We start from the raw sequence: 230,686 nt of genomic DNA on the forward strand, positions 1-230,686 counted from the left end.
AACTCTCGGCGCTGCACCACGACCATGCCGAAGGTTTCGATGCCCTGCTCGGCGAATCCCCGGCGATCCGCACGCTCAAGGCCCGCGCGCAACGGGTGGCCGCGCTCGATGCGCCGCTGCTGATCCAGGGCGAAACCGGCACCGGCAAGGAATTGGTGGCCCGCGCCTGCCACGCCATCAGCACCCGCCACAGCGCACCATTCCTGGCGCTGAACTGCGCGGCCCTGCCGGAGAACCTCGCCGAGAGCGAACTGTTCGGCTACGCCCCCGGCGCCTTCACCGGCGCACAACGGGGCGGTAAACCGGGGCTGATGGAACTGGCCAACCAGGGCACGGTGTTCCTCGACGAGATCGGCGAAATGTCGCCGTATTTGCAGGCCAAGCTGCTGCGCTTTCTCAACGATGGCAGCTTCCGTCGGGTGGGCGGTGATCGCGAAGTGAAGGTCAACGTGCGCATCCTCAGCGCGACCCACCGCGATCTGGAAAAAATGGTCAGCGAAGGCCTGTTCCGCGAAGACCTGTTCTACCGCCTCAACGTGCTCAACATCGAGGTGCCACCGCTGCGCGAACGCGGTCAGGACATTCTGCTGCTGGCCCGCTACTTCATGCAGCAGGCCTGTGCGCAGATCCAGCGCCCGGTCTGCCGCCTCGCCCCGGGCACTTACCCGGCGCTGCTCGGCAACCGCTGGCCGGGCAACGTGCGGCAATTGCAGAACGTGATCTTCCGCGCCGCAGCAATCTGCGAAAGCAGTCTTGTGGATATCGGCGATCTCGACATCGCCGGCACTTCAGTGGCGCGCCAGACCGACACCGATGTCGACAGCCTCGAAGAAGCGGTTGAGGCCTTCGAGAAATCGCTGCTGGAAAAGCTCTACGTCAGCTACCCCTCGACCCGCCAACTGGCCAGTCGCCTGCAGACCTCGCACACGGCGATTGCCCATCGGCTGCGCAAGTACGGGATTCCGGGGAAAGCCTGACAGCGCCCCAAAAGCGACCTCCATCTGTACTGAAAGCGCTACAGCGGAACGATATCGCTACACCCTCCTCCGATCACCGCTGTGCAAGGCTTTGATCCGCTTCAGCTTTTTTCTTCGCCCCGCACTGTAGCGATTTCGCTACAGCTAGCGTGATCGCGCCTGCCTACAAATCAATCAAGCCATTGATTTATAACGATATTTTTGCATTGGCCGCGTTCTTGCTAAGTAACCGCTCATAAAATCAGGGCATTGCCGCCCGAGTATTCCACCGCGTCCACCAGACGAGTCTGGCCCCTAGGAGATTCCATGAGCGAGTTGCGTTTTACTGAAGATCACGAATGGCTGCGCGCCGAAGCCGATGGCTCTGTCACCGTTGGCATCACCGCTTTCGCGCAGAACGCCCTGGGCGACGTGGTGTTCGTGCAACTGCCTGAATTGCAGGCGTACGAGAAAGGCGCCGAAGCCGCCACCGTGGAATCAGTAAAAGCCGCGAGCGGCGTTTACATGCCGCTGGATGGTGAAGTCCTGGCCACCAACCCGGCCCTGGAAGACAGCCCTGAGTTGGTCAACGAAGATCCGCTGGGCGAAGGCTGGTTCTTCCGCTTCAAACCAGCCGACGCTTCCGCCGTCGCCAAGCTGCTGGATCAGGACGCCTACGACCGTCTGATCAAAGCCCAAGCCGAAGCCTGAGGAACCTGACATGACCCAAGTAAATCTCGGCACCACCAACGAATTCATTGCCCGTCACATCGGCCCGCGCGCCGGTGACGAGCAAGCCATGCTCAACAGCCTCGGCTTCGACTCGCTCGAAGCCCTGAGCGCCAGCGTCATCCCGGAAAGCATCAAGGGCACCAGCGTGCTCGGTCTGGACGACGGCCTGAGCGAAGCCGATGCCTTGGCGATGATCAAAGGCATCGCCGGCAAGAACCAGCTGTTCAAGACCTACATCGGCCAGGGCTACTACAACTGCCATACGCCGTCGCCGATCCTGCGCAACCTGCTGGAAAACCCGGCCTGGTACACCGCTTACACCCCATACCAGCCGGAAATTTCCCAGGGCCGTCTCGAAGCGCTGCTGAACTTCCAGACCCTGATCAGCGACCTCACCGGCCTGCCGATCGCCAATGCCTCCTTGCTCGATGAAGCCACCGCCGCTGCCGAAGCCATGACCTTCTGCAAACGCCTGAGCAAGAACAAGGGCAGTCACCAGTTCTTCGCCTCGATCCACAGCCACCCGCAAACCCTCGACGTGCTGCGCACCCGTGCCGAGCCGCTGGGCATTGAAGTAGTGGTGGGCGACGAGCGTGAACTGACCGACGTGACGCCGTTCTTCGGCGCGCTGCTGCAATACCCGGCGAGCAACGGTGATGTGTTCGACTACCGCGAACTGACCGAGCGCTTCCACGCTGCCAACGCCTTGGTAGCCGTCGCCGCTGACCTGCTGGCCCTGACCTTGCTGACCCCGCCGGGCGAATTCGGCGCGGACGTGGCCATCGGCAGCGCGCAACGCTTCGGCGTGCCGCTGGGCTTCGGTGGCCCGCACGCGGCTTACTTCTCCACCAAAGATGCGTTCAAGCGCGACATGCCGGGCCGTCTGGTCGGTGTCTCGGTTGACCGCTTCGGCAAGCCGGCCCTGCGTCTGGCGATGCAGACCCGCGAGCAACACATCCGCCGTGAGAAAGCCACGTCGAACATCTGCACCGCACAAGTGCTGCTGGCCAACATCGCCAGCATGTACGCCGTTTACCATGGCCCGAAAGGCCTGACCCAGATCGCCAACCGTGTGCATCACCTGACCGCGATCCTGGCCAAGGGACTGAGCGCCCTGGGCGTGACCGTCGAGCAAGCCAGCTTCTTCGACACCCTGACCCTGGCCACCGGCGCGCAAACGGCTGCGCTGCACGACAAGGCTCGCGCCCAACAGATCAACCTGCGGGTGATCGATGCCCAGCGTCTGGGCCTGTCGGTCGACGAAACCACCACCCAGGCCGACATCGAAACCCTGTGGGGTCTGTTCACCGACGGCAAGACTCTGCCGGACTTCGCTGCTCTCGCCGCTGCCGCGCAAAGCACCATTCCAGCCGCACTGGTTCGTCAGTCGCCGATCCTCAGCCACCCGGTATTCAACCGTTATCACTCGGAAACCGAGCTGATGCGCTACCTGCGCAAACTGGCGGACAAGGACCTGGCACTGGATCGCACCATGATCCCGCTGGGCTCGTGCACCATGAAACTCAACGCCGCCAGCGAAATGATCCCGGTGACCTGGGCCGAATTCGGTGCCCTGCACCCATTCGCCCCTGCCGAGCAAAGCGCCGGCTATCAGCAACTGACCGATGAACTGGAAGCGATGCTCTGCGCCGCCACCGGTTACGACGCGATCTCGCTGCAGCCGAACGCCGGTTCCCAGGGTGAATATGCAGGTCTTCTGGCGATCCGTGCCTATCACCAGAGCCGTGGCGAAGACCGTCGCGACATCTGCCTGATCCCGTCGTCCGCCCACGGCACCAACCCGGCTACCGCCAACATGGCTGGCATGCGTGTGGTCGTGACTGCCTGCGACGCCCGTGGCAACGTGGACATCGAAGACCTGCGCGCCAAGGCCATCGAGCACCGCGAACACCTCGCCGCGCTGATGATCACCTACCCGTCGACCCACGGCGTGTTCGAAGAAGGCATCCGCGAAATCTGCGGCATCATTCACGACAACGGCGGCCAGGTGTACATCGACGGCGCCAACATGAACGCGATGGTCGGCCTCTGCGCACCGGGCAAGTTCGGCGGCGACGTCTCGCACCTGAACCTGCACAAGACCTTCTGCATTCCGCACGGCGGTGGCGGCCCGGGTGTCGGCCCGATCGGCGTGAAATCGCACCTGACCCCGTTCCTGCCGGGCCACGGCCATATGGAGCGCAAGGCAGGCGCAGTCTGCGCGGCGCCGTTCGGCAGCGCGAGCATTCTGCCGATCACCTGGATGTACATTCGCATGATGGGTGGCGCAGGTCTCAAGCGCGCTTCGCAACTGGCGATCCTCAATGCCAACTACATTTCCCGTCGCCTGGAAGAGCACTATCCAGTGCTGTACACCGGCAGCAACGGCCTGGTGGCGCACGAGTGCATCCTGGATCTGCGTCCATTGAAAGACAGCAGCGGCATCAGCGTCGATGACGTGGCCAAACGTCTGATCGACTTCGGCTTCCACGCCCCGACCATGTCGTTCCCGGTGGCCGGCACGCTGATGATCGAGCCGACCGAAAGTGAATCCAAGGAAGAACTGGACCGCTTCTGCGACGCCATGATCCGCATCCGCGAAGAAATCCGCGCAGTGGAAAACGGCACCCTGGACAAGGACGACAACCCGCTGAAGAACGCTCCGCACACTGCCGCAGAGCTGGTTGGCGAGTGGACTCACCCATACAGCCGCGAACAAGCGGTGTACCCGGTGGCATCGTTGGTCGAAGGCAAGTACTGGCCGCCGGTCGGTCGCGTCGACAACGTGTTCGGCGACCGCAATCTGGTCTGCGCCTGCCCGTCGATCGAAAGCTACGCTTGACCTGTGAGGGGGCGGGTTCGCCCGCCCCTTTCATGCGTGCCTGAAGTGCCTATAACAAGAAACCGGAGAACAACCATGTCGTTAAGCGTGTTCGACCTGTTCAAGATTGGCATCGGCCCCTCCAGCTCCCACACCGTCGGCCCGATGCGCGCAGCTGCGCGTTTCGTCGAAGGTTTGCGTCGGGAAAACCTGTTGTCGGCCACCACCAGCGTCAGGGTCGAGTTGTATGGATCCCTCGGCGCCACCGGCAAGGGTCACGGCAGCGACAAGGCCGTACTGCTGGGCCTGGAAGGTGAACACCCGGATACCGTGGATACCGAAACCGTCGCTGCACGTCTCACGCAGATTCGCGGCAGCGGGCGTTTGAACCTGCTCGGTGAACACAGCATCGCGTTCAACGAGAAAGAACACCTGGCAATGATCCGCAAGCCATTGGCCTATCACCCCAACGGCATGATCTTCCGTGCCTTCGATGCAGCGGGATTGCAGATCCGCAGCCGCGAGTACTACTCCGTCGGCGGTGGTTTTGTGGTCGACGAAGACGCGGCCGGCGCCGACCGTATCGTCGAAGACGCCACACCACTGACCTTCCCGTTCAAAAGTGCCAAGGACTTGCTCGGTCACTGCGCCACCTACGGCCTGTCGATCAGCCAGGTGATGCTGACCAACGAAAGCGCCTGGCGCCCGGAAGCGGAAACCCGCGCCGGCCTGTTGAAGATCTGGCAAGTGATGCAGGACTGCGTAGCTGCCGGCTGTCGCAACGAAGGCATTCTGCCGGGCGGCCTGAAGGTCAAGCGACGGGCGGCGGCGCTGCACCGGCAACTGTGCAAGAACCCGGAATCGTCGCTGCGCGATCCGCTGTCGGTGCTGGACTGGGTCAACCTCTACGCCCTGGCCGTCAACGAAGAAAACGCCAACGGCGGGCGCGTGGTCACGGCACCGACCAACGGCGCGGCGGGGATCATCCCAGCGGTGCTGCATTACTACATGCGCTTCATTCCCGGCGCGAACGATGACGGCGTGGTGCGCTTCCTGCTGACCGCGGCGGCCATCGGCATTCTGTACAAGGAAAACGCCTCGATTTCCGGTGCCGAAGTCGGCTGCCAGGGCGAGGTCGGCGTGGCCTGCTCGATGGCGGCCGGCGCGTTGTGCGAAGTCCTCGGCGGCAGCGTGCAACAAGTGGAAAACGCCGCCGAAATCGGCATGGAACACAACCTCGGCCTGACCTGCGATCCGATTGGCGGGCTGGTGCAGGTGCCGTGCATCGAACGCAACGCCATGGGCTCGGTCAAGGCGATCAATGCCGTGCGCATGGCCATGCGCGGAGACGGGCAGCACTTCGTCTCCCTCGACAAGGTCATCCGCACCATGCGCCAGACCGGCGCCGACATGAAAAGCAAATACAAGGAGACCGCCCGCGGCGGTCTGGCGGTCAACATTATCGAGTGTTAATTAGCCCCCTCTCCCGCCGGGAGAGGGTTGGTGTGAATCAAGGAGTCACGCATGTCCACCGAACAACTGTCGAAAACCCCGCTGCACGCTCTGCACATCGAACTCGGCGCCCGCATGGTGCCGTTCGCCGGCTACGACATGCCGGTGCAATACCCGCTGGGCGTGATGAAAGAACACCAGCACACCCGTGAGCAGGCCGGGCTGTTCGACGTCTCGCACATGGGCCAGATCCGCCTGACCGGCGCCAATGCCGCCAAAGCCCTGGAAACCCTGGTGCCGGTGGACATCATCGACCTGCCGGTGGGCATGCAGCGCTACGCGATGTTCACCAACGAAACCGGCGGCATCCTCGACGACCTGATGGTCGCCAATCTGGGCAACGACGAACTGTTCCTGGTGGTCAATGCCGCGTGCAAGGACCAGGACCTGGCCCATCTGCAGAAACACATCGGCGATCAATGCACCATTACCGAGCTGTTCGAAGCCCGCGCCCTGCTCGCGCTGCAAGGCCCGGCGGCCGTAACCGTACTGGCACGCCTGGCGCCGGAAGTGGCGAACATGACTTTCATGCAGTTCACCCGCGTGACACTGCTGGGTGTGGATTGCTTCGTCAGCCGTTCGGGCTACACCGGTGAAGACGGTTTCGAAATCTCGGTACCAGCAGCCGATGCGGAAAAACTCGCCCGCGCCTTGCTGGCCGAGCCGGAAGTCGCCGCCATCGGCCTCGGTGCCCGGGATTCGCTGCGTCTGGAAGCCGGCCTGTGCCTGTACGGCCATGACATGAACACCGACACCACGCCAATCGAAGCCAGCCTGCTGTGGGCAATCTCCAAGCCACGCCGTGCCGATGGTGCACGGGCCGGCGGCTTCCCGGGTGCAGAACAGGTTTTCGGCCAGCAGCAGAACGGTGTCGCACGCAAACGCGTCGGCCTGCTGCCGCAGGAGCGCACGCCGGTCCGTGAAGGTGCAGAGATCGTCAACGAAGCCGGCGAAATCATCGGCAGCGTGTGCAGCGGCGGTTTCGGCCCGACCCTGGGCGGTCCATTGGCGATGGGTTACCTTGACAGCGCCTATGTCGCACTGGACACACCAGTCTGGGCTATCGTTCGTGGGAAAAAGGTGCAAATGCTTGTAAGCAAAATGCCATTCGTTCCACAACGCTACTATCGTGGTTGATGGACTGTTTCTATAAGTAACGCGATTGCGTTATGCGTGCACTAATGTGTAACGCAATCGCCATAAAACAGTGCACTTCCCTTACATTCGATTCGAATATGAACTTGGCTTATAACGTTCGAAAACAATTGAACAAGCTAATCGTATAAGCCCGACTAGTGGACTGACTAACAGCCGGCAAGCACAGGAAAACCGGGGCCTTCACGGGGCTTGTTTTTCCTCCTGTAGTTGGCGTAGAGTTTGTCCACTGTGTTTGCATGGGTCAGCTTGGAATCGTGACCTGGGCAGTAGCCTACAAGTTAGCTACATCCCGTTCGACGTCTTCTTACTCTCCTGCAACCAGCCCCAGTACTCTTTCATGAGGAAGAGACTGTCATCAATTTTTGCGTCAAAGGAAATAAGAAATGTCCACACGTCAGAGCGGTACCGTCAAGTGGTTTAACGACGAGAAAGGTTTTGGTTTTATCACTCCAGAAAGCGGTCCGGATCTGTTCGTGCATTTCCGCGCTATTCAGGGCAACGGCTTCAAGAGCCTGAAAGAAGGCCAGAAAGTGACTTTCGTTGCCGTACAAGGCCAGAAAGGCATGCAGGCTGATGAAGTCATCGCTGAAGCCTGATTTTCTGTAACGAAAAAGCCCCTGATATTGATATCAGGGGCTTTTTTGTGCGCGCGAATCCGTAAAATGGCGCTTCACTTTCCGTCCAGAGGCTGCCATGTCGAAACACCTGCTCCTTCCCCAGGGCGACTTTCCCGCCGTCGGTCTCGGCCGTCGTCTGGCAGCGATGTTCTATGACTTTCTGCTGTGTACCGCCCTGCTGATCGTCACGGGCTTCATCTATAAGCTGATCCAGGCCGCAATCATCGGCGAAGAGCGTCTGCGCGCAATGACCGACGCCGGCAAACTGGACGGCGACCCGCTGTACTCCACCGTACTGCTGCTGGTGCTGTTTGGCTTCTTCGCCAAATTCTGGACCCACGCCGGCCAGACACTGGGCATGCAGGTGTGGGGCATTCGCGTACAGAACGCCGATGGCACCGCGATCAGCCTGTGGCAGGCGCTGCTGCGGTTCATGGTGTCGATCGCGTCGTGGCTGTGCCTCGGCGTGGGGTTCTTCTGGTCGCTGTTCGACAAGCGCAAGCGCGCCTGGCATGACATCTACTCGGACACGCAACTGGTGCGGATCCCGAAGAAAGCCAAATAACCCGGCAGATGCAAAAACGCCCCGATCAAATCGGGGCGCTTTTTGTTTGTGGCTGAAGGTCAGGCGTTGCCTGCCAGCTTCATCCGCGCAGCCTGAGTGAAGTCGAGCATGCGCTTGAGCGGGCGGATAGCCTGGGGAATCAGCGCCGGGTCGACGAAGATCTCGTTCGAGCCCTCCTTCAGGCACTTCAGCGTGCGCTCAAGGGTGTTCATGGCCATCCACGGGCAATGTGCGCAACTGCGACACGCCGCGCCGTTACCGGCCGTTGGCGCCTCGATGAAGACCTTGTCCGGGCACAGCTGCTGCATCTTGTAGAAGATGCCGCGGTCGGTAGCGACGATCAGGGTCTTGTTCGGCAGCGATTGTGCGGCAGCGATCAACTGGCTGGTGGAACCGACGGCGTCTGCCAGTTCGATCACTGAAGTCGGCGACTCCGGGTGCACCAGAATGGCCGCGTCCGGGTACAACGCTTTCATGTCTTCCAACTGCTTGGACTTGAACTCTTCGTGAACGATGCAGGCACCGTCCCAGAGCAGCATGTCGGCGCCGGTCTGACGCTGAATGTAGGTGCCCAGGTGCTTGTCTGGGCCCCAGATGATGGTCTCGCCGTTGTCCATCAGGCTTTCGACGATCTCCAGTGCGCAGCTGGAGGTCACCACCCAGTCGGCCCGGGCTTTGACCGCGGCCGAGGTGTTGGCGTACACCACCACCGTGCGCTCGGGATGCTGATCACAGAACGCCGAGAACTCGTCCACCGGGCAACCCAGGTCCAGCGAGCAGGTCGCCTCCAGGGTCGGCATCAGTACGCGCTTTTCCGGGTTGAGAATCTTCGCGGTTTCACCCATGAATTTCACCCCGGCGACCACCACGGTCTTGGCCGGGTGGGCGTTACCGAAGCGCGCCATTTCCAGTGAGTCGGAAACGCAACCGCCGGTTTCTTCGGCGAGGGCCTGGATGATCGGATCGCAATAAAAGTGGGCAACCAGCACCGCGTCCTGAGCCTTGAGCTCGGCGGCGATGGCGGAACGGTAATAAGCCTCTTCCTCGACCGTCAGCGGTTTGGGCTGCTTGGCGTCGAGGTGGGCTTGTACCAGAAGGCGTTCGGAAATCTGCGTCATGTTCGCAAGACCTGCAGGCGCATTCGCGCGAAAGTCGAGTATACACCCGGCTCCGGACCGCTTGAGGGTACCGCCGGGAGAGTGAGTTTTATCAGGCACGGACAGCGTTGAAGCTGCGCAAGGCTACAGAATATCCCGGTGATGCAAAAGATGATTCTGACCTGTGTCAGCGCAACAGGTGCCAAAAGGAGTGACGCCGAATCGCAGGCAAAAAAAAACCCGGAAATCCTCACTTTCGTGGGCCTTCCGGATTTTCTAAACCGCCAAATATGGTGGGTCGTGTGGGATTCGAACCTACGACCAATTGGTTAAAAGCCAACTGCTCTACCAACTGAGCTAACGACCCGCTGTGTGGTGGCGCGTATAATACTGATTTTTAAGGACTATTCAACACCTAATTTAAAAAAAATCAAAAATAAGGTGTCGGGTCACTGATTCCGGCCGCTGCAAAGCCTTCCGCACGCAGTCGGCAGCTGTCGCATTTGCCGCAGGCACGGCCATTATCGTCCGCCTGATAGCAGGAAACCGTCAGCCCGTAATCAACACCCAGCTTCACGCCAGCCTGGACGATCTGCGCTTTGCTCAGGTTCTGCAGCGGCGCCTGGATGCGGAAACCGTTGCCCTCCACGCCGGCCTTGGTCGCCAGGTTGGCCATGCGTTCGAACGACTCGATGAACTCGGGACGGCAGTCCGGGTAACCGGAGTAATCCACCGCGTTGACGCCGATGAAGATGTCACGGGCGCCGAGTACTTCGGCCCAGCCCAATGCCAGCGACAGGAACACCGTATTGCGCGCCGGCACATAAGTCACCGGAATGCCTTCACCCAGTTCCTCCGGGATATCGATGCTGCTGTCGGTCAGGGCCGAACCGCCCATGCCGTTCAGGTTCAGACCGATCACCTTGTGCTCGACCACGCCCAGATCGCGAGCGACGCGCGCGGCCGCGTGCAACTCGGCGTGAGAGCGTTGGCCGTAATCAAAGCTCATGGTGTAGCAGCGATAACCTTCGGCGCGGGCCATGGCCACGACCGTGGCCGAGTCCAGGCCGCCGGAGAGCAAAATGACCGCACGCTTTTCAGTGGTGTTCAGTTGTTCAGTCATCTCAGCGCCCCGGCTCGTCATTCCACAGATACTTGTGCAGTTGCAATTGCAGGCGCACGGGCAAATTGTCCGCCACCACCCAATCCGCCAGATCCCGAGCATTGAGGTCATGGTGGCTCGGGGAAAACAGCACTTCGCCGGCACGCCGGTCAAGCCCGTACTGGATCAGTTTGGATACCGCCCAGTCATAATCGTCCCGCGAGCAGATGACAAACTTCACCTGATCGTTGGACGTCAGCAATTCGATGTTTTCGTATCGGTTGCGATGGGCTTCTTTCGAATCGGGCGTCTTCAGGTCGACAACGCGACTGACCCGCGGATCGACCGCGGAAATATCGAGGGCGCCACTTGTTTCCAGCGAGACTTCGTAGCCGGCATCGCACAACCGTTTAAGCAAAGGAATGGCATTGGGCTGCGCCAGCGGCTCACCGCCGGTGACACAGACGTAACGCGGGCGAAACCCGGCTACTTGCTCGAGGATGTCGTCGAGTGTACGAATGGTGCCGCCGCTGAACGCGTAGGCACTGTCGCAGTATTGGCAACGCAATGGGCAACCGGTCAGGCGCACAAAAACCGTGGGCAGCCCGGCAGTCCGCGTTTCCCCCTGCAACGAGTAGAAAACTTCGGTGATTCTCAATGTGTCTTGCATAGTCGCCACGGGCGTAACAGCTAAACAGGCTGTCCGCCTCCGTCAGGCACTTCAGGCAACCCCGCCAACGCGTAGATCACCAGAAGCGTGTTTCATAAAAGGGCGTGAATTCTAACGAAAAAACCCGCGACAAGCGCGGGTTTCTTCCAGACGGATCAAACAGTCTTACATGCGTTGCAGATCGCGTTGGGCCAACTGGGCAGCGGAGGTACCCGGATACTGGGACACCACTTGTTGCAGAATGCCTTTGACCTTGTCGGTGTGACCGAGGCGGCGCTCTACGTCAGCCAGCTTGTACAGCGAATCCGGCACTTTGGCATGCTTGGGATACAGCTGCGAAACCTTGGCGAAAGCCTGACCTGCACCTTGCAGATCGCCTTTGGCCAGGTTCACCTCACCCAACCAGTACTGGGCATTGCCCGCGTATTGGCTGTTCGGGTATTTACGCAGGAAAGCGGCGAAAGCCTGGCTGGCCTTGTCGAAATCCTTGGCCTTGATCAGGTCGAAGGCTGCATCGTAATACAGCTTTTCCTTGGCCGGATCAGCCGGTTCGCCACTCGCGGCAGGTGCCTGGGCGGCCGCAGCGGCCCCGGCTCCAGCGGCGGCACCGGCAGCAGCACTTGCATCGCCACCGGCAGAAGAATTCTCGGGAGTCGCGGCAGGTGCAGCACCGGATCCTATGCGCCGATCAAGATCCTGGTATCGCTCCAGGGATTCCTGCTTCATGCGCGCAACCTGATTCTGCAGTTCTTCGATCACGCCTTGCTGGCGCGATATCTGATCCTGCATTTGTTGCAGTTGGTTGAACAGCATGCCTTGTGCCGAGGCAGGGGCCGAAGCCGCTCCCCCGGCATAGGCGCCGTTCGTACCGTAACCTGCAGGCGGATAACTGCTCCCGCTATTGTTATAACCGGAGTTGTCATCGACCACAGGAACCGCAGCCCATGCCGCAAGCGGCGCGAGGCTGAGAGCCAGAACAGTTACAGCACGACGGCACGTTCGCATATCGAATTACTTACGCAGTTCGACGCGACGGTTTTGAGCCCAGGACTGCTCGTCGTTGCCGGTAGCAACTGGACGCTCTTCGCCGTAGGAAACCAGTTCCAGCTGAGCTGGGGAAACGCCTTGCAGTACCAGGTAGCGCTGAACGGCTTTCGCACGACGCTCGCCCAGTGCCATGTTGTACTCACGAGTACCACGTTCGTCGGTGTTGCCTTCCAGAACAACGCGAGCGCCGTTTGCTTTCAGGTCTTTGGCGTGAACGTCCAGAGCGCGCATGGCTTCTGGCTTCAGGTCCGAGCTGTCGTATTCGAAGTAGAAGGTGGTGATTGCGCGCAGAGCAGCTTCTTCGCTCAGGGAACCGTCAACGGCACCAGTGTTTGCGCCGTAACCAGCGTTTGGATCAACAGCGCCTTCACCGGCGTTGTCGCCGCCTTTGGACGAGCAACCTACAGCTACAGCCATGGCCAGAGCCAGCGCAGCAAATTTACCAAACTTCAGCATTTCCATCGTGAAACTCCTAATGAACCCCAGTGTGTTAAGTAAAACGTGTAGCGCCCGCTCACTTCAGGTAAGGGGACCAGGACGGTTCTCTGACTTCGCCTTGAGCGGTAGGAAGCGGGAGCCTAACGCGTCCATTAATGGACACGAGCATCAAGACTCCCCGGCCCTGTTGGCGGGTGGCGTAGATTACCATGGTGCCGTTGGGCGCAACAGTAGGCGACTCGTCCAGAGTGCTATCAGTGAGGATTTTTACACTTCCGCGCTGCAAATCCTGAGCCGCCACTTTGAAATTGGTGAAACCGTCCTGACGATGAATCATCACCAAGGTCTTTTCATCAGCCGACAGCTTCGGGTTGGCGTTGTAGTTACCTACGAACGTAACACGCTCGGCACCACCGCCATTGGCGCTGGTCTTGTAGATCTGCGGCTTGCCGCCACGGTCGGAAGTGAAGTAGATGGTCGAGCCATCCTTGCCCCAGTACGGTTCGGTGTTGATGCCGGGACCTGCGGTCACACGAGTGATCTGGCGCGAACCGAGGTTCATCACGTAGATGTCCGGGTTGCCATCTTTCGACAGTACGAACGCCAGGCGATTGCCATCCGGCGACCAGGCAGGTGCACCGTTCAGGCCTTCGAAGTTGGTGATCTGCTCACGGCGACCGGTGTCGATGTTCTGTATGAAGATACGCGGACGCTTCTGCTCGAACGAGACATAGGCAATACGCTTGCCGTCCGGTGCGAAACGCGGCGACAGGATCGGCTCGCGCGATTGCAGCAGAGTCACGGCACGGGCGCCGTCATAGTCTGAACGCTGCAGGGTGTAGCGGGTGTTCTTCTCGGAGAAGCGTTCAGCCGTCACGTACAGCAGGCGGGTCGAGAACGCACCGTCGATACCGGTCAGTTTCTGGAACGACTGGTCAGAGATGAAGTGCGCCATGTCCCGTATTTGCTCGGTCGTACCGGAAACACTGCCGTCCGCCACTTTCTGTTCGGTGGCAACGTTGAACAACGCCCACTGAACCTGCAGGCGACCACCGGCCGGCGTGATATTGCCGACCATCATGTACTGGGCACCTACTGCCTTCCAGTCACGGAAGATGATTTCGCTCGGCTGGCTTGGCTGGCTGATCATGTTCTGTTTTGGAATCGGCGAGTAATAACCCGAGTTCCGCAGATCGTTGCCAATGATTTCAGCCATGTCATCCGGCAGGACGGCACCGCCCTGGAAACCGAACGGTACTACGGCGATCGGGGTAGCCCGATCGCTGCCGCTGGTGACCAGAATGTTCTTTTCATCCGCCATCGCGATCCCTGCCATGCAGCAGATCACGACCAGCATTCCTCGAAGAAGGTTTCTCACAAGGCTAGATCCTCAGGTGTGAATGTCATCTTGAATGAACGATACGGAGCGAAATCGCTCGGCTTCATTCCCTGCATTTCCGTCAAACGTCCAATATTCTTGACCGCTGCCACTGCCGACGCATCGAACGGACCGTCGCCACTGGACTTGGCCACGCTGACCGTGGTCACCGTGCCGTCCGGCAACATGCCGATCTGCAGAACAACCGTCATGCCTTTGCGTGCCGAAGGAGGACGAGCCCAGCCTTCCGCTGCCCGCGCACGAATCAAGTCATCGAAGCTGCCCGCGGTTTCGTCACCACGTTCGTCCGCCAAAGCCTGCTGGCGCTCGGTCTTGTCGGACAGCAGGTCGGCCAGAGCCTGGGCCTTCTTGTCCTCGACCGATTTGCGTGCCGCGTCCTGCGCTTTCTTCTTCGCAGCATCGGCAGCAGCTTTCTTCTTGGCTTCATCGGCGACTTTCTTCTTCGCCTCTTCAGCCTCGGCTTTCTTCTTGGCGTCTTCGGCGGCTTTCTTCTTCGCGTCTTCGACGATTTTCTTCTTGGCTTCTTCAGCGGCCTCTTTCTTGGCCTCTTCTTCAGCAGCCTTCTTGGCTTCTTCTTCAGCTTTCTTCTTGGCTATATCAGCCAATTGTTTCTCTTCTGCCTTCTTGGCTTCGGCGGCTTTCTTCGCGTCTTCGGCTTTCTTGGCTTCGTCAGCCTTCTTCGCCTGTTCCGCTTTCTTCGCCTCATCGGCCTTCTTGGCTTCCTCGGCCTTTTGAGCCGCTTCTTCTTTCTTTTGTTCCGCAGCCTTCACCGCTTCCTGCTCGACCTTTTTCTGCTCCATCTGCTCGACTTCGGTCTGGCGCGCGGCGGATTTCTTCGCCTCACCCGCAATCTTCTGATTGGTCTGGGTGGTTGCCTGACTTTTCGATTTCAGCTGGTAAAGGGTTGCCTGGACAATCGGCTTGGCCGGCGGCAGCTCCGGTGTCATGGCGAAACTGACGAACAGCATGCCGAACACCAGCACGTGCAAGCCAATCGCCCAGACACTGGGCCAGAAGTAGCTTTCCGAGGCGGACGGCTCTCGCTGTTGCTGCATCAGGGGGCCTCGGTGATCAAGCCAACATTACCGACCCCGGCTTTCTGCAACCCGCCCATGGCGCCCATGACGGAGCCATAATCGACGGACTTGTCGCCACGGATGAAGACCTGGGTGCGCTTGCCGCCTTCAGTGCCGGCGCGGATGATCTTGGTCACCGCGTCGGTCATCTGTGGCAGGGTCATGGCCCGGTCCTGTTGCTTCTCGGTGTCGACTTCGCTGCCAAGGTTCCAGTAGTAGGTCTTGTCAGCCTTGATCGAAATGGTCAGCACCTGGGTGTTGTTGTCCTGCGGCAAGGCTTCGCTGGAAACCTTGGGCAGATCCACTTTCACGCCCTGATTGAGCATCGGCGCAGTCACCATGAAGATGACCAGCAGCACCAGCATCACGTCGATGTAAGGCACTACGTTCATCTCGGCGACCGGCTTGCGCTTGTGTCGGGCTCGAGTGATTAAAGCCATCGGTAAATACCTGCTTATTCTTCGCTGGTGTGCACTTTGCGGTGCAGGATCGCCTGGAATTCATCGGCGAAGGTGTAGTAGCGGCTCAGCAAGGTTTCACTGCGGGCAGAGAAACGGTTGTAAGCGATAACGGCCGGGATCGCGGCGAACAGGCCGATCGCGGTGGCGATCAGGGCTTCGGCGATACCTGGGGCCACAGTGGCCAGGGTGGCCTGTTGTGCGCTGGCCAGACCACGGAAGGAGTTCATGATCCCCCACACGGTACCGAACAGACCGATGTACGGGCTGACCGAACCGACGGTGGCGAGGAACGGCAGGCTTTGCTCGAGTTTCTCTTCCTCGCGGGAGATCGCTACGCGCATGGCACGGGCCACGCCTTCCATGACCGCTTCAGGATCAACGCCCGGCTGCTGGCGCAGACGCGAGAATTCCTTGAAACCGGCACGGAAGATCTGCTCGACGCCCGAATCCGGATCCGGGTTGCTGCCGGCCTGGCGGTACAGTTTGGACAGGTCGATACCCGACCAGAAGCGCTCCTCGAAGCTCTCCAGGGCACGTCGACCGGCGCGCAGCAGATTGCTGCGCTGAAAGATCATGATCCATGAGGTCACCGATGCGGCTACCAGGGTCAACATTACCAACTGCACCACGATGCTGGCATTGCTGACCAGGCTCCACATGGAGGAATGGTCGACGACGTTAGCTTCCACGCTTTATCTCCTGCTTCAAGTGTGTACCCGTGCCGACCGCGTCGGCGAAAGCCGCACGCAAGTCTTCGGGAAGGGCCCGGGGTTTCAAACTGTTAGTGCGCACACAGGCCACCAGAAACTGCCCCTCACAGAGCAGCACATTATCCGTTGCCCGCCTGACCTGCTGTCGAAAGCGCAGGCTGGCACGGTTCAATTCGATTACATCAGCGCTTACCAGCAGCTCGTCGTCCAGTCGCGCCGGCGCGTGATATCGCGCTTCGCTGGAGTGCACGACGAACAACAGGTCCTCCCCTGCCAGCGCCGACTGGGCAAAGCCCAGCTCCCGGAGCCGCTCGGTTCGAGCCCGTTCCATAAACTTGAGGTAATTAACGTAATACACGATGCCACCCGCATCGGTGTCCTCGTAATAAACGCGACAACGATGTGCGAACGGCTCAAGCCCGTTTTGCGCGCGCATACTCTAGTGCTTACTCCTCGGGTTGCCAATCCGGCCAGGCAACTGTTTTTCATAGTTCGAAGGCTTTACCGCAAAAGTACCGTCCTGAGACAGTACAAACGCTGAATAAATCGCCAATAAATGTGTATCAATCGTCCACGGCATCGAGAAACTCGTCTGCCGCGGGCATTTCGCCCATTCGTGACGGAATGTTTAAACCAAAATGCAGATACGCGTGCCGGGTCACCACCCTGCCCCGCGGCGTACGCATGATGTAGCCCTGCTGAATCAGATACGGCTCCAGCACATCTTCGATGGTGTGGCGCTCTTCACTGATCGCAGCCGCCAGACTGTCGATGCCAACGGGGCCGCCATCGAACTTCTCGATCATGGTCAGCAACAATCGCCGGTCCTGATGATCGAAGCCGTGCTCATCGACATCCAGCAGATTCAGTGCCAGATCGGCAACGGATTTGGTGATATGCCCCTTGGCCCGGACTTCGGCGAAATCCCGCACCCGGCGCAACAGCCGGTTGGCAATACGCGGCGTACCACGGGCACGACGGGCAATCTCGAAAGAGCCTTCCGGGTCCAGCGGCAGACCGAGGATGTTCGCCGAGCGGCTGACAATCGTCGCCAGGTCGGCGGTGCTGTAGAACTCAAGACGCTGAACGATACCGAAACGGTCACGCAACGGATTGGTCAGCATCCCCGCCCGCGTCGTTGCGCCAACGAGGGTGAACGGCGGAAGATCGAGTTTGATCGAACGCGCCGCCGGCCCTTCACCGATCATGATGTCGAGCTGGAAATCTTCCATTGCCGGGTACAGCACTTCTTCGACGATCGGCGACAGACGATGGATTTCATCGATGAACAACACATCGTGGGGTTCAAGGTTGGTCAACAGCGCTGCCAGATCCCCCGGCCGCTCGAGCACCGGGCCCGAAGTGCTCTTGATCGACACACCCATTTCCTGGGCAATGATGTTGGCCAGGGTGGTCTTGCCCAGCCCCGGCGGGCCGAAGATCAAGGTGTGGTCGAGGGATTCGCCACGGCCACGGGCGGCCTGGATAAACAATTCCATCTGCTCGCGAACGGTCGGCTGGCCAATGTATTCGGCCAGACTGACGGGACGTATCGCCCGATCCTGGACTTCTTCGCGCTCACGCGGACTGTGCGTGGCGGCGATCAGACGATCAGCTTCAATCACTTAAATCATTCCCTTCAGGGCGCGTCGGATCATGTCTTCACTGCTCAAGCCTTTCTCCTTGATCGCGGAAATCGCCTTGCTCGCTTCCTGCGGCTTGTAGCCCAGGGAAATCAGCGCGCTGACCGCATCATTCTCGGCGGTATTGACCGGTGCCGGGCCGTCCGGCTGGTTCGGTACCAGCGCAAACATGGCCGGCGAGGTTTCCCAGGCCTTGAAGCGGTCCTTGAGTTCGACCAGTAGACGCTCGGCGGTTTTCTTGCCCACCCCCGGCACCTTGGTCAGCGCCGAAGTGTCCTGGGACTGCACGCAACGGATCAGCTCATCGACTTCCAGACTCGACATCAACGCCAGGGCCAGTTTCGGGCCCACACCATTGAGACGGATCAACTCGCGAAAAAAGTCTCGCTCACGTTTGCCAGCGAAACCATAGAGTAACTGCGCGTCTTCGCGTACGACCAAATGGGTGTGCAAGGTCAGCGGTTCACCGACCGACGGCAGGCGATACAGGGTGGTCATGGGCACTTCCAGCTCATACCCGAGGCCGTTTACATCCAGAATCAGGTGCGGCGGCTGTTTTTCAGCGAGGGTGCCGCGCAAGCGTCCAATCACGTTTCAGATCCTTGAGCGTTGGCCAGCCGTGGGCTGGCGACAATCAGAACGAAGGACTCCGGCCGACAACACAGGCGCGCAAGTCCACATTCCGTAAATTTGATGCTGATGCTATCAGAGACGCAGGCGCCCGCCACGACTGCGTGCGGTTCCCAGACCGTGCGGTAGCAGACTGGAGCGAGTGTGCGCGTGGCAAATGGCAATGGCCAGGGCGTCCGAGGCGTCGATCTGCGGCTTGCTGGTCAGTTTGAGCATGTGCATGACCATCATCTGCACTTGTTCTTTATTTGCAGCGCCAGTACCGACCACTGCCTGCTTGACCTGGGTGGCCGTGTACTCGGCGATTTCCAGGCTCTCTTCGGCGCCGGCAACGATAGCGGCCCCACGGGCCTGTCCGAGCTTCAGCGCCGAGTCGGCGTTTTTCGCCATGAACACTTTTTCGATGCCCATGGTCACCGGACCATAGGTCTGGATAATCTCGCGTACGCCGCGATAGACGATTTGCAGGCGCTCGTGCAGCTCGCCGGCGCCGGTGCGGATACAGCCCGAGGCGACATAGATGCAACCGCCGCGTCCGGTATCACGAACTATGCCGTAACCGGTAATGCGCGAACCGGGGTCGATACCAAGAATTAAAGTCATAAGCCTGCAGGTTCGAAAAAACACAAAAACAAATGTGGGAGATTCCATGCCTGAGAGGAACCCTCAAACATGGAATCTCCCACATTGAAGCCTAGCCGTTATCAGCCGAGCTGAGCCGCCACGTCTTCCGGAATGTCCGCGTTGGAGTAGACGTTCTGCACGTCATCCAGGTCTTCCAGCATGTCGATCAGCTTTAGCACCTTCTCCGCCCCTTCCAGATCCAGTTCGGCGCTGGTGGTCGGCTGCATGACGATTTCCGCGTCATCACCCTTGAAACCGGCCGCTTCCAGCGCGTTCCGCACGGCGTAGAAGCTGGTGAAGGAGGTGAACACGTCAATGGAGCCGTCTTCATGAGTGATCACGTCATCGGCGTCGGCTTCCAGTGCCGCTTCCGTCAGCGCATCTTCGTCAACACCTGGCGCAAAGCTGATCTGGCCCTTGCGCTCGAATAGATACGCCACCGAGCCGTCAGTTCCGAGGTTGCCGCCACACTTGCTGAACGCATGACGCACAGCCGCAGCGGTACGGTTGCGGTTGTCGGTCATGCACTCGACCATCACGGCCACGCCGCCCGGGCCGTAGCCTTCGTAGGTCAGTTCTTCAACGTTGTCCGCTTCGGTCGCACCGGCGCCACGGGCCACTGCACGATCGATGATGTCGCGGCTCATGTTGGCGCCCAGAGCCTTGTCCAGGGCCAGACGCAGACGCGGGTTGGAACCCGGATCGCCGCCGCCCTGACGGGCCGCAACGGTCAGTTCACGGATCCACTTGGTGAAGATCTTGCCTCGTTTGGCATCCTGACGTTCTTTGCGGTGCTTGATGTTCGCCCACTTGGAATGACCTGCCATATCTCGCTCCGAATTCTCTTTGAAACGTTGCCCGCCGCGCACATCGCACAGCCAGCAAACAAAAAAATCTCGACCTGCTCTCTACAGAAAGAAAAAAGGCGCATCCGAAGATGCGCCTTCAGGCCCGTCTTACTCAGCCTTTGGCGTTTCGCGCAAACGAATGTGCAATTCGCGCAATGCCTTCGCATCCACAACACCCGGCGCCTGCGTCATCACGTCGGCAGCACTCTGGGTTTTCGGGAAGGCGATCACTTCACGGATCGACTGGGCGCCGGTCATCAGCATTACCAGACGGTCCAGACCGAAGGCCAGACCACCGTGCGGCGGTGCACCGTATTTCAAGGCGTCGAGCAGGAAGCCGAACTTCTCTTCCTGTTCCGCTTCGTTGATGCCCAGCAGACGGAATACCGCTTGTTGCATCTCTTTACGGTGGATACGGATCGAACCGCCACCCAGCTCGGTGCCGTTCAGAACCATGTCATAGGCACGGGACAGAGCGCCCGCCGGGTTGGCTTCGAGCTCTTCCGGGGTGCACTTCGGCGCGGTGAACGGGTGGTGCAGCGCAGAGAAGCTGCCATCATCGTTCTCTTCGAACATCGGGAAGTCGACGACCCACATCGGAGCCCATTCACAAGTCAGCAGCTTCAGGTCATGACCGAGCTTGATCCGTAGCGCGCCCAGGGCTTCGCTGACGATCTTGGCCTTGTCGGCGCCGAAGAACACGATGTCGCCATCAACTGCACCGACGCGATCGAGGATCACGTTCAGGTTGGCTTCCGGGATGTTTTTCACGATCGGCGATTGCAGACCTTCAACACCGGCAGCACGCTCGTTGACCTTGATGTACGCCAGGCCCTTGGCACCGTAGATGCCGACGAACTTGGTGTAGTCGTCAATCTGCTTGCGCGGCATGCTCGCCCCGCCTGGAACACGCAGTGCGGCGATACGGCATTTCGGGTCGTTGGCCGGGCCGCTGAACACCTTGAAATCAACTTCTTTCAGTTGATCGGCAACGTCCACCAGCTCCAGCGGGTTACGCAGGTCCGGCTTGTCGGAACCGTAACGGCGCATGGCTTCTTCGAAAGTCATGTGCGGGAACTCGCCGAACTCCAGATCCAGCACTTCCTTGAACAGGTTGCGGATCATGCCTTCGGTCAGGCCCATGATGTCTTTTTCGTCGAGGAAGCTGGTCTCGATGTCGATCTGAGTGAACTCAGGCTGACGGTCGGCACGCAGGTCTTCGTCGCGGAAGCACTTGGCGATCTGGTAGTAACGGTCGAAGCCGGCGACCATCAGCAGTTGCTTGAACAGCTGTGGCGATTGCGGCAGGGCGAAGAACGAACCGGCGTGAGTACGGCTCGGTACGAGGTAGTCGCGCGCGCCTTCCGGAGTGGCACGAGTCAGGATCGGCGTTTCAACGTCGAGGAAGCCGTTCTCGTCGAGGTAGCGACGGATGCTGGTGGTCATGCGCGAACGCAGACGCAGCTTCTCGGCCATTTCCGGACGACGCAGGTCGAGGAAGCGATAGCGCAGGCGGGTTTCTTCGCCAACGTCCGAGAACTCGTTCAGCGGGAACGGCGGAGTTTCCGACTCGTTCAGCACTTCCAGTTCGTAGCCCAGGACTTCGATCATGCCCGACGCCATGTTGGCGTTGGTAGCACCGGCCGGACGCAGACGCACCTTGCCGGTGATCTTCACGACGTACTCGCTGCGCACGCGATCGGCGGCGGCGAAGCTCTCGGCACGATCCGGGTCGAATACCACCTGGGCCAGACCATCACGATCACGGATATCGAGGAAAATCACCCCGCCGTGGTCGCGGCGACGGTGAACCCATCCGCAAAGGGTAATTTCCTGGCCTTCCAGGCTTTCGTTCAGTTGGCCGCAATAATGGCTGCGCATCATGGTAGTGGTTTCGCTTCTCGTAATTCGAAATTCGGTAGAGATCCATCGCACTCAAGCTATGTGCGACCAGTGGATACTCGCGCGTGTCGTTCGACCTGGGTCTGAACCCTAGTCAGATTTGTCGCCACCGGCCAGATTCTTCTTCGCGCCGGTCTTGAAATCGGTTTCGTACCAACCGCCGCCGCTCAAGCGAAAGCCTGGCATGGACAGCTGTTTCTTGAGCTCCGGTGCCTGACAGGCAGGGCAGTCGACCAGCGGTGCGTCGCTGATCTTTTGAATGGCTTCCAACTGATGGCCACAGGAAGCACATTGGTAATCGTACATCGGCATGGGGTTGTCTCAGCGATCAGATTGCCAGCTACCGCAGGGCGGTGTGGCGAAAGAGCGGGATTATATCCATTAAATGCGGCCTGTGCAGCCGGAAGACTGCACAGGCCGCCCAGTCATTGACACCCCCCGGTGGTCACCGGGGCATCGCGCAAGCCATGCACGACACACACCACCCGCACCAGGCCGCTGAAGTTCTTCACGCCGCCATGACGCAAGTGCACTTCGCGATCGACACGGGACAACAATGTGCCGACCGAACAGCAATTATCCTCGGCCATGCGACCCAGAATATTCCAGTAGACCTGCTCCAGCCGCATGCAGGTTGCAAACCCGTTCAAGCGCACCGATCGGGCCAATGGCCGGATCAATGCCATGTCGAACTCTTCAAGAAACGGTGCCACGGCCCGGTCTTGCCGCGAGCCGATGACGATTCCACTTCGCCTGTCTCCAACTTCCATATCGTTGACACTCCTTTGCCATCTCTGCTTGTTGCCAAGGCAACATCCTGTGACCTCATTAAAAGCGCGGAGCAAAGGTATATCCAGACGACTTTTTGACCGTCCACGTAGGATAAGCCAACACAACAGGGAGGATCATGGAGCAGCGAAATGCTTTCTTCGCTTCCTACAATAGCGAAAGCTTTTTCCCGACCCAAATGGGCGCACGACTCACAAACTGTGTCCGTGCGCCTCGGGCGATCAGGCTTCGAGCAGCGCCCTGAGCATCCACGCGGTTTTCTCGTGGACTTGCATGCGCTGAGTCAGAAGATCAGCCGTCGGTTCGTCACTGACCTTATCCAACAGCGGGAAAATCCCCCGCGCCGTACGAGTAACCGCTTCCTGGCCTTCGACCAGTTGTTTGATCATGTCTTCGGCACTCGGCACGCCCACTTCTTCTTTAATAGAGGAAAGGCGCGCGTAAGTCGCATAGGCACCCGGTGCAGGGAAACCCAGGGCCCGGATGCGCTCGGCGATCGAGTCCACGGCCAGGGCGAGTTCGTTGTATTGCTCTTCGAACATCAGGTGCAGGGTCCGGAACATCGGCCCGGTGACATTCCAGTGGAAGTTGTGGGTTTTCAGATACAGCACGTAGGTGTCCGACAGCAGACGCGACAGCCCTTCGACGATGGATTTGCGGTCTTCTTCACTGATACCGATATCGATTGCCATGCTTACCCCCTAACGGCGATTGAATTCATCCAGCAGGTGTCGGTTCACTGTAGCAAGGCCTCCCTCCCATGGCAGCCCCCGTATTGACCCGATAGAGGCGACAAATCGCCCCACGTCCTGCCGCTGGCCGGCGTGATTTGAGTCGCTGCAGGCTTTACTGTTAAATAGGCAGTGTGTCGCTACGCCCTGTTTTCCGGGGGTTGCGCATAGGCTGATGCCGGGCACGTGTCCAACGCCTCTTATTGTTCCGAAGCGAACCGTGCGCCTTCAGCTCTTCCTTGTGAGCCGTCATAACGTGAGTCATTAAAAATGTTGAAAATCGTCCACCTGCTAATGGGCGCAGCAGCCCTGCTGCTGTCCTTCATACCTAGCTTGAGACCCGAAGCCGTACCTTACCTGCAACAACCCGATGCACTTTACCTGGCCTTTTTCGGCCTGCTGAACCTGGTCATTGCCCCGGTGATCCCTTACTGGAACAAAGGCCCGCGCCAGCATCTGCAAAATCTGGTCAGCGCATTGCTGGTGCTGACCGTCGTCCTGCAAACCCTGACCCTGATCGCGCCAATGCCTGTCATCGCCGGCCAGCCAGCTGTGCTATTCAGCCTGGTCATTGCTCTGGTTGCCGTGGCCGTGCACCTGGCCGTCAGCTTCTATAAATCCTCACCGGCCGCCGCTACGCAAAGCTACGACATGAGCAACCGCGATACCGGCACCGTCAAGTGGTTCAACACTTCCAAGGGCTTCGGCTTTATCTCCCGGGATTCCGGCGATGATATTTTCGTGCACTTTCGTGCCATTCGTGGCGAAGGCCATCGCGTTCTGGTCGAAGGCCAGCGTGTGGAATTCTCGGTGATGAACCGTGACAAAGGCCTGCAAGCTGAAGACGTGATCGCCGCCCTGCCGCGTCGCTGATCCAGAACGAAAAAACCGCGAACAGCCTGGCTGTTCGCGGTTTTTTATTGCCCTTACGAAATACGTGAACTCAGTAATGCGGCGGCGGTGCGTCTTCTTCGAAAGATCCAAACTGGCCGACCATTTCCTCCTGACGCTTGAGCAGCGCGGCCATCTGCAACTGCAGATGTTCCATGACTCTCTGTTGTGCCACCAGCACGTCGTTCAACGCCTGAATGGTGTCGTCCTGAAACGCCAGACGGCTTTCCAGATCGTTTACGCGCTCTTCCAGGTTCATGGTCAAACCTCCAGAAACTTGAAATCGTCGTCCAGCACCAGGCGCAGGCGCTCGCGGATCGCGGCGACCTGCTCGGCGCTGTAAGGTTTGGCGGGATGCTTGCCCCAGACCGGCGCTGGCCAGGCGGCATCGTCACGTTTACGCACAATCACATGCATATGCATCTGGCTGACGACGTTACCCAGCGTGGCGACGTTCATTTTGTCGGCATCGAACGAATCCTTGAGCACTTCCGCCAACGCAGTGGTTTCCTGCCACAGACGCTGCTGGTCGGCGACATCCAATTGAAACAACTCGCTGATATCGTCGCGACGAGGCACCAGAATGAACCAGGGGTAGTTGGCGTCGTTGGACAGCAGCAACCGGCAGAGCGGGAAGTCGCCGATGGTCAACGTGTCCTGTTGAAGGCGTGAATCTAAAGCAAACACTGGGTGTACTCCCGGCTGATCGACAATATTCAGCTTAGTGGACCTGCCCGGTAGAGGGCGCACTAAACGACAGGACGGCAGCATACCTCCGAATGCCCTGCCCTTCACGATGAAGCGGTGCCCCGTCATGGAACATTTCTGGCGATTGCGCACCAGCCCGAGACTCGCCGTGCCAGGCAACACGCCAAAATGACCATGACTCAATACCGCGTTCAGGGTCATGACAGGGCTCAAGTGTTTGAATTCAGTACAGCCGGAAAAAATATTTGCACCAAAACCGTACAGCGGGTCTACGCTCAATGGCTCGGGCATCCGCCAAATACTCACTGAAAGGGTGAACCGGTAACGTTTTTGGTTGTCATGCGCAAAAACGCGGGAGACAACACCAAGCGAGCAAGCGCGTCAACCCTCATCAAAAAGGGGCGCGCGAGCCCTTATTTACAAGGTTTTTACAGCGACGAGCGGGGCAAGGGAAAAATAACCGCATCAATTTTGCGGTTTGTGCACGCTTGTTGCATTCGTACTCATATGGGCTATGAGCCCGCCACGGGAAGTGGTGGCTCAAACCCCGAAAAAAACAGTGGCAGGGTTGCCCGATGGAGATTCAAGTGTTTTGCCAGGGACTCTTTTTTACCGATGCAAAAAGGCCCAGAAACAGCGATAAAGTTGTCAGTCCGGCTGCATTGGTACTGTGAATTTGCGACATCAACCAAGCCATTTGCGACAGCGTCGTAAAGAACATGAAAGGTTGTATGCGCAAGTATCGCCAACATTGTCGGCGTGATATAAGTTTGCGCCGACACAAAAAGAAAGAGCCGCCCAGATAATAAAACAGGTGGGACGGCAGTACTCTTCTAAAACCAAAGGAGCAAATCACGATGCGCGTGATGAAGTGGAGCATGATCGCACTGGCCGTTACAGCAGCCAGTACTCAGTTGGCTACGGCCGCACCGTTTGTTAGTGACCAGTCTGAAGCCAAAGGCTTTGTTGAAGACGCCAAACTGACCGAAACGTTGAAGAACTACTACTTCAACCGTGACAACAAGAACGGCGGCCACGACCAGAAAGACTGGACCCAGGGTTTCCTCGGCAACTTCACTTCCGGTTACACCCAAGGCACCGTAGGCGTCGGTATCGATGCATTCGGTTACCTGGCGGTCAAACTGGACGGCGGTGACGGTACTTCCGGTACCGGTAACATGAGCCGCAGCAATACTGTCAAAGCCAACGGTTATGCCCATGACGTTGATGAGAGCCAAGGCAAAGCCGGCGCAGCCATCAAGTTCCGAATCTCCAAGACCGAGCTGAAAATCGGCGACCAGCAGCCAAGCACTGCCCCAGTGTTCGCTGTCGGCGGTTCCCGTATCCTTCCGCAAACTGCCAGCGGCTTCCAGTTGCAGAGCAGCGAAGTCAAAGATCTTGACCTCGAAGCCGGTCACTTCTACTCGGCTACCAGCCAGGACAAAAACGCTCGTGAAGGCGGCCTCTACGCCACCTACGCAGGCGTTGAAGCCAAAAACATCGACTACTTCGGTGGTAAATACGGCATCACCGACAACCTGACCGCATCGCTGTACGGCGCCAAGCTGGAAGACATCTGGAACCAGTACTACGCGAACGTGAACCTCACCACGCCATTCGGTGGTGACACTTCGCTGAACACTGACTTCAACATCTACCGCACCACCGATACCGGTAGCGCCAAAGCCGGTGACATCAGCAACACCGCGTTCTCCCTGGCGACTGCCCTGTCGTTCCTGAAGGCACACACCTTCACCCTGGCCTTCCAGAAGGTCAACGGCGACACCCCGTTCGACTACATCGGCGTGGGCAAGAACAACCGTGGCGGCGACTCGATCTTCCTCGCCAACTCGATCCAGTACTCCGACTTTAACGGTGCAGGCGAGAAATCCCTGCAAGCCCGTTACGACCTGAAAATGGCCGAGTACGGCGTTCCTGGTCTGAGCTTCATGGTTCGCTACGTCAAAGGCTGGGATATCGACGGTACCCACACTCCAGCGGGTAGCGCTTACGCCGGTCTCTACGGTGAAGATGGCAAACACCACGAAACCAACTTTGAAGCCAAATATGTGGTTCAAAGCGGTCCGGCAAAAGATCTGTCCTTCCGTATTCGTCAAGCGTGGCACGTTGCTAACGCTGATGAAGGCGAAGGCGACGTTAAAGAGTTCCGTCTGATCACCGAGTACCCACTGAACATCTTGTAATCGTCAGTGGTTAGTTTGGTTGAATGAAAAAGGCCCATCTTCGGATGGGCCTTTTTTATTGCCTGTTGCTTGTAATACATGCCTGACCGATAAGTCAGGCAATTGATTAGCAACCTATCATTAAACTGCCGACTCCTGAACCACACGAATCACTCGTTGTGGAAACGGAATATCGATGCCGGCAGCCTTCAAACGATCGCGGGATTGTTCATTGAACATGAACATCACATCCCAATAATCTGCAGTTTTAACCCAGACCCGCAGAGAAACAGTGATCGAACTATCACCCAGCGTCGAAATGACAGCCTGAGGCGCCGGATCCTGCAGCACGCGATCATCTTTAGCCAGATCCAGCAGCACCTGACGGGCCTTTTGTAGATCGGCTTCGTAATCGACACCCACATCAAACACAACCTTGCGGGTTGGCTGACGGTTGGTGTTGGTAATGATGCCGTTCGACAGATTGCCGTTCGGTACGATGATGGTCTTGTTGTCGCCGGTGCGCAGTACGGTGTGGAAAATCTGGATGCTGTCGACAGTACCCGCCACGCCTTGCGCTTCGATCCAGTCACCGATTCGGAACGGGCGGAACAGCAGAATCAGCACGCCACCGGCGAAGTTCGCCAGGCTGCCCTGCAATGCCAGGCCGATGGCAAGGCCGGCCGCACCGATTGCCGCCACGAACGAAGTGGTCTCGACACCGATCATCGACGCCACGCTGACGATCAACAGCACCTTGAGAATGATGTTGGCCAGGCTGCTGATGAAACCTTGCAAAGCCAGGTCGGCATTGCGCAGAGCCAACAGGCCACCCAGTTTTTGCGTAACCTTGTTGATCAGCCACCAGCCGATCGCCAGGGTAATCACCGCCAGCAGAACACGGCTGCCGTATTCCATGATCATCGGAATCCACGCCTGGGACGCCTTGACAAGGTTGTCTACCTCAGCATTCAAATCCATCTTTTATCTCCTGATTGCCGGCTTCCCGGGCTGAAAAAATCAGCGGCAGAACGACCGGACCTGTTGGGGCTCAATCGTTTCTGCCGCTGCTTGGGCCTCGGACGCTGAAAACGCCGAGAGGTTCCCGACTCGGATGGCTCAGTCGCGGAAGTTGTTGAATTGCAGAGGCATGCCGAATTCCTTGGCACGCAGGGCAGCGATGGCTTCCTGCAGATCGTCACGCTTCTTGCCGGTGACACGTACCTGCTCGCCCTGAATGGCGGCCTGCACCTTGAGTTTGGCTTCCTTGATGTGGCCGACGATCTTCTTCGCCAGCTCCTTGTCGATGCCTTCCTTCAGAACGGCGTCCTGCTTCATCAGCTTGCCCGAGGCGAAGGAGTCTTTGACTTCAAGGCACTGCACGTCGATCTTGCGCTTGACCAGGGCCAGTTTGAGGATCTCGATCATCGCTTCCAGCTGGAAATCGGCTTCAGCGGTCAGGTGGACGGTCAGGTCCTTTTCCTTGTATTCGAAGCTGCCCTTGCCTTTCAGGTCATAACGACGATCGAGTTCCTTCACGGCGTTCTCGACCGCGTTGGTGAGTTCGTGTTTGTCCAGTTCGGATACCACGTCGAACGACGGCATGTAATCTCTCCAATAAAAAGGCGCGCTCGTTCAGGACGCGGCGCGCTTGGCTTGCGGTTAAAATCGGGCTCATTATAACGGGTCTTTTCCCACCGACACGGCGAGCCTTGCATGCCTGTACCTTACCGAGTGAAAAACTGATGTCCACCCCCTGGCACATCCTCGGCGCCGGAAGTCTCGGCACCCTCTGGGCCACACGCCTGGCCCGGGCCGGATTGCCGGTCCGGCTGATCCTGCGCGATATCGACCGCTTGCATGACTATGCGACGGCGGGCGGCCTGACCCTGGTGGAACAAGGCGTGGCCAGCAGTTATGCCATCCCCGGCGAAACGCCGGACAGCCCCGGACCGATCCGTCGCCTGCTGGTGGCGTGCAAGGCCTACGATGCCGAAAGCGCCGTGGCCGGTGTCGCTCATCGTCTGGCACCGGACGCAGAACTGATTCTTCTGCAAAACGGCCTCGGCAGCCAGGAAGCGGTGGCCGCGCAAGTCCCGCAGGCCCGCTGCATCAGCGCCTCCAGCACCGAAGGCGCGTTTCGCGACGGAGACTGGCGCGTGGTGTTCGCCGGCCACGGTTACACCTGGCTCGGCGATGCTGGCCATCCCGTGGCACCGTTCTGGCTCGACGATCTGGAGATGGCCAGGATCCCCCATGAATGGAGCGCCGATATCCTCACGCGTCTTTGGCGAAAACTGGCGCTCAACTGTGCGATCAATCCGCTGACGGTGTTGCACGACTGCCGCAACGGCGGATTGCAGGAACACCACTGCGAAGTTGCCACCTTGTGCGCCGAGCTGACCGAGTTGCTCGAACGTTGCGGCCAGCCTGCGGCGGCGGACAACCTGCAACAGGAAGTCGAACGGGTGATCCAGGCCACGGCGGCGAATTTCTCCTCCATGTATCAGGACGTGGCCAATAAACGCCGCACAGAAATCAGCTATCTGCTCGGACATGCCTGCAAGGTTGCAGAGCGCCATCAGTTGAACCTGCCGCATCTCAAACAATTGCAGCAACGGCTGACAGCCCATCTGCACAGTCTCGGATTGCCCGTCGCCTGAGCAGCGGCTACGCTGCCCACTTGTTCCTTTGTTGCGATAAGCCCGATGCCATTGCGCCAGCGCCTCGAAAACCTGCCGGTCGGCCAGAAACTGCTGGCCGCCCTGCTGGTGCTGTTGACCACCGTGTTACTGGTCGCCAACCTGACCTTCATCAGCGCCGCCTATTACATTTCCCAGGAAAGCATGGCGCCCCAGGCGCTGCAGACCATTGGCCGTCTGGTGGCGAACCCGAGCCTGATCGCCGAAGCGCTGCAATCACCGCAGAGCGCCGAACGCCTGCTCAAGGAGCTCGACAGCTACTCGCCGCTGCGGGCGGCCGCCCTGTATGACGGCAAGGGCGACCGCATCGCGCAGGTGCAACGCGGCGACAAGCTCAATCTGCCGGAGCGCTACCGGCACATCGAAGCCTGGCAACTCACCGAGTTTCGCAGCAATCAATTGATCACCCTGCCCCGTCCCGGCACTGCGCCGGGTCATCTGCTGTTGGTGGCCAGCAGCGAACTGCCGATGGCGTTCTACACCGGTACCCTGACGGCGAGCCTGGGGATCCTGATCTTCAGCGTGCTGTTGTGGCTGGTGATTGCCCGGCAGATCAAACGCCTGATCACCCGGCCAATCCACGAACTCGAAGAGCTGTCCCGCCAGGTGACTCGCGAGGAGAACTACGCCCTGCGCGCTTCCCGTGGCAACCACGACGAAATCGGCAGTCTGGCCGAGGCCTTCAACACCATGCTTTCACGCATCGAGGCGCGGGAGCAGCAGCTCAAGCGCGCCCGCGATGACTCGCAAGCCGCTTACGATCAGGCTCAGGGGCTGGCCGAAGAAACCCGCCACACCAACCGCAAACTGGAGCTGGAAGTCCAGGTGCGCAGCAAGATCGAGAAGAAACTCACCGGTTTCCAGAACTACCTCAACAGCATCATCGACTCCATGCCTTCGGCGCTGATCGCCCTCGACGAGCAGCTCTACGTCACGCAATGGAACCAGGAAGCCAGCGCCCTCTCCGGTACCCGGCTGGACGAAGCACTGAATCAGCCGATCTTCCTCGCGTTTGAACCGCTCAAGCCATTCCTGCCGCAGCTCAAGCAGACCGTCGAACAACACACCGTGGCGAAAATCGAGCGGGTGACCTGGTTCAAGGACGACGAGCCCAAACATTACGCCCTGACCTTCTACCCGCTGATGGGCGGTGCCGGGCGCGGTGTGGTGATCCGTATCGACGACATCACCCAGCGCCTGTCACTGGAGGACATGATGGTGCAGTCGGAAAAAATGCTCTCGGTCGGCGGCCTCGCGGCCGGCATGGCCCACGAAATCAACAACCCGCTGGGCGCGATCCTGCACAACGTGCAGAACATTCGCCGGCGTCTGTCGCCCGACCTGCCGAAAAACCTTGAACAGGCCGAACAACTGGGCATCGAGCTGGAAACCGTGAACCGTTATCTGCAAGGCCGGGAAGTCCCGCAACTGCTCGACGGTATCCAGCAGGCCGGGGCCCGGGCGGCAAAGATCGTCACCCACATGCTCAGTTTCAGCCGCCGCAGCACCCGGCAGATGGCACCGTGCGACCTGCCGGCGCTGATCGATCAAGCCGTGGAAATCGCCGGTAACGACTTCGACCTGGCCATCGGCTTCGACTTCAAGGGCCAGGCAATCATCCGTCAGTTCGACCCGGCGCTGGGACCGGTTCCGGGCACCGCCAACGAGCTGGAACAAGTGCTGCTCAACCTGCTGAAAAACGCCGCGCAGGCGATTCACCTGCGCGAAGACGACAGCGAGCCGGGGCGAATCATCCTGCGCACCAGACTCAATCCGCCATGGGCCGAAATCCAGGTCGAAGACAACGGCATCGGCATGAGCGAGAACGTGCGCAAACGCACCTTCGAGCCGTTCTTCACCACCAAGGAAATCGGCCAGGGCACGGGGCTCGGACTGTCGGTGTCGTACTTCATCATCACCAACAATCACAAAGGGCAGATGGAAGTGCAGTCGGCACCGGGGCAAGGCACCTGCTTCACCCTGCGCCTGCCGCTCGCGCAACCGACACCCATCGCCGCCGAAACCAATCAAATACCGAGGTAAACCATGGGCTTTCGCTTGTCGAAGATCTACACCCGCACCGGCGACAAAGGCGAAACCGGCCTCGGCGATGGTCGCCGCGTCCCCAAGGATCATCCGCGCATCGAGGCCATTGGCGAGGTTGACACCCTGAACAGTCAGGTCGGCGTACTGCTGGCCGGGTTGCTCGCCGAATGCGAAAACTGCCCCGGACTCAGTGAATTGATCGACGTGTTGGCGCCCTGCCAACATCGACTGTTCGACCTGGGTGGCGAGCTGGCGATGCCGGAATATCAGGCGCTGAACACCGCAGAAATCGAACGGCTGGAAGCCGCCATCGATGTGTGGAACGAGGAATTGGGGCCGCTGGAGAACTTCATTCTGCCCGGCGGTTCGATGCTGATTGCCCAGGCTCATGTCTGCCGCAGCCTGGCGCGCAGTGCCGAGCGACGTTGTCAGCATTTGAATGCGATCGAACCGTTGGCCGGGGTTGGCCTGGCGTATATCAATCGCTTGTCGGATTTGTTGTTTGTAGCAGCGAGGCTGATTGCGCGGCGCCAGGGCATTGCTGAAATTCTGTGGCAACCGGCGGCAAAACCCGAAAACTGATCACTCCCACGCCTGGCGCGGGAGTGATCGGATGCCCATTCAGGCCTCAGGCCAGAACGCCCGAATCCCCGCCACGCCCTGAGCCCCGGCATTCCACGCTTTCTCGCGCTCCGCAGGGCCGACGCCACCCAACAGAAATACCGGTTTGCTGAAGCCTTCGATCAGTGTCGAAGCCTGTTCCCAGCCCAGCGGCTGCGCATCCGGATGAGTCAGGGTCGGCTGCACCGGCGACAGGGTGACGAAATCCACGCCCATCTGCTCGGCCAGCGCCAGTTCTTCAGCATCGTGGCAGGACGCTGCCAGCCAGCGCTCCGCCGGTAGCGGACGCCCCGCTGCCGCGTACTTGCGCAGTTGCGCCGAGGTGATGTGCCAACCGGCGGACGGGAAATCGCCCAGCCATTCAAACGGGCCCTTGATCATCAACTGTGCCTTGCCGGCACACAGGCCCACAGCGTCCACCGCCAGATCGCGGTACTTCGGGTCATAACCATTGGGCGCACGCAGCTGGATCAGCTTGATGCCACCGGCAATCGCTTTCTGGATACCGCGCAGCAAGGCCGGGGCTTCCAGGTCTTCCGGGGTAATCAGGTATTCAGCTGGCAGACGTGCCGCCGCCACGATCGGCTGGTTGGCCGCCGGGAACTCGTAGTTCGTCAGTTCCCTGGCCGACACCCAGGCCAATGGCTGGCCTTCGGCGCCGTGGGGTTCGCCGGTGAAGCTTGAGACTTCCCAAACATCCAGCAACACCTGCTTGTCCGGGTAATCATGACGAACCTTGATCATCGGGCGAGCGGCGCCGACGACAATGCCCAGTTCTTCGTGCAGCTCACGGGCCAGCGCGGTCTGCACCGACTCTTCGGCTTCGACCTTGCCACCGGGAAACTCCCAGAGACCACCCTGATGCTGAGTGTCAGCCCGGCGGGCGATCAGAATCTTGCCGCTGCCGTCACGAATGACGGCGGCGGCGACGTGTACACGTTTCACGACTGCAATTCCTCCAGTCCAGCCTTTTGCCAGGCCTTGAAGGCCGGCCATTGGTAGACGGTTTCAACATAGGCTTCATCTTCGGCCGGCAGCTTCACCTGATAGGTGCGCAGACGTACGGCAATCGGTGCGAAGAACGCATCGGCCAGCGACACCCGACCAAACAGAAACGGCCCGGCCTCGGTCGCCGCCGCACGGCATTCGGCCCACAGCGCAAGCATGCGCTCGACATCGACCTTCACTTCCGGCGGTACCGGATTGAGCGGTGCGTCGTGGCTCAGGTTGAACGGCATGTGATTGCGCATGGCAAAGAAGCCGCTGTGCATCTGCGCGCAGGCAGAACGTGCCTGGGCACGAGCAGCGATATCACTCGGCCAGAGTTGCTCGGAAGGAAACTGCTCGGCCAGGTATTCGGCAATCGCCAGGGAGTCGGCGATGGTGCCTCGTGCGGTGGTCAGCAGCGGCACCTTGCCGGTCGGCGAATGCGCCAGCAGCCGCTCGCGGGTGTCGGGCTTGCCGAGTTTGACCAGTTCTTCGGTGTAGGGCGCGCCGGTCAGTTCAAGCGCCAGCGCCGCGCGCAGGGACCAGGAGGAAAGCAGTTTGTCGCCGATGATCAGGTGAAGGCTCATGATTGAGGTGCCTTTTCGTCAGAGAATCAGTTTCAGACTCGTAGCGTCTGATCTGCCGTCTTCGCGGGCAAGCCCGCTCCCACAGTGATTGTTGTCGGGCACAAAGCTTGTGTACACCGTCGAATCCTGTGGGAGCGGGCTTGCCCGCGAAGAGGCCAGTCGCCCACTCCCTGTTTCAGATCATGTGCGGTATTCGGCGTTGATCTTCACGTACTCGTGGGACAGGTCGGTGGTCCAGATGGTTTCGCTGCAATCGCCGCGACCCAGTTCGATACGGATGGTGATTTCTTCCTGCTGCATCACTGCCGAACCCTGGGCTTCGGTGTAAGTCGCGGCGCGGGCGCCACGGCTGGCGATACACACTTCACCGAGGAACACGTCGATCTTGCTTACGTCCAGATCCGGCACGCCGGCACGACCGACAGCGGCGAGGATACGGCCCCAGTTCGGGTCGGAGGCGAACAGTGCAGTCTTGATCAGCGGCGAGTGGGCCACGGTGTAACCGACGTCCAGGCATTCCTGGTGATTGCTGCCGCCGTTGACTTCAACGGTCACGAACTTGGTCGCGCCTTCGCCGTCTCGCACGATGGCCTGGGCCACGTCCATGCACACTTCGAACACGGCCTGTTTCAGCTTGGCGAAAAGCTCGCCTTCGGCACGGGTGATTTCCGGCAGCGCAGCCTTGCCGGTGGCAATCAGCATGCAGCAGTCGTTGGTCGAGGTGTCGCCGTCGATAGTGATGCGGTTGAACGATTTGTTGGCGCCGTCCAGCATCAGGTTGTGCAGCACGTCGCGGGAGACTTTGGCGTCGGTGGCGATGTAGCCAAGCATGGTGGCCATGTTCGGACGAATCATGCCCGCGCCCTTGCTGATGCCGGTGACGGTGATGGTCACGCCGTCATGCTGGAACTGGCGGCTGGCACCCTTTGGCAAGGTGTCGGTGGTCATGATGCCGGTGGCGGCGGCTTCCCAGTTGTTTTCCGACAGATCGTCCAGCGCGGCCTGCAAGGCGCCTTCAATTTTCTCGACCGGCAGCGGCTCACCAATCACGCCGGTGGAGTACGGCAGGATCTGGCTGGCATCGACGCCGGTCAGTTCCGCCAGTTTGGCGGTGGTGCGCTCGGCGGCAGCCAGGCCCGGCTCGCCGGTGCCGGCGTTGGCATTGCCGGTGTTGGTCAACAGGTAGCGCACAGCGTTCTGCACGCGTTTCTTGGCCAGGATAACCGGTGCTGCACAGAAAGCGTTCAACGTGAACACGCCCGCCACGGTCGAACCTTCGGCGCAACGCATCACGACGACATCCTTGCGCCCAGGGCGCTTGATGCCGGCCGAAGCGATACCGAGTTCAAAACCGGCAACCGGGTGCAACGTTGGCAAAGGACCAAGACCAACAGCCATGAATGCGCTCCTTACTCAATGATGTCAGCACCGCCAAGCGTAGTGGCGGTGGTGTAAATGGCAAAACGCCGCGACGGCTGGTGCCGGTCGCGGCGCGGGTATTTCAGCGATTGAAACGGGTTTTACTGGATCTGCCCGTGGCAATGCTTGAATTTCTTGCCCGAACCGCAGTAGCACAGTTCGTTGCGGCCCAGCTTCTGCTCGTTGCGAACCGGTGCGGTGGCCAGGGCCACATCGACCTCTTCACCGACCAGTGCTTCCGGCTGCTCCAGCCCCGGGGCTTCGGCGTGTTCGAACTGCATGCGAGCGGCCAGTGCCTCGGCTTCCTGACGCAGACGCGCCTCTTCCTCGGCCGGATCTTCGCGGCGAACCTGAACGTGCGACAGCACACGGATCGAGTCGCGCTTGATCGAATCCAGCAGCTCGGAGAACAGCGTGAAGGACTCGCGCTTGTATTCCTGCTTCGGGTTCTTCTGCGCATAACCACGCAGATGGATGCCGTGACGCAGGTGATCCATGGTCGACAGGTGGTCTTTCCACAGGTCGTCCAGCACGCGCAGCACGATTTGCTTCTCGAAGGAGCGCAGTGCGTCGGCACCGGCCTGGTCTTCTTTTTCGTTGTACGCGGCGATCAGCTCGTTCATCAGCTTCTCGCGCAGGGTTTCTTCGTACAGGTGATCGTCTTCGTCGAGCCATTGCTGGATCGGCAGCTTCACGCCGAAGTCGCTGGCAATCGCGGCTTCCAGACCGGCCACGTCCCACTGCTCAGGCAGCGATTGTGGCGGAATATGCGCACTGACGGTGGCGTTCAGGACGTCCTGACGGAAATCAGCGATGGTTTCGCCGATGTTGTCTGCGGCCAGCAACGTGTTGCGCATGTGATAGATCACTTTACGCTGCTCGTTGTTGACGTCATCGAACTCCAGCAGTTGTTTACGAATGTCGAAGTTGCGACCTTCAACCTTGCGCTGGGCCTTTTCGATGGCGTTGGTCACCATGCGGTGCTCGATCGCTTCGCCAGGCTGCATGCCCAGGGCCTTCATGAAGTTCTTCACCCGGTCGGAGGCGAAGATGCGCATCAGGCTGTCTTCCAGCGACAGATAGAAGCGGCTGGAACCGGCATCACCCTGACGGCCGGCACGGCCACGCAACTGGTTATCGATACGACGGGACTCGTGACGCTCGGACGCGATCACCTGCAGACCGCCGGACTCCAGCACTTGCTGGTGACGCTTCTGCCAGTCGGCCTTGATCTGGGCGATCTGCTCAGGGGTCGGGTTTTCCAGCGACGCCACTTCCACTTCCCAGTTGCCGCCCAACAGGATGTCGGTACCACGACCAGCCATGTTGGTAGCGATGGTCAGTGCACCCGGACGACCCGCCTGCGCAATGATTTCAGCTTCTTTTTCGTGGAACTTGGCGTTCAGAACCTTGTGTTCGATGCCTTCCTTCACGAGCAATGCGGACATGTGCTCGGAGGTTTCGATGGTCGCAGTACCCACCAGCACCGGACGGCCGGCGGCCATGCTTTCCTTGATGTCGTTGACGATTGCCGCGTACTTCTCTTCGGCGGTCAGGAACACCAGGTCGTTGTAATCCTTACGGGCCAACGGTTTGTTGGTCGGGATGACGACGACCTGCAGACCATAGATCTGATGGAATTCGAACGCTTCGGTGTCCGCAGTACCGGTCATGCCGGACAGTTTTTCGTACAGACGGAAGTAGTTCTGGAACGTGGTCGATGCCAGGGTCTGGCTTTCGGCCTGGATGTTCAGGTTTTCCTTGGCTTCAATGGCCTGGTGCAGGCCTTCGGACAGTCGACGACCCGGCATGGTACGACCGGTGTGTTCGTCGACCAGTACGACCTGACCGTCCTGCACGATGTATTCGACGTTGCGGTTGAACAGTTTGTGTGCACGCAGGCCGGCGTAGACGTGAGTCAGCAGGCTCAGGTTGTGCGCCGAGTACAGGCTCTCGCCCTCGGCCAGCAGACCGATGCTGGTTAGCTGGTCTTCGATGAACTGGTGACCGGCTTCGTTGAGTTCGACCTGACGGGTCTTCTCGTCGACGGTGAAGTGACCTTCCTGGGTGACTTCGCCTTCGACTTCTTCAACGTGCAGCTTGAGTTTCGGGATCAGTTTGTTGATCTCGATGTACAGCTTGGAGCTGTCCTCGGCCTGACCGGAAATGATCAACGGAGTACGTGCTTCGTCGATGAGGATGGAGTCGACTTCGTCGATCACGGCAAAGTTGAGTTCGCGCTGGAATTTCTCTTCCATGCTGAACGCCATGTTGTCGCGCAGGTAGTCGAACCCGAATTCGTTGTTGGTGCCGTAAGTGATGTCGGCAGCGTAGGCGGCGCGTTTCTCTTCCGGCGGCTGGAACGGCGTCACGATGCCGACGCTCAGGCCGAGGAATTCATACAGCGGGCGCATCCAGTTGGCGTCACGGCGGGCCAGGTAGTCGTTCACGGTCACAACGTGCACGCCCTTGCCGGACAGCGCGTTGAGGTAAACGCCCAGTGTACCCACCAGGGTCTTGCCTTCACCGGTACGCATTTCGGCGATCTTGCCTTCGTGCAAGGTCATGCCGCCGATCAACTGAACGTCAAAGTGACGCATGCCCATGACGCGCTTGCCGGCTTCGCGGGCGACCGCAAACGCTTCGGGCAACAGCTTGTCGAGGGTTTCCCCTTTGGCGATACGGTCCTTGAACTCGGCAGTCTTGGCGCGCAGTTGATCGTCCGAAAGAGCGACCATCTTCTCTTCGAAGGCATTGACGAGCTGCACCGTCTTGAGCATGCGTTTGACTTCACGCTCGTTCTTGCTTCCAAAAAGTTTCTTTAACAAAGGCGCAAACATATCGGCAGGATCTTCCACACTAAAGGGATGGAGGGCGGCCCCGTGAGTCGCCCGTGCAGCCCTCATGGCCGCATGCGAACGAGCATTCTACCCGGAAACGGTGGTGAGGAAAGTGGCGATATTCCACGATGCTGGCACTGCGCTTTGACGGGGCTCACTTAAAATAGGGGCGTTTTGCTCAACTTCAAGCCGTTGGAGGCAGAAGTTAGTCGTTGATTTAATGGGCAAAGCAGGGACAAAAGCAATGGGCGAGTGAAATGGGTGCTATCTGCTACCATGGCGCCTCTGTAACTTCAGGTGTTGGATCATGGCATTTCGCCCTCTTACAGCCAGAGCGCCCGCCGTTCTGCTACGCGAAGCCAGGCCGTTGAAAGCCATCCTCGGCCATGCTCAACGCCTGGCCCATCTGCAGCGTCTGCTCGACAGCCAGCTGCAACCCGCCGCCCGCGAGCACTGCCATGTGGCCAAGTGGCGCGAAGGCGAACTGTCGCTGGTGGTCACCGATGGTCATTGGGCCACACGTCTGCGCTACCAGCAAAAACGCCTGCTGCGGCAATTGCAGATGTTCGACGAGTTCGCCGGCCTGACGCGGATCAAGTTCTCGGTGCGACCGCCCGTCATCCAGCCCAGAGCAGCCGGACACACGATGGATCTGTCGACGGATGCCGCGGCGACCATTCAATCCACCGCCGACGGGATCAGCGATCCGAGCCTGCGGGCGGCGCTGGAGCGTCTGGCAGCGCACGCCAAGGCCAAATCCTGACCCTGGCCCGCCCGCAACAGTTCTTAGCGGCGCTTGCTGCCTCCGAGCAACGATCCCATTAATCCCCGCACCAACTGCCGGCCCAACTGGTTCGCCGCCTGACGCATCGCCGACTTCAATGCCTGCCCTGCGGCAGTACCGAGAAACTCCCCGGCCTTGTCCGCCAGACTTGGTTCCTCCGCTGCAGGTTTGCCAGGTATCGCCTCGGCTTCAGGCCCCAGGTTCTTGCGTCCGGTGAGAATTTCATAAGCCGACTCCCGGTCGATCGGCTTGTCATAACGCCCCTTGAACGGCGACCCGGCAATCAGCATCGTGCGTTCGGTCTCGGTCAACGGCCCGATCCGCGATTGCGGCGGCGCTACCAACACCCGCTGGACCATTTCCGGCGTGCCTTTTTCCTGCAGGGTGCCGACCAGCGCCTCGCCGATCCCAAGCTCAGTCAATACCGACAACGTATCGAACGCCGGATTCGGCCGAAAACCGTCCGCCACCGCCCGCAGGGATTTCTGTTCCTTTGCGGTGAATGCGCGCAGACCGTGCTGGACCCGCAGGCCCAGTTGCGCCAGCACATCGTCCGGCAGGTCGCCCGGCGACTGAGTGACGAAATACACCCCGACGCCCTTGGAACGGATCAGCCGCACCACTTGTTCCAGACGTTCCTGCAAGGCTTTTGGCGTATCACCGAACAACAAGTGCGCTTCGTCGAAGAACAGCGCCAGCAGCGGTTTATCGGCATCGCCACGTTCCGGCAGTTGCTCGAACAGCTCGGCCAGCAACCAGAGCAGGAACGTCGCGTAGACCTTCGGCGCTTCATGCACCAGACGACTGGCATCGAGCAAATGAATCCGTCCGCGACCGTCAGCGGCCGGTTGAAGAATGTCTTCCAGTTGCAGTGCCGGCTCACCGAACAAGGCTTCGGCGCCCTGCTGCTCCAGGATGGCCAGACGCCGTAACAGCGCCTGGCTGGAACCGGTGGTGAACAACGCGGCGTCTTCGCCGAGCAGCTGCGGGTTGTCCTTGAGGTGGTTGAGAAGCGCTTTCAGGTCTTTCAGATCCAGCAGCAACAGGCCTTCGCGGTCGGCGACCTTGAACGCCGCGTACAGCGCCGACTGCTGGCTGTCGGTCAATTCCAGCAAGGCGCCGATCAGCAGCGGCCCCATTTCGCTCAGCGTGGTGCGCAGCGGATGACCGGACTCGCCGTGAATGTCCCACAAGGTCACGGGATAAGCCTGAGGCTTGTAGTTGAGCCACTGCATGCCGGCGATGCGTTCGGCGACCTTGCCCTGAGGATTGCCGACAGCACCGAGGCCGCACAGGTCACCCTTGATGTCGGCCGCGAACACCGCGACCCCGGCGTCACTGAACGCTTCAGCCAGCCGTTGCAGGGTGACGGTCTTGCCGGTGCCGGTCGCGCCGGCCACCAGTCCGTGACGGTTGGCCAGGCGCATCGCCTGGGCGATCGGTTGCCCGGCGAGATCGGCCCCGATAATGAGTTGCGAAGAGTCAGGCATTTGGTCACCCAATAGTTAATCTTTGTCGAGCATGGCCGATAGAGAGAAGTGAGAGACCGGATCAAAAGTCCGGTCCGTGATTTCCCTAAGGAGAGACGGAAATATCACTCAGCCTTCACACCTGCCCATTTTGCGCGCCTTTATAAAAGCACGCCCTGGACATTAAGACCTTAGCGGAACCCCAAGCCATGAACAAAAATCTACGTTTCAGCCATAAAATTTTGCTTGCCGCCGCCCTCATCGTCATTGCCGCCTTCGCCTCGTTCACGCTGTACAACGATTGGCTGCAGCGCAACGCGATCCGCGATGACCTGAACAACTACCTCAACGAGATGGGCGAAGTCACTGCCGACAACATCCAGACCTGGCTCAGCGGGCGAATCCTGCTGATCGAAAACGCAGCCCAAAACATCGCCATCAACCCCGAGCCTGCCGCGGTCGCGAGCCTGCTGGAACAGAAAGCCCTGACATCGACGTTCATGGCTTCGTACCTCGGCGACGCCACCGGCCACTTCACCATTCGTCCGGATGCGAAGATGCCGGACGGTTTCGATCCACGGGTCCGCCCTTGGTATAAAGGCGCGGAAAGCAGCAGCACCTCGACCCTGACCGAACCGTACATCGACGCGGCGACCGGCCAGACCATCATTTCCATCGCCACTGCCGCGAAAAAGGCCGGTCAGAGCGTCGGCGTGGTGGGCGGCGACCTGAGCCTGCAAACCCTGATCGACACCCTCAGCGCCCGGGATTTCTCCGGCATGGGCTACGCGTTCCTGGTCAGCGCCGACGGCAAGATCCTGGTGCACCCGGACAAGGCCCTGGTGATGAAGTCGCTCAAGGAAGCCTACCCACAGGACACCCCGCGCATCAGCAGCGACTTCAGTGAAGTCACCGTCGACGGCAAGACCCGCATCGTCACCTTCACCCCGATCAAGGGCCTGCCGTCGGTGAACTGGTACATCGGGCTGTCGGTGGACAAGGACAAAGCCTTCTCGATGCTCAGCCAATTCCGCACCTCGGCCGTGATTGCGACCGTGATTGCGGTGGCGATCATCATCGCCCTGCTCGGCATGTTGATCCGTATCCTGATCCAGCCGCTGCACGTGATGACCCGCGCCATGGAGGACATCGCCGACGGCGAAGGCGACCTGACCAAGCGCCTGACCATCCAGAACCAGGATGAATTCGGCGTACTCGGCACCGCGTTCAACCGTTTCGTCGAGCGTATCCACGGCTCGATCCGCGAAGTGTCGTCTGCCACCGGCCAGGTCAACGAAGTCGCCCTGCGCGTGGTCGCAGCCTCGAACTCGTCGATGTACAACTCCGACCAGCAAGCCTCGCGCACCAATAGTGTGGCCGCTGCGATCAACCAGCTCGGTGCCGCCGCTCAGGAAATCGCCCGCAACGCCGCACAGGCTTCGACCCAGGCCAGCGACGCCCGTGGTTTGGCAGAAGACGGCCAGCAAGTGGTGGATCGCAGCATCAAGGCGATGAATCAACTGTCGAGCATGCTCAGCGCGTCGAGCAGCAACATCGAATCGCTGAACAGCAAAACCGTGAACATCGGCCAGATCCTGGAAGTGATCACCAGCATCTCCCAGCAGACCAACCTGCTGGCGCTCAACGCAGCCATCGAAGCCGCACGGGCTGGCGAGGCCGGTCGCGGTTTCGCGGTGGTGGCTGATGAAGTTCGCAACCTCGCCCACCGCACCCAGGAATCGGCGCAACAAGTGCAGACCATGATCGAGGAGCTGCAGGTCGGTGCCCGTGAGTCCGTCAGCACCATGAGCGACAGCCAGCGCCACAGCCAGGACAGCGTGGAAATCGCCAACCTCGCCGGTGAACGCCTGAACAGCGTGACCCAGCGCATCGGCGAGATCGACGGCATGAACCAGTCGGTCGCCACCGCGACCGAGGAACAGACCGCCGTGGTCGAGTCGATCAACGTGGATATCACCGAGATCAATACGCTGAACCAGGAAGGTGTCGAGAACTTGCAGGCGACGTTGCGTGCCTGCTCGGATCTGGAGCAGCAGGCTTCGCGCTTGAAGCAACTGGTTGGCAGCTTCCGGATTTAACGCCGTTCTGCCGGTCGTCTTCGTCGTTCACAACTATCCGACGAAGACGACCGACAATCCCTCCGAAACCGGCCTTGCACCCCACCGCGAAACCCCGACCGAACATCTATTCTTGATAAAGGTCAACCAAGGGAGATCAACGCGGAGGGACGTTCACCGTGCATATCGCTGACATCACCATGTTCTACGCCCCGGCCAGCGGCGGCGTGCGCACCTATCTGGATGCCAAGCACCGTCGGCTGGGGGTCAAGCCCGGCATCCGCCACAGCCTGCTGATCCCCGGGGCGGATTTTGGTGAGTCTGACGGCGTTTATACAGTTCCCGCCCCTGCCCTGCCATTCGGCAAAGGCTATCGTTTTCCCCTGCGCCTGGCCCCTTGGCGAAACGTTTTGCAGGATCTGCAACCCGATCTGATCGAAGTCGGCGACCCGTACCTCACCGCCTGGGCTGCGCTCGACGCGCGCCGGCAACTGGACGTGCCGGTGATCGGCTTCTATCACTCCGACCTGCCGCTGCTGGTGGGCAACCGCATGGGCCACTGGGTCACGCCGAATGTCGACGCGTATGTGCGCAAGTTGTACGGCAATTTCGACCGGGTGCTGGCGCCCAGCCAGGTAATGGCCGACAAGCTCAGCGGGCTGGGCGTGCGCAACGTCTTCGTGCAACCGCTGGGCGTTGACCTGCACACCTTCCACCCGGATGCCCGCGATACCGGGTTACGCAGCGAGCTGGGGATTGCCGAGGACACGCGCCTGCTGATCTTTGCCGGTCGCGGTTCCAAGGAGAAAAACCTGCCGGTGCTGCTCGATTGCATGAAACGCCTGGGCCCGCGTTATCACCTGTTGCTGGTCGGCTCGTCGATGCCGGCGTCCGTCCCGGACAACGTCAGCGTGATCGACCGGTTCTGCCCGGCCGCGCAGGTCGCGCGGCTGATGGCCAGTGCCGACGCGCTGATCCACGCCGGCGATCAGGAAACCTTCGGTCTGGTGATTCTGGAGGCGATGGCCTGCGGCATCCCGGTGGTGGCGGTGGCGGCCGGGGCGTTCGAGGAAATCGTCAGCGAATCCTGCGGCCTGCTCTGCGCGCCGAACAATGCGCAAGCCATGGCCAATGCCGTGCGCGAACTGTTCAGTCGCGGGACTGGCGTACTCGGGCAACAGGCACGCCAGCATGCCGAACGGCATTACGCCTGGGACACGGTCGTCGACAGCCTGCTGGGGCATTATCACGCCGTACTCGGCGATTCGGTTCCACGGGTGGCCAATGGCTGAATCTCACGAGCGTCCGGCGCTGATGCTGGTGCTGCATGACGTGGCGCCCTCCACGTGGGCCGATTATCGAGCCTTCGTCGAAGCCGTTGACCGGTTGGGCAATGTCCCGATGACGTGGCTGGTGGTTCCGGACTTCCATCGACGCGAGGCACTTGAAGGCCATCCAGCGTTTTGTCGAATGCTCGACGAGCGCGTCGCACGCGGTGATGAACTGGCCCTGCACGGCCACTTTCATGAAGATACCGAGCCCAGCCCGCGCACGGCGCGCGACTGGTTCATGCGCCGGGTCTACACCCATGAAGGCGAGTTCTATCAGCTGTCCCGGGAAGCCGCCCTCGCCCGCCTGCGCCCGGGCATCGATCTGTTTCGGCGCCACGACTGGCCGCTGCACGGTTTCGTCGCCCCCGCCTGGTTGATGAGCGCCGGCACGCGCCAGGCACTGCGCGAATTGCCGCTGCGCTACACCAGCGACCCGCAGCATCTTTATCACTTGCCGGAGTTCACCGCGGTCGAAGCCCCGGGACTGGTCTGGAGCGCACGCAGTGCCTGGCGTCGCGGCATGTCGAAGGTCATCAGCGAACAGCGGGAACAGCGCTGGCGTCAGGCGCCGGTGATTCGTCTAGGCTTGCACCCGGTGGACATGCGCCACCGGTTTTCCCGGGATTACTGGTGGCGCACCCTTGAACGATTGCTGGCGGACGGACGCGTGCCCATGACCAAAATCGACTGGCTGACGCGCCAGCGCACTCAAGCCGAGCGTGCCGCTTGAGCCGCGGCATTCTGTTGCTGATCGGCCTGCTGGTGGCCGTGGCAGTTCCCGTTCTGCTCGGGGGAGGCGAGACGTGGGAGCGCCTGCAGGCCTTTCCGCTGCGCTGGCTATTGATCATGTTCGCCATGGTTCTGCTGTGCTGGGGCATCAACACCTTGCGTCTGCGGCTGTTGCTCGGCGATCAGCGTGACCGGGTCACGCCCGTCAAAAGCCTCGGGGTGGTGATGGCTGCCGAATTTGCCTGGTGCGCCACGCCCGGCGGCAGCGGTGGGCCGTTGACGATCATGGCGCTGTTGGCCCGCAGCGGCGTGCGCCCGGCCCGGGGCAGCGCCGTGTTTGCGATGGATCAGTTGAGCGATCTGCTGTTTTTTCTCTGCGCCCTGATTGGAATTCTGATCTACGCGTTGTTCCAGCATCTCAGCGACCGTATGGAATGGTTGCTGATCGTCAGTGCGATGTCGTTGACCGGTGGCCTGTTCAGTTGCGTGCTGGTCGCGCGCTATCACCGTCGCTTGATCCGCCTGAGCGGGCGCCTGCTGGCCGGGATGAACGTCGAACCCCGCACTCGACGGCGTTGGGCGCGGCAGTTGCTGCATTTTCTGGCCGCTTTCACCGATGCACTGAAATTGCCGTGGCAGACACTGATCAAGGTGTTCGTCCTGACCTGCGTGCATTGGTCGCTGCGATACAGCGTGCTGTACCTGGCGTTGCGCGGGCTGGGGGCGGACGTGCAGTGGGCCTGGACGTTTCTGATCCAGATGCTTTCGCTGGGTGCGGGGCAATTCAGCCTGTTGCCGGGCGGTGCCGGTGCGGCGGAATTAACCTCGGCGGCGCTGCTGGCGCCGATGGTCGGCAAATCGACCGCGGCGGCGGCGATCCTGATCTGGCGGGTGGTGACGTATTACTTCTATCTGCTGGTCGGTGGCCCGGTGTTTCTATTGATGCTGGGCCGGCCGTTGCTGAAAAAACTGCTGAGCGTCAGGCAGGCTTCTTGAGGTCATCTTCTTCGTCCTTGAGTTGTTCCCACAGTTCGGCAGCGCCGGGAAACTCCGTGCCATCCTCCGGGCTCAGGTCATCCGGGTCATAGCGGCTCAGGCAGCCCTCGCCGAGGGTGGCGGGTGCCTTGGAAGTGGCTTTGTCCAGTGGATCGCTCATGAACGCTTCCTCACAGGGCTGCAACAAGTCGAAAAAAAGGGCCTGAGGCGATTGAACGCCCAGGCCCTTTGCTTTTCAACCGAAAGGTTCGATCAGAACACCACGGTCTTGTTGCCGTGCACCAGCACGCGGTCTTCCAGGTGATAACGCAGACCACGGGCCAGCACCATCTTCTCGACGTCACGGCCGAAACGCACCATGTCTTCGATGCTGTCGCTGTGGCTGACGCGCACCACGTCCTGCTCGATGATCGGCCCGGCGTCCAGCTCTTCGGTCACATAGTGGCAGGTTGCGCCGATCAGCTTCACGCCACGCAGAGATGCCTGGTGATACGGTTTGGCGCCGACGAACGACGGCAGGAAGCTGTGGTGAATGTTGATGACCTTGTGTGCGTATTCGCGGCACATGTCCGGCGGCAGGATCTGCATGTACCGCGCCAGCACTACCACTTCGGCATCGTGCTGCTTGACCAGGCGCGACACTTCGTCGAAGGCCGGTTGCTTGTCCTGCGGATTGACCGGGACATGGTAATAAGGAATGCCGTGCCACTCGACCATGCTGCGCAGGTCGTCGTGGTTGGAAATCACGCAGGAGATCTCACAATCGAGTTCATCGCTGTGCCAGCGGTGCAACAGGTCAGCCAGGCAGTGGGATTCACGGCTGGCCATCAGCACCACGCGTTTTTTCTGCTCGGTGTCGGTGATGCGCCAGTCCATCGAGAACTCTTCGGCGATCGGTGCAAACTTCTCGCGCAACACCTCGATACCGAATGGCAGGGAATCGGCACGGATTTCGTGACGCATGAAGAACCAGCCGACCTGGTTATCCGAGTGGTGGCTCGCTTCGGTGATCCAGCCATTGTGGGCCGCCAGAAAGTTACTGACTTTGGCAACGATGCCAACGCGGTCCGGGCAAGAAATCACCAACCGAAAAGTGCGCATGAGGGGGAAACTCCAGAACTTCGCAAAGGCGGCCATTCTAGCGACTGCGCGGGAAAACTGCAGTATTGATGACCCTCGGAGCCTCACGGCAGCCCGTCGCAATTTTTTTTGACGCCTGCAAACGCCAGAATGATGGCGTAGCAATAGCCCTGCATGTGCAGACCTGTGTGAATATCTGTGAAGACTCCATCACAATATTTAACTGAACATTCAATTCCGGGCTTTTCAACGTAACTAATTCAAATAAAAACCCCGGTTAAATGTTTACTTGATGAAACAGCCTGACTATTATTGCCGCACTGTCCCCTGCCATCGCGCACTCCCACATAAGGTAGTAATCATGTCCTTGATCAACGAATATCGTGCCACCGAAGAAGCTATCAAAGAGCTGCAGGCCCGTTTGAAGAACCTGTCGCAAGACGACAAACTGCAAGCCGAACTGGAATTCGAAGGCAAACTGCGCACACTGATGGGCGAATATTCCAAATCCCTGCGCGACATCATCGCGCTGCTGGATCCAGAGTCCAAAACCAAGGCACCACGTGGCGGCGCAGCCAAAACTACCGGCACCAAGCGTGCTCGCAAAGTTAAACAATACAAAAACCCGCACAACGGCGAAGTCATCGAAACCAAAGGTGGCAACCACAAAACTCTGAAAGAGTGGAAAGCCAAGTGGGGCGGTGACGTGGTTGAAGGCTGGGCTACCCTGCTGGGCTAAGCCGCAACCCTTGTCGCAGACCCATCCGCGACACAAAAAAACGCCAGCATGCGCTGGCGTTTTTTTATGCCCGCCGTTCTGGCGACGGACATGTTCGATTTCAAAGATTCAAACGTTTGCGCAATGCCTGGACATAACTCTGCCATTCAACCAGCACCTCGCGCTGTAATGGCGAGGCACTAAGCAACCATTGCTCCGCGGCCTCTGTAAAAGATTGCAAGGTATTAGGGGCACCCCATTCAGGCTCGGACAAGCGCTGCCGACAAAAGATTTGCCAGCGTTCTTGCTCTTCGAAATTCAACGTATCGGGAAAGTTACGTGCTCGATATCGAAACAACAATTCAGGCAAACGTTCGTCATCGAACGGCCATTGCTCTCGCGCTAATTGAGCAGGATCTGCCGTCCTCACTTGCTCACATAGTCGCCGGTCGCGATCACCGATAAATCCGTCGTACAACTGTTGTTCGGGATCTTCACTCGGGGTGAAATCTTCGCTTGCATAAATCGCCGCGACTTTATCTTTCCAAACTTGTTGTGCGTCACTTAGTCGCAATGCACGCGCCTGATACAGCGCCATGTCCAGCCCCAAACGCTGCTGATCTTCAGCTCTCAGCACCGACAACGGCGCCACCACCGGGCACTTGTTGATGTGAATAAGCTTGAGCGGCACCGGCAACTCGCCTTCGGCCAGATCGTCACGACGGGTATACAGACGCTGACGCAATGTCTGCGCATCCAGATCGAGCAGGCCCTGCGGGTCCAGGTGCAGATCGCAGACAATCAACGCGTTCTTGTTACGCGGATGCCAGGCCAGTGGCACCACCACACCGACATAACTGCGCGCCGCCGAAAAGCGTCCGGAAATGTGCACCATCGGCTGCAACAGACGAATCTGGTCCAACACCTTCTGCTTGCTGCGCAGCTGAAACAGCCAGTCATACAGCTTCGGTTGCTTCTCGCGGATCAACCGGGCCAGGGCAATGGTGGCGCGCACGTCCGACAACGCCTCGTGGGCATTGCCATGATCGATATTGTTGGCGGCGGTCAGGCGTTCGAGCTTGAGTGTCACCCGGCCTTCGTCATCGGTCGGCCAGACCAGACCATCGGGGCGCAACGCGTAGGCGGCGCGCACCACATCGATCAGGTCCCAGCGACTGTTACCGCCCTGCCATTCACGGGCATAAGGATCGAAAAAGTTGCGATACAGGCTGTAGCGAGTCATCTCGTCGTCGAAGCGCAAGGTGTTGTACCCCGCACCGCAAGTGCCGGGAGCCGATAACTGGGCGTGAACCCGGGTCATGAAATCAGCCTCGCTCAAGCCTTGCTCGGCGAGGCGGCTCGGGGTGATACCGGTGATTGCGCACGCCGCCGGGTGCGGCAGGATGTCTTCGCTGGGCTGGCAGTAAAGATTGACCGGTTCGTCGATTTCGTTGAGATCGTGGTCGGTGCGAATCCCGGCCACCTGCAACGGACGGTCACTCCGGGGATTGATGCCGGTGGTTTCGTAGTCGTACCAGAAGATGGAAGTCACGGGCGGTTCCTGAACTGAAGATCGGCAAAGTCTAGGCGTTCGACGTCGGTCGCGGCCAGCGCGGCATCATTCAGGCACATTTGGTTGAACGATGCGTATGACATAGTTATGTCGTTTTCCCCCGAGAGACTGCTAGCATCGGATTCACTCGCATCCCGAACCGGCAACATCAGGTAGCCCATGCTCGAGACCACAGCACCGCCAAGGAAAGCAACGCTGGCCCCGCCACTGGACACGCGGTATCAGGTCGAAACACCTGAAGGCATCGATCTGCCGTTGCGTCCAGCCGGCCTGATGGTGCGTGCCGTGGCGTTCACCATCGATCTGGGTTTGCGCGGGCTGATCATGGGGTTGCTGTTCATGCTGCTGGCGTTACTGGGCAAACTCGGTATTGGCCTGGGGTCACTGCTGCTGTTCGCGGTGAGCTGGTGGTACATGGTGTTGTTCGAAGTGCTGCGTCAGGGCCGCTCGCCGGGCAAGCAATGGATGGGCCTGCGGGTGGTGCACGACGATGGCACGCCGGTCGGGTGGTCGGCATCCTTGCTGCGTAACCTGCTGCGTTTTGTCGACTTGATGCCGTTCGGCTATTTCCTTGGCGCCATCAGTTGCCTGCAACATCCGAATTTCAAACGCCTCGGCGACATCGCTGCCGGCACACTGGTGATCTACAGCGAACGCCCGCTCAAGCGCCCGCAATTGCCCGATGCCGAACCCCGCCGCTCGCCGATCCCGCTGACCCTGACAGAACAACGGGCCCTGCTCGCTTTCGCCGAACGCCAGGGTGAACTATCGACGGCGCGGGTCAATGAGCTCGCTGCACTGCTCGCCCAGCCGCTGCACATCAGCGCGACGAACGCCGTCGGAGAACTCAACGGCATCGCTCGCGGCCTGTTGGGGCCGACATGAAGCAAAGTCTCTTCGAAAGTCGCCACAAGGCGGAATGGGAGCGTTTCACACTCGTCCTCGAACGTCTGGAACGCGGCAAGGACACTTCGCAGGTGGCTGAATTTCCCAAGGCCTATCGCCGACTCTGCCAGCATCTGGCGTTAGCTCAGGAACGCGGCTACAGCAGTTTTCTCATCGATTCACTGCAACAGCAGGTGTTGCGCGGTCATCAACAGCTTTACCGCCACCACCGACAGCTCGGTGCCAGCCTGCTGAGCTTCATCCTCGCCGGATTCCCCCGGCTGGTACGCGCGCAATGGCCTTTCGTGTTGGTGGCCGGGCTGCTGTTCTTCGGTACCCTGGCCGGCTTCGGGGTGCTGGTGTATCTGAATCCCGAATTGATCTACAACCTGATCCCCGCCGAGCAGGTGCGCGAGATGCAGGGCATGTACGATCCGGTCGCCGGCCACCTCGGGCGCTCGGCCGAGCGCGCCGCCAGTGAAAACTGGGTGATGTTCGGCTACTACATCATGCATAACATCGGCATCGCCTTTCAGACCTTCGCCAGCGGTTTGCTGCTGGGTCTGGGCAGTGCGTTCTTCCTGTTCTACAACGGTCTGACCATCGGTGCGGTGGCCGGGCACCTGAGTGAAATCGGCTTCGGTCAGACCTTCTGGTCTTTCGTGATCGGCCATGGCGCATTTGAACTCAGCGCGATTGTCCTGGCCGGCGCAGCGGGGTTGAAACTGGGCTGGGCGCTGATTGCACCGGGACGCCTGACGCGCGGCGAGGCCCTGCGACACGCGGCGCGTCAGAGCATCCTGCTGATCTGCGGGGTGATGCTGTTTCTGTTGATCGCCGCGTTTATCGAGGCTTACTGGTCGTCACGCACCGGGGTCACGCCGCAGACCAAATACCTGGTCGGTATCGGACTCTGGCTCTGCGTGGCGACGTATCTGCTGTTCGCCGGAAGGACCCGCCATGCGCCTGAGTGACGCCACCGTGGTGATCCGCCCGCGCACCACCTGGGAAGCCATGGACCTGGGTGTGCGCATGAGCCAGCAGCACCGGCGTCTGTTGATGACCAGTTGGGCCATCGTCACCCTGCCGCTGTTCTTGGTGCTCAGTCTGTTGTTCTGGGATTCGCCGTCGCTCGCGGTGTTCATCTTCTGGTGGCTGAAACCGGCGTACGAGCGCCTGCCGCTGTACATCCTGTCCAAAGCGCTGTTCGGCGAAACGCCTACGCTGAAACAGGCATTGCGCCAATGGCCGAAACTGCTCAAACCGCAGTTGCTGGCGAGCCTGACCTGGCGACGCCTGAGCTTCAGTCGCAGCTTCCTGATGCCGGTGGTGCAACTCGAAGGGCTTGGCGGCCTCGCACGCCAGCAGCGTTTGCGGGTGCTGTTGCAACGCAATGCCGGTGCCGCACAGTGGCTGACGATCATTGGCGTGCATCTGGAAACGGCGCTGTGGATAGGCCTGATGGTGCTGTTCTATTTACTCCTGCCGCAACAGATTGAAACCGACTGGGACTGGCAAAGCCTGATCTTCGCCACCGACCACCAGTGGCGCTGGCTCGAGCATCTGACCAATGCCTTCTATGCACTGATACTGGTGATCTGGGAACCGATCTACGTCGCCTGCGGTTTCAGCCTCTACCTGAACCGGCGCACCGAGCTCGAAGCCTGGGACATCGAACTGGTGTTCCGCCGCCTGCGCCAACGCCTGAACAGCAGTGCACTCGGTTTGCTGCTGGTGGTTTGTCTGCTGCTGCCGGGAGTGCACTCGGCATGGGCCGCCGACCCTGCCACCGCCCCGGATGCCCCCCGACTCCTGAATCAGCCGCTTACCAGCCAGGCATCCCGCGACAGCATCAAGGCCTTGCTGGAACAACCTCCTTTCAAGAACAAGGAAACCGTCACCCGTTACCGCTTTGGCGAAGACCCCGCCACCGCCGAAAAAAACACGGACGGCAAGGTACCGCATTGGCTGAAAACCTTTCTGGGCTGGCTCAACGGTCAACACCTCAACGGGCTGGCCAAGGCGATTGAAGTATTGCTGTGGGCCGTAATGATCGGTGCGCTCGGCTGGCTGATCTGGCGCTATCGCGAGTTTCTGCAAACGTTCGTCAGTCGTCGCCCACGATTGCCCGAGCGGATAAAACGGCCCGTGCCACAGCAAGCCTTTGGCCTCGACCTGAGCAAGGAGACCCTGCCCGACGACATCGCCGCCAGCGCCGAACAGCTCTGGCAGACCCAGCCCCGTGCGGCGCTCGGTCTGCTGTATCGGGCGCTGCTCAGTCATCTGCTGCACGACTTCAACCTGACCCTCAAACCTGCCGACACCGAAAACGAAGTGCTGGCGCGGATCGAACACTTGCAGCGTCCGGATCTGCTCGCTTACAGCCGTCATCTCACCGGCCACTGGCAGAACATGGCCTACGGACACCGCGTGCCGGCGGCGCACCTGCAACAGGAACTGTGTGATGGCTGGCGGTCACTGTTCGGCCATGGAGTTGCCCGTTGAACCGGCGCGCACTCTGGCTGGTCGCCGCGCTGATCGTCGCCCTGCTCGGTGCGCTGGGCGTTTATCTGTACCTCAAGGCCACGCCTTACCTGGCCGTGGTCGATCACGGCCCTTCCCCCGCCGCGCAAGCCAATCCTTATCTGGCGGCGGAGATGTTTCTACGGGGTCGCGGGATAGACGTCAGTCATGCCGAGAGTCTCGCCGTGCTGCCCGAGATCGATCCGCGCCAACACACGCTGCTGCTGTTCAACGACCGCTCGAACATGACCCCGCGTCAGGTCGATCAAGTCTTGAACTGGGCCCGGGCCGGCGGACGGCTGGTGTTCGTCGCCGAATCGATCTGGGATGAAAAGACCGGCCAGAGCAACGACCTTCTGCTCGACCGCGTGCAACTGCGCCAATCCCTGAGCAAGGATCTGAAGGACCCGCCGCCGGATGCCGACGAAGATCCCCACCCCAACCTGACCAAGCTTTATCTGGAAGACGAAGTCGCTCCCGCCTATGCCGGGTTCGACACCGCGTTCCACCTCGACGACCCGAAAAACCTCGCTCAGTCCTGGGCCAACAGCGCCCGGGCTACACACATGATGCAACTGCCCTACGGCGTCGGCACGATCACTGTGGTCACCGATGCCGACCTGTGGAAAACCCCGGCGATTGCGCAACACGACAACGCGTGGCTGCTCTGGTACCTCAGCGCTGACACCGCCGTGACGCTGCTGTACAACACCGAACACGACGGTCTGCTGACCTTGCTCTGGCGCTACTTCCCGCAAGCCATCGTCGCCCTGCTCGCATTGATCGGTCTGTGGCTGTGGCACGTCGGCGTGCGCCACGGGCCAGTGCAGGCCCCTGCCCCGGCCGGTCGTCGTCAGTTGATGGAACACCTGCGCGCCAGCGCCGATTTCATCCTGCGCCACAACGGCCAACAGACCTTGCTGCAAGCCTTGCAGCAGGACGTCCTGCGCCGCGCCCGTCACCGTCACCCCGGTTTCGACCAATTGAATGTCGCCGAACAATGGCTGGCGCTGTCGCGCCTGACCCGCCAACCGACCCGTGCCATCAGCCAGGCCCTGAGCCCGGCACCGAAGCGGCGCATGTCCAGCGCCGAATTCTGCCGTCAGGTCGCCCACCTGCAAGCCTTGAGGAACTCGCTATGACCGAACACATCGAACCCGGCTCGCCCGGCCACGCGGCCCAGCAACGTCACCGAGCCAGTCAGTTGGCGCAAGCGGTACGCGGCGAATTGCAGAAAGTGCTGATCGGCCAGAACCCGGTGATCGACAACGTGCTGACCGCGCTCATCGCAGGCGGCCACGTACTGCTCGAAGGCGTTCCCGGCCTCGGCAAAACCTTGTTGGTCCGAGCCTTGGCGAAGTGCTTCGGCGGCGAGTTCGCGCGCATCCAGTTCACCCCGGACCTGATGCCCAGCGACGTCACCGGCCACGCGGTCTACGACCTGCAGACCGAGCAGTTCAAACTGCGCAAAGGCCCGCTGTTCACCAACCTGCTGCTCGCCGACGAGATCAACCGCGCCCCGGCCAAGACGCAAGCCGCCCTGCTCGAAGCGATGCAGGAACGTCAGGTCACTCTGGAAGGCCGGGCCCTGCCGATTGCCCAACCGTTCATGGTGCTCGCCACGCAAAACCCGATCGAACAGGAAGGCACCTATCCTCTGCCAGAAGCCGAGCTCGACCGCTTCATGCTCAAGGTGCGCATGGATTACCCCGACGTCGAGCAGGAGCTGGACATGGTGCGTCAGGTCTGCCGCTCGACCCGCGCCGACATGCTCGACGTGCAACCGCTGCGCACCGTGTTGCAGGCCAAGGACGTGCAAGCCCTGCAACGCATCGCCAGCGATCTGCCGCTGGACGATCAGGTCCTCGATTACGCCGTGCGTCTGGCCCGCAGCACCCGCACCTGGCCGGGACTGACCCTCGGCGCCGGGCCACGCGCCTCCATTGCACTGGTGCGTTGCGCCCGCGCCCGGGCCCTGTTGCGCGGCGGCGAATTCGTGATTCCCGACGACATCAAGGGCTGCGCACTGGCGGTGTTGCGTCACCGGGTGCGCCTCGCACCGGAGCTGGATATCGAAGGGCTGCAAGTCGATCAGGTGCTCCAGCAACTGCTCGACCAAGTGCCGGCGCCGCGCCTGTGAAACCCTCGCGCCTGCTGTTGATCTGGCTGGCGATCCTGCTGGCCATCGGCATTGTGCTGGGCACGTTGCAGGCGCTGGATGTCGAGGTGCCGTCGAGCCTGTTGTCGATCAACTGGGGATTGTTGCTGGCATTGTTTGCACTGAGCCTGCTGGACGCGCTACGCCTCAAGCGCCTGCCCTCGCCCCGCGTGCGTCGGCAAATGCCCGGCAGTCTGGCACTGGGTCGCTGGAGCGAAATCCGGCTGGAAGTCGAACACGATTTTGATCAGCTACTGGTCATTCAAATTTTCGACCACGTCCCCGACGGCTTGAGCTTCGAAAACCTGCCGCTCGACACCGAACTACAACCCGGCCAGCGCAGCCTGATCGGCTATCGCCTGCGTCCGCTCAAACGCGGCCACTTCACTTTCGACGTCTGCGAACTCAACCTGCCGAGCCCCTTGGGCCTGTGGTCCGGCAAACGCCTGATCAACATCACCGACCACACCCGCGTCTACCCCGACTTCGCCCGCCTCTACGGCGGCCAATTGCTGGCGGTGGACAACTGGCTCAGCCAGCTCGGCGTACGTCAGCGCCAGCGTCTTGGCCAGGGGATGGAATTCCATCAACTGAGGGAGTATCGCGAAGGCGACAGCCTGCGCCAGATCGACTGGAAAGCCACCGCCCGCCATCGCACACCGATTGCCCGGGAGTACGAGGACGAGCGGGATCAGCAGATCGTTTTCATGCTCGATTGCGGGCGGCAGATGCGAAGTCAGGACGGCGAGCTGTCGCATTTCGATCATGCGTTGAATGCGTGTCTGCTGTTGAGTTATGTGGCGTTGCGGCAGGGAGATGCGGTGGGGCTGTTTACTTTCGCCAGCGATCAGCCGCGTTATGTGGCGCCAGTCAAAGGTGCGGGGCAGCTCAAGGTGTTGCTCAACGGTGCTTACGATCTGGATAGCACGCGACATTCGGCAGACTATTCGGCGGCGGTGAATCAGTTGCTGGCGAGGCAGAAGCGTCGGGCGCTGGTGGTGCTGGTGACGAATGTGCGGGATAAGGATGATGAGGAATTGCTGAAGGCCGTCAGACAACTAAGCCAAAAGCATCGAGTACTCGTGGCCAGCCTGCGTGAATTCACGCTTGAAGATGTACGGCATTCGCAAGTGCAAACGATTGAGCAAGCGCTTGAATACTGCGCAACAGTGGATTATCTGAACGTACGATCAACGCTCCATGAAAAATTGAATGCCCAAGGAGTGCAAGTGATAGATGTCCCTCCAAGCGAGTTAAGTACAGATGTAATTTCGCGTTATCTGAGCTGGAAAAAATCTGGAGCGCTCTGCTAACACCTTGTGAGATCCACACTGGAGGGCCGGATTAAAATTACGAAAGTCAAAAGCTCTAAGCAACAAGCTGGCTCAGTTCACGCGCGGAGCATCACAAGCTGATGCAGTCTCAGTAGAAATCGCTAGCAAACTCATACTCGCAAATGCCACTGCTATGCTGTTTTTTTTGCCAAAGGAGTCGAAAAATGTCTGATCAATACTCTCTATCAGACGTGCTGGAAAGGATGTATCAGAATCAACTCGGCTTGGAAGCTGCTCTGATGGAATTGGTACTCCAAATCGAAGCACAGGGAATGGTGGATACCGGAAACAACGTCCGAGAAGCACTTTTTACAATTGGAGAAAACGCTGGCTACATCAAGCAAGGTTTGGCCAAGCTGAAAGGAAAACGCCCCAGCTAAAGCTTTCGAACTTTCAGCTATACCTCCAAGACCTTTCGATGCATTTCCTCTATTGATCGTGTCCACTAAAACCAATCATTGACTAGAGTTTTTCTTACAGCTCGTCTCAAAAAACTTCCTTTGCCTATGACTACAGTACCCCTCCTCCCCGTGTAAAAAACCTCAAACTAAATGCAAAACTGTTGTTCTCTCACTATTCGTGGACATCAAAAAGCGGTGGAATTGAGGCTACAACACGTGATGCTTTTGCCTACATGTAAGCGCGAATCCGCTGGCTTGTGCACCTTGGCGTTGACCCGTAACTTGATCCCCGTCGCTGCCAATCAGCGGTCGGGTTTAGTCGCCCGAGGTAAGATAGGTTTGCAAACGCATCGTCTAGTCGGGTATTCCCAATCCCCGCACTCGATGGTGGCTGTGAGCAGGGTGCCCCCGGCACGCCGGAAAAAGCCTACTTCCCCGGTCGACTAACCTGCTTACAGCTGCCACCCTCTCGTTTAGTCGCGAAGCTGTGACAGCCCAACTTATTAGGAAGTTAGGTATGATCAAAGCAACACCAAATCCGCCTTCGGATATCGATCCAACTGACAAGACTGATCAAACCGATCCGGTCTCCCCCTACGCCTCCGTCGATTCAAAAAAACTCCACGATGCTGCTCATCGAGCCCTCGACTTTTACCTCAATCCCTCGCCCGAAAAACCGCGCAACTCCGTGGATCGTGGCATGCAGATGTTCAAGGTCGATCCAGACATCAACCCGGAAGCTATCGCCATCCAGACCTACGAAACCTTTTCTTCGGTCAGCATCCTGCTGCTCGACCTGGCCGACAGCCTGGAAGAAAAGCCGCGACATCTGGCGATGGCGATCTATCAGTTGAGCGAGATGGGATTGTTGTTGGCGGAAAAGACGCTGGATAACGAGCGGGCGATTGCGATAGGCACGTAACCAAAAAGGGTCATGACCTGCGGCAGGTCATGACCCTTTTGTTTTGTCAGGCCGAAGCCGGCAACGGCTGAAAACTGAAATACTGCTTCAACGCCTCGACCAGTTGCCCGTATTCCGGCGGGGTGCGGAACAGGCTGAAACCGGCGTCGTAGTGTTGGGGCGTGGCGTCTTCATGGCACCACAGGCAGCACGCGGTGAGGTCGATCACTTGCTGACAGCCATCGCCCACGGGAATCTTCAGACGCAATTTGAACTCGGCACCGATCATCATCGGCAACTGGCTGATAAGCATCAGCCCGTCTTCGGAAACGTTGCCCAGAAAGCCGATGGGTTTATCGGTGACGCTGTTGAACACACGCAGAAAATACGGCAGCTGATGCCGTTCGATTCGACGGTCGGTAAACATGAGCGTATCGCCATGCAAGGCCCGGTGTTCGAGCCGCATTGTGCTTCGGAACGAACCTGTCCGTCAGGCCCGCTCTCCCCGCTTCCGGTGTGGCGCTCGCCACGTACTGCTCATGCCAGTCGCAGGTGTTGCGCCGGTACAGATGTCGTCTGCACCGGTGTCTCTGGACTATAGCTCACCTTATACAGCCGGCCAGATTTTGTATGACAACTGCCATCAGAAGCGGGTTGGACGTACCACGGCCGCTGCGCTACGGGTCGGATAGTGGCCCAGGCTCTGCAGGGTCTCCAGACGCGCGCGGGCGCGGTAGGCATATTCGCTATTGGGGTACGAGGCGATGATGAACTGATAGGTCTGCGCCGCATCGACGAACATTTTCTGCCGCTCGAGGCACTGGCCGCGCATCATCGACACTTCCGGCCACACGTAAGGGCGGGCACGGCTGGCGCGTTCGACCTTGGACAGTTCGAGCATCACTTGCTCGCAATTGCCCCGGTCATAGGCGCTGTAGGCGTTGTTCAGATGATGGTTCATCGACCAACGGGTGCAGCCCGAAGCAGCGAGGACGCTGAGGGCAAGGGCGGCAATGGGCACGAATCGCATGGGGTATTCTCCTGTCTTGTGATCATTATCGACCTCTGGCGAGAAATCTTCAGAGCCCTTTGCTCCGATTGTCGCGTTCAATAAAGAAAACAATAAGTAGTGCAAACGAACAATGACTACACCCAAAGAGCGTAGTAGCCTCTGCGAGCGCTTGAACCTGAGGAGTCTTTGCATGTCCGTCCGTCGTACCAAAATCGTCGCTACCCTTGGCCCGGCCAGTAACTCGCCGGAAGTTCTCGAACAGCTGATTCTGGCTGGCCTGGACGTCGCCCGTCTGAACTTCTCCCACGGCACCCCCGACGAGCACAAGGCTCGCGCGAAGCTGGTGCGTGACCTGGCTGCCAAGCACGGCCGCTTTGTCGCCCTGCTGGGCGACCTGCAAGGCCCGAAAATCCGTATCGCCAAATTTGCCAACAAGCGCATCGAGCTGAAGATCGGTGACAAGTTCACCTTCTCCACCAGCCATCCGCTGACCGAAGGCAACCAGCAAGTGGTCGGCATCGACTACCCGGACCTGGTCAAGGACTGCGGCGTGGGCGACGAGCTGCTGCTCGATGACGGCCGCGTGGTGATGCGCGTTGAAACGGCCACCGCGACCGAGCTGAACTGCATCGTGACCATCGGCGGCCCGCTGTCCGACCACAAAGGCATCAACCGTCGCGGTGGCGGCCTGACCGCGCCGGCCCTGACTGAAAAAGACAAGGCCGACATCAAGCTCGCCGCTGAAATGGAAGTCGACTACCTTGCCGTGTCCTTCCCGCGTGACGCCGCCGATATGAACTACGCCCGTCAACTACGCGACGAAGCCGGCGGCACCGCCTGGCTGGTGGCGAAGATCGAACGCGCCGAAGCCGTGGCCGACGACGAAACCCTCGACGGCCTGATCAAGGCTTCCGACGCGGTGATGGTTGCCCGTGGCGACCTGGGTGTGGAAATCGGCGACGCCGAGCTTGTGGGCATCCAGAAGAAAATCATTCTGCACGCACGCCGCCACAACAAGGCGGTGATCGTGGCGACCCAGATGATGGAGTCGATGATCCAGAACCCGATGCCGACCCGCGCCGAAGTGTCCGACGTGGCCAACGCCGTGCTCGACTATACCGACGCCGTGATGCTGTCGGCCGAATCCGCTGCCGGCGCTTACCCGCTGGAAGCCGTGCAGGCGATGGCGCGTATCTGCGTCGGCGCTGAAAAGCACCCGACCAGCAAGACGTCCAGCCACCGCATCGGCAAGGAATTCGAGCGTTGCGACGAGAGCATCGCGCTGGCGACCATGTACACCGCCAACCACTTCCCGGGCGTCAAGGCGATCATCGCGCTGACCGAAAGCGGCTACACCCCGCTGATCATGTCGCGTATCCGTTCGTCGGTGCCGATCTACTGCTTCACTCCGCACCGCGAAGCCCAGGCCCGCGCGGCAATGTTCCGTGGCGTGTACACCGTGCCGTTCGACCCGGCGTCGCTGGCCCCGAACGAAGTCAGCCAGAAAGCTATCGACGAGCTGGTCAAGCGCGGCGTGGTCGAGAAAGGCGACTGGGTCATCCTGACCAAGGGCGACAGCTACCACACCACCGGCGGCACCAACGGCATGAAGATCCTGCACGTGGGCGACCCGCAGGTCTGAGTGACCGGTTGCTGAAAACGAAAAGCCCCGCCATGTGAATGGCGGGGCTTTTTCGTTAATGCCGTTTGATGAACCCGGTCAACGCCGCCAAAGCCTCGGGCGAGCGCAGCCGCTGAGTAAACAGCGCGCCCTCCTCTTCGATCACCTTGCGAATCAACTCGCGATCCGGCGCGCGCATCAATTGTTTGCTGATGCGCACCGCCTCGGCCGGCAGCTCATCAAACCTCAGCGCCATCTCCCGCGCCTTGGCCAAAGCGGCTTCGCCACTGCCCAGCGCCTCGGTCGCGATCCCCCATTGCGCCGCTTGCTCACCGGTGAATCCTTCACCGAGCAGCAACAGTTCCGACGCTTTGGCTTGCCCGAGCAAACGCGGCAGGATCAGGCTGGAACCGAACTCCGGACACAAACCAAGATTGACGAAAGGCATGCGCAATCGCGCATCCCGCGCCACGTAGACCAGATCGCAATGCAGCAACAACGTCGTGCCAATCCCCACCGCCGCCCCGGCCACAGCGGCGATCACCGGTTTGCGGCATTCGAGCAGTTCGAGCATGAAGTGAAACACCGGGCTGTCGAGGTCGCTCGGCGGTTGCTGGATGAAGTCGGCGATGTCGTTGCCGGCGGTGAAACACTCGGCGCTGCCGGTGATCAGCACGGCGTTGATCTCGGGGTCGCTGTCGGCCTGTTTCAGCGCGTCGGCCAATTGGCTGTACATGGCGCGGGTCAGGGCGTTTTTCTTGTCCGGGCGGTTGAGGCGCAGGGTCAGCAAGCCGCGTTCGCGGTGCAGCAGGATGGCTTCGGGCATGGCAGGTCTCGCGTCTGAGAATTCAGCGCTCAACCACGGCTCAGGAAGACATCGGCCAGCAGTTGATTGCGCGGCAGTCCGGCCAGGAACAGACGCTTGGCAAACGCGTCGACGCTGGCGGTCGAGCCGCAGACTAAGGCCAGGGTCTGCCGGGAAACAAGGCGCAGTTGCGCCAAAGCGCCCGGCAACTCGGCCGCCGTCCACCGCTCGACGCTGAGGTTCTCCCGCTGTGCGGCCAGTGCTTCAAGGGGTTTGGCCAGGTAATGCCCGTTGGCATCATGGGCCAGGTGAATGACGCGGATGGCGCCCCGATGATCGTGACGCAAGGCCTCACGCAACACGCCGAACAACGGGCCGAGCCCGGTGCCGGCGGCGAGCAGCCACAGCGGCCGGTCATGCCAGTCCGGGTCGTAATGCAACGCACCGCCGCGCAGTTCGCCGAGGCGGATCGGGTCGCCGATCTGCAAGCGGCGCGCGGCATCGCTGAATTCGCCGGGCTGGCGGCAATCGAGGTGGAATTCAAGAAAGCGGTCTTCTTCCGGCAGGCTCGCCAGCGAATACGGACGCGCAATCTGACCGGCCCAGAGCACCAGATGCTGGCCGGCGCTGTAGCGCAACGGCCGCTGGGGTGTCAGACGCAAGCGCAAGACATCGGCACCGAGCCAGTCCAGCGCCTCGACCACCGCCGGACGACCATCAGTGACGGGATCGAAGGTGTGCACCTGCAAGTCTTCGAGCACCTGGCACTGGCACGCGAGTCGCCAGCCCTGCTCACGCTGCTCGGCGCTCAAGGCATCGGGGCGACTGTCGGCGGGCAAGCCCTGCACGCATTGCACCAGACACGCATGGCAACTGCCGGCGCGGCAACTGTAAGGCACCGCCACACCGTTCTGGTTTAGGGCGTCGAGCAGGTTGCTGCCCGAAGCCACCGACCACAGTCGATCACCTACTCGCAGTTCAGGCATCGATGTTCTCCCACGCGGCCGCACAACGATTTCGCCCGTCGCGCTTGGCCCGGTACAGCGCCTGATCGGCGCGCTGCAAGGCGTCGTCCAGATCATCACCCAGTTCCAGCAGGGTCATGCCGGCGGACAGGCTAAGGTTTTTCACGTTCAGGCCCACCAGTTCGACGTCGGTGAAGGCGACGCGCAGCCGTTCGCAGCAAGCGGTCAGCCGCTCGGCGTTGCAATCGGGCAGCAGCACCACGAATTCTTCACCACCATAACGCGCCAGCACGTCGCCGTCGCGCAGACAGGCTCCGGCAACACCGGCGAAGGCTTGCAACACCTGATCGCCAGCAGCGTGACCATGCAGATCATTGATACGTTTGAAATGGTCGAGGTCGATCAGCGCCAGACCGTGCACCACGTCGGCCTCCATCGCATTCAACTCGCGAGTGGCCAGGCGCAGGAAATGCCGACGGTTGAACAGCCCGGTCAATTCGTCGGTGGCCACCAGGTCTTCGAGCTGGCGCATCATCCCGCGCAGGGTGTCCTGATGCGCCTGCAAGGCAAACCGGCGCTGGCGCATGCGTTGCCGTGAGGTCTGGACGAAGCGTGCGTAGATCACCAGCCATGCCAGCACGATCAACAGAATGCACGCCTGCAACGCGGAAAGTGCCGGATCGTGCAGCCGGAAGTGGTAACCGTCCCACAGCGTGATGGCGCAGAAGCTGAAGAACACCAGCATCGCGCAGCGTACAAAGGCCCGCCGTGACAGATGGAACAGGCCGAACAGCAGGATCAGCACATAGAAGACCAGGAACTCGCCCCGCGCTTCTTCCAGATGCGCGATCAGCCACGTCTGCCAGCCGAGGCCAAGCAGCACTTGCGCTTCGGTCAGGCTCGGGTCGGAGAACCGCAGATTGGCGCCCGAAAAAAACAACGCGAACAGGGTCGCCTGGCTGATGACCACCAGGGCGCTGCCGACGGCGACGCCTGCCAGCGAATCTTCGTAGTGTCCGGTGAAATACGCCAGCCACAGCAGCAGCAAGGCCAATCCGTAGGTGGCTGCAGCGAGGGCGAAGCGTTTGAGCAAAAGACGTTGAATGGCGTTATGGGTCAATCGTTGACTCACCGTGCGATAAGAGGCTGACCGAGTGTCCTACTCTACAGACCGGCTGCCACTTTAGTGGCCCAGTCGATAAATGACCATTGATTTTCGGGCCGGATATTTGGCGTCAAAAAAGCCCTTGAGCCCGCCCCTCCCGGGTTCCCGGAGCGCCCGCCAAAAGCACCTATCACGCGTGATTTTTTGTCGGCCTTCGCCGTCCGCAAACAGCGAGCCGGACGCAGCGATTGCAGACCACACCGACCGGCTCCCGCCATGCGACCAACGAATGACTACCGGCGCGTGTCACCACCAGGGAGGCGCGGTATACTGCCGCGCCTTTTTAGCGTCGCGCCAGCAGCCCCGGCGTGCCTTGAAAGGTGTCTGCGACCGACCGATGCACCCAAGCCGCAGGCACCTTATTGAATGTTCCCGTCTTTTAGAGGAGCGCGACTCATGACCGTGATCAAGCAAGACGACCTGATTCAGAGCGTTGCCGACGCCCTGCAATTCATTTCCTACTACCACCCCGTGGACTTCATCCAGGCGATGCACGAAGCCTACCTGCGCGAAGAATCGCCAGCGGCCCGTGACTCGATGGCGCAGATCCTGATCAACTCGCGCATGTGCGCCACCGGCCACCGGCCGATCTGCCAGGACACCGGCATCGTGACCGTGTTCGTGCGTGTGGGCATGGACGTGCGTTGGGATGGCGCGACCATGAGCCTGGACGACATGATCAACGAAGGCGTGCGCCGCGCCTACAACCTTCCGGAAAACGTCCTGCGTGCCTCGATCCTCGCCGACCCGGCGGGCGCTCGTAAAAACACCAAGGACAACACCCCGGCGGTCATCCACTACTCCATCGTTCCGGGTAACACCGTGGAAGTGGACGTGGCGGCCAAGGGCGGCGGTTCCGAGAACAAGTCGAAAATGGCCATGCTCAACCCGTCCGACTCGATCGTCGACTGGGTGCTCAAGACCGTTCCGACCATGGGCGCCGGCTGGTGCCCACCGGGCATGCTGGGCATCGGCATCGGCGGCACCGCCGAGAAAGCCGCTGTGATGGCCAAGGAAGTGTTGATGGAATCCATCGACATTCACGAGCTCAAGGCTCGTGGCCCGCAGAACCGCATCGAAGAAATACGTCTGGAGCTGTTCGAGAAGGTCAACCAGCTGGGCATCGGCGCCCAGGGCCTCGGCGGCCTGACCACCGTGCTCGACGTGAAGATCATGGATTACCCGACTCACGCCGCCTCCTTGCCGGTGTGCATGATCCCGAACTGCGCCGCCACCCGTCACGCGCACTTCGTGCTCGACGGTTCCGGCCCTGCTTCGCTGGAGGCGCCACCGCTGGACGCCTACCCGGAAATCGTCTGGGAAGCCGGCCCGTCGGCCCGTCGCGTCAACCTCGACACCCTGACCCCGGAAGACGTGCAGAGCTGGAAGCCGGGCGAAACCGTCCTGCTCAACGGCAAGATGCTCACCGGTCGCGACGCGGCGCACAAGCGCATGGTCGAGATGCTGAACAAGGGCGAAACCCTGCCGGTTGATCTGAAAGGTCGCTTCATCTACTACGTCGGCCCGGTTGATCCGGTCGGTGACGAAGTGGTTGGCCCGGCTGGCCCGACCACCGCCACGCGGATGGACAAGTTCACCCGTCAGATCCTCGAGCAGACCGGCCTGTTGGGCATGATCGGCAAGTCCGAGCGCGGCCCGACCGCTATCGACGCGATCAAGGACAACAAGGCGGTGTACCTGATGGCCGTCGGCGGTGCCGCTTACCTGGTGGCGCAAGCGATCAAGAAGTCCAAGGTCCTGGCGTTCGCTGAACTGGGCATGGAAGCGATCTACGAGTTCGAGGTCAAGGACATGCCGGTCACCGTCGCGGTGGACAGCAAAGGTGAATCGGTGCACATCACTGGTCCTGCGATCTGGCAACAGAAGATCAGCGAGAGCCTAGCGGTGGAAGTGCAGTAAGCTATTTGCAATATAAAAACGGCCGGCTCATCCAGGTGGAGAGCCGGCCTTTTTTTGGGTATATGAGACTCGTACAACCAAACATCTACATGCAGAGCGTTTTTTTTCGTGCGCAATTGTCGATGCCTTCAGTGATCAATATCGGCAAAAAGTACCGCATGCTCATAGCGACTATGAACAGGAGCCCCGCCTACACATCTGCATGGTATCGTGCCCGCCCGTCCTGCCATCCGTTTGCCACAGCATGCTGCCGACTTCCCGTACCCTGCGTCTGTCGTTGTATACCCTGCTGATCATCGCCGGTGCCGCCCTCGCCGCGACGCTTGCAATCCGCCACGCCGAACGCCAGGCGCTGGTGGAAGACGCCGCCAGAGCCAACCAGCAACTGGCGCTGTACGCCAATTCTCTGCACACCCTGATCGACCGCTACCGCGCCCTGCCCGCCGTATTGGCGCTGGATCCGCAACTGCGTGCGGCGCTGGCCGGTCCCGTGAGCCTTGAAGAGCAGGCAGCGCTCAACCTGAAACTGGAAAAGATCAACGGCGCGGCACAATCCTCGACCCTTGAATTGCTCGATCACACCGGTCTCGCGGTGGCGGCCAGCAACTGGCGTCTGCCCAGCAGTTACGTCGGCCACAACTATGGCTTTCGCCCGTACTTCAGCCAGACCCGCACCCAGGGCACCGGGCGTTTCTACGCGGTCGGCGTGACCAGCGGAATTCCCGGTTACTTCTTGTCCAGCGCGGTGCTCGGCGACAACGGCGAGTTCCTCGGGGCGATGGTGGTCAAGCTCGAATTCCCCGAACTCGAACGCGAATGGAGCCAGGGCAGCGACACCCTGCTGGTCAGCGATGCCCGGGGCATCATCTTCATCGCCAACCAGCCCGACTGGCGCTATCGCCTCCTGCACCCGCTGAGCCCGGCCGATTACAAAGAGATCAAGGCTACCCGCCAATACGACAAACAGTCGCTGGTGCCGCTGACTCATCTGTCGCTGCGTCGCTTCGATGACAACAGTGATCTGCGCCGCGTTGAAGGCCCGCAGGGCACAGCGGATTACCTGTGGGAATCGCTGCCGCTGACCGCCGAAGGCTGGACCCTGCACCTGCTGCGGCGCCCGCAACTGTCCTTCGAAGACCAGCGCAATGCCGGACTCGCCGCCGCCGGGGTGTGGCTGGCGCTGGTATTCCTGTTGTTGTTCCTCAACCAGCGCTGGCGTCTGGCGAAGATGCGTCAGCGTAGCCGCGAAGAGCTTGAGCAATTGGTCGAGGAACGTACCCGCGACTTGCGTACCGCTCAGGACGGACTTGTGCAGTCGGCGAAACTCGCGGCACTGGGGCAGATGTCGGCGGCCCTGGCCCACGAAATCAATCAGCCGTTGACCGCCCAGCGCATGCAGCTAGCGACCCTGCGCCTGCTGCTCGATCATGGCCGGGTCGACGACGCCTACAAGGCACTCAAACCGGTGGATGAAATGCTCACGCGTATGGCGGCTCTCACCGGTCATTTGAAAACCTTTGCCCGCAAGAGCCCCAGCGGCTTGCGCGAGCGGCTGGATCTGGCGACGGTGGTCGATCAGGCCCTGCAATTGCTCGACGCAAGGATGCGCGACGAACAGGTCAGCCTCGTGTTGCACCTGACCCGTCCGGCCTGGGTACGTGGCGATGCGATCCGCCTCGAACAAGTGCTGATCAACCTGCTGCGCAACGCCCTCGATGCCATGCAGGGCAAACCGTGCAAGCGTCTGGAAATCCGTCTGGAAGCCGACGAGCAACTGTGGCGCCTGAGCGTCATCGACAACGGCGGCGGCATTGCCGAAGAACATCTGGGTCAGGTGTTCGATCCGTTCTTCACCACTAAACCTGTGGGTGACGGGCTGGGTCTGGGACTGGCGGTGTCGTTTGCCATCGTCCACGAATCCGGCGGGCGCCTGAGCGCCGAGAACGGCGCCAACGGCGCGGTGTTCAGCCTGACCCTGCCAATCGATCAGGAGGCGCACCTCTGATGCTCAATCGCGTGATGGTGGTCGATGACGAAAGCAGTATTCGCAGTGCCGTCGAGCAATGGCTGAGCCTGTCCGGGTTCGAGGTGCAGCTGTTCAGCCGCGCCGACGAATGCCTGGCGGCGCTGCCGAAGCATTTTGCCGGGGTGATTCTCAGCGATGTGCGCATGCCCGGGCTCAGCGGTCTTGAGTTGTTGGCCGAAGTACAGCGCCGGGATCCCGACTTGCCGGTGATTCTGCTCACTGGCCACGGCGATGTGCCGATGGCGGTCGAAGCGATGCGCGACGGTGCCTACGATTTTCTGGAAAAACCCTTCAGCCCCGAGACCCTGCTCGGCAGCCTGCGCCGGGCGCTGGACAAGCGTCGGCTGGTGCTGGAAAACCGTGCCCTGCACGAGCAGGCCGACAACCGCGCCAGACTGGAGGCGACGTTGCTCGGTGTGTCCCGTGGTTTGCAGACCCTGCGCCGGCAGGTGCTGGATCTGGCGACGCTCCCGGTCAACGTGCTGATCCGTGGCGAGACCGGCAGCGGCAAGGAACTGGTCGCCCGTTGCCTGCACGACTTCGGCCCACGCGCCGACAAACCGTTCGTGGCGCTGAACTGCGCGGCGATCCCCGAGCAATTGTTCGAAGCCGAGTTGTTCGGGCATGAAAGCGGCGCGTTCACCGGAGCCTCCGGCAAGCGCATCGGCAAGCTGGAATACGCCGATGGCGGCACCCTGTTTCTCGATGAAATCGAAAGCATGCCGCTGGCCCAGCAAGTGAAACTGCTGCGGGTGTTGCAGGAGCAGAAGCTGGAGCGGCTGGGGTCGAACCAGAGCATTCGGGTGGACTTGCGGATCGTCGCCGCCACCAAACCTGACTTGCTGGATGAAGCCCGGGCCGGGCGTTTTCGTGAAGACCTGGCGTATCGCCTGAACGTCGCCGAACTGCGCCTGCCGCCGCTGCGTGATCGTCGCGAAGATATTCCGTTGTTGTTCGAATCCTTCGCTCAAAGCGCCGCCCAGCGTCTGGGCCGGACCTTTCCGCCGCTCAGTGGTGCGCAGTTGAGCCATCTGCTGAGTCATGACTGGCCGGGTAATGTGCGGGAACTGGCGAACGTTGCCGAGCGGCAGGTGCTGGGGCTGGATGAGCCTGTGCAGGGCATCGATCCCGGCCAGTCGCTGGCGGCGCAGCAGGAGGCATTTGAGGCGCAGTGTCTGCGGGCCGCGCTGACCCGGCACAAGGGCGATGTGAAAGCCGTACTGGAAGAACTGCAACTGCCTCGTCGCACCTTCAATGAAAAGATGCAGCGCCATGGACTGAGCCGGGAAATGTTCGTACCTGAATGAGCGGAAATCCGCTCATTCATTCCGGCTCATCGGCAAAATCCCGCTCAGCCCATCTCCCCACCCCCTCTAAACCGGCCCTCCCTCCGTTGGCACAGCTCCTGCTATAGCCCTCGCAGGCTGCGTTTCAACGCGCTCCACAAAAACAATTAAACGAAGGATCCTTCAATGGATAACTCCAACGCCCTGCCTCTTGGGTCGGCTGCCGTGCCGACTAAAGAACGAACCACCGCCAGTCGCATCAAGTCGATCTTCAGCGGTTCCGTCGGCAACATGGTCGAGTGGTATGACTGGTACGTCTACGCCGCCTTCTCGCTGTACTTCGCCAAGACATTTTTCCCCGCCGGTTCCACCACCGCCCAACTGATGAACACCGCCGCGATCTTCGCCGTGGGCTTTCTGATGCGCCCGATCGGTGGCTGGCTGATGGGCCTGTACGCCGACAAGGTCGGACGTAAAAAGGCGCTGATGGCCTCGGTGTACCTGATGTGCTTCGGCTCCCTGCTGATCGCCCTCAGCCCGAACTACGAAACCATCGGCATCGGCGCACCGATCCTGCTGGTGTTTGCCCGTCTGCTGCAGGGCCTGTCGGTCGGCGGCGAGTACGGCACCTCCGCCACTTACCTGTCGGAGATGGCAACCAAGGAACGTCGCGGCTTCTTCTCCAGCTTCCAGTACGTGACCCTGATCTCCGGCCAGCTCATCGCGCTGGGCGTGTTGATCGTGCTGCAACAGATGCTCACCACCGAGCAACTGTACGCATGGGGCTGGCGTATTCCGTTCGCCATCGGCGCGCTGTGCGCAATCGTCGCGCTGTACCTGCGTCGCGGCATGGAAGAAACCGAATCGTTCACCAAGAAAGAGAAGTCCAAGGAAAGCGCCATGCGCACCTTGCTGCGCCATCCGAAGGAACTGCTCACCGTGGTCGGCCTGACCATGGGCGGTACACTGGCGTTCTACACCTACACCACCTACATGCAGAAATACCTGGTGAACACCGTCGGCATGAGCATTTCCGACTCCACCACCATTTCTGCGGCCACGCTGTTCCTGTTCATGTGCCTGCAACCGATCATCGGTGGCCTGTCCGACAAGATCGGCCGTCGTCCGATCCTGATCGCCTTCGGCGTGCTGGGCACGATCTTCACCGTGCCGATCCTGATGACGCTGCACACCATCCAGACCTGGTGGGGCGCGTTCTTCCTGATCATGGCGGCGCTGATCATCGTCAGCGGCTACACCTCGATCAACGCCGTGGTGAAGGCCGAGCTGTTCCCGACCGAAATCCGCGCTCTGGGCGTCGGCCTGCCGTACGCACTGACCGTGTCGATCTTCGGCGGCACCGCCGAATACATCGCGCTCTGGTTCAAGAGCATCGGTATGGAAACCGGTTACTACTGGTACGTGACCGCGTGCATCGCGGTGTCCCTGCTGGTGTACATCACCATGAAAGACACCCAGAAACATTCGCGCATCGTCACTGACTGATCGCAAAAAAAAACGCGCGAAGGTGCAAGACCTTCGCGCGTTTGCATTCAGCCCGATCGCCCGATCAGGACAACTCGGCAACGCCCTGTTTGCCGCCAAAGCGCTTCTGCGCATAAGACGCGCCCACGATCATCACCAACAGAATCCCCGCCAGCACTGCCGACGAACCGATGGTGCCGAAGTCCAGACCGCCCTTCTCATGAGACTTGGTCATCAAGTCGCCCAAGGTCGCGCCAAACGGCCGGGTCAGCACGAACGCCACCCAGAACAGCGCCACCGACGAAATCTTGGTGAAGTACTTGAGCAGTACCACTACCGCAATCGCCGAGCCGATCAACAGCGCGCCACCGGCAAAACCCAGGCCCGAGTCGTCCGCCAGGTAATCGCCGAGCGCGGTGCCCAGGGTGTTGGAGAACAGGATCGCCATCCAGTAGAACATCTCGCCGCGAAAGCTCTGCACCTTGGTGACGTTGAGCGAATCGCCGCTCAGGCGCCACGCCGCGAAGATCGCCAGCAGGATCGCGATCAGGATCATGGAACCTGTGGCGTAACCCAGCTCCAGCGTGCGGTCCATGAAGTCGGACATGGTGGTGCCGGCGGTGCTGGTCGACAGGATCACGATCCAGTACAGCAGCGGCTTGTAGGTCTTGGACATCAGTTGCGTGACCAGCGTCAGGACGAACACGCTGATCAGGATCAGCGAGCTCATGGCGTAGCCGACGTTGAGGGTCATCGACAGCAAATCCCCCGCGGTTTCCCCCAGGGTCGTCGCGCAGATTTTCATGACCCAGAAGGCCAGGGTGATTTGAGGCAGTTTGTTCATTGCAGGTAAAGCTCCAGTGTGTGACGGCCGGCTCTTGGTTTTCTGGCCGCCGGCAGACTGGCGTTGCGAGGGTGAAAAACCGGTCGGGAATGTATGAAAAATCTGTCACACAAGCCAAAAGCGGCGATTAATCACCGGTTAATGCCCCTGCCGCATCCTGCACTTACCTGATCGATTGACTGCGCGTCGCTCGCTCCCAAGACGAGACGAATTGTATGCGTCGCCCTTAATATCAAGTTAATCGATTGTTTTTAGCATTATTTTGCGCTTTTTAATCAATTTAGTTGGCGTAGCATGAACCCCATGCAAGACACACCGCCAACGAATTTCGAATCTGGAGAACGACCATGAAAACCAAACTGATCCTCGCCCTGACCCTGTCCGTACTGGCCGCCAACACCTTCGCCGCCGATGGCTCGGACAAAACCAAATCCGCCGATTTCATCTCCGGCGCCAGCGCCGCCATCGAAACCAGCCACTCCGGCGCCTACGCAGCCGATGGTTTCGACAAAACCAACGTTGGCAAAGCGGTTGCTGCCGATGGCTTCGACAAGACTGGCACCGCTGCAGCCATCGCTGCCGACGGCTTCGACAAGACCGGCACCGCCGCTGCCATCGCGGCCGACGGTTTCGATAAAACCGGCACTGCTGCAGCTATCAGCTGATCGGCAGAATGCAGACACCAAAGCCCGGCCATTGCCGGGCTTGTTCATTTCTAAAGGTCGGCATTTGATCTTCGCGGACCGGACTTGCACTATTGGCCGCTTATAAAAGCCTTCAGGAACACCCCGCCATGCCCGATGACATCCATTTCTACGAACCGGCCAACGGCCACGGCCTGCCCCACGATCCGTTCAACGCCATCGTCGGTCCGCGCCCCATCGGCTGGATTTCTTCGCAGGATGCCCAGGGCAAGTTGAATCTGGCGCCTTACAGCTTTTTCAACGCGTTCAACTACATTCCGCCGATCATCGGGTTCTCCAGCGTCGGGCGCAAAGACAGCCTGAACAACATCGAGCAGACCGGCGAGTTCGTCTGGAACCTCGCGACCCGGCCGCTGGCCGAGCAGATGAACCAGAGCTGCGCAGCCGTTGCGCCCGAAGTCAACGAGTTCGAACTGGCGGGTCTGACGCCGGTGGCGTCGAAGGTGATTGCCGTACCGCGTGTGGCCGAAAGCCCGGTGTCCTTCGAGTGCAAGGTCACGCAGATCATTCAGTTGCAGCGCGCCGACGGCGAGACGGTGCCGAGCTGGCTGGTGCTCGGCGAAGTGGTCGCCGTACACATTGCCAAATGGCTGTTGAAGGACGGGATCTACGACACCGCCGCCGCAGAACCGATTCTGCGCGGCGGCGGGCCGGCGGACTACTTCCAGCTGGGGCCGGAGGCGTTGTTCAAGATGTGGCGCCCGGGCGCCGTCAAGTAAACGCGGTTACCAGATCAGCTCGGCGTCATCAGTGACGCCCTTGAGCTTGTCCAGCTCGTTGATGGCCGCTTCATCGGCGGCAATGGCGCCAGGGAATACCTGGTCATTCAACAGTTTGTGAAAGCGTGGCGCACCACCGTCGACCAGGGCCTTGACCGCGATTGCCGCGAAATAACCCTTGTTGCTGCCCAACTCGACGGGGACTACAGCGGAAACCGCTTCGAAGTGTTCGAACTCTTTACGTGCCATATCGCAGGTCCTGGCTCAGTCAGATAGGCCGGCCATTAAACCCTCAACCGGCGAGTTTGTGTATCGGCGCGCAACTTTGACCCAGCGCCTGCACTGCCGACACGTCTTTAAACGTGTGAAAATCCAGGCTGTTGACCACCAGGTCCTGCACCAACTCTGCAAAGACTTCCATCGACGGGCTGCTGAAGTAAGCGGTCATCGATTGCTGGTTATTCCAGAATCCGGAAACCAGCCACAACTCCGGATCACACTGCGAATGCTGCAAGGAAAAGCTCAGGCAACCAGCGGCGGCGCGGGACGGCTCGATCAGCGCGCTCAGGCGCATGCCGAGTTCCGCCGAGCGGCCGGCGCGCGCTCGAACGAAGGCCATATGACTGACGGGAATCTGCTTGGACATGTTCAACCCTCCCAGGGAGTCGCGTGGCAGCCGGGGACGGGCTGCGACAGGATCCAAGGTTAAGGGCCGTGCAGCATTCGCCGTTAGTCGATTCCTGCCGTCGCGTTGCACAATCCTGCGAGACTGTCTTCCAGGCCTGTAACAACTCATGAATGGCTGTCACCGTCCTGTCACACCGGTTTCGAGCAAGTTTGCCGGGATGCGCCCTGTCATGTCTGGGCAGACCAGCAACGCCATGCAGGATCAGGCAAGCATTTCGCAGGATGTGTCTACCGCTTGCGCTTGCACAAACTTATGCTCTGCTCCCATTCCATCCCTTGCCGAGGAGGCTGTGCATGACGTCATTCGATCGTTTTCAGGCGCCGCCCGATGCCGACATGGAAAAGCAGCGCGAGGAACTGGCGGCGATCATTCGCCGCAACACCTCCGAAGATGGCAGTTATGCCACCGCCGTCGGATCGCTGTTCATGTCGCGCCACACAAAATCCCACGATTTCGCCCCGGTGCTCGCACAACCGGCGCTGTGCATCATGGCGCAGGGTCGCAAGGAGGTGCGGCTGGCAGACGAATACTTCAATTACGATCCGCTGAATTATCTGGTGGTCTCGGTCTCGATGCCGTTGAGCGGTCGGGTGGTGAATGTCTCGCCTCTGGAACCGATCCTCGCCGTGCGCCTGGACATCGATCCGGCAGAAATCACCGCGCTGATTGCCGACGCCGGCCCCATGGGCGTACCGACCCGGCCGACCGGGCGCGGTCTGTATGTGGAAAGGATCGACAGCGCGATGCTCGATGCAGTGCTGCGCCTGGCCCGACTGCTCGACACGCCGAAAGACATCGCCATGCTCGCGCCACTGATTCGCCGGGAGATTCTCTATCGCCTGTTGCGCAGCCCGCAGGGCCATCGGCTGTACGAAATCGCCATCGCCAACAGCCAGAGCCACCGCATCAGCCAGGCGATCAAATGGCTCAACGGCAACTTCGAACAGCCGTTGCGCATCGATGATCTGGCGAAGGAAGTGAACCTCAGCGTCTCGACCCTGCATCACCGTTTCAAGGCGATGACGGCGATGAGTCCGTTGCAGTATCAGAAGCAGCTGCGCCTGCAGGAGGCGCGGCGCCTGATGCTGGCTGAAGGGCTGGAGGCATCGGCGGCCGGATATCGCGTGGGTTATGAAAGCCCGTCGCAATTCAGCCGCGAGTACAGCCGGTTGTTCGGCGCGCCGCCGCTAAGGGATCTGGCGCGCCTTCGGCTGAGTGTCTGATCAGGCGCCGAGTACCCGACACGCCTCACTCGGCAACGTCACCGACACCGGATGCCCGATCCCCAGCCCGATGCCCTGACACGGCGTGCTCAGCGCCGTGAAGGTCACCCCGGAACATTCCACCGTAGTCTCGATGGTTGCGCCGATGTCGCGCACGAACGTCACCTTGCCCAGCAGGCGATTGCCCGCCGTGGCCTGGGGTGCCGACAGTTGCAGGTCCTCGGGGCGAATCAACATCTTCACTTTCTGCCCGACCACGATGCTGCTGCAGATCGGCACTTGCAGGGCATCGCCGCCCGGCAGCACGACCTTGCCGTCGCCCAACGCTGTGGCCGGGAAGATGTTGCCGGAGCCGATGAAGTCCGCGACGAATTCGTTGGCCGGATGGCGGTAGATTTCAATGGGCGTGCCCACTTGTTGCACCCGATGCTCGCCCAGCACCACCACGATGTCAGCCATGGTCATGGCCTCGCGTTGATCGTGGGTGACCATGATGGTGGTGATGTTCAGGCGTTGTTGTAGCTGGCGGATTTCCACCTGCATCGACTCGCGCAACTTGGCATCCAGCGCCGACAGTGGTTCATCGAGCAGAAGGATTTTCGGGTGCGAAGCGATCGCCCGGGCAATCGCCACCCGCTGACGCTGACCGCCGGAGAGTTTCGCCACCGGACGATCGATCATCGGTTGCAGCTGGATCAGCTCCAGCAATTCCACCACCCGCGCCTGTTGATCCGCCTTGCTCACGCCGCGCAGTTTCAGCGGATAGGCGATGTTCTCGCCCACGGTCATGTGCGGAAACAATGCCAGCGACTGGAACACCATACCGAAGTTGCGCAGGTGCGCCGGGGTGTGGCCGATGTCTTCGCCGTCCAGGCGGATCTCGCCGCCGGTGAGGGTTTCCAGCCCGGCGATCATTCGCAGCAAGGTGGTCTTGCCGCAGCCCGACGGACCGAGGAAGCACACCAGTTTGCCCTCGGGCAAATGCAGGTTGACGTCTTTTACCGCGCAGGCCGAGCCGTAGTGTTTCTCGACGTTTTCCAGAATCAGACCAGACATAACTCACCTCAAAATCAGAAGGAAACGCCGCCCTCGCCCACCAGCTTCTCCAGCGCCCAGATCAGGACGAAGTCGATCAGCACGATCAGCACGGCAAACGAGAACACGGTAGGGTCGAGCGATGACACGGTGCGGCTGTACATCCAGATCGGCACGGTCATGACGTCGATGGTGTAGAGGAAATAGGTCACGGTGAATTCGTTGAAGGAGACGATGAACGCCAGCAGCATCCCCGCCAGAATCCCCGATTTCATCAACGGCACCACCACATCGACGATGGCGCGCAGTGGCGAAGCGCCGAGCATCTGCGCGGCCTCTTCGACTTCGCTGCCGATGGAAAGCATGGCCGCCGTGCAGTTCTTCACCACGAACGGCAGCGCCAGAATCACGTGGGCAATCACCAGACGCGACGTAGTCATGTGGAACGGCAGGCTGTCGAACACCAGCAGCAAGGCCAGCCCCAGCACCACCATCGGGAACACCAGCGGCAGCGACATCAGTTGCAGTGCCACGCCCTTGCCACGGAATTCGCAACGGGTCAGCGCGTAAGCCGCCGGCACCGCGATCAGCGTGGCGAAAATCATCGTCAGGCACGACACCAGCAAACTGGTGCCCATGGCTTGACCGAGGCTCAGCACATCACTGGCGTCCGGCGACACAAACGTGTGCCACGCCGCCTTGTACCACTGCAGGCTGTAACTGCTCGGCGGGAAGTCGAGGTTCGACGCGCCACTGAACGACATCACGATCATGGTCAGGATCGGCAACACCGCCAGGAACAAAATGATCCCGGAAAGGGTGCCGGCAAACTTGCCGGTATCGCCCGGCAACAGTGACTGGCGCTTCTTGATCAGGGCACTCATTGCGAAGCCTCCAGCAGACGGCGACGGCGGCCGGTGATGTATTCGGACAAGGTCATGATGGCGAGCGTGGTGACGATCAGCACCACCCCGGCGGCGGACGCGGCAGGCCAGTTCATCAGCGGGGCGATCTGGTCATGCACCATCACCGCGAGCATCGGCACGCGACGGCCACCCAGCAGAAGAGGCACCACAAAGCTGCTGGCGTTGTAGGCGAACACCAGGGTCGCGCCAGTGATGATCCCCGGCAGACTCATCGGCAATACCACCTGACGAAACACTTGAAAACGACTGGCGCCAAGGGTGGCAGCAGCTTCTTCGTAGCTGCGGGCGACACCGCGCATGGCGCTGGCAATCGGCAGCACGGCCAACGGAAACGCGGTCTGCACCAACCCCATCAACACGCCGTTCTGGTTGTACAGCAACATGATCGGACGCTTGATCAGACCGAGGCCCATCAGGGTCTGGTTGAGCATGCCGCCGGGGCCGAGGATCACCAGCCAGCCATAGCTTTGCAGCAGCAGGTTGACCAGCAGCGGCAACAGTACCGCCGCCAGAAAAATCCGCCGCACGAACGGCGAGGTCAGGCGCGACATGGTGTAGGCCACCGGGATCGCCAGCACCACGGCGATCACCGCGCTGATCAGCGCCAGACGCAAGGTCAGCAGCAACGATTTGAGGTAGTAGGGTTCGAGCAACTGCGCGTAACTGGCCAGGCTGAAACCGGACCACTCCGCGCCTTTGGTGCCGACGCTCATGCGCAGCACCAGCAGGCTGGCGGCAATCAGCACGCCGAGAAACAGCATCGACGGCGTGAGGAAAAACCACGCCCGCGCCGTCGGCGAAATACCGCGCGCCGGGCGCACGTCACCCGCGCCGACCGGTTGGGTCAGGGATTGATGTTCCATAGCAATGATCTCGTCAATGGAAAACGAATCTCCCGGGCACCCCGATCATGCGGTGCCCCGGAAGGTCGGCGTCAGGAAGAAAAGATTTCCGTGTAGCGACGAATCCACTGGTCATGCACAGTCGCCAGGAAGGCGTTGTCGTGCATGATCGCCTTCTCCGCAATCTGCTCCGGCGTGAGGATGAACGGGCTCTTGCGCGCTTCGGCGGAGATGATCGCCTTGGCGTTGACCGGGCCGTTGAAGATGTCTTCGGCCATCTTGCCCTGTACCAGCGGGTCGAGGGAGTGGTCGATGAAGGCGTAGGCCAGGTCGGTGTCGCCCGGACGGTTCTTCGGCATCACCGAGAGCATCAGGTCGGTGTAGAAACCTTCCTTCATGCCGAACGTGGCGCCGAGGCCGTAGTTCGGATCGCGGATCTGCTTGGGGAAAAACGCCGGGGCGTAGAGGCCGCCCATGTCCAGAGAACCGGTGCGGAACAGCTCGGCAATCTGGTTGGGGTTTTCGCCCAGGGTCACCACACGCTCCTTGAGCTCGGCGAGTTTCTTGAAGCCCGGTTCGATGTTGTGCTCGTCACCACCGGCCAGTTTGGCGGCGATGATGATCAGGTCCATGGCCTCGGTCCAGTTCGGCGGCGGCAGGAAAATGTTCGGTGCCAGATCGGCGTCCCACAGCGCGGCGTAACTGTCCGGCGCTTCCTTCTGGGTGCGAGTGCTGTAGACCAGACTGTTGCACCACAGCAGGTAACCGATGCCGTGACCGTTGGCCCCGGTGCGGTATTTTTCCGGGACGTCGATCAGGTTGGGAATGCGGTTGAGATCGGGCTTTTCCAGCAGTCCGGCAGCGGCCAGACCTTCGGCGCCGACCCCGGCCAGGGTGATGATGTCGTACTGCGGACGGTCACCGCCGGCCTTTAGTTTGGCGACCATTTCCGAAGTGCTGCCGGTACGGTCGGCAATCACTTTGGCGCCGGTCTTGGCCTCGAACGTTGCAGCGATGTTGCGCAGTGCGGCGAGGCCCGTGTCATCGGACCAGGTCAGCAGGCGCAGGGTCTTGCCGGCAAAGCGGGTGTCGCTGGCACTGGCCCGGATGAAGGGCATGCTCATGGCCGCCGCAGCCACCGAGGCCACGCCGACGGTTTTGATGAATTGACGCCTGTTCAGATCGTGCTCGCCCATTTAGGACTCCCATTATTTTTCTAAGTATGAGATTGATCGCAACCCTTGCATCTGCCTGACCGATATTGCTCAAGCGCCCGGTTTCAAAGGGTTTGAGCGTGGTCTGCGGGTTCATCCTGAGGTCGTGCAAAACACCTGACTATCGATAAAAACTCATTGGAGCCATGACGCCGGTGCATGCCTCGTTGCGAGGCATGCGCTGACCTTTTTCGGGCATTCAGAGCGCGCGGATCACGTGCTTGATTTCCTGAAATGCAGCCAGGCCCCACGGCCCCAACTCGCGGCCGATGCTGCTCTGTTTGTAGCCGCCCCACGCGGTCTGCGGAAAGATCACCTGCGGCGCGTTGAGCCACACCAGCCCCGCCTGCAAGGCGTTGGCGACCCGATCCGCCGTCTCGGCATTGCGCGTGACGACACTGGCGACCAGACCGAACTGGCTGTCGTTGGCCAGGGCAATCGCCTCGGCTTCCGAAGCGAAACTGCGCACGCAGATCACCGGGCCGAAGATCTCTTCACACCACAGCGCACTGTCGAGGGGCACTTCGGTGAAGATCGTCGGCTGCAAGAAATAGCCGCGCTGCAGATCGGCGGGACGATTGCCGCCACAGATCAGCTTGGCACCGGCGCTCAGACCACGGTCGATGTGACCGAGCACGCGCTGGTACTGCGCCTGATTGACCAGCGCGCCCATCTCGACTTCCGGGTCGAACGGATCGGCCACACGGATTTTCTCCGCACGGGCCTTCAAGCGGATCAGAAATTCATCGGCCAGTTCATCGGCAACCAGCACCCGGCTGGTGGCCGAGCACATCTGCCCGGCGTTGAAGAAACCGCCACCGCAGGCCAGTTCCACCGCCAGATCGAGGTCGGCATCTTCCAGAATCAGCAACGAGGATTTGCCGCCCAGTTCCAGGCTCACGCCCTTCACGGTTTCAGCGGCGCGCTGCATCACTTGCACACCGACGGCGTTGCTGCCGGTGAAGGAAACCTTGGCGATGCGCGGGTCCGCTGACAGCGGCGCACCGACCGCCAGACCGGTGCCGCACACCAGGTTGAACACGCCTTTTGGCAGACCGGATTCGGCGATGATGGTCGCCAGCTCCAGTTCCGGCAACGGCGTGACTTCAGAAGGTTTGAGCACCACGCAGCAACCGGCGGCCAAGGCCGGGGCGAGTTTCCATGCGGTGGTGACCATCGGGAAATTCCACGGCACGATCAGGCCGACCACACCGCACGGCTCGCGGCGCAGACGTGCGCTGAAGTCGTCGCTCGGCAGCGGCACGTTGCTGTCCTGTTTTGCATCAAGACTTTCGGCGAGTCCGGCGTAGTACTCGAATGTGGCAATCACATCATCGACATCGATGCCCGCTTCAAACTGCGGTTTGCCGTTGTTGCTCGACTGCAGGTTCATCAAGTGATCACGGCCATTACGCACGCCTTCGGCAATCTTGCGCAAAATTGCGCCGCGCTCGGCTCCCGTGGTTTTCGACCAGACCTTGAAGGCTTCGGTCGCCGCCGCTACAGCCTGGTTGACGGCGCTTTCGTCACCGCCATTGACCGTGGTCAGCAGCGCTTCGGTGGCCGGATTGATGACGCGCAGGTGTTCGCGACCGGCGGACCATTGGCCGTTGATGTACAGGCCGTCGAGTGTGGTCGGGAAATTCATCATTTGGCCACCGCCTTCATCCATTGGGTCTGGTCGATTTCGATCAGGGTCGGGCCCTGACGATCGGTGGCGGCGCGCAGTGCACCGCGCAGATGTTCGGCGGAGCTGATCGCTTCCGCCGCGCAACCCAGGGCCTTGGCCACACCGATGAAGTCAGGGGTGTAGATGTCGACGCCCACCGGCTCGATGGCGCGGTTGACCATGTATTTCTTGATCTCTTCGTAACCCTGGTTATTCCACAGCAGGATGATCACAGGCGTGCGCGCCTCCACGGCGCTGGCCAGTTCCGGCAGGGTGAATTGCAGACCGCCGTCGCCGATCAGGCATACCACCGGCGGACGTGCGCCATGTTCGAAGTTGCCGCCAAGCCACGCGCCAATCGCTGCCGGCAAGGCGTAACCGAGGGTGCCGTAACCGGTGGACGAGTTGAACCAGCGGCGCGGGCGCTCCGGGTTGAACGTGAGGTTGCCGGTGTACACCGGTTGCGTGGAGTCGCCGACGAACACGGCGTTCGGCAATTCGTGCAGCACGGTTTCGAGGAACCGGGTCTGAGCCAGGGTCGGCGCATCCCAGGTTGCGGCCAGGTCTTCACGCAGACGCGCAGCGCGTACCTGACCCCAATCGTTGCGGCGTTCGGCCAGCGGTTTGTGCGACAGCGCACTGAGCAGCGCTTGCGCCGCGTTGCGCGAGTCGGCGACCAGCGCCACGTGAGGCGGGTAGTTGCGCACGGTCTGGTCGGGATCGATATCGACGCGCAGCAACTTGCCGGGGATTTCGAAGCCGCCGGCGAAGGTGACGTCGTAGTCGGTTTCCGCCAGCTCGGTGCCGATCGCCAGCACCACGTCGGCATCCGCCACCAGGGCGCGGGTCGCGACCAGGCTCTGGGTCGAACCGATCAACAGCGGATGGCTGGACGGCAACATGCCTTTGGCGTTGATGGTCAGGGCCACCGGTGCGTCGAGCAGCTCGGCCAGTTCGGTGAGTTCGGCAGCCGCGTCAATGGCGCCGCCACCGGCGAGGATCAGCGGACGTTGTGCGCCGGCCAGCAGTTCAGTCATGCGGCTCACGGCGGCCGGCGCGGCACCGGCGCGGTCGATGTTGACCGGCACGCTGGTCAGCAGTTCGTCGGCTTCTTCGACCAGCACGTCCAGCGGAATCTCGATGTGCACAGGACGCGGACGCCCGGCCTGGAACAGCGCAAACGCACGGGCCAGCACGCCCGGCAATTCGGACGCCGACATCAGGGTGTGGGAGAACGCCGCCACGCCGCCGACCAGTGCACTCTGGTTCGGCAGTTCATGCAGCTTGCCGCGACCACCGCCCAGTTGACTGCGCGACTGCACGCTGGAGATCACCAGCATCGGGATCGAATCGGCATAGGCCTGGCCCATCGCCGTGGTGATGTTGGTCATGCCCGGGCCGGTGATGATGAAGCACACACCCGGTTTGCCGCTGGTGCGGGCGTAGCCGTCGGCCATGAAGCCGGCGCCTTGTTCATGCCGGGGGGTGACGTGGTTGATGCTCGAACGGGCCAGCCCGCGATACAACTCCACGGTATGTACCCCGGGAATGCCGAACACCTGCTCGACCCCGTAACCTTCGAGTAACTTGACCAGTACTTCGCCACACGTCGCCATGTCTTTGCCCTTCTTGTTCGTTGAGGCACCGGGCTTTAAAGGAACCGGTGATTGGCCTCATTGAAACGGGCGACCCGTAGCCGCAACAATCGATAAAAGCTCATACTAGCCATGTCCTCACGTCATACCTTGGATCCACATGAAACGACTGCCCCCCCTGCCCGCCCTGCACACGTTTCTGATCACTGCGCAGTGCTGCAACTTCACCCGGGCCGCCGAGCAGTTGCACATCACCCAAGGTGCGGTGAGCCGGCAGATCGCCGGACTTGAGGAGCATCTGGGTTATGAACTGTTCATTCGCCTGGCCCGGGGCCTGGAGCTGACGGCCGAAGGTCGCGAATGGCTGCCACGGGTGCAGCAGGTGTTCAGCCTGATCGGCGATTCGATGGAACAGATCGGCGCCAAGCGCGAAACCCTGCAACTCAAGGCCCCGAGCTGCGTGATGCGCTGGTTGTTGCCGCGCCTGCTGCAATGGCAGCGCGAGCGCCCGGACGTGCCGGTGAAACTCACGGCGTCGTTGCAACACGGCGTGGACTTTCATCGCGAGCAGTTCGACGCGGCGGTGATCTACGGCACCGCGCCTCACGACTCACCCGCGACCCTGCACCTGTTCGATGAACAACTGACGCCGGTCTGTTCGCCGACGCTGCTCAACGGTGGCCCGGCGCTGCACACACCGGCAGACTTGCAACAACACCTGCTGCTGCATCCGACTCACACCGATGACGACTGGACGCTATGGCTTGAAGCCGCCGAACTGCACTTGAGCAACATCAGCAGCGGTCAGCATTTCGAGACGCTGGATCAGGCGATGTCGATGGCGTCCCACGGGACAGGGGTGGCGATTGGTGACTGGTCGTTGATCGGCGATGACTTGAACGCCGGGCGACTGGTGATGCCGTTCGATCTGAAGGTGAAGACGGGATTGGGTTATTACATCGTGGCGCCGGCGTCGGAGCCGTCGGCGAAGTTGCAGGAGTTGATGGGGTGGCTGGTGGAGCAGGCTCATACGCGGTGAGCCTGTTACTGAACGTTCCCACGCAAGGCGTGGGAACGTTTGATCGGGTTACATCAGTAACCGACAGTAAACCGCTGACGCGAATGCTTCGGCGTTTCCACTTCGTCGATCAGCGCAATCGCGTAGTCGGCAAAGCTGATCGAACTCTGGCCTTCGGCGCTCACCAGCAAGTCATCCTTGCCAACGCGGAACTTGCCGGTGCGCTCGCCTTCGACAAACAGCGCCGACGGCGACAGGAACGTCCAGTCCAGCTCCTTCTCCTGACGCAGCGCATCAAGGAACGCCGCACCGGCGCTGGCCTCAGCCTTGTACTCGGCCGGGAAACCGGCGCTGTCGATCACTCGGGTGCCATCCGGCAGCAACAGCGAACCGGCACCGCCGACCACCAGCAGACGTTTCACCCCGGCCTGTTTCACCGGACCGATCAGCGCGCTGGCCGGGACCGTGGCGAAATGCGCGGCGCTGATTACCACATCGTTACCGGCGACTGCGGCTTGCAGCGCGGCGGCATCCAGCACGTCGACGTTCTTGCTGACCACACCGGCACGGGCGCCGATCTTCGAGGTATCCCGGGCGATGGCGGTGACGCTGTGGCCGCGACGCAGGGCTTCTTCCAGCAATTGGCTGCCGGCACGGCCGGTGGCACCAATGATTGCGATCTTGCTCATGACATTCTCCAGTTGGCTTGAGAGTGCTGCGTTTTTCAGAATCGGGTTACCACTTCATCTCGCCCTTGGCGACCTTGGCGCTCAGCTCCAGGGAGCTTTCTTCGCCCAGTTTCGGGTAGCGCTTTTTCATCGCGGCGATCAGTGCGGCAGAGTCCTTGGCCTTGGCGGTTTCTTCGTCGAAGGCCTTGATGTAATCGGCGGTGAACTTCACGGCGGCTAGCGAACGGGCGCTGTCACCCAGGTAGTGGCCCGGCACCACGGTTTTCGGTTTCAGGGTTTCGATCGAGTGCAGTGTTTCGAGCCAGTCGGCGTGAGATTGCGCAGTCTGGGTGTCGGCCATCCACACGTGAATGTTCTCGGCGACAACGACACCGCCAACCACGGCTTTCAACGACGGAATCCACACGAAGCTGCGATCCGGTTGCTTGCCTTCCAGGCCGACCACCTGCAGTTTCTGCCCTTCCAGCATCAGGCTGTCGCCCTTGAGCACGCCCGGCACGATGGTTTTGGCCGGCACGTCGGCGCCCATTTTCGGCCCCCAGAAAGCGAGCTTGCCGTCGACGGTTTGCTTGATGTGATCAACCGTCGGCTGCGAGGCCAGCACCTTGGCATTCGGGAAGGCCTTGGTCAGGGTGTCGAGACCGAAGTAGTAATCCGGGTCACCGTGGCTGATGTAGATGGTGGTCAGTTGCTTGCCGCTGGCGCGGATCTTTTCCACCACTTGCTCGGCCTGGGACTTGCCGAACTGCGCGTCTACCAGAATGGCGTCCTTCTCGCCGCTGACCAGCACCGAAGTCACCGGGAAGATCGCATGGGTGCCCGGGTTGTAGACATCGAGGCTCAGGTTCGCGGCCGCTGCGTGGGCAGCAAAGCCGAGGGTGGCGGTGGCCAGTAAAACGCGCTTGAGAGTGGTGAAGCCGATCATGAGTTGCTCCGCTGTTCGTATGCCGTGCTTGGCGATGGGACAGAGCTTAGTTGCCAGACTCGTTACAAAAAATGCGATGCTTAAACATAGTTTGTTTCTGAAAGCGGGCAAATCATGGATCGTCTTCAAGCAATGCGGGTGTTTGTCACGGTGGTGGATCTGGGCAGCCAGTCAGCGGCGGCCGATCACCTGGACCTGTCGCGGCCAGTGGTGTCGCGGTATCTGGCGGAACTGGAAGACTGGGTCGGCGCGCGCCTGATGCACCGCACCACGCGCAAGTTGAGCCTGACTGCGGCCGGCAACGAAATCCTGCCGCGCTGCCGGCAGATGCTGGAACTGTCGAGCGACATGCAGGCCGCCGTCAGCGAGCCCGACGATGCACCACGGGGTCTGCTGCGAATCAGCGTCAGCACCTCGTTCGGCCAGGCGCAACTGGCCGATGCCATGGCCGCGTTCGTCAAGCGCTACCCGGGCGTCAATATCGACCTGCAAATGCTCGATCGCACGGTAAATCTTGTGAACGAGCGCATCGATCTGGCGATCCGCACCAGCACCGACCTCGATCCCAATCTGATCGCCCGGCGCCTGACGGTGTGCCGCTCTGTGATCTGCGCTGCGCCCGCTTATCTGCGAGATCATCCGCAGCCACTGCGGGTGGAAGATCTGAGCCGACACAACTGCCTGACTCACTCCTACGTCGGCAAGAGCGTGTGGCAATTCGAAGAGGATGGCGAACCGGTATCGGTGGCGGTGCAAGGCAACATCAGCGGCAACGAATCGAGCACTCTGCTGCGTGCGACCCTGGCCGGCGCCGGAGTGTCGATGCTGCCGACCTATCAGGCCGGCGTGCATATCCACAGCGGCGAACTGGTGCGCCTGTTGCCCCACGCCGAACCTCGGCGGATGAACATCTACGCGGTGTACGCCTCACGCAAGCACATGCCGGCGGCACTGCGCAGCATGCTGGATTTCCTGGTACTGCGCTTTCCCGAAAACCCGCAATGGGATGCCGGCTTGTAAACCCGCTCGCACCGCGGCTGGCAACTCCACGGCGCTGACCTATGCTGAAAGTAGTACCCAAGGGTATTCGTTCAGAGGTCAACGCCATGATCATGAGCACCAGAACAAGAAGGTACCTCGCGATTTTCATCACCTGCGCGGCCACGCTGGCGCTGTACGGCACCGCGGCATGGCGCGTGGAGCAGTTGCGGCAACTGCCCCGTGAGTACGCGAGCTGCAACTTCGAGCGCTGCATCCCTCACAACGCCACCCTCAACGCCCTGCGCTGATACAGGACGTCAGGCGTCGTCGTTCTGCTCGGCCTTCAAGCGGTCGCGGAACGCCTTTGGCGAGATCCCCACCCGGCGCCGAAACAGGCGCGTGAAGTTGGTCGGATCGGAAAAACCCAATACCTCGGACATCTCGTAAATCGTCATGCTGGTGTACGTCAGCAGACGCTTGGCTTCCAGCAACTGACGCTCGTGCATGATCTGCAACGCCGGCTGCCCCGCCAGTTCGCGACAGGTGCCGTTGAGGTGCGAGACGGAAATGCCCAGACGATGGGCCAGGTCTTCGACCTTCACATGCTGCCGGTACGTTTCTTCCACCAGTTGAATAAAGCCGTTGAGGTATTCGCGCTGGCGCTGCGGTCTCTGGCTGGCATTGTGGCGCCGGATCGCCTGACGGCTGACCCAGACCATGATCACGCTCACCAGCGAATGCATGAGCATTTCCCGCGCCGGTTGATGGCCGTTGTACTCGGCCTGCAACGCGGCAAACAGACTGTTGAGGTACTCCGCGTCCGGGCCCGCCGGATAGCTTTCAGCCTGGGCCAGGGCCTGCACCGCACTGCCCAGTTGCGCCTGCAAATGGTTGATCAGCGGTGTGGCGAGGGTGACGACGAATCCTTCGACGTCCTCGGAAAAACGGAATCCATGCACCGAAAGTGGCGGCAGGATCTGGATGGCAGCTTCGTTCAGTTGCGTGCGTTGGCCTTCGATTTCAAGCTCTGCCTGACCTTTGAATACGAAGAGCAACTGGCACAAATCGGCGTGGCGGTGGGGTTTGATTTCCCATTGATGTTCGCGGCTGCGTTTGGAAATGGTTTCACAGTGCAGCAAGTCAGGGGTCGGCCAGTCCAGGCTTTCACCGTAGAGCTTGAACACCGGAATCGAAGGCAGGTCAGGCTTGTTCATCACTTCAATCCAGGCCTCGAAGGTTGCGGGCGATAATCGCACCGATTGGCAGAATGTACAGGTATCGGCTCAGTTTTCACCTTCAATTGACAGACCCGCAAGGGAAAAATGCAAGCACTCGAATCCTGAAAATCATTCACCGGCCGTTGTCGTGTGAAGCTTGCGAGTCATAAAAACAATGAAAACGCTGAAAACCCAAGTCGCCATCATTGGCGCCGGTCCGTCCGGATTATTGCTCGGCCAACTGCTGCACAACGCCGGCATCGACACCCTGATCATTGAACGCCAGTCACCTGACTATGTGCTCGGCCGAATTCGCGCCGGTGTCCTTGAACAGGGCATGGTAGAGCTGTTGCGTGAGGCTGGCGTGGGTCAGCGGATGGACGCCGAAGGTCTTGTTCACGGTGGTTTCGAACTGGCCCTGGATGGGCGTCGGGTGCACATCGATCTGCAGGCGTTGACCGGTGGAAAAACCGTAATGGTCTATGGCCAGACCGAGGTCACCCGCGACCTGATGGCCGCTCGTCGGGAGACCGGCGGGAAGACAATCTACGAAGCACGCGATGTCGTTCCCTGTGGCATGAAAAGCGACGAAGCCTTCGTCACGTTTGAAAAGGATGGCGAAAACTGGCGCGTCGATTGCGATTACATCGCCGGTTGCGACGGTTTCCACGGCGTGGCGCGCCAGTCGATTCCTGCCGAATGCCTGAAGATTTTCGAACGCGTCTATCCGTTCGGCTGGCTGGGAATTCTCGCTGACACGCCACCGATTCACGACGAACTGGTCTACGCCCGCCACAAACGCGGCTTCGCCCTGTGCAGCATGCGTTCGGCGACCCGCACCCGCTATTACCTGCAAGTGCCGGCCGAAGAGAACGTCGACAACTGGTCGGATCAGCGCTTCTGGGATGAACTGCGCAATCGTCTGCCGGAGGATCTGGCGCAGAAACTCGTGACCGGTCCTTCGATCGAAAAGAGCATCGCGCCGCTGCGCAGTTTTGTGGTCGAGCCAATGCAGTACGGGCGCATGTTTCTGGTGGGCGACGCGGCGCACATCGTTCCACCGACCGGTGCCAAGGGTTTGAATCTGGCAGCCAGCGATGTCAGCACGCTGTTCAGGATTCTGCTCAAGGTCTACCGCGAGGGTCGCAGGGACTTGCTGGAGAAGTATTCGCAAATCTGCCTGCGTCGGGTGTGGAAAGCCGAGCGGTTTTCCTGGTGGATGACCTCGATGCTGCACCGTTTCGACGAGCACGACGATTTCAGTCAGCGCATCAGCGCCTCGGAACTGGACTACTTTGTCAGTTCAGAAGCGGGACAAAAAACCATTGCAGAAAATTACGTCGGACTTCCTTATGAGGCTATCGAATAGCTTCCTACCGACTTACACTGGCGAGCATCCCCGCTCGCCTGACGATCTGCGGGACCCTCACTGCCCGCAGGTTTTGCCCGTGACCAATCTCAACCATCCCGAAACGCCCAAACCGGCCATTCGCAGCGTGCTGGTCGCGCTGATGATGGCGATATTTCTTGGCGCACTGGACCAGACCATCGTCGCTGTTTCCATGCCGGCCATCTCCGCGCAATTCAAGGACGTCAGCCTGCTGGCCTGGGTGATTTCCGGATACATGGTGGCGATGACCGTGGCGGTGCCGATCTACGGCAAGCTCGGCGATTTGTACGGGCGGCGCAAACTGATGCTGTTCGGCATGGGCCTGTTCACCCTCGCCTCGCTGTTCTGCGGCATGGCCCAAAGCATGGAGCAACTGGTGCTGGCGCGGATCTTTCAGGGCATCGGCGCCGGCGGGATGATTTCGGTGAGCCAGGCGATCATCGGCGACATCGTCCCGCCCCGTGAGCGCGGGCGCTATCAGGGTTACTTCTCCAGCATGTATGCGGTGGCCAGCGTTGCCGGTCCGGTGCTCGGCGGTTACATGACAGAGTATCTGTCATGGCGCTGGGTGTTCCTGATCAACCTGCCGCTGGGCCTCGGCGCGTATTGGGTGGCGCGACGCAACCTGATCGGCCTGCCGATTCCCCAGCGCAAACCGGTCATCGACTACCTCGGCACGCTGCTGATGATCATCGGCCTGACGGCATTGTTGCTGGCGATCACTCAGGTCGGCCAAGGCCACGCATGGCGCAGCAGTGAAGTCCTCGGTCTGTTCGCTTGTGCGGTGGCGGTGCTGGCGGTGTTCGTCTGGCATGAGCGACGTGCCCGGGAGCCGTTGCTGCCAATGCACCTGTTCACCAACCGCAGCGCCCTGCTGTGCTGGTGCACGATTTTCTTCTGCAGCTTTCAGGCGATTTCGTTGATCGTGCTGATGCCGTTGCGCTTCCAGAGCGTGACGGGCGCGGGGGCGGACAGCGCTGCGCTGCACTTGCTGCCACTGGCGATGGGGTTGCCGATCGGCGCGTATTTCGCCGGTCGCCGCACCTCGATTACCGGGCGCTATAAACCACAGATTCTCACCGGCGCATTGCTGATGCCGATCTCGATCCTCGGCATGGCCTTCAGCCCACCGGATGCGACGCTGATCAGCAGTCTGTTCATGTTGCTCAGCGGTATCGCCGGCGGCATGCAATTCCCGACCTCGCTGGTCGGCACGCAGAACTCGGTGGAACAAAAAGACATTGGCGTCGCCACCAGCACCACCAACCTGTTCCGCTCTCTGGGCGGCGCGGTGGGCGTGGCGCTGATGTCGGCGCTGTTGCTGGCGTTGTTACAGGACTCCAGCTTTGCCCATCTGACCGGCGCATCGCTGATCGGCGAGGGTCAATCCGGCAACGTCTTGCTCGATGGCCTGAACGCGGCTCCCGGCGATGCGCAGAATGCCTTGCGTGCCGAGTTGCTGGTGACGTTCCGGCATTTGCTGATGGTCAGCGCCGGGGTGTCGCTGCTCGGGCTGGCGGCGGCGATCGCGATGCCGAACCGCTTGTTGCGCGGACGTGAACACGGCGCACGCTGACCGATGCCGAAGGCTCCCACACCTTGCGTGGGAGCCAAAGCCACAGGGATCAAGCGCTGTAATAACCGACTGCCACCAGATAATCCCCGACCTTCTTCAGGTAGGCATGTTTGTTCTCGACCTTGCCGGTTACCGGGTTTTTCCAGCGGTATTCGTACTCGCCCTCATCCTGTTTGCCGATCAGCGCCAGAATCGGCTCGCCCACCGGTTTGCCTTCCGGGTCCTTGACCTTGGCGAAGTCGGTATTGACCAACCGCAGGTTGGTACCGTGGGCGACGTAGCGCCGCGTCTTCAGGTCCACCACGAAAACGTAAAGGTCATCCTGCAGGTATCCGCCCTTGAGCGAGTTGACCGCCGTCAGCGTGCCTTTTTCGTCCTTGGTCAAATCGGTGGCGGCTTTATCCAGCAGGACTTTCGCCTGCTCCGCCGACGCACGCGGCAAGTAGTAGCCGACCGCCAGAATCCGCTGACCGATGCGCTGATAGAACACATGCTTGCGCTCGACCTTGCCATCGGCCTGATTCTGCCAGCGATACTCGGCCTGCTGGATGCCGTTGCCTTCCGGCACTTTCAGCGCGTCCTTGAACGCTTTCTGCAAATCCGGCCCGAGCACTTCGCTCACGTCCCGGCCGATCAACGCCGAAGACGGCCCGCCGCTGGCGAGCATCACACCCTTGGTATCGACTACGAACACGTAGCGATCCTTGTCGACGAACTCGCCCTGACGGCTGAACGCCGCGAACGCCTTGTCGCCGTTGTCGTGATAGTAGGCCAGAGCCTTTTCCAGCAAGGCGATGGCGGCCTTGCTGTCGTCTTTTTCCGTGGCCGCATTGGCCTGTCCGAAACTCAACAACAGCAGCGCGCCGAGCCAGGCCAGTTTTTGCACAAACCCCATGACGCATCCCTCGTTCTTGTTGGTGTTTCAAGAGCGTAGACGGCCTGGAGGCAGGCATGGATATTCAGAAAGCTTCTGAATGTTGCGATGGGTGTGTGGTGAGGGCGTTCGCGCCCTCGCCACAGAAGGGGCTCACGGCCGGGCGTTGATCTGCTGTTGCAGGTTCTGGATCTGCGCCTGCAGGGTGTTGATGTTGCGGGTCATCTGCCCACGGAACGCATCGAACTCGGCGGTGCTGGAGCCGCCCTGCGCAGTGGCCGGACGGTTGTCCTGCTCGCTCTTGAGCACGACGATTTCCTGTTCCAGACGCTCGATGGCGGCGTTCGACCCACCCTGTTTTTTCAGGGCCGTGATGTCAGCGCCTAGGCTCTTGAACTGCGCATCGAAACCCTTGACCTGTGCATCGAAGCTTTTCAGCTGGGCATCGACTTTGCTGGTGTCGGCCGGCGTACTTTTCAGCGTTGCCAGCTCTGCACTCAAGGCTTTGACCTGGGCCTGCAACTGAGTGTTGGCGTTCTGCTGTTCGGTGGTTTGAGCAGTCATCAGCGCCAGACGCTTGTCCAGATCGGTCGCCTGTCCGGCCACACCCTGCTGCTGTTTGCTCTGGTCCTGGAGTGCGCTTTGCAGCTGTCTGATCTGCAGTTTCAGGGCTTCGCTGTCGGTGTTGACGTTGGTCTGGCTTGCCACGACCTTGCCGGAAATGTCCTGCAAACGCCCCGCGGCTTCTTCACTGATCCGCGCGAAGCTTTCCTGGGTCGCCACCAGTTGCTGCTCCATCAACGAAATCTGCTGGAAGCTCCACCAGGCCAGGCCGATGAAGGCGAAGAACAATGCACCGACCAGCGCCCACAACGGCCCGGTGCTGGCCGACTTGATCTTGACCACTGGCGGTGTGCGCGAATGCACGGAGGTGCGGGCAGTGGTGGGAAAATCGTCGTCATCGAGTGTGTCGGCGCGCAGGCTCGGTACATCGTCGAAATCGTCGTCGTGGGCATCGTTACGCATAGACATTGAGGCAACCTTTGTGAAACCCGGTAATGGCTGAGTGCGGCGCAGTATAAACCTCGCAGCCGCAGGGATTGACCCCCAACCTGCGGCTGGGTTCAGCACTTCGTATCAACGAATGTCCTGGGCCTTCCACCAGCCACAGAACTCATCGAGGGCGGTCCAGAGACTGACTTTCGGATCGTAGTCCAGATAATGCCGGGCGCGGCTGATGTCGAGGGTGAAATTTTTGTTCATCACCTGCATGCCCAGGCGCGACAGGGTCGGTTCGGGACGTCCCGGCCAGAGTTTGCACGCGCCTTCGTTGAGCGCCGCCACACTGTAGGCCAGTCCGTAGGAACGGTACCTGGTGACCTGCGGGACTTCCATTTTTCGCATCACGTAATTGACTACATCCCACAGCGGCACCGGGGCGCCGTTGCTGATGTTGTAGGCCTTGCCCAGCGCCGAGCCAGCCGCCAGAAGGCTGCTCAACAAGGCTTCGTTGAGGTTGTGCACGCTGGTGAAATCGACCTTGTTCAAACCGTTGCCGATGATCGCCAGACGCCCCTGGCGCTGCATCTTCAATAGACGCGGGAAAATGCTCATGTCCCCGGCGCCGATGACGAAACGCGGGCGCAGGGCCAGGGTTTCAAGGCCGAACTCCTGGGCACCGAAGACCTTCTGCTCCGCCAGAAATTTGGTTGCTGCGTAATGATGTTTGAAACGCTTGGGCACTTGCTCTTCGGTCAGGCCGAGGTGGTCGCGACCGTCAAAATAGATCGACGGCGACGACAGATGCACCAGGCGCCGCACCCGTTGTTTGAGACAGGCTTCGACCACGTTTTCGGTGACCTGCACATTGCCTTGATGAAAGTCCTGATAGCGCCCCCACAGCCCGACTGCGCCGGCGCAATGCACCACGGCTTCGACGTCGGTGCAGAGCGCACGCACCAGTTCCGGGTCACTCAGATCACCCTGAACGAACTCGGCGCCGCGACGCACCAGATGCTCGACGCCCTCGGCCCGGCGGCCATTGACCCGCACGTCCAGGCCCTGCTCCAGGGCAAAACGCGCAAAGCGTCCGCCAATGAAGCCGCTTGCGCCGGTGACCAGAATTTTCATGTAGAGCTCCGCTGTCTTTCGTTTTGCCTGATTCGTGAGTCTTGACGCTGGCCATCAGTCCAACGGCACCAGCCATTGTGACGACGAACGCACCAATTGCTCGGTCAACAACCCCAGCAACTGGCCGCCATTGCGCCAATGATGCCAGTACAACGGCACGTCGATCGGTTTATCTGGCAACAGTTCACGCAACACGCCGCGTTCCAGCTGCTCGCGCACCTGCAATTCCGGCACCAGCCCCCAGCCGAGCCCGGCTTCGGTCAGGCGAATAAAACCTTCAGACGACGGGCACAAATGATGTTCGAAACCGCCATCGACGCCGAGGGATGCGAGGTAACGATGCTGCAGAAAATCGTCCGGGCCGAAGACCAGTGCAGGAGTGCGCGGCAATTGTTCGGCACGCACACCATCGGGAAAATGCCGCTCGATGAATGCCGGGCTGGCCAGCGCGCGATAGCGCATCGCCCCGAGCAACACACTGCGGGCGCCCGCCACCGGCCGTTCACTGGCGCAAACGCAGGCTGCCACTTCACCCGCACGCATGCGCTTGAGACCGACGGTCTGGTCCTCGACGATCAGGTCCAGCAACAGATGTTGTTCGGCGCAGAAGTCGCCCACCGCCTCGGCCCACCAGGTGGCGAGGCTGTCGGCATTCAGGGCGATACGCAGCCGTTCCGGCAGGCCCTCTTCGTCCAGCGCCGGCACCAGCGTCTGTAGATCCCGTTCGAGCAGGCGCACCTGCTGCACATGGTTGAGCAGGCGCCGACCGATCTCGGTCGGCGACGGCGGCGTCCCGCGTACCAGCACCGGTTGGCCGACCCGCGCCTCCAGCAGTTTGATCCGCTGGGAAATCGCCGATTGTGAAAGGCCCAGCACCTGCGCCGCCCGTTCAAATCCGGCCTGCTCGACCACGGCGGCCAAGGCGGAAAGCAATTTGTAGTCGAACATCAGTTTTCCTAATGAGCGATCAGCACTATTGGTTTTTCTTATACAGCGTCAACCGGGAGAATAGCCAGCAAGCACTCTTTATCAAGGACCCTCCCCATGGCTGGCGAAACCTCGTTGACCACCCTGCTGCGCAGCATGAGCCCGCAGCTCAATGCCGGCGAATACGTGTTCTGCACCTTGCGCGACGGGCAAATGCCGAGCGGTCTGGAGGTCGTAGGCAGTTTCCGCGAACGGGAAGGCCTGACGGTAATTCTCGAACGGTCCCACGCCGAGCGCGCCGGTTTCAGCTTTGACTATGTCGCCGCGTGGATCACGTTGAACGTGCATTCGGCGCTGGAAGCCGTCGGCCTGACCGCCGCGTTCGCCACCGCACTGGGCAAGGCCGGCATCAGTTGCAACGTGATTGCCGGCTACTACCACGATCATTTGTTCGTCGGTCAGGCCGACGCCGAACGTGCCATGCAAGTGCTGCGCGATCTCGCAGCCAACGCGGAGTAATTGTCATGTGGCAAAGCTATACCAACGGTTTGCTGGTGGCGTTCGGGCTGATCATGGCGATCGGCACCCAGAACGCCTTTGTGCTGGCCCAGAGCCTGCGTCGTGAACATCACCTGCCGGTCGCCGCGCTGTGCGTCGCCTGCGATGCGTTACTTGTGGCGGCAGGCGTGTTCGGCCTGGCCACGGTGCTGGCGCAAAATCCGACGTTGCTGGCGGTTGCCCGCTGGGGCGGTGCAGTGTTCCTGATCTGGTACGGCAGCCAGGCATTGCGCCGGGCGTTCTCTAAACAGAGCCTGCAACAGGGTGAAAACCAGACCGTGCGTTCATTGCGCGCGGTGATGCTCAGCGCACTGGCGGTGACCTTGCTCAACCCGCACGTTTATCTCGACACCGTGCTGCTGATCGGCTCCCTCGGCGCGCAACAATCGGTGCCCGGCGCTTATGTCGTGGGCGCGGCGAGCGCTTCGCTGCTGTGGTTTTTCACTCTGGCGTTTGGCGCAGCATGGCTCGCCCCATGGCTGGCGCGGCCAAGTACCTGGCGAATTCTTGATCTGTTGGTGGCTGTGATGATGTTCACGGTGGCCGGTCAGCTCATTCTGGCCTCGTGATTATTCCAAACAGCTCTGGAACCTCTATCCCACACAGTTGTTGCGTGGTTATGCCGCACCCCCGGTGCTATGATCCGAACCCTGCGCCGCAAAGAGTAAAAACTCGCCGGTGCATTTCTGGCCGCCCGTGATCGGCCTTGCGCTCACCGCAACAGACCTGATTAGGAGAATCATCATGGCTTTCGAATTGCCGCCGCTGCCTTACGCACACGATGCCCTGCAGCCGCACATTTCCAAGGAAACCCTGGAATTCCACCACGACAAGCACCACAACACCTACGTCGTGAACCTGAACAACCTGGTGCCAGGCACCGAGTTCGAAGGCAAGACCCTGGAAGAGATCGTCAAGACTTCCTCGGGCGGCATCTTCAACAACGCCGCTCAGGTCTGGAACCACACCTTCTACTGGAACTGCCTGGCGCCAAACGCCGGTGGTCAACCAACCGGCGCATTGGCTGAAGCCATCAACGCGGCTTTTGGTTCGTTCGACAAGTTCAAGGAAGAGTTCAGCAAAACCTCGATCGGCACCTTCGGTTCCGGCTGGGGCTGGCTGGTGAAAAAGGCTGACGGTTCCCTGGCGCTGGCCAGCACCATCGGCGCCGGCAACCCGCTGACCAGCGGCGACACCCCGCTGCTGACTTGCGACGTCTGGGAACACGCTTACTACATCGACTACCGTAACCTGCGTCCCAAGTACGTCGAGGCGTTCTGGAACCTGGTCAACTGGAAGTTCGTGGCCGAGCAGTTCGAAGGCAAGACCTTCACCGCTTAAGCTGCGTGCCAGACAAAAAACCCGGCTATTGCCGGGTTTTTTATGCCTGCGAAAAGCGCGAGGGCGAATCTCATCGCAAACAGGGCCATTTCCCACACGCAAAGCAGCCCTTGTCCCCTTGCTCCCAAGCCACAGCGGACTAACATCAACAGAGGAAAAATTGTCAGACGCCCCTCAAGTTGGAGAGCAAAACTACCGACACAGTACAACCAGGGCAAATACTCCAGGCAGCCGCATTTCGGCCAAGGCCACGGACAAACTTTCCGCAGTTCGATTGTCCCTTTGACTGCCAACACGGGATTGCCAATACTCATGGCAACTTGACGCTACCCGCACGGAACAAGGAATAACCCTTTGAAGCTGGAACTCAAGAACAGCTTGTCGGTGAAGTTGCTCCGGGTCGTGCTCCTGTCGGCATTGATCGTCGGCGTGGTCTTGAGCTGCGCGCAGATCGTTTTCGATGCTTATAAAACACGCCAGGCTGTCGCCAGCGATGCCGAGCGCATCCTCGACATGTTCCGCGATCCCTCCACCCAGGCTGTCTACAGCCTGGACCGAGAGATGGGCATGCAGGTAATCGAAGGCCTGTTCCAGGATGACGCCGTGCGCCAGGCCTCCATCGGCCATCCCAACGAAGCGATGCTCGCGCAGAAATCCCGCGAACTGCAGCATTCCAACAGCCGCTGGCTGACCGACCTGATCCTCGGCCAGGAGCGCACGTTCACCACCCAGCTGGTGGGACGCGGCCCCTACAGCGAATATTACGGCGACTTGAGCATCACCCTCGACACCGCCACGTATGGCCAGGGTTTTATCGTCAGTTCGGTGATCATCTTCATTTCCGGCGTGCTGCGTGCCCTGGCCATGGGCCTGGTGCTGTATCTGGTCTATCACTGGCTGCTGACCAAGCCGCTGTCGCGGATCATCGAGCACCTCACCGAAATCAACCCGGACCGCCCCAGCGAACACAAGATTCCACAGCTCAAGGGTCACGAGAAAAACGAACTCGGTATCTGGATCAACACCGCCAACCAGTTGCTCGAATCCATCGAACGAAACACCCACCTGCGCCACGAAGCGGAAAACAGTCTGCTGCGCATGGCCCAGTACGACTTCCTCACCGGCCTGCCGAACCGTCAACAACTGCAGCAACAACTGGACAAGATTCTGGTGGATGCCGGCAAGCTTCAGCGACGGGTCGCGGTGTTGTGCGTGGGGCTGGATGACTTCAAAGGCATCAACGAACAATTCAGCTACCAGACCGGCGACCAATTGCTGCTGGCCCTGGCGGATCGACTGCGCGCCCATAGCGGCCGCCTAGGTGCCCTCGCCCGCCTGGGTGGCGACCAGTTCGCCCTGGTGCAGGCCGATATCGAACAACCTTACGAAGCGGCGGAACTGGCGCAAAACATCCTCGATGATCTGGAGGCCGCATTCGCCCTCGATCATCAGGAAATCCGCCTGCGCGCCACCATCGGCATCACCCTGTTCCCGGAGGATGGCGACAGCACCGAGAAGCTGTTGCAGAAAGCCGAGCAGACCATGACCCTGGCCAAGACCCGCTCGCGCAACCGCTATCAGTTCTATATCGCCAGCGTCGACAGCGAAATGCGCCGACGTCGCGAGCTGGAAAAAGACCTGCGTGATGCGCTGTTGCGCGACCAGTTCTACCTCGTCTACCAGCCACAGATCAGCTACCGCGACCACCGTGTGGTCGGCGTTGAGGCGCTGATTCGCTGGCAACATCCGGAACATGGTCTGGTGCCGCCGGACCTGTTCATTCCGCTGGCCGAACAGAACGGCACGATCATCGCCATCGGCGAGTGGGTGCTGGATCAGGCCTGCAAGCAGCTGCGCGAGTGGCACGATCAGGGCTTCGTCGACCTGCGCATGGCGGTTAACCTGTCCACCGTGCAACTGCACCACGCCGAGCTGCCGAGAGTGGTCAACAACCTGTTGCAGATGTACCGCCTGCCACCGCGCAGCCTGGAACTGGAGGTCACCGAAACCGGCCTGATGGAAGACATCAGCACCGCCGCCCAGCACTTGCTGAGCCTGCGCCGCTCCGGCGCACTGATCGCCATCGACGACTTCGGGACCGGCTACTCCTCGCTGAGCTATCTCAAGAGTCTGCCGCTGGACAAGATCAAGATCGACAAGAGCTTCGTCCAGGATCTGCTGGATGACGACGATGACGCGACCATCGTTCGCGCCATCATTCAACTGGGCAAGAGCCTGGGCATGCAGGTGATCGCCGAAGGCGTGGAAACCGCCGAACAGGAGACCTACATCATCTCCGAAGGCTGCCACGAAGGTCAGGGCTATCACTACAGCAAGCCGCTGCCGGCGCGGGAGTTGAGCGCCTATCTCAAGCAGGCGCAACGCAGCAACGCGGCAATTCTCTGAAAACAGCCTGCGAAGCCCGGCAAAGTGCTTGATCCGCCGGGCATGGTGTACGCGGTTGATCCAGCGCAAACCCTGCGCAAATAGGAAATATTTCCAGCTACAACCCTTTACACATAATGCGAAAGATTTGCATTATGTCGCAGCTTTGCGCACCCACGCGCCTGTCCACTCAATTACCGAAGCAGGATGTTCGCCATGATTCGTATGCCTCTGGCTACCGCCAGTCTGCTGGCCATCGCCATTTCCCTCGCCGGTTGCGGCGAAGGTAAAGACAAGGCCGCCGCTCCGGCAGCGCCGACGCCAGCCGCCAGCACCGCCGCGCCAGCGGCTCCTGCCACTGCCGGTAAAGTCGACGAAGCCGCTGCCAAGGCTGTGGTCGCGCACTACGCCGACATGGTCTTCGCCGTTTACAGTGATGCCGAATCCACCGCGAAAACCCTGCAGTCCGCTATCGATGCATTCCTTGCCAAGCCAAACGCCGAGACGTTGAAGGCCGCACGTGAAGCCTGGGTTGCCGCGCGCGTTCCTTACCTGCAGAGCGAAGTGTTCCGCTTCGGCAACACCATCATCGACGACTGGGAAGGTCAGGTTAACTCCTGGCCTCTGGACGAAGGCCTGATCGACTACGTCGACAAATCCTACGAACACGCACTGGGCAACCCAGGCGCCACCGCCAACATCATCGCCAACACCGAAGTACAGGTCGGCGAAGACAAGGTCGACGTCAAGGACATCACTCCGGAAAAACTCGCCAGCCTGAACGAGCTGGGCGGTTCCGAAGCCAACGTTGCCACCGGCTACCACGCCATCGAATTCCTGCTCTGGGGCCAGGACCTGAACGGCACCGGCCCTGGCGCCGGCAACCGTCCGGCGTCGGACTACCTGGAAGGCGCCGGCGCCACGGGCGGTCACAACGATCGTCGTCGTGCCTACCTGAAAGCCGTGACTCAACTGCTGGTCAGCGACCTGGAAGAAATGGTCGGCAACTGGAAGCCGAACGTGGCCGACAACTACCGCGCCACCCTGGAAGCCGAACCGGCTGAAAGCGGCCTGCGCAAAATGCTGTTCGGCATGGGCAGCCTGTCACTGGGCGAGCTGGCAGGCGAGCGCATGAAAGTGTCCCTGGAAGCGAACTCCCCGGAAGACGAACAGGACTGTTTCAGCGACAACACCCACAACTCGCACTTCTACGATGCCAAGGGTATTCGTAACGTTTACCTGGGCGAGTACACCCGCGTCGACGGCACCAAAATGACCGGCGCCAGCCTGTCGTCGCTGGTAGCCAAGGTTGATCCGGCTGCCGACACCGCCCTGAAAGCCGATCTGGCCGCTACCGAGGCCAAGATCCAAGTCATGGTCGATCACGCCAACAAGGGTGAGCACTACGACCAGTTGATCGCCGCCGGCAACACCGCCGGCAACCAGATCGTCCGTGACGCCATCGCCTCGCTGGTCAAGCAGACCGGTTCGATCGAAGCCGCTGCCGGCAAACTGGGCATCAGCGACCTGAACCCGGACAACGCTGATCACGAGTTCTGATCATCGCTGTCTGACTGAACAAGGCGACCTTCGGGCCGCCTTGTTCGTTTCGGCCGGCCTGACTTGTATCAAGCAAACGATAATTCCTCTTATTCAAACCCCCTCGCCCTGTTAGACTTTGCGCCTTTATTTTTGCCCGTCCGCAGGAAGTCTGATGCCGTCGCTGCCTCTTCGCTTGTCCGCACTGTTTCTGGCCCTTGGCTTGAGTGCCTGCGATGACGCCCCGCGCTTCACCAAGGCCGAGCCCGGCGAAGCCCGCTCCGGCGGCGCCACGACCGTACGCAAGACCGATCAGAATTCATTTTCCCTGCCCTCGGCCAACCTGCCACCTTCGCGTCGGGTGGATTTCAGCGTCGGCAACAGTTTCTTTCGCAGCCCCTGGGTGATCGCACCGTCGACCACCACCGCCCGCGATGGCCTCGGCCCGTTGTTCAACACCAACGCTTGCCAGGGTTGCCACATCAAGGACGGGCGCGGACATCCGCCGACGCCGGATGCGCCCAACGCCGTGTCGATGCTGGTGCGCCTGTCGATTCCCGATGCGCCGCAGTACGCCAGATTGATCGAGCAGGTCGGCGTCGTGCCGGAGCCGGTCTACGGTGGGCAGTTCCAGGACATGGCCGTGCCCGGCGTTGCACCGGAAGGCAAGGTGCGGGTCGATTACACGCCAGTGCCGGTGCGCTTCAAGGACGGCACCGAAATCGAACTGCGCAAACCGGTTCTGCAAATCACCCAACTCGGCTACGGCCCGATGCACCCGGACACACGTTTCTCCGCACGCGTTGCGCCACCGATGATCGGCCTGGGTCTGCTCGAAGCCATCCCCGAAGAAGCGATCCTCGCCAACGCCGCCGCGCAGGCCAAAGAGAACAACGGCATCAACGGCCGGCCCAACCGGGTCTGGGATGACGCTCAGCAGAAGACGGTCATGGGGCGATTTGGCTGGAAAGCCGGACAACCGAACCTCAATCAACAAAATGTTCACGCGTTTTCTGGTGACATGGGCCTCACCACAAGCCTGAGACCATTTGATGACTGCACCGACGCGCAAATCGCCTGCAAACAGGCGCCGAATGGCAATGGCCCGGACGGCGAACCTGAAGTCAGCGACAACATCCTGCGCCTGGTGCTGTTCTACAGCCGCAACCTCGCTGTTCCCGCACGCCGTGGCGTCAACGATGCTCAGGTGATGGCCGGCAAGAATCTGTTTTTCCAGGCTGGCTGCCAGTCCTGTCACACGCCGAAATACACCACCGCCGCCAACGCGGCCGAACCTGAACTGGCCAATCAAGTGATTCGCCCGTACAGCGATCTGCTGCTGCATGACATGGGCGAAGGCCTGGCCGACAACCGCACCGAATTCCAGGCCAGCGGCCGCGACTGGCGCACCCCGCCGTTGTGGGGCATCGGCCTGACGCAGGCGGTCAGCGGCCACACTCAGTTTCTGCACGACGGCCGAGCCCGCAACCTGCTCGAAGCCGTGCTCTGGCACGGCGGCGAAGCGAAGGCGGCACAGCAACAGGTTTTGTCTTTCAATGCCGAGCAGCGTGCCGCGCTGCTGGCGTTCTTGAATTCACTTTAAACACTTAAAAGAATCGGGAGCCCGACATGTTCCGTCCCAAGCTGTTGTTCACCAGCCTTGCCGCACTGGCCCTCGGCGCCTGCTCGCCGCAGGATCCGCAAGCCGTCACTTCGGCGGCCATCGCCAAATCGGTGATCCTGCCGACCTACACCCGCTGGGTCGAAGCCGACAAGCAACTGGCCGTCAGCGCCCTCGCCTACTGCCAGGGCAAAGAGTCCCTGGACACCGCCCGCACCGACTTCCTGCATGCGCAGAAAGCCTGGGCCGAGCTGCAACCGCTGCTGATCGGCCCGCTGGCCGAGGGCAACCGTTCGTGGCAGGTGCAGTTCTGGCCGGACAAGAAAAACCTGGTCGGCCGTCAGGTCGAGCAACTGGTCACCGCCCAGCCGCAGATCGATGCCGCTGCACTGGCCAAATCCAGCGTCGTGGTCCAGGGCCTGTCGGCATATGAATACATCCTGTTCGACGCCAAGCCTGACGTGGCCAACGACGAACAGAAAGCCAAGTACTGCCCGCTGTTGGTGGCCATCGGCGAGCGCCAGAAACTCCTGGCTGAGGAAATCCTCAGCAGCTGGAACAACACCGACGGCATGCTTGCGCAGATGAGCAAGTTCCCCAACCAGCGCTACGCCGACTCCCACGAAGCAATCGCCGATCTGCTGCGGGTACAGGTCACTGCCCTCGACACCCTGAAGAAAAAACTCGGCACCCCGATGGGCCGTCAGAGCAAAGGCGTGCCGCAACCGTTCCAGGCCGATGCATGGCGCAGCCAGTCGTCTCTGACGGCCATGGAAGCCAGCCTGGCCGCCGCCAAGACCGTTTGGGAAGGTGTCGACAACAAAGGCCTGCGCGGCTTGCTGCCGGCCGAGCAGAAACCGTTGGCGGACAAGGTCGACGCGGCGTACGCAGCCTCGCTCAAGCTGTTCGGCAGCACCCAGCGCTCGCTGACCGAAATGCTCGAAGACGACGCCGGTCGCCAGCAACTCAACGACATCTACGACAGCCTCAACGTCGTCCATCGCCTGCACGAAGGCGAACTGGCCAAGGCGCTGGGCATCCAACTGGGCTTCAACGCCAACGACGGTGACTGATGAGGGCAAGTGCCATGCTGCGACGCCAGGCTCTGACTTTAGGTAGTTTGCTGCTGGGAGCAGTGACACTGGGCGGCTGGACGCTGTTCAAGCGCAAGGATCAGAGCCCACTGCTGTTGTCGGCGCGGGACGACGTCGACGGCAAGCACTACGCCGTCGGCTATCGACTGGACGGCACGCGAGTGTTCGCCACCGAAGTCGGCCAGCGCTGCCACGACATCATCAATCACCCGACGCTGCCGATCGCGCTGTTCGTCGCCCGGCGTCCGGGCACCGAGAGTTACCTTATCGACCTGCGCAACGGTGCGTTGCTGCAGACCGTGACCTCGCAGCCGAACCGGCACTTCTACGGCCACGCAGTCATCCACCACAGCGGCGACTACCTGTACGCCACCGAGAACGACACCACCGATCCGGGCCGCGGCCTGCTCGGGGTGTACAAGTTCGAGGGTGAACGACTGGTGCACAGCGGCGAGATCTCCACCCACGGTCTCGGCCCGCATCAGGTGTCGTGGATGCCCGACGGTGAAACCCTGGTGGTGGCCAACGGCGGGATCCGCACCGAGGCCGAAAGCCGGGTCGACATGAACCTCGACGCCATGGAACCAAGCCTGGTGCTGATGCAGCGCGACGGCACTTTGCTGAGCAAGGAAACCCTCGCCCAGCAAATGAACAGCGTGCGCCATCTGGGGATCGCCAGCGACGGCACCATCGTCGCCGGCCAGCAATTCATGGGGCCGTCCCAGGAGCGTTCCGATCTGCTGGCGATCAAGCGTCCGGGCCAGCCATTCGTGGCGTTCCCGGTGCCTGAGCACCAGTTGCAGTCTATGGGTCATTACACCGCCAGCGTCGCCGTGCACAGCGATCTGCGGCTGGTGGCGCTGACCGCACCGCGCGGCAACCGCTTCTTCATCTGGGATCTGGACAGCGGCGAAGTACGCCTCGATGCACCGTTACCCGACTGCGCCGGTGTCGGTGCAGTGAAGGACGGCTTCGTCGTGACCTCGGGGCAAGGACGTTGCCGCTATTACGATTGCCGCCAGGACGAACTGCTGGCCAAACCGCTGGAACTGCCGGCGGGGCTCTGGGACAACCATCTTCATCTGATGGCCTGAAAATCGCCGCCGACCGCCCGGTCGGCGGCACCGCTTTTGTGCACCCTCCTCCTTTACACCCGGTAAAAACTGGCAGTTGGAATCCCTGCCGGACTCAGGGTAATGTGCCCGCCTGTCTCGCCTGATTTTCTCCAAGGAACTGGAATATGCTGCGTCGCCGCATGCTGATCATGTTGGGTGTTGTACTGCTGATCGTTCTGCTCCTCGCCGGTTACAAGGCCTTCTCGATCTACACGATGATCCAGGGTTTTGCCAAACCGAAACCGCCGATCAGTGTCGCCGTGGCCACCGCCGCCGAGCGCCCGTGGCAGATGCGCCTGCCTACCGTCGGTACACTCAAGGCACTGCAAGGTGTCGAGCTGAGCCTGGAAGTGGCCGGCACCGTCACCGAGCTGAAGTTCGAATCAGGCCAGAAGGTCAAGGCCGGGCAACCGTTGTTGCAACTCGACAGCGCCGTCGAATCCGCCTTGCTGGAAACCGCCAAGGCCGACCTCGGACTGGCGCAACTGGATTTCGGTCGCGGCAGTCAACTGGTGGGCAGCAGCGCCATCTCCAAGGGCGAATTCGACCGACTCTCGGCGGTGTTGCAAAAGAACCGCGCCACGGTCAATCAGCTCAATGCATCGCTGGCGAAAAAACGCATCGTCGCCCCGTTCAGCGGCACCATCGGCATTCGTCAGGTGGACGTCGGCGACTACCTCGCCAGCGGCACGAAAATCGCCACCCTGCAGGACCTGAGCAGCCTCTACGCCGACTTCTATGTGCCCGAACAATCAGTGCCGAAACTGGCCATCGGTCAACCGGTGCAGATTTCGGTAGCCGCGTATCCCGGCCAGAATTTTCCCGGCGCCATCAGCGCGATCAACCCGATTGTCGAAAGCACCACCCGCAACATTCTGGTTCGCGCGACGCTGGCCAACCCCGATGGCAAGTTGCTGCCGGGCATGTTCGCCAGCCTGGAAGTGCTGCTGCCGGATCCGCAGAAACACATCGTCGTGCCGGAAAGCGCGATCACCTACACCCTCTACGGCAACTCGATTTACGTGGTCGGGCAGAAGAAAGCCGAGGACGGCAGCGTCGAAAAAGACGACAAGGGCCAGCCGGTGCTGATCGCCGAGCGTCGGTTCATTGAAACCGGTGAGCGCCGCGAGGGCCTGGTGATGATCAACAAGGGCGTGCAGAGCGGTGAGCAAGTGGTGACGGCCGGCCAGATCAAACTGGACAACGGCGCCCACATCGCCATCAGCGAAGACAAGACCCTCGGCGAGCAGAACAGTCCGCGCCGCGCCGACTGATCAAGGAATCCTCATGGCCTTTACCGATCCGTTCATTCGCCGCCCGGTGCTCGCCACCGTGGTCAGCCTGCTGATTGTGCTGCTGGGCTTCCAGGCCTGGAGCAAGCTGCCGTTGCGCCAGTATCCACAGATGGAAAACGCCCTGATCACGGTGACTACCGCCTATCCCGGGGCCAACGCCGAAACCATCCAGGGCTACATCACCCAGCCGATGCAACAGAGCCTGGCGAGTGCCGAAGGCATCGACTACATGACCTCGGTCAGTCGCCAGAACTTCTCGGTAATTTCGATCTACGCGCGCATCGGCTCCAACAGCGACCGACTGTTCACCGAACTGCTGGCCAAGGCCAACGAGGTGAAGAACAAACTGCCGCAGGATGCCGAAGACCCGGTGCTGAGCAAGGAATCCGCCGATGCCTCGGCGCTGATGTACATCAGCTTCTTCAGCAAGGAATTGAGCAATCCGCAGATCACTGACTACCTGTCGCGAGTGATCCAGCCGAAACTGGCGACGCTGCCAGGCATGGCAGAAGCGGAAATCCTCGGCAACCAGGTGTTCGCCATGCGCCTGTGGATCGACCCCGTGAAGCTCGCCGGTTTCGGCCTCAGTGCCAGCGATGTGACCAACGCGGTGCGCCAGTACAACTTCCTCTCCGCCGCTGGTGAGGTGAAAGGCGAATACGTGGTCACCAGCATCAACGCCAACACCGAACTGAAGTCCGCCGAGGCCTTCGGCAAGATTCCGCTCAAGGTCAGTGGCGACAGCCGTGTGCTGCTGAGCGATGTCGCGCGGGTGGAAATGGGTGCGGAGAACTACAACTCCATCAGTTCCTTCGGTGGTACACCCTCGGTGTACATCGGGATCAAGGCGACGCCCGGGGCCAACCCGCTCGATGTGATCAAGGAAGTGCGCAAGATCATGCCGGAGCTGGAGGCCCAGTTGCCGCCCAACCTCAAGAGCGAGATCGCCTACGACGCCACGCTGTTCATCCAGGCTTCCATCGACGAAGTGGTGAAAACCCTGTTCGAAGCGGTGCTGATCGTGATCGTGGTGGTGTTCCTGTTTCTCGGCGCCTTGCGTTCAGTGGTGATCCCGGTGGTCACCATTCCGCTGTCGATGATCGGCGTGATGTTCTTCATGCAGATGATGGGCTACTCGATCAACCTGCTGACCCTGCTGGCGATGGTGCTGGCCATCGGTCTGGTGGTGGACGATGCCATCGTCGTGGTGGAAAACATCCACCGGCATATAGAGGAAGGCAAGACACCGCTGGATGCTGCACTCGAAGGCGCCCGGGAGATCGCGATGCCAGTGGTCTCGATGACCATCACGCTGGCGGCAGTGTATGCGCCGATTGGTTTCCTCACCGGGCTGACCGGGGCGTTGTTCAAGGAGTTTGCGTTGACACTGGCCGGGGCCGTGGTGATTTCCGGCATCGTTGCCCTGACCCTGTCGCCGATGATGTGCGCCCTGCTGTTGCGTCACGAGGAGAACCCAACGGGACTGGCCCATCGCCTCGACCGGATCTTCGATAACCTCAAGCGACGCTACCAGAGCATGCTCCATGGCACGCTCAACACCCGGCCGGTGGTGCTGGTGTTCGCGGTGATCGTGCTGTGTCTGATTCCGGTGCTGCTCAAGTTCACCAAATCGGAACTGGCACCGGACGAAGACCAGGGCATCATTTTCATGATGGCCAACGCGCCGCAACCGACCAACCTCGATTATCTGAACACCTACACCGAAGAATTCGTGAAGATCTTCAAGGAATTCCCGGAGTACTACTCCTCGTTCCAGATCAACGGCTACAACGGTGTGCAGAGCGGCATCGGTGGTTTCCTGCTCAAACCATGGAACGAACGCAGCCGCACCCAGATGCAGATTCTTCCCGAGGTACAAGGCAAGCTCGGCAGCATTCCCGGCCTGCAGATCTTCGGCTTCAACCTGCCCTCCCTGCCCGGCACCGGCGAGGGCCTGCCGTTCGAGTTCGTGATCAACACGGCCAACGACTACGAGCTGTTGCTGCAGGTGGCTGACCGGATCAAGAAACGCGCCATGGAGTCGGGCAAGTTCGCGTTCGTCGACCTCGACCTGGCCTTCGACAAACCGGAAGTGGTGGTCGATATCGACCGCGCCAAGGCGGCGCAGATGGGTGTGTCGATGCTGGATCTGGGCGGCACCCTCGCCACTCTGCTGGGCGAAGCGGAGATCAACCGATTCACCATTGAGGGCCGCAGCTACAAAGTCATCGCCCAAGTTGAGCGGGCCTACCGTGACAACCCGGACTGGCTGAACAACTACTACGTGAAAAACACCCAGGGCGAGCTGTTGCCGTTGTCGACACTGATCACCGTGACCGACCGGGCACGACCGCGACAGCTCAACCAGTTCCAGCAACTGAACGCGGCGAAGCTGTCCGGGTTCCCGCTGGTCAGCATGGGCGAGGCCATTGATAACGTGGTGCAGATCGCCCGGGAAGAAGCGCCCGCCGGTTTTGCTTTCGACTATGGTGGCGCTTCACGACAGTTCGTACAGGAAGGCAGCGCGCTGTGGGTCACCTTCGCCCTGGCTCTGGCGATCATTTTCCTGGTGCTGGCGGCACAGTTCGAAAGTTTCCGCGACCCGTTGGTGATTCTGGTGACCGTACCGCTGTCGATTTGCGGAGCGCTGATTCCGCTGTTCCTCGGCTGGTCGAGCATGAATATCTACACCCAGGTCGGGCTGGTGACACTGATCGGCCTGATCAGTAAACACGGAATCCTGATCGTCGAATTTGCCAACCAGTTGCGCAAGGAAAAGGGTCTGACGCCCCGTGAAGCGGTCGAGGAAGCAGCGGCGATTCGCCTGCGACCCGTGCTAATGACAACCGCAGCCATGGTGTTCGGCATGGTGCCGCTGATCCTGGCCAGTGGCGCGGGTGCTGTGAGCCGTTTTGATATCGGGACGGTGATTGCCACCGGGATGTCGATCGGGACGTTGTTTACGCTGTTCGTCCTGCCCTGTGTCTACACCGTGCTGGCCAAACCCGATCCCGCCCCCGCCCCGTAACCGCCATTTACACACGCGCACAAAAAAGGCCTCGCATCTGCGAGGCCTTTGGCTCGTTTCAATCGATTCAACTCTGCGGCCTCATCCCTTGAGAAAGTCCGAACATGAACAGCAGTAAATCATGGTCGGGCTTGGTTGCCACGGAGGCTTTCGCCACCCGCGGCATCGGACAATGGGCATCGTTGCTCGATGCCCCGATCACTTGCATGCGTGGCTGTTCCCAGGCCGCCACCGCCAAAGATGCAACTGCCAAGGCTCCTACCAGAAACAAACCTCGCGCAATTTCTAGTTTCATCGCTATAAACCCTTGATAGCGCTGCCAAACGCCGTCTCATAAAAATAGACGAGTTTTTTCCAGTCCGTAGGGCTGAACGACGAGTGGCGGCGCAATTGTTTCATGTCATGGGAGGCCGCACGGTAAGCGGTCAAGCGCTGACGGCATTTTTCCAGATCGATCAGGGCCACTTCGACCTTGGCCGAGTCGCCTTCGCCAGTGACGCGGACAAAGACGTGCTTGATGTAAATGCAGCTGTGCTGCCAGCGGCCCTTGTGCATGCGGGCCAGGTTTTCGGCGAGATCCTTGAGCACGCGTTCATACACGGCTTCACCGTACTGCTCGCGGCCACCTGCCGCTTCCCACTGTTCAAGTTCCTGGAAGCCGTCCAGCGACTTGGTGACCAGCAAGGCACGCCATTTGTGCTGCGGATCAGGCTGGGCCCCGCAAAAAACGATTTCCGGCACCCGGACGCCGAGTTTGGTTACGCCGGTCAGTGCATCCAGTTCACGCAATACGGTCGGTCGACCGAACGGATGCAACCAGCTGCGATAGATATGTCCTGTCTGGCGTTTGGCATACAGCAGTTGACCATCGCGCCCCACCACCCGCTGCACGCCACTTTCGCCACCACGACGCACATTGGGTTCCTCCACCCACTCACCGCGCTGGTTCCAGTAGTAGTCAAAGCGATCCTGGGGAGCAACTCTCGTTTCTGCTGTAAATTGCACTGCCATCCTCTTACCTCTTGCGTAGTACGTAAACTCGCCACATGGCATAGAGCGGAATGAAGTCCAGTTGTTCCTGGATCCTGAATCCCGCCTCTTCAAATTCCTTTTCAACCGTAGCGGCCGGTAACACAAACCGGTTCTGGTAACCTTCCTGCCCGCGCTTTTTCTCAGCACGTTTGCGTTTCCAGGCCTTGAAATTGCCGTCAACCCACAACGAAATGATCACACTGTCCCGGGTAACGCGTTCGAATTCGCGCAGAATCGTCCATCGATGCTCCGCTTCACCGATGTGGTGGAGCAGACGCATGCAGAAAATGCTGTCTACGGCATTGTCAGGCAACGCGATGTCGAACGCCGATGTGTGCAAGGGTTGTACCCGTTTCACCACATCCGCCGGTTGGGCCTGCATTGCCGTCTTGATCATTGACTCGGAGTTGTCTGCCCCGATGATCACCCGATTGGGTTTTTCCGCCAGCAACGGCCAGAAACGCCCGGCACCGCACGGCAGATCCAGCACCAGTCCCGGTTCGCCGACCAAGGTCAGCGCTTTGCGGGCCAACTGCTGATCCCGCCAGTTGGACAGACGACGCCCCAGGCCATCCTGATGCTTGCGCAGATATTTCTGCGCATGGTTGTCGTCATACTTTTCGGAAAAATCGAGCTTGATCGGGCCGGACATCATCGGGACTCCTGAATACTGATGCCTCTACCTTAGGCAGGCGCGTGTCAGCGTCAGGTCATCCCTTTGTGAAAAAAACGTCGCGTAAACCCACGAACTATTTCAAGGTTATACAGGATTCGTTCAGGTTGGCAGCTTTTTTGTGCCATTTGGGAGGGATTCCTGTTTGCCCAGATCTACCTCGAAACGGCAGCCATTGGGTTCCATCGTACTCAATGTGACGCTCCACCCCTGGTTCTCGCAGATGCGTTGCACCAATGACAATCCGAGTCCCAGGCCCTCTCCACGTTTTTCACTGCCCCGCACGAAAGGCTGGAACATCGCCTCGCGTTTCTCCTCGGGAATGCCCACGCCCGAGTCCTCGACCACAAAGCCGTTGGCACGGAGCGTCAAACGAATGAAACCCTGCTCGGTGTAGTGCAGGGCATTTCGCAGCAGGTTACCCATCACGGCATTAAGCAGTGTGGCGTTATAAGGGGTGTCCGGCGGGTTGCCCGGCTCGAAAATCAGCTTCAGCCCCTTGGATTCGATCGGCTCGCGCCACACGCCCAACAGATTGTCCGCCACCTGCCCCAGACTGTGCCGAGGCGCCGCCCCCGCATCTTCGCGCTGGGCACGGGCCAACATCAGGAAGGTCTGCACCAGTTCGCGCATTTCTTCGCTGGCACGGGCTATTCGCTCAACCTGGGCACGGCCGCGCTGATCGATGCCCGGGTTCTCCAGCAGCAGTTCACATGAGGTGGCCAGTACCATCAGCGGTGTGCGCAACTCATGGCTCACATCACTGGTAAACAGCCGTTCACGCGTCAGCGCCTGACGCAAACGCCCCAGCGTCGCATCAAATGCCACCGCCAGTTCACCCACTTCATCGGCGGCGTAGTCCGGCGCCAGCGGCGGTGCGAGGCCCAGCAACTGATCGCGATGACGCACCTGACGCGCCAGCCGGACCACCGGTGCCATCACCTTGCGTGCCAGCACCCAGCCGAGGAAAACCGCCAGCGCCAGGCTGAGCACGAAGCCCACCAGCACAACGGCAAACAGTACGCGCTCACGCTCTTCGAAATCGCTTTGATCCTGCAGCAGCACATAACGCCGACCGTCGACGATTTCGACCATCGCGTGATATGACAACTGCTCGCGGAAAACTTCGTGGAACCCGGAATCCAGATGTCGCAGATCCTTGGGCAGCTCGAAGTCCCCCGGGCCGCCGCTGAAATAGAACAGCTGATCCGGCTCCGGCCGATGGCTCCAGTCCGAGACGTTGTCCATCAACAACAGGCGCTGCAAGTCGCCGCCCAGCCCTGCGGAAATCAGTTTTTCTTCCACCAGGTGCACGGTCGCAACAATGCCCATGGCGAAGGCCCCTGCCACCAGCGCGCTCATCAGCGCAAAGGCGATGATGATCCGCTGGGCAAGGCTTTGCTTAAACTCCATCGCGGCCCTCGGCCAGGCGATAACCCACGCCGTGCACGGTGTGCAGCAGTGGTTTGGCGAACGGTTTGTCGATCACCTGACGCAATTGGTGGACGTGGCTGCGCAGGCTGTCGCTGTCCGGGCAATCGTCACCCCACAGGGCTTCTTCGAGAATTTCCCGGCGCAGTACATGCGGGCTCTTCTGCATCAGTACCGCGAGCAGTTTCAGGCCCACCGGGTTGAGCTTGAGCAGTTTGCCTTCGCGGGTCACTTCCAGTGTGTCGAGGTCGTAGCTCAGATCACCGACCTGCAAGGAGCGACGACCGCCGCCCTGGGTGCGGCGCATCACGGCTTCGATTCGTGCAGCCAGTTCCGACAGTGCGAAGGGCTTGACCAGGTAATCGTCAGCCCCGGACTTGAAACCCTGCAGGCGATCGTCGAGTTGGTCGCGGGCGGTGAGCATGATCACCGGCGTGTCACGGCGAGCGTCTTCGCGCAGGCGCTTGCACAGCGTATAGCCGTCGATACCGGGCAGCATGATGTCGAGCACGATCAGGTCGTAGTGCTCGGTGGCAGCCAGATGCAGGCCCGACAAACCGTCCTGGGCGCAATCGACGGTATAGCCTTTCAGGCCCAGGTAATCGGCCAGGTTGGCCAGGATATCGCGGTTGTCTTCGACCAATAGAATTCGCATGGGCACCTCTTCCGTACACAGTAACGGCCGTCATGGCCCGCGCAGCTTAAGGCCTGTTTCGGTTCAGGGCCAGCGCTGGTGCCCCGGCAGATGAAATTGCCCGGACGAAATAAATCTTTAACAAAGTTTTCACTATCGATTCACAACCTGACTACAGTGGCGCCGCGAAACTCCCGCGCCATTGATAAAAGGAAAAGAAAACAATGGGTTTCTTCAAGACAGCGCCTATGCGCTATCTGTTGTTGGTCACCGGCGCCTGGCTGGTGGTGTTTCTCCTCACTCGCACCGTACTGCTGCTGACTCATCTGGATGAGGCCGGTGGCGGTGCGCTGTCCGTGTTCGGCGTCGGCCTGGTCTACGACCTGGGCTTTCTCGCCTACGCGGCCCTGCCGATGGGCCTGTATCTGCTGCTGTGCCCGCCGGGCCTGTGGCGGCGGCGCGCTCACCGCTGGTTCCTGCAGGGACTGCTGACCGTCAGCCTGTACGCCATGCTGTTCACGGCGGTGGCCGAATGGCTGTTCTGGGATGAGTTCGGGGTGCGCTTCAATTTCATCGCCGTCGATTATCTGGTGTATTCCGACGAAGTGCTGAACAACGTGCTGGAGTCCTACCCGATCGGCAAGTTGCTGAGCATCCTGGCGGTGCTGGCCATCGCACTGAGTTTCGCACTGCGCAAACCGTTCAACGCGACGCTGGATGCCCCGCTGCCACCATTGCGCGGGCGCCTTCTGAATGCACTGGCTCTGCTGGTGGTCGCGGGTCTGAGTCTGCAACTGATCAGCCAGGACGCCCCGCGGGCCCAGGGCGGCAACGCCTATCAGAATGAACTGGCGAGCAACGGCCCCTATCAGTTCTTCGCCGCGTTCCGTAACAACGAGCTGGACTACAGCCAGTTCTACAAGAGCCTGCCAGCGGACAAAGTCGCCGGTCAGATGCGTGCCGAACTGAACGAGCCCAATGCCCGCTTCGTCGGTCAGGATCCGCAGGACATTCGTCGCGATATCGATAACCCGGGTGTCACCCGCAAACCGAACATCGTGCTGGTGACCATCGAAAGCCTCAGCGCCAAATATCTTGGCAGCAATGGTGATGGCCGCAACCTGACGCCGAACCTCGACGCGTTGCGCAAGCAGAGCCTGTACTTCAACAATTTCTACGCCACCGGCACCCGTACCGACCGGGGCCTGGAAGCCATCACTTTGGCCATTCCGCCGACACCGGGCCGTTCGATCGTCAAGCGCATTGGTCGCGAAAGCGGTTTCGCCAGCCTCGGCCAGCAATTGAGCGCGGTCGGCTATGACAGCGTGTTCGTCTACGGCGGCCGTGGCTACTTCGACAACATGAACGCGTTCTTCAGCGGCAACGGCTATCGCGTTGTCGACCAGAGCAGCGTCGATGAGTCGGAAATCCACTTCAAGAATGCCTGGGGCATGGCCGACGAGGATCTGTACAAACAGACCCTGAAGCTGGCGGACGCCGACTACGCCAAGCAGCAACCTTTCCTGTTGCAGCTGATGACGACCTCGAACCATCGCCCGTACACCTACCCGGAAAACCGCATCGACATCAAATCCGGCAACGGTCGCGATGGTGCGGTGAAATACACCGACTACGCCATCGGCCAGTTCCTGGCGCAGGCGCGTGAGAAACCGTGGTTCGACAACACGATCTTCATCTTCGTCGCCGACCACACCGCCGGCAGCGCGGGCAAGGAAGATCTGCCGATCACCAACTACCAGATCCCGCTGTTCATCTATGCACCGAAGCTGATCGAAGCACGGGAAAACGCGCAACTGGCCAGTCAGGTCGACCTCGCACCGACTCTGCTGGGGCTGCTGAACCTGGATTACCAATCGACGTTCTTCGGTCGCAACCTGCTGGCGGACAACCCGCTGCCACCTCGGGTCGTGGTGGGCAACTATCAGCATCTGGGGCTGTTCGACGGCAAGGATCTGGCGATCCTCAGCCCGCGCCAAGGCCTGCGCCGGCACGACGACGCACTGACCGAAAGCCGCGAGTCCCGGGTCAACAGCGACGACCCGCTGGTGAGCCGCGCCATCACGTATTACCAAACCGCCAGTTATGGCTTCAAGCAACAGCTGCTTGGCTGGAAAGCGCCCAAGGAGGGTGCCGCGCAAGTCAGCGATCGTTAATCGAAGCGCCCCGGGCTGATGCCCCGGGGCGTTTTCCCGTTCTGGATCCCTCATGTCATCAAGTGTTGTACGCCCTGCCCCTCGCCCGCTGAACTTTTGGCTGTGCCTGGGGATACCCGCCGTCGCGGCCGCCATCCTGGTCTTGCTCGAACTGACCGATCTGGACATGAACCTGGCCCGGATGTTTTACGACCCCGCCGCCGGCGACTTCATCGGACGCCATAGTTACTTTCTGGAAAACATCCTTCACGACCGCGCCAAACAGGTGGTGATTGCGTTTTCGGTGTTTTCCGTCATCGGTTTCATCGCTGCATTCTTCATTGAACGGCTCAAGCCATTCAAGCGTGAACTGGGTTGCCTGGTGCTGTCGCTCGGCCTGGCGACGTCATTCGTGACACCGATGAAAGCAGTGACCGCCGTGCAGTGTCCGTGGAGTCTTGAGCAGTTCGGCGGCCATGAAACCTACAGCAAACTGCTGGATCACCGTCCGCCGACCGACAAGCCCGGCCGCTGCTGGCCCGGTGGCCATGCCGCAACGGGTTTCACCTTGTTCGCGCTGTTCTTCGTGCTGCGGGATCGTCGCCCGCGACTGGCGCGGCAGGCGTTCATCTTTGCCTTTGCGCTGGGCTCGGTGTTCTCGATCAGCCGGATGATGCAGGGCGCGCACTTCTTTTCGCACAACGTGTGGACGGCAATTTTCTGCTGGCTGATCTGCCTGGGGTCGTATTACTGGGTGCTGTATCGCCCGACCGTGAAAGCTGAAGCGGTCATGAAGTCGCAACCGGTAAACGCCTGATTACTCAAACGCCAGATAACAAAATCAGGACAATAAAAAACCCCGCCTGCTCATCGCAGGCGGGGTTTTTCGTTTCGGGGTAAGGCTGGCTTACATCATGCCGCCCATGCCACCCATGCCGCCCATGTCCGGCATACCGCCGCCTACTGCACCTTCTTTCTTCGGTGCGTCAGCAACAGCAGCTTCGGTGGTCAGGATCAGACCGCCGATCGACGATGCAGCTTGCAGAGCGGAACGGGTGACCTTGGTTGGGTCCAGGATGCCCATTTCGATCATGTCGCCGTATTCGCCAGTCGCAGCGTTGTAACCGAAGTTACCTTTGCCGTTCTTGACTTCGTTGACCACAACGCTTGGCTCGTCGCCGCTGTTGGCAGCGATCTGACGCAGCGGTGCTTCAACAGCGCGACGCAGAACAGCGATACCTACGTCCTGGTCGGCGTTGTCGCCTTTCAGGCTGATGATCGCGTTCAGAGCGCGGATCAGCGCAACGCCACCGCCAGGCACCACGCCTTCTTCAACGGCTGCACGGGTAGCGTGCAGGGCGTCTTCAACGCGGGCTTTCTTCTCTTTCATTTCTACTTCGGAACCAGCGCCAACCTTGATCACTGCAACGCCGCCGGACAGCTTGGCCAGACGCTCTTGCAGTTTTTCACGGTCGTAGTCCGAGGAGGTCTCGGCCACCTGGGCACGGATCTGAGCGATACGCGCCTGGATGTCGCCTTCAACGCCAGCACCGTCAACGATGATGGTGTTTTCCTTGGACAGGGTTACGCGCTTGGCGCTACCCAGGTGTTCCAGGGTGGTGCTTTCCAGGCTCAGGCCGATCTCTTCGGAGATAACGGTACCGCCGGTCAGAACGGCGATGTCCTGCAGCATGGCCTTGCGACGGTCGCCGAAGCCTGGAGCCTTGACGGCTGCGACTTTAACGATGCCACGCATGTTGTTCACGACCAGAGTCGCCAGGGCTTCACCTTCAACGTCTTCGGCAACGATCAGCAGTGGACGGCCGGCTTTGGCAACGGCTTCCAGTACTGGCAGCATTTCGCGGATGTTCGAGATCTTCTTGTCGACCAGCAGGATCAGCGCGCCTTCCAGCTCGGCAACCATGGTCTCTGGCTTGTTGACGAAGTACGGGGACAGGTAGCCACGGTCGAACTGCATGCCTTCTACAACCGACAGTTCGTTTTCCAGGCCCGAGCCTTCTTCAACGGTGATCACGCCTTCTTTACCGACTTTTTCCATGGCTTCGGCAATGATGTCGCCGATGGAGTTGTCGGAGTTGGCGGAGATGGTGCCAACCTGAGCGATCGCTTTAGTGTCGGTGCATGGCGCGGACAGCTTTTTCAGCTCGGCAACGACAGCGATGGTCGCTTTGTCGATACCGCGCTTCAGGTCCATCGGGTTCATGCCGGCAGCGACGGCTTTCAGGCCTTCGTTGACGATCGACTGTGCCAGAACGGTAGCAGTGGTAGTACCGTCACCAGCGTCATCGTTGGCACGGGAGGCAACGTCTTTGACCAGCTGCGCGCCCATGTTTTCGAAACGGTCTTCCAGCTCGATTTCCTTGGCAACGGAGACGCCGTCCTTGGTGATGGTCGGAGCGCCGAAGCTCTTCTCGAGGATCACGTTACGGCCTTTCGGGCCCAGGGTCGCTTTTACCGCGTCAGCCAGGACGTTTACGCCAACCAGCATTTTCTTGCGGGCGGAATCGCCGAATTTAACTTCTTTAGCAGCCATGATCGATATTCCTTAAATACTTTGTAGTAGCGGGAAAATGAACGGGGGTAATCAGCCTTCGATAACGGCGAGGATTTCGTTCTCGCTCATTACCAGCAGGTCTTCGCCGTCGACTTTCACAGTGTTGCTGCCGGAGTACGGACCGAACACAACCTTGTCGCCTACCTTCACGGACAGTGCGCGCACTTCACCGTTTTCCAGTGCCTTGCCCGGGCCTACAGCCAGAATCTCACCGTGGTTGGCTTTTTCAGCAGCCGAACCTGGCAGGACGATACCGCCAGCGGTTTTCTTTTCTTCTTCGCTGCGACGGATGACGACGCGGTCATGCAGAGGACGAAGCTTCATTGTCGATCTCTCCTAATTGTGGTTTTCATCGGCCGGTGTAGTCCCGGCGGGTTTAACGAATCCGGCCTGCGCCGGTTGCGGTTCGTCGAGCGAACCGCGGAAGTCTGTCCGACTCAAAATGTCGGAACCTTTCGGTGACCGATACATAAGGGCGCAGAAGCTTATTACAAGGGCGGGGGTCAAAAAATTTTCATGCAGCCTGCATGAACTCGCCCCGCAAACGAACACGGCACCCGAAGGTGCCGTGTCGATGCAGAAGTTACTTGGTGTCGCGGTGTTCGAATTCGCCTTCGATTACATCGCCTTCGCGGCCCAGAGGCTGGCGCGGTGCCGGACCGCCGCGAGGTTGCAGGTCATCGGCGAACGCTCGCTGGCGCATGGCCTGCTCTTCGGCGCGCTGGCGCATTTTGTTGGCGACGAGTCGACGACTGAACGGCAACAGCAGCACCAGACCGACCACGTCACTGATGAAACCCGGCAGGATCAACAGGCCACCGGCCAGGGCCAGCATCAGGCCTTCGAGCATGGTTTGCGCAGGCAGTTCGCCGCGGTTCAGGCTTTCACGGGCACGCAGGGCAGTTGCCAGTCCGGCGACGCGCAGCACAAATACGCCGAACATCGAGCCGAGAATGATCAGCAGCAGGGCCGGAAAAAATCCGATCGAACCTGCCACTTTGACGAATACGAACAGCTCCAACACCGGGAACAGCAGAAAGAGCAACAAAAAAGGGCGCATCAAAGTTTCCTCAACGCAAGAAATGCCTTGCAGTAAGCCTTAGATGACGTCGCCCTTTCGTGAATTCAAGCGTCGGCTACTGCATTTTTTGGCCAGACCTCGGCGTGAGCCAGAGAAACCAAGGCTTCGCGCACTTGTATCGGCGTATGACAAGGCGCTTGAAACGGCAGCCAGTACAGCGCCTGACCGATGCGCAGGTGCATGCCTTCGGTGTCGATCCCGGCCATTTGTGCCGGTACGGTTTTCGGCAGCCCGGCGAGGTCGACGTAATGGGCGATGGCCTTGGCGTGGTCGCTGTTCATGTGCTCGACCATGCTGATTTCGGCCTTGCCGGCGAACGGGTTGGCCAGGGTCAGATGATCGACCCAGTGGATCGCGCCGAAACCACCGATGTAGCGATGGCGCACGGGTTTGAGCACCCAGAAATCGAAATCGTGAGCCTTGTGGTAATTCCGCGAATCGGGGAAATAACGATAGTAGCGCTCAGCAGCGGCTTCGATGGCGGCCGCGTCTTCGAGTTTTTCCGCTTCGGCCAGATAGGTCAGGCGACCAACGGCTTGCACATCGTCAGCCTCGCGCTCACCCACCAGCAGCGAACATTTCGGGTCTTTCTGCAGGTTGTGGGTGTGCTGGGCGATGCGGCTGATGAGGATCAGCGGCCGTCCCTGCTCGTCCAGGCAGTAAGGAACCACGGAGCCAAACGGAAAACCGGGCATTGATTTGGAGTGGGTCGACAGCACGCCACGGTATTCCTTGAGAAGCAATTCTCGGGCATTCTTAGCCGCTTCAACGCTCAATTTATGACTCCTTAAATAGAATCCGTCAAAAAAACGGACGGGCGACACGGATAAGTATCAGTCGTCACTGGGGCAGTTCTCATGTGCAGCCGGGCCATGTCAGGCGCAGATCGAGAGGCTCTCTAAAGGACACCACTCTGACCTGCTCTCGGGGGCATGCGAATGCAACTCAACGACAAAGTAATCATTATCACTGGCGGTTGCCAAGGCTTGGGCCGCTCGATGGCCGAGTATTTCGCGGGCAAGGGCGCGAAGCTGGCACTGGTCGATCTGAATCAGGAAAAACTCGATGACGCCGTCGCGGCCTGCAAGGCCAAGGGCGTCGAGGCGCGCAGCTATCTGTGCAACGTCGCCAATGAAGAGCAAGTGACGCACATGGTCGCCCAGGTCGCCGAGGACTTCGGCGCGATTCACGGCCTGATCAACAACGCCGGGATCCTGCGCGACGGCCTGCTGCTCAAGGTCAAGGACGGCGAAATGACCAAGATGAGCCTGGCCCAGTGGCAGGCGGTGATCGACGTCAACCTGACCGGCGTATTCCTCTGCACCCGTGAAGTGGCGGCAAAAATGGTCGAGCTGAAGAACAGCGGCGCGATCATCAACATCTCGTCGATCTCCCGCGCGGGCAACGTCGGCCAGACCAACTACTCCGCCGCCAAGGCTGGCGTCGCTGCGGCGACCGTGACCTGGGCCAAGGAACTGGCGCGCTACGGCATTCGCGTGGCCGGCATTGCACCAGGCTTCATCGAGACCGAGATGACCCTGGGCATGAAGCCTGAAGCGCTGGAGAAAATGACCTCGGGCATTCCGCTCAAGCGCATGGGCAAGCCGGAAGAGATTGCCCACTCGGCGGCGTACATCTTCGAGAACGACTATTACACCGGCCGGATTCTGGAGATGGACGGCGGGTTGCGCATCTGACCGCTGTCGCGCAAAGAAAAACGCCCCGGTGCACAGGCACCGGGGCGTTTTTGTTTAAACCACAGGCATCAATCGTCGCTGATGGTGATGTTAGGCATCGCCGGCGATGCCGCTTCTTGCAACACAATCCGCGCACCGACGTGGCGGGCCAGTTCCTGATAGACCATGGCGATCTGGCTGTCCGGCTCGGAAATCACCGTCGGCTTGCCACCATCGGCCTGTTCGCGGATCAGCATCGACAATGGCAGCGAAGCCAGCAGTTCAACGCCGAACTGGGTCGCCAGTTTCTCGCCACCGCCCTCACCGAACAGATGCTCGGCATGTCCGCAGTTCGAGCAAATGTGCACGGCCATGTTTTCCACCACGCCAAGCACCGGAATGTTGACCTTGCGGAACATTTCCACACCTTTACGCGCATCGAGCAGCGCCAGATCCTGCGGTGTGGTGACGATCACGGCGCCGGCCACCGGGACTTTCTGCGCCAGGGTCAACTGGATGTCGCCGGTGCCTGGCGGCATGTCGATCACCAGATAATCCAGGTCGCCCCAAGCGGTTTGCGTGACCAGTTGCAGCAGCGCGCCAGAGACCATCGGCCCGCGCCAGACCATTGGCGTGTTGTCGTCAGTCAGGAAAGCCATCGACATGACTTCCACGCCATGGGCCTGAAGCGGCACGAACCACTTCTGATCCTTGATCTGCGGGCGGGTGCCCTCGGGAATACCGAACATGATGCCCTGGCTCGGGCCATAAATATCGGCGTCGAGGATCCCGACTTTCGCGCCTTCGCGGGCCAGTGCCAGCGCCAGGTTGGCAGCGGTGGTGGACTTGCCCACACCGCCCTTGCCCGACGCCACGGCAACCACGTTCTTGACGTTGGCCAGCCCCGGAATCTGTGCCTGTGCCTTGTGCGCGGCAATCACGCTGTTGACTTCGACCTTGGCCGACACCACACCGTCGAGGTTTTCGATGGCCAGTTGCAGCAATTGCGCCCAGCCGCTCTTGAACAGACCGGCGGCATAACCGATTTCCAGCTGCACGCTGACGCGGTCACCGGCAATTTCGATGTTGCGCACGCAACCGGCGCTGACCGGATCCTGGTTCAGGTAAGGGTCGGTGTATTGGCTGAGGACGGCTTCCACCGCTGCGCGAGTGACGGCACTCATGGGCAACTCCGATAACAAGACTGGGAAAAGATGGCGGGTATCCTACCCCTTCTGCACTCCGGACGGCATGTCCGGCAACGATTTGCAGAGGTGAAATATCTTTCCCGGCGCTTTATAGTGGCCGACCTCCGTTTCATCAAGTAGCGAAGCCCCACATGTCCGAACCACGCAAGATTCTCGTCACCAGCGCCCTGCCCTACGCCAACGGTTCGATTCACCTTGGCCATATGCTGGAATATATCCAGACCGATATGTGGGTGCGCTTCCAGAAGCATCGCGGCAATCAGTGCATTTATGTCTGCGCCGACGACGCCCACGGTTCGGCGATCATGCTGCGCGCGGAAAAGGAAGGCATCACTCCGGAACAACTGATCGCCAACGTCCAGGCTGAACACAGCGCCGACTTTGCCGAATTCCTGGTGGACTTCGACAACTTCCACTCCACTCACGCCGAAGAAAACCGTGAGCTGTCGAGCCAGATCTACCTGAAGCTGCGTGACGCCGGGCACATCGCCCAACGTTCGATCACCCAGTATTTCGACCCGGAAAAGAAAATGTTCCTGGCCGACCGCTTCATCAAGGGCACCTGCCCGAAATGCGGCACCGAAGACCAGTACGGCGACAACTGCGAAAAATGCGGTGCAACCTACGCGCCGACCGACCTGAAGGATCCGAAGTCGGCAATCTCCGGCGCCACCCCGGTGCTCAAGGATTCCCAACACTTCTTCTTCAAGCTGCCTGACTTCCAGCAGATGCTGCAGACCTGGACCCGCAGCGGCACCCTGCAGGATGCCGTGGCCAACAAGATCGCCGAATGGCTGGACGCCGGCCTGCAACAGTGGGACATCTCCCGCGATGCGCCGTACTTCGGCTTCGAGATCCCGGGCGAACCAGGTAAATACTTCTACGTGTGGCTGGATGCGCCGATTGGCTACATGGCCAGCTTCAAGAACCTGTGCAACCGCACGCCGGAGCTGGACTTCGACGCGTTCTGGGGCAAGGACTCCACCGCCGAGCTGTACCACTTCATCGGCAAGGACATCGTCAACTTCCACGCCCTGTTCTGGCCGGCGATGCTCGAAGGCGCGGGTTTCCGCAAGCCGACCGGGATCAACGTGCACGGCTACCTGACCGTCAACGGCCAGAAGATGTCCAAGTCCCGCGGCACCTTCATCAAGGCCCGGACATACCTGGATCACCTGTCGCCGGAATACCTGCGCTACTACTACGCGGCCAAACTCGGCCGTGGCGTCGACGACCTCGATCTGAACCTCGAAGACTTCGTGCAGAAGGTCAACTCCGATCTGGTCGGCAAAGTGGTCAACATCGCCAGCCGTTGCGCCGGTTTTATTCAGAAAGGCAATGCCGGCCTGCTGGTGGACAGCAACGCCGCACCGGAACTGACCGAAGCATTCCTGGCTGCCGCACCGAGCATCGCTGACGCCTATGAAGCCCGCGACTTCGCCCGTGCCATGCGCGAAACCATGGCTTTGGCCGACCGCGCCAACGCCTGGATCGCCGACAAGGCGCCTTGGTCGCTGAACAAGCAGGAAGGCAAGCAGGATGAAGTCCAGGCGGTCTGTGCCACGGCAATCAACCTGTTCCGCCAGCTGGTGATCTTCCTCAAGCCAGTGCTGCCGCTGCTGGCCGCCGACGCCGAAGCGTTCCTCAACGTCGCCCCGCTGACCTGGAACGACCACACCACCCTGCTGGCCAACCACCAGTTGAACGAATTCAAGCCGTTGATGACCCGCATCGACCCGGTAAAAGTGCAAGCCATGACCGAAGCCTCGAAAGAAGACCTGACCGCCAGCCAGACCGACACCGGTGCCGCCGCGCCTGCCGGCAACGGCGAACTGGCCAAGGATCCGCTGTCGCCGGAAATCGACTTCGACACCTTTGCCGCCGTCGACCTCCGCGTGGCGTTGATCGTCAAGGCCGAACACGTTGAAGGCGCGGACAAGCTGCTGCGTCTGACCCTCGACATCGGTGACGAGCAACGCAACGTGTTCTCGGGGATCAAGAGCGCCTACCCGGATCCGTCGAAACTCGACGGTCGTCTGACCATGATGATCGCCAACCTCAAACCACGGAAAATGAAGTTCGGCATCTCCGAAGGCATGGTGATGGCGGCCGGCCCTGGCGGTGAAGAAATCTACCTGCTAAGCCCGGACAGCGGCGCCAAGCCGGGTCAGCGCATCAAGTAAGGTTCTGCACTGACCGATCCCACAGGCGTACCCCGTGCGCCTGTGGGATTTTTCATATCTGGCCCACCCGTCATGGCGGCCGGATAATGCCTAATCTTAAGTGACACCCGCCCGCTCTCATCGGCAGAACCATGACCGAACTCGTGCTTACGCTATTCAGTACTGCGCTGATCAACAACTTCGTGTTGCACTGGCCGCTGGGCGTCGATCCGCTGCTGGGCGGTGAGCGTCGTCAGGTGCATGCGCTGGGGCTGGCGACGTTATGTCTGATGCTGATTGTCGGTGTGGCGGGTTACGCGATCCGGCATTGGTTGCTGGTGCCGTTGCAACTGGAATTCCTGCGACTATTTGTGTTTCTGCCGTTGAACGTCCTGCTGATCGCGCCGTTGCTGAAGCTGTTGGCACATTGGCGACCCACGCTGTCATTCGATGGTTTGTGGCCGCTGCTGCTGGGCAACGCCGGTATGCTGGGGCTGACGCTGATCAACGCGCAAACGGACAAAGGCCTGTTTCATGCAGCTGCGCTGAGCCTTGGCTCCGGCCTGGGTTTCTGGCTGGTACTGAGCCTGTTCAGCGATTTGCGCGAACGCACGGCCGACAATGATATTCCCCTGCCCTTTCGTGGCCTGCCGATCCAGTTGATCGGCGCCGGACTGATGGCCGTGGCTTTTCTCGGATTCAGTGGACTGATCAAAACATGAGTCTGATTCAACGCATCGATGCCCTGCTGCCACAAACCCAATGCGGCAAGTGCGGCCATCCCGGATGCAAACCCTACGCTGAAGGCATCATCGCCGGCGAGCCGATCAACAAGTGCCCGCCGGGCGGCGACGAAACCATCGCGGCACTGGCCGAACTGCTGAAAATCCCGGTGCTGGAGCTGGACATCAGCCGTGGTTCGGCGCCGCCGCAAGTGGCTTTCATCCGCGAAGCCGAGTGCATCGGCTGCACCAAATGCATCCAGGCCTGCCCGATCGACGCCATCGTCGGCGCGGCGAAACTGATGCACACCGTGATCATCGACGAGTGCACCGGTTGCGATCTGTGCGTGGCACCTTGCCCCGTCGACTGTATCGAGATGCACCCGCTGCCGCTGGGAACACTGCCAGTGGTGGGCGGCCTGGCCGCCAGCCTTGAAGAGCAGCAGGCCCGCACCGCCAAGCGAGATCACGCCCGGCAACGTTTCGAACGGCGTAACGCCCGGCTGCAAAGAGAAGAACAGCAGAAGCAGGCCGAACGCGAGGCCCGCGCGCAACGTGCGGCGCAGTTTGAAGTCGCAGCCGCCACGCTCGATCCGGTGCAGGCGGCGCTGGAGCGGGTACGCGCGCAGAAAGCAGCAACCGCCGACGCCGCGCTGAAAAAGGCCAAGATCGACGTGGCGATGAGCCGCGCCCAGTTGCACAAATCGCTGAAAGCCTTCGGCCATCCGCCGACCTTCGAACAGCAGTCGCAACTGATCGTGCTACAGCAGCAATTCGAAGCCGCCGAGCAGGCCCTGGCGAAACTGGAAAGCAGCGCCACACCTGCGCCGGTCGTGACAGCTCCAGCGAAAGACGCCGACCTGAAACGAGCGAAAATCCAACTGGCGATGCGCCGTGCCGAGCTGAAAAAGGCGCAGACCGCAGAGGCTCCGCCGGAGCAGATTGCTGCACTGGAACAAGCCCTGCGTGACGCCGAGCAAGCGTTGCACGACGCAGAATCGGCCAGCGAGCAACCGGCTCCCGATCTGGTGCGTGTGGAGAAACGTCCGATCGACAACCAGCTTCGTCAGCTGAAAACCGAACTGGCCTACGCGCGCGCCGACCTGAACAAATTGCAGCGACGTGACGGCACGCCAGCCGAGGTCCTCGACAAGGCCCGCACCCGCCTGCAAGAGGCGGAGCGGCAGGTGGAAGCCCATGTCATCCATTGAAACCAGAGACGAGCGCCTGCAACAGGCAATGAAGCTGGTTCTGCTTGCGACATTGCCGGGGTTGCTGGCGTTGTTCTGGTTTTACGGCTGGGGTGTGTTGATCAACCTGATCCTCTCCGTCGCCACAGCCTTGAGCGCCGAAGCCGCCGTGACCTATCTGCGCCGACAGCCGCTGCAAGCCACTTTGACCGATGGTAGCGCGTTGGTCAGCGCCACGCTGCTGGCCATCGCCCTGCCACCTTACTGCCCGTGGTGGCTGACGGTCACGGCGATCGGCTCGGGCCTGCTCTTGGGCAAACACTTGTACGGTGGCGTGGGCAGAAACCCTTTCAATCCGGCCATGCTCGGTTTTGCTCTGGCGACGGTGATGTTCCCGCAGCCGATGACCCATTGGCCGGCCCATGGCATGAATCTGACGGCGGCCATTGATCAGGTGTTCAACCTGGGCGCGGCGCCGGACGCCTGGGTCCAGGCCACGGCGCTGGACAGCCTGCGCATCAACAAAAGCCTGACCATCGATGAATTGTTTGCCAGCAACCCGGCATTCGGCCGCTTCGGCGGGCATGGCGTGGAGTGGGTGAATCTGGCATTTCTTGCCGGTGGATTGTTCCTGCTACAGCGCCGGGTGATCGGCTGGCACGCACCGGTCGGCATGCTCGCCAGTCTGTTCGTCATCAGCCTGCTGTGCTGGAACGGCTCGGGGTCTGATTCCCATGGCTCGCCACTGTTTCATCTGCTGAGCGGTGCCACGATGCTTGGTGCATTCTTCATCGTCACGGAGCCGGTATCCGGCGCAAGGAGCCCGCTCGCCCGTTTGTTGTTTGGCGTAGGCGTAGGTCTGCTGACTTACCTGATTCGCACCTGGGGCGGCTATCCGGATGGCGTGGCATTTGCGGTATTGCTGCTGAACCTGTGCGTGCCGGCACTGGAACGCTTTGCCGCTGCCCGTCAGTCGCAGGTAATGCCATGAACCGCACAGGCAGCCTGATCACGCTATTGTTGCTGGCAACGGCAGGGATCGGCATGACTTTTCTTGTGCAACGCAGCAATGCTCCACACATCGCCGCCGAACATCGCCAGCTCGAAAGTCGCAAACTACTGGATGTGCTTTCAGTCGACGCCTACGACAATCAGCCTCTGGAACAGCCTCTGGCGCTGGCCGAACCCCACCTGAGCCACAGCGAATTGCTGGGCGGTTATCGGGCGACCAGGGCCGGTCAACCCGTGGCGGTGCTGCTGCGCAGCCAGACCGAGGGTTATGCGGGCCGCATCGAGTTGCTGATCGCCATCGATGCCAATGGCCGATTGCTCGGCGTGAAAACCCTTGAGCAAACTGAAACCCCGGCGCTGGGCGGGACAATCGGTGACTGGCCAAATAGCTGGTTGCAGGTGTTTATCGGCAAATCCAGCGGCCAGCCGACCGATGCCGGCTGGGCCTTGAAAAAGGATCAGGGGCAATTTGACCAGATCGCTGGCGCGACCATCACATCCCGCGCCGCCATCAACGCCATCCACGATGCTCTGCGTTACTTCGACGACCACCGGACGACCCTGCTGGGGAGTGCGCCATGAACACGTCAGCGACCCTGTCGAACTCAATGATGCTGGTGCTGTTGATCGGCGCCACTGACTCCGTGGCGGGCGCGCTGGCGATCCTGCTGATGTTCGCCGTTGTGGTGAACATGTACGGCTTGTGCATGGCACCATTGCGGTCGCGCCTGAGCAGTGAGAGCCTGCTGCCGGTCAGTCTGATACTGGCTGCTACCCTGGCTGCTTGCGCCGAGATTCTTTTGCAACGCACCGCTGTGCAGTGGCATCTGATGATCAGTCTTTACGCCGGCCTGATCGGTTTGCAGTGCGTCATCCTGGAACACAATGGATTCTTTCGACTGCCAGCCCGAGGACGCCTGAAACTCTGCGGTGTGTTTGCCGCACTGATGATCGTGCTGGCGGTATTGCGCGAGCTGCTCGGTCAGGGCAGCATCGGCCATCACCTGTCGGATCACTGGCAAGGTTTGATTCTGTTCGGCAACGGCCTGCATTTCGCGACGCTGGCTCCCGGCGCCTTCATTTTGCTTGGACTGTTACTGGCCGCACGTCAGGCCTGGACTCGCCCTGCCGCCCAACCCGAGGAAACGCATCACCCATGAATGCCGCAAAACGTCTGGAGATTTTCCGCAGGCTTCACGAGGACAATCCTGAACCCAAGACCGAACTGGCCTATTCCTCGCCTTTCGAATTGCTGATCGCGGTGATTCTGTCCGCCCAATCAACTGACGTCGGGGTGAACAAGGCGACGGCGAAACTTTACCCGGTGGCCAACACACCGGCCGCCATTCATGCCTTGGGCGTCGAAGGGTTGTCCGAGTACATCAAGACCATCGGCCTCTATAACAGCAAGGCGAAAAACGTGATCGAAACGTGCCGTCTGCTGGTCGAACGCCACAATGGCGAAGTCCCGCAGACGCGCGAAGCGCTGGAAGCCCTGCCCGGCGTTGGTCGAAAAACCGCCAACGTAGTACTCAACACGGCGTTCCGTCAATTGACGATGGCGGTGGACACCCACATTTTTCGGGTCAGCAACCGCACCGGCATTGCGCCGGGCAAGAACGTGGTCGAGGTGGAGAACAAACTGATGAAGTTTGTACCAAAGCAATACCTGCTCGATTCGCACCACTGGCTTATTCTTCACGGGCGTTATGTATGCCTGGCCCGCAAGCCGCGGTGCGGTAGCTGTCGGATCGAAGACTTGTGTGAATACAAGGACAAAACTTCTGACGATTGAGCGTCTATTAGGTTTATTGATATTGCGATTGAAAAAATCTTTTTTACGATCTGCTGGAATATCGATATAAGGAGCGCCAAAGGCAGCCTTAGCCTGGAGTTAACCTTATGAGCACCAGCAAAGAGCAAGTGGACGTAGAAGACGATTTCGTCGCGGAGTCAGACGACGAACCGGTGGTTGAGGTCGCCAAGACCAATCTGAGCAAACGCCGCACTATCGATAACATGCTTGAGGAACGCCGACTGCAGAAGCAATTGGCCGATTACGACTTTGATCTCTGACATTTGAAAGCCTCCCGCAACGGAGGCTTTTTCGTTTCTGCTGCAAGCTGATGCCGACCTGCCCAGGATCCGTCAGCGGCTGAAGCGGTCAGACCAGGCCATTGCGCTGGGCCAGCTCGATCAGATCTACCAATGAACGCGCATTGAGCTTCAACAGCAACCGTGTCTTGTAGGTGCTGACGGTCTTGTTACTGAGAAACATGCCATCGGCGATTTCCTTGTTGGTCTTGCCGCGTGCCAACTGCTGCAACACCATCATCTCGCGCCCGGACAGGCGATCAACCATGTCGGCTTCACTGGCATTGCCCAGGCTGGTGCGTACGGTGTGCAACGCCTGATTCGGAAAATAACTGTACCCGGACAGCACAGCCTTGATAGCACTGAGCAGTTCGGTCAGATCCTGTTGTTTGCAAACATATCCCGCTGCGCCCGACTGCATGCAGCGCATGGAAAAATGGCCCGGGGCCTGGGACGTCAACACCAGTACCTTCAGAGGCATCGCGCTAGTTGTAAGACGCGCAATGACTTCCAGTCCATCCAGTTTCGGTATACCGATATCCAGAATGACAATATCGGGCATCTGGTCGCGAGCCAGTTGTAATGCATCCACTCCGTTATCCGTTTCTGCAATGACTTCGTAGCCATGACGTTCCATCAGCATACGCACCGCAAGACGAATGACAGGATGATCATCCACGATCAGCACTTTATTCATGGGCAAGTCCAGGTTCGCTGTTCGAATTTTTAGAACCGGCACAATAGCGTAGTCATTTCACCCATGGCATAGCGAAGTTCCCTTGCAGTGGTAGCGAGAGACGAATCCTACATTCAACAAAGATTAATCCTACAGAAATAACCCATAAGCTTAGAGGCAAGACTCCTTGCACCAGCGGTCATTCAAGATCAACAGGCCTGCACCCGAGGACACCAGAACAGTAAAACCTGAAAAAGGCGCCTTCAATATGTCAATAGCCTGAAATAACATATCTATATCCACTCGACAAAATTTAATATAAATACCAAGCACTAAAGCCTTGAATACTTCCAAAACTTCCAACATCTTTAACGATACAACATGACGAGAAAGATCATATCCATGAGTAAGGAACATGTTAAAACTCAACAAGAAAATCAACAACCCCATCAGTGTCATTGCCATATTCGCGTTCATTTCCGAAACGTCCGCGGCGGTGTCCTTGCCCTTCCTTGACAATGATGAGCGAGAGCTCTACATCTGGTTTCTGATCAGCTTTCCGTTCTATTTGATATTCCTGTTCTTCATCACCTTGAATTTCAACTACCGATCGCTTTATGCACCCTCGGACTTTGATGATGACAAGAATTTCTTGAAGGCGTTTGAAGACACACCCGATTCGAACGGTGAATTATCGAACCAGGAAAATGCCGAAGTACATACCGTAAAGCTACCCAAATCATTGAGCATACTTTGCATCATTGATATTCGCGGAATGAACACCGACTCAAAGATAAGCATGCTACTGGAAAAAATCCCACAACCACTCAAACACTCTCTGAGAGTATTCCTCTTTTTAACCGACGGCGTGTCAGATGTTTTACCGAAGGCAAATATCGCCAAGTCGCTTAAGCAGGGAAAAAAGACCATGGGAATGACGTATTGTATTATTTACGACACTCACTCAATGAACATCACTGTATTGGGAAAGATTTGAATAGGGGGCGCAGATACGCGAAGCACATCAATACAATGCACGCAGTACCATGGATGAAGACGGGAACACTGATCGGTCTCGATCAGATAAAGGAGGATTTTCAAATGTAGAGGCCTTGTCACCGTGACAAGGCCTCTATTCACATCAGCCCCAAGGACTCAGAACAACTTGCGGCCTTTGTTGGCAGCAATGCGCATGCGCAGCGCGTTGAGCTTGATGAAGCCCGCCGCGTCGGCCTGGTTGTAGGCGCCGCCGTCTTCTTCGAAGGTCGCGATGTTGGCGTCGAACAGCGAGTCGTCGGACTTGCGGCCGGTCACGATTACGTTGCCCTTGTACAGTTTCAGGCGTACGACGCCGTTCACGTTGACCTGGGATGCGTCGATCATCTGCTGCAGCATCAGACGCTCCGGGCTCCACCAGTAACCGGTGTAGATCAGGCTGGCGTACTTCGGCATCAACTCGTCTTTCAAGTGAGCGACTTCGCGATCCAGCGTGATCGATTCAATGGCGCGGTGAGCACGCAGCATGATGGTGCCGCCCGGGGTTTCGTAGCAGCCACGGGACTTCATGCCGACGTAACGGTTTTCAACGATGTCGAGACGGCCGATACCGTGTTGACCACCGATCTTGTTCAGGGTCGCCAGTACGGTGGCCGGGGTCATTTCGACGCCGTCCAGCGCGACGATGTCGCCGTTGCGGTAGGTCAGTTCCAGGTATTGCGGGGTGTCGGGAGCCTTCTCCGGGGAGACGGTCCAGCGCCACATGTCTTCTTCGTGCTCGGTCCAGGTATCTTCCAGCACGCCGCCTTCATAAGAGATGTGCAGCAGGTTGGCGTCCATCGAGTACGGGGACTTCTTCTTGCCGTGACGCTCGATCGGGATCGCGTGCTTCTCGGCGTAATCCATCAGCTTCTCGCGGGACAGCAGGTCCCACTCGCGCCAAGGGGCGATCACTTTCACGCCTGGCTTGAGCGCGTAGGCACCCAGTTCGAAACGCACCTGATCGTTGCCCTTGCCGGTCGCGCCGTGGGAAATGGCGTCGGCGCCGGTTTCGTTGGCGATTTCGATCAGACGCTTGGCGATCAGCGGACGCGCGATGGAAGTACCCAGCAGGTACTCGCCTTCGTAAACGGTGTTGGCGCGGAACATCGGGAACACGAAGTCACGCACGAATTCTTCGCGCAGGTCGTCGATGTAGATTTCTTTGACGCCCATGGCCTGCGCCTTGGCGCGAGCCGGCTCGACCTCTTCGCCCTGACCCAGGTCAGCAGTGAAGGTCACTACTTCACAGTTATAAGTATCCTGCAGCCACTTGAGGATCACCGAAGTGTCCAGGCCGCCGGAATACGCCAGAACGACCTTGTTTACGTCCGCCATGCCATCACTCCACGGGGTTCTACGGAAAGCCGAGGAGTCTAACGCTCAAACGCGATAATTTACAGAGGCGCGACAGCTTAAGACGACAAAGCGACAGAATCTGTCGAGAGCGCGACGATGACCGACAGGTCAGGAAGTCGCCGCAGCGTTGGCAGGTGCGCTGGCTTGAGGTGCTGGAGCGGTAACCGGTGTCACCCGGGCCAGCTTCACGCTGACCCGCCGGTTTTTTGCCCGGTTGGCGGCGTTGGTGTTCGGTACCAGCGGGTATTGCTCACCGTGGAAACGCACGGTGATCTGCGATTCGGCGATGCCGTTGGCCTTGAAGAAATCGACCACTGCCAGCGCGCGACGGCGTGACAACTCACGATTGGTCAGTCGATTGCCGCTGTTGTCGGAATAGCCATCGAGCTCAATGTGATTGACCGTCGGATCGGCCTTCATGAACTCGAGCATCACTTGCAGTTTGGCTTTCGCGGCGGCGTCCAGATCGGTGCCTTCGCCCGGAAAGCCGACCTGGGAGTTTTTGACCTGATCGAAATTCTGCGGGAGCAGTTTCGCCACGCAGGTCTGGTAGTCGTTGAACGCTTTGCTGAACTTGACCGGCAGCAGACGCACTTCAGAGACCCTTCCATCACCGGAGGCACGTCGCACCACCGGGCTGCGACCTTCCAGCAAACCGCTGATCAACCCGCCGGCCTGCGACTGCGAACTGTTGAACAGCACGTTGCCGGTACCGATCCTGACGCTGCCCAGATTGATGTCATTGCGTCCCGGCTGCCAAGGCGCTGCCGCCGCCAGCAAGGTTGCCGAACCACCGCCAAGCATCGCGTTGTAGGCGTTCAGGCGAAAAATCGCCTGCTCGCCGGCCTTGCGCACGAACTGGCCCGAGCCGAAATCGGTGATCGGTTGCGTCAGGCGGCATTCGAACTTGTCGCCTTCGACCGTCCACTCAATGTTCTCCAGACGGGTCTGGTAGGTCAGTGCCATCGCGGGAAGACTGGCAAACACACTGAGCAAGGCTAAATAACGCTGGCGCACGGGAGGCTCCATTGGCTTCTACAACAAAAAAGACCGATACATACATGTTTACGGCATACCTATGGGATATCGGACGCTCGTCGCAAAACTTGATAGCGAGTGCCTGCAAGAGTCTTTTCCGGTAGCATTCGCCTCAGTTTGACCCGCCTGGAATTCCCTCATGTCCGACCGCCTGACCCTGCTGCGTCCCGACGACTGGCACATTCATCTTCGCGATGGTGCCGTGTTGACCAATACCGTTGCAGATGTTGCGCGCACCTTTGGTCGCGCCATCATCATGCCTAACCTGGTACCTCCGGTGCGCAACGCCGCTGAAGCCGACGGCTATCGCCAGCGGATTCTCGCTGCCCGCCCGGCCGGCAGTCGTTTCGAGCCGTTGATGGTGCTCTACCTCACCGACCGTACCCAGCCCGAAGAAATTCGTGAAGCCAAGGCCAGCGGTTTTGTTCACGCGGCCAAGTTGTATCCGGCCGGCGCCACCACCAACTCCGATTCCGGGGTCACCAGTATCGACAAGATCTTCCCGGCGCTGGAAGCCATGGCCGAAGTCGGCATGCCGCTGTTGATCCACGGTGAAGTCACCCGTGGCGACGTCGACGTGTTCGACCGCGAAAAAATCTTCATCGACGAGCACATGCGCCGCGTAGTCGAGCGTTTCCCGACGCTCAAGGTCGTGTTCGAACACATCACCACCGGCGATGCCGTGCAGTTCGTCAACGAGGCTTCGGCCAACGTCGGCGCGACCATCACCGCGCATCACCTGCTGTACAACCGCAACCACATGCTGGTGGGCGGGATCCGGCCGCATTTCTACTGCCTGCCGATCCTCAAGCGTAATACCCATCAGGAAGCTCTGCTCGACGCCGCCACCAGCGGCAGCGCGAAGTTCTTCCTTGGCACCGACTCGGCGCCGCACGCCCAGCACGCCAAGGAGGCCGCCTGCGGCTGCGCCGGCTGCTACACCGCGTACGCTGCCATCGAGCTGTATGCCGAAGCCTTCGAGCAACGTAATGCGCTGGACAAGCTCGAAGCGTTCGCCAGCCTCAACGGCCCGCGCTTCTACGGTCTGCCGGTCAACACTGACCGTATCACCCTGGTTCGTGAAGAATGGACCGCCCCGACCAGCCTGCCCTTCGGCGAGCTGAACGTTATCCCGCTGCGCGCCGGTGAAAAACTGCGCTGGCGCCTGCTGGAGGAACACGCGTGAGTGAAGACCATTTCGACGACGAACTGGAAGGTCAAGGTGGCGGCGGTTCGCGCCATCCGATGGCAGCACGCTTTCGCGGCTACCTGCCGGTTGTCGTCGACGTAGAGACCGGTGGCTTCAACTCGGCTACCGACGCCTTGCTGGAGATTGCCGCGACCACCATCGCCATGGATGAAAAGGGTTTCGTGTACCCGGATCACACCTATTTCTTCCGTGTCGAGCCGTTCGAAGGCGCCAACATCGAAGCAGCCGCTCTGGAGTTCACCGGGATCAAGCTCGATCACCCGTTGCGCATGGCGGTCAGCGAAGAGACGGCCCTGACCGACATCTTCCGTGGCGTACGCAAGGCCTTGAAGGCAAACGGTTGTAAGCGGGCGATTCTGGTCGGTCACAACAGCAGCTTCGACCTGGGCTTCCTCAACGCCGCCGTTGCGCGGCTGGACATGAAGCGCAACCCGTTTCACCCGTTCTCCAGCTTCGACACCGCGACCCTCGCCGGTCTGGCTTACGGTCAGACCGTGCTGGCCAAGGCTTGTCAGGCAGCCGACATCGATTTCGATGGCCGTGAAGCGCACTCCGCGCGTTACGACACCGAAAAGACCGCCGAGCTGTTCTGCGGCATCGTCAACCGCTGGAAACAGATGGGTGGCTGGGAAGACTTCGACGACTGATGGTCGTCGGGTTAAACCCCGCGCATGAAAAAACCGGCTCAAGAGCCGGTTTTTTGTACCTCGACGTTGCGCCTTACAGGGCAGCAGCGTTCTCGGTCAGGTATGCCGCAACGCCTTCTGGCGAAGCGTTCATGCCTTTGTCGCCTTTTTTCCAGTTGGCAGGGCAGACTTCGCCGTGCTCTTCGTGGAATTGCAGAGCGTCGACCAGACGGATCAGCTCTTCCATGTTACGGCCCAGCGGCAGGTCGTTGATGATCTGCGAGCGGACAACGCCCTTGTCGTCGATCAGGAACGCGCCACGGAAAGCCACGCCGCCTTCGGATTCAACGTCGTAGGCCTTGGCGATTTCGTGCTTCATGTCGGCAGCCATGGTGTATTTCACCTGGCCGATGCCGCCATTGTTGACCGGGGTGTTGCGCCACGCGTTGTGGGTGAAGTGCGAGTCAATCGACACAGCGACCACTTCTACGTTGCGCGCCTTGAAGTCAGCCATGCGGTTGTCCAGAGCGATCAGCTCGGACGGGCAGACGAAGGTGAAGTCCAGCGGGTAGAAGAACACCAGGCCGTATTTGCCTTTGATGGCCGAGGACAGGGTGAAGCTGTCAACGATCTCGCCATTGCCGAGTACGGCCGGGACGGTGAAGTCAGGGGCTTGTTTGCCTACGAGTACGCTCATTGATATCTCCTGGTGTAGAAACTTGAAGTTCAGGGTTCGCGCCAGCCTGCCACCCTCAGGCGACAGCCCTGTGACATGAACCCCCTTCGCAAGGGCCGACCATCATACACTGCGTTTTTGGACTGTCCTTAACGGTTTTTCGCGAAATCCCGGGTGGCATTCAGCCATGCACCACCGTTCGTCAGTCACAGCCGCTGGCGATGAAAACCGTTGGGAAAGCACTTTGACAATCATTCTCGTTAACATTAAGATCCATCGCAATTGAGCCACAACCAGCGACGGTTCTCACTTATGTATGTTTGCCTCTGCACTGGCGTCACCGACGGACAGATCCGCGAAGCGATCTATGAAGGTTGCTGCAGCTATAAAGAAGTCCGTCAGGCCACCGGCGTAGCCAGCCAATGCGGAAAATGTGCCTGCCTTGCAAAGGAAGTGGTACGTGAAACCCTGACCAAGCTGCAAACCGCCCAGGCCGCGATCCCCTACCCTGTAGAATTTACTGCAGCGTAATTGCACCCAATTCGAAGAACCGGACTAATGTCCGGTTTTTTTATGCCTGAAAATCAATTGCTTAGCGACTAGACGCGGAACACAAACATTCTTATTCCGATTAATTTTCATATATTATTCAATAACTTAGGTTTGACACTTATAAATACCAAAGTCAAACTCCGCCTTATATACCGCTACTTAGGGCAGGACTCCCATCATGAAAGGCGACGTAACAGTCATCCAGCATCTCAACAAGATCCTTGCCAATGAGCTGGTCGCGATCAATCAGTACTTCCTGCATGCGCGCATGTATGAAGATTGGGGCCTGAACAAGCTCGGCAAACACGAGTACCACGAATCCATCGACGAGATGAAGCACGCGGACAAGCTGATCAAGCGCATTTTGTTCCTCGAAGGCCTGCCGAACGTGCAGGATCTGGGCAAGCTGCACATTGGCGAGCACACCAAGGAAATGCTGGAGTGCGATCTGCGTATCGAGAAGACCGGCCACGCCGATCTGAAGGCTGCCATCGCTCACTGCGAATCCGTTGGCGACTTCGGCAGCCGCGAACTGCTTGAAGACATTCTCGAATCCGAAGAAGAACACATCGACTGGCTGGAAACCCAACTCGGTCTGATCGATAAAGTCGGTCTTGAAAACTATCTGCAATCGCAGATGGGCGAAGACGAGTAATCAGCAAGCGCTAAACTCGAGACACTAAAAAGCCCCGCCCTCTTTCGAGAGGCGGGGCTTTTTATTGCCCGGATTTCAGACTTGCTGAAATCCGGGCAGAAACCAATCAGGCTTCGGACTTGGCCGCAGCAGCCTTGGCGGATGCTTCCTTGACCAGAGTCTGCAGCTCACCGTTGGCGAACATTTCAGCCATGATGTCGCTGCCGCCGACCAGTTCACCGGCTACCCACAACTGCGGGAAAGTCGGCCAGTTGGCGTACTTCGGCAGGTTGGCACGGATTTCCGGGTTCTGCAGGATGTCGACGTAGGCGAACTTCTCGCCACAGCCCATCACAGCCTGCGCAGCTTTCGCGGAGAAGCCACACTGCGGGGCATTCGGCGAGCCTTTCATGTAAAGCAGAATGGTGTTGTTGGCAATCTGCTCTTTAATCGTTTCGATGATATCCATGGAGCACCTCGGCTGAACTTTCCGACTCATGGGTCGGCACGGTGGCGCATTGTAACGGAATCCCGAGCGCCCTGCTCGGTCTCCCCGACAGACTTCCTCAAGCCGCCGCCACCGTCACCGGTACACCATTGAGCGCTGCATTGCCCGACAACTCGTCGAGCTGACATTCATCGGTCAGATCGTTGGCGCTAGAGCCCGGCTGCCCGCTGGCAATCGCCATCTGCACGCCCGGCCGGGCATGACCCCAACCGTGCGGCAGGCTGACCACGCCCGGCATCATGTCCGCACTGCCGAGCACTTCGACTTCGATCTGTCCGACCCGTGAGCTCACGCGCACAAGCTGACCATCGATGAGCCCGCGACTGGCGAGATCGTCCGGGTTCATCAGCAACTGATGACGCGGCTTGCCCTTCACCAGTCGATGATAGTTGTGCATCCAGGAGTTGTTGCTGCGCACGTGACGCCGACCAATCATCAACAGTTCACCGGCAGCCGGCGCCTGCAAGGCAGAGAAACGTGCCAGATCGGCAAGAATTTCCGGCGGCGCTGCCTGGACTCGTTGATTGGCGGTCTTCAATCGTGGTGTCAGGTTGGGTTTCAGCGCCCCCAGATCAACGCCGTGGGGATGATCGAACAGCGTCGCCAGCGACAGCTTGTGCTCGGATGCATCGCCATACATGCCCATGCGCAGTCCCATGTCGATCATCTTCGCCGGCGGCATCGTCGGTTTCAGCTCCTTGCCGGTCTTCGCGGCAAAGGCCTTGGCCAGGCCGACGAAGATCTCCCAGTCATGCAGCGCACCTTCGGGTTTGGCGAGGATCGCCCGGTTGAAACGGGTGACGTTGCGCACCGCGAACAGGTTGAAAGTGGTGTCGTAGTGATCGTTCTCCAGCGCCGAGGTGGACGGCAGGATCAGGTCGGCATAGCGCGTGGTTTCGTTGATGTACAGATCGACGCTGACCATGAACTCCAGCCCGTCCAGCGCCTGCTCCAGTTGCCGGCCATTGGGCGTGGACAGAACCGGGTTGCCAGCGACGGTGATCAATGCGCGAATCTGCCCTTCACCTTCGGTGAGCATTTCTTCGGCCAGCGCCGAGACCGGTAGCTCGCCACCGTACTCCGGGCGGCCAGAGACACGGCTTTGCCATTTGTTGAAATGCCCGCCCGAGGTGGACGCCACCAGATCCACCGCCGGCTCGGTGCACAGAGCGCCACCCACCCGGTCGAGATTGCCGGTCACCAGGTTGATCAATTGCACGACCCAATGGCACAACGTGCCAAAAGCCTGGGTGGAAACGCCCATTCGGCCGTAGCAGACGGCGCTTGGCGCAGCAGCGAAGTCCCGGGCCAGTTGACGGATCTGCTCGGCAGGAACCGCGCACAACGGGCTCATGGCCTCGGCCGTGAAACCTGCCACCGCCGCACGCACATCATCCAGACCGTCCACCGGCAGATGGCTGTCCGACGTCAGCCCTTCGCTGAACAGCGTATTGAGCACACCAAACAACAACGCCGCATCGCCACCGGGACGCACGAACAGGTGCTGATCAGCCATCGCTGCGGTCTCGCTGCGCCGAGGATCGACCACCACCACTTTGCCGCCCCGGGCCTGAATCGCCTTCAGACGCTTTTCCACGTCCGGCACGGTCATGATGCTGCCGTTGGACGCCAGCGGATTGCCGCCCAGGATCAGCATGAAATCGGTGTGATCGATGTCCGGGATCGGCAGCAGCAAACCGTGGCCGTACATCAAGTAGCTGGTCAGGTGATGGGGCAATTGGTCGACAGAAGTGGCCGAATAGCGATTGCGGGTTTTCAGCAGGCCCAGGAAGTAATTGCTGTGGGTCATCAGCCCGTAGTTGTGCACGCTCGGATTGCCCTGATACACGGCAACCGCGTTCTGCCCATCACGCGCTTGAATCGCCGACAGCTTTTCAGCCACCAGCTCAAAAGCTTCTTCCCACCCGATCGGCAACCATTCACTGCCGACCCGGCGCATGGGCTGGCGCAGGCGATCCGGATCGTTCTGGATATCTTGCAGCGCCACGGCCTTGGGGCAGATGTGCCCGCGACTGAAGGTATCCAGTGCGTCACCCTTGATCGAGGTGATCTGCACCTGGCCGTCGGTTTCAGTGGTTTCGATGCTCAGGCCGCAGATGGCTTCGCAAAGGTGGCACGCACGGTGGTGGAGAGTCTTGGTCATGGCCAGTCTCTGTCTTGTTCTGGGCAGGCAATAACGCCTGCGGGAACAAAACTATGGCGCGTGGCCGCGAGTGGCGCCAGCGACGTTCGTCTTGTGAATCGACGACCATCAGGCGTGCCGATAGACCGTCGAGATCAACTGGAAGGCAACTGGGGTGGCGCCGCCAGCTGGATTTCCTGAATGGTTTCGATCTGCTCGTGGGCAACGTGGACGCCAGTGAGTTCGCCGATCAGTCGCCAGTGCTCGTCGAGTCCGGTGCTGATGGTCGCCATGCGATCGATCATGTGGCGGCCGGCCGTCTTGACCACTTCGTCTTCACTGCGCAGCAGCTCGAAGGACAAGGAGGTGACCGATGCGGTCAGATGAGTCAGTGAGCGTGCCGTGTGGCCCAGCAATTCCATTAACAGTTTTTCTTTCGATTCCATGCGGAGGCTTCCTGCGTCGCTCGTGAGTTATTTATAACCCAGCGCTTTGCTTTAGCAAATGTTTCAGGTCTGACATCCGACCAGCGATTCCATGGCCGACCGGTCGCAAACCGACCAGGCCTGCTCCATCCCCGCCCTGCCTGATTGCCAAGCTCGGCGGCGCCAGTGTACAAAGGTCTGGAATCCGGCTCAAAACCGGCGCTTCGAGTGACCTCGTCACACTCGCAAACTCCGCAAAAATCGTAGCCTATTGGAAAAACGCGACATTTAGTGTCAATATCGCGCCTCCCCCTATTTCGTCGCCCCGTGCGGCTTACGCCGCAGGTCTCGCCCGTTGTTCCTGTAAACAAGGCTTTGAGCATCTGCGGTTTGTAGCAAAAAGGTAGTCAATGATGAGCGCAAGGCACTTTCTCTCCCTGATGGATTGCACGCCCGAAGAGCTGGTCAGCGTGATCCGTCGAGGCGTTGAGCTCAAGGACCTGCGTAACCGCGGCGTACTGTTCGAGCCTCTGAAAAACCGCGTCCTGGGGATGATCTTCGAGAAGTCCTCGACCCGCACCCGGATCTCCTTCGAGGCCGGAATGATCCAGCTCGGTGGCCAGGCGATCTTCCTGTCGCCGCGTGACACCCAGCTGGGCCGTGGCGAGCCGATCGGCGACTGCGCCATTGTCATGTCGAGCATGCTCGATGCGGTGATGATCCGTACCTTTGCCCACAGCACCCTGACCGAATTTGCCGCCAACTCCCGTGTGCCGGTGATCAACGGCCTGTCCGATGACCTGCACCCGTGCCAGTTACTGGCCGACATGCAGACTTTCCTGGAACACCGCGGCTCGATCCAGGGCAAGACCGTGGCCTGGATCGGCGACGGCAACAACATGTGCAACAGCTATATAGAAGCGGCAATCCAGTTCGACTTCCAGTTGCGCGTGGCCTGCCCTGAAGGCTATGAACCAAACCCTGAATTCCTGGCCAAGGCCGGTGATCGCGTGACCATCGTCCGCGATCCGAAGGACGCCGTGCGCGGCGCGCACCTGGTGAGCACCGACGTCTGGACCTCCATGGGCCAGGAAGAGGAAACCGCCAAGCGCCTCAAATTGTTCGCGCCGTTCCAGGTCAATCGCGCCTTGCTCGACCTGGCCGCCGAGGACGTGCTATTCATGCACTGCCTGCCCGCCCACCGCGGGGAGGAAATCAGCCTCGACCTGCTCGATGACCCGCGCTCCGTCGCCTGGGATCAGGCAGAAAACCGTCTCCACGCACAGAAGGCCCTGCTTGAGTTCCTTGTCGAACCGGCATATCACCACGCATGAGTCATGAATTACTGCTGAACCTGCGCAACCTCGCTTGCGGCTATCAAGATCAACGTGTGGTGCAGAACCTCAATCTGCACCTCAACGCCGGCGACATCGGTTGCCTGCTCGGCTCCTCGGGCTGCGGCAAGACCACCACCCTGCGTGCCATTGCCGGTTTCGAACCGGTGCACGAAGGAGAAATCTCTCTCGGCGGTGAAGTGATCTCCAGCGCCGGTTTCACCCTCGCCCCGGAAAAACGCCGGATCGGCATGGTGTTCCAGGACTACGCATTGTTCCCGCACCTGAGTGTCGCGGACAACATCGCCTTCGGCATTCGCAAGCACCCGAACAAGCAGCGCGTCGTCGAAGAGTTGCTGGAACTGGTCAACCTGAAGAACCTCGGCAAGCGCTTTCCGCACGAATTGTCCGGCGGCCAGCAGCAACGTGTCGCTCTCGCCCGCGCCCTGGCGCCGGAACCACAACTGCTGCTGCTCGACGAACCGTTCTCCAATCTCGACGGCGAACTGCGACGCAAGCTCAGCCATGAGGTGCGCGACATCCTCAAGGCCCGTGGCACCAGTGCGATTCTGGTGACTCACGATCAGGAAGAAGCCTTCGCGGTCAGCGATCACGTTGGTGTGTTCAAGGAAGGCCGGCTCGAACAGTGGGATACGCCATACAACCTCTATCACGAGCCGGCGACGCCTTTTGTGGCGAGTTTTATCGGTCAGGGCTACTTCATTCGCGGCCAGCTCGGCAGCCCGGAATCGGTGCACACCGAACTCGGCGAACTGCGCGGCAATCGCGCTTACACCTGGCCGATCGGTGGCGCGGTGGACGTGTTGCTGCGTCCGGATGACATTGTTTATGCACCGGACAGCGGGTTGAAAGCACGGATCGTCGGCAAGACCTTCCTCGGTGCCTCGACCCTGTATCGCCTGCAACTGCCGACCGGCGCGCAACTGGAATCGATCTTCCCAAGCCACGCTGACCATCAGGTTGGTGCGGATGTCGGGATTCGCGTGGCGGCTGAACACCTGGTGTTGTTCCAGGCGTCCGGCAGTACGGCCGCACAAATTCCGGCCGTGGAAAACGGCGTTCGCCGCTACAGCACCGCGCACTGATCTGTAAAAAAACAATGAGGGAGCCTGATGGCTCCCTTATTTTTTGGCTTCAGCCCAGCATCAATGTGCCGCTGGCCACCAGCGTCGCATTCCCGCCGATCTTCACCCGCTCGCCTTCCAGCCGACAGAACAGCTCCCCGCCCCGCGCCGAACGCTGGCAGGCGGTCAGGCTCGACTTGCCCAGACGTTTTGACCAATACGGAATCAGGCTGCAATGGGTCGAGCCGGTCACCGGGTCTTCATTGATACCGATGGCCGGAGCGAAGTAGCGCGAGACGAAATCATGCTGATTGCCCCGGGCCGTGACGATGGCGCCCAACCACGGCAGCTTGGCCAGGGCGACCATGTCCGGTGTGCAATCGAGCACCGCCTGCTCCGACTCCAGCACCACGAACAGCTCGTTGGAGCCCAGCACGTCCACCGCTTCGACGCCCAATGCCCGCTCGACATCCAGCGTCACACCGATTTCCGACGGCACAATCGAAGGGAAATCCAGCCACAAACGCCCCTCTTCGCGACTGACACTCAACGGGCCGGACTTGCAGGTGAAATCCAAGCGCTCGGCCGTTTCTTTATAGATCTCGAACAATACATACGCGCTGGCCAGGGTCGCGTGACCGCACAATGGCACCTCGGTGGTCGGCGTGAACCAGCGGATATGCCAGGCCTGGCCTTCGCGCACCAGAAACGCGGTTTCCGCCAGGTTGTGCTCGGCGGCGATCTTCTGCATCAAGTCGTCCGCGAGCCAGGCGTCGAGCCGATAGACCATCGCCGGGTTGCCACTGAAGGGCCGATAACTGAATGCGTCGACCTGATGAAACTCGAGCTGCATAACCTTCTCCCTGTGTCAGTCGAAAGAGCATGCCGCTACGGCTCGTTCATCGCCAGTGACAGAACCGGCCAATTTTCTTCATACAGAACTCAGGCGCGACCAATGTCGGCGAACTTCGCCTGGGTGTGCTCGGCGAGGACCGCGGGCGCCAGTTCGACTTCCAGGCCGCGTCGACCGGCACTGACATAAATGGTCGCAAAACCCTGCGCGGAATTATCAATAAAGGTGCGCAGGCGCTTTTTCTGCCCCAGCGGGCTGATGCCGCCCAACAGGTAACCGGTGGAACGTTGCGCGGCGGCCGGGTCGGCCATTTCCACTTTCTTCACGCAGGCGGCGTGGGCCAGCCCTTTGAGGTCGAGGCTTCCGACGACCGGCACCACCGCGACCAGCAATTCACCTTTTTCACTGGCCGCCAGCAGCGTCTTGAACACCTGCGCCGGCTCCAGCCCCAGCTTTTCCGCGGCCTCCAGCCCGTAGGATGCCGCCTTGGGGTCATGTTCGTAACTGTGCACGCGATGTTCGGCACGAACTTTTTTCAACAAGTCCAACGCAGGGGTCATGGCAGCTCCAGGCTCGGCAGTGGCAAAAAATCCTGCGCCGGATTCTAGGCCATCGCCACGTAAAAGGCTCTACTGCGCGCCACGTTTCCCAGGGCTTGCAGGCTGACAGCCGCATTGCCCTACGAGTGCCTCGCAGGATCATTCACCTGACTGATAGTTTATTTGTGACTGACGGTTCACTTTCGACCTTTGACAGCTTTGTTTCTTGTCTATATTTTTTCGAATCTGAATAATGTAAGAATTATCATCACCGCAGCACCCAGCAGTAAACCGGGAACAGGATGGGGATCCTGCCCCGGCGAAAATCGCGCCTTGCCCTGTCGGCAATCGCGCCAGACAACAACAAAAACCGAGGTTTTCAATGACAACTGCGTTACAGCAACCATCGTTCTCGAGCCAGTGCCTGGCCGAGTTTCTGGGTACTGCACTGCTGATCTTTTTCGGTACGGGCTGCGTCGCCGCGCTCAAGGTCGCGGGCGCAAGCTTCGGCCTGTGGGAAATCAGCATCATCTGGGGCGTCGGCGTGAGCATGGCGATCTACCTCACCGCCGGAGTTTCCGGTGCGCACCTGAACCCTGCCGTCAGTATCGCCCTGAGCATTTTCGCCGACTTCGAAAAGCGCAAACTGCCGTTCTACATCCTCGCCCAGGTCGCCGGCGCCTTCTGCGGTGCGCTGTTGGTTTACACGCTGTACAGCAACCTGTTCTTCGATTTCGAACAAACTCACCATATGGTTCGTGGCTCGGCCGCCAGCCTTGAACTGGCGTCGGTGTTCTCAACTTTCCCGAACCCTGCGCTGTCGACCGCCCAGGCTTTCCTGGTCGAGGTGATCATCACCGCGATCCTGATGGGCGTGATCATGTCCCTGACCGATGACAACAACGGCCTGCCAAAAGGCCCGCTGGCGCCGCTGCTGATCGGCTTGCTGATTGCCGTGATCGGCAGCTCGATGGGCCCGCTGACCGGTTTCGCGATGAACCCGGCTCGCGACTTCGGACCGAAACTGATGACTTTCTTTGCGGGCTGGGGTGAAATTTCCTTCACCGGTGCACGTGAAATCCCGTATTTCCTGATTCCGATTTTTGCACCGATTGTCGGTGCCTGCCTCGGCGCTGCCGGGTATCGCGGGCTGATCGCCCGTCACCTGACCGGCGCCACACCTGCTACAAAGGATGCAGAACCGGCCATTGACGGCAAACCAAGAACTTCTTGAAACAGTCGGCGCAGGTTCCTGCCCATTCGAACCTGCGCCACGGCCCACTCTCCCTTATTTCGTCCAAGGCAATCGACATGACCGACATTCAGAATAAGAACTACATCATTGCCCTCGATCAGGGTACGACCAGCTCCCGCGCGATCATTTTCGACCGCGATGCGAACGTGGTCTGCACCGCGCAGCGCGAATTCGCCCAGCATTACCCGCAAGCCGGCTGGGTCGAACACGACCCGATGGAAATCTTCGCCACCCAGAGCGCGGTGATGGTCGAAGCGCTGGCCCAGGCCGGTCTGCATCACGACCAGGTGGCCGCCATCGGCATCACCAACCAGCGTGAAACCACCGTGGTCTGGGACAAGACCACCGGCCGCCCGGTCTACAACGCGATCGTCTGGCAATGCCGCCGCAGCACCGAGATCTGCCAGCAGCTCAAGCGCGACGGTCATGAAGACTACATCCGTGAGAACACCGGTCTGGTCACCGACCCGTACTTCTCCGGCACCAAACTGAAGTGGATCCTCGACAACGTCGAAGGCAGCCGTGAGCGTGCGCGCAACGGCGAACTGCTGTTCGGCACCGTCGACAGCTGGCTGATCTGGAAATTCACCGGCGGCAAGGTGCACGTCACCGACTACACCAACGCCTCGCGCACCATGCTCTTCAACATCCACTCGCTGGAGTGGGATTCGAAGATGCTGGAGATCCTCGACATCCCGCGCGAAATGCTGCCGGAAGTCAAAGCCTCCTCGGAAATCTACGGCCGCACCAAGAGCGGCATCGCCATCGGCGGTATTGCCGGCGACCAGCAAGCTGCACTGTTCGGCCAGATGTGCGTGGAGCCGGGCCAGGCGAAAAACACCTACGGCACCGGTTGCTTCCTGCTGATGAACACCGGCGACAAGGCGGTGAAATCCCAGCACGGCATGCTCACCACCATCGCCTGCGGCCCGCGCGGCGAAGTGGCTTACGCTCTTGAAGGCGCTGTGTTCAACGGCGGCTCGACCGTGCAATGGCTGCGCGATGAACTGAAAATCATCAACGACGCCCACGACACCGAATACTTCGCCAATAAAGTGAAGGACAGCAACGGCGTCTACCTGGTGCCTGCCTTCACCGGCCTCGGTGCTCCTTACTGGGACCCATATGCCCGTGGCGCGCTGTTCGGCCTGACTCGCGGCGTGCGTGTGGATCACATCATCCGCGCTGCGCTGGAATCGATTGCCTACCAGACCCGCGACGTGCTCGACGCCATGCAACAGGACTCCGGCGAACGCCTCAAAGCCCTGCGCGTGGACGGTGGTGCGGTGGCGAACAACTTCCTCATGCAGTTCCAGGCCGACATCCTCGGTACTCAGGTCGAGCGCCCGCAAATGCGCGAAACCACTGCACTGGGTGCCGCTTACCTGGCAGGTCTGGCGTGCGGTTTCTGGGGCAGCCTGGAAGAATTGCGCGGCAAGGCAGTGATCGAGCGCGAGTTCGAACCGGGCCTGGACGAAGCGGCAAAAGAGAAGCTGTATAAAGGTTGGAAAAAAGCCGTCAGCCGTACCCGTGACTGGGAACGTGAGGACGCTGAATAAGCCAGTCTGAGGACTGGTAACGGCATGTAACTGGTCGGGAGCGGATTCCTGCGGCATCATGGGCAAATTTTGCACGGCAGCCCAAAGGAAGCCCCATGAATCTGCCTCCCCGTCAGCAGCAAATCCTCGAGCTGGTCCGCGAACGCGGCTATGTGAGCATCGAGGAAATGGCCACGCTGTTCGTTGTTACCCCGCAAACCATCCGCCGCGACATCAATCAACTGGCGGAAGCCAATCTGCTGCGTCGCTACCATGGCGGCGCCGCCTATGATTCCAGCGTCGAAAACACCGCCTATGCAATGCGCGCCGATCAGATGCGCGATGAAAAACAACGCATCGGTGAAGCCATCGCCGCACAGATTCCCGATCACGCCTCGCTGTTCATCAACATCGGCACCACCACCGAATCCATCGCCCGCGCCCTGCTCAATCACAGCCACCTGAAAATCATCACCAACAACCTGCACGTCGCCTCGATGCTCAGCGCCAAGGATGATTTCGATGTGCTGCTCACCGGCGGCAATGTCCGTCGCGACGGCGGCGTGGTGGGTCAGGCGAGCGTGGACTTCATCAACCAGTTCAAGGTCGACTTTGCGCTGGTGGGCATCAGCGGCATCGACGAAGACGGCAGCCTGCTCGACTTCGATTACCAGGAAGTGCGGGTGTCCCAGGCGATCATCGCCAATGCCCGGCAGGTGATCCTGGCGGCGGACTCCAGCAAGTTCGGGCGTAACGCGATGATTCGCCTCGGTCCGATCAGCCTGATCGATTGCCTGGTGACCGACCAGCAACCGGTGCCGGCCCTGGCGCAACTGCTGAGTCAGCACAAGATTCGCCTGGAAGTCGTTTAACCCCCACCCCGCACAAGGCGCCTGCATCGGCGCCTTGTGCGCATCTGATGTTCGAATATTTTCCTTTCTCCGCCCTTCGATGAGTTTTTTCAATCGAAGTCGACTGGCTGCGCGCGTCTTTATGGGCTACCATTTTCGCAAATGAACATTAATGTTCGATTTCCAAGACAGAAAATCAAAAGAGCCCGAGGCCAGCCGATGTCCACCTCTACCTTGCGTACGCCCCCTATCTCCGAGATCTACGATATCGCCGTCATTGGCGGCGGGATCAATGGCGTGGGGATCGCAGCGGATGCCGCCGGTCGCGGTCTTTCGGTGTTCCTTTGTGAAAAGGACGACTTGGCCAGCCACACCTCGTCGGCCAGCAGCAAGCTGATCCATGGTGGTCTGCGCTACCTCGAACATTATGAATTCCGCCTGGTGCGCGAAGCCTTGGCCGAGCGCGAAGTGCTGCTGGCCAAGGCCCCGCACATCGTCAAACCTATGCGTTTCGTACTGCCGCACCGCCCGCACCTGCGTCCGGCCTGGATGATCCGTGCCGGCCTGTTCCTGTACGACAACCTCGGCAAGCGCGAAAAACTCGCAGGTTCCAAAAGCCTGAAGTTCGGCGCCGACAGTGCGCTGAAAAGCGAAATCACCAAAGGCTTCGAATATTCCGATTGCTGGGTCGATGACGCCCGCCTCGTCGTATTGAACGCCATGGCCGCCCGTGAAAAAGGCGCCCATGTGCACACCCAGACTCGTTGCGTCAGCGCTCGTCGCGCCAAAGGCCTGTGGCACCTGAACCTGGAACGCGCCGATGGCAGCCTGTTCTCGATCACCGCCAAGGCATTGGTGAACGCCGCCGGCCCGTGGGTCGCCAAGTTCATCCGCGACGACCTGAAGATGGAATCGCCGTACGGCATCCGCCTGATTCAGGGCAGCCACATCATCGTGCCGAAGCTGTACGAAGGCGATCACGCGCACATTCTGCAAAACGAAGATCAGCGCATCGTTTTCACCATTCCGTACCTGAACAACCTGACGCTGATCGGCACCACCGACCGCGAGTACACCGGCGATCCGGCCAAAGTGGCGATCACCGACGGCGAAACCGATTACCTGCTGAAAGTGGTCAACGCCCACTTCAAGAAGCAGATCAGCCGTGACGACATCCTGCACACTTACTCGGGCGTACGCCCACTGTGCAACGACGAATCCGACAACCCTTCGGCCGTGACCCGCGACTACACCCTGGCGCTGTCGGGCAGCACTGAAGAGGCCCCGTTGCTGTCGGTATTCGGCGGCAAGCTGACCACCTACCGCAAACTCGCCGAGTCGGCGATGGTGCAACTGATGCCGTTCTTCACCCAGATGCGTCCGAGCTGGACGGCCACCGCCACTCTGCCGGGCGGCGAAGACATGACCACGCCGCAGGCCTTGAGCGCGCTGATCCGCGACAAGTTCGACTTCGTGCCAAGTGAAATCGCCCGCCGCTGGGCCACCACCTACGGCAGCCGCACCTGGCGCATGCTCGAAGGCGTGGACAGCCTCGCCGACATGGGTGAACACATCGGCGGCGGTCTCTACACCCGTGAAGTCGATTACCTGTGCGCCGAAGAGTGGGCCACTACAGCCCACGACATCCTGTGGCGCCGCAGCAAGCTGGGCCTGTTCACCACCCCGGCCGAACAGGAAAAACTGGCGGCCTACCTGAACCAGGTCGAGCAGAACCGCAAGATCGAAGCGGCCTGATCGATCCGCCGGTAAAACGAAAAGCCCCTGAATCGAGAGATTCGGGGGCTTTTTGCATTCAGGCTGAAACAACTGGCTATGCATGATGTTCGGTTTTCCGAACGCGACCTGTCAATCGATTCGGATAACCGGATCAGAAACGCCGAAAAACACCATCACAAAACCTTAATAATCAAATAAATCAACAAGTTAACTTGTAGCAACTGGTCTGGCACGAGTCATGCTCTACACTCCTTCGACGAATGCCTGTTGCGCCAGCACAACAGGAGCCGTCAGGCATTCAAAGCACAAAAGGGCCCGCTCAACCGGCTCCATAAAAAAAACAATGTCGAGGAAAATTTGATGCGCATCGTTCCCCATATCCTGGGCGCAGCCATTGCTGCCGCTCTGATCAGCACACCAGTTTTCGCTGCCGAGCTCACCGGCACCCTTAAGAAGATCAACGACTCGGGCACCATCACCCTCGGGCATCGTGACAGCTCCATTCCTTTCTCCTACATCGCCGATGCTTCGGGCAAACCCGTGGGCTACTCCCACGACATTCAGGTCGCTATCGTCGAAGCCCTGAAAAAAGACCTGAACAAGCCTGACCTGAATGCCAAGTACAACCTGGTCACCTCGCAAACCCGTATCCCGCTGGTGCAGAACGGCACCGTGGATATCGAGTGCGGCTCCACCACCAACAACGCCGAACGCGCCCAGCAGGTCGACTTCACCGTCAACATCTTCGAAATCGGCACCCGCCTGCTGGTCAAGAAAGACAAGGAAGGCAAGCCGTCCTACGCTGACTTTGCCGACCTGAAAGGCAAGAACGTCGTGACCACCGCCGGCACCACCTCCGAGCGCATCATCAAGGCGATGAACGCTGACAAGCAGATGGCCATGAACGTCATCTCCGCCAAAGACCACGGCGAATCCTTCCAGATGCTGGAAAGCGGCCGCGCCGTCGCCTTCATGATGGACGACGCCCTGCTGGCCGGCGAAGAAGCCAAAGCCAAGAAGCCGGACGACTGGGTCATCACCGGTACTCCACAGTCCTTTGAAGCCTACGCGTGCATGGTTCGTAAAGACGATCCGGCCTTCAAGAAGGCTGTAGACGACGCCATCGTCGCGCTCTACAAGTCCGGCGAGATCAACAAGATCTACAGCAAATGGTTCGAAAGCCCGATCCCGCCGAAGGGCCTGAACCTGAACTTCCCGATGAGCGAAAAGGTTAAAGAGCTGATCGCCAATCCGAGCGACAAGCCTGCGCCAGACGTAAAAATCTGACACTGATCTAACCTTGTCACCTGAGGGAGCCACCCCTCCCTCGGGCGACAGTTAATACCTGCTGGTTTCAACTGGAACACTCGACCTGGTGGTTTTCGAGCCGATCGCGTGTGCCTGACGTTCAACGTCAGACGGGAAAGGATCTTCCCCAGGCGGGCACTTGTACATCGATCGAATCGAGGGGAGACCCTAATGAATTACAACTGGGACTGGGGCGTGTTCTTCAAGTCCACCGGCGTGGGCAGCGAGACCTATCTCGACTGGTTCATCGCAGGTTTAGGCTGGACCATCGCCATCGCCGTCGTGGCCTGGATCATCGCCCTGTTGCTGGGCTCGCTGCTGGGCATCATGCGCACCGTGCCGAACCGCATCGTGGCGGGCATCGCGACCTGCTACGTCGAACTGTTCCGCAACGTGCCGCTGCTGGTTCAGCTGTTCATCTGGTACTTCCTGGTACCCGACATGCTGCCGCAGAACCTGCAGGACTGGTACAAACAGGACCTGAACCCGACCACCTCGGCCTACCTGAGCGTTGTCGTGTGCCTGGGCCTGTTCACCGCCGCCCGTGTCTGCGAACAGGTTCGCACCGGTATCCAGGCGCTGCCACGTGGCCAGGAATCCGCCGCCCGCGCCATGGGTTTCAAGCTGCCGCAGATCTACTGGAACGTGCTGCTGCCCCAGGCCTACCGGATCATCATTCCGCCGCTCACCTCGGAATTTTTGAACGTGTTCAAGAACTCCTCCGTGGCCTCGCTGATCGGTCTGATGGAACTGCTGGCGCAAACCAAACAGACCGCCGAGTTCTCGGCCAACCTGTTTGAAGCCTTTACCCTGGCGACCCTGATCTATTTCACCCTGAACATGAGCCTGATGCTGCTGATGCGCATGGTCGAGAAGAAAGTCTCCGTGCCCGGCCTGATCTCCGTAGGGGGTAAATGATGGACTTCGATTTCAGTGGCATCGTCCCGGCCATTCCCGGCCTGTGGAACGGCATGCTGATGACCCTCAAGCTGATGGCGCTGGGCGTGGTTGGCGGGATCATCCTCGGTACCATCCTTGCGTTGTGCCGTCTGTCCCACAGCAAACTGCTGTCGAACCTCGCCGGCGCCTACGTGAACTATTTCCGTTCGATCCCGCTGCTGCTGGTGATCACCTGGTTCTACCTGGCAGTGCCTTTCGTGCTGCGCTGGATCACCGGCGAAGACACGCCGATCGGCGCGTTCACCTCGTGCATCGTGGCCTTCATGATGTTCGAAGCGGCGTACTTCTGCGAAATCGTCCGTGCCGGCGTGCAGTCGATTCCGAAAGGACAGATGGGTGCCGCCCAGGCACTGGGCATGACCTACGGCCAGATGATGCGCCTGATCATCCTGCCCCAGGCGTTTCGCAAGATGACCCCGCTGCTGCTGCAGCAGAGCATCATCCTGTTCCAGGACACCTCGCTGGTCTACACCGTGGGCCTGGTGGACTTCCTCAACTCCGCCCGCTCCAGCGGCGACATCATCGGACGCTCCAATGAGTTCCTGATCTTTGCCGGTGTCGTCTACTTCATCATCAGCTTTGCCGCCTCGCAGCTGGTCAAGCGTCTGCAAAAAAGGTTCGCCGTATGATCTCTATCAAGAACATCAACAAGTGGTATGGGGACTTCCAGGTGCTGACCGATTGCAGCACCGAGGTCAAAAAGGGTGAAGTGATCGTGGTCTGCGGTCCGTCCGGTTCGGGCAAGTCGACGCTGATCAAGTGCGTCAACGCACTGGAGCCGTTCCAGAAAGGCGATATCGTGGTCGACGGCACGTCGATTGCCGATCCGAAGACCAACCTGCCGAAACTGCGCTCGCGCGTCGGCATGGTGTTCCAGCATTTCGAACTGTTCCCGCACCTGACCATCACCGAAAACCTGACCATCGCGCAGATCAAGGTACTGGGCCGCAGCAAGGAAGAAGCGACCAAGAAAGGCCTGCAACTGCTTGATCGTGTCGGCCTGTCGGCTCACGCCCACAAGCACCCCGGCCAACTGTCCGGCGGTCAGCAACAGCGCGTGGCGATCGCCCGTGCGCTGGCAATGGACCCGATCGTCATGCTGTTCGATGAACCCACCTCGGCGCTGGACCCGGAAATGGTCAACGAAGTGCTCGACGTGATGGTGCAACTGGCCCACGAAGGCATGACCATGATGTGCGTGACCCACGAAATGGGCTTCGCCCGCAAAGTGGCTGACCGCGTGATCTTCATGGATGCCGGCAAGATCATCGAAGACTGCAAGAAGGAAGAGTTCTTCGGCGACATCAGCCAGCGCTCCGAACGCGCGCAGCATTTCCTCGAGAAAATCCTGCAGCACTAAAAAACTGCCGGACTCCCCGACAGCAACTGTCGGGGAATCCGGGTGGTTGACCCAAGGCATCTGTGATGAAATGCGACCCCAATCTCTATCGCGCAACCACGCCATCACTTGCCGTGAAACCCCGTCTGATCCGCCATTTGTTCTTGCCGCCGCTGGTCATCATCCTGATGATCGGACTGGGTTACGCCGGCTTCTGGATCAGTGAACGCTTCGGCATTCGCAGCCTCAGCGAAAACGGCCAGCGCCAGCTCGAACTGAACGCCCGCGCCGTTGAAAGCGAAATCAGCAAATACACCTACCTGCCCAGCCTGCTGGAACTCGAATCGAGTGTTTCACAGTTGCTCGGCGACCCGACCCCGGAACACCGGCAAACGGTCAACGATTATCTGGAGGGCCTGAACCGGCGCAGCCGCAGTCGGGCCATCTACGTCATGGACACCACCGGTCGTGTCATGGCCACCAGCAACTGGCGCGATGTCGACAGTTATCTCGGCGAAGACCTGTCCTTCCGCGCCTACTTCCAGAAAGCCGTGCGTGGCGAACCCGGACGCTTCTACGGGATCGGCAGCACCAACGGCGAACCGGGCTATTACCTGGCCCACGGCCTGGAAGAGCACGGCAAGATCATCGGCGTCGCGGTGGTCAAGGTGCGCATGGAGGCCATGGAAGAGCGCTGGCAACGGGCGCGCCTGGAAGCCTTCGTCAGTGACGAGAACGGCATCATCATCCTCTCCAGCGATCCGGCCCGTCGCCTCAAGTCCGTGGTGCCGCTGAGTGACGAGACCAAGGAAAAACTTGCCCGCAGCCTGCAATACTACTGGTTCCCGCTCAACGAATTGCAACCGCTGGCGCGGGAAACCCTGGCCGAAGGCGTGGAAAAACTCACGTTCCCGGCCAACAGCGAAGTCCTGCCGCAACAGGACCGCGACGAAGAGAACATCAGTTACCTGGCGCAGACCCGGCCATTGAGTGACACGCCGTGGAATTTCACCCTGCTCACGCCGTTGCAGGACCTGCGGCGCGAAGCGATCAATCAGGGAATCCTGGTGGCGGTCGCCTTTGCGCTGGTGGCGTTCCTGCTGATTGCCTGGAACGAGCGCCGCAAGGTCATCGCCACCAGACTCGCCGCCCGGGAAGCCCTGCAGGAAGCCAACAATCAGCTGGAGCGTCGGATTACCGAACGCACCGCCGACCTGCGCGCCAGCAATGACCGGCTCAAGAGTCAGATCCGCGAACGCCGTCAGGCCGAAGAGACACTGCGCCGCGCTCAGGACGAATTGGTGCAGGCGGGCAAGCTCGCAGCCATCGGTCAGATGTCCACCAGCATCGCCCACGAACTGAACCAGCCATTGGCAGCGATGCGCACCTTGTCCGGCAATACGATTCGCTTTCTGGAACGAGGTCAGCTCGACGTCGCCAGCACCAACCTGAAAACCATCAACGACCTGATCGACCGCATGGGCCGGATCACCGCCAGCCTGCGCTCGTTCGCCCGGCGCGGCGACGACAAGGGTCGAGCCAGCCTCGGCAAGGCGGTGGATGCCGCACTGCAAGTGCTCGGCGCTCGGGTCGAGCAAGCATCCCTACAAGTGCATCGTCAGTTCATTGATGTGCAGGTGCAGATCGACCAGACGCGACTGGAGCAGATTCTGGTCAACCTGATCGGCAACGCCCTCGACGCCATGCAGGCACAACCGTTGCCGGAGCTGTGGCTGGAAGGCGAAGAATTCGACGGCAAATATCGCCTGCGGGTGCGCGACAACGGCCACGGTATCGACGCCGAAGCGCGCAAGCATCTGTTCGAACCGTTCTTCACCACCAAACCCGGCGAACAGGGCCTTGGCCTCGGCCTGACCCTTTCGGCCAGCCTGGCAGCCGCCACCGGCGGACATCTGGGTGTCGAGCACCCGGCCAGCGGTGGTACCACCTTCGTCCTCAGTTTACCGTTGGTAAGCCCTACTCCTGCCGAGCCAATATGAACAACGACCTTAGTGTGCTGATCGTCGAAGACGATCCCCATGTGCTGCTCGGCTGCCAGCAGGCGCTGACCCTGGAAGACATCCCCTGCATCGGCGTCGGCAGTGCCGAAGAAGCGCTGGAACGGGTCGGCGACAATTTCGCCGGCATTGTCATCAGTGACATCCGCCTGCCCGGCATCGATGGCCTGGAGCTGCTGACCCGCCTCAAGCAACGGGACCGCAGCCTGCCGGTGGTGCTGATCACCGGTCACGGCGACATTTCCATGGCGGTCGGCGCGATGCAGAAAGGTGCCTACGACTTCATGGAAAAACCGTTCTCCCCGGAACGGCTGGTGGATGTGGCCCGGCGTGCGCTGGAGCAACGCAGCCTCGCTCGTGAGGTCTCGTCCCTGCGCCGGCAACTGGCCGAGCGTGATTCCCTTGAAGGACGGATCATCGGTCGCTCGCCAGCGATGCAGAACCTGCGTGAACTGATCGCCAACGTTGCCGACACTTCGGCCAATGTATTGATCGAAGGCGAGACCGGCACCGGCAAGGAACTGGTCGCCCGTTGCCTGCATGACTTCAGCCGCCGCCACACCAAGCAATTCGTCGCGCTGAACTGCGGTGGCCTGCCGGAAAACCTGTTCGAAAGCGAAATCTTCGGCCATGAGGCCAACGCCTTCACCGGCGCCGGCAAGCGGCGCATCGGCAAGATCGAACACGCCGACGGCGGCACGCTGTTCCTCGATGAAGTGGAAAGCATGCCGCTGCCGTTGCAGATCAAACTGCTGCGGGTGTTGCAGGAACGCACCCTCGAACGCCTCGGTTCGAACCAGAGCGTGGCGGTGGATTGCCGGGTGATCGCGGCGACCAAGTCCGACCTCGACGAATCGAGCAAGGCCGGCGAGTTTCGCAGCGACTTGTACTACCGCCTCAACGTGGTGACGCTGGAATTGCCGCCTCTGCGTGAGCGTCGCGAAGACATCCTGCAACTGTTCGAACACTTCACCCAGCAATCGGCCCTGCGCTTCGACCGCGCACTGCCGGAGCTGGACAACCAGACCCTGTCCAGCCTGATGAGCCACGACTGGCCGGGCAACGTGCGCGAATTGCGCAACGTCGCCGAACGCTTCGCCCTCGGTTTGCCCGCGTTCAAGAAGTCTGGTGCCGGCAGTGGCGGTCAGGGCCTGGCGTTCGCCGAAGCGGTGGAAGCCTTCGAACGCAATCTGCTCAGCGATGCCTTGCAACGCAGCGGCGGCAACCTGACCCAGGCCAGTCTGGAACTGGGCATGGCCAAGACCACGCTGTTCGACAAAGTGAAAAAATACGGTCTGAGCCATTAAGCGAGAACGATGTGGATCTGATTTTCAAAGCCTTTCTCGGTGCGGCGGTGGTGGTGATCCTCGCCATGCTGGCCAAGACCAAAAACTATTACATCGCCGGTCTGGTGCCGCTGTTTCCGACCTTCGCCCTGATCGCCCACTACATCGTCGGCAAGGGCCGTTCGGTCGAAGACCTGAAGACCACCATCGTGTTTGGCATGTGGTCAATCATTCCCTACTTCGTTTATCTGGCGACGCTGTATGTGATGGTCGACCGGATGCGCCTCGAAGCTTCGCTGGCCGTCGCGGCTGTCGCGTGGCTGATAGCGGCGACGGTGCTGGTCAGCGTCTGGGTCCGCCTGCACGCCTGAGCTGCCGTGCGGGAGAGGGGCTGGCCCGTCCCTTGCATTTACCCCCGAAAGCCCGCCCGGCCGGCGCTCATGTTCGATGAGGCCGGTGTCTGGGAGGGTCTGCCAAGGGTGAATTGCGACCTTGAATATTTTAGATCTCGACCACAGCCTGACCGCTCAGGCGTCCATCGCGCGGCTGCTCGACAGCGGCCGCGCCCGGCGCCTGGACCTGCTCGACCTGGGCCCGAAACTGCGGCTCTGGTCCAGCGAACGCACCTTCCGTCGCTTTGCCGAACGCCTGCGTGAGCGGCCCCGGCACAGCGGCCCTGCGCCGGAAATCTTCTTCGTCGGCTCCGGCGACTATCACCATCTGACCCCGGCCTTTCTGACTGACTTGCCGGAGCCAGTGAGCCTGATCCACTTCGACAATCATCCCGACTGGGTTCACTTTGCCCCCCGTCGCCACTGCGGCTCGTGGGTAAATCAGGCGCTGAAACTGCCGAACATCGAACGCATCGTCACCCTCGGGCCGTGCAGCGATGACCTGCAAAATCCGCAGATCAAGGGTGGCAATCTCGGCGCCCTCAAACGCGGGGTGTTGCAGCTGTTCCCCTGGCAGCATCCGCCGTCGAAAGTCTGGGGGCGGGTGGGTGACGGCGTCGGCCATCAGCAACAGGAAAACCTGCTGCACTGGAACAACCTGGCCGATCAGGACTGGTCGGCGTTTCTCGAGCGGATGATCGCCAGCCTTCCGACCCAAGCCGTGTGGATCACCATCGACAAGGACGTGCTGGCCAGCGAAGACGCCGCGACCAATTGGGATCAGGGCCAGATGCGCCTGAGCCATTTGCTTCAGGCCATCCGCAGCCTCGCCGCCAGCAAGCGCGTGATCGGCATCGACATCTGCGGCGAGTTCGCCCGCCCGGCCTTCAGCAACGCGTTCAAACGCTGGGAAGCCAAGTCCGACCAGCCCCCGGCCGAGCGCTGGAGCGAAACCGATCTGCTGCGCAACTCGGCGACCAATCAGGCGCTGATCGAGTTGTTCGAGGAGCTGTTCCCATGACCTTGACCGTGATTCTGCTGGTGGCGTTTTCCATTGTGCTCGACGTGATCGGCCAGCTCTGTTTCAAACTCGGCCTGGACCGCTTGCCTGAGCTTGAGGGCGGTTTTCGGCTGGGGGCGTTCTGGGGCCAGGTGTTCAATGCACCGCTGTTGTGGTGCGGGATCGGCGCCTACGTGATCGAGTTTTTCGTCTGGCTCGAAGCCTTGTCCCGGGCGCCGCTGAGCCTGTTGTTCCCCGCCGCCGCACTGGCCTATTGCGGCGTGGTGCTGGCCGGCAAGCTGTTCCTTGGCGAAACCGTCAGCCGCCGTCGCTGGATGGGCACTCTGGTGATTACGGCGGGCGTGATGCTCGTGTGTGTCGGCCATGCCTGATTCTCAACTGATACTCAAAAGGAATGGCTCGATGGATTGGCTGCACGGCCGCCTCGGCACCGTGGTGCTCTGGGCGTTGCTGATCATTCTGGAAAGTGGCGGGCAGATCGCGACCAAGGTCGGTGGTGATCAACTGGGGCAAATGGACTTCACCCTGCAATGGCTACTCAGCGTCGCCCAGGCACCGGGCGTGCTGGTGGCGATTGCCTGCTACATCGGCGCGTTCTTTGTCTGGATGCTGATTTTGCGGCGCAGCAGCCTGTCGCTGGCATTTCCGCTCAGTTCGCTGGTATTTGTCGGGGTGTTGCTGGGGTCGTGGCTGGGCCTTGGTGAACAGATCAGCCTGCTGCACTGGGTGGGCGTGGCCGTGATCATGGGCGGCATTGCGCTACTGGCCGAGGGCGAGGAAAACTGAGGTGAACGGTCGTGGGAGCCTGCCGGCTCCCACATTTTTTACGGTTCAATCCTTGCGATGCGCCACCAGAAATCCGAGGCCATGGGCCACCGGAATGTCCTTCACCCCCGCCTCCCGCTGCTGCCCGGCGATCTCCCGGTGAAACGCCTTGACCCGGGTCCAGTGCATTTTCGGCCGGTAGTGATGCTCGGCGTGGTAGCCGTTGTTCATCCATAGCAGGTTGTAGAGCGGGCTGTAGGCGCTGACGCCCCAGGCGATGGGCGAATCCGGGTTGCCGCCGAAATGCTCGTAGTAACCGTTGAGCGACGACAGCGCCTGCCCCAGATACCAGAACGGCAGCAACACCAGCACCGCCCGCCAGTCACAGATCGCCAGCCCCAGATAGAACGCCACTGTCACACCGATCTCCACCTTGACCCAGCGCGCATCGGCGGGACGTTTACGCTGCATCTCGTCGTAGATCGGCTTGGGGTCGTCGCGAAAAAAACTCAGGAAGGTGTAGGCCCATGGATTCTCGGGCTGACCGTCCTTGCCGCGCTGATAGATCGACAACGGATCGATGGTCTTGCCATCCGCCCCCGGCCGGTCCGAATTGCCCCGGTGATGACGATTGTGGATATCGCGATAGAGGGTCTGGGAAAAACCGATGGTCACCGACAGCAGTAGATCAAAGGCGCGGTTGAGCCACGCCGGTGTGAAGTAGGCGTTGTGGATCTGATTGTGGGAAATGCTGTTGATGCTCCATGACAGGCTCACCGCGTAAACCAGCGCCAGCGGCAACAACGCCCACCACGACAATTCATGAAAGGCCAGGACCAGCCACACCACAAAGGCGAAATGGGCCATTCCGAGGGCGATGGGAATCAGGTCCCACAGCGAGTGGGCCAGCAGACGATAAACAGGGCGAGCCATGAAGAACATCCTGAAACAATGGGTTCGTCACGGCTGTCTGCAAAGGCCAGACCAGTTCCCGCCGGGGTCACTTGAATTTATAGGCGATCGCCATCTGCACCTCGCCCTGATTGGTATCGCCGACGCTTTTGACGATGCTGCTGTCAGCTGCCGAGTTCGTCAGGTGAATCCAGCTGGCGCTGGTCACCAGCGACCATTGCGGCCCAAGCGGGAACTCGAAACTCTGGGTCAGCGCAATGTTCTGCAGGCCACCGCCAGCGTTGTAGGCGCGGATGCCGGACGCCAGGGCTTCCTTGTCGCTGACACCGAAGAAGGTGTTGTTCTGCCGCGCGTTGGCGAAATGCGCGGTCAGATTGCTGCTGCCAATCACGCCGCCGCCCAGTGGATAACCGATCTCGCCACCGACCCGACCGAGCACGCCGCCCTGCCCGCCATTACCGCCGATGGCCTGGCCAACGGAGGCGAACACCCGCCAGAAGTCGGCCGGGGCGTACTGCACGAAACCACCGGCCTCGGCCATGTCGGGCACATCGCGCAAGCCGCGCAGTTCGCCGTTGGACGTGCGGCCCGGCAGGTAATTCACATAGGGGCCGGCGCTGAAACCGTTGGCCTTCAAGGCGCTCCAGGTCAGGCCATCGTCGGTGCTGAGGCTGACATCGCCCCAGTCCAGATCGAGATACGGTATCGGCCGGGTTTCATAACGGCTGCCACTCGGGTCGTGAGGCTGATAACCCAGGCCCACGCCCGCCTCCCCGGTAATCCCTTGCGCCATTGCGCCTGCTGAAAAAACGCTCAGCGCCGCGAGTAAAAACAGTGTCTTCCTCATCATGAGGCCATTCCTTTCATTGAACATGCGCGCATCAATCCCCGGATGCCACCCACCGCGCAAGCACTCATGTTGTTTGTAGCAAGCTACAAAAATTGTAGCTTCGAATTGCCAAAGCACCTCATCGGCCCCGTCGGCAAGGGGTTCCCGGCACTTGGCACAGTCCCTGCTCTACCCCTCGGCAAGCGCACACAGCGCGCTCTGACCAATAGGTAATGCAGATGATTGACTGGCATATCGTGTGTGACTTCGACGGGACCATCACCCGCACCGACGTGATCGACAGCATCCTCGAACGCTTCGCCGACCCGAGTTGGGAAACGATCGAAAACCAGTGGCTGGCCGGTGAAATCGGTTCCCGTGAATGCCTCAGCCGCCAGCTCTCGCTGGTCAAGGCCACGCCCGGCCAATTGCTGGAATTCTTCGACAGCATCGAGATCGATCCGGACTTCCCCGACTTCGTCGACCACGCCATCGGCCTGGGAGCTTCGTTCGAAGTGGTCAGCGATGGCATCGAGCAAGGCATCGCGCGGATCCTGTCGCGCAACTACGTGACCCTGCTGCCGATCCTCGCCAACCGCCTGCGACAGCTCGATCACGAAAGCTGGCGCATCGACTTCCCGCATTCCAGCGACGCCTGCCGCGCTGCCTCCGGCAACTGCAAATGCAAATCCACGCCCGGCAACAAACGGGTGCTGGTGATCGGTGATGGCCAGTCCGACATGTGCGTGTCGTCCACCGCCGACTTCGTCTTCGCCAAGGGTCGCCTCGCCGAGTACTGCGAGCGTAACGCGATCCCTTACGCCCGCTTCGACAGCTTCGCCGAACTCCCGGCGCTGTTGGCCCTGCTGCCAAAGGCCAGCGCCGCCAACGCCACCGCTTTCAATGCCGAAGCTTTCAACTCGGAAACTTTCAATACAGAAACCCAGGAACTCTTCCACCATGTCTGATATTCGAATCGCTACCCAGGAAGACCAGATCCTTCTGGAAAAAGAAGCCAAGTACTGCTCCTACGGCGACACCGTTCACTACATCGAGCCGCCGCGCATTTTCAGCCGCTGCGAAGGCTCCTACGTCTGGGACACCGAAGACCAGGCTTACCTCGACCTGCAAATGTGGTACTCGGCGGTCAACTTCGGTTACGCCAACCCGCGCCTGAACAACGCGCTGAAACAGCAGATCGACACCCTGCCGCAAATCGCCAGCCAATATCTGCACAAAGGCAAAATCGAGCTGTCGGAAATGATCGCCGTGGACGCCAAGAAGAAGTTCGGCCTCGATGGTCGCGTGCACTTCAACGTCGGCGGTTCGCAGTCCATCGAGGACTCGCTGAAAGTCGTGCGTAACGCCAGCAACGGCAAGAGCCTGATGTTCGCCTTCGAAGGCGGTTATCACGGTCGCACCCTCGGCGCCTCGTCGATCACTTCCAGCTACCGCTATCGTCGCCGCTACGGCCACTTCGGCGAGCGCGCCAACTTCATCCCGTTCCCGTACCACTTCCGTGGCCCGAAAGGCATGACCAAGGAAGAATACGGCAGCCACTGCGTGCAGCAGTTCGCCCGTCTGTTCGAGACTGAATACAACGGTGTCTGGGATCCGAAGGTCGGCGCCAGTGAATACGCTGCGTTCTACGTCGAGCCGATCCAGGGCACCGGCGGCTACGTGATTCCGCCGATGAACTTCTACAGCGAACTCAAGCATGTGCTGGACCAGCACGGCATCCTGATGGTGGTCGACGAAATCCAGATGGGCTTCTATCGCACCGGCAAGCTGTGGTCGATCGAACACTTCGACGTCAAACCGGACGTGATCGTCTTCGGCAAGGCACTGACCAACGGCCTCAACCCGCTGGGCGGCATCTGGGCCAAGGAAGAACTGATCAACCCGAAAGTCTTCCCGCCAGGTTCGACCCACTCCACCTTCGCCTCCAACCCGCTGGGCACCGCCGTGGGCCTGGAAATGTTCAAGATGACCAGCGAAGTCGACTACGGCGCGATGGTCATGGCCAAGGGCAAATACTTCCTCGAAGGCCTGCAGGACCTGCAGAAACGCTACCCGATCATCGGCGACGTCGATGGCCTGGGCCTGGCCCTGCGCTGCGAAATCTGCGCCCCGGACGGCTTCACCCCGGACAAGGCCACCCTGGACTTCATGGTCGAGGAAGGCATGAAAGGCGACATCGAGATCGACGGCCGCAAACTGGGCCTGATCCTCGACGTGGGCGGTTACTACAAGAACGTGATCACCCTCGCGCCGTCGCTGGAAATCAGCTACCCGGAAATCGACCTGGGCATCGCCCTGCTCGACCGTCTGCTGGCCCGGGCGATGAAACGATGAACGCGGCCGGGATCGATCTGGGCGAAGGCGACGCCGGTTTCGTTCTCGGCACAGGGGAGGTCGCGGTGTTGTTGATCCACGGCCTCACCGGCACCCCGACGGAGTTGCGTCGGGTCGCCGTGGGACTGGCCAAGGCCGGTTGCACGGTGTACGTGCCGACTCTGGCCGGGCACTGCGGCGGCAATGCCGACCTGCAGGCCACCGGCTGGCGCGACTGGTACGAAGGCGTGCGCAAGACCTTCGTCGGCATTCGTCGTCAGCACAGCAAGGTATTCGTCGGTGGTCTGTCGATGGGTGCGGTGATGTCGATGTACGTGGCGTCCGAGCATCCGGGCCAGGTGGCCGGGCTGCTGATGTATTCCACGACTTTGAAGTACGACGGCTGGAGCATCAACAAACTGGCGTTTCTCACGCCGTTGCTGATGAAAATCCCGTTTGGCGTGCACATCTGCAAGTTCGAAGAGAAACCGCCCTACGGCATCAAGAACGAGCGCCTGCGGGCCATCGTCGAACGACAGATGAAGGAAGGCCACAGCAGTGAGGCCGGCCTGTTGACCATGGAAGGCGTGACCGTGCGCGAATTGCACCGGATGAACGCCGTGGTGCGCAAGCGCATGCCTTCGATCACCGTCCCGGCACTGGTGCTGCATTCCATCGAGGACGACATCACCAGCCGCTGGAACGCCGACTACGTGGAACGCAAGCTCGGTGGCGAAGTGGTGAAGATCCTGCTGGACGACTGCTATCACATGATCACCGTCGACCTGCAGTACCGACGCGTCGTGGAACTGAGTGTGCAGTTCATCCAAAACCACCGCACCGACCTGCCGCTCACCGCTCCCTCCCTGCCGGCCGAGGAATACCGGCAACGGGCGTGAGTCGACTGCAAAACGATATGCCTTGCCGGTTAAGGAAACGACGTGATCACGGCCCAAGCCTTTTCAACCATCGAAGCGATTGATCGCGACGCGTGGAATGCCTGCTTTCCCGAGGAGCTCGAAGACTGGGCCTACTATCGCGCCGTTGAACAGGCCGGCATCGACGGCTTTCACTGGCGCTATCTGGCGCTGTTTGAAGACGACCGCCTGATTGCGGCGGTCGTGGCCTTCACCACGGCTTATTCGCTCGACACCACCCTGCAGGGCACCGTCAAAGGCTTCAGCCAATGGCTGCGCAGTTGTTGGCCGGGACTGTTCGACATTCGCCTGTACGCCCTCGGCTCACCGGTGGCGGAGCAGTGTCACGTCGGCACCCTCCCGACTATCGATCCGGCACATTTGCCGTCACTGTTCGCACGCCTGCTGAAACTGGCTCGTGAGGATGCGGACCAGGCCGGGGTCGGCCTGCTGGCCGTCAAGGATGCTTCCCATCGCAACCCGCAATGGTTGCAGGCCTGCCGCGAGGCCGGTTTGCAAAGCATGCCGGGATTGCCCGGTGCCGAGCTGCCGATCAAATTCGCTTCGGTTGACGCCTACCTCGGCACCCTGGGGAAATCTACCCGCAAGGACTTGCGCCGGACCCTGCGCGGTGCAGGACCGCGAATCGAATGGCGACGTTCGGTGGACGACCTGCTGCCGACCATGATGCGGCTTTACGAAGCGACACTGGCGCGCAGCGACCTGACCTTCGAATGCCTGCCGGCCGCGTACTTTCGCCAGGTGCTGGAACACCTCGACGAGCGGGCCGCCTGCGTTTTGTATTGGGTTGATGATGAGCTGGTGGCGTTCAATCTGGTGCTGCTGGACGAACAGCGGCTGGTGGATAAATTCTTCGCCCACGATCTGGCCAGGACCCGCGAGCACAAACTGTACATGCGCAGCTGGCTGGCCAATGTCGGCTACTGTATTGAACACCGCATCCCGATCTACGCGTGCGGCCAGGCCGGTTATGCCAGTAAGCTGCGCCTGGGTTGCTCGTTCATCGGCAACACTGTGTTTTTCCGCCACCGCCATCCCGTGCTCAATCAACTGCTGCGGCTGGTGAAGATTTTCATCCGCCCGGACCGCACCGATCCGGCCATGGCGACTGCGATAAGCGAACAACAATAAGCGAGCATGATGAGCAAATACCGACGCGCCACCGCCCGACCCTTCGCCCTCTCCGGCTGGAGCCTGCAACGCAAACTGGTGCTGGCGTTCTGGCTGGTCAGCGTGATTCCGACCATGATCGCCGCGGAACTGGCGGCCACTACCCTGTCGCAGATTTTCGACAGCAACGTGCGGATCTGGCTGCAGGAATCGACCAAGATCGTCGAGGACGAGATCCGCGAAATCGTGCGCGACAATGCCCGCGCCGCGCAGTTATTCCTGCGCTACACCCGTCCGCCAACGGACCGCCAGTCGGCCCGTCGCGACAAGCTCACCGCCGACATTGCTGACTCCATGGGCATCGACGTGGTCGCGCTGGTGCGCAACAGCGATCACAAAGTGGTGTTCAGCACCGCCGCCGATGACATCGTGCGGCAAATCAGCCTGGCACCCAAAGCCGTGTTGCAGACTCTGCAGGTCGGCGGCGTGGCAACCGGTGCAGTGGTATCGACCTTCGAGACCGATCAGGAAGGTACCGAGTACAAACTGATCGTCGTGACCTACCTCGACAACAGCTTCCTGACCAGTGTGGCCGACGTGCACTCGCTGGACTTGCGCCTGTATCTGGCGAAGGAAAATGACTTCTCGGAAATATTCTCCACTCAGCGTTTCGAAGATCACCCGACAGTCGTGCCGGAGAACATCGAGCAGCAACTGCGCCGCACCAAGCAACCGATCGAGCAGTCGACCAGTCGCTACAGCGGCATCTACCGTCCGATTCTCGACGAAAGCGGCGAACTGCAAGGCGTCGTCTTCAGCGGTCTGTTGCGCCACACCACTCTGGTCGGGCTGGTCAATCAGAGCAATTTGTTCATCCTGATTTTCATCCTGAGTTCGGCGGCGTCGCTGGCCGTCGGCTGGCTGGTTTCGCAGCGCCTGACCCAGCCGCTGCGTGGTCTGGCCAAAGGCGTGCAAGCGGTGATCGCCGGGGATTACCGTCAGCGCCTGCCGGTCACCGGTGGCGATGAGCTGGCGGAGCTGAGCAGCATCTTCAACCACATGAGCGAACGCCTCGGCGAGTTACAGCATCTGGAATCGCAGCTGCGACGCCGGGATCGCTTGCATGCGCTGGGTGAAGTCGCGATGGGCCTGGCCCATGAAATCCGCAACCCGCTGGGCATCATCAAGACCGCCACGCAATTGCTGCACCGGCGCGCCGACCTGCCGGAGACCGACAAGCGTCATCTGGAATACGTGGTCAGTGAAGTCAGCCGCATCAATGACCTGATCACCGAATTTCTCGACTTTGCCAAACCCAGTGCACCGCTGCGCTCGACCCAGCTGGCACGGCCGCTGGTGGATGAACTGGTGGGCTTCTGCGCTCCGGAACTGGCCAGCCACAAGATCGATGTGCAGATCGACGATCGCGCGCCGGGTGCTACCCTGTACGCCGATGCACGGCAACTCAAGCAGGCGGCCCTGAACCTGATCGTCAACGCCATCGATGCCATGCCCGACGGCGGTCGCCTGACCCTGGGCATTCGTCGCGACGAGCACAATACGGTCATCAGCATCAGCGACACTGGCCAGGGCATCGAAGCGGATATGCTCGAACGGATCTTCACACCCTTCGTCACCACCAAAGCCTCCGGCACCGGACTCGGCCTGGCCAAGGTATTCTCGATCATGGAAAACCATGACGGGCGCGTCGAATGCGTCAGTGAAAAAGATGCCGGGGCCACCTTCAGCCTTTACATCCCGGCCAACGGTGAAGATGACGACGAGGACAGCGATGACGCATAACGTACTGGTGGTGGACGATGAGCCCAAGCTCTGCGACCTGCTGGCATCGGCCTTGAGTCAGAACGACATTGTGGTGTTTACCGCAGGCAACGGCCTGCACGCACTCAAGGTGCTGGAGTCCGAGGACATCGATCTGGTGATCAGCGACTGGCGCATGCCGGGCATGGACGGCCCGCAACTGCTGGCGGAAATCAAGAACCGCTACCCGCAGTTGCCGGTGATCGTCATGACCGCTTACAGCACAGTGAAAAATGCCGTGCAATCGATGCGCAACGGCGCCTTCGACTACATCGCCAAACCTTTCGACATCGATGAGCTGGACATCACCGTCAGCAAGGCCCTGCAATTTCGCGACATCCTCAAAGACAACCTGCGCATGCGCGCCGAACTCGACGAACACCAGCAGATTGACAGTCTGGTGGGCGACAGCCCGAGCTTTCGCCGGGTCTTGAGCGCAATCGATTCGGTGCGCGAAAGCAACGCCACCATTCTGCTGACCGGCGAAAGCGGCACCGGCAAGGAAATGGTCGCCCGGGCCATCCACAAGCACGGCAATCGCGCCGACAAGCCGTTTGTCGCGGTCAACTGCGCGGCGATCCCGGAAGGGCTGCTGGAAAGTGAAATGTTCGGCCACCGCAAAGGCGCGTTCACCGGTGCAGTGGCGGACCGGGTCGGGCGTTTCCAGCAGGCGGACAAAGGCACGCTGTTTCTCGATGAAATCGGCGAGATGCCTTTGGCGCTGCAGGCGAAAATTCTCCGCGCCTTGCAGGAACGCATCATCGAACCGGTGGGCGATCCACGCGAGCGCAAGGTCGATGTACGGGTCATCGCCGCGACCAACAAGAACCTGCTGGATGCGGTGGCCAACAAGGAGTTTCGCGAAGACCTGTATTACCGCCTCAATGTGTTCCCTATTCCGTTGCCGGCCTTGCGGGAGCGGGTCGAAGACATCGCGCCGCTCGCCCGGCATTTCGCCCATACCCTGGGCGCTGCGGCGGGCAAGCGCTTCAGCGGTTTCAGTGCCGAGGCGTTGCAGGCGATGGCCCGTTATTCGTGGCCGGGAAACATTCGTGAACTGCAGAACTGCGTCGAGCGCGCGACCATCGTGGCGTCCGGCGCGCAGATTGAAGAGCAGGACCTGCCGGCCTATCTGTTCGCCTCACAGCCGACCCAGCCGGGAGCGCTGGTCGCCGAAGGCAGCGTGCCGGCGGACCTGGAAGCGGCGCTGGCAGAAGTGGAAAAAGCCTACATCCTCGCCGCGCTGGCCCAGAGCAACGGAGTGCAGGCTGCGGCGGCGCAACTGATCGGGATTTCCGAGCGCAGCTTCTGGTATCGCCTGAAGAAACTGGGGATTCACGTCGACAAGATCGTCCGCTGATCCGGGTTCCCGGGCATTGCCCGGGAACCTCAGGGCCTCAGTTCACCGTGCCGCCCTTCGCCTCACTCATGATCTGCCGGATCGCCCCGACAAAGGTGTCCACAGGCTGCCCGCCAGTCACCGCGTATTGCTCGTTGAACACCACGGTCGGCACCGAACTCACGCCGCGCGACAGCCACAATTGTTCTTCCTTGCGCACGTCGGTGGCGAATTCGTCAGAGGCCAGAATCGCTTCGGCGCGCTGCCGGTCGAGACCGACGCTTTCGGCAATCTGCGCCAGTTGCGAGTGATCGGACGGGTTGCCGCCATCGGTGAAATAAGCCTTGAACAACGCCTCTTTCAACGGTAACTGCAAGCCCTCCTCCCCGGCCCAATGCAGCAGCCGATGAGCATCGAAGGTGTTGTAGATGCGGCTGTTGGAATCAGTGCGGAAACTGAAACCGACATCGGCGCCACGGGCCCGGATCACTTCACGATTCTTTTGCGATTGCTCCGGAGTCGATCCGTATTTTTCCTGGATGTGCTCGCCGATGTTCTGCCCTCCGGCGCCCATCTTCGGATTGAGCTCGAACGGCTGAAAACGGATCTCGGCCTGCACCTCGTCGCGCAGAATCTCCAGCGCCCGCAACAAACCGTACAGACCGACGACGCACCATGGGCAGGACACGTCGCTGACAAAATCGATTTTCAGGGCAGAACTCATGACACACCTCGCGCGTTCAATCGTGGTCAAAGACCTGCACGATACACCCGCTAGAGCAGATTGCGCTCGCCCACCGGTTCGATCTGCGCCCAGTGTGAAGTGTCTTCACGGTGCTGCTGCAAATACGGCAACACCGCCGCCAGCAACGGCGCCTTGAACGCCTCCTGGAAGCGATGGGCCAGCCCTGGAATCAGCTTCAACTGACTGCCGCGAATGTGCGCCGCCAGATGCACGCCGTGCATTACCGGCAGCAATGGATCGGCGGTGCCGTGCACCACCAGGGTCGGCACCCGCAACTGATTGAGCAGCGCCACCCGGCTCGGTTCGGCGAGGATCGCCATGATCTGGCGCTTCACACCTTCGGGGTTGAAGGCCCGGTCATAGGCCACCGCCGCCTGATGCAACAGCATCTGGCGATCATCGGTGACTGTCGGGCTGCCCAGCGCCGCCAGCAGATCCGCTTGCTGCTCCAGCGCCACTTCACGGTTGGGAGCACCGCGTCGCGACAGCAATTGCACCAGTGCCGCGCTCGGCGCCGGCAGGCCTTCGGCACCAGAGCTGGTCATGATCAGCGTCAGGCTCTCGACCCGCTGCGGCGCCATGGCCGCCAGGTGCTGAGCGATCATCCCGCCCATGCTCGCGCCGAGCACGTGGAATTGCTCGACGTGCAACGCGTCCATCAGGCCCAGCGCATCGTCGGCCATGTCGGTCAGGCTGTAAGGCGCCGCCACCGGCAGGCCGAGTTTGTAGCGCAACACTTCAAACGTCAGGTTGGCTTCGGCCGGCGCCTGGCGCCAGGTCGACAGACCGACGTCGCGGTTGTCATAGCGGATCACCCGGAAACCCTGCTGACACAGGGCGACCACCACTTCGTCCGGCCAGTGGATCAACTGCCCGCCCAACCCCATCACCAGCAACAATGCAGGATCCGACGCACGACCGATGCTCTGGTACGCCAGGCTCACCTGCTCCAGATCGACCCGTTCGGTCGGAACGTTGACATCACAACGCGACGCCGCAGAAGACGCCGGAACGAAAAAAACCGCGGCCAACAACGCCGCGATTGCAAAAATTCCCTTGAACATGAAAAACACCGAAACACAGAACCCCAGTAGAGCGCGAGTCTGATGAAGTTTGTTCAAGCGCGCTGCCACAGTTCGATGACAGTTTGATGAAGAGTGCCGAGTGGTCATTTGCCAGGCGCGATAACTATGTAACGCCCGCACCACCGGGGATGTCCTTTCAATGGCTCGTCATCAGGAGCGGATCTTCCGCTCCCCGTCGCGAGTCTCTTGACCATGTCCGAAAACATTTTTACTGACCTGCTCACACCTGCGCCAAGGGTTTGGCCGGCTTCGTCGGCCTTGCCGCAGAACATCGACCGCGCTCTGCTGGGCAGCGCGATGGAGCGTTGGCGTAGCGCCAGCCATGATTTGCGCGAACTGCTGGCAGGCGTGCCATCCATCCGCGCTTCGCTGACTGACCTGCTGGAACGTGAACTCGACCTGGGCGAACCGGATACAGGCCTTCGGTTTTCCGCATCGGATCAGCACGCCGAGCAATTTGTCGGATTCGCCCCGGCCTGTGCCTTTATCTATCAACGTCCTCACCTGGAAACGGCGCTCGACCGGCCCTGTACGGTGGCCGGCCTGGGAAGTGACCACGCACTGAGTGCCCTTACGCCACTGCAACTGCTGACCCGAATCCAGACGCTGAAACCGGAAGATGAACTCAACCGGCGCTGGGATTCGTATTGGAGCGCACGGGCACCAGGCACGTCGGCTTCACGCCGTGAACACGCGGGCCAGTTGTATCGGTTGCATCTTGAAGCGACGGCTCAGGTGGCACTGGCGCAACGCACGGTCACTGCCGACCAGTTGCGGCCGTTGCAACTGCTCATGGACACCTCGCCCCCCAATCCGCGCCTGGATGATCAGCCGGTGCACAGCGAGCGCCTGGATCTGGTGCTTGAAAACAACGGCCGTGCCCAGCTTCCCGATGCGTGGGTCATCAGCGTCGGCGACCGACAAATGGGGCGGCAATTGCTGTATTTGCCGCATCAGCCGGTGCCCTTGCAAGCCTTCGCAGGGCGCAGCGACATGGAGGCATGGTTGTCTCGCCAGGGATTCGTTCCGCAGGAACTGCCCACCGCCGGGTTGCGTTTTGAATACAGTGCCAGAGCGCTGCCATTGAACTCGGGAATGACTGATCTGCTGGCTCGGTTGCAACAGGCTCGGCTCAGCGCTTTGCTTCAAGGCTCGGCCGGCAAATCCGGGCTGGCCGAACATGGCGCCCGGTCTCTGGATCAAGCCGAGCGACTGGATCGACAACACGCCACGGCTGGGTTGTCGGCCTTTCCTCCTGCGTCGCCGGCAGTGATACCCATTGCACATGACGCCGAACAGCCCCTGTTCGGCGCCCTGACGGCGGACATTCCCTGGCCGGTGCGCCAGGCGGCACTGGAACGGCAAGGAGACGCTCTGCAAAACTGGTCGAACGAAGCCGGGGATCGTGAACGTCAGGCGCTCAGCGACATTTTCCAGCGCGTGGAAGCCGCCGAACAAGCCGCCGACGCGGCCGCTCGAGCACTGCTGTACCGCGAACGCGTGCTTGACACAGTCACCCTCAACCGCGAGTTCACCGCACTGCATCAGGCCCACAAAAGAGGTCTGATCGCCGAAGCCGAACTGCAGCGGACACTCAAGCAATTGAGTGAAGATCAGTGTCAGGCGCTCATGACTGCACTGAACACCGTTGACGGTAACAACGCCGATCTGTGCACAGCCGAGATATCGCTGTCGATGCACGAGCAGAAAGACCCTCCGGTTACCGCCACCCGACAAACGCTCAACGGGCCGTTGGTCATAGCCCCTTTGGCTGCGCTGTCGGATCCGACCGCGCCTCACAGTCTGCTGTTGTACTGGCCCGGCAGCGGCGGCGGACTGCAGCGGTTTGACAACCGCCGTGAACTGGAACGCGAGGTGTTCAAGATTCAACAGCAGGACCCGGTGCTGACGCTGCAACTCAACCGGATCACAGGCGATCCGTTGCAGCATTCGCTGAATCAACTGATCGGCGAGTTCGAAGAGCAGGCTGGCGTCCTGCGCCAGCGCTACAGTGCCCCGTCGCAATCGGCGCAGCAGACCGAACATCTCGAAACACTGCGCAGGCGTTTTCTGGCGGCACTGCAGGTGCCAGTCAGCGCTGCACGGCAACTGGCCTACTCGCATCTGCTGGAGCAAAAACGCAGCGCTTCACTGGCCGCCAGTCTGCCGGACTGGTTAACCGACCTGTCCGGCGCCGATCGCAGCGGGCTGAAGCTGCTGATCGAGGCGTACATCAAGGCCATGCAGCGCAGCCATCGCCTGATGGAAACGGCCCTGCCGCTGCGCGACGACTTCACCCGGCAACATTTGCACGCCCGGTTGCGCAAGGACTTTTCGCTCAAAGGGACGTTCGATGTGCAACTGGATCTACCCGACTCAGTGGCATTGGAAAAACACACGGTCGCTGCTCCCGGCGCGCCGGGTACACCACAGAAACTGCAGCTGGTGCCAAGCAAGGCGCGCAACAAGATGTCCCTCGAAGCCCTCGCCCAGCAAAATATCGACAACACGCCGTCAATGAGTCTGGACCCCCTGTTGCTGCGCCTGGGTTTCATGCAGATTGAGGTCAGCGCATCAGACGAGGCCGAGCGCCGGGCCCTGACGGTGGGCATTACCAAACCTTACTTGAGCAAGACACTGCCCGATCTGGACTTGCCCAAAGCCTACGAAGACCTGATCCGCCGGGTGTTCATTGGGTCGAACGATGACTCGCCGTTCATCAACGAACATCGCCACGAATGCCTGCTGGAACCCTGGCGATTGATGCTCAGGCTGCAAGGCGAATGCGCCCGCCTGCAAAAACAGATCACCGCGCAAGACCTGCACATCCTCGACATCGCCATCGATGCCGACACGCCCCATGCCTGGCGAGCGGGAAACAAGCACATCATTTTGCTGCCTGCCCTCCTCACCGTCGGCGGCAAGGACACACCGAATGAAGGTTCGGTGACACTGTCTGGAGTGAGCTTCATCCAGGAAACGGTCAGCGGTACGACCCTGCTGTACCTGACCGATAGCCCTGATGGGCAGTTCCTGCGCCGCTTTGACAGTCTGGAGTCGGCGCGCCAGTCGCTGTTCAATCTGTGCGTTCAGGAAAGATGGGCCAGCTATCTGGCGGGTCGTGCCTTGCTGGGCAACGTGAGGGCTCATGAACAGCGCATCGGCCAGGCCGTTTTGAAGCGTTTTGACGCCCTGATCGGGGTTGGGGAACGCTGGCCGGCATCCACCTCTTTGGCCAAACACTTGCTCAATGCTCATATGGGCCGACTGATCGAGGCCCATCGAGGCACCTCGCGCGCCAACGACGCGATGGATCTGGAGCGCTACGCCCTCAGCGGCCCGCGCACGCTCAACTACATCAAAATGGCCCTGGGTCTGCTGCCCTTTGTCGGCACCGCCATCGGCTTGTATGACGCCTGGACCAGCGCCAATCAGGCGGTGGCCGCGTTCCTGCGCGGCGCCGTGGGTGATGGATTAGCCGAAATCGAAATGTTGCTTCTGGCGCTGATCGATGCGGCGATGGACATCCTGCCCACAGTGGGCGCAGGCACAAGCGCCAGCGCCGCGAGCCGTGCCCGCACGCTGACGCGCACCCGTCAATTGCGCCAAGTGACCACCAGCGCTGCCGCGTTACAAGCGCCCAGCGCACGTCAGGCCCAACATACAGGGAAGCGTTTTGCAGGCTACGAGTACCAAAAGCCCATCTTCCTGAGCGGCATGGAGCCGGCCAGCGCCGGACTGTTTCGCAGCGTCTACCGGCATCCCGATGGCGATTTTGTTGTTCGTCAGGGACGGGTCTATCAAATCGAATTGAGCAAGGACTCAAGGGGCTGGCGCCTGAGCGGTAATACACAGAAGACCTATAAACAACCGATAGCACTGGATGAAGCCGGCCAATGGGACACCCATTTCGGGGTATACGGGACAACGTTCGACGGTGGCGGTGCAGGCGGCGGCAATGTGCTCGGGCACATGGCAGATACGCTTGATCCGGTCTGGCCCGTGAGCATTCGACAACGCCTGCCACGCTGGTGGGGTGATCGGGTTTTTCGTCGCCAGCAACAGTTGACCCAGGCAGCCGATCAGCTCGCCTGGCAAATAGACGACCGATTTGCCAAAAGTCACGCCGCCATCAATCGCTACAACAACAGCCCCGCCGACCAGCGTCCGGCCCTGAGACCCGCCGCCGAAGCAGCCTGCATCGGCGACATCGAAATGGCCAGCCGGCGTTACCAACTGCTGGTCGATCTGCTGCCCCTGACCCATGGCAACAAACGACGCAAGTTGAACGAATGCATGAGCCTGGACGCCTGGAAGGTGGCTGACCGCGTTCAACTGCGCATCCACCACACCCGACACCAGGTAGGCCCCTTGCTGGACCGGATTGACGCCCTCACCGAGCGTCTGGACGAATTGCCTGCAGAACTGCTGGCCGAGCGGGTGCCTGTGCATGCACAAGCCCGTAAGTTGCGCGTGGAAATGATGCAAAAAATCGATGAGATCGAAGGGCTGGTGCGCGATCTCAACCACTGGTTCGAACGCATCAGTCTCCCCAGAGACAAGGTGCATATGCGAGCGGAAGTCGAAGGTCTGAACAGACGTCTCAGTGAGGGCAAACTGCTCTATCTCAAGACCGGCAGCCTGCTGGAAATCGTCCAGCGCTTCGACAATCCAGGTGAAGTGTCATTGCACTTTCTGCACCACCAGGCCCAAGATTTACGCGCCAGGATGGATCGCGCCCTGTACACGCAATTCAGCCTGCCCGAGACCAGTGTTACCCGTGCCCAGCGCAATCAGATCCTGCAGGACTGCCTCGACACGTATGCGCAGTTTCGGCGAGCGATGACCGTCTGGACGGCCAGTTATTCCCAACATTTTCACATGGATGATGTCCCTCCTCTTCTGGCGAACATCGAAAAAATGGCTGACCGGGCACGCAAGACACTTGAGCTGCCGACGGTCGCCGCGCCTACGGGGCAAAGCAACAAAAAGATCTTCACCACCGAGGACAATCAATTACTGATCGGTGTCGAGCATTGGGAATCCACAACCCAGACACGCCGCTATCACTTGACCGGCAAGGGCGGTGTCAACGAGATCTGGGAACAGGGCAGCAACGGCAAGTACCACCTCTTGAGCTCACCCGCTCGACCGTCATCGCCAATGAAAGCTGACCTTGGAGCCTTGGTCACCGATGCGCGCACCCGACTGGATCGGGTGCCCGCTTATCAGGCCAAGGTGAGCGCTTACGCGAGGCAGGACATGCTTCCGGTCGATCTGGAACACATGATGGTCAGCGAGGCGGACGAACTGATTCGCCGGGCTCACGGTATCGAGCAGATCGACGCGCAGAACCCGATCATCACGCCGCTGCGCCACAAGGCTGCCGAACTCAGAATCAGCGGACGACAAATGCGCACCCGCCAGTCACTGACCAGCAAGAACCCCACCGATGGCATGCTCGACGACTTGATCGGACAGAACGCCGTAGACATCCGCAAAGCCCAGCCACTGAAAAACCTCGGCAAACGCAAGGACGGCCGCACCGATTATCTGCAGGAGTATGAAATCCGCGACCTGACGCAGGCACAGCCAACATTGCTGTGGTATGCCCACTTTCACTATTCGAAGGCAACACCCGGTTTTCGCGAATTCGAAAAGGCCCATTTAAAGCTGCCCGAACACCGGTCCATGACCCATGCCGACGATCCTTCCCTGCCCTATGCCGACATTGGCAAGCGCTCGTCGGTGCTGATCCATTTCGAGAACCTGTGAAAGCAAAAGGGGGAGCGGTTTACCCGCTCCCCCCTTGCTGTTTCGCAGAATGGCTATGCCAACTGACTGCGCAACTGTCGCGCCGCCGCCACCATGTTGACCAGCGCCGCTTCGGTCTCAGGCCAGGCGCGGGTCTTCAGGCCGCAATCGGGGTTGACCCACAGGCGCTGCGCCGGAATGCGCTTCACGGCTTTGCTCATCAACTTGACCATCTCGGCGGTGTCCGGCACTCGCGGGGAGTGGATGTCATAGACGCCCGGGCCGATGTCGTTCGGGTAATCGAACGCTTCGAAGGCTTCGAGCAACTCCATGTCCGAGCGCGATGTTTCGATGGTGATGACATCGGCGTCCATGTCGGCGATGGCCTTGATCACATCGTTGAATTCGCTGTAGCACATGTGGGTATGAATCTGGGTTTCGTCCTTGACGCCCGACGCGGTCAGGCGGAACGCTTCCACCGCCCAGTCCAGATACTCCTGCCACTGTGCACGGCGCAGCGGCAGCCCTTCGCGGAACGCGGCTTCGTCGATCTGCACGATTTTGATCCCGGCGTTTTCCAGATCCACCACTTCGTCACGCAGGGCCAGTGCCAGTTGTTGTGCCTGGACTTTGCGCGACACGTCTTCGCGGGGGAACGACCACATCAGCATGGTCACAGGGCCAGTCAGCATGCCTTTCATGACCTTGTCGGTCAGGCCCTGGGCGTAGGTGATCCAGTCCACGGTCATGGCGTTCGGACGGGACAGATCACCAAAAATCACCGCCGGTTTGACGCAACGGGAACCGTAGCTCTGGACCCAGCCGAAACGGGTGAACAGGTAACCGTCAAGCTGCTCGGCGAAGTACTCGACCATGTCGTTGCGCTCGGCTTCACCGTGCACCAGCACATCCAGCCCCAGACGTTCCTGGACTTGCACTGCATGGCGGATTTCGCTGCGCATGGCGTCGTGGTAATCGTTGGCGGACAGCTTGCCCTGCTTGAAGGCCTGACGGGCCAGGCGGATCGAACCGGTCTGCGGGAACGAACCGATGGTGGTGGTCGGAAACGCCGGCAATTTCAAACGCGCCTGTTGCGCGGCGATGCGCTTGGCGAACGGCGAGTGACGCTGGCTGTCGCTGGCATTGATCGCATCGATCCGCGCCTGCACGGCGGCCTTGTGAATACGCGGCGAACGGGCGCGACTTTCTTGAATCGCGCGGCTTTCGGCCAGTGCGTTTTGTACTTTCGGTGCTTGCGGATCGTTCAGCGCATCACGCAGCACGGAGATTTCGGCGCACTTCTGCACGGCGAATGCCAGCCAGCTTTTCAGTTCCGGGTCGAGCTTGTCTTCGCGCTCGACATCCACCGGGCTGTGCAGCAGCGAGCAAGAACTGCTGACCCACAGGTTATCGCCAAAACGCTCTTGGGCCGGTTGCAGTTGTGCCAGCGCCTGCTCCAGTTCGCAGCGCCAGACGTTGCGACCGTTGACCAGTCCCACCGAAAGAATCTTGTAGGTCGGCAGGCGATCAAGCACCTGACCCAGTTGATCCGGCGCACGTACTGCGTCGATGTGCAGACCTTGCACCGGCAGGCCGACGGCGAGGCCGAGGTTGTCTTGCAAGCCGCTGAAATAGGTCGCCACCAGTTTCTTCAACGGCGAGTACTGAAGGATGTGATAGGCGCGTTCGAAGGCGTTTTTCCAGGCCTGCGGCAGGTCGAGAGTGAGGATCGGTTCGTCGATCTGCACCCACTCCACACCCTGTGCGGCAAGACGCCCGAGGATTTCGTTGTACACCGGCAGCAAACGCTCGAGCAGGTCGAGCTTGTCGAAATCATTGCCTTTCGCTTTACCCAGCCACAGGTAAGTCAGCGGGCCGATGATCACCGGTTTGACGTTGTGACCAAGGGCCCTGGCTTCTTCGACTTCATCGAACAGCTGTTCCCAGCTCAGCTTGAACTGTTGATCGGCGGTGAACTCCGGGACCAGGTAGTGGTAGTTGGTGTCGAACCACTTGGTCAGCTCTTGTGCATATTGGGTCTTGCCGTGCTCACCGCCGCAGCAGGACGCCGTGGCGCCACGGGCCATCGCGAACAGGGTGTCGAGGGTCGGCAGGCCGCGCTCGTCACGCACAGCGTCGAAACGCTCGGGGATCACACCGAAGGTCAGCGAGTGGGTCAGCACCTGGTCGTACCAGGCAAAGTCGCCGACCGGCAGCAGGTCGATGCCGGCGTCCTTCTGCAATTGCCAGTGTCTGGCGCGCAGCTCACGGCCGACCTGATTCAGGGACGCCTGATCGAGATCGCCTTTCCAGTACGCTTCGAGGGCTTTTTTCAGTTCGCGGTCGGCGCCAATGCGCGGGAAACCCAGGGTGTGAGCCACGGCCATGTCGAGTGTTCTCCATTGCGTAAAAGATGGCGCCATTGTCGACAGCCAACCCAACATGAGACAAACTCAACCTTTTCGTGTTGATCACAAATTTTCCTCATGGAGCCTGCGGTGCTTGAGATCCGTCACCTGAAAACCCTGCACGCCCTGCGCGAAGCCGACAGCCTGGTCGATGCGGCCGACCGCCTGCACCTGACCCAGTCGGCGCTGTCCCATCAGTTCAAGGAACTGGAAGAGCGCATGGGCATGCCGTTGTTTGTGCGCAAGACCAAACCGGTGCGGTTCACCAGCGCCGGTCTGCGCCTGCTGCAACTGGCCGACGCGACCCTGCCGCTGCTGCGCGCTGCCGAGCGGGATATCGGGCGCCTGGCCGGGGGCACCGCCGGGCGTCTGCACATGGCCATCGAATGCCACAGTTGCTTTCAGTGGCTGATGCCGACCATCGACCAGTTCCGCGATGCCTGGCCGGAAGTCGAACTCGACCTCGCTTCGGGCTTCTCCTTTGCCCCGCTGCCGGCACTGGCTCGTGGCGATCTGGATCTGGTGGTAACGTCCGACCCGCTGGAAATCGCCGGCATCACCTACGTGCCGCTGTTCACCTACGAAGCCATGCTTGCGGTCGCCAATCAGCACGCATTGGCGAGCAAACCGTACATCGTTCCCGAAGACCTGCTGACGGAAACCCTGATCACTTATCCGGTTGAGCGCGATCGCCTCGACATCTTCACTCGTTTCCTCGAACCGGCGGACATCGAACCGGCGCAAGTGCGCACGTCAGAACTGACGGTGATGATGATGCAACTGGTGGCCAGCGGTCGTGGCGTGTGCGGCATGCCGCACTGGGCGCTGCATGAATACAGCTCACGGGGTTACGTGAAGGCGAAGCGGCTGGGTGAGAAAGGTCTGTTTGCGACGCTGTACGCGGCGATCCGCGCCGACATGCTGGATGCGCCGTACATGCGCGATTTCCTGCTGACGGCCAAGGACACGTCGTTCTCGACCCTTGATGGGGTCAGCGCGGTTCGTTGAGGCTGGCGTTAGGCACGAAAGGCGCGCACCACATATGGATCTTGTCGAAGTAGTCCTCGCCGACCCGTACCGCCATCGGCTCCAGGCCGAACTGGATGAAGCCGCAGCGCTGGTACAGCTTGAACGCCGCGTCATTGCCGGCGGTGACGGTCAGTTGAATGACTTTCAACGCCGGATGCTGCTGCGCTTCCCCCAGCACCGCCTCCATCAACTTCAGGCCCAGCCCGCGCTGACGAAACTCAGCCGACACATACATGCCGAATACCGTTGCCTTGTGCCGGGCCTTTTCCCGAGGCTCGAACGCCAGGCCGACGATACCCGCCAGCCGGCCTTCTTCGAACGCGCCGAACACCGCATCCAGCTTGCTGGTCAGGCGCGATTCCCACCAACTCAAGGGCATCGCCGCGCGCTCGCGCACGCTGGAGGTGAACGCCTGCGGATGCCGGTCATACGCTTCCAGCATCAATTCGCGATAGGCCAGCGCATGACTGGCGTCCAGTCGTTCGATCCACATGCTCAAGCCGACCGGCGTTGTTCAAGCATCAGCCGCACCGCCAGACCACCGAGCACAAACCCCATGAAATAACGCTGCGCCGCCAGCCACGTCGGGTTACTGGCAAACCACGAAGCGATTCCCGCTGCCGACAGGGCAATCAACAGGTTGACGCTGAAACTGACGCTGATCTGGGTCAGGCCGAGGATGATGCTCTGGCTGAATACCGAGCCGTGATCCGGCGTGATGAACTGCGGAAACACCGAGAGGTAGAACACCGCGATCTTCGGGTTCAGGGCGCTGGTGAGAAAGCCCATGGTGATGAGCCTGCGCGACGAGTCCGCCGGCAATGCCTGCACTTCGAACGGCGAACGCGCGCCGGGTTTCACCGCTTGCCAGGCCAGCCACAGCAGGTACAGCGCGCCGGCCCACTTCAACACTTCATAGGCCATCGGCACCGCAAGAAACACCGCCGTCAGACCGGCCGCCGCCGCGAACATATGCACGAAGAACCCGGCCACCACGCCGAGCAGCGACGTGACCCCGGCCTTGCGCCCCTGACAGATCGAACGGGAGATCAGGTAAATCATGTTCGGCCCCGGCGTCAGTACCATCAACAATGCGGCAGCAGCAAAAATCAGCAGGTCTGGAAGCGGGATCATGACGAAGTCCTTTGCACGAATGATCAGGCGATCGCGGTCAGCGAGGCTCGATAAAACGGCAGGATCAGGTCACGTGTCAATGGGGCGAGAACCACATCGCCGTCGGTGGCCGGGTCGATCCAGATCACCTCTTCGATCTCGGCGGCCGGGGAGACGTCGGCGTCGATGGTCAGTTGAAAGATCTCGGCCTGCACGACAAACCCTGGCTCGTTGGCGGCAGGTGCCGAGAACTGGCCGAGAAAACTCGCCTGCGCCGGATCGATCACCAGCCCCAGTTCTTCCTCCAGCTCACGGGCTAGCGCATGCACCGGCAGTTCATGGGCTTCGATCTTGCCGCCCGGTTGCATGAACGCCGCAGTGTTGCGCTTGCGCACCAGCAGGGTCTGGCCGTCGGGGTTGAGCAGCAGCGCGGCGGCAATACGAATGATGCGGGGGGAAACAGCGGATACAGAGGTCATGGGGCAGCCACCGGCCTTGGGAAAAACCGCAAGGATCCCATGCCGGCGGCGCCAGCGTCACCTCATACGGTCTCAAGACTGGGCCAGAAGCGCCGCCTCGCCCTCCTCCGGCACTTTCACGAACACCTTGTATTTGGCCCCCTCCATGGCTTCGAAACTGATCAGTTTGTCCACCAGCAGTGCACTCAGCACCTTGCCGGCATTGAGCAGCAACATGCCGTTGTCGGCATTGAGGTTGCGCGCCAGGATCATCCCCGCCGCCAGCTCCCGGGTGCCCAGCACCTTGACGCTCGGATCGGTCAGGGTGATGTCGCTGACCATCGCGCAGACCTTGATGAAATCCTCGATCAGCTCGGGATCATAGAGTCTGCCCGCGTACTGACGCAGGTACAGCAACGCTTCATCGCTATTCATTTGCCGCTCGAGAATCAGCCCGCGCTGCAACTCGACAAAATCCACCGCCAGCTTCAGCAGCCGCGAGCCCAGGGGAATGGCCTCGCCCTTGAGCCGGTCGGGGAAACCGCTGCCGTCCCAGTGTTCCTGATGGTGCAGGATCAGCCGCGCGGCATCCTTCATCGGGTCCAGGGTCATCAACAGCGATTCGCTCTGTTTCGGATAACCCCGATAGCGATCGCGGTCGGTGCTGTGCAACAGGTCCGAAGGGGTGGTCATCATGCTGTCGGTCCAGCTCAGCTTGCCGATGTTGTACAGCGCGGCGGCCATGGTCAGGTCGCGGCTGGCGGCTTCGTCCAGCCGGTGCACCTTGCAGTAGCCGCGCACCAGCTCAATGATCTGCCGGTTGGTCTGCTTGGCCGGCGGCAGGCGCAGGTTGGCGAGCAACGAAAACACTTCGGTGCCGGTCACATAGCTGTGCTTGAGCTCCTCGTAAGCCAGGTCGAGCATGTCGGCGGTCTGCTGCAGCTCGGCTGTACGGGCGCTGACGTGTTTTTCCAGAGTACTGTTGAGCAACTTCAACTGATCGTTCTGCACCCGGGTCAGTTGCTCCAGACGCTCGCGCTCACGGGCCAGATGCTGATGTTCCAGCGCCTGGCGCAGGATCAGGAGCATTTCTTCGTCATTCCAGGGTTTGCTGATATAGCGGTCGATCTGCCCTTCGTTGATGGCCTTGATGATCGCCGAAGGGTCGGCATAGCCCGTCAACATGATCCGTGTGGTCGCCGGATACAGCTGACGAACGCTGGCGAGCAGCGTGGCACCGTCCATGCTGGGCATCCGCGCGTCACTCATCACCAGATCGACCGGACGTTGCGCCATCACTTCCAGTGCCTGGGCACCGCTGGTGGCGAGCAGCACATCGTAGGGCTGGCCACGCAGCAGACGGCGCAGGCTGTTGAGGATCGACTCTTCGTCATCGACCAGCAAAACAGCAGGCCGGTGGGCCGAAGTCGGGGCGGATTGCTCTTCCATGGCGAGGCCTCGCGCAAAACGGTGGATAGGGATGACGCATCGACAGACCTCCCCGCTTGCCCGCGTCTTGCATGAAAGGCTAGATGATTTTTCGTGGAGCCTGTGTAAATCCTCGGTAACACCGTGACGGGCGAAGTATCGGCGAGAGAACTATGCTCAAGTCACCGGGCACCATCGGCCTGCAAACAGACTTGAAGCGAGGGAAAAAGGATGCTCCCGATGACGAAAGTGCGTGAACCTGCAGGTATGGCGTCATGAGCGCACAGCCCGGCCCGGTCAATCGCCGCGTACTGATCGTCGACGATACAGCGTCGATCCACGGCGATTTCGAGAAAATCCTCAAACCCGCCACGGTGGAAGACCACAGCCTGGACGAAACCGAACACCTGCTGTTCGGCCCCCCCTCCACTGCGTCTGCCACACAGAAAGAACACTTCGAGCTGGATTCGGCCTTTCAGGGGCGCGAAGCCCTGGACAAGGTCGAGGCTGCCCTGGCCGCTGGTCGTCCTTACGCCATGGCCTTCATCGACATGCGCATGCCGCCGGGCTGGGACGGCCTGGAAACCATCGAACGGCTCTGGCAGGTCGATCCCAAGCTACAAGTGGCCCTGTGCACCGCCTACTCCGACTACTCCTGGGAAGACATCGACGAGCGGTTGCCGCTGAACGATCGCCTGCTGATCCTGAAAAAGCCCTTCGATGCGATTGAAATTCGCCAGATGGCCAGCGCCCTGACCGTCAAATGGCAAATGACCGAAGACGCCGCGCTGAAGATGAACCTGCTGGAACAAGCCGTGCAGGACCGTACGCGGGAGCTGTCCGACGCCAACATCATCGTGCAGAACAGCCCGACCATCCTTTACCGGTTGCGCGGCGAGCCATCGTTTCCGCTGATGTACATTTCCCACAACATCACCCGCTACGGGCATGTCGCGGCCGATCTGGTGGGGGCGGCCAACTGGGCGCAGTTGCTGATTCACCCGGACGATCAGGCCAATGTCGACGCCGCCATGGCGCGGGTGCTGGACCGGCATGCCCTGGGCGCCTCGATCGAATTTCGCCTGCGCACCGGCCAGGGCACGTGGCGCTGGGTGGAGAACCGCTACGTCCCGGTGCGCGACCACGACGGCCGACTGCTGGAAGTGGAAGGCATCATCCTCGACATCACCGAACGCCGGATCGCCGAAGAAAAAATGGCCCTGCTGGCCCGCACGGACGGTCTCACCGGGCTGGCCAACCGCGCCACGCTGATCGAACGTCTGCATCAGGCCTTCGCCGCCGCACGTCGGGGGGCGGCGCCATTCGCGGTGTTTTATCTGGATCTGGATCACTTCAAGCGGATCAACGACACCCTCGGTCATCCGGTCGGTGACCTGCTGTTGCAGCAAGTGGCACAACGGATCAAAACCGGGGTTCGGGAAAACGACGTGGTGGCGCGCCTGGGCGGCGATGAGTTCGCGATCCTGCAACTGGACGTCAGCGAACCGACCCGATCCGCCGCCATGGCCACCAAGATCCTTGAGGCTCTGCAGGCGCCCTATCAACTGGCCGGCAATGCCGTGCGCATTTCGGCCAGCATCGGCATCAGCAGCTATAGCCCCGCCAGCCTCGATGCCGACAGCCTGTTGGGACAGGCCGACATGGCGCTGTACCGCGCCAAGGAATCCGGACGCAATCAGTATCACTTCCACTCCGAAGAAATCACCCGGGAGGTGGCCGAGCGCATGGTCCTTGCCGAGGAGTTGACGACGGCCCTCACCCGGGGAGGGCTGAAGCTCGATTACCTGCCGGAAGTGGACCTGCACAGCGGCAGGATTCTCGGCATGGCTGCGCAGGTCAGTTGGCAACATCCCAAGCTTGGCCTGCTACCGGCGTCGGCCTTCGTACCAGCGGCGGAAAAGACCGGCGCAATCATTCCACTCGGACGCTGGATCCTCGATCACGCCTGCTGGCAGATGCGTCAGTGGCAAAACGAGGGAGTGGCGCCACCGGTGATGGCGATCAAGATTTCCCTGGCGCAGCTCAAGTCCGGTCCCGAACTGATCTACGACGTGTTGCGCACCACGGCCCGCTGGGAGCTGGCGCCATGGGATCTGCGTTTCGATGTCACCGAAGCCACACTGGCCCAGACCCAATGGACACACAACGATGCGTTGCCGCGCCTGCGCGAGTTGGGTGTGACCATCGCCATCGATGATTTCGGCACCGAATACTCTTCGTTCGATTACCTGAAAACCTACCGGGTCAATCACCTCAAACTCGCCCAGTCCCTGATCGACAATGCGGCTCAGGATGAAGACGGCGCCAACCGGTTGCGGGCGATCGTCAATTTCGCTCGGGATCTGGCGATCGACATCAGCGCCGAAGGCGTCACGCCAGAGGATCAGGGCAGTGCCCTCGCGCCCTGCGCACCGTTGAAAAACGTGCAGGGCTTCAGCTTGAGCGAAGCGGTCAGCTCTGAACAGGCAGCCCGACTGCTGAAGGGCTGGAGTGCGGCCGCCCCGCTGCCCAGGGAGGATGAAGGATGAAAACGCCTTTTCCCCAGACCAACCGACGCATTCTGATCGTCGACGATACGCCGGCGATCCATGCCGATTTCCGCAAGATCCTTGCACCCGAGAGCGGTGGCGAAGCGGATTTGAGTGGTCTTGAACAAACGCTGTTCGGTACCCGCCAGTCGCCGCATCTGACCTTCCAGCTCGACTCTGCCTACCAAGGTCAGGAAGCTTTGAAACTGGTGCAGCAGGCGCTGGACGAAGGCCGTCCCTATGCCCTCGCCTTCACCGACATGCGGATGCCGCCCGGCTGGGACGGTCTGGAAACCATTGAAAAACTGTGGGAGGTCGATCCCAACCTGCAAATCGCGCTGTGCACCGCCTACTCCGAGTACAGCTGGGAAGCCATGGCCGAACGGCTGGAGTTCGGCGATCAGTTGCTGATCTTGAAAAAACCGTTCGACACCCTGGAAATCCGGCAGATGGCCAATGCCCTGACCTGGAAATGGCAGTTGGCCCAGGACGCGGCGCTGAAGATGCTCAGCCTCGAGCAAACCATCGAGGCGCGCGTGCACGAGTTGCTCAAGGTCTCGCACCTGTTGCAGTACGACAGCCTCACGGGCCTGCCCAACAGCACCTTGCTCGGTGACCGCCTGACTCAGTCACTGGCCGCGTGCCGGCGCCATGACAAACAACTGGTGGTGATGTTTCTCGGCCTGGATCGCTTCAAGCGCATCAACAACGCCCTGGGCCATCCGGCGGGCGACGAGATGCTCAAACGGGTCGGCCAGCAACTGTTGGCTTGTGTACGCGAATCGGACTCGGTCTTTCGCTATGGCTCCGACGAGTTCGTGGTGATGCTCAGCGACATCAACCACCCGCAGCAGACGCGCAGCATCGCTGAAAAACTGCTGGCGGCCATCCGTGAGCCACAGACGATTGTCGGTCACGACGTCAGTGTCACCGCCAGCGTGGGCATCAGTATTTATCCGGGCGACGGACTGGAAGCCATCGACCTGATCAAAAAGGCCGAAACGGCCATGCGCAATGCCAAGGACATCGGTCCGAACGAAATCGGTTTCTTCATCGAGGCCATGAACCAGCGCGCCCGAGAACAGCAAGGCATCGAGTCGGGCATTCGCCAGGCCCTGCAACGGCACGAATTCGTTCTGCATTACCAGCCGAAAATCGATCTGGACAGCGGCCGGGTGGTGGGCGCCGAGGCACTCGTTCGCTGGCAGAAACCGGGGCATGGCTGGGTGTATCCATCGGAGTTCATCCCCGTGGCCGAAGACAGCGGCCTGATCGTGCCTCTGAGCAAATGGGTGCTGGGCGAAGCCTGCCGTCAGACGCGAGACTGGCAAAAAGCCGGGTTGCCGCCGATCCGCATGTCGGTCAACACCTCGGCCATCGACTTTCGTCAGCGCCTGTTTGTCGAGGGCATCGAACAGGTGCTGGAGGAGACCGGGCTGGATCCCGTCCTGCTGGAACTGGAGATCACCGAGGGCGTGCTGATGCAGAACGTCGACGCGACCATGAGCGCGTTGAACCGTCTCAAGGCGCTGGGCGTCAGGCTGGCCATCGATGACTTCGGCACCGGCTATTCCAGCCTGAGTTACCTGCGCCGCTTCCCCATCGATGTGCTGAAAATCGATCAGTCGTTCATTCGCGGCCTGAGCCATGACAGCAGCGACGCCGCCTTGGTCGGCGCGATCATCAGCCTGGGCAAGAGCCTGAACCTGAACGTCATCGCCGAAGGGGTGGAAACCGCGCAACAGTTGGCTTTTCTCAGATCCCACCACTGCGAGGAAGGCCAGGGCTACTACTTCAGCAAGGCCCTGCCGGCGGACGCCTTCGCCCGCCTGTTGGTTGCCGGGTTGCCGGGGCCCTGGAGCGTTCCATGAACACGCCGCCGACGTGTCAGTCCCGCAGCGTTGTGTTCCTGCTGCTTTTCGCTCCCTGCGCCAATACCGTTGCCGCACCGCTGGATGAGCCGCTGAAACCCTTGCCCGAGATTCCGAAACAGGACCCGAAGCGCGTCGAACTCGGTCGCCGGCTTTTCCTCGATCCACGGCTATCGGTCAACAACACCCTGTCCTGCGACAGTTGCCATCAACTGGACAAGAACGGGGCCGACAGTCGGGCCCTGTCCATCGGCTTCGATGGACAACCGGTAGCGGTCAACACGCCGACCGTGCTCAACGCCAGCCTCAATTTCCGCCAGTTCTGGGACGGTCGCGTCGAAACGCTGGAAGAGCAGACCAATGTCGTCATCACCAGCCCCCACGAAATGGGCAGCGACTGGAATACCGTTGTGCAACGGATCGCCGACGACCCCGACTATCGCCGGTCTTTCAGCGCCGCCTACCCGGATGCCGTGACGAAAGCCAATATCCAGAATGCCCTGGCAGCCTACGAACGCACACTCCTGACACCCGGTTCCCGCTTCGATCAGTACCTGCTGGGCAACACGGACATCCTGACTCTGGATGAAAAGTACGGCTATCAGCGCTTCAAGGAGTATGGCTGCATAGCCTGCCATCAGGGGGTGAACATCGGCGGCAACATGTTCCAGAAGTTCGGGGTGTTCGGAGACTACATCGCCGATCGCGGCAATCCGACGCAAGCCGACCAGGGGCGGTTCAACGTTACCGGAGACGAAGACGATCGCGTCGTGTTCAAGGTGCCGAGCCTGCGCAACGTCGCGCTGACCGCGCCGTACTTCCATGACGGCTCGGCGCCCACCCTAGAACGGGCCGTGGACGTGATGTTCCAGTATCAGTTGGGCCGCATGCCGAGCGAGGAAGACAAGGGGCTGATCATCGAGTTTCTCAAGACCCTGACCGGACACCGGGAGGGTCAGCGATGATGACAACCGTCTCGGGGCGGCGCAGCCTGCTGTTGCTCAGCCTCCTGGCCGTATTGCTGGCCTCGGTCCTGGTGTTTCTCTACCTCAAGTCCAGTTCCCAGCAGACCACCACCTACACCGAATCCCGGGACCTGATCCGTCAGATCAAGCAACAGGATTCGCAGTGGGAAAGTGAAGTCCTCAAAGCCCGAGTGGCGATCACCCACAATTACGACCCGCTGGTCTCACCGATGAACGAGATGAATCGTCTGTGGGCACGCTTCGACACCATGGAGTCCGGGCATGGACGCAACGACTCCAGGCAATGGGACCATGCCCACGAACGCTACCTGGAGGCCATGCAGGAAAAAACCCGTCTGGTCGAACAGTTCAAGTCGCACAACGCGTTGTTGCGCAACTCCCTGGCGTTTCTGCCGAGCGCCGAGGATGACATTCAGGCGCAACTGACCAATCTGTCCGACCTCGACAAGATTCAATTGCAGAACATCGTCACCGACACCTATGACCTGCTGCTCAGCGCACTGGAATTCGCCCAGGTCGCCTCCGACGACAAAGCCTCCGACATCGAGGTGGGTCTGAACAAACTGGCGGTGAACGCACAACGTCTGCCGGCGAATTTTCAGACCCCGATCCGGATCCTGAGCAATCACATCGCCCTGATCCTGCGCGAGCAACCGATCGTCAATCACCTGCTCGATCAGATCGAGTCGATCCCCGTGGCCGAGCGCCTGGACACCATCACCAACATGCTCGATCTGGATCAGCAACAGGCCGAACGAACCGACCAGAAATACCATTTCTACCTGCTGCTGTTTTCTGTCCTGCTGATGTTGTCGCTGCTGTGGTTGGCCATCCGCCTGATCCGCAGCTTCGCCGAGATCAACCGGGTCAATGCGGCCCTGCATACGGCCAACGATGTACTCGAGCAGCGGGTCGACGAGCGGACCCGCGAACTGAAGAACGTGCAGAGCGAACTGCTCGACGCCGCGCGGCAGGCCGGCATGGCGGAAATCGCCACCAATGTGTTGCACAACGTTGGCAACGTGCTCAACAGCGTAAACATTTCTTCCGACCTGATCTCGCGAAAACTGCGCAGCAGCAAGGCCTTGGGTTTGGGCAAGGCCATGCAACTGATCAACGAACACCCGGACGACCTCGGGCCTTTCCTGACCGAGGACGCCAAGGGCAAGCTGCTGCCCGGCTACCTCAATCAACTGGTAGGCGCCATCGCCCAGGAACAGCAGGAAATGGCCGACGAACTGGCCCAGATGAACAAGAGCGTCGATCACATCAAGGACATCGTCGCCACCCAGCAATCCTATGCCGGGGCCAACAGCATGACCGAGCCGTTATACATCAACGAACTGCTCGAAGACGCCCTGCGCATGAACGCCGGCGCACTCACCCGGCACCATGTCACGGTGGTCAAGGAATACGGCGACGTGCCTCAGGTGATGGGCGATAAACACCGCTTGCTGCTGATCCTGATCAACCTCATCAGCAACGCCAAGTACGCGATGGCCGACCTCAGCAACCGCCCACGAACCATGACCCTGAGCGTGAAGATCGTCGACGAGAGCTTTCTGGAAATCAGTGTCAGGGACGATGGCGAAGGCATCGCCCCGGAAAACATGACGCGGATCTTTGCCCACGGTTTCACGACCCGCAAGGAGGGCCATGGCTTCGGCCTGCACAGCTGCGCCCTGGCGGCCATCGAGATGCACGGCCATCTCACCGCCCACAGTGACGGGCCGGGACTGGGCGCCATGTTCACCCTGCAGATTCCGCTGATCACCGTAACGGAGAACGTATGAGCGAACTGTCGAACCGCCGCATTCTGCTGATCGACGACATGCCGTCGATCCACGAAGACTTTCGCAAGATCCTTGCTCCGACCCAGGCGCAGTCAGCGGAACTGGACGAGATGGAAGCGGCCCTGTTCGGCGCACCTGCCAAGCCCCGGCGAGCAACGTTCGAACTGGACTCGGCCTATGGCGGTGAAGAAGGTCTGGCCAAGCTCAACCTGGCGTTGCAGGAGCAGTGCCCGTACGCCCTGGCCTTTGTCGATATGCGCATGCCTGACGGTTGGGACGGGGCGAAAACCATCGAGCATCTCTGGCAACAGGATCCGCAATTGCAGGTGGTCGTGTGTACGGCTTATTCCGACTATTCCTGGGACGAACTGCTGGATCGCCTGCACGCCCACGACCGGTTGCTGATCCTGAAAAAACCCTTCGACAACATCGAAGTCCAGCAGATGGCCAACACCCTGCTGACCAAATGGCAGATGACCGAGCGCGCGTCGTTGCAAATGCATCACCTCGAACATTTGGTTGACCAGCGCACCGCCCAGTTCAAGCAGGCCAGCGAAGCCTTGCAGCGAGAGATCGACGAACGCAAGCAACTGGAAGGCCAGTTGGTGCAGTCGGAAAAACTCGCCTCGCTGGGACAACTGGCGGCCGGTGTAGCCCATGAAATCAACAACCCGATCGGGTTCATTTCCTCCAACCTCGGCACCCTCGACGGTTACTTCCAGCAACTGCTGGCCATGCTCGGCGCCTATCACTCAGCCGGGCAGACCCTGGCTGCCGAGCCTGCCGCCCAGTTGCAACAAATGCGCGAGCACCTGGAAGTGGATTTTCTGCTGGAAGACATTCCGGTGCTGATCCGCGAGTCCAAGGAAGGCATCGGGCGGGTCGGGCAGATCGTCAAGGATCTCAAGGATTTCTCCCGAGTCGATACCCAGTTGCAATGGCAGTGGGCGAACCTGCAACAGGGCATCGATTCGACCCTGAACATCGTCGCCAGCGAACTCAAGTACAAGGCCGATGTGATCAAGGAGTATCAAGACCTTCCGGAGATCGAATGCCTGCCCTCGCAGATCAATCAGGTCATCATGAATCTGGTGATCAACGCGGCGCAGGCCATGGGTGCCGAGCGCGGCACCATCACCCTGCGCACTGCGGTGCAGGGGGAGTCGGCGATCATCGAAGTGGCCGACACCGGCTCGGGCATTGCCCCTGACACCCTGCAGAAAATCTTCGATCCGTTTTTCACCACCAAACCCGTGGGCCAGGGGACAGGGCTGGGCCTGTCCCTGTCCTATGGCATCGTGAAGAAACACGGCGGGGACATCTCGGTCCGCAGCACATTGGGCACCGGCACCACGTTTCGCGTGCAATTGCCCTTGCGTCAGACCCGGCCTGCGGCCTGAGTTCAGGTCGCTTCCTGGAAATCCATTTCCGGTGGCTGGCGACGGAAACCGCCGGTCAGCACCGCCAGATACACCACGCCAATCGCCAGCCAGCTGAGGCCCAGATACACCGCCAGGTGATCGAGGCTGACCATCAACCACAAGTCCGCGACCAGGCCGATGAACGGGAACACCAGAAACAGCACCAGCTCGCGCAGGCCTTTCTTCTCGCCACCGATCCAGTAATGGAAGATCACCGACAGGTTGACCAGGCTGAACGCCAGGAACGCGCCGAAGTTGATGAACGAAGTCGAGGTGGTCACGTCGAGCTTCAGCGCCAGCAAGGCCACCACCGCGCAGAGCAGGATGCTGTTGACCGGCGTGCCAAAGCGCTCGTGCAAGGTGCCGAAGAATGACTTGGGCAACACGCCGTCGCGGCCCATCGCAAACAGCAGCCGCGAACCGCTGGCCTGGGCGGACAGACCCGAAGCGAACTGACCGACGATCAGGCCGATCAGGAAGATCGAGACGAACAGGTCACCACCGATGTTGCGTGCAATCTCGTAGGCCGCCGAGTCGACGCTGTCGAACTGGAACGACGGATGAGCGACCTGCACGAAGTACGACACGCCGACAAAAATCAGCCCGCCGATCAGGGTGATCAGCATGATCGCCCGAGGAATGGTGCGACGTGGATCGCGGGTTTCCTCGGTGAGAGTGCTGACCGCGTCGAAGCCGAGGAACGAGTAGCAGGCGATGGCCGCGCCGCTCATGATCAGCGGCATCTGCATGTCGCCGTTGAAGAACGGTTTGATCGACCACAGCGGCGTGCTGGCATCGCCGCCGACGTAATGCACGCACAGGGCGACGAACGCGACCAGCACCAGGAACTGCACCAGCATCAGCAAGGCGTTGATACCGTTGGCCAGTTTCAGGCCGATGATGTTGATCGCGCTGGTGATGCCGATGAACGCCAGCACCCAGATCCACTGCGGAATCGACGGGAAGGCCGAAGCAAGGTACGCAGCGCCGATCAACCAGATCGCCATCGGCAGAAACAGATAATCGAGCAGCACCGCCCAACCGGCGATGAAGCCGAGTTTCGGGCTGATGGCCTTGCGCACATAGCTGTAGGCCGAGCCGGCCACCGGGAACGCAGCAGCCATGCGGCCATAACTCATGGCGGTGAAGAACATCGCCACCAGTGCCGCCAGATACGCGGCGGGCACCATGCCGGCGGTGGACTGGGCGAGAATGCCGAACGTGCCGAGGACAATGATCGGCGTCATGTAGGCGATGCCGAACAGCACCACCGACCCTAGCGAGAGGGTGCGTTGCAAACGAGCCATGGGCGACTTACTCCGGATTTTATTGGATTTATGGCAGAGGCCGAGTTCGGCAAATGTTTCGGGTGTTGCGTTGTTGTTTTGGTCAAACAGGTGTGTTGTCTCTCAGGACGTCATCACGAGCCTGCTCGCGATGACGTCGGCCCGACCGACACAGACGTCGGATCAGCGCGAAGGGATCAGCAGCTCTCGTACTCCCGATGCGTGTTCAACCACCTTCCCCGGCAACCTCAACCGCTGATCATCCAGATACCGGTAATCCTTGCGCGCAAGCTCCAGCTGAGCGAAATCCAGCTCGACACTGAACCGTCCTTCCTCACGCCCGGCCTCGAACAGCACCGTGCCCAGCGGATCCACCAACGCACTGCCTCCGGCAAACATCAACCCGTCATCCCCCGCCTCCACGCGATTGACCATCAACGCAAACGCCTGGTTTTCCTGGGCCCGGGCCATGATCGCGGTGCGGTGGGTGGGCCCGTAAGGGTCCATGTTGCCGTTGGTGACGATCAGCAATTCAGCGCCCAGTTGCGCCAAGGCACGGGCCGACTCCGGGAACTCGATGTCGTAGCAGATCAGCAGGCCGACCCGCACACCGTTCCACAGACACGTGGCATAACGGTCGCCGGCCTCGAACACACCGCGATCCGAGGCCCAGAGGTGGGTCTTGCGGTATTTCAGGGCGATGCCCTCGGGGGTGATCAGCAGCGTGGTGTTGTAGAAGCGGCCGTTGTCGTTTTCGGCCATGCCGATCACCACGGCGACGTTGCGTTCGCGGGCTGCGGCCTGCACCGCGCTGACGGTCGGCCCGTCCAGCGGCTCGGCGATCTGCGCCACGGTGTCGGCGGTCGGGAAGCCCATCAGGTGGGTTTCGGGGAACACGATCAGTTGCGTGTCGGCGGCGCAGGCTGCAATCGCTGCGAGGGCGCGTTCGAGGTTGTACGCCGTGTCTTTGTCACGGCCCGCCAGTTGGGCGAGTTCGACTTTCATGGGGAGTCCTTGTTATGAGCGCCGGGCGCCGAAAGATTGCCCGGCGGCTGTCTGTGGGCCAGTATGCTTGGCATTCGACTGGCCAGGGAATTACGCGGCCGGGGTAACCCGATAGGGGTAGAGGCATGACTCTTTCGTTTGACGACATCACCTGGCACCGCGCCGTCGGGCAGTTGATCGACGCCCTCGACAAGCCGAATTTCTGGGCGCAGCTGGTGCGCCTGCTCGACCAGTACGTGCCGTTCGATAGCTGGGTGGCGCTGCTGTTCAGCGCCGACCGACACCCTCAGGTGTTCGCCGAATGCCCGGGCGAAGACGGCAGCCCCGACCAGTTGTTCCAGGATTACCTGCGCGGGTTGTACCTGCTCGACCCGTTCTACATTGCCTGTCGCGAGCAATCGCGCACCGGGCTGTATCGCCTGTCGGAGGTCGCGCCGGAGCACTTCGAACTGACCGAGTATTACCAGCGATACTTTCGTCTGAATGTGGTGGCTGACGAAATCCAGTTCAATTGCCACCTCGAAGGTGACCGCACCCTGTGCCTGTCACTGGGCAGCAAGCAGCGTTTCAGTGGCGAGCAGATCGCCCTGCTGTCACTGATCCAGCCGTGGGTGCTTGGCCTGCTGCGCCAGCGCCTGCCCTACGAAATCAATGAAATCGTCGCCCTCGCCCCGTCACCGGCGCAACCGGACTGGCGGGTGCAGCTCGAAGCGTCGGTGCAGCAACTCAAGGGCGCGCAACTGACCGCCCGGGAACTGGATGTCGGGCGTTTGATGCTCAGCGGTTGCTCCAGTAAAGAAATCGCCCGTAAGCTGGAAATCTCTGTTGAAACCGTGAAAGTCCATAAGAAACACATGTACAGCAAGCTGGGGATCAAATCCCAGTCGGAGCTGTTTTCGATCTTTCTGCAGGCGCAGAACGCCTGACTGCCGCAAAAAACCGTCCGAACCAAGGAAACCGTATGAGCCTGTCACTCCTGAGCCGCTACGCCTTCTTTGCCGTCTGCGTGATTTTCACCCTCGCCAGCCTGCCCTTTCTCGACCATGACTGGTTGTGGCCGATCACGGCCGTCACCGGGGTGCTGAGCCTGCTCGGTCTGTTTGACCTGATGCAGAGCCCCCACGCGGTGCGCCGCAATTACCCGATCCTCGGCAACATCCGTTATCTGGTCGAGGGTATTCGCCCGGAGATCCGCCAGTACCTGCTGGAATCCGACAGCGACGCCCTGCCCTTCTCCCGCGCACAGCGTTCGCTGGTGTACTCGAGGGCAAAAAATGAAACCGCCGACAAACCCTTCGGCACGCTGATCGATGTGTATCAGTCCGGCTTCGAATTCATCGGCCACTCGATGCGCCCGGCGCCATTGAGCGACCCGAACAGCTTTCGCGTCACCGTTGGCGGCCCGCAATGCACCCAGCCGTATTCGGCGTCGGTGTTCAACATCTCGGCCATGAGTTTTGGCTCCCTCAGCGCCAACGCGATCCGCGCGCTGAACCAGGGTGCGAAACTCGGCAACTTCGCCCACGACACCGGCGAAGGAAGCATCAGCCCTTATCACCGCGAACACGGCGGCGACCTGACCTGGGAACTGGGCAGCGGCTACTTCGGCTGCCGCACCAGCGACGGCCGTTTCGACCCGGAACGCTTCGCCGCCCAGGCGCAAACTCCGCAAGTGCGGATGATCGAAATCAAGATGAGCCAGGGCGCCAAACCCGGCCACGGCGGGATTCTGCCCAAGCACAAGGTCACCCAGGAAATTGCCGACACCCGCGGCATTTCCATGGGCGAAGACTGCATCTCACCGTCCCGCCACAGTGCGTTCTCCACGCCGATCGAGATGATGCATTTCATCCAGCAATTGCGTGAACTGTCCGGCGGCAAACCGGTGGGCTTCAAGTTCTGCCTCGGCCATCCGTGGGAGTTCATGGGCATCGCCAAGGCCATGCTGGAAACCGGCATCCTGCCGGACTTCATCGTGGTCGACGGCAAGGAAGGCGGCACTGGCGCGGCGCCGGTGGAGTTCACCGACCACATCGGCGTGCCGATGCGCGAAGGCCTGCTGTTCGTCCACAACACCCTGGTGGGCCTGAATCTGCGGGACAAGATCAAGCTCGGCGCCAGCGGCAAGATCGTCAGCGCCTTCGACATCGCCAGCGTGCTGGCCATCGGCGCCGACTGGGCCAACTCCGCGCGCGGCTTCATGTTCGCCATCGGCTGCATCCAGTCGCAAAGCTGCCACACCAACAAATGCCCGACCGGCGTCGCCACTCAGGACAATCTTCGCCAACGTGCGCTGGTGGTGCCGGACAAGGCCCAGCGGGTCTACAACTTCCATCGCAATACGTTGAAGGCCCTGGCGGAAATGCTTGCCGCCGCTGGCCTCGAACATCCCTCACAACTGTCGGCCAAACACCTGGTACGGCGCATGTCGGCCACTGAAATCAAACTGTTTTCGCAGTTGCATGTGTTCTTGAAACCGGGGGAATTGCTCACCGGGGAAGTGAACGGCGAGTTCTATTCGCGGATGTGGCAGATGGCTAGGGCGGACAGTTTTGAGCCGCAGGACATCGCGGCTGCCTAGCGGTAACGCTCACCAACTCAAGAGCCGGCCATGGGGCGGCTCCTTCATGACAATGAAACCGTAATCGCCGATCAGGTAGATGCGGTAATAGAGGCTATCCACCAACGCTGGAAAACCCTGATAGCCGACGCGAGTAGCGTTGCGCCGTTCACGTTCTGCGACCACGTTGGTGATGCCGGCCGAGGGCAGGTTTTCGGCGAGCATGAAGTAGTCAATGTTCAGCAGATAGCGCAGTACCGGCAACTGTTTGAACGTGCCCGTCGCATTCGCCAGCCAGCGGTCGGAGTAAGTGACCGACATATAAATCCGCTTGGCGTCGCGCAATTCGCGATGGGCAGAAATGTCGTGACTGAGGCTGTAGAGAGCGCTGCTGGCGAAGGTTTTTTCCATTGTCAGCACCCGCCCGTAAGCGAAGGACAGCGACAGCGTGGCCAGAAGCGGAATCGCCAACAACAGGGGCAGCCGCGAGTGCAGCGACGTCAGTCCGATACAGGCCATATAAAACAGCAACATCAACAGCACGCCGAACCCTATCAGGGTTCGTGCACCTTCGTTGAAGTCGCGAAACAACAGCGTCATCCCCGGCACCAGCAACACAACCAGCGGCAAAGTCAGCAGGCAGCCAAAACTCAGGAGCAGACCCTTTGTGGGTGATTCCTGACGCAGGCGAATATGCCGCCCCATTCGCACACCACCGAATAATGCGCACAGGAGTAACACGACGAACACCGCCGTGTAGCCACCGTGAAACAACAGCGCCACCTTCTCCAGGACCCGACCAGAATTGATGCCGATCTGCAACAGTGGATCAGCACTGAAGTCGAGCAGTTCGGTACGTGTGGAATCCGTGAACGGATAGGCCGTGACTGCGTAGATCGACACGCCCAGCACCAGTTGCGCCAGCTTCCAGCCCGCCAGTTGCCAGAGCTCTTCCCAGGGCAGACGCCGATGAACAGCCCTGAGCAATTCCACACAACACAGCCCGAGAAACACATTGAGGCTGATCTGATAAAGCCCGATCGCCAGCGCCAGCAACACCGAAGGCACCAGCCATCGCTGTATCCGGGACGTACCGCCAAACGTTATTGCATAAATCACCGCGACCAGACTCAGGGCCATGCCGGCCCCGTCATATTGATAGGACAGGTTCTGCAGCAGGAACGGGTTGTACCAGAGCGGCAACGGCACCAGACAACAGGCCAGGGTCGGTTCGGGGAAATAGTGAAAGGTCAGTCGGGTCAAGGCCAATGACATCGCCAGCGTGGCGAGCAACAACGGCAAGGGAAAGATGTTCGGCGCAGCGCCAGTGAACGTCAGCGCTTTATACAGCCAGTCCATGAACAGGTGCCCCTGCCCGGCCCAGGCATCGCCAGCGGCCAGAGAGCGCCAGTTGTCATCGATGTAGGGGAAGTCGGCGAGGATCAGCGGCAGGATATACAGCATCGTGGCGAGCAGGAAAAACAGCACGACCTGACGGCGGCCGAGTTCTCGTACGAGAAAATCGCTCATCCTCATACCGGCGCCTCTGTTCACTGCCGCGAGGGAAACTGCGTCTATAAAGTTTGGAACATGGCACGAAACCAGAGGTCGTTTTTTTCGATAGTTTCAGACAAGTGGCCTCACCTCCCGCCCACAAAAAAGCCCCGGCCAATCGGCCGGGGCTTTCAGATTTCAGCACTGGCAATTTATGAAGCCGAACGCACCGCGCCCTGCGACGCATCGGTCGGTTGCAGCTTGAACACATAGAACAAAACGGTCAGCAGCACCAGGAACGCCGGGCCGACATACAGCGCCACGCGGGTATCCGGGAAGTAGGCCATCAGGCCTACCACCAGTACCAGAAACGCCAGCGCCAGATAGGAGCTGACCGGGAACAGCCACATCTTGTATTTCAGGCCGGCGCGTTCGCTGGCACTCAGGCCTTTGCGGAATTTCAGCTGGGCCAGAAGGATCATTACCCAGGTCCAGATCGCGCCGAAGGTGGCGATCGAGGTGACCCAGACGAAGACTTTTTCCGGCACCAGATAATTCAGCAACACACCCAGCAGCAGGGCGAAGATCGACAGCAGCAACGCCCGACGTGGCACGCCGTTGGAGGTCTTGGCGAAGACGGCCGGCGCCTGGCCATTCTGCGCGAGGCTGTAGAGCATGCGCCCGGTGCTGAAGATGCCGCCGTTGCACGACGACAGCGCGGCTGTAATCACCACAAAGTTGATGATGCCGGCGGCGGTCTTGATACCCAGACGTTCGAAGGTCATCACGAACGGACTGCCCTGAGTACCGATTTCATTCCACGGGTAGATCGACAAAATCACGAACAGTGCGCCGACGTAGAACAGCAGAATCCGCCAGAACACCGAGCCGATGGCACCGGGAATGGTCTTCTGCGGGTTCTTCGCTTCACCGGCGGTCAGGCCGATCATCTCAACGCCCAGATAAGCGAACATCACCATCTGCAGCGACATCAACACGCCAGTAACGCCGTTGGGCATGAAGCCGCCATGGGTCCACAGGTTGGAAATCCCCAGCGCTACACCGTCGTTGCCGAAACCGAACGCGATGATGCCGATGCCACCGAGCACCATGGCGATAATGGTGACGATCTTGATCAGGGCGAACCAGAACTCGAACTCACCGAAGGCCTTCACTGCGATCAGATTGATCGAGCCCATGCTGATCAGCGCCGCCAGCGCCCAGATCCAGCGCGGCACATCGGGAAACCAGATGCCCATGTACACCGCCACCGCAGTGATTTCGGCGACGCAGGTCACCAGCCACAGGAACCAATAGTTCCAGCCGGTCAGAAAACCCGCCAGCGGGCCGAGATAATCCTGCGCGTAGCGGCTGAAGGAACCGGCCACCGGGTTGTGCACGGCCATCTCGCCGAGGGCGCGCATGATCACCAGGATCGCCAGGCCACCGATGATGTAGGACAGCATGATTGCCGGGCCGGCCATTTCGATGGCCTTGGCCGACCCCAGGAACAGACCGACACCGATACAGGCGCCGAGCGCCATCAGACGGATATGCCGTTCGCCGAGTTCGCGTTTGAGTGGACCGCCGTTCGCGGTCTCGCCATGGGGCGGGTGATTGCCGACTGGCATGGGGGACTTCCTCGTCTTGTTATTGGATAGACCACCGAGTGTCGAAGCGTCGGCCGATAAGCCCTGGCTTCCCGACACCGCGCCGGCCTCGTGGGCGGACGCGTCCTCCAGGTCCGGGCCTGAGGATCAGCGGGGCTGGCAGTATAAAAAGCTTCCAGCAGGATATTTCACTCTAAAAAACGACTTATTCAGCGACAAGCATCGTTATAAATCGGCATTTCGAGATAAACACTCCTGAAAAAACCGGATTATTCACTGCCGAAATGGGCGCCGAGTATTGCACAGCAATGGTGCAGCGTCATGCCCCTACCCAAGTCGTATTTACCCGCGAACCGCTCTGATCCGCGCCTTTTCAAGACCTGCGCAGGCGTTGCTGACGGATTGCCCACTGCGCAGATTTGTTCAGGGTCGAAGCTTCACAATTTTTTCACCCGCGCCAACCACCGACTAAGCTTCAGTCAAGTCCGATCAATCTGCGTGAATGGATCAATCGACTATGGGCGCTTTGTGGCAAACCGATTCGAGTGAAAAAGTGGTTCCGACTGAACGTGTGGATGAAGCGCCTGTACCTGAGAAACCCCGTCGTAACCGGCATGGGTGGAAGGCTTTCTGGCTCCTGTTGGTGATCATTGCGATTGTCGTGGGCCTGGCTGCGATGAAGGAAATGCGCACTTCGCGCTTTCAGTCCCGCGAAGTCAGCCAGTACGCCGCCAAATTGACCTATGAACTGCAACCGGGTCCCAGCGAAGCCATTCGTTATCCGGGCAACGGGCCGTTCGATCTGCGTCTGGGGTACAGCTCGCTGGACGAATTCCTGCCACGACTGCTCAAGCGCAATTACGTGATCACCGAACAGACGCGCTTCTCGCCAGCGCTGCTCGGCTATACCGACAAGGGCCTGTTCGTGCCCTACTCCGAGAAAATCCAGGCCGGGCTGTCGATCACCGATTGCCGCGCCGCACCGCTGTATCAGTACAACTATCCACAGCAGCTGTATTCGAGTTTCGAGTCGATCCCGCCGGTGGTGGTCAACAGCCTGTTGTTCATCGAAAACCGCTTCCTGCTCGACCCCAAACAACCGCTGGCCAACCCGGCGGTGGACTGGCCGCGCTTCGGCATGGCCGCGTGGTCGCAGGTTGCCAAGTTGCTGCACTTGCCGGGACAGTCGGCGGGCGGCAGCACCTTGGCCACGCAGCTGGAAAAATACCGCCACTCGCCTGACGGGCTGACGGTGAACGGCGCCGAGAAAATCCGCCAGATGATTTCCGCCAGCGTGCGTGCCTATCAGGCCGGCCCGGATACCTTGCCGGCGCGGCGCAACATCATTCGTGACTACCTCAACAGCGTGCCATTGTCGGCGGTACCGGGGCATGGCGAAGTCCACGGCATGGCCGAAGGTTTGCGGGTCTGGTACGGCGCCGATTTCAACGAAGCCAACAAAAAACTCGCCAGTACCGCGACCGATCCACAGACCATGGCCGACAAGGGCCTGGCCCTGCGCGAAATGCTCTCGCTGATGATCGCCCAGCGTCGTCCTTCGCATTACCTGACCAAGGGCCGGGAAGAACTGGCCGACCTCACCGACAGCCACTTGCGCCTGCTTAAACAGAACGGCGTGATCGACAACGCGCTGGCCGATGCCGCCCTGGCCAGCAAGGTCACTTACCGCGACTGGCAGACCCAGCCGACCATCCAGCCGATCGAGACCAACAAAGGCATCAGCGTCGCCCGCAGCCGTCTGGCCTCGATGCTCAATCGTCCGCTGTACGATCTCGACCGCCTCGATCTCTCGGCCACCAGCACCCTGCAAGGTGAGCTGCAAACCCAGGCCACCGCCTACCTGAAAAAACTCGCCGACCCGGCCTACGCCGCCGAGATAGGCCTGATGGGCGAACGCCTACTGACGCCCACCAGCACCACCCAGGTGCGCTACAGCTTTACCCTGTTCGAGCTGACTCCGGACGGTTCACGCGTGCGAGTGCAGACCGACAGCACCGACCAGCCCTTCGACATCAACGAGGGCAGCAAACTGGAACTGGGCTCGACGGCGAAGATGCGCGTGCTGACCACTTACCTGCAAATCATCTCCGAACTGCATGACAAGTACGGCGCCATGACCGTACCGGAACTGAAGAAAGTCGACGTGCCGGATCAGGATCGCCTGAGCCAGTGGGTGATTGATTACTTGATCCAGAACAAGGATCACGACCTGTCGAAGATGCTCGGCGCAGCCCTCGACCGCAAATACTCCGCCAGTCCCGGCGAGGCGTTTTTCACCGGTGGCGGCCTGCATGTGTTCCATAACTTTCGCAAGGAAGACAACGGTCGCATGCCGACTTTGCGCGATGCTCTGCGCGAGTCGATCAACCTGCCGTTCATTCGCCTGATGCGCGATCTGGTGCGCTACACCACCTACTCCGGTCCCAACAACAGCGCCGAACTGCTTAAGGACGACCGTGACCCGCGCCGTCAGGAATACCTCGCTTCGTTCGCCGACCGCGAAGGCACTTCGTTTCTGCTCAAGTTCTGGAAGAAGTACAAGAACAAGGACACCCAGGCCCGTCTCGATACCTTCCTCGACAGCATGCGCCCGACGCCGATCCGCATGGCCGCCGTACACCGTTACCTGCTGCCCAATGCAAGTCAGCAGGACTTCAACACCTTTGTGCGCTCGCATCTCAAGGGCGCCAAACTTACCGAGAAACTCACCGACGAACGCCTTGAACGGCTCTACCTCGCCTACGGCCCCGGTACCTACGATCTACCGGATCAAGGCTTCATCGCCAAGGTTCACCCGCTGGACCTGTGGCTGATCGGCTACCTGCTCAACCACCCGGACGCGACCTGGAGCCAGATCGTCAAGGCCAGTCAGTTCGAGCGTCAGGAAGTCTATAGCTGGCTGTTCAAGAGCAAACACAAGGGCGCCCGCGACAGCCGTATCCGCACCATGCTGGAGATCGAAGCGTTCCTCGACATCCATCAGCGCTGGCAGAAAGTCGGCTATCCGTTCGATCATCTGGTGCCATCGCTGGCCACTGCCATCGGCAGCTCCGGCGACCGCCCCGCCGCCCTGGCCGAGTTGATCGGCACCATCCTCAACGACGGTGTGCGCATGCCGACCCTGCGCATCGACAGCCTGCATTTTGCTGCCGGCACGCCTTACGAAACCCGCTTGGTCAACGACCCGCACGTAGGCAAACGAGTGATGCCGTCAGAAGTGGCCAAGGCGATGCGCGAAGCGTTGTCGCAAGTGGTGGACTCGGGAACGGCCAAACGTGTTTCCGGCAGTTTCAAAATGGCCGACGGCCAACCACTCATCATGGGCGGCAAGACCGGCACCGGTGACAACCGCATCGAAGCCATCGGCTCCGGCGGACGGATCCTCAGTTCCAAATCGATCAACCGTACGGCGACCTTCGTGTTCTACATCGGCGACACCCACTTCGGTACGCTTACCGCTTATGTCCCCGGGCGCTCCGCAGAGAATTTCAAGTTCACATCGGCATTGCCGGTGCAGGTGCTCAAAGGCATGGCGCCGATCCTCAACAACTATCTGCAACCGGGTAGTCACACCCAATGCCAGCCCGTGGAGGTTGCGCGCCGCTGAAAAAGCGGCGTGTCACTTGCCCGGTTTCGCCTACGGGTCATATTTATTTGGTTTTCATATTCAAATTCAAGAACATGAATCACGGTATGACCCCGTCTTCCGACAGGATAATTTGAGTTTCATTTAAGCAGCAGAGGAATACGCTAGTTATCTTCTGACAAACGAAATGGAATTCAGATGTCCAACTTTCAAACTAACAGCCACCGCCTAAAAACAACGTTTATTCAGTCAAGAGGCCGACACTACGATTTCATAAAAAACAATATCCACGACACATTCAAACATACATCGCTGCACCGGGCTCTGGCATTGAGCACAGCCACTCTGAATAAACAGCCATGGCACGAAAAACCTGACCAGACGCCGGCAAAAACCGCCAACCTCGCCGCCTGGAAGGCCCAAAACCAGACTGATCAAGCCCTTGGCAAAATCAAAAGTCTTGAAGCGTTCGCCGTGCACTTGCTGGAAAACGGCCTGAAGGAAAAGTTCGGACTTGCTGTCAATGTCAAGCAAACTTACTTGAGATTGTATTTCCCGAAGGAGACACCTTGGTACATCATCAACGTCCTGCCCGGCGTTGCCAGTCGAACCGTATCCCTGCTGGATGCAGCGCTGCACAACTTTGCAAGTAACGAGACATTTACTGCCGATTCCGATTTCATCAGTAAACCCGATGAAAATGGACACTTCGACGTTCTGGGTATCAAGAAAACGCTATCTATCGAACAGTTCAAGAACTTGTGTCGGGAACTGGATATAGGGAAACGTTATACCCGCTATCTGCGACACCATTTGCTGCCACGCGATCCCGCATCCAGAGCAGCCATAGAGCATCAGACAACGCAAAGCCAGAAAGCCACGCTGATATTTGCTGCACATCTGGCCTTGTTGACCGGCGACATCGGAACCAATGCACATGATGTGATCATGGGCATGGTCGAAGGGCAAACCGGGCTGACGCTCGATGGCAAGGTCATGCAGTGCTGTGAGCTCTCGATCATGGATGCCGCGCTGACCGGGATTGTCCTGTTCACCTCGGTCCGGCAGCAAAGCGCTGGCGAGGACCGGATGATCGCTTACGTTCCCCATGACCCCGAGCACCCGCTGAAGGAGTACGCCTCGTCTCTGGAGTTCGTCAAGGAACTCACCCGCCAGCTACGTGCCAACGAGCCGCTCTCCAAAGGCCGGGGCAACTATTGGCAGTTCTTCAGTCAGTTCATCGATCAGCAGCAGCGCGGGCATTTTTTCGCAACGCTCGAACAGCGTCTGAGCAAGATCAAATGGTCGGAGCAAAGGGCCCCTCTGGATCCAGGGCCGACCTGGCGTCCCGTTCCGGTGGAGAAACCCGCTCTGGCATTTCGCGTGCGACCGGTCACGCAAAATCTGTGGAAGCATCAGTACCAGCGCAAGATCGACAAGATTCTCAATGACGCACGAGACATCGCCGTCTCGACGGAAATGGCCGACCAGAACTCGCGCCGGGCGTGGTGGGACAACTTCGAAAAAATCCTCTCGGACATCTTCAACGCAGCGCTGTTGGTCATCACGCCATTCGTGCCTTTTCTGGGAGAACTGATGCTGGCCTACACCGCTTACCAGATAGCGACCGACGTCTTCGAAGGGATTCTGGACTTGACCCAGGAAAACTGGGCCGAGATGGGTGAGCATCTGACCGCAATCGTGACAGACATTGCCCAGTTGGCGGCCCTCTCGGCGGGAGTGGCCATCGGCGCCGAATTTCGCCTCAAGTTGTCGTCTCTGATCGACGGCATGCAACCGGTCATTTCATCTGACGGCAACACCCGCTTGTGGCACCCCGATCTCGTTCCTTACGAACTCGCCGGGCCACCGCCACCGCCTGGATCACGTCGTGACGCCAAGGGCCTTTTTCAGCATGCGGGCAGAAACGTGTTGTTGCTCGATGGCAAGACCTATGAAGTCAGACAGGACTCCCACGACGGCCAGCATCGCATTCAGCATCCTGAACGCCCGCAGGCCTACGCACCGAAACTTCGCCACAACGGTCGGGGAGCCTGGGTTCATGAAGGTGAAAAACCGGGAGATTGGGCGGCCCCGAAACTGATGCGCCGCCTCGGCCCTTCGGCGGAAGGCTTCAGTGACCGGCAACTGGAGAATATCCGCCGGATCAGCGGCACGGAGGATCACGCACTGCGTCAGATGTATATCGATAACGCGTCCCCCCCGTTGTTGCTGGAGGACACCCTTGAACGTTTTCGGGCTTCGCGGGACACCGCAACCACCAGCGCCGATATTCGCGCCGCAAGGCCCCTGGATCCGTCGTCCTACTGGTTCGAACAAATGGTGACCGAGCTGCCGGGCTGGCCCGCAGACTGTGCGTTGAAAGTCAATCAGAGCGCCGACAGACGCGGCCCGGCTCACACCTACGGCAACACCGGTGCCCCTCCGTCACGCACGCTGACCATCAGTCTGGCAGACGTCATGGCTGGCAGACTGCCGGAGTATGTGACCGGTTTTCTGAGTGATGCACAACTGGAGCAACTGCTTGGCGCAAGGCTGCCGAAGACGGAGCAAATAAAGGCCCTGCGCGACTTACTGGCCGACCGGGTTGACGCACGCCAATCAGAAATTTCGCAGTACGTTTATGGATACCGCACCATCAGCAGTGATCCACGTGTTCTCGAACTTCAGCGCCAATACCCTGATTTGCCGACCGCCATTGTCAAACGCCTGGTGGAGCAAGCCCGTCAGCCTGAAGTGGAGGCGCTGGACCACGGTCGGCGCCTGCCTCTCGACTTCAAATCCGCCGCGCGCGAATGCGCCTTCGAAACACGCACGACCCGTGCCTGGGAAGGCTTCATCGATAATGAACGCCTGACTTCCGACACCGAACGTCTGGCCTTGAACGTGCTGCGCCTGCACAGCGACGCTTACCGTGATATGCGCATCGAGATTCGCGACGGTTCGTTTGACGGAGCGTTGCGTTGCAGCGTCGGCGCAGAACACGCACACGAGATCCGGATCTTTCTGCATGACGGGCATGCCCGCTACGAAACCTTCGATGGCAACCGGCGCCCGCTGTTCGGTCCCGCCGACCTGTATGAGTCGATCCTGCGAACGATTCCCGAACAGGCAAGGCAACAAACCGGATACAGGCCGGGTCAGGGCCGCGTTTTCAAACAATGGTTGATGGAAATGAGCGAGTCGCCCAGGGAACGTCGAACGCAGTTGCTGGAGCCTTCGATCCGGCCTGTCGTGCAAACGTCAATTGAAAACCTGTTGCGTGGCCCGGTGTTTTCAAGAATGCCCAAGTCCTTGGAGCAGCGGGTCAAGGAGCTCTATCCGGGACTGAGTGACCGGGAGGTGGAAGCCTTTGTCAGCTCGTTGCCAATCGGGCGCGATCCTCTCGAAACAGTCAGGAGTCTTGAGATGGACTTGAGGAAGTTGAGTGAGTTGCTTGAAGACTGGAAACAGTCCCAGGCTGCCTTCGATCCCGAGGGCCCCGGCATCATTCCTTCAGCTGCTCGCACCATCGCAGATCGCATCCTTGCCTGCTTCAAGCGCGAAGCCGTGGCGTTCAACGAACGTAGCGCCCGCTACGAAGCAGGCTACACACTGGACCTTTCCGCCGAGCTGATGGGACCGGAGCTTGAGAAATGGTGGAGAACCCTACCGGATCTCAAGTCCTGGTTCGATCAGGTTACGACCCTCGATCTGGACCAGGCACGCTTTTCGCCCGCGACCGGGGGGCTTTTGAAGCACTTCCCCAACCTTCGCCACCTCAGCGCCCGCCAGTGCGGACTGAAACTGCTGCCGCCGCGAATTGCCGAGATGCCCGGGCTGGAAACCCTGCAGCTCAACCGCAACCAGATCCGCCTGACAGAAGAGTCCCGGGCACAGCTCAGAGACCTGACGCGTTTGCGCACCTTACGCCTTTCACTCAATCAGCTCGGGCGCGCACCGGACGTCAGCCGCATGCCGGACCTGACCACCCTGGATCTTGCCTATGCCGGGATCGACACCTGGCCCGAAGGGCTGTTCACGCCGCATCGGCGCCCTCGCGGTTTCTTCCTCGATCTGTCCACCCCGGCGATTGTCAGCGTTCCGCAGGTCGAGCCGGGCTCGCCGGATGCATGGCTCGTCGCACGAACGCGACTGGCCGTGAGTTACCTGGAGCCTGAGGCTCGCGAAACCTTCTATCAGTACCGTGAGTCGGTGGGGCTGCCCCGGCAAAACAACTATTCCTTCCTTGCCGCTGAAGCACGGAAAAAATGGCAGATGAGTGATACCTCACTGTACTGGGCCGATGACAGTCCCGGCCTGACAAGTTTCCGCAACGAAGCCTGGGACAACCTGATGCACGAGCCGGGCTCCCAAGGTTTTTTCCAGATCATCGACAGCCTGACCCGGTCGGCCGACTACCAGGAAGGCGGCACCTCACGCCGGATTCTGACCCGGCGAGTCTGGGATCTGATCGATGCCATGGATCTGGACACCGAACTGCGGGAAAAACTGTTCAGGACGGCAGAAGAACCGACCACCTGCGCCGACGCCAGCTCCGAAGTTTTCAACATCATGGGTGTTCAGGCGCTGGCGTCCCGGGCGTATTCCTATTCGACTTCGGGAGCGGAACTCGAGGGCAGACTGGTGAAACTGGCCCGAGGCGCCACACGCCTTGAACGGGTGAATGAAATTGCCCGCGCCGATGCGTTGTCTCGCCCGAGTCGGGAAGAAGAGGTCGAAATCTACCTGGCCTACCAAACGCGCCTGAGTGCGCGACTCGATTTGCCCTGGCAGTCCGAACAGATGCTTTACGAAGGAGTGGCAGGCGTGACGCAGGCCCGCATCGACAACGCCTGCATGACGGTTCTGGAGCTTGAAACCGGTGACGGCCTGGTCAACGGGATGCTTGAACAACCTTTCTGGGAACACTATTTGCGGGATACGCAGGCCGCAGCCTACAAAATCAACGACGAGTCATACGAACGACAACTGTCCCGGCTAGAACAACGGCACTCACCTGACGCGGTGCTGCCTCTGAATGATGAGGAATATACCCGCGAGCTCACTGAGCTGGCTTACCGAAGACTGGGATTGGGGCGTTCGCTGACCACGACGTTGATGCGCCGTCACGGGCTGCTGCCGATGCCTTCCTGAGGTCACCTCGGGAAGGCCGGTACGGATCAGACTTCCGAATCCCAGATCACAGTGACATTGCCGGTGTAACGCTTTGCCTGGCCGGGCTGCAACATGTCTTCCATGTAGTGGCTCGGTACCTCGAAGTGCAACACTCCGGGCGCGCGATCCACATAGTGGCCCGGGCGAAAAAGCGCACCTGCGCCGCTCTGCGTCAACCGGTGGTTTTTTACCGGCTGGCCCGAACTGTCAGTGATGCCGTGGGGAAGGCTGACGCTCAGAGAGACCTGGGGCAACGTCGAACCGGATTCGGTATCACGCAAACTGCAGGCGCCAATGCCCGGATGTTCACACTCAATGAACATCCGGAAGGGTGCGGAGACACCAATGTTGAATGTCTGATCACGAAACAATCGGCTGGGCCTGCGCCCCTCTTGTAACCAGGCTTGCCAGCCACCTTGCGGTGTCAGCTCGATTCTGTTGCCGCCGGGCGGAATGTCGACCTTGAGCACATGCTGGACATCCAGTACAAACCTGAAGGTCACACTGGAACTGTCCGGCAGGATATTGTCCCCCGTATCGAAATCACGTCCGGGGCCCGCCCCGTAATTGAGCTCACCGGTATAGAGACCGGCCGACATGGCGAGTGGATTGGGCGTGCGCAGTTCGTAGCCCACATCCAGGTATTCGTAGGACATCCATGGAATCCGGTATGCCGCCTGTTTACTGCACACCGCTTCGACCGGCGTGCGCCAGAAGAAGCGATAGAAATCAGGCCCATGGGTGCCCATGGCCCCGGCCTCGCACGGTCGTGAAGGAAACAGCCAGTTCGTTCCGCCCCACAGTTTGTGGTGGGCCTGCGCATCAGAGTCGGCCCCGGTCAGATTGACTGCCGTATCACTCAATACATATTGGGAACCGACTCCGCCGACCCTCATTTCGACCGTCGCCGCCTCCCCCGTCGTCACATTCCGCACGGTCAGACTGCGCCATTGCGAAGCGATCTTGAACATGGCCCCTTGGCGTTGTCCGGCGCCCGGCTCGATTGTCAGGCTGGAGGAGAAGCGCAGTGGCAACCTTACACCCGACAGACCATACGTCTTGCAGTCTGTCGGATAAGTCGCGCAGTAGCCGCTCTGCGGCGTCTGGTCGACAAACCGGTTTCTTTGCGGGTTGGCCGGATCCGGGACGAAACCGGCACGAATCTCCTGAGTCAACGCCTGGGCCGGCATGGAAAACAATCCGCCGAACAATGAAACAAAAACCAATCCTTTACTGAACCTGAAATCCATTGCCATTCCTTGCATTGAAGTCATTACGTTCTTGAGCGGACGAGTTCTTGCTCAGCCATTGGGTGCCGCGGCGCTGAACATGATGTTGACGGTGCCGTAGTAGTCTCCGGGTTTGTAACCTCCGGCCTGTTCCCTGGGTTCGATCTCCAGCATCACCCGTGTGCCCACCCTGGCTTCCTCGGCCGAGACCACTTGCAACGGCAACGCACGGTCGGACAGCTCCTTGCCATTGAAGCTCACGCGCAAGTTGATGTTTTCCCGGGAGTCCCTTCCGTTGGTCATATAAGGAACACTCTCCAGACGCGCCTCGATCGCTCCGCTGTCGTGCCTGACATCGAAGTTGCGACGCAACGTGCTCAAAGTGGAAGTGTTCACGTTCCAGTGCAGTCGCTGCTCACGATGAATCCAGTCGGACTCGGTGGGAATCACGTAAAAATTCAGGGTGGGAATATGCACCGAAACGTAGAACTCGAGTTCTTCTCGCGCCGCAAACGTCCAGGCGCTGACCAACGCCAGGGCTGTCGCCGACGTCAGCACAATCCATTGTTTGTTCATTGTTGGTTACCCGTGATGTTCAACCGGCGGTACTCAGGTTCTTTTTGCTTTCGCCTTCGACCAGGATGAAGCGATACTCGCGCCCGGCCTTCTTCTCGAACTCAAAGGTCTTACCGGCGAGGATGTGGTGTTTGGTGGTCGGCTCGCATTCGGCTTCGCTGGCTTTCGAGCAACTCTTGAACTCGTCGATCACCACCACCGTGTTGCCGTTGTTGCGCACTTTGTAAGAACCCGCCACGTCATCGATCACGCTGTCAAATCGCGCATCCTTGGGTCGCACGAAGAAAATCGTGCCGAAGCCGGCCATGACGTTGACCCCGGCCGTCAGGGTCTTTCTGTATTCCTCGCGCTCTTCGCCGGAGACCGCGAATTCGTCTTCCTTCTCGGGAACCACCGGAACAAAACGCACACGAAAATAACGCTCTTTGTCGCGCTCCCCCATGAACAGCAAACGGGTGCCCTGCATGCCTTGGGCGGGAATGATCAAACGTGCGGGACTGGCCATGAGGCCGTCACGGGCGCTGGCATCGGCTTGTACCTTGACCGGTACTTCGGTGGACGTGCCATCGGCGTTGTAAAGGATTTCCAGCACATTGATTTTCACGAACGCCGTACTGTCCCCGCTGTTGTACACCCGTTTCAAATAGGTACTTTTATCACCGGCCAAATAGTCATAAACAACTCCGATATTGATATTCGGACCCGCCTGAGCGCACAGGCTGAACAGATACAGGCCTACCAGAACAATTACTTGCTTCATGCGCACAACCTCTCAATAAAGACCCATCACTGCTGGGGTGATATTTCCGAATCAAAAACGACAACAATCGTGCCGGAGTACTTGTTCCCCCTGCCCGAGGTCAAAATGGTTTCGGTCCACTCTCTGGGAACTTCGAAATGCAGCGTTCCCTGCTGGCGGTCGATGTACTTGCCAGGCTGGAAGGTCACGGCGTTCAACTCTCCCGGTAAAAGCTCCTTGAGCCTTACCGGGTTACCGCTGGCATCAGTCAATCCGCCAGGCAGGCTTACCTTGACTTGAAGGAGTGCAGCGGCGTTGTTGGCCTCATTGAATAGATAGCAATAGTTCGGGTTCTCCCGCACGCATTCCAGATGCACCTTGAAGCGAGAGCTGGCGGATATATGGAACGTCTGGTCGCGGTAAAGTCGTGCGGGAGGCTTGCGGGTGTTCAACCAGGTTTGCCAGCCACCATCGGGTTCCAGCGCAATGCGATTGCCACCGGGTGGTAAATCGACTTTCAGGACGTGCTGCACATCCAGCACAAAATCCAGGTTGAGGGCAGTGTCGTCCGAATCCATGAACGGCCCCATCGTGAAGTCGGCGCTACCCCGACCGAGACTGTAGGTCAATGAACCGGTGTACAGCCCGGACGACATGCTCAAGGGGTTCGGCGTTCGCAGCTCGTAGGCAATGTCGAGATGCTCGAACAACATGTGCCCTACATCGAACGCAGCGGTTTTATTACAACTCCCTTGTTCGGGCGTTTTCCAGAAGAACTGATAGCTGCTGATACCGTAGTACCCAACGCCGCTGTACAGACATGGAGGGGGTGCATAAACCCAGGAGTTGCCGGTCCAGAGTTTGCGATGTGCCTCCAGGACGTTGGACTCGCCGGTCAGTTCGGTGACCGGTTTACTCAGTTGAAATCTCGACCCTATTCCACTGATCCGCACTTCTACCGTACTCGTCTCCAGCGTCTCCTGGTTGGTGACCGTCAAACGTCGCCAGTCAGCAGGCACCTTCACCCAAATGCCGTTATCCGAGAAAAGCGGAGTGACCGTACTGAAACGAATCGGTACTTGAATACTGAACATTCTGTTGTCTTCGCATTCACTCGGAAAAATCCCGCAATACCCGCTGTTCGGCGTTTTATTGATGAATTCGTTTTTGTTCGGTTGCGACGGATCCGGCTGGAACAATGCCCTGATCTCCTGATTCGCCGCCTGCGCCGATGACAGGCTCAGCACCATCAGAAAAACTGGCCAACAGGATGTTTTCTTCATCGTTCAACCCGCCTTCTGATCAGTGAACGTCGCATCGGCCAGCGTGTCTGGACTGCACCGCAAATCGCCGATCATCAACACGTTGTTTTCCACCCGCCCTTGCTGAGGATCGAGGCGGAACTGGCACAGCAATTGATCGGCAAATCGCACTTCAAGCGTCGGCGAGCCGGCATTCATTTCCATGGAGAAAAACCCGTCGACCTCGCTCACGCCACGGCTGGCGTGGTTGATCACATGGTGGCCCTTGAGGGGCCGCCCCTGCGGATCGAGCAAACGTCCCAGCACCGTGAAGGTTTTCATCACTCGTACCTTGCGGTACTGCACACCGCCCTTGTTCAAGTGATAACGGGTGCGCGCCGGCTCGATGGTCGCCGCCGGTACATGGTTGCCGACGAAGTCAAAACTCACCGAACTGTTCTTGTAGGCCGTGATCGGAATGAAATTGCGCCCTGGTCTCAGCGCAGCGCTGCCGCCGCTCAAGTCATCGGCGCGCAGGGCGATGCCGTCGACGTCGGATTCGACATCCACGATCATTCCCGCACCCCGCCCCTGAGGCTGGCTGGTCATGACGATTGCCTGCCCACCGATGGCCACGGTGCTGTCCAGGTTCAAGCCACCGGTGTAATTGCCGTTGTAGGAAGAGCGCTGGACGAAGCCATCGCCATTGACGGTGTCGGTGCTGAAGCTGGCCTGACCGTTCAAGCCGATCCCGTAGGTGTCGGTGAGTACCGTCGCCATCACGCTTTGCAGCGCGTGATCATCGAAGTTCTTTCGATAACCGAGCGAGCCGTTGTTGTCACGACTCCCGTCGCGGGCAGTGCGCGTACCGATACTGCCGGAAATCTGCTGGCCAGGGCCGCCCAACGCGACATTGAGGCTCAGATCCACACCCCGGCTGCGTGCGTCGCCGCTGCTGTAGCTGCCGGGCCGGTCAAACAGTGATAGTCGCCAGTTGGAGTCGCTGCCAAACATCGTGGTGCGCTGGGTCCAGCCCAGATCGACACTGACGCCCTCAACGTTGCCCTCGCTGTGGGATACCCGTGCGTTGAGCGAGCTGTTGCGACTGACTCGATGGTTCAGCGCCAGCGAAGAGTTGCTGGTCTGGCCGGTGAACACGTTGCGCTGACGGATCCGGGTGCCGTCCGGCAGGGTGTCGTAGATGTCGGTGGTGTCCAGCCAGCTGCGGTTGTGACTGACCACCAGACTGCCGGCACCATAGTTATAAAGACCTTGCAGGTCGAGGCCGGTGCCGTGATCTTCCGTTTGATAAGCGTTGGCGAACAGGCTGACGGTGTTGGCCAGTGTCCAGTCGATGGACGTGCCGTATTGCAGTTTCTCGCGAACCTGACGCGCCGACAGCCCGAGGATGACTCGCGGGTGGAGCAAGTAATTGAGCGACGCACCGGCCGTGGCATCGCCGCTGGCCTGCTTGTCCCAGTTGCTCAGCAGTTTGGTTTCCTGACCGGCAAACAGGTTGTAGCGCCAGCGCTCGTCGGCGTTACGCCAATTGTTCGGCTTGTAGACCAGCTCCTGAGTGGTCGAGGTGATCTGGCCATCCTCGATCAAGCGCACTTCCACCTCATAGATACCGCCGGGCAACGGTCGAGTGTCGAGGGTCTGCAAACCGGCGGGTACTGATTGCGTGTTGATCAGCAAACCGTCGCGAAAAATCTCCACCGATGCCTGACGGTTGGCAGTGACATAAATCGGATAGACGCTTGGATTCTGCAAATCGATGGCCAGACTGTCGGAACTGCCGTACATCAACCCCACCGTCGTATCCGGGCTGTTGCCGAACGAACGCGGCTGACGCGTAAGGCCTTCGGACGTCGGGGTGAAATAGCCCATGCGCAGGAAACTGCCTTGCAATTCTCGTTGGGCATGCAGTTCGTACACGGCGTGATAGAGCTGGTCATCAGGCCCGCCAAGGCGAGCCAGCTGCATATTGAAAGTTTGCGTCCAGTTGCCCAGGCTGCCATTGGCCTCCAGGCCAAAACGCCCGCCCGGATCCTGATCCTGGCCGCCGTTGAGGTTGAGCTGATTGCGCACGATCAGGCCGCTGCTGCCGTCCTGCGGCTGCTCGTAGTAGCGCGGAGTTTCGGTATCGCGCTCGGCATTTTCCGTGACGATCGACACCAGCGAGTTTTCCAGGTTGTAGTGCACCGCGAGCATTTGCTCCGGGCATTGACCACTGCAACTCCCCAGCGCCACGCCGGGCTTGAGATAGCCCGCCCATTTCTCACGTTCGGCGGCGCCGAAACGGTTTTCTCCGGTATCGGTAAATTCGAGCAGGGTGATCCGGTCATCGCGGGTCAGCACGATCATCGCCTCACCCAACGCTTGCCGGTCGAGCTCCACCCGAACAGCCAGGGGCACGTCGAAAAAGTGCTCTTCAAAGTCTTTTGGCAAACCTTTGGCCTGCGCCAGCAAACTGCGTGGCGTCGTACCGGCAGACTCTGCGGCCGCAGCCGCACCGGCACAAAACAACAACGCAAGCGCAGTCGCGATGGAAGTCATCGGGAACATGTAAACGGACTCTGAGTGCGAACGGAAAAAGTCCGGCCGACTGACACATTCGCCAGCCCGCCGGGCTTTGTTACATCACGGGTTAGAGCGTGCTTCCGCCGGCCGGAGTGACCGCGTCGAACATCATGGTGACCGCACCGGTGTAATCGCCCGGTGTGAAGTTGGTGCCTTTGGCAGTGATTCGCAGCGGGGCACGGTAGTTCACGTCGGACTCGGCTTCACCGACAACCATTTGCGGGGTCTGGGTCAGCACGACATTGTTGAACCGTACTTCCAGATCAATGGCGCTCGCACCACCCACCAGTTTCGGTACACCTTCCAGAGAGCCGTGAACCGAACCGTTGTTGTTGCGTACATCGAAGTAGCCTTCTACCTGTTTCATGTTGCCGGTGATCGGGCTGAAGCTCATGTCCTGATCCTTGTTGACCAGGTCCGGATCAGTCGGCACCACATAAAAGCCGTTGGTCGGTACATGGGCGACCAGGCTGATGGAGTGACGGGCTTCACCGGCAGCGAAGACCACGGAAGAACTCAGAGCCAGAACGGCCAGTGGAGCAGCGAAAGCCATTTTCTTGAACATCGGTCAGTACCTGTTTTCTTTTTAAGGAATCGGAGCATTGGAGTCCATATCAAACCGGCCAATAAGAGCCGGAACCTGGAAGTTCAACGCCGAGGCATGATCAACGCTTGTATCAAGAATGTAAGCAGGCAACTTCCCACGAACTTGTAGTTCAACAACCTCGCGACTCGAAAGAAAAAGCATCAGAAATCAAAAATATATAAAAGCAACTGTAAGGCATTCCCTACCTACAGTTATTCATAAAAAACGTTACAGCAGTTTCGACAATGACAGTCAGCACTTTCTAATCTTTTTAGAATATAAGCTCAAGCATTAATAGAGTGATAGCTTTAACTTTCCGGTTATTCCTGTCTCGATCAACAAGGCATAGAGGTCCTCCGTCGGCGCGCCTTTCTCACCGTGACCACTCGTCAGCTCTCCGGCAAAAAGCCCTTGCTCAGCCTTAAAGATATATCTTAAGTTGTATCTAAACACGACGAGAGAAGACTGAAATGAGAGACCATCATTCCCCCCACCGTGACCACAGCGACAGCCGTGACGGCTTCGAAAAACGCCACGGCCGCGAGCGCGGCGGGCGCGGCCCACGGGTATTCGCCCCAGGCGATCTGAAATTGCTGCTGCTGGCACTGATCGCCGAACAGCCGTGCCACGGCTACGACCTGATCCGCCAGATCGAAACCATGTTCGACGGCGCTTACAGCCCGAGCCCCGGCGTGATCTACCCAACCCTGACCTTTCTCGAAGAGAGCGAAATGATCAGCGGCGACGCCGAGGGCGGCAAAAAGCGTTACGCGGTGACCGATGCCGGTCGCCAATCGCTGAGTGAACAGGCGGTAGCGCTGGACGGCGTGCGTATGCGCATCGACGTCAGCAAACGTTCACTGCGCGGCCACGACCGGCCACCGGAAATCCATGAAGCGGTGCACAACTTGCGCCACGCCCTGCAAATGCACCACGGGCGCTGGAGCCCGGAAGAAATCCTGCGGGTACGTGACCTGCTCAACGACACCGCCAAAGCCATTGTCGACGGCCCAGCCGTTCAACCTGCTCCGGAGAAAGCCGAATGACTGAAGTCCAGACCCAAGGCATCCACCGTGTGATGCACGAAATCAAACGCCGCCGGCTCGAAGTCCTGCGCGTCGTCAATCTGACCCCGCGCATGCGCCGCATCACCCTCGGCGGGCCGGAACTGGCCGGGTTCATCAGCCTGGGCACCGACGATCACGTCAAACTGCTGTTCCCGCAGAACGCTGAACAGGCCGCCGCGCTGGAAACCCTGGTACTCGGCGGCGGCAAGGGCGACGTGCCGATGCCCGAGATGCGCGACTACACCCCGCGTCGTTATGACCTCGACAAGCTTGAACTGGACATCGACTTCGTCCTGCACGGCGACGGCCCTGCCTCGACCTGGGCCGAACAGGCTCAACCCGGGCAGTTCCTGCACATCGGCGGCCCGCGCGGCTCGATGATCGTGCCGGACATCTTCGACAGCTACCTGCTGATCGGCGACGAAACCGCCCTCCCCGCTATCGCCCGCCGCCTCGAAGGCCTGGCGGCCAATCGCAAGGCTTTGGTGGTGATCGAAGTGGAAAACGGCAAGGAACAGCAAGCGCTGGAAAGCGCGGCGCAGGTCAATGTGATCTGGGTGTTGCGTGAGGGCGGCAAAGACAATCTGCTGGCCACCATCAAACAATTGCAGGTGCCCAAGGGCAATCTGTATGCGTGGGTGGCGACGGAAACAAAAGTCTCGCGGCAGATCCGCCGGGTACTGCTCGATGAGCACGGGCTGGATGAGCAGTTCGTCAAAGCCGTCGGTTACTGGCGCGCCGAAGGCTCCGTAGAAGAGTGAATACGAGCGGCGGCGCTGCTAAAGGCGCCGCCGCTTCCAGCGATCAATCCCGATCACCAGCAACGCAATCAGCACAAACCCCAGCAGAATCCCCCCGGCATTGATGAACACCTGTGGATAGCCCAGCAGCGCCACGTCAATGAACGGATAGGCGTAAGCCCCCAGCAAATGCCCGCGAAACAGCGCATAGGCGAAGTAGGCCAGCGGATAGATCAGCCACAGCGGCAGATGCTTCAGACGCAGGGTGCCCTTCGGCACACACAACCACCAATAAACCAGAAACAGCAACGGCATCACGTCGTGCAGCAATTCGTCAGCGATAAACTGCCAGCCCTGCGGATGCCACAAATGTCTCAGCAGAATGCTGTAGGCCAGGCCCACCACCGCAATGCTGACGGCAATCCCGCTGCTGACCCAGGGTTGCAGAAACCACTGGCGCGCAGCGGATTCGCGATCGGTCACCGCGCAGGTCAGCACCACCGCCACCAGGGTGTTGGTGATCACGGTGAAGTAACTGAAGAAACTCACCAGCCCGCCCAGCAGACTGGCGCCGACGCTCAGGCGCGCAAAGAAAATCAGGTACAGCTGAATCCCCAGTCCGGCCCAGCCCAGCACCGCGGCTGAAGTGATCAGGCGTCGCCGCCATACGGCGTTCATCTCAGAGCGGTCGCTTGGTGCGCATCAGCTTCACGTACAGACGCTCAACCTTTTCCCGCGCCCACGGCGTCTTGCGCAAAAAGGTCAGGCTCGACTTGATGGTTGGATCGCTCTTGAAGCAACGGATGTCGATGCGCTCGGCCAGGCCCGACCATTCGTAGTGGGTCACCAGTGCATTGAGGATCTGTTCGAGGGTCACGCCGTGCAGCGGATCGGGGTTGTGGTCGTTCATGCCGGGCCTTTGGGCGAAGTGAAAATGCAGAAGCCGCGCACCTTAGCCGAGGGGCTGAGCCGGTGGAAGGCCTTCCTTCAAATGTAGGTGAACCGCGCAAGATCGCAGGCTCGGTCGACACCGGCAATGTGATCGATTGACGCACTGTTACCGAATCCGAAAGGGTTCATGTCTGCAAAAGCACTTTGTGTTTTTGTAACAGGACATTATCCTGCCGCCCTTCTGCTGAATCGCTTCACTGCCTGCGTCAAATCGTAGCGGTCGGCTCATCCCCAAAAAAGATCAAGAAAGACCATTTCATGCCCGATTTTCCGTTTTCCCGAGACAGCGCTATCTCAGCCTTGCGCCTGATCGGCGGCTGCACCGCCCTTGGCCTCGCCACCTGCACCCAGGCCACTCCGGCCTTCGACAGTGAATCACCGTATATGCTCGGTGACTGGAACGGCACCCGCAGCGAACTTTCGGCGAAAGGCATCGACTTCAAGCTCGATTACACCGGCGAAATGGGCAGCAACCTGCACGGCGGCTACGACCACGACCGCACTGCACGCTACAGCGATCAATGGGGCCTCGGCACTCATCTGGACCTGCAAAAACTGCTGGGCTGGAACGACGCCGAATTTCAGCTGACCGTGACCAAGCGCAACGGCAACAACATCAGCAACGACCGCATCAACGACCCGCGCGTCGGTGGTTTCACTTCGGCCCAGGAAGTCTGGGGCCGTGGCCAGACCACCCGCCTGACGCAGATGTGGTATCAGCAGAAATTCTTCGACCAGAAGCTCGACATCAAGGTCGGCCGCTTCGGTGAAGGTGAAGATTTCAACACTTTCCCGTGCGACTTCCAGAACCTGGCGTTCTGCGGCTCGCAGGTCGGCAACTGGGTCGGCGGCATCTGGTACAACTGGCCGGTCAGCCAATGGGCGCTGCGCGTTAAATATCACCTGACGCCAGAGTTGTACGCGCAAGTCGGCGCCTATGAGCAGAACCCGTCGAACCTTGATCGCGGCAACGGTTTCAAACTCAGTGGCAGCGGCACCCAGGGCGCGATCCTGCCGATCGAACTTGTGTGGACGCCGAAGCTCAACGGCCTGCCGGGCGAATACCGCGCCGGCTACTACTACAGCAACGCCAAGGCCACCGACGCCTATAAAGACAGCAACGGCCAGCCGGCCGCCCTGAGCGGCGAAGCCTATCGCAGCGCGTCGAGCAAACACGGCGTGTGGCTCGGTGTACAGCAGCAGATCACCAGCGTCGCCAGCGACAACTCTCGTGGTTTGAGCGTGTTCGCCAACGGCACGATGCACGACAAGAAGACCAACGCTATCGACAACTACGTCCAGGCCGGCGTGGTCTACAAAGGCCTGTTCGACGCCCGCGCAAAAGACGACATCGGTTTCGCCCTGGCCCGCGTTCACGTCAATCCGGCCTACCGCAAGAACGCCGAAGCGACCAACCAGGCCCACGCCGTCTACGACTACGACGACCCGTCCTACCTGCCGCCGCAGGACACCGAATACAGCGCCGAACTCTATTACGGCGTGCACGTCACCAATTGGCTGACGGTGCGCCCGAACCTGCAATACATCCGCCATCCGGGCGGTGTGGACAAGGTCGATGACGCGCTGATTGGCGGGATCAAGATCCAGTCGTCGTTCTGATTCCAATTTTGCAATGAACCATGCCTGCGCCCAATCGTCATCTAAAGTGACTACAGCGCGGGACTACTTGAAACGTCACGGAGAACCACACTATGAGCACCGAAAGTGCTTCGAGTCGAGGCCGTCTGCTACCGAGCCTGCTCGGCATTCTGCTTCTACTGATGGGCCTGGCCATGCTGGCCGGGGGAATCAAGCTGAGCACGCTCGGCGGCTCGCTGTACTACCTGCTGGCCGGTATCGGCATCACGCTGACCGGCATTCTGCTACTGATGCGTCGTCGCGCAGCACTGGGCCTGTACGCCATCGTGCTGTTCGCCAGCACCGTCTGGGCGCTGTGGGAAGTCGGCCTGGACTGGTGGCAACTGGTGCCGCGTCTGGCGCTGTGGTTTGTCCTCGGCTTCGTGATGCTGCTGCCGTGGTTCCGTCGTCCGCTGCTGCTCAACGGTCCTGCTCCGATGGGCACCGGCGGCCTGACCGTGGCCGTGATTCTGGCCGGCGTCACCGCCCTGGCCAGCCTGTTCACCCACCCGGGCGAAACCTTTGGCGAACTGGGTCGCGACACCGCCGACACCACCAGCACCGCGCCAGCCATGCCCGATGGCGACTGGCAGGCCTACGGCCGCACCGAGTTCGGTGACCGCTACTCGCCACTGAAGCAGATCACCCCGGCCAACGTCGACAAACTGCAAGAAGCCTGGCGCATCCAGACCGGCGACCTGCCGACTGCCGATGACCCGGTCGAGCTGACCAACGAAAACACCCCGCTGAAAGCCAACGGCATGCTCTATGCCTGCACCGCTCACAGCAAAGTACTGGCGCTGGACCCGGACACCGGCAAGGAACTGTGGCGCTTCGACCCGCAAATCAAGAGCCCGGTCGGCTTCAAGGGCTTCGCCCACATGACCTGCCGTGGCGTGTCGTACTACGACGAAGCGGCTTACGCCAAGTCTGAAAACGCAGCCTCCGTCGTCATCTCCGAAGCCGGCAAAGCCGTCGCTCAGGCATGCCCGCGTCGCCTGTACCTGCCGACCGCCGATGCACGCCTGATCGCACTGAACGCCGACACCGGCAAAATCTGCGAAGGCTTCGGCAACAAAGGCGTGGTTGACCTGACCCAGGGCATCGGCCCATTCACCCCGGGTGGCTACTACTCCACCTCGCCAGCCGCAATCACTCGCGATCTGGTGATCATGGGTGGTCACGTAACCGACAACGAGTCGACCAACGAACCTTCCGGCGTGATCCGCGCCTACGACGTGCGTGACGGTCATCTGGTATGGAACTGGGACAGCAACAACCCGGACGCCACCGAGCCATTGGCCCCGGGCCAGACCTACAGCCGCAACTCGGCCAACATGTGGTCGCTGGCCAGTGTTGATGAAAAACTCAACATGGTTTACCTGCCACTGGGCAACCAGACTCCGGACCAGTGGGGCGCCGACCGCACTCCGGGCGCCGAGAAGTTCAGCGCCGGTGTTGTCGCCCTGGACCTGAGCACCGGTAAAGTGCGCTGGAACTACCAGTTCACCCACCACGACCTGTGGGACATGGACGTCGGCAGCCAGCCAACCCTGCTGGACATGAAAACCGCCGACGGCATCAAACCTGCACTGATCGCCCCGACCAAACAAGGCAGCCTGTACGTCCTCGACCGTCGCGACGGCACGCCGATCATCCCGATCAAGGAAATCCCGGTTCCGCAAGGCGCCGTGAAAGGCGACCACACCGCACCGACCCAGGCCCGTTCGGACCTGAACCTGCTGGCCCCGGAACTGACCGAAAAAGCCATGTGGGGCGCCAGCCCGTTCGACCAGATGCTGTGCCGCATCCAGTTCAAGGAACTGCGCTACGAAGGCCAGTACACGCCTCCGTCGGAACAGGGCAGCCTGATTTATCCGGGTAACGTCGGCGTGTTCAACTGGGGCGGCGTATCGGTCGACCCGGTTCGCCAGATGCTGTTCACCAGCCCGAACTACATGGCCTTCGTCTCGAAAATGGTGCCGCGCGAAAAAGTCGCCGCCGGCAGCAAGCGCGAGAGCGAAACCGCTGGCGTGCAACCGAACACCGGCGCGCCATACGCGGTGATCATGCATCCGTTCATGTCGCCACTGGGCGTACCGTGCCAGGCCCCGGCCTGGGGCTATGTCGCCGGTATCGACCTGACCACCGGCAAAGTCGTCTGGAAACGCAAAAACGGTACCAGCCGCGACAGCTCGCCAATCCCGATCGGCTTCACCCTGGGCGTGCCAAGCATGGGCGGCTCGATCGTCACTGCCGGCGGCGTCGGCTTCCTCAGCGGCACCCTCGACCAGTACCTGCGTGCTTACGACGTAAACACCGGTAAAGAGCTGTGGAAATCCCGTCTGCCTGCTGGCGGCCAGGCGACCCCGATGACCTACACCGGCAAGGACGGCAAGCAATACGTCCTGCTCGTTGTCGGTGGCCACGGCTCGCTGGGCACCAAGATGGGTGACTATGTGATTGCTTACAAACTGCCGGAATAAGTTTTAGCGGCGGTAAAGAGAAAGGCGATGCCCTGTGAGGGGTGTCGCCTTTTTTTGTGGGCTGCGTTTTTTTAAACGAGGTGTTTATGTCCTACAGACGGGGGATTTGCAGGGGATGTTTCTGACATGTCGCGTCGGTTGTGGCTCGGAAATGGGGTGGATAGGCTTTGGGGGTCGCTGCAAATTCAGCGAACGGGCGTCGCGGCCCGATAACTGATGCATAATCGCCAACCTCACGGCACCTCGGTGCCTGTTGTTTGTTTCATGGCGGCTGTGCGCGGGATACCTTCCTTGGAGGTATGCCGATTCCTCAGTTATCGGTCCGCGAACCCGCGTACAGCTGCCACCTCAGATTGCGTCGCGGCATTCGAAGGCAGCTCCAATTTCACCAACTGAGTATTCACCATGAAAAAACCAACACCCAATCCCCCCGAATCAAACGACACCTCGCCCTACGAATCCGCCGATTCAAAGAAACTCCACGACGCCGCCGAACGCGCGCTCGACCACCACTTCAACCCCATCCCGAAAAAATGCCCCGGCCGCCGACCGAGCCAGATGTTTCAGATCTCCCCGGACATGGACGACGAAACGCTGTTGGCCCATGCCTGTGAGTCTTTGGCCACAGCCAGTGTCATGGCCAGTGATGTAGCGGCTTTTGTCGATACGCCGCAGCGGCATCGGATCCTGGGGATTCAGCAAGTGATCATGCTGGCGGAACTGGCGGTGAACCGAGTACTGGATAACGTCGAAGTACAGCGTTACCCGACACCCAGCTAAGCCGCCCTGACGAAATCGACTGCCAGCCACAGACTGCATTCGCTGGCAGATCGATTGGGACGCAGAGCGTCCCGGGCTGCATTCCCACGCAGAGCGTGGGAACGATCAAGTTACAGCCATGCGCGGGAGGGCCTACGCCCTGCCAGGTTCCATTCCCCGGTCGACCAACCCGCGCATGGCTCCCCAAAAAACAGGATGAGCGTTAGCTCGATAAAGCTCTTGATCTTGATCCACCGTCCCTTCGGAAGGCTGAGTGGAGGTGTTCATCCGGGGATTGGCGCGCAGCGCCGTTTGGCGAAGCCGAACTCATCGACGAAGTCGATGCCCCCGGAGGGACGCCGGAGCGAAGGAACCCGAGCCTGCGAGGGCCGAACGCCGGGACGAGCCTTTTTGGGTACTTTTTTGGCGTTTGAAAAAAGTGCCTCGCCGTAAGGGCGAAACCGCCAGCGGCAACCCCCGCAGAAACGGATATTCACCCAAAACCCAAGAGCATGGCCGGCCCAAAGGCCGCCAAGCCCAACCCCAAAACCCTGTCAAAACCCTGAACACACAAGCAGAAACACCCACCCCCATTGAAACCACCCAAACCCTGCCCCATCTAACAGCCATACCCCATTGCGCAGGTGCCCCATGAGCGACCAGCAAGAATTCCCCGAGAACCCCGACGACATCACCGAAGCCGACGCCGAACACATCGAACACCACGTCCCCGGCAAAGGCCTCGCCCTGCCCGGCCAGAACCTGCCGGACAAGGTCTACATCATCCCGATCCACAACCGCCCGTTCTTCCCGGCCCAAGTGCTGCCGGTCATCGTCAACGAAGAACCCTGGGCCGAAACCCTCGAACTGGTCAGCAAATCCGAGCACCACTCCCTGGCCCTGTTCTTCATGGACACGCCCCAGGAAGACCCGCGCCACTTCGACACCAAGGCATTGCCGCAATACGGCACCCTGGTCAAGGTGCACCACGCCAGCCGCGAAAACGGCAAACTGCAATTCGTCGCCCAAGGCCTGAGCCGCGTGCGCATCAAGACCTGGCTCAAACACCACCGCCCACCGTATCTGGTTGAAGTCGAATACCCGCACCAGCCCACCGAGCCGACCGACGAGGTCAAGGCCTACGGCATGGCGCTGATCAACGCGATCAAGGAACTGCTGCCGCTCAACCCGCTGTACAGCGAAGAGCTGAAGAACTACCTCAACCGCTTCAGCCCCAACGATCCGTCGCCGCTGACCGACTTCGCCGCCGCCCTGACCTCCGCCACCGGCCCCGAGCTGCAGGAAGTGCTCGACTGCGTGCCGATGCTCAAGCGCATGGAAAAAGTCCTGCCGATGCTGCGCAAGGAAGTCGAAGTCGCGCGCCTGCAAAAAGAGATCTCCGCCGAAGTGAACCGCAAGATCGGCGAGCATCAGCGCGAGTTCTTCCTCAAGGAGCAGCTCAAGGTCATCCAGCAGGAGCTGGGCCTGACCAAGGACGACCGCAGCGCCGACCTCGAACAGTTCGAGCAGCGTCTGGAAGGCAAGGTCCTGCCGACGCAGGTGCAGAAGCGCCTCGAAGAAGAGATGAACAAGCTGTCGATCCTCGAGACCGGATCGCCGGAGTACGCCGTCACCCGCAACTACCTCGACTGGGCGACCTCAGTGCCATGGGGCGTGTATGGCGAGGACAAGCTCGACCTCAAGCACGCGCGCAAGGTGCTCGACAAACACCACGCTGGCCTCGATGACATCAAGGACCGGATCCTGGAGTTCCTCGCGGTCGGTGCCTACAAAGGCGAAATCAGCGGTTCCATCGTACTGCTGGTCGGCCCGCCGGGCGTGGGTAAAACCAGCGTCGGCAAATCCATCGCCGAATCCCTCGGCCGGCCGTTCTACCGCTTCAGCCTCGGTGGCATGCGCGACGAAGCCGAAATCAAGGGCCACCGCCGCACCTACATCGGTGCGCAACCGGGCAAACTCGTGCAGGCGTTGAAAGACGTCGAAGTGATGAACCCGGTGATCATGCTCGACGAGATCGACAAGATGGGCCAGAGCTACCAGGGCGACCCGGCCTCGGCGCTGCTCGAAACCCTCGACCCGGAACAGAACGTCGAATTCCTCGACCACTATCTGGACCTGCGAATGGACCTGTCGAAAGTCCTGTTCGTCTGCACCGCCAACACCCTGGATTCGATCCCCGGCCCATTGCTGGACCGGATGGAAGTGATTCGCCTGTCGGGCTACATCACCGAAGAAAAAGTCGCCATCGCCAAGCGTCACCTGTGGCCGAAACTGCTGGAAAAGGCCGGCGTGTCCAAGGGCAGCCTGAGCATCAGCGACAGCGCCCTCAAAGCCCTGATCGACGGCTACGCCCGTGAAGCCGGCGTGCGCCAGCTGGAAAAACAGATGGGCAAACTGGTGCGCAAAGCGGTGATGAAGCTGATCGACGACCCGAAAGCGGTGATCAAGCTAGGGCCGAAAGACCTCGAAGCGTCCCTCGGCCATCCGGTGTTCCGCAACGAGCAGGTGCTGTCCGGCACCGGCGTGATCACTGGCCTGGCGTGGACCAGCATGGGCGGCGCGACCTTGCCGATCGAGGCCACGCGGATTCATACCCTGAATCGTGGCTTCAAGCTCACCGGGCAACTGGGCGATGTGATGAAGGAGTCGGCGGAGATCGCCTACAGCTACGTCAGTTCGCACCTCAAATCCTTTGGTGGTGACCCGAAATTCTTCGACGAAGCTTTCGTCCACCTGCATGTGCCGGAAGGTGCGACACCGAAAGACGGCCCGAGCGCCGGCGTGACCATGGCCAGCGCCCTGCTCTCGCTCGCCCGCAATCAGCCGCCGAAAAAAGGCGTGGCGATGACCGGTGAACTGACGCTGACCGGGCATGTACTGCCGATTGGCGGGGTGCGCGAGAAGGTGATTGCGGCGCGGCGGCAGAAGATTTTCGAGTTGATTTTGCCGGAGCCGAATCGGGGCAACTTTGAGGAACTGCCGGATTACCTGAAGGAAGGCATTACGGTGCATTTCGCCAAGAAGTTTTCGGATGTGGCGAAGGTGCTTTTCTAACCCTCCCCTGATGATCGTTCCCACGCTCCGCGTGGGAATGCATCCTGTGATGCTCCGCGTCACGCTTGCGAAGGGACGCAGAGCGTCCCGGGCGGCATTCCCACGCGGACGGTTCGACGCCTCGACGTGGGAACGATCACGCCAAGCCTGGCGCGGTCACACTTTGTCTTATCTTCAGTTATGCTCGCCGTTCGTCGCCAACACCGGAGCCACTGAATCCATGTCCCCCCTTCGCCTGTTTGTCCCCCTGTCCCTCGCCCTGCTGGCCGCCTGCGCCACGCAACCGAAAACCAACGTGACCGTGGAAAAACAGAGCGAATGCCCGGTGCGGCTGACCAACGGGCAAAACCTGATCGTCATGCTCCCGAGCAACCCCACCACCGGCTACCGCTGGGCCATCCAGGATTCTGCCGGCGGCGTATTGCGCGCCCTCAGCCCCGAGGTCTACAGCAGCCCGAAAGATTCCGGCATGGTCGGCGCGGGCGGTTTCTCCACCTGGCGCTTCCAGGCTTTCGCCACCGGCACAGGACGCCTGCGCCTGACCTCGCAACAACCCTGGGAGCCTGAAGTCGAGCCGGTGGAAACCTTTGACTGCGCGATCTCGGTGAACTGATCGTGGGCTGGCTGATCCTCGCGCTGATGGGCGCAGCGACCTTTCTCTATGGCGTCAGCACCCATGCGGCGCTGCTTTGCCTGCTGGTCAAACCGTTGCCGGTGCTGGCGTTGCTGGGCTGGCTGCACGATGCGCCGCCGAGCGACTATCGCCGCTGGATCAGCCTCGGTCTGATTTTCTCGTTGCTCGGCGATGTGCTGCTGGCATGGCCGGGAGATTTGTTCGTGTTTGGCCTGGGTGCGTTTCTGGTCGCGCATCTGGCGTATCTCAAGGCTTACCTCAGCGATTGCCGGCGTCTGGCTCTGTTGCCGCTGGTGCTTGCCCTTGGCGTTGGCGCCGTGCTGTTGGGCATATTGATCAGCAGCGGACTCGGACCGTTGACCGTGCCGGTGATCGTCTACGGCACCGCCATCAGCGCCATGCTCTGGCGCGCTCTCGCCCGACTCGGCAGCGGCGTACCGCAACGTTCGGCGTTGCTCGCGGCCGGCGGCGCGGTGGCGTTCGTGTTCTCCGACAGCGTGATCGGCATCGATCGTTTTGTCGCACCGTTCCACGCTGCGCCGTACGTCATCATCCTCAGTTACTGGCTGGGGCAATGGGGCATTGCCGCCTCGGCATTTTCCCAAACCAAACGTCCCGACCTTTAAAAGATCTTTGATCGTTCCCGCGTCAAGGCGTCGAACTGTCTGCGTGGGAACGATCACTGGCTGCAAAGCGGTTTATCAGACAACCCGCGCATCTGCGCGCCAGTTTGGCTAAAATGCCGGCCTTTTCATCGACACCGCCGGAACCGCCGTGAGCAAAGAACCCGATCGCATTTTCGCCCAGCCGATGGCCCAGGTGCCTGACTTCGCCTTCAACGAAGACGTGGTGCGGGTGTTCCCGGACATGATCAAGCGTTCGGTGCCGGGTTATCCGACCATCGTCGAGAACCTCGGCGTGCTCGCGGCGCAGTTCGCGCAGCCGAACAGCGTGCTCTACGATCTCGGCGCCTCGCTGGGTGCCGTGACTCAGGCCCTGCGCCGTCATGTGCGCACCGACGGTTGCCGGGTGATCGCGGTGGATAACTCGGCCGCGATGGTCGAGCGCTGCCGCGAGTACCTCAACGGTCAAGACTCGATGTTCCAGGAGTTGCTGCCGGTCGAAGTGATCGAAGGCGACATCCTCGCCCTCGTTTTCAAACCGGCCTCGGTGGTGGCGCTGAACTTCACTCTGCAATTCATTGCCCCGGATCAGCGCACGGCGTTGCTGTCGCGCATTCGCCAATCGTTGCTGCCGGGTGGCGCGCTGATTCTGTCGGAGAAGTTGCGCTTCAGCGATGCCGAAGAACACGCGCTGCTGACCGATCTGCACGTCGCGTTCAAACGCGCCAACGGCTACAGCGAACTGGAAATCGCCCAGAAGCGCAGTGCCATCGAAAACGTCATGAAGCCCGACAGCCTCGAAGAACACCGCGAGCGCCTGCTGACCGCCGGGTTCTCGAAAGTCGTGCCGTGGTTCCAGTGTCTTAACTTTGCCTCGTTGATTGCCTTGCCATGATTGATCTGTCCCCCCTCGCCCGCCGTCTGGCCGGCACGCCGCTGGCCGAATGGGCCAACACCCTGCAAGCGCAACTCGACAAGAAAATGGAGAAAGGCCACGGCGATCTGGAGCGCTGGCAAAGTGCGCTGGACGCCTTGCCGAAGATCCAGCCGACCGAAGTCGACCTGCTCGACGGCCTGAAACTCGACACCGATTGCGACGCCGAAACCCGCGTACAGATGCGCACCGCGCTGATGGGTTTATCGCCTTGGCGCAAGGGGCCGTTCGACCTGTTCGGCGTGCACGTCGACACCGAGTGGCGCTCGGACTGGAAGTGGTCGCGGGTTTCTCCGCACCTGGATCTGAAGGGCAAACGCATCCTCGACGTCGGGTGCGGTAACGGCTACTACATGTGGCGCATGCTCGGTGCCGGCGCCGACAGCGTGATCGGCGTCGATCCGAACTGGCTGTTTTTCTGCCAGTTCCAGGCGGTGCAGCGTTATCTGTCAGAGCCGAATGTCTGGCACCTGCCGTTCCCGTTCGAAGACCTGCCGCCGAATCTGGAAGGCTTCGATACCGTGTTCTCGATGGGTGTGTTCTATCACCGTCGCTCCCCGATCGAGCATTTGCTGGCGCTCAAGGATTGCCTGGTGAAGGGTGGCGAGCTGGTACTGGAGACGCTGGTGGTCGAAGGCGACAAGCATCAGGTGCTGGTGCCGGAAGACCGTTATGCACAGATGCGTAATGTATGGTTTTTGCCGTCGGTGCCGGCGCTGGAGTTGTGGCTGCGGCGTGCGGGGTTCACCGACATTCGTTGCGTGGATGTCAGCATGACAACGGTCGATGAACAGCGCGGAACCGAGTGGATGAAGTATCAGTCGCTGAGTGACTTCCTCGATCCGCAAGATCACAGCAAGACGATCGAAGGGCTGCCGGCGCCGATGCGGGCGGTGATTGTCGCGAAGAAGTAAATCTTCCGAACACAAAAAAACTGTGGGAGCGCGCAAGCTCGCTCCCACAGGTTTTTTCATTCTGCCGGTTTTGCGCGCCGTGCCCGGAAGAACTCGGTCAACACTGCCCCGCACTCCTCCGCCAGCACCCCACCTTCATACAGCACTCGATGGTTGAGAAAGCCCTGGGTGAAGAACTGCCCCTGACTCTGCACAATCCCGGCCTTGGGCTCCAGTGCGCCGTACACCACGCGAGCAACCCGCGAATGCACGATCAGCCCGGCGCACATGCTGCACGGCTCCAGCGTCACGTACAGCGTGCTGCCCGGCAGACGATAGTTGTCCACTGCTTGCGCGGCGGCGCGGATCGCGACCATTTCTGCATGTGCGCTGGGGTCGCTGGTACTGATCGGGCAGTTGAATCCACGGCCGATGATTTCCCCCTCCTGCACCAGCACCGCGCCCACCGGCACTTCGCCGAGGGCCGCGCCTTGGGCCGCCAATTCCAGCGCCTCGCGCATGAAGTCACGATCACGGCTGCGGTCGATGATCGCCGCGGGGCGAATCTGGCGCATCACTTCACCTCGATGGCGGCCATCAGGCCGGTTTCCATGTGATCGATCACGTGGCAGTGGAACATCCACACCCCCGGGTTATCCGCCACCAGCGCCACTTGCGCGCGTTCGTTCTTGCCCAGCAGATAAGTGTCGGTGAAGTACGGCACGATCTTGTGCCGATTCGACGCAATCACCTTGAAGCTCATGCCGTGCAGGTGGATCGGGTGCTGATACTGGGTCATGTTCTTCAGTTCGAAAATATAACTCTGGCCCAGTTTCAGGCTGGCGATCGGCCGATCGGCGCAGGTCTTGTCGGTGATGTCCCAGGCCTTGCCGTTGATCTGCCACAGACTCGGCGGCTTGCCGTTGTCGACGTTCACCGACACCGAACCGACCCATTCGAAATTGAAGTTGAGTTTCTCGGCATTGGCCAGATCCGGTTCGGCGACGGGGTTGGCAGGCAGTGCTTTCGGCCAGACGGTCGGCGCATCGTTGTTGGCCACCGAACGCAGGGTGCCCAGGCGAACCGGGCCGTTGCGCAGCGACAGTTCCTCACCGGCCGGCGGCGCCTTGATCGCCAGGCAGATGCGCATGCCCGGGCCGAGCCAGTATTCCTTGCCCAACGGGCGCGGCTCGACCGGGTTGCCGTCCAGGGCATAGATCTGCGCTTCGACGCCGGGAATATTGATGCGATAGGTCAGGGTGTTGTCGAGGTTGAGCAGGCGCACCCGGGTTATCTGTCCGGCTGGCAGCTCGATGATCGGTGAAGGCACGCCGTTGATGGTCGACAGCCGCCCCGCCGTACCGCCACGGGCCGCTTCGCGCGGGATGCTGAACTCGACGAAGTTGCCCTCGTCGTCGATGTGCCAGTTCTTCAGGCTCAGGGTCTTTTCGTATTTGAACCCGGTCGGTTCGCGCTCCTCCACGATCAACGGCCCGACCAGCCCGCGACCGAGTTCTTCGCTGCTGCTGACGTGCGGGTGATACCAGTAGCTACCGGCATCCGGCACACGGAATTTGTAATCGAAGTATTCCCCCGGCAACACCGGCAATTGCGAAACGTACGGCACGCCGTCCATCTCCAGCGGCAGGCGAATGCCGTGCCAGTGAATGGTGGTGGCCACCGGCAGATGGTTGATGAAGCGCACCCGCAGCCACTCGCCCTGACGCACGCGCAATTCGGTACCCGGTGCCGACGGACCGAACGCCCAGGCCTCGGTCTTGTGCCCCGGCACCAGCTCGACGTCCAGCGGTGCTGCGATCAGCTCGTAGTCATGCCCGGCGTTGGCATCGGCCACCTTGCCCAGCCAGTACCGCGTCACACCACCGGCTCCAGCGCCAACCACTGCAAGACCGGCCAGGCCACCGAGAATTTGTCGACGGGTAAAGGACATGGACACAACTACCTCACGTATCAGCCGCAGGCCAGGGCGCCCGCAAAAGGCGAATACGATACACCTGCGGTTGCGAAACAGTAAGGGCAGCGCGGCGGATGGCCGCAGACTACAAGCGTGAAGCCTGTTTCCGATGCATTTTTTAACTTCAGACGACAGGCCAGCAGCGCTGCGTCTGACAGACGTGTCCTGCGTCTCCTGAAATCATCGCGGTCGTTTTTTATCCACCACGCTCAAGGAAAGATTGTGGACACGACACGCGACATGGCACTGCCCAACAGCGCCGACAGAAACGCCCTCAAGGCACTGGTTCCCGCCCTGGTCGAGGCCTGCCCCGACATGTATGAAATGGCCTGCTCGATTGCCAGAGAGATCCTCGCCAGCCATGACCTCGCTCACCTGGAACCCGAACAGGTTTACTGGCATCGGTTCCACGCAGCCCAAAGCAGCCCGCGAACCTTCACCGGCTGGGAACACCTGTTTGAAACGCCACGCGAATCGATGACCCTGCCGCAACTGGTGATCCAGCGCTTCAGCGTTCACGACCAGGACAACGCCGACCTGCTTGATTCCGACGCAGGTTTCTATACCGCCGGCCCGGACGCCGGCACCTATAACGAAACCAACGAAGTGAAGCTGCATAGCAGTGACGTCCTCAAAGAGTTCTGGAAGATCAACTTCGCCGACCGCTACCGGAAAAAGGTCGATTCGTTCTGGACCAAGCATGGCAAGACCTTCAGAACCCTGGCCAAGTGCACCTTTCTGGCCAAGGCCATGGAAGACCGGGAAGGCGGTCGGCTGTCGGACGACAACTTCCGCATGGCCGTCAAAGCCATCGCCGGAAATGTCGGTTGGCCCGTGACACGCAAAATGCTTGAAGACGAAACGCCGCCAGCCGATGGATTGCACGTCAGTTTGCTGAAAATCGGTGGTTTCGTCGCGACCGACATTCTGTGCATCACCGATGGCAAGGGCGGTGTCATCCTCTACGTACCGGGGGAGATCTGGGGTGTACATGCCTTGCAAAATGCCCGTGAGCTGCACTGGTGGGTGCTGTCGCAGATCAGAAAGCCCTCCGACCGAAAACGCTTCATGGCACATTTTCAGATTGCCGATCACGACATCATGGAGGATACGTCCTGGCGTGCGGTCGCGAAGCGGCGATGGCTCTGGGCTTTCGGGCCGCTGGCGGGAGGCATCTCGGAGCTGTGGCGCGCACCGCATATCGATAACGTCGGGTTGAACCATGTGCTGGATCTGCTCGTCAGCACCTGGGACAGCGACGATCACACGCTGGTGGCTCACACCGGTGCTGCTCTCAGTGGCGATATCTTCAGTTTTCTGGCGACCGCCACCCACGCCCGCATGATCAGCGATGCGGAATTCATGCTGCATTCCAATGGTGATCTGCGCAAAAAGCTGTGGATCGGTTACCTCAACGCCTTCAACCGCGTATTCGGGCCGATGGCGGCCGTTGGCTGGCCGGTAGCGCTGGCCGTGGTCGGTGCGGGCATCGCCAACGTCGGGTTGCAGATCGATCAGGCAGTCAACGGCAAGACGCCGCAGGCGCGCAAGGCCGGCGTGACAGGGGCGGTTTTCACAGCCATCGACACGCTGTTCAATGCCATGTTCATCAAGGGCGGCAGCAAGTTGCCCGAAATTGCCGAGTCCGAGACATTCCTCGCTCAGACAGAGGAATCAGCGATATCCGAACTGTCCATTACCCCGGAAGAAAAACTGGAGGCAGCGGCCCAGGCTCGAACACCGCTACCCTCTCTGGTGGAGGTCGCACCGAAACAGGTATTGCCTGAAGCACCCGAGGACTTTCTCGAATCGTTCAAGACCGAGATCGACGAAAGGACCCGCATCGAAACTGACGGCCCGAAATTTGAACAGATCATTCAAACCACGTCGGGCAAACACTACATCTACATGCGCCGCTCTACCGGTCAGGGGTTTTATCAGGTTCGTCATGTAGGGCAACTGGGTGGCTGGGTCATCATCGACCCGGCCAATCCGTATTCGTTTTACCGCAATGTGCCGGTTCGTCTGAATGAAGCGCTGAAATGGGAACCTGCTGTACGTCCAGGCCTCAAGGGTGGGATGAAGATATTTGGCGACTGGCCTTGGGGGCACACCGCCGATCCGCTGCCCAGAGTGGGCAAGCAACTGATGCCGTATGACATTCCTGAATCCTTCAGAGACACGCTGCGTTCAGTGGCGCAGACCCGCGTGGACGATTTCCCGCTGGACAGCCTGCATGCCAGCGACAGTCTCTATCAGGACTTCAAGACGCTGCGCCGCAGCCTGTACGACGATGCCATCGATTTCTTCAGTGTCCCGGCTACGCCTGCGCGGCCGACGTTACCCGCCTTCAAACCCGCAACTTCGTTCGCTGACATGAGCAAGCGCCTGTTCAAGGAAATCTCCGGGCTGGTGATCGGTCAGGAAACAGCCGCCACGGGCGCGCGTGGCGTACTGATCGACAATTTCAAGGTGCTGAACAAACAGAAGGTCAGAACCCTGTATCTGGATCATCTTCTGACCGACTTTCACCAAGCGAATCTCGAGCTTTTCCACAAGACAGGCCAGTTGCCGCACGAGCTGGAAGATTATCTCAAGACCCTCGATACCCGGTTCGGTACCGACCCTGCCGGTCCTCACTCGTACACGGAGCTGGTGAAAAGCGCACAGAAAAACCATATCCGGGTCCAGGCCATAGACTGCATGGCCAGTCGCCGTTTCCCCCACATGGAGCAAACGTCAGAAACCAGCAGCCGGAAAATGATGAACTATTTTTCCGACACCGCGATCCGGACCGATCAGGCAGCAAGGGGGGACCATCGCTGGGTAGCACTGGTGGACGAAGGACGTGCCAGCACCTTCGACAAAGTCGTGGGCCTGGGCGAACTGCAGGGTGGCGCCTCTTTGCGCATAGAAGAAGTGACGGTGGGCAAGGTCGGCGGCCTGTCGCCTGACCCGGGCAAAAAGATAAAAGATCTGCTGGGCAACCCCATCGATGTGCTCAAAAGCGATTTACGTCTGCAATTGAGCGCGCCACCACCGGTTGTCACAGCCCGAACGATCGAAGACGCGTTGCCGGGAAGAGGCATGTTCATGCTTCAGGAACCTTCCACACTTTTCCACCGCAGTGGTGACGGTACGCTGGTGAGTACCCCCATCGTGCGGGACGCCGCAGGATTTTCCATTGTTCGCCCACGATGGAGCTCGGTCAGTGGGCGCCACTTCGACAGTGTTCATGAATTGACACAAGCGCTGGAGGACGAGGGCCTGACGCAAAGGCGCGTGCGCATCGATCCATCGGCAACACCCGGAAAATTACCGTTGCCCGTGACCGCTACAGGCTCGACGCCGCTTTCTGAAGTCCTGCTACCTGACACACCGTCAATCGATTCGCCTTATGAAATTCCCAAACCGCTGCGCAGTCGTTTAAATACCGCCGCCAGAAGCGGTAACGAACGAACACTGGGCGATGCATTCGCAAGCCTTGATGGCCACTCGCCTCTCGACACTTTCAGGTCCTTGCGCAAGCAACTGCGTGAAGCTGCCACGCATTACTACGCCAGACTCTAC

The 230,686-nt window shown here is 60.3% G+C and carries 202 protein-coding genes and 1 tRNA gene (2 of these 203 running past the window's edge); 109 read left to right on the forward strand and 94 right to left on the reverse strand.

Features of this window, described 5'->3' with window-relative positions; genetic code table 11:
• From NH234_RS23205 to NH234_RS23235, 7 genes are all read left to right on the forward strand, one after another.
• A protein-coding gene (locus NH234_RS23205; protein WP_367254410.1) for a sigma-54-dependent transcriptional regulator crosses the window boundary here: on the forward strand, window positions 1-977 show its 3' portion. Its footprint begins 532 nt before the window's first position; the window shows 977 of its 1,509 coding nt (coding positions 533-1,509); the start codon falls outside the window, past its left edge; the stop codon is at window positions 975-977.
• Between the two features lie 306 nt (window positions 978-1,283).
• Window positions 1,284-1,667 carry a glycine cleavage system protein GcvH gene (gene gcvH / locus NH234_RS23210; RefSeq protein ID WP_007951190.1) on the forward strand — a complete coding sequence of 128 codons (384 nt, stop codon included), beginning with the start codon at window positions 1,284-1,286 and terminating at the stop codon, window positions 1,665-1,667.
• A gap of 10 nt (window positions 1,668-1,677) precedes the next feature.
• Window positions 1,678-4,530 (forward strand): aminomethyl-transferring glycine dehydrogenase, encoded by a 2,853-nt coding sequence (gene gcvP, locus NH234_RS23215; RefSeq protein WP_367254411.1) that lies wholly within the window; start codon window positions 1,678-1,680, stop codon window positions 4,528-4,530.
• A gap of 75 nt (window positions 4,531-4,605) precedes the next feature.
• On the forward strand, window positions 4,606-5,982 hold the full coding sequence (locus NH234_RS23220; RefSeq protein ID WP_085730271.1) for an L-serine ammonia-lyase: 1,377 nt from the start codon (window positions 4,606-4,608) through the stop codon (window positions 5,980-5,982).
• Window positions 5,983-6,033: 51 nt separating this feature from the next.
• The gene (gcvT, locus tag NH234_RS23225; protein ID WP_367254412.1) at window positions 6,034-7,158 is read left to right on the forward strand and encodes a glycine cleavage system aminomethyltransferase GcvT; all 1,125 of its coding nucleotides are present in this window, start codon (window positions 6,034-6,036) and stop codon (window positions 7,156-7,158) included.
• Window positions 7,159-7,562: 404 nt separating this feature from the next.
• Entirely contained in the window at window positions 7,563-7,775 is a 213-nt protein-coding gene (locus NH234_RS23230) for a cold-shock protein (RefSeq protein ID WP_007951194.1), read from the forward strand.
• A gap of 97 nt (window positions 7,776-7,872) precedes the next feature.
• Window positions 7,873-8,361: an RDD family protein gene (locus NH234_RS23235; RefSeq protein WP_085730269.1), complete on the forward strand. Its 489-nt coding sequence runs from the start codon at window positions 7,873-7,875 to the stop codon at window positions 8,359-8,361.
• Between the two features lie 59 nt (window positions 8,362-8,420).
• On the opposite strand, the gene nadA is transcribed toward NH234_RS23235, so the two are convergent.
• The 19 genes from nadA to NH234_RS23330 form a co-directional block, all read right to left on the reverse strand.
• Window positions 8,421-9,479, reverse strand: coding sequence for a quinolinate synthase NadA (gene nadA / locus NH234_RS23240; protein WP_367254413.1), 1,059 nt, complete (start codon window positions 9,477-9,479; stop codon window positions 8,421-8,423).
• A gap of 270 nt (window positions 9,480-9,749) precedes the next feature.
• A tRNA-Lys gene (locus NH234_RS23245) sits at window positions 9,750-9,825 on the reverse strand.
• A gap of 63 nt (window positions 9,826-9,888) precedes the next feature.
• Entirely contained in the window at window positions 9,889-10,581 is a 693-nt protein-coding gene (queC, locus tag NH234_RS23250; protein WP_085730268.1) for a 7-cyano-7-deazaguanine synthase QueC, read from the reverse strand.
• A gap of 1 nt (window position 10,582) precedes the next feature.
• Window positions 10,583-11,230 carry a 7-carboxy-7-deazaguanine synthase QueE gene (queE, locus tag NH234_RS23255; RefSeq protein WP_085730267.1) on the reverse strand — a complete coding sequence of 216 codons (648 nt, stop codon included), beginning with the start codon at window positions 11,228-11,230 and terminating at the stop codon, window positions 10,583-10,585.
• A gap of 165 nt (window positions 11,231-11,395) precedes the next feature.
• Window positions 11,396-12,235 (reverse strand): tol-pal system protein YbgF, encoded by an 840-nt coding sequence (ybgF, locus tag NH234_RS23260; protein ID WP_085730266.1) that lies wholly within the window; start codon window positions 12,233-12,235, stop codon window positions 11,396-11,398.
• Window positions 12,236-12,241: 6 nt separating this feature from the next.
• On the reverse strand, window positions 12,242-12,739 hold the full coding sequence (gene pal, locus NH234_RS23265) for a peptidoglycan-associated lipoprotein Pal (RefSeq protein ID WP_003178634.1): 498 nt from the start codon (window positions 12,737-12,739) through the stop codon (window positions 12,242-12,244).
• A gap of 52 nt (window positions 12,740-12,791) precedes the next feature.
• Entirely contained in the window at window positions 12,792-14,072 is a 1,281-nt protein-coding gene (gene tolB, locus NH234_RS23270) for a Tol-Pal system beta propeller repeat protein TolB (protein ID WP_367257235.1), read from the reverse strand.
• A gap of 17 nt (window positions 14,073-14,089) precedes the next feature.
• Window positions 14,090-15,169, reverse strand: coding sequence for a cell envelope integrity protein TolA (gene tolA / locus NH234_RS23275; protein ID WP_085709625.1), 1,080 nt, complete (start codon window positions 15,167-15,169; stop codon window positions 14,090-14,092).
• Window positions 15,169-15,621: a protein TolR gene (tolR, locus tag NH234_RS23280; protein WP_162803534.1), complete on the reverse strand. Its 453-nt coding sequence runs from the start codon at window positions 15,619-15,621 to the stop codon at window positions 15,169-15,171. The genes tolA and tolR overlap by 1 nt, the downstream gene beginning before the upstream one ends.
• Window positions 15,622-15,644: 23 nt before the next feature.
• Window positions 15,645-16,340: a protein TolQ gene (gene tolQ, locus NH234_RS23285; protein WP_007912733.1), complete on the reverse strand. Its 696-nt coding sequence runs from the start codon at window positions 16,338-16,340 to the stop codon at window positions 15,645-15,647.
• Entirely contained in the window at window positions 16,330-16,797 is a 468-nt protein-coding gene (gene ybgC / locus NH234_RS23290; protein ID WP_085709624.1) for a tol-pal system-associated acyl-CoA thioesterase, read from the reverse strand. Before ybgC ends, tolQ begins: the two co-directional genes overlap by 11 nt.
• Window positions 16,798-16,924: 127 nt before the next feature.
• Window positions 16,925-17,986 carry a Holliday junction branch migration DNA helicase RuvB gene (gene ruvB / locus NH234_RS23295; RefSeq protein WP_367254414.1) on the reverse strand — a complete coding sequence of 354 codons (1,062 nt, stop codon included), beginning with the start codon at window positions 17,984-17,986 and terminating at the stop codon, window positions 16,925-16,927.
• Window positions 17,987-18,595, reverse strand: coding sequence for a Holliday junction branch migration protein RuvA (ruvA, locus tag NH234_RS23300; RefSeq protein WP_007951205.1), 609 nt, complete (start codon window positions 18,593-18,595; stop codon window positions 17,987-17,989).
• A 114-nt stretch (window positions 18,596-18,709) separates the two neighbouring features.
• Complete coding sequence (gene ruvC, locus NH234_RS23305; protein WP_007951206.1) at window positions 18,710-19,237, reverse strand: crossover junction endodeoxyribonuclease RuvC; 528 nt, start codon at window positions 19,235-19,237, stop codon at window positions 18,710-18,712.
• A gap of 101 nt (window positions 19,238-19,338) precedes the next feature.
• On the reverse strand, window positions 19,339-20,085 hold the full coding sequence (locus tag NH234_RS23310) for a YebC/PmpR family DNA-binding transcriptional regulator (RefSeq protein WP_085730263.1): 747 nt from the start codon (window positions 20,083-20,085) through the stop codon (window positions 19,339-19,341).
• 129 nt (window positions 20,086-20,214) lie between these two features.
• A complete protein-coding gene (aspS, locus tag NH234_RS23315; protein WP_085709621.1) occupies window positions 20,215-21,990 on the reverse strand; it encodes an aspartate--tRNA ligase in 1,776 nt (591 codons plus the stop codon).
• Between the two features lie 108 nt (window positions 21,991-22,098).
• Window positions 22,099-22,320, reverse strand: coding sequence for an FmdB family zinc ribbon protein (locus NH234_RS23320; RefSeq protein WP_085730262.1), 222 nt, complete (start codon window positions 22,318-22,320; stop codon window positions 22,099-22,101).
• Window positions 22,321-22,433: 113 nt separating this feature from the next.
• Window positions 22,434-22,778: a ribbon-helix-helix domain-containing protein gene (locus NH234_RS23325; RefSeq protein ID WP_085730261.1), complete on the reverse strand. Its 345-nt coding sequence runs from the start codon at window positions 22,776-22,778 to the stop codon at window positions 22,434-22,436.
• Between the two features lie 240 nt (window positions 22,779-23,018).
• A complete protein-coding gene (locus tag NH234_RS23330; protein ID WP_039766007.1) occupies window positions 23,019-23,489 on the reverse strand; it encodes a Dps family protein in 471 nt (156 codons plus the stop codon).
• Between the two features lie 309 nt (window positions 23,490-23,798).
• Between NH234_RS23330 and NH234_RS23335 the strand changes: the two genes are divergently transcribed.
• Window positions 23,799-24,401: a cold-shock protein gene (locus tag NH234_RS23335; protein WP_085730260.1), complete on the forward strand. Its 603-nt coding sequence runs from the start codon at window positions 23,799-23,801 to the stop codon at window positions 24,399-24,401.
• Between the two features lie 70 nt (window positions 24,402-24,471).
• Here NH234_RS23335 and NH234_RS23340 read toward each other — a convergent pair whose 3' ends face one another.
• Window positions 24,472-24,678, reverse strand: coding sequence for a SlyX family protein (locus NH234_RS23340; protein WP_085730259.1), 207 nt, complete (start codon window positions 24,676-24,678; stop codon window positions 24,472-24,474).
• A 2-nt stretch (window positions 24,679-24,680) separates the two neighbouring features.
• The gene (locus NH234_RS23345; protein WP_085730258.1) at window positions 24,681-25,106 is read right to left on the reverse strand and encodes an HIT domain-containing protein; all 426 of its coding nucleotides are present in this window, start codon (window positions 25,104-25,106) and stop codon (window positions 24,681-24,683) included.
• Between the two features lie 878 nt (window positions 25,107-25,984).
• Between NH234_RS23345 and NH234_RS23350 the strand changes: the two genes are divergently transcribed.
• Window positions 25,985-27,331, forward strand: coding sequence for an OprD family porin (locus NH234_RS23350; protein WP_085730257.1), 1,347 nt, complete (start codon window positions 25,985-25,987; stop codon window positions 27,329-27,331).
• 120 nt (window positions 27,332-27,451) lie between these two features.
• On the opposite strand, the gene NH234_RS23355 is transcribed toward NH234_RS23350, so the two are convergent.
• The gene (locus NH234_RS23355) at window positions 27,452-28,291 is read right to left on the reverse strand and encodes a mechanosensitive ion channel family protein (protein ID WP_367254415.1); all 840 of its coding nucleotides are present in this window, start codon (window positions 28,289-28,291) and stop codon (window positions 27,452-27,454) included.
• Window positions 28,292-28,429: 138 nt separating this feature from the next.
• Window positions 28,430-28,915: a YajQ family cyclic di-GMP-binding protein gene (locus NH234_RS23360; RefSeq protein ID WP_011335651.1), complete on the reverse strand. Its 486-nt coding sequence runs from the start codon at window positions 28,913-28,915 to the stop codon at window positions 28,430-28,432.
• Between the two features lie 140 nt (window positions 28,916-29,055).
• Between NH234_RS23360 and NH234_RS23365 the strand changes: the two genes are divergently transcribed.
• From NH234_RS23365 to NH234_RS23375, 3 genes are read left to right on the forward strand one after another with little or no spacing between them, the layout of a single operon-like run.
• A complete protein-coding gene (locus NH234_RS23365; RefSeq protein ID WP_085730255.1) occupies window positions 29,056-29,973 on the forward strand; it encodes a putative 2-dehydropantoate 2-reductase in 918 nt (305 codons plus the stop codon).
• A 45-nt stretch (window positions 29,974-30,018) separates the two neighbouring features.
• Window positions 30,019-32,055, forward strand: coding sequence for an ATP-binding protein (locus NH234_RS23370; protein ID WP_367254416.1), 2,037 nt, complete (start codon window positions 30,019-30,021; stop codon window positions 32,053-32,055).
• A gap of 3 nt (window positions 32,056-32,058) precedes the next feature.
• Window positions 32,059-32,640, forward strand: coding sequence for a cob(I)yrinic acid a,c-diamide adenosyltransferase (locus tag NH234_RS23375; protein WP_367254417.1), 582 nt, complete (start codon window positions 32,059-32,061; stop codon window positions 32,638-32,640).
• Window positions 32,641-32,679: 39 nt separating this feature from the next.
• Here the strand turns inward: NH234_RS23375 and NH234_RS23380 are convergent, their stop codons facing one another.
• The 4 genes from NH234_RS23380 to secA form a co-directional block, all read right to left on the reverse strand.
• A complete protein-coding gene (locus NH234_RS23380) occupies window positions 32,680-33,624 on the reverse strand; it encodes a Nudix family hydrolase (protein ID WP_085730252.1) in 945 nt (314 codons plus the stop codon).
• Window positions 33,621-34,253: a glutathione S-transferase family protein gene (locus tag NH234_RS23385; RefSeq protein WP_367254418.1), complete on the reverse strand. Its 633-nt coding sequence runs from the start codon at window positions 34,251-34,253 to the stop codon at window positions 33,621-33,623. Before NH234_RS23385 ends, NH234_RS23380 begins: the two co-directional genes overlap by 4 nt.
• 180 nt (window positions 34,254-34,433) lie before the next feature.
• Window positions 34,434-35,651 (reverse strand): bifunctional glutamate N-acetyltransferase/amino-acid acetyltransferase ArgJ, encoded by a 1,218-nt coding sequence (argJ, locus tag NH234_RS23390; RefSeq protein WP_367254419.1) that lies wholly within the window; start codon window positions 35,649-35,651, stop codon window positions 34,434-34,436.
• A 122-nt stretch (window positions 35,652-35,773) separates the two neighbouring features.
• A complete protein-coding gene (gene secA / locus NH234_RS23395; protein WP_085730249.1) occupies window positions 35,774-38,512 on the reverse strand; it encodes a preprotein translocase subunit SecA in 2,739 nt (912 codons plus the stop codon).
• A gap of 307 nt (window positions 38,513-38,819) precedes the next feature.
• Between secA and NH234_RS23400 the strand changes: the two genes are divergently transcribed.
• Entirely contained in the window at window positions 38,820-39,275 is a 456-nt protein-coding gene (locus NH234_RS23400) for a DUF721 domain-containing protein (RefSeq protein WP_085709608.1), read from the forward strand.
• Between the two features lie 23 nt (window positions 39,276-39,298).
• Here the strand turns inward: NH234_RS23400 and NH234_RS23405 are convergent, their stop codons facing one another.
• Window positions 39,299-40,786, reverse strand: a complete 1,488-nt coding sequence (locus tag NH234_RS23405; RefSeq protein WP_367254420.1) for a helicase HerA-like domain-containing protein — start codon at window positions 40,784-40,786, stop codon at window positions 39,299-39,301.
• A gap of 188 nt (window positions 40,787-40,974) precedes the next feature.
• Between NH234_RS23405 and NH234_RS23410 the strand changes: the two genes are divergently transcribed.
• The 4 genes from NH234_RS23410 to NH234_RS23425 all read left to right on the forward strand — a co-directional run bounded on the left by NH234_RS23410 (window position 40,975) and on the right by NH234_RS23425 (window position 45,899).
• Window positions 40,975-42,864: a methyl-accepting chemotaxis protein gene (locus NH234_RS23410; protein ID WP_367254422.1), complete on the forward strand. Its 1,890-nt coding sequence runs from the start codon at window positions 40,975-40,977 to the stop codon at window positions 42,862-42,864.
• Window positions 42,865-43,022: 158 nt separating this feature from the next.
• Window positions 43,023-44,135: a glycosyltransferase family 1 protein gene (locus NH234_RS23415; protein ID WP_085730247.1), complete on the forward strand. Its 1,113-nt coding sequence runs from the start codon at window positions 43,023-43,025 to the stop codon at window positions 44,133-44,135.
• Window positions 44,128-44,904: a DUF2334 domain-containing protein gene (locus NH234_RS23420; protein ID WP_085730246.1), complete on the forward strand. Its 777-nt coding sequence runs from the start codon at window positions 44,128-44,130 to the stop codon at window positions 44,902-44,904. Before NH234_RS23415 ends, NH234_RS23420 begins: the two co-directional genes overlap by 8 nt.
• Window positions 44,901-45,899, forward strand: a complete 999-nt coding sequence (locus NH234_RS23425) for a lysylphosphatidylglycerol synthase transmembrane domain-containing protein (RefSeq protein WP_085730245.1) — start codon at window positions 44,901-44,903, stop codon at window positions 45,897-45,899. Before NH234_RS23420 ends, NH234_RS23425 begins: the two co-directional genes overlap by 4 nt.
• Here the strand turns inward: NH234_RS23425 and NH234_RS23430 are convergent.
• Window positions 45,883-46,059 (reverse strand): hypothetical protein, encoded by a 177-nt coding sequence (locus tag NH234_RS23430; protein ID WP_170929622.1) that lies wholly within the window; start codon window positions 46,057-46,059, stop codon window positions 45,883-45,885. The two genes, NH234_RS23425 and NH234_RS23430, sit on opposite strands and share 17 nt — an antisense overlap.
• A gap of 92 nt (window positions 46,060-46,151) precedes the next feature.
• Window positions 46,152-47,000 carry a formyltetrahydrofolate deformylase gene (gene purU, locus NH234_RS23435; protein ID WP_007912774.1) on the reverse strand — a complete coding sequence of 283 codons (849 nt, stop codon included), beginning with the start codon at window positions 46,998-47,000 and terminating at the stop codon, window positions 46,152-46,154.
• 340 nt (window positions 47,001-47,340) lie between these two features.
• Between purU and mvaT the strand changes: the two genes are divergently transcribed.
• Window positions 47,341-47,718 carry a histone-like nucleoid-structuring protein MvaT gene (gene mvaT, locus NH234_RS23440; RefSeq protein ID WP_007951234.1) on the forward strand — a complete coding sequence of 126 codons (378 nt, stop codon included), beginning with the start codon at window positions 47,341-47,343 and terminating at the stop codon, window positions 47,716-47,718.
• A gap of 100 nt (window positions 47,719-47,818) precedes the next feature.
• Here the strand turns inward: mvaT and sbcB are convergent, their stop codons facing one another.
• Complete coding sequence (gene sbcB, locus NH234_RS23445; RefSeq protein WP_367254423.1) at window positions 47,819-49,249, reverse strand: exodeoxyribonuclease I; 1,431 nt, start codon at window positions 49,247-49,249, stop codon at window positions 47,819-47,821.
• Between the two features lie 180 nt (window positions 49,250-49,429).
• Between sbcB and NH234_RS23450 the strand changes: the two genes are divergently transcribed.
• The 8 genes from NH234_RS23450 (at window position 49,430) to NH234_RS23485 (ending at window position 57,493) form a co-directional block, all read left to right on the forward strand.
• Window positions 49,430-50,155: an RDD family protein gene (locus tag NH234_RS23450; RefSeq protein ID WP_367254424.1), complete on the forward strand. Its 726-nt coding sequence runs from the start codon at window positions 49,430-49,432 to the stop codon at window positions 50,153-50,155.
• On the forward strand, window positions 50,152-51,129 hold the full coding sequence (locus NH234_RS23455; protein ID WP_367254425.1) for a stage II sporulation protein M: 978 nt from the start codon (window positions 50,152-50,154) through the stop codon (window positions 51,127-51,129). Before NH234_RS23450 ends, NH234_RS23455 begins: the two co-directional genes overlap by 4 nt.
• Window positions 51,116-52,660 (forward strand): DUF4129 domain-containing protein, encoded by a 1,545-nt coding sequence (locus NH234_RS23460; protein ID WP_367254426.1) that lies wholly within the window; start codon window positions 51,116-51,118, stop codon window positions 52,658-52,660. The genes NH234_RS23455 and NH234_RS23460 overlap by 14 nt, the downstream gene beginning before the upstream one ends.
• A complete protein-coding gene (locus NH234_RS23465) occupies window positions 52,657-53,820 on the forward strand; it encodes a DUF4350 domain-containing protein (protein ID WP_367254427.1) in 1,164 nt (387 codons plus the stop codon). The genes NH234_RS23460 and NH234_RS23465 overlap by 4 nt, the downstream gene beginning before the upstream one ends.
• A complete protein-coding gene (locus NH234_RS23470) occupies window positions 53,817-54,818 on the forward strand; it encodes an AAA family ATPase (RefSeq protein WP_367254428.1) in 1,002 nt (333 codons plus the stop codon). Before NH234_RS23465 ends, NH234_RS23470 begins: the two co-directional genes overlap by 4 nt.
• Window positions 54,815-56,149, forward strand: a complete 1,335-nt coding sequence (locus tag NH234_RS23475) for a DUF58 domain-containing protein (RefSeq protein WP_367254429.1) — start codon at window positions 54,815-54,817, stop codon at window positions 56,147-56,149. The genes NH234_RS23470 and NH234_RS23475 overlap by 4 nt, the downstream gene beginning before the upstream one ends.
• Before the next feature lie 185 nt (window positions 56,150-56,334).
• The gene (locus tag NH234_RS23480) at window positions 56,335-56,550 is read left to right on the forward strand and encodes a hypothetical protein (protein ID WP_085730236.1); all 216 of its coding nucleotides are present in this window, start codon (window positions 56,335-56,337) and stop codon (window positions 56,548-56,550) included.
• A 538-nt stretch (window positions 56,551-57,088) separates the two neighbouring features.
• Window positions 57,089-57,493, forward strand: coding sequence for a DUF6124 family protein (locus NH234_RS23485; protein ID WP_367254430.1), 405 nt, complete (start codon window positions 57,089-57,091; stop codon window positions 57,491-57,493).
• 46 nt (window positions 57,494-57,539) lie between these two features.
• Here the strand turns inward: NH234_RS23485 and NH234_RS23490 are convergent, their stop codons facing one another.
• Both NH234_RS23490 and NH234_RS23495 read right to left on the reverse strand, forming a co-directional pair.
• Window positions 57,540-57,899 carry a PilZ domain-containing protein gene (locus NH234_RS23490; RefSeq protein ID WP_367254431.1) on the reverse strand — a complete coding sequence of 120 codons (360 nt, stop codon included), beginning with the start codon at window positions 57,897-57,899 and terminating at the stop codon, window positions 57,540-57,542.
• A 216-nt stretch (window positions 57,900-58,115) separates the two neighbouring features.
• Window positions 58,116-58,502 carry a tol-pal system YbgF family protein gene (locus NH234_RS23495; protein ID WP_011335675.1) on the reverse strand — a complete coding sequence of 129 codons (387 nt, stop codon included), beginning with the start codon at window positions 58,500-58,502 and terminating at the stop codon, window positions 58,116-58,118.
• A gap of 172 nt (window positions 58,503-58,674) precedes the next feature.
• Between NH234_RS23495 and pyk the strand changes: the two genes are divergently transcribed.
• The gene (gene pyk / locus NH234_RS23500; RefSeq protein ID WP_367254432.1) at window positions 58,675-60,126 is read left to right on the forward strand and encodes a pyruvate kinase; all 1,452 of its coding nucleotides are present in this window, start codon (window positions 58,675-58,677) and stop codon (window positions 60,124-60,126) included.
• Window positions 60,127-60,181: 55 nt separating this feature from the next.
• On the opposite strand, the gene NH234_RS23505 is transcribed toward pyk, so the two are convergent.
• The 3 genes from NH234_RS23505 to NH234_RS23515 are packed head-to-tail and all read right to left on the reverse strand — an operon-like array spanning window position 60,182 to window position 62,995.
• Entirely contained in the window at window positions 60,182-60,931 is a 750-nt protein-coding gene (locus tag NH234_RS23505) for an enoyl-CoA hydratase-related protein (RefSeq protein WP_367254433.1), read from the reverse strand.
• A 29-nt stretch (window positions 60,932-60,960) separates the two neighbouring features.
• A complete protein-coding gene (locus NH234_RS23510) occupies window positions 60,961-61,896 on the reverse strand; it encodes an iron-sulfur-binding ferredoxin reductase (protein WP_367254434.1) in 936 nt (311 codons plus the stop codon).
• The gene (locus tag NH234_RS23515; protein ID WP_085730230.1) at window positions 61,889-62,995 is read right to left on the reverse strand and encodes a diguanylate cyclase; all 1,107 of its coding nucleotides are present in this window, start codon (window positions 62,993-62,995) and stop codon (window positions 61,889-61,891) included. The genes NH234_RS23510 and NH234_RS23515 overlap by 8 nt, the downstream gene beginning before the upstream one ends.
• Window positions 62,996-63,436: 441 nt before the next feature.
• Between NH234_RS23515 and NH234_RS23520 the strand changes: the two genes are divergently transcribed.
• From NH234_RS23520 to NH234_RS23535, 4 genes are all read left to right on the forward strand, one after another.
• A complete protein-coding gene (locus NH234_RS23520) occupies window positions 63,437-64,960 on the forward strand; it encodes a fumarate hydratase (RefSeq protein WP_367254435.1) in 1,524 nt (507 codons plus the stop codon).
• Window positions 64,961-65,204: 244 nt separating this feature from the next.
• A complete protein-coding gene (locus NH234_RS23525) occupies window positions 65,205-66,965 on the forward strand; it encodes an ATP-binding protein (RefSeq protein WP_367254436.1) in 1,761 nt (586 codons plus the stop codon).
• On the forward strand, window positions 66,965-68,293 hold the full coding sequence (locus NH234_RS23530) for a sigma-54 dependent transcriptional regulator (protein WP_085730229.1): 1,329 nt from the start codon (window positions 66,965-66,967) through the stop codon (window positions 68,291-68,293). The genes NH234_RS23525 and NH234_RS23530 overlap by 1 nt, the downstream gene beginning before the upstream one ends.
• 165 nt (window positions 68,294-68,458) lie before the next feature.
• Window positions 68,459-69,778, forward strand: a complete 1,320-nt coding sequence (locus NH234_RS23535) for an MFS transporter (RefSeq protein ID WP_085730228.1) — start codon at window positions 68,459-68,461, stop codon at window positions 69,776-69,778.
• A gap of 64 nt (window positions 69,779-69,842) precedes the next feature.
• Here the strand turns inward: NH234_RS23535 and NH234_RS23540 are convergent, their stop codons facing one another.
• On the reverse strand, window positions 69,843-70,601 hold the full coding sequence (locus NH234_RS23540; RefSeq protein WP_085730227.1) for a hypothetical protein: 759 nt from the start codon (window positions 70,599-70,601) through the stop codon (window positions 69,843-69,845).
• 347 nt (window positions 70,602-70,948) lie between these two features.
• Here NH234_RS23540 and NH234_RS23545 point away from each other — a divergent pair, with 347 nt between their 5' ends.
• Both NH234_RS23545 and NH234_RS23550 read left to right on the forward strand, forming a co-directional pair.
• Window positions 70,949-71,266 carry a hypothetical protein gene (locus NH234_RS23545; protein WP_085730226.1) on the forward strand — a complete coding sequence of 106 codons (318 nt, stop codon included), beginning with the start codon at window positions 70,949-70,951 and terminating at the stop codon, window positions 71,264-71,266.
• Window positions 71,267-71,394: 128 nt separating this feature from the next.
• Window positions 71,395-72,024: a flavin reductase family protein gene (locus NH234_RS23550; RefSeq protein ID WP_085730225.1), complete on the forward strand. Its 630-nt coding sequence runs from the start codon at window positions 71,395-71,397 to the stop codon at window positions 72,022-72,024.
• Window positions 72,025-72,030: 6 nt separating this feature from the next.
• On the opposite strand, the gene NH234_RS23555 is transcribed toward NH234_RS23550, so the two are convergent.
• A complete protein-coding gene (locus NH234_RS23555) occupies window positions 72,031-72,273 on the reverse strand; it encodes a hypothetical protein (protein ID WP_065258578.1) in 243 nt (80 codons plus the stop codon).
• Window positions 72,274-72,316: 43 nt separating this feature from the next.
• Window positions 72,317-72,670: a putative quinol monooxygenase gene (locus NH234_RS23560; RefSeq protein ID WP_085730224.1), complete on the reverse strand. Its 354-nt coding sequence runs from the start codon at window positions 72,668-72,670 to the stop codon at window positions 72,317-72,319.
• A gap of 335 nt (window positions 72,671-73,005) precedes the next feature.
• On the opposite strand from NH234_RS23560, the gene NH234_RS23565 reads away from it, so the two are divergent.
• A complete protein-coding gene (locus NH234_RS23565) occupies window positions 73,006-73,935 on the forward strand; it encodes an AraC family transcriptional regulator (protein WP_085730223.1) in 930 nt (309 codons plus the stop codon).
• Here the strand turns inward: NH234_RS23565 and NH234_RS23570 are convergent, their stop codons facing one another.
• From NH234_RS23570 to NH234_RS23595, 6 genes are all read right to left on the reverse strand, one after another.
• The gene (locus NH234_RS23570) at window positions 73,936-74,991 is read right to left on the reverse strand and encodes an ABC transporter ATP-binding protein (RefSeq protein WP_085709574.1); all 1,056 of its coding nucleotides are present in this window, start codon (window positions 74,989-74,991) and stop codon (window positions 73,936-73,938) included. It lies immediately after the preceding gene.
• A gap of 14 nt (window positions 74,992-75,005) precedes the next feature.
• Entirely contained in the window at window positions 75,006-75,854 is an 849-nt protein-coding gene (locus tag NH234_RS23575) for an ABC transporter permease (protein WP_367254437.1), read from the reverse strand.
• Complete coding sequence (locus NH234_RS23580; RefSeq protein ID WP_085730222.1) at window positions 75,851-76,759, reverse strand: ABC transporter permease; 909 nt, start codon at window positions 76,757-76,759, stop codon at window positions 75,851-75,853. The genes NH234_RS23575 and NH234_RS23580 overlap by 4 nt, the downstream gene beginning before the upstream one ends.
• A 71-nt stretch (window positions 76,760-76,830) precedes the next feature.
• Window positions 76,831-77,934: an ABC transporter substrate-binding protein gene (locus NH234_RS23585; RefSeq protein WP_085730221.1), complete on the reverse strand. Its 1,104-nt coding sequence runs from the start codon at window positions 77,932-77,934 to the stop codon at window positions 76,831-76,833.
• Window positions 77,935-78,151: 217 nt separating this feature from the next.
• Window positions 78,152-79,600 carry an aldehyde dehydrogenase family protein gene (locus NH234_RS23590; protein WP_170929654.1) on the reverse strand — a complete coding sequence of 483 codons (1,449 nt, stop codon included), beginning with the start codon at window positions 79,598-79,600 and terminating at the stop codon, window positions 78,152-78,154.
• Window positions 79,600-81,237 carry a 5-guanidino-2-oxopentanoate decarboxylase gene (locus tag NH234_RS23595; protein ID WP_085730220.1) on the reverse strand — a complete coding sequence of 546 codons (1,638 nt, stop codon included), beginning with the start codon at window positions 81,235-81,237 and terminating at the stop codon, window positions 79,600-79,602. The genes NH234_RS23590 and NH234_RS23595 overlap by 1 nt, the downstream gene beginning before the upstream one ends.
• 139 nt (window positions 81,238-81,376) lie before the next feature.
• On the opposite strand from NH234_RS23595, the gene NH234_RS23600 reads away from it, so the two are divergent.
• Window positions 81,377-82,255, forward strand: a complete 879-nt coding sequence (locus NH234_RS23600; RefSeq protein WP_085709569.1) for a LysR substrate-binding domain-containing protein — start codon at window positions 81,377-81,379, stop codon at window positions 82,253-82,255.
• Window positions 82,256-82,308: 53 nt separating this feature from the next.
• Here NH234_RS23600 and NH234_RS23605 read toward each other — a convergent pair whose 3' ends face one another.
• Both NH234_RS23605 and NH234_RS23610 read right to left on the reverse strand, forming a co-directional pair.
• Window positions 82,309-82,923: an NAD(P)-dependent oxidoreductase gene (locus NH234_RS23605; RefSeq protein ID WP_367254439.1), complete on the reverse strand. Its 615-nt coding sequence runs from the start codon at window positions 82,921-82,923 to the stop codon at window positions 82,309-82,311.
• Window positions 82,924-82,969: 46 nt separating this feature from the next.
• Complete coding sequence (locus NH234_RS23610; protein WP_367254441.1) at window positions 82,970-83,848, reverse strand: MBL fold metallo-hydrolase; 879 nt, start codon at window positions 83,846-83,848, stop codon at window positions 82,970-82,972.
• A gap of 114 nt (window positions 83,849-83,962) precedes the next feature.
• Here NH234_RS23610 and NH234_RS23615 point away from each other — a divergent pair, with 114 nt between their 5' ends.
• Window positions 83,963-84,868, forward strand: coding sequence for a LysR family transcriptional regulator (locus tag NH234_RS23615; RefSeq protein ID WP_367254442.1), 906 nt, complete (start codon window positions 83,963-83,965; stop codon window positions 84,866-84,868).
• Between the two features lie 41 nt (window positions 84,869-84,909).
• Complete coding sequence (locus tag NH234_RS23620) at window positions 84,910-85,137, forward strand: hypothetical protein (protein WP_085730216.1); 228 nt, start codon at window positions 84,910-84,912, stop codon at window positions 85,135-85,137.
• Window positions 85,138-85,146: 9 nt separating this feature from the next.
• Here NH234_RS23620 and NH234_RS23625 read toward each other — a convergent pair whose 3' ends face one another.
• A complete protein-coding gene (locus NH234_RS23625; protein WP_282317553.1) occupies window positions 85,147-86,043 on the reverse strand; it encodes a helix-turn-helix domain-containing protein in 897 nt (298 codons plus the stop codon).
• 178 nt (window positions 86,044-86,221) lie between these two features.
• Between NH234_RS23625 and pobA the strand changes: the two genes are divergently transcribed.
• Together pobA and NH234_RS23635 are read left to right on the forward strand one after the other, a co-directional pair.
• A complete protein-coding gene (pobA, locus tag NH234_RS23630; protein WP_367254443.1) occupies window positions 86,222-87,415 on the forward strand; it encodes a 4-hydroxybenzoate 3-monooxygenase in 1,194 nt (397 codons plus the stop codon).
• Between the two features lie 79 nt (window positions 87,416-87,494).
• Complete coding sequence (locus NH234_RS23635; protein WP_367254444.1) at window positions 87,495-89,012, forward strand: MDR family MFS transporter; 1,518 nt, start codon at window positions 87,495-87,497, stop codon at window positions 89,010-89,012.
• 49 nt (window positions 89,013-89,061) lie between these two features.
• Here the strand turns inward: NH234_RS23635 and NH234_RS23640 are convergent, their stop codons facing one another.
• The 4 genes from NH234_RS23640 to NH234_RS23655 form a co-directional block, all read right to left on the reverse strand.
• The gene (locus NH234_RS23640; protein WP_085730212.1) at window positions 89,062-89,907 is read right to left on the reverse strand and encodes a cache domain-containing protein; all 846 of its coding nucleotides are present in this window, start codon (window positions 89,905-89,907) and stop codon (window positions 89,062-89,064) included.
• Between the two features lie 132 nt (window positions 89,908-90,039).
• A complete protein-coding gene (locus tag NH234_RS23645) occupies window positions 90,040-90,918 on the reverse strand; it encodes an ATPase (RefSeq protein WP_367254445.1) in 879 nt (292 codons plus the stop codon).
• Between the two features lie 105 nt (window positions 90,919-91,023).
• Window positions 91,024-92,016 carry an NAD-dependent epimerase/dehydratase family protein gene (locus tag NH234_RS23650; RefSeq protein WP_367254446.1) on the reverse strand — a complete coding sequence of 331 codons (993 nt, stop codon included), beginning with the start codon at window positions 92,014-92,016 and terminating at the stop codon, window positions 91,024-91,026.
• Window positions 92,017-92,070: 54 nt separating this feature from the next.
• Entirely contained in the window at window positions 92,071-92,964 is an 894-nt protein-coding gene (locus tag NH234_RS23655) for a LysR family transcriptional regulator ArgP (RefSeq protein WP_085730209.1), read from the reverse strand.
• Between the two features lie 96 nt (window positions 92,965-93,060).
• Between NH234_RS23655 and NH234_RS23660 the strand changes: the two genes are divergently transcribed.
• The 10 genes from NH234_RS23660 (at window position 93,061) to NH234_RS23705 (ending at window position 106,919) form a co-directional block, all read left to right on the forward strand.
• Entirely contained in the window at window positions 93,061-93,462 is a 402-nt protein-coding gene (locus tag NH234_RS23660; RefSeq protein ID WP_367254447.1) for an ACT domain-containing protein, read from the forward strand.
• 5 nt (window positions 93,463-93,467) lie between these two features.
• Complete coding sequence (locus NH234_RS23665; RefSeq protein ID WP_007953256.1) at window positions 93,468-94,070, forward strand: LysE/ArgO family amino acid transporter; 603 nt, start codon at window positions 93,468-93,470, stop codon at window positions 94,068-94,070.
• 175 nt (window positions 94,071-94,245) lie between these two features.
• Entirely contained in the window at window positions 94,246-94,842 is a 597-nt protein-coding gene (locus tag NH234_RS23670) for a Fe-Mn family superoxide dismutase (protein ID WP_003227660.1), read from the forward strand.
• Window positions 94,843-95,196: 354 nt separating this feature from the next.
• Window positions 95,197-97,248, forward strand: coding sequence for a bifunctional diguanylate cyclase/phosphodiesterase (locus NH234_RS23675; RefSeq protein ID WP_085730207.1), 2,052 nt, complete (start codon window positions 95,197-95,199; stop codon window positions 97,246-97,248).
• A gap of 195 nt (window positions 97,249-97,443) precedes the next feature.
• Window positions 97,444-98,787: an imelysin family protein gene (locus NH234_RS23680; RefSeq protein WP_085730206.1), complete on the forward strand. Its 1,344-nt coding sequence runs from the start codon at window positions 97,444-97,446 to the stop codon at window positions 98,785-98,787.
• 154 nt (window positions 98,788-98,941) lie between these two features.
• Window positions 98,942-100,369 carry a di-heme oxidoredictase family protein gene (locus NH234_RS23685; RefSeq protein ID WP_085730205.1) on the forward strand — a complete coding sequence of 476 codons (1,428 nt, stop codon included), beginning with the start codon at window positions 98,942-98,944 and terminating at the stop codon, window positions 100,367-100,369.
• Between the two features lie 26 nt (window positions 100,370-100,395).
• A complete protein-coding gene (locus NH234_RS23690) occupies window positions 100,396-101,460 on the forward strand; it encodes an imelysin family protein (protein WP_367254448.1) in 1,065 nt (354 codons plus the stop codon).
• A 14-nt stretch (window positions 101,461-101,474) separates the two neighbouring features.
• Window positions 101,475-102,575 carry a DUF1513 domain-containing protein gene (locus NH234_RS23695; RefSeq protein WP_367254449.1) on the forward strand — a complete coding sequence of 367 codons (1,101 nt, stop codon included), beginning with the start codon at window positions 101,475-101,477 and terminating at the stop codon, window positions 102,573-102,575.
• 146 nt (window positions 102,576-102,721) lie between these two features.
• Window positions 102,722-103,870, forward strand: a complete 1,149-nt coding sequence (locus tag NH234_RS23700; RefSeq protein WP_085730202.1) for an efflux RND transporter periplasmic adaptor subunit — start codon at window positions 102,722-102,724, stop codon at window positions 103,868-103,870.
• A 13-nt stretch (window positions 103,871-103,883) separates the two neighbouring features.
• The gene (locus tag NH234_RS23705) at window positions 103,884-106,919 is read left to right on the forward strand and encodes a multidrug efflux RND transporter permease subunit (RefSeq protein WP_367254451.1); all 3,036 of its coding nucleotides are present in this window, start codon (window positions 103,884-103,886) and stop codon (window positions 106,917-106,919) included.
• A gap of 67 nt (window positions 106,920-106,986) precedes the next feature.
• Here the strand turns inward: NH234_RS23705 and NH234_RS23710 are convergent, their stop codons facing one another.
• From NH234_RS23710 to colR, 5 genes are all read right to left on the reverse strand, one after another.
• A complete protein-coding gene (locus NH234_RS23710; protein WP_085730200.1) occupies window positions 106,987-107,214 on the reverse strand; it encodes a hypothetical protein in 228 nt (75 codons plus the stop codon).
• Window positions 107,215-107,216: 2 nt separating this feature from the next.
• A complete protein-coding gene (locus tag NH234_RS23715; RefSeq protein WP_085730199.1) occupies window positions 107,217-107,930 on the reverse strand; it encodes a lipopolysaccharide kinase InaA family protein in 714 nt (237 codons plus the stop codon).
• 4 nt (window positions 107,931-107,934) lie between these two features.
• On the reverse strand, window positions 107,935-108,603 hold the full coding sequence (locus NH234_RS23720) for a class I SAM-dependent methyltransferase (RefSeq protein ID WP_367254452.1): 669 nt from the start codon (window positions 108,601-108,603) through the stop codon (window positions 107,935-107,937).
• Window positions 108,604-108,726: 123 nt separating this feature from the next.
• Window positions 108,727-110,037 (reverse strand): HAMP domain-containing sensor histidine kinase, encoded by a 1,311-nt coding sequence (locus tag NH234_RS23725; RefSeq protein ID WP_085730198.1) that lies wholly within the window; start codon window positions 110,035-110,037, stop codon window positions 108,727-108,729.
• Window positions 110,027-110,710: a two-component system response regulator ColR gene (gene colR / locus NH234_RS23730; RefSeq protein ID WP_085709546.1), complete on the reverse strand. Its 684-nt coding sequence runs from the start codon at window positions 110,708-110,710 to the stop codon at window positions 110,027-110,029. Before colR ends, NH234_RS23725 begins: the two co-directional genes overlap by 11 nt.
• 203 nt (window positions 110,711-110,913) lie before the next feature.
• Between colR and NH234_RS23735 the strand changes: the two genes are divergently transcribed.
• Window positions 110,914-112,863 (forward strand): LTA synthase family protein, encoded by a 1,950-nt coding sequence (locus tag NH234_RS23735; RefSeq protein WP_367254453.1) that lies wholly within the window; start codon window positions 110,914-110,916, stop codon window positions 112,861-112,863.
• A 52-nt stretch (window positions 112,864-112,915) separates the two neighbouring features.
• Window positions 112,916-113,659 (forward strand): phosphatase PAP2 family protein, encoded by a 744-nt coding sequence (locus tag NH234_RS23740; protein WP_085730196.1) that lies wholly within the window; start codon window positions 112,916-112,918, stop codon window positions 113,657-113,659.
• Window positions 113,660-113,749: 90 nt separating this feature from the next.
• Here the strand turns inward: NH234_RS23740 and groL are convergent, their stop codons facing one another.
• From groL to NH234_RS23760, 4 genes are all read right to left on the reverse strand, one after another.
• Entirely contained in the window at window positions 113,750-115,396 is a 1,647-nt protein-coding gene (gene groL, locus NH234_RS23745) for a chaperonin GroEL (RefSeq protein WP_085730195.1), read from the reverse strand.
• A 51-nt stretch (window positions 115,397-115,447) separates the two neighbouring features.
• A complete protein-coding gene (locus tag NH234_RS23750; RefSeq protein WP_085730194.1) occupies window positions 115,448-115,741 on the reverse strand; it encodes a co-chaperone GroES in 294 nt (97 codons plus the stop codon).
• Window positions 115,742-116,000: 259 nt separating this feature from the next.
• Window positions 116,001-116,477: an FxsA family protein gene (locus NH234_RS23755; protein ID WP_007953217.1), complete on the reverse strand. Its 477-nt coding sequence runs from the start codon at window positions 116,475-116,477 to the stop codon at window positions 116,001-116,003.
• 65 nt (window positions 116,478-116,542) lie between these two features.
• Entirely contained in the window at window positions 116,543-117,274 is a 732-nt protein-coding gene (locus NH234_RS23760) for a HugZ family protein (RefSeq protein WP_085730193.1), read from the reverse strand.
• 162 nt (window positions 117,275-117,436) lie between these two features.
• Here NH234_RS23760 and NH234_RS23765 point away from each other — a divergent pair, with 162 nt between their 5' ends.
• A complete protein-coding gene (locus NH234_RS23765; RefSeq protein WP_011335726.1) occupies window positions 117,437-118,195 on the forward strand; it encodes an SDR family oxidoreductase in 759 nt (252 codons plus the stop codon).
• A 68-nt stretch (window positions 118,196-118,263) separates the two neighbouring features.
• On the opposite strand, the gene apbC is transcribed toward NH234_RS23765, so the two are convergent.
• A complete protein-coding gene (apbC, locus tag NH234_RS23770; protein ID WP_367254454.1) occupies window positions 118,264-119,358 on the reverse strand; it encodes an iron-sulfur cluster carrier protein ApbC in 1,095 nt (364 codons plus the stop codon).
• 155 nt (window positions 119,359-119,513) lie between these two features.
• Between apbC and metG the strand changes: the two genes are divergently transcribed.
• The 8 genes from metG (at window position 119,514) to NH234_RS23810 (ending at window position 126,543) form a co-directional block, all read left to right on the forward strand.
• Window positions 119,514-121,565, forward strand: a complete 2,052-nt coding sequence (metG, locus tag NH234_RS23775) for a methionine--tRNA ligase (RefSeq protein ID WP_085730191.1) — start codon at window positions 119,514-119,516, stop codon at window positions 121,563-121,565.
• Between the two features lie 131 nt (window positions 121,566-121,696).
• Window positions 121,697-122,266, forward strand: coding sequence for an electron transport complex protein RnfA (locus NH234_RS23780; RefSeq protein WP_367254455.1), 570 nt, complete (start codon window positions 121,697-121,699; stop codon window positions 122,264-122,266).
• A complete protein-coding gene (gene rsxB / locus NH234_RS23785; protein ID WP_085730189.1) occupies window positions 122,263-123,477 on the forward strand; it encodes an electron transport complex subunit RsxB in 1,215 nt (404 codons plus the stop codon). Before NH234_RS23780 ends, rsxB begins: the two co-directional genes overlap by 4 nt.
• On the forward strand, window positions 123,464-124,447 hold the full coding sequence (locus tag NH234_RS23790; protein ID WP_367254456.1) for an RnfABCDGE type electron transport complex subunit D: 984 nt from the start codon (window positions 123,464-123,466) through the stop codon (window positions 124,445-124,447). The genes rsxB and NH234_RS23790 overlap by 14 nt, the downstream gene beginning before the upstream one ends.
• Entirely contained in the window at window positions 124,444-125,049 is a 606-nt protein-coding gene (locus tag NH234_RS23795; RefSeq protein WP_085730187.1) for an RnfABCDGE type electron transport complex subunit G, read from the forward strand. Before NH234_RS23790 ends, NH234_RS23795 begins: the two co-directional genes overlap by 4 nt.
• Window positions 125,046-125,627 (forward strand): Rnf-Nqr domain containing protein, encoded by a 582-nt coding sequence (locus NH234_RS23800; protein ID WP_085730186.1) that lies wholly within the window; start codon window positions 125,046-125,048, stop codon window positions 125,625-125,627. Before NH234_RS23795 ends, NH234_RS23800 begins: the two co-directional genes overlap by 4 nt.
• Window positions 125,624-126,262: an endonuclease III gene (gene nth / locus NH234_RS23805; protein WP_085730185.1), complete on the forward strand. Its 639-nt coding sequence runs from the start codon at window positions 125,624-125,626 to the stop codon at window positions 126,260-126,262. The genes NH234_RS23800 and nth overlap by 4 nt, the downstream gene beginning before the upstream one ends.
• A 107-nt stretch (window positions 126,263-126,369) precedes the next feature.
• Entirely contained in the window at window positions 126,370-126,543 is a 174-nt protein-coding gene (locus NH234_RS23810; protein WP_096818454.1) for a PA3496 family putative envelope integrity protein, read from the forward strand.
• Window positions 126,544-126,631: 88 nt separating this feature from the next.
• Here the strand turns inward: NH234_RS23810 and NH234_RS23815 are convergent, their stop codons facing one another.
• Window positions 126,632-127,258, reverse strand: a complete 627-nt coding sequence (locus tag NH234_RS23815) for a response regulator transcription factor (protein WP_085730184.1) — start codon at window positions 127,256-127,258, stop codon at window positions 126,632-126,634.
• A gap of 394 nt (window positions 127,259-127,652) precedes the next feature.
• Between NH234_RS23815 and NH234_RS23820 the strand changes: the two genes are divergently transcribed.
• A complete protein-coding gene (locus NH234_RS23820; protein ID WP_367254457.1) occupies window positions 127,653-128,234 on the forward strand; it encodes a hypothetical protein in 582 nt (193 codons plus the stop codon).
• Between the two features lie 158 nt (window positions 128,235-128,392).
• On the opposite strand, the gene NH234_RS23825 is transcribed toward NH234_RS23820, so the two are convergent.
• Together NH234_RS23825 and NH234_RS23830 are read right to left on the reverse strand one after the other, a co-directional pair.
• The gene (locus tag NH234_RS23825; protein ID WP_007963976.1) at window positions 128,393-129,610 is read right to left on the reverse strand and encodes an argininosuccinate synthase; all 1,218 of its coding nucleotides are present in this window, start codon (window positions 129,608-129,610) and stop codon (window positions 128,393-128,395) included.
• Between the two features lie 129 nt (window positions 129,611-129,739).
• On the reverse strand, window positions 129,740-130,648 hold the full coding sequence (locus NH234_RS23830; RefSeq protein ID WP_367254458.1) for an OmpA family protein: 909 nt from the start codon (window positions 130,646-130,648) through the stop codon (window positions 129,740-129,742).
• Window positions 130,649-130,808: 160 nt separating this feature from the next.
• Here NH234_RS23830 and pyrC point away from each other — a divergent pair, with 160 nt between their 5' ends.
• Together pyrC and rnt are read left to right on the forward strand one after the other, a co-directional pair.
• On the forward strand, window positions 130,809-131,855 hold the full coding sequence (gene pyrC / locus NH234_RS23835) for a dihydroorotase (protein ID WP_047599389.1): 1,047 nt from the start codon (window positions 130,809-130,811) through the stop codon (window positions 131,853-131,855).
• Entirely contained in the window at window positions 131,852-132,526 is a 675-nt protein-coding gene (gene rnt, locus NH234_RS23840; RefSeq protein ID WP_367254459.1) for a ribonuclease T, read from the forward strand. Before pyrC ends, rnt begins: the two co-directional genes overlap by 4 nt.
• A 73-nt stretch (window positions 132,527-132,599) precedes the next feature.
• Here rnt and NH234_RS23845 read toward each other — a convergent pair whose 3' ends face one another.
• The gene (locus NH234_RS23845; protein WP_007963972.1) at window positions 132,600-133,202 is read right to left on the reverse strand and encodes a peroxiredoxin; all 603 of its coding nucleotides are present in this window, start codon (window positions 133,200-133,202) and stop codon (window positions 132,600-132,602) included.
• Window positions 133,203-133,493: 291 nt separating this feature from the next.
• Between NH234_RS23845 and NH234_RS23850 the strand changes: the two genes are divergently transcribed.
• Together NH234_RS23850 and bfr are read left to right on the forward strand one after the other, a co-directional pair.
• Window positions 133,494-133,712, forward strand: a complete 219-nt coding sequence (locus tag NH234_RS23850) for a bacterioferritin-associated ferredoxin (RefSeq protein WP_003227725.1) — start codon at window positions 133,494-133,496, stop codon at window positions 133,710-133,712.
• Window positions 133,713-133,911: 199 nt separating this feature from the next.
• Window positions 133,912-134,388 (forward strand): bacterioferritin, encoded by a 477-nt coding sequence (bfr, locus tag NH234_RS23855; RefSeq protein WP_011335740.1) that lies wholly within the window; start codon window positions 133,912-133,914, stop codon window positions 134,386-134,388.
• Window positions 134,389-134,494: 106 nt separating this feature from the next.
• Here the strand turns inward: bfr and grxD are convergent, their stop codons facing one another.
• The 3 genes from grxD to NH234_RS23870 form a co-directional block, all read right to left on the reverse strand.
• Window positions 134,495-134,836, reverse strand: a complete 342-nt coding sequence (grxD, locus tag NH234_RS23860) for a Grx4 family monothiol glutaredoxin (RefSeq protein WP_039765841.1) — start codon at window positions 134,834-134,836, stop codon at window positions 134,495-134,497.
• Between the two features lie 97 nt (window positions 134,837-134,933).
• On the reverse strand, window positions 134,934-137,039 hold the full coding sequence (locus NH234_RS23865; RefSeq protein WP_085730177.1) for a molybdopterin oxidoreductase family protein: 2,106 nt from the start codon (window positions 137,037-137,039) through the stop codon (window positions 134,934-134,936).
• A gap of 134 nt (window positions 137,040-137,173) precedes the next feature.
• Window positions 137,174-137,464 (reverse strand): hypothetical protein, encoded by a 291-nt coding sequence (locus NH234_RS23870; protein ID WP_085730176.1) that lies wholly within the window; start codon window positions 137,462-137,464, stop codon window positions 137,174-137,176.
• A 392-nt stretch (window positions 137,465-137,856) separates the two neighbouring features.
• Between NH234_RS23870 and argF the strand changes: the two genes are divergently transcribed.
• The gene (gene argF / locus NH234_RS23875) at window positions 137,857-138,777 is read left to right on the forward strand and encodes an ornithine carbamoyltransferase (protein WP_085730175.1); all 921 of its coding nucleotides are present in this window, start codon (window positions 137,857-137,859) and stop codon (window positions 138,775-138,777) included.
• On the forward strand, window positions 138,774-139,883 hold the full coding sequence (locus NH234_RS23880) for an ABC transporter ATP-binding protein (protein WP_367254460.1): 1,110 nt from the start codon (window positions 138,774-138,776) through the stop codon (window positions 139,881-139,883). The genes argF and NH234_RS23880 overlap by 4 nt, the downstream gene beginning before the upstream one ends.
• A gap of 49 nt (window positions 139,884-139,932) precedes the next feature.
• On the opposite strand, the gene NH234_RS23885 is transcribed toward NH234_RS23880, so the two are convergent.
• Window positions 139,933-140,715, reverse strand: a complete 783-nt coding sequence (locus NH234_RS23885; RefSeq protein ID WP_367254461.1) for a PhzF family phenazine biosynthesis protein — start codon at window positions 140,713-140,715, stop codon at window positions 139,933-139,935.
• Window positions 140,716-140,804: 89 nt separating this feature from the next.
• Window positions 140,805-141,275: a Cys-tRNA(Pro) deacylase gene (gene ybaK / locus NH234_RS23890; protein ID WP_085730172.1), complete on the reverse strand. Its 471-nt coding sequence runs from the start codon at window positions 141,273-141,275 to the stop codon at window positions 140,805-140,807.
• A gap of 361 nt (window positions 141,276-141,636) precedes the next feature.
• On the opposite strand from ybaK, the gene NH234_RS23895 reads away from it, so the two are divergent.
• From NH234_RS23895 to NH234_RS23960, 14 genes are all read left to right on the forward strand, one after another.
• Window positions 141,637-142,488: an MIP/aquaporin family protein gene (locus tag NH234_RS23895; protein ID WP_367254463.1), complete on the forward strand. Its 852-nt coding sequence runs from the start codon at window positions 141,637-141,639 to the stop codon at window positions 142,486-142,488.
• Between the two features lie 77 nt (window positions 142,489-142,565).
• Window positions 142,566-144,068 carry a glycerol kinase GlpK gene (glpK, locus tag NH234_RS23900; protein WP_367254464.1) on the forward strand — a complete coding sequence of 501 codons (1,503 nt, stop codon included), beginning with the start codon at window positions 142,566-142,568 and terminating at the stop codon, window positions 144,066-144,068.
• A gap of 95 nt (window positions 144,069-144,163) precedes the next feature.
• Window positions 144,164-144,919 (forward strand): DeoR/GlpR family transcriptional regulator, encoded by a 756-nt coding sequence (locus NH234_RS23905; RefSeq protein ID WP_007953179.1) that lies wholly within the window; start codon window positions 144,164-144,166, stop codon window positions 144,917-144,919.
• Window positions 144,920-145,117: 198 nt separating this feature from the next.
• Window positions 145,118-146,653: a glycerol-3-phosphate dehydrogenase gene (gene glpD / locus NH234_RS23910; RefSeq protein ID WP_085730170.1), complete on the forward strand. Its 1,536-nt coding sequence runs from the start codon at window positions 145,118-145,120 to the stop codon at window positions 146,651-146,653.
• A gap of 342 nt (window positions 146,654-146,995) precedes the next feature.
• On the forward strand, window positions 146,996-147,922 hold the full coding sequence (locus tag NH234_RS23915; RefSeq protein ID WP_085730169.1) for a glutamate/aspartate ABC transporter substrate-binding protein: 927 nt from the start codon (window positions 146,996-146,998) through the stop codon (window positions 147,920-147,922).
• Between the two features lie 192 nt (window positions 147,923-148,114).
• On the forward strand, window positions 148,115-148,861 hold the full coding sequence (locus tag NH234_RS23920) for an amino acid ABC transporter permease (protein WP_085730168.1): 747 nt from the start codon (window positions 148,115-148,117) through the stop codon (window positions 148,859-148,861).
• A complete protein-coding gene (locus tag NH234_RS23925; protein ID WP_170929650.1) occupies window positions 148,858-149,532 on the forward strand; it encodes an ABC transporter permease subunit in 675 nt (224 codons plus the stop codon). Before NH234_RS23920 ends, NH234_RS23925 begins: the two co-directional genes overlap by 4 nt.
• The gene (locus NH234_RS23930) at window positions 149,529-150,263 is read left to right on the forward strand and encodes an amino acid ABC transporter ATP-binding protein (protein ID WP_085709475.1); all 735 of its coding nucleotides are present in this window, start codon (window positions 149,529-149,531) and stop codon (window positions 150,261-150,263) included. Before NH234_RS23925 ends, NH234_RS23930 begins: the two co-directional genes overlap by 4 nt.
• Before the next feature lie 65 nt (window positions 150,264-150,328).
• Window positions 150,329-152,242, forward strand: a complete 1,914-nt coding sequence (locus tag NH234_RS23935; protein WP_085730167.1) for a sensor histidine kinase — start codon at window positions 150,329-150,331, stop codon at window positions 152,240-152,242.
• Window positions 152,239-153,567 (forward strand): sigma-54 dependent transcriptional regulator, encoded by a 1,329-nt coding sequence (locus NH234_RS23940; RefSeq protein ID WP_085709473.1) that lies wholly within the window; start codon window positions 152,239-152,241, stop codon window positions 153,565-153,567. Before NH234_RS23935 ends, NH234_RS23940 begins: the two co-directional genes overlap by 4 nt.
• A 20-nt stretch (window positions 153,568-153,587) precedes the next feature.
• Entirely contained in the window at window positions 153,588-153,917 is a 330-nt protein-coding gene (locus NH234_RS23945; protein WP_170929652.1) for a GlpM family protein, read from the forward strand.
• Between the two features lie 121 nt (window positions 153,918-154,038).
• Window positions 154,039-154,959: an arginase gene (locus NH234_RS23950; RefSeq protein ID WP_085730164.1), complete on the forward strand. Its 921-nt coding sequence runs from the start codon at window positions 154,039-154,041 to the stop codon at window positions 154,957-154,959.
• A complete protein-coding gene (locus NH234_RS23955) occupies window positions 154,956-155,330 on the forward strand; it encodes an EamA family transporter (protein ID WP_085730163.1) in 375 nt (124 codons plus the stop codon). The genes NH234_RS23950 and NH234_RS23955 overlap by 4 nt, the downstream gene beginning before the upstream one ends.
• Complete coding sequence (locus NH234_RS23960; RefSeq protein ID WP_134827966.1) at window positions 155,323-155,745, forward strand: EamA family transporter; 423 nt, start codon at window positions 155,323-155,325, stop codon at window positions 155,743-155,745. Before NH234_RS23955 ends, NH234_RS23960 begins: the two co-directional genes overlap by 8 nt.
• Before the next feature lie 45 nt (window positions 155,746-155,790).
• On the opposite strand, the gene NH234_RS23965 is transcribed toward NH234_RS23960, so the two are convergent.
• Both NH234_RS23965 and NH234_RS23970 read right to left on the reverse strand, forming a co-directional pair.
• The gene (locus NH234_RS23965; RefSeq protein ID WP_367254466.1) at window positions 155,791-156,657 is read right to left on the reverse strand and encodes a fatty acid desaturase; all 867 of its coding nucleotides are present in this window, start codon (window positions 156,655-156,657) and stop codon (window positions 155,791-155,793) included.
• 67 nt (window positions 156,658-156,724) lie between these two features.
• Window positions 156,725-157,486 (reverse strand): MipA/OmpV family protein, encoded by a 762-nt coding sequence (locus NH234_RS23970; RefSeq protein ID WP_367254467.1) that lies wholly within the window; start codon window positions 157,484-157,486, stop codon window positions 156,725-156,727.
• A 218-nt stretch (window positions 157,487-157,704) separates the two neighbouring features.
• Here NH234_RS23970 and NH234_RS23975 point away from each other — a divergent pair, with 218 nt between their 5' ends.
• From NH234_RS23975 to NH234_RS24000, 6 genes are read left to right on the forward strand one after another with little or no spacing between them, the layout of a single operon-like run.
• Window positions 157,705-158,433: an HAD-IB family phosphatase gene (locus tag NH234_RS23975; protein ID WP_367254468.1), complete on the forward strand. Its 729-nt coding sequence runs from the start codon at window positions 157,705-157,707 to the stop codon at window positions 158,431-158,433.
• Window positions 158,426-159,820, forward strand: coding sequence for an aminotransferase class III-fold pyridoxal phosphate-dependent enzyme (locus tag NH234_RS23980; protein ID WP_085709465.1), 1,395 nt, complete (start codon window positions 158,426-158,428; stop codon window positions 159,818-159,820). The genes NH234_RS23975 and NH234_RS23980 overlap by 8 nt, the downstream gene beginning before the upstream one ends.
• Complete coding sequence (locus NH234_RS23985) at window positions 159,817-160,698, forward strand: alpha/beta fold hydrolase (RefSeq protein ID WP_085730158.1); 882 nt, start codon at window positions 159,817-159,819, stop codon at window positions 160,696-160,698. The genes NH234_RS23980 and NH234_RS23985 overlap by 4 nt, the downstream gene beginning before the upstream one ends.
• Before the next feature lie 42 nt (window positions 160,699-160,740).
• Window positions 160,741-161,868 carry a GNAT family N-acetyltransferase gene (locus NH234_RS23990; protein WP_085730157.1) on the forward strand — a complete coding sequence of 376 codons (1,128 nt, stop codon included), beginning with the start codon at window positions 160,741-160,743 and terminating at the stop codon, window positions 161,866-161,868.
• A gap of 9 nt (window positions 161,869-161,877) precedes the next feature.
• Window positions 161,878-163,650 carry an ATP-binding protein gene (locus tag NH234_RS23995; protein ID WP_367254470.1) on the forward strand — a complete coding sequence of 591 codons (1,773 nt, stop codon included), beginning with the start codon at window positions 161,878-161,880 and terminating at the stop codon, window positions 163,648-163,650.
• Window positions 163,640-165,028 (forward strand): sigma-54 dependent transcriptional regulator, encoded by a 1,389-nt coding sequence (locus tag NH234_RS24000; RefSeq protein ID WP_085730155.1) that lies wholly within the window; start codon window positions 163,640-163,642, stop codon window positions 165,026-165,028. Before NH234_RS23995 ends, NH234_RS24000 begins: the two co-directional genes overlap by 11 nt.
• A gap of 37 nt (window positions 165,029-165,065) precedes the next feature.
• On the opposite strand, the gene NH234_RS24005 is transcribed toward NH234_RS24000, so the two are convergent.
• Window positions 165,066-165,731, reverse strand: a complete 666-nt coding sequence (locus tag NH234_RS24005) for a DsbA family oxidoreductase (RefSeq protein WP_085730154.1) — start codon at window positions 165,729-165,731, stop codon at window positions 165,066-165,068.
• Between the two features lie 50 nt (window positions 165,732-165,781).
• Window positions 165,782-166,816 carry an alpha/beta fold hydrolase gene (locus NH234_RS24010; protein ID WP_367254471.1) on the reverse strand — a complete coding sequence of 345 codons (1,035 nt, stop codon included), beginning with the start codon at window positions 166,814-166,816 and terminating at the stop codon, window positions 165,782-165,784.
• Between the two features lie 213 nt (window positions 166,817-167,029).
• Between NH234_RS24010 and NH234_RS24015 the strand changes: the two genes are divergently transcribed.
• Complete coding sequence (locus tag NH234_RS24015; protein WP_367254472.1) at window positions 167,030-172,612, forward strand: DUF6543 domain-containing protein; 5,583 nt, start codon at window positions 167,030-167,032, stop codon at window positions 172,610-172,612.
• A gap of 53 nt (window positions 172,613-172,665) precedes the next feature.
• Here NH234_RS24015 and metE read toward each other — a convergent pair whose 3' ends face one another.
• On the reverse strand, window positions 172,666-174,978 hold the full coding sequence (gene metE, locus NH234_RS24020; protein WP_367254473.1) for a 5-methyltetrahydropteroyltriglutamate--homocysteine S-methyltransferase: 2,313 nt from the start codon (window positions 174,976-174,978) through the stop codon (window positions 172,666-172,668).
• A gap of 111 nt (window positions 174,979-175,089) precedes the next feature.
• Here metE and metR point away from each other — a divergent pair, with 111 nt between their 5' ends.
• Window positions 175,090-176,007 (forward strand): transcriptional regulator MetR, encoded by a 918-nt coding sequence (gene metR, locus NH234_RS24025; RefSeq protein WP_085709456.1) that lies wholly within the window; start codon window positions 175,090-175,092, stop codon window positions 176,005-176,007.
• Here the strand turns inward: metR and NH234_RS24030 are convergent.
• The 4 genes from NH234_RS24030 to NH234_RS24045 all read right to left on the reverse strand — a co-directional run bounded on the left by NH234_RS24030 (window position 175,991) and on the right by NH234_RS24045 (window position 179,048).
• Window positions 175,991-176,521, reverse strand: a complete 531-nt coding sequence (locus NH234_RS24030) for an N-acetyltransferase family protein (RefSeq protein WP_367254474.1) — start codon at window positions 176,519-176,521, stop codon at window positions 175,991-175,993. The genes metR and NH234_RS24030 overlap by 17 nt on opposite strands.
• Window positions 176,522-176,523: 2 nt before the next feature.
• Window positions 176,524-177,162: a LysE family translocator gene (locus tag NH234_RS24035; protein ID WP_367254475.1), complete on the reverse strand. Its 639-nt coding sequence runs from the start codon at window positions 177,160-177,162 to the stop codon at window positions 176,524-176,526.
• A 23-nt stretch (window positions 177,163-177,185) separates the two neighbouring features.
• On the reverse strand, window positions 177,186-177,620 hold the full coding sequence (locus NH234_RS24040; RefSeq protein ID WP_367254476.1) for an NUDIX domain-containing protein: 435 nt from the start codon (window positions 177,618-177,620) through the stop codon (window positions 177,186-177,188).
• 72 nt (window positions 177,621-177,692) lie between these two features.
• Entirely contained in the window at window positions 177,693-179,048 is a 1,356-nt protein-coding gene (locus NH234_RS24045; protein WP_367254477.1) for an HD domain-containing phosphohydrolase, read from the reverse strand.
• Window positions 179,049-179,302: 254 nt separating this feature from the next.
• Here NH234_RS24045 and NH234_RS24050 point away from each other — a divergent pair, with 254 nt between their 5' ends.
• From NH234_RS24050 to NH234_RS24070, 5 genes are read left to right on the forward strand one after another with little or no spacing between them, the layout of a single operon-like run.
• Entirely contained in the window at window positions 179,303-181,576 is a 2,274-nt protein-coding gene (locus NH234_RS24050; protein ID WP_367254478.1) for an EAL domain-containing protein, read from the forward strand.
• Window positions 181,573-183,447, forward strand: a complete 1,875-nt coding sequence (locus NH234_RS24055; RefSeq protein WP_085730146.1) for an EAL domain-containing protein — start codon at window positions 181,573-181,575, stop codon at window positions 183,445-183,447. Before NH234_RS24050 ends, NH234_RS24055 begins: the two co-directional genes overlap by 4 nt.
• A complete protein-coding gene (locus NH234_RS24060) occupies window positions 183,444-184,412 on the forward strand; it encodes a cytochrome-c peroxidase (RefSeq protein WP_367254479.1) in 969 nt (322 codons plus the stop codon). Before NH234_RS24055 ends, NH234_RS24060 begins: the two co-directional genes overlap by 4 nt.
• Entirely contained in the window at window positions 184,412-186,226 is a 1,815-nt protein-coding gene (locus NH234_RS24065) for a DAHL domain-containing protein (RefSeq protein WP_367257237.1), read from the forward strand. Before NH234_RS24060 ends, NH234_RS24065 begins: the two co-directional genes overlap by 1 nt.
• A complete protein-coding gene (locus NH234_RS24070) occupies window positions 186,223-187,626 on the forward strand; it encodes an ATP-binding protein (protein WP_367254480.1) in 1,404 nt (467 codons plus the stop codon). Before NH234_RS24065 ends, NH234_RS24070 begins: the two co-directional genes overlap by 4 nt.
• A gap of 2 nt (window positions 187,627-187,628) precedes the next feature.
• Here the strand turns inward: NH234_RS24070 and NH234_RS24075 are convergent, their stop codons facing one another.
• Complete coding sequence (locus NH234_RS24075; RefSeq protein ID WP_085730143.1) at window positions 187,629-188,954, reverse strand: APC family permease; 1,326 nt, start codon at window positions 188,952-188,954, stop codon at window positions 187,629-187,631.
• A gap of 162 nt (window positions 188,955-189,116) precedes the next feature.
• Window positions 189,117-189,938, reverse strand: a complete 822-nt coding sequence (locus NH234_RS24080) for a carbon-nitrogen hydrolase family protein (RefSeq protein ID WP_367254481.1) — start codon at window positions 189,936-189,938, stop codon at window positions 189,117-189,119.
• 125 nt (window positions 189,939-190,063) lie between these two features.
• Between NH234_RS24080 and NH234_RS24085 the strand changes: the two genes are divergently transcribed.
• Window positions 190,064-190,864 (forward strand): response regulator transcription factor, encoded by an 801-nt coding sequence (locus NH234_RS24085; RefSeq protein ID WP_367254482.1) that lies wholly within the window; start codon window positions 190,064-190,066, stop codon window positions 190,862-190,864.
• Window positions 190,865-190,899: 35 nt separating this feature from the next.
• Complete coding sequence (locus tag NH234_RS24090) at window positions 190,900-192,519, forward strand: FMN-binding glutamate synthase family protein (protein WP_367254483.1); 1,620 nt, start codon at window positions 190,900-190,902, stop codon at window positions 192,517-192,519.
• 9 nt (window positions 192,520-192,528) lie between these two features.
• Here NH234_RS24090 and NH234_RS24095 read toward each other — a convergent pair whose 3' ends face one another.
• On the reverse strand, window positions 192,529-194,034 hold the full coding sequence (locus tag NH234_RS24095) for a glucosyltransferase domain-containing protein (RefSeq protein ID WP_367254484.1): 1,506 nt from the start codon (window positions 194,032-194,034) through the stop codon (window positions 192,529-192,531).
• A gap of 170 nt (window positions 194,035-194,204) precedes the next feature.
• Window positions 194,205-195,623: an amino acid permease gene (locus NH234_RS24100; protein ID WP_085730136.1), complete on the reverse strand. Its 1,419-nt coding sequence runs from the start codon at window positions 195,621-195,623 to the stop codon at window positions 194,205-194,207.
• Between the two features lie 496 nt (window positions 195,624-196,119).
• On the opposite strand from NH234_RS24100, the gene NH234_RS24105 reads away from it, so the two are divergent.
• Both NH234_RS24105 and NH234_RS24110 read left to right on the forward strand, forming a co-directional pair.
• Window positions 196,120-199,230: a transglycosylase domain-containing protein gene (locus NH234_RS24105; RefSeq protein WP_085730135.1), complete on the forward strand. Its 3,111-nt coding sequence runs from the start codon at window positions 196,120-196,122 to the stop codon at window positions 199,228-199,230.
• A gap of 177 nt (window positions 199,231-199,407) precedes the next feature.
• Window positions 199,408-204,366: an NEL-type E3 ubiquitin ligase domain-containing protein gene (locus NH234_RS24110; protein ID WP_367254485.1), complete on the forward strand. Its 4,959-nt coding sequence runs from the start codon at window positions 199,408-199,410 to the stop codon at window positions 204,364-204,366.
• Between the two features lie 26 nt (window positions 204,367-204,392).
• Here NH234_RS24110 and NH234_RS24115 read toward each other — a convergent pair whose 3' ends face one another.
• From NH234_RS24115 to NH234_RS24140, 6 genes are all read right to left on the reverse strand, one after another.
• Window positions 204,393-205,637: a hypothetical protein gene (locus NH234_RS24115; protein WP_367254486.1), complete on the reverse strand. Its 1,245-nt coding sequence runs from the start codon at window positions 205,635-205,637 to the stop codon at window positions 204,393-204,395.
• 51 nt (window positions 205,638-205,688) lie between these two features.
• Complete coding sequence (locus NH234_RS24120) at window positions 205,689-206,192, reverse strand: CS1 type fimbrial major subunit (protein ID WP_085730132.1); 504 nt, start codon at window positions 206,190-206,192, stop codon at window positions 205,689-205,691.
• Between the two features lie 19 nt (window positions 206,193-206,211).
• Entirely contained in the window at window positions 206,212-206,952 is a 741-nt protein-coding gene (locus NH234_RS24125) for a pilus assembly protein (protein WP_085730131.1), read from the reverse strand.
• Between the two features lie 26 nt (window positions 206,953-206,978).
• On the reverse strand, window positions 206,979-208,214 hold the full coding sequence (locus tag NH234_RS24130) for a hypothetical protein (RefSeq protein ID WP_367254488.1): 1,236 nt from the start codon (window positions 208,212-208,214) through the stop codon (window positions 206,979-206,981).
• Window positions 208,215-208,217: 3 nt separating this feature from the next.
• Window positions 208,218-210,740: a CS1-pili formation C-terminal domain-containing protein gene (locus tag NH234_RS24135; RefSeq protein ID WP_367254489.1), complete on the reverse strand. Its 2,523-nt coding sequence runs from the start codon at window positions 210,738-210,740 to the stop codon at window positions 208,218-208,220.
• Window positions 210,741-210,822: 82 nt separating this feature from the next.
• Entirely contained in the window at window positions 210,823-211,320 is a 498-nt protein-coding gene (locus NH234_RS24140; RefSeq protein ID WP_085730128.1) for a CS1 type fimbrial major subunit, read from the reverse strand.
• A gap of 491 nt (window positions 211,321-211,811) precedes the next feature.
• On the opposite strand from NH234_RS24140, the gene NH234_RS24145 reads away from it, so the two are divergent.
• Together NH234_RS24145 and NH234_RS24150 are read left to right on the forward strand one after the other, a co-directional pair.
• Window positions 211,812-212,387, forward strand: a complete 576-nt coding sequence (locus NH234_RS24145) for a PadR family transcriptional regulator (protein WP_085730127.1) — start codon at window positions 211,812-211,814, stop codon at window positions 212,385-212,387.
• The gene (locus tag NH234_RS24150) at window positions 212,384-213,169 is read left to right on the forward strand and encodes a siderophore-interacting protein (RefSeq protein WP_085730126.1); all 786 of its coding nucleotides are present in this window, start codon (window positions 212,384-212,386) and stop codon (window positions 213,167-213,169) included. The genes NH234_RS24145 and NH234_RS24150 overlap by 4 nt, the downstream gene beginning before the upstream one ends.
• An 18-nt stretch (window positions 213,170-213,187) precedes the next feature.
• Here NH234_RS24150 and NH234_RS24155 read toward each other — a convergent pair whose 3' ends face one another.
• On the reverse strand, window positions 213,188-213,826 hold the full coding sequence (locus NH234_RS24155) for a Pr6Pr family membrane protein (RefSeq protein WP_085730125.1): 639 nt from the start codon (window positions 213,824-213,826) through the stop codon (window positions 213,188-213,190).
• 1 nt (window position 213,827) lies between these two features.
• Window positions 213,828-214,058: a VF530 family DNA-binding protein gene (locus NH234_RS24160; protein WP_007956650.1), complete on the reverse strand. Its 231-nt coding sequence runs from the start codon at window positions 214,056-214,058 to the stop codon at window positions 213,828-213,830.
• A 299-nt stretch (window positions 214,059-214,357) separates the two neighbouring features.
• Between NH234_RS24160 and NH234_RS24165 the strand changes: the two genes are divergently transcribed.
• The 8 genes from NH234_RS24165 to cmoB all read left to right on the forward strand — a co-directional run bounded on the left by NH234_RS24165 (window position 214,358) and on the right by cmoB (window position 225,162).
• Entirely contained in the window at window positions 214,358-215,719 is a 1,362-nt protein-coding gene (locus NH234_RS24165) for a carbohydrate porin (protein ID WP_367254490.1), read from the forward strand.
• Between the two features lie 92 nt (window positions 215,720-215,811).
• Complete coding sequence (locus NH234_RS24170) at window positions 215,812-218,223, forward strand: glucose/quinate/shikimate family membrane-bound PQQ-dependent dehydrogenase (RefSeq protein ID WP_367254491.1); 2,412 nt, start codon at window positions 215,812-215,814, stop codon at window positions 218,221-218,223.
• Between the two features lie 405 nt (window positions 218,224-218,628).
• Window positions 218,629-219,003 (forward strand): DUF6124 family protein, encoded by a 375-nt coding sequence (locus tag NH234_RS24175; RefSeq protein ID WP_262158763.1) that lies wholly within the window; start codon window positions 218,629-218,631, stop codon window positions 219,001-219,003.
• 630 nt (window positions 219,004-219,633) lie between these two features.
• A complete protein-coding gene (lon, locus tag NH234_RS24180; protein WP_085734119.1) occupies window positions 219,634-222,057 on the forward strand; it encodes an endopeptidase La in 2,424 nt (807 codons plus the stop codon).
• Window positions 222,058-222,277: 220 nt separating this feature from the next.
• Window positions 222,278-222,670, forward strand: coding sequence for a protease inhibitor I42 family protein (locus NH234_RS24185; protein WP_085734118.1), 393 nt, complete (start codon window positions 222,278-222,280; stop codon window positions 222,668-222,670).
• Between the two features lie 2 nt (window positions 222,671-222,672).
• A complete protein-coding gene (locus NH234_RS24190; RefSeq protein WP_170929649.1) occupies window positions 222,673-223,317 on the forward strand; it encodes a lysoplasmalogenase in 645 nt (214 codons plus the stop codon).
• A gap of 184 nt (window positions 223,318-223,501) precedes the next feature.
• The gene (gene cmoA, locus NH234_RS24195; RefSeq protein WP_305881741.1) at window positions 223,502-224,209 is read left to right on the forward strand and encodes a carboxy-S-adenosyl-L-methionine synthase CmoA; all 708 of its coding nucleotides are present in this window, start codon (window positions 223,502-223,504) and stop codon (window positions 224,207-224,209) included.
• Window positions 224,206-225,162 (forward strand): tRNA 5-methoxyuridine(34)/uridine 5-oxyacetic acid(34) synthase CmoB, encoded by a 957-nt coding sequence (cmoB, locus tag NH234_RS24200; protein WP_367254492.1) that lies wholly within the window; start codon window positions 224,206-224,208, stop codon window positions 225,160-225,162. Before cmoA ends, cmoB begins: the two co-directional genes overlap by 4 nt.
• A 56-nt stretch (window positions 225,163-225,218) precedes the next feature.
• On the opposite strand, the gene tadA is transcribed toward cmoB, so the two are convergent.
• Together tadA and NH234_RS24210 are read right to left on the reverse strand one after the other, a co-directional pair.
• Window positions 225,219-225,716, reverse strand: a complete 498-nt coding sequence (tadA, locus tag NH234_RS24205; RefSeq protein ID WP_367254493.1) for a tRNA adenosine(34) deaminase TadA — start codon at window positions 225,714-225,716, stop codon at window positions 225,219-225,221.
• Window positions 225,716-227,092: a multicopper oxidase family protein gene (locus tag NH234_RS24210; RefSeq protein ID WP_085734113.1), complete on the reverse strand. Its 1,377-nt coding sequence runs from the start codon at window positions 227,090-227,092 to the stop codon at window positions 225,716-225,718. Before NH234_RS24210 ends, tadA begins: the two co-directional genes overlap by 1 nt.
• Window positions 227,093-227,338: 246 nt before the next feature.
• Between NH234_RS24210 and NH234_RS24215 the strand changes: the two genes are divergently transcribed.
• Window positions 227,339-230,686, forward strand: the 5' portion of a protein-coding gene (locus NH234_RS24215; RefSeq protein ID WP_367254494.1) for a membrane-targeted effector domain-containing toxin. 987 nt of this gene lie beyond the right edge of the window; the window shows 3,348 of its 4,335 coding nt (coding positions 1-3,348); its start codon is at window positions 227,339-227,341; the stop codon falls past the right edge of the window.

Origin of the sequence: Pseudomonas sp. stari2 (assembly GCF_040760005.1) — a bacterium.
In the GTDB taxonomy this organism is placed as follows: Bacteria; Pseudomonadota; Gammaproteobacteria; order Pseudomonadales; family Pseudomonadaceae; genus Aquipseudomonas.

Bases quoted from the DNA above. Each gene is read 5' to 3' on its own strand.
- groL (WP_085730195.1), bottom strand. From the start codon at position 115,396: ATGGCTGCTAAAGAAGTTAAATTCGGCGATTCCGCCCGCAAGAAAATG.
- NH234_RS23385 (WP_367254418.1), bottom strand. From the start codon at position 34,253: ATGAGCCTTCACCTGATCATCGGCGACAAACTGCTTTCCTCCTGGTCC.
- cmoA (WP_305881741.1), top strand. From the start codon at position 223,502: ATGGCCCAGGTGCCTGACTTCGCCTTCAACGAAGACGTGGTGCGGGTG.
- NH234_RS24110 (WP_367254485.1), top strand. From the start codon at position 199,408: ATGTCCAACTTTCAAACTAACAGCCACCGCCTAAAAACAACGTTTATT.
- NH234_RS23695 (WP_367254449.1), top strand. From the start codon at position 101,475: ATGCTGCGACGCCAGGCTCTGACTTTAGGTAGTTTGCTGCTGGGAGCA.
- NH234_RS24060 (WP_367254479.1), top strand. From the start codon at position 183,444: ATGAACACGCCGCCGACGTGTCAGTCCCGCAGCGTTGTGTTCCTGCTG.
- NH234_RS24010 (WP_367254471.1), bottom strand. From the start codon at position 166,816: ATGTTCAAGGGAATTTTTGCAATCGCGGCGTTGTTGGCCGCGGTTTTT.
- NH234_RS23220 (WP_085730271.1), top strand. From the start codon at position 4,606: ATGTCGTTAAGCGTGTTCGACCTGTTCAAGATTGGCATCGGCCCCTCC.
- NH234_RS24035 (WP_367254475.1), bottom strand. From the start codon at position 177,162: ATGATCCCGCTTCCAGACCTGCTGATTTTTGCTGCTGCCGCATTGTTG.
- grxD (WP_039765841.1), bottom strand. From the start codon at position 134,836: ATGGATATCATCGAAACGATTAAAGAGCAGATTGCCAACAACACCATT.
- NH234_RS23585 (WP_085730221.1), bottom strand. From the start codon at position 77,934: ATGGGCGAGCACGATCTGAACAGGCGTCAATTCATCAAAACCGTCGGC.
- NH234_RS24000 (WP_085730155.1), top strand. From the start codon at position 163,640: ATGACGCATAACGTACTGGTGGTGGACGATGAGCCCAAGCTCTGCGAC.
- metG (WP_085730191.1), top strand. From the start codon at position 119,514: ATGTCCGAACCACGCAAGATTCTCGTCACCAGCGCCCTGCCCTACGCC.
- NH234_RS23230 (WP_007951194.1), top strand. From the start codon at position 7,563: ATGTCCACACGTCAGAGCGGTACCGTCAAGTGGTTTAACGACGAGAAA.
- NH234_RS23960 (WP_134827966.1), top strand. From the start codon at position 155,323: ATGCCTGATTCTCAACTGATACTCAAAAGGAATGGCTCGATGGATTGG.
- NH234_RS23470 (WP_367254428.1), top strand. From the start codon at position 53,817: ATGACCGAACACATCGAACCCGGCTCGCCCGGCCACGCGGCCCAGCAA.
- metE (WP_367254473.1), bottom strand. From the start codon at position 174,978: ATGGCCGTGGCTCACACCCTGGGTTTCCCGCGCATTGGCGCCGACCGC.
- NH234_RS24095 (WP_367254484.1), bottom strand. From the start codon at position 194,034: ATGAGGATGAGCGATTTTCTCGTACGAGAACTCGGCCGCCGTCAGGTC.
- NH234_RS23895 (WP_367254463.1), top strand. From the start codon at position 141,637: ATGACAACTGCGTTACAGCAACCATCGTTCTCGAGCCAGTGCCTGGCC.
- colR (WP_085709546.1), bottom strand. From the start codon at position 110,710: ATGCGAATTCTATTGGTCGAAGACAACCGCGATATCCTGGCCAACCTG.
- NH234_RS23420 (WP_085730246.1), top strand. From the start codon at position 44,128: ATGGCTGAATCTCACGAGCGTCCGGCGCTGATGCTGGTGCTGCATGAC.
- NH234_RS23700 (WP_085730202.1), top strand. From the start codon at position 102,722: ATGCTGCGTCGCCGCATGCTGATCATGTTGGGTGTTGTACTGCTGATC.
- NH234_RS23405 (WP_367254420.1), bottom strand. From the start codon at position 40,786: ATGCCTGACTCTTCGCAACTCATTATCGGGGCCGATCTCGCCGGGCAA.
- NH234_RS24075 (WP_085730143.1), bottom strand. From the start codon at position 188,954: ATGGCTCGTTTGCAACGCACCCTCTCGCTAGGGTCGGTGGTGCTGTTC.
- NH234_RS23455 (WP_367254425.1), top strand. From the start codon at position 50,152: ATGAAGCAAAGTCTCTTCGAAAGTCGCCACAAGGCGGAATGGGAGCGT.
- NH234_RS23590 (WP_170929654.1), bottom strand. From the start codon at position 79,600: ATGAATTTCCCGACCACACTCGACGGCCTGTACATCAACGGCCAATGG.
- NH234_RS23685 (WP_085730205.1), top strand. From the start codon at position 98,942: ATGCCGTCGCTGCCTCTTCGCTTGTCCGCACTGTTTCTGGCCCTTGGC.
- NH234_RS23525 (WP_367254436.1), top strand. From the start codon at position 65,205: ATGCTGCCGACTTCCCGTACCCTGCGTCTGTCGTTGTATACCCTGCTG.
- mvaT (WP_007951234.1), top strand. From the start codon at position 47,341: ATGTCCTTGATCAACGAATATCGTGCCACCGAAGAAGCTATCAAAGAG.
- argJ (WP_367254419.1), bottom strand. From the start codon at position 35,651: ATGGCTGTTGGTCTTGGTCCTTTGCCAACGTTGCACCCGGTTGCCGGT.
- NH234_RS23845 (WP_007963972.1), bottom strand. From the start codon at position 133,202: ATGAGCGTACTCGTAGGCAAACAAGCCCCTGACTTCACCGTCCCGGCC.
- NH234_RS24030 (WP_367254474.1), bottom strand. From the start codon at position 176,521: ATGTGGATCGAACGACTGGACGCCAGTCATGCGCTGGCCTATCGCGAA.
- NH234_RS24125 (WP_085730131.1), bottom strand. From the start codon at position 206,952: ATGAAGCAAGTAATTGTTCTGGTAGGCCTGTATCTGTTCAGCCTGTGC.
- NH234_RS23885 (WP_367254461.1), bottom strand. From the start codon at position 140,715: ATGCAGCTCGAGTTTCATCAGGTCGACGCATTCAGTTATCGGCCCTTC.
- NH234_RS23710 (WP_085730200.1), bottom strand. From the start codon at position 107,214: ATGAAACTAGAAATTGCGCGAGGTTTGTTTCTGGTAGGAGCCTTGGCA.
- NH234_RS23355 (WP_367254415.1), bottom strand. From the start codon at position 28,291: ATGGATTTGAATGCTGAGGTAGACAACCTTGTCAAGGCGTCCCAGGCG.
- NH234_RS24155 (WP_085730125.1), bottom strand. From the start codon at position 213,826: ATGAACGCCGTATGGCGGCGACGCCTGATCACTTCAGCCGCGGTGCTG.
- NH234_RS23510 (WP_367254434.1), bottom strand. From the start codon at position 61,896: ATGCCTGAACTGCGAGTAGGTGATCGACTGTGGTCGGTGGCTTCGGGC.
- NH234_RS24090 (WP_367254483.1), top strand. From the start codon at position 190,900: ATGAGCCTGTCACTCCTGAGCCGCTACGCCTTCTTTGCCGTCTGCGTG.
- NH234_RS23605 (WP_367254439.1), bottom strand. From the start codon at position 82,923: ATGAGCAAGATCGCAATCATTGGTGCCACCGGCCGTGCCGGCAGCCAA.
- NH234_RS23725 (WP_085730198.1), bottom strand. From the start codon at position 110,037: ATGGAGTTTAAGCAAAGCCTTGCCCAGCGGATCATCATCGCCTTTGCG.
- NH234_RS23325 (WP_085730261.1), bottom strand. From the start codon at position 22,778: ATGGAAGTTGGAGACAGGCGAAGTGGAATCGTCATCGGCTCGCGGCAA.
- NH234_RS23360 (WP_011335651.1), bottom strand. From the start codon at position 28,915: ATGCCGTCGTTCGACGTGGTATCCGAACTGGACAAACACGAACTCACC.
- NH234_RS24055 (WP_085730146.1), top strand. From the start codon at position 181,573: ATGAAAACGCCTTTTCCCCAGACCAACCGACGCATTCTGATCGTCGAC.
- NH234_RS23530 (WP_085730229.1), top strand. From the start codon at position 66,965: ATGCTCAATCGCGTGATGGTGGTCGATGACGAAAGCAGTATTCGCAGT.
- NH234_RS23595 (WP_085730220.1), bottom strand. From the start codon at position 81,237: ATGGCGACGTGTGGCGAAGTACTGGTCAAGTTACTCGAAGGTTACGGG.
- gcvT (WP_367254412.1), top strand. From the start codon at position 6,034: ATGTCCACCGAACAACTGTCGAAAACCCCGCTGCACGCTCTGCACATC.
- NH234_RS24040 (WP_367254476.1), bottom strand. From the start codon at position 177,620: ATGACCTCTGTATCCGCTGTTTCCCCCCGCATCATTCGTATTGCCGCC.
- NH234_RS23335 (WP_085730260.1), top strand. From the start codon at position 23,799: ATGTTGAAAATCGTCCACCTGCTAATGGGCGCAGCAGCCCTGCTGCTG.
- NH234_RS24165 (WP_367254490.1), top strand. From the start codon at position 214,358: ATGCCCGATTTTCCGTTTTCCCGAGACAGCGCTATCTCAGCCTTGCGC.
- bfr (WP_011335740.1), top strand. From the start codon at position 133,912: ATGAAAGGCGACGTAACAGTCATCCAGCATCTCAACAAGATCCTTGCC.
- NH234_RS23925 (WP_170929650.1), top strand. From the start codon at position 148,858: ATGATGGACTTCGATTTCAGTGGCATCGTCCCGGCCATTCCCGGCCTG.
- NH234_RS24080 (WP_367254481.1), bottom strand. From the start codon at position 189,938: ATGAAAGTCGAACTCGCCCAACTGGCGGGCCGTGACAAAGACACGGCG.
- NH234_RS23870 (WP_085730176.1), bottom strand. From the start codon at position 137,464: ATGGAATCGAAAGAAAAACTGTTAATGGAATTGCTGGGCCACACGGCA.
- queE (WP_085730267.1), bottom strand. From the start codon at position 11,230: ATGCAAGACACATTGAGAATCACCGAAGTTTTCTACTCGTTGCAGGGG.
- NH234_RS23620 (WP_085730216.1), top strand. From the start codon at position 84,910: ATGCTGAAAGTAGTACCCAAGGGTATTCGTTCAGAGGTCAACGCCATG.
- NH234_RS23905 (WP_007953179.1), top strand. From the start codon at position 144,164: ATGAATCTGCCTCCCCGTCAGCAGCAAATCCTCGAGCTGGTCCGCGAA.
- NH234_RS23540 (WP_085730227.1), bottom strand. From the start codon at position 70,601: ATGAACAAACTGCCTCAAATCACCCTGGCCTTCTGGGTCATGAAAATC.
- NH234_RS23985 (WP_085730158.1), top strand. From the start codon at position 159,817: ATGAACGCGGCCGGGATCGATCTGGGCGAAGGCGACGCCGGTTTCGTT.
- NH234_RS24170 (WP_367254491.1), top strand. From the start codon at position 215,812: ATGAGCACCGAAAGTGCTTCGAGTCGAGGCCGTCTGCTACCGAGCCTG.
- NH234_RS23780 (WP_367254455.1), top strand. From the start codon at position 121,697: ATGACCGAACTCGTGCTTACGCTATTCAGTACTGCGCTGATCAACAAC.
- NH234_RS23520 (WP_367254435.1), top strand. From the start codon at position 63,437: ATGACCGTGATCAAGCAAGACGACCTGATTCAGAGCGTTGCCGACGCC.
- NH234_RS23975 (WP_367254468.1), top strand. From the start codon at position 157,705: ATGATTGACTGGCATATCGTGTGTGACTTCGACGGGACCATCACCCGC.
- argF (WP_085730175.1), top strand. From the start codon at position 137,857: ATGAGCGCAAGGCACTTTCTCTCCCTGATGGATTGCACGCCCGAAGAG.
- NH234_RS23800 (WP_085730186.1), top strand. From the start codon at position 125,046: ATGAACACGTCAGCGACCCTGTCGAACTCAATGATGCTGGTGCTGTTG.
- NH234_RS23810 (WP_096818454.1), top strand. From the start codon at position 126,370: ATGAGCACCAGCAAAGAGCAAGTGGACGTAGAAGACGATTTCGTCGCG.
- NH234_RS23565 (WP_085730223.1), top strand. From the start codon at position 73,006: ATGACGTCATTCGATCGTTTTCAGGCGCCGCCCGATGCCGACATGGAA.
- gcvP (WP_367254411.1), top strand. From the start codon at position 1,678: ATGACCCAAGTAAATCTCGGCACCACCAACGAATTCATTGCCCGTCAC.
- rsxB (WP_085730189.1), top strand. From the start codon at position 122,263: ATGAGTCTGATTCAACGCATCGATGCCCTGCTGCCACAAACCCAATGC.
- NH234_RS23815 (WP_085730184.1), bottom strand. From the start codon at position 127,258: ATGAATAAAGTGCTGATCGTGGATGATCATCCTGTCATTCGTCTTGCG.
- NH234_RS23765 (WP_011335726.1), top strand. From the start codon at position 117,437: ATGCAACTCAACGACAAAGTAATCATTATCACTGGCGGTTGCCAAGGC.
- NH234_RS23400 (WP_085709608.1), top strand. From the start codon at position 38,820: ATGGCATTTCGCCCTCTTACAGCCAGAGCGCCCGCCGTTCTGCTACGC.
- NH234_RS23920 (WP_085730168.1), top strand. From the start codon at position 148,115: ATGAATTACAACTGGGACTGGGGCGTGTTCTTCAAGTCCACCGGCGTG.
- nadA (WP_367254413.1), bottom strand. From the start codon at position 9,479: ATGACGCAGATTTCCGAACGCCTTCTGGTACAAGCCCACCTCGACGCC.
- NH234_RS23575 (WP_367254437.1), bottom strand. From the start codon at position 75,854: ATGAGTGCCCTGATCAAGAAGCGCCAGTCACTGTTGCCGGGCGATACC.
- NH234_RS24185 (WP_085734118.1), top strand. From the start codon at position 222,278: ATGTCCCCCCTTCGCCTGTTTGTCCCCCTGTCCCTCGCCCTGCTGGCC.
- NH234_RS23235 (WP_085730269.1), top strand. From the start codon at position 7,873: ATGTCGAAACACCTGCTCCTTCCCCAGGGCGACTTTCCCGCCGTCGGT.
- NH234_RS23720 (WP_367254452.1), bottom strand. From the start codon at position 108,603: ATGTCCGGCCCGATCAAGCTCGATTTTTCCGAAAAGTATGACGACAAC.
- NH234_RS23320 (WP_085730262.1), bottom strand. From the start codon at position 22,320: ATGCCGATGTACGATTACCAATGTGCTTCCTGTGGCCATCAGTTGGAA.
- NH234_RS23755 (WP_007953217.1), bottom strand. From the start codon at position 116,477: ATGCGCCCTTTTTTGTTGCTCTTTCTGCTGTTCCCGGTGTTGGAGCTG.
- NH234_RS23375 (WP_367254417.1), top strand. From the start codon at position 32,059: ATGGGCTTTCGCTTGTCGAAGATCTACACCCGCACCGGCGACAAAGGC.
- NH234_RS23310 (WP_085730263.1), bottom strand. From the start codon at position 20,085: ATGGCAGGTCATTCCAAGTGGGCGAACATCAAGCACCGCAAAGAACGT.
- NH234_RS23610 (WP_367254441.1), bottom strand. From the start codon at position 83,848: ATGATCGGCTTCACCACTCTCAAGCGCGTTTTACTGGCCACCGCCACC.
- tolB (WP_367257235.1), bottom strand. From the start codon at position 14,072: ATGCTGGTCGTGATCTGCTGCATGGCAGGGATCGCGATGGCGGATGAA.
- pyk (WP_367254432.1), top strand. From the start codon at position 58,675: ATGTCCGTCCGTCGTACCAAAATCGTCGCTACCCTTGGCCCGGCCAGT.
- NH234_RS23980 (WP_085709465.1), top strand. From the start codon at position 158,426: ATGTCTGATATTCGAATCGCTACCCAGGAAGACCAGATCCTTCTGGAA.
- NH234_RS23615 (WP_367254442.1), top strand. From the start codon at position 83,963: ATGGATCGTCTTCAAGCAATGCGGGTGTTTGTCACGGTGGTGGATCTG.
- NH234_RS23600 (WP_085709569.1), top strand. From the start codon at position 81,377: ATGAAACGACTGCCCCCCCTGCCCGCCCTGCACACGTTTCTGATCACT.
- NH234_RS24210 (WP_085734113.1), bottom strand. From the start codon at position 227,092: ATGTCCTTTACCCGTCGACAAATTCTCGGTGGCCTGGCCGGTCTTGCA.
- NH234_RS23735 (WP_367254453.1), top strand. From the start codon at position 110,914: ATGGGTTTCTTCAAGACAGCGCCTATGCGCTATCTGTTGTTGGTCACC.
- NH234_RS23690 (WP_367254448.1), top strand. From the start codon at position 100,396: ATGTTCCGTCCCAAGCTGTTGTTCACCAGCCTTGCCGCACTGGCCCTC.
- NH234_RS23460 (WP_367254426.1), top strand. From the start codon at position 51,116: ATGCGCCTGAGTGACGCCACCGTGGTGATCCGCCCGCGCACCACCTGG.
- NH234_RS24150 (WP_085730126.1), top strand. From the start codon at position 212,384: ATGACTGAAGTCCAGACCCAAGGCATCCACCGTGTGATGCACGAAATC.
- NH234_RS23795 (WP_085730187.1), top strand. From the start codon at position 124,444: ATGAACCGCACAGGCAGCCTGATCACGCTATTGTTGCTGGCAACGGCA.
- NH234_RS23970 (WP_367254467.1), bottom strand. From the start codon at position 157,486: ATGATGAGGAAGACACTGTTTTTACTCGCGGCGCTGAGCGTTTTTTCA.
- NH234_RS23490 (WP_367254431.1), bottom strand. From the start codon at position 57,899: ATGTTTACCGACCGTCGAATCGAACGGCATCAGCTGCCGTATTTTCTG.
- NH234_RS23485 (WP_367254430.1), top strand. From the start codon at position 57,089: ATGATCAAAGCAACACCAAATCCGCCTTCGGATATCGATCCAACTGAC.
- NH234_RS24135 (WP_367254489.1), bottom strand. From the start codon at position 210,740: ATGTTCCCGATGACTTCCATCGCGACTGCGCTTGCGTTGTTGTTTTGT.
- NH234_RS23340 (WP_085730259.1), bottom strand. From the start codon at position 24,678: ATGAACCTGGAAGAGCGCGTAAACGATCTGGAAAGCCGTCTGGCGTTT.
- NH234_RS23640 (WP_085730212.1), bottom strand. From the start codon at position 89,907: ATGGGGTTTGTGCAAAAACTGGCCTGGCTCGGCGCGCTGCTGTTGTTG.
- NH234_RS23645 (WP_367254445.1), bottom strand. From the start codon at position 90,918: ATGTCTATGCGTAACGATGCCCACGACGACGATTTCGACGATGTACCG.
- NH234_RS23505 (WP_367254433.1), bottom strand. From the start codon at position 60,931: ATGCCCGAAGCCATCCTGCTGCACCGCGAACGCGGCTTGCTGACCCTG.
- NH234_RS23480 (WP_085730236.1), top strand. From the start codon at position 56,335: ATGTCTGATCAATACTCTCTATCAGACGTGCTGGAAAGGATGTATCAG.
- NH234_RS23940 (WP_085709473.1), top strand. From the start codon at position 152,239: ATGAACAACGACCTTAGTGTGCTGATCGTCGAAGACGATCCCCATGTG.
- NH234_RS23550 (WP_085730225.1), top strand. From the start codon at position 71,395: ATGCCCGATGACATCCATTTCTACGAACCGGCCAACGGCCACGGCCTG.
- tolA (WP_085709625.1), bottom strand. From the start codon at position 15,169: ATGCAGCAACAGCGAGAGCCGTCCGCCTCGGAAAGCTACTTCTGGCCC.
- NH234_RS24015 (WP_367254472.1), top strand. From the start codon at position 167,030: ATGTCCGAAAACATTTTTACTGACCTGCTCACACCTGCGCCAAGGGTT.
- NH234_RS23655 (WP_085730209.1), bottom strand. From the start codon at position 92,964: ATGTTCGACTACAAATTGCTTTCCGCCTTGGCCGCCGTGGTCGAGCAG.
- glpK (WP_367254464.1), top strand. From the start codon at position 142,566: ATGACCGACATTCAGAATAAGAACTACATCATTGCCCTCGATCAGGGT.
- nth (WP_085730185.1), top strand. From the start codon at position 125,624: ATGAATGCCGCAAAACGTCTGGAGATTTTCCGCAGGCTTCACGAGGAC.
- NH234_RS24130 (WP_367254488.1), bottom strand. From the start codon at position 208,214: ATGAAGAAAACATCCTGTTGGCCAGTTTTTCTGATGGTGCTGAGCCTG.
- NH234_RS23535 (WP_085730228.1), top strand. From the start codon at position 68,459: ATGGATAACTCCAACGCCCTGCCTCTTGGGTCGGCTGCCGTGCCGACT.
- NH234_RS23965 (WP_367254466.1), bottom strand. From the start codon at position 156,657: ATGGCTCGCCCTGTTTATCGTCTGCTGGCCCACTCGCTGTGGGACCTG.
- queC (WP_085730268.1), bottom strand. From the start codon at position 10,581: ATGACTGAACAACTGAACACCACTGAAAAGCGTGCGGTCATTTTGCTC.
- NH234_RS23820 (WP_367254457.1), top strand. From the start codon at position 127,653: ATGTTAAAACTCAACAAGAAAATCAACAACCCCATCAGTGTCATTGCC.
- NH234_RS23850 (WP_003227725.1), top strand. From the start codon at position 133,494: ATGTATGTTTGCCTCTGCACTGGCGTCACCGACGGACAGATCCGCGAA.
- NH234_RS23670 (WP_003227660.1), top strand. From the start codon at position 94,246: ATGGCTTTCGAATTGCCGCCGCTGCCTTACGCACACGATGCCCTGCAG.
- NH234_RS23350 (WP_085730257.1), top strand. From the start codon at position 25,985: ATGCGCGTGATGAAGTGGAGCATGATCGCACTGGCCGTTACAGCAGCC.
- NH234_RS23660 (WP_367254447.1), top strand. From the start codon at position 93,061: ATGGCTGGCGAAACCTCGTTGACCACCCTGCTGCGCAGCATGAGCCCG.
- secA (WP_085730249.1), bottom strand. From the start codon at position 38,512: ATGTTTGCGCCTTTGTTAAAGAAACTTTTTGGAAGCAAGAACGAGCGT.
- NH234_RS24005 (WP_085730154.1), bottom strand. From the start codon at position 165,731: ATGAGTTCTGCCCTGAAAATCGATTTTGTCAGCGACGTGTCCTGCCCA.
- tadA (WP_367254493.1), bottom strand. From the start codon at position 225,716: ATGCGCCAGATTCGCCCCGCGGCGATCATCGACCGCAGCCGTGATCGT.
- NH234_RS23930 (WP_085709475.1), top strand. From the start codon at position 149,529: ATGATCTCTATCAAGAACATCAACAAGTGGTATGGGGACTTCCAGGTG.
- NH234_RS24145 (WP_085730127.1), top strand. From the start codon at position 211,812: ATGAGAGACCATCATTCCCCCCACCGTGACCACAGCGACAGCCGTGAC.
- NH234_RS23825 (WP_007963976.1), bottom strand. From the start codon at position 129,610: ATGGCGGACGTAAACAAGGTCGTTCTGGCGTATTCCGGCGGCCTGGAC.
- NH234_RS24050 (WP_367254478.1), top strand. From the start codon at position 179,303: ATGAGCGCACAGCCCGGCCCGGTCAATCGCCGCGTACTGATCGTCGAC.
- NH234_RS23790 (WP_367254456.1), top strand. From the start codon at position 123,464: ATGTCATCCATTGAAACCAGAGACGAGCGCCTGCAACAGGCAATGAAG.
- NH234_RS23560 (WP_085730224.1), bottom strand. From the start codon at position 72,670: ATGTCCAAGCAGATTCCCGTCAGTCATATGGCCTTCGTTCGAGCGCGC.
- NH234_RS23665 (WP_007953256.1), top strand. From the start codon at position 93,468: ATGTGGCAAAGCTATACCAACGGTTTGCTGGTGGCGTTCGGGCTGATC.
- cmoB (WP_367254492.1), top strand. From the start codon at position 224,206: ATGATTGATCTGTCCCCCCTCGCCCGCCGTCTGGCCGGCACGCCGCTG.
- NH234_RS24140 (WP_085730128.1), bottom strand. From the start codon at position 211,320: ATGTTCAAGAAAATGGCTTTCGCTGCTCCACTGGCCGTTCTGGCTCTG.
- NH234_RS23740 (WP_085730196.1), top strand. From the start codon at position 112,916: ATGTCATCAAGTGTTGTACGCCCTGCCCCTCGCCCGCTGAACTTTTGG.
- NH234_RS23715 (WP_085730199.1), bottom strand. From the start codon at position 107,930: ATGGCAGTGCAATTTACAGCAGAAACGAGAGTTGCTCCCCAGGATCGC.
- NH234_RS23495 (WP_011335675.1), bottom strand. From the start codon at position 58,502: ATGCGATTCGTGCCCATTGCCGCCCTTGCCCTCAGCGTCCTCGCTGCT.
- NH234_RS23650 (WP_367254446.1), bottom strand. From the start codon at position 92,016: ATGAAAATTCTGGTCACCGGCGCAAGCGGCTTCATTGGCGGACGCTTT.
- NH234_RS23410 (WP_367254422.1), top strand. From the start codon at position 40,975: ATGAACAAAAATCTACGTTTCAGCCATAAAATTTTGCTTGCCGCCGCC.
- NH234_RS23370 (WP_367254416.1), top strand. From the start codon at position 30,019: ATGCCATTGCGCCAGCGCCTCGAAAACCTGCCGGTCGGCCAGAAACTG.
- NH234_RS24100 (WP_085730136.1), bottom strand. From the start codon at position 195,623: ATGCCAGTCGGCAATCACCCGCCCCATGGCGAGACCGCGAACGGCGGT.
- lon (WP_085734119.1), top strand. From the start codon at position 219,634: ATGAGCGACCAGCAAGAATTCCCCGAGAACCCCGACGACATCACCGAA.
- ruvC (WP_007951206.1), bottom strand. From the start codon at position 19,237: ATGACTTTAATTCTTGGTATCGACCCCGGTTCGCGCATTACCGGTTAC.
- NH234_RS23365 (WP_085730255.1), top strand. From the start codon at position 29,056: ATGTCCACCCCCTGGCACATCCTCGGCGCCGGAAGTCTCGGCACCCTC.
- ybgC (WP_085709624.1), bottom strand. From the start codon at position 16,797: ATGCGCGCGCAAAACGGGCTTGAGCCGTTCGCACATCGTTGTCGCGTT.
- NH234_RS23680 (WP_085730206.1), top strand. From the start codon at position 97,444: ATGATTCGTATGCCTCTGGCTACCGCCAGTCTGCTGGCCATCGCCATT.
- purU (WP_007912774.1), bottom strand. From the start codon at position 47,000: ATGCGCACTTTTCGGTTGGTGATTTCTTGCCCGGACCGCGTTGGCATC.
- NH234_RS24175 (WP_262158763.1), top strand. From the start codon at position 218,629: ATGAAAAAACCAACACCCAATCCCCCCGAATCAAACGACACCTCGCCC.
- NH234_RS24115 (WP_367254486.1), bottom strand. From the start codon at position 205,637: ATGGATTTCAGGTTCAGTAAAGGATTGGTTTTTGTTTCATTGTTCGGC.
- NH234_RS24160 (WP_007956650.1), bottom strand. From the start codon at position 214,058: ATGAACGACCACAACCCCGATCCGCTGCACGGCGTGACCCTCGAACAG.
- glpD (WP_085730170.1), top strand. From the start codon at position 145,118: ATGTCCACCTCTACCTTGCGTACGCCCCCTATCTCCGAGATCTACGAT.
- NH234_RS23880 (WP_367254460.1), top strand. From the start codon at position 138,774: ATGAGTCATGAATTACTGCTGAACCTGCGCAACCTCGCTTGCGGCTAT.
- NH234_RS23450 (WP_367254424.1), top strand. From the start codon at position 49,430: ATGCTCGAGACCACAGCACCGCCAAGGAAAGCAACGCTGGCCCCGCCA.
- pal (WP_003178634.1), bottom strand. From the start codon at position 12,739: ATGGAAATGCTGAAGTTTGGTAAATTTGCTGCGCTGGCTCTGGCCATG.
- ybgF (WP_085730266.1), bottom strand. From the start codon at position 12,235: ATGCGAACGTGCCGTCGTGCTGTAACTGTTCTGGCTCTCAGCCTCGCG.
- apbC (WP_367254454.1), bottom strand. From the start codon at position 119,358: ATGAGTGCCGTCACTCGCGCAGCGGTGGAAGCCGTCCTCAGCCAATAC.
- NH234_RS23555 (WP_065258578.1), bottom strand. From the start codon at position 72,273: ATGGCACGTAAAGAGTTCGAACACTTCGAAGCGGTTTCCGCTGTAGTC.
- NH234_RS23430 (WP_170929622.1), bottom strand. From the start codon at position 46,059: ATGAGCGATCCACTGGACAAAGCCACTTCCAAGGCACCCGCCACCCTC.
- NH234_RS23935 (WP_085730167.1), top strand. From the start codon at position 150,329: ATGAAATGCGACCCCAATCTCTATCGCGCAACCACGCCATCACTTGCC.
- NH234_RS24085 (WP_367254482.1), top strand. From the start codon at position 190,064: ATGACTCTTTCGTTTGACGACATCACCTGGCACCGCGCCGTCGGGCAG.
- NH234_RS24065 (WP_367257237.1), top strand. From the start codon at position 184,412: ATGACAACCGTCTCGGGGCGGCGCAGCCTGCTGTTGCTCAGCCTCCTG.
- aspS (WP_085709621.1), bottom strand. From the start codon at position 21,990: ATGATGCGCAGCCATTATTGCGGCCAACTGAACGAAAGCCTGGAAGGC.
- NH234_RS23915 (WP_085730169.1), top strand. From the start codon at position 146,996: ATGCGCATCGTTCCCCATATCCTGGGCGCAGCCATTGCTGCCGCTCTG.
- NH234_RS23995 (WP_367254470.1), top strand. From the start codon at position 161,878: ATGAGCAAATACCGACGCGCCACCGCCCGACCCTTCGCCCTCTCCGGC.
- NH234_RS23705 (WP_367254451.1), top strand. From the start codon at position 103,884: ATGGCCTTTACCGATCCGTTCATTCGCCGCCCGGTGCTCGCCACCGTG.
- ybaK (WP_085730172.1), bottom strand. From the start codon at position 141,275: ATGACCCCTGCGTTGGACTTGTTGAAAAAAGTTCGTGCCGAACATCGC.
- NH234_RS23865 (WP_085730177.1), bottom strand. From the start codon at position 137,039: ATGACCAAGACTCTCCACCACCGTGCGTGCCACCTTTGCGAAGCCATC.
- NH234_RS24105 (WP_085730135.1), top strand. From the start codon at position 196,120: ATGGGCGCTTTGTGGCAAACCGATTCGAGTGAAAAAGTGGTTCCGACT.
- NH234_RS23625 (WP_282317553.1), bottom strand. From the start codon at position 86,043: ATGAACAAGCCTGACCTGCCTTCGATTCCGGTGTTCAAGCTCTACGGT.
- pyrC (WP_047599389.1), top strand. From the start codon at position 130,809: ATGTCCGACCGCCTGACCCTGCTGCGTCCCGACGACTGGCACATTCAT.
- gcvH (WP_007951190.1), top strand. From the start codon at position 1,284: ATGAGCGAGTTGCGTTTTACTGAAGATCACGAATGGCTGCGCGCCGAA.
- NH234_RS23570 (WP_085709574.1), bottom strand. From the start codon at position 74,991: ATGTCTGGTCTGATTCTGGAAAACGTCGAGAAACACTACGGCTCGGCC.
- NH234_RS23750 (WP_085730194.1), bottom strand. From the start codon at position 115,741: ATGAAGCTTCGTCCTCTGCATGACCGCGTCGTCATCCGTCGCAGCGAA.
- NH234_RS24120 (WP_085730132.1), bottom strand. From the start codon at position 206,192: ATGAACAAACAATGGATTGTGCTGACGTCGGCGACAGCCCTGGCGTTG.
- NH234_RS23545 (WP_085730226.1), top strand. From the start codon at position 70,949: ATGAAAACCAAACTGATCCTCGCCCTGACCCTGTCCGTACTGGCCGCC.
- NH234_RS23330 (WP_039766007.1), bottom strand. From the start codon at position 23,489: ATGGCAATCGATATCGGTATCAGTGAAGAAGACCGCAAATCCATCGTC.
- NH234_RS24070 (WP_367254480.1), top strand. From the start codon at position 186,223: ATGAGCGAACTGTCGAACCGCCGCATTCTGCTGATCGACGACATGCCG.
- NH234_RS23580 (WP_085730222.1), bottom strand. From the start codon at position 76,759: ATGGAACATCAATCCCTGACCCAACCGGTCGGCGCGGGTGACGTGCGC.
- NH234_RS23955 (WP_085730163.1), top strand. From the start codon at position 154,956: ATGACCTTGACCGTGATTCTGCTGGTGGCGTTTTCCATTGTGCTCGAC.
- pobA (WP_367254443.1), top strand. From the start codon at position 86,222: ATGAAAACGCTGAAAACCCAAGTCGCCATCATTGGCGCCGGTCCGTCC.
- NH234_RS24045 (WP_367254477.1), bottom strand. From the start codon at position 179,048: ATGGAAGAGCAATCCGCCCCGACTTCGGCCCACCGGCCTGCTGTTTTG.